Consider the following 230,686-nt stretch of genomic DNA (forward strand, 5'->3'; position numbering starts at 1 on the left):
AAGTTCAGCTTCGTTGGTCATATCAACAAAAGTGACTTCAATACCAAAGCGCGGCAGCATGTGAGCAAAAAATGCAAAGGTACAGCCGTATAACGCGCTTGATGCCACTAAGTGGTCACCTTGTTGTAAAAAGCTAAGTACAGACGCAGACACTGCTCCCATACCTGTAGCCGTTGCAGCAGCCGCTTCACAGTTTTCTAACTGAGCCACTTTCTGTTCTAGCTCTTGGGTTGTCGGATTACCTAAACGGGTATAAATAAAGCCCTGCTCTTCACCAGCAAATCGGGCTGCACCTTGGGCGGCATTAGCAAAAGAGAAGGTAGAGGTTTGGTAAAGTGGCGCACTCAGTGCGCCATGTGGGTCATTTGGTTTTTCTGGGCCATGAATACATTGTGTATGTAAGTGATGCTTAGTCATTGTGTGTTCTCGTTTTTATTATCAGTACTTCATACTCATAAATAAAACGTAGATACCCACAATGCACAAGCATGCCGGATGCTCAGATGGCTAAATATCACTCAGCAGTTTTTATTAACTGTACACAAAAGTTGTCATTTTGTATTTTCGGTCTCTTTGTTGCTCGTGCGTGAGGCAATTTTACGTGCAATACTATTGGCCGTTTCTTTTAGCAAGCTACGCTTATGCTCTAAGCGAGGTAACGGGCGGCTAAGCTCCATTGCTTTATAACCTATACGCGCGGTAAAAATACCTGCACTTAGCCCTTGTGCTGCACGCCCCGACAATTTTCCCAATAATTCAGCGCTCAGTGCCGTTGCCGCTAAATCTGAGACTAACTCTGCACTACCAACAAACAGCACTTGTTTCACTAATAAACGATACAACTTAATACGGCTTGCGTAACCAAAACCAATACCGTAGATCCGGCCAATTTGTTCAATTAACTTAGTGCCTCGCCATAAAACTGCCATCATATCGACTAAAGCCAGCGGGCTTAGCGCAACCAATAAACCGGACTCAGTAGCAAAACGGTTAATCAGTTTTTTCGCTTGTTGATCTTGGCTCACCAATAAACTATCAGCGTATAATGTCATGATTTCTTTATCTGTATGATGACTTGCTATTTGCTGCTTAAACTCTTCAAACCCAGTCAGTTCCTGATGTTTATTAAGCTTTTCAAGCCATGGTAGTGCTTCACCTACTTGCTCACTGTTAAGTAAGCGGTCAGCCTCGGTTCGATGCAATTGGTTGCGCTTTAAACTTCTCAACATGCGGTACTCGCGCCAAATAACACGGGCAATCAGTAGCACACCACTGAGAACAGCTGTTAAATAGACGGAACCTAAAATAATCGATTGTTGGAACGTCACAAATAATGACATTGCAAACTCAAGTAACACTAAAGCTAAAAAGCTAACAACAAACACCCCTTTTAAGGTTTGCCACTTTGACTTTTTATACACAGGCTCAAGTTCGATGCTATCTTGCAGTTCGTCCTCTGTGTCGATAAATTCTGCGTTTTCTATGACTTTTGCAACGGTTAACTCCTTTGTAGGAGCCTCATTGCTTGCTGAGCTTGAAATACGACGACCAGCCTGAAAATTCATCTCCTTAGGTTGCTCACTCATGTTAGTTTATCTCCTATCAGGTACTGCATGACATGATCTAAACGAATATGCTTTAACCGTTTATCAGGGCATGGCAGTGGCGAAAACGATAAGAACTCAAAGCCCTGTTTTGGCCACTCTTGTTTGTTGAGAAGGCGTGACGGTGGCTGCGGCGGTAAATATGTTAGCCATTCTTGCTCGCCTAAAGGCTTGCCATAAATACAAGCTAACTGCTGGCCTTTTTCAGCCACTTGGCGCGGCTCTGTTGCGCAGATAGATGACATTGCCATGGTTTCGATTTGCACACCTTCGAACTTTAAGTGATTCGTTTGGTCATGCACGATTGAATCAAGCAACAGTGCTAAATCTTTGTGATACTGAGCACTAATATGATCTGACTTATTGGCCGCAAACAGTAGCTTGTCGATGTTTGGTTTAAACAAGCGTTTAAAGAAGCTTGCTTCACCATAATTAAAGTGCGCCAGTAATTGGTTAATAACACGGCTTTGCTCATGCAGCGTTTCGCTACCTTCATTCAAGGCACTGAGCACATCCACCAGCACAATTTGTCGGTCAAAATGACGAAAATGCTGCTCGTAAAAAGGTTTTACAACCTCTTTTACATAGGCTTTATAGCGCTTTTTAAGATGCGCTAAATTTGACCCCTCGGTTATATCGTCAGGCACACTCGCAACCGGGAAGAACTGCAGTAACGGTGCTCCTTTTAGCTCACCGGGCATTAGCATGCGCCCAGGTTGTAGCATAGCAAGTTTGGTATCTTGTTTAAGGCTGACCAATAACTGCTGGTAAAGCGCAGCGACATCAGCAAGCTTGCTCTCATCAACACTGGCTGATAAATCAAGTTCAGCGAGGGCTGCTAAAAATGGCTTAGCCTTTTCGTTACGCGCTGTTTGCTGCAACAGTGAATATTGTAATTCACACCAATCAGCAAAGGATTGCTCTAGCATTGGCAAATCAAGTAACCACTCACCTGGATAATCAATAATATCTAAATAAAGTGTTGATTGCGGAGCAAAGTGACCACGCAGCCCCGAGTTACTTTGGTATTTAATTGCCAAACGTAAAGTATTTATACGCTCAGTGGATGCAGGCCATGCAGGCTCACCTTCAGCAGGTAATAACGCTGACAATGCATTGGTATATTCAAATGTAGGAATTGTCAGTGCTTGCTGCGGCACTATTTTTGTAGCGATATGGCGTTTTTCACGCATCACATCAAAAAAAGGTAAGTTTTTATCGTCAGCTTGGCTGGTTAAGTGTTTAACCAAGGCGGTAATAAACGCGGTTTTACCGCTGCCACTTAACCCTGTGACGGCTAACTTCACGTGTTGATCTAAACTACGATGAAGGGCTTTTTCCGCTTTATTTTTTAACGAATTAAAGGTGTTTTTTGCAAATGATTGGCTCATAAAGTGTCTAGCACCTTATTTGCGCTTGGTATCAGGATGCAAACAAGGTGCGTATATGTCCTTTAAAGTTTGTTGATTTCACGGCTAACCGTAAATTCTGTTGATGTGACATAGCGTTCCATCTCTTGTAAACGGCCATCAACTCGAGCAAGACGATCTTTTAAGTCTTGCAATGCACGGCGAGGTGGTTCCCCTTTTTGCCATACTTTAAACTTTACTTCAAGCGGGTCTTGATGGATGCTGTCTGTGCTTTTCTCTGTTTTTTCTACTGGTTTTTTATCTAAAATAAACCAAGCAGCAATGTAAGCAACAACAATAAATGGACCACCTGATAATAGCACTGCTGTCACGACTAAAATACGTACCAGCCAAAGCTCCATGTTAAAGTAGTCGCTGATACCTGCGCACACGCCAGCTATTTTACCGCGCTCTGCGTCTCTAAATAATTCGCGTTTGGTACTCATACTTTACGTCTCCACTGCGGAGCCTCTTGATCTAGTAAGGCTTCTAATGTTTCAACACGTTCTGCCATTTTATCTGCTTTTTGTGCAAGCTCTAACAGCTGGCGATGTTCGTGTTCACTTAAACCTTGGCTCACTTGCTTTTTACTACGGTAATGTAAAATTAGCCAAAGTGGGGCAACAACCACCATAAAAACAATAATGGGTGCCATCAAAACTTCTGCGTCGAACATGGTACTCTCCTATCAATCCGTTATGTGTTTAAGCATTGGGGGACACGCCCCCATTTATTATTTTTTATCTGCTAGTTTTTTCTTAAGCTCAGCTAGCTCATCATCAATCTTTTCGTCTTGCTGAAGACCAGCAATTTCGTCAGCTAATGATTTTTTACCAAGATCATAAGACTCTATTTGTGATTCTAGACCATCGATCTTAGTTTCGTAACGTTCGAAGCGGTTTAAAGCGTCTTCAACTTTAGAACTGTCGAGTGCTTTTTTAACTTCAAGACGCGATTCAGCAGAACGCTGGCGTAAGATGATTGCTTTTTGACGCGCTTTTGCATCAGCTAGCTTCTCTTGTAGCGTGCTTACTTCTTGCTGTAGCTTCTCGATATGAGATTCTACATGTTCAAGCTCAGTTTCAACTGCAGCTACTGCGTCTGCTGACTTTTGCTTTTCAATCAGTGCTGCGCGTGCTAAATCATCACGGTCTTTACTTAGTGCTAATTCAGCTTTTTCTTGCCAGTCTGCAACTTGAACTTTCAAAGTTTCAACGCGACGTACTAGCTCTTTTTTCTCAGCAAGTGTTTTTGCTGATGTAGAGCGAACTTCTACTAATGTATCTTCCATCTCTTGGATGATCAGGCGAACCATTTTTTCTGGATCTTCTGCTTTATCTAAGATGGCATTGATATTAGAATTAACGATGTCTGCAAAACGTGAAAAAATTCCCATAACATTTACCTCTTTGGTGTTTTAACTTAATCAGTTGGTATATCTAGTATCAATATGCTTGCCAACTTTTATAAAGCTAGAATAACCTAATATATTCAAACAGTTAAACTAAATTTATAAATTTCTTTAGTTCTCGAAGATAATGAAATACACTAGATCTTAGTAAAAATGACTAAGAGTTAGGGAATATGAGCCAATTTCGCCAACAGGATAATTTACTCGGCCAATCTGACAGTTTCTTAAGTGTACTTGATCAAGTGTCACAACTAGCAAGTTTGGAAAAGCCTGTACTGATTATTGGTGAGCGCGGTACGGGTAAAGAGCTCATTGCTGCGCGTTTGCACTTTTTATCTAAGCGTTGGGAACAAAACTATATAAAGCTTAACTGCGCAGCGCTTAATGAAAATCTACTTGAAAGTGAATTATTTGGCCATGAAAGTGGCGCGTTCACTGGTGCTAGCAAACGCCATGAAGGCCGCTTTGAGCGTGCTAACGGCGGTACTCTATTCCTTGACGAATTAGCCAATACCTCAGCCATGGTGCAAGAAAAGCTACTACGCGTTATTGAATACGGCGAATTTGAACGTGTCGGTGGTAAGCAAACCGTTAAAGTCGATACCCGCCTCGTTTGTGCAACCAATGAAGATTTACCGACTCTTGCTGAGCAAGGCGAATTTAGAAGCGACTTACTCGACCGTCTCGCCTTTGATGTTATTACTCTGCCTCCACTGCGCGAACGCCAAGAGGATATCATGCTACTTGCAGAACAATTTGCTATCAATATGGCCCGTGATCTTGAATGGGAGTTATTTAGTGGCTTTACTCGGAGCGCCATCGAAACCCTTCAGTCTTATGAATGGCCTGGTAATATCCGTGAATTAAAAAATGTGGTTGAACGTAGTTTATATCGCCATGGTAACGAACATATTCCCGTTCACCAGATTGTTTTAGACCCGTTTGCGAGTAAGTATAGACCTAAACAGCGCGTTAAAGCGGCAGTGAGCAGTGTCCCAGTTGCAAGTGTAGAAGCTGCGCCTATTACAACAACACAAAATCAAGAAGCGGTGACACTGAGTAAGCCTGAAATTCAATTTCCTTGCAATTTAAAGCAACTGTCTAATGACTTTGAAATTGATGTGATTAAAAAAGCGCTTGAACATAGTCAATTTAACCAAAAGAAAACTGCAGAACACTTAGAATTAACGTATCATCAATTACGTGGCTATTTGAAAAAATACAATTTATTAGATCAGCAGCAATAGTTAGAGGCTAATCAGGTGTTTAAACCGTTACTTGCTTTGTCTTTGGTGTGCTTAGTAGGCTGCCTAGATAGCGAAGAAAAAACCACAGAACAAAAAAACCAGGGCTTGGTCTATTGCGCTGAAGCAAACCCTGTGTCGTTTAATCCTCAAGTGACGACGACTGGTTCAACTATCGATATTATCGCTAACCAGCTTTATGACCGACTACTGAGTATTGATCCGGTGTCTGCTGAATTTCAGGCAGAATTAGCAACCGATTGGAAAATTAGCCCAGACGGCAAAGCAATCACCTTTACCCTACGTAAAGGAGTTAAATTTCATACCACTAAATACTTCACCCCAAGTCGTGATTTTAACGCAGATGATGTAATTTTTACCTTTAGCCGCTTATTCGACGTCTACAACCCCTATCACTTTGTTGGCGAAGCCAGTTACCCATATTTTCAAAGTGTTGGTATTGACCAGCTCATTCGTCGCATTGTTCGTGTTTCTGATTACCAAGTACGGTTTGAGCTTTATAATGCTGAAAGCAGCTTTTTAGCAAACCTTGCAACAGACTTTGCTGTGGTGTTATCTGAAGAATACGCCATGCAACTTAAAGCGCGAAATCAAGAAAACTTATTTGACCAATACCCTGTGGGTACTGGCCCTTATGTATATAAAGAGTATCGTCGCGATCGTTTAATTCGCTATTACCGTAACCCTGACTACTGGAAACACCCTGTAGTACTTGAGCAACTGGTGTATGACATTACGCCAAACGGGACAACCCGGGTTGCCAAGATGCTCACTAAAGAGTGTGATGTTACTGCGCACCCAAGCAGTGCGCAGCTTAGTATTTTATCGCAACGTGAAGACATTAAAGTTCAAAAAGAACAAAACTTAAACATTGGTTATTGGGCCTTTAACACTGAGCGCCCGCCTTTTGATGATGTACGTGTACGCCAAGCACTCGCAAGCGCCATTGATATCGATAAAATCATGCAAGCGGTATATTACGGTAACGGTATTAAGGCTCAGTCTTTACTTCCTCCAGCTTCTTGGGCTTTTGAAGCACAAAAGGCTATGCCTGAATTTAACCCTGCCCTTGCCAAAACATTGCTCGCTGAAGCTGGCTACAAAAATGGCTTTGATATGAACATTTGGGCCATGCCCGTAAGTCGTATTTATAACCCTAATGCCCGAAAAATGGCTGAGCTGATGCAAAGCGATTTACGCAAAATTGGTGTGAACGTTAATATCGTCGAATACGAGTGGAATACCTTTTTACAACGGGTTGGCGAGCATCGCCACGATAGCGTATTGTTAGGTTGGGCTGCCGATACGCCGGATCCTGATAACTTTATGAGTCCATTATTAAGCTGTACAGCTACCTTTAGTGGTAAAAATCCGTCTAATTGGTGTAACCCTGAATTTGATTTGTTACTCACACAAGCTCTCGACACAACCGATCTTGAAAAACGTAAAGAATATTATAATCAGGCACAGCGGATTATAGTACAAGAGCTCCCTATCTTACCTATTGCCCATGGCATGCGCTTTCAGGCAGCAAGTAGTGATGTAAAAGGCATCAGTTTGAGCCCTTTCGGTGGTATTTCATTAGCTAACGCGAGGAAAGAATAATGATCCTAGATTATATTCTTCGCCGCCTGGCGCTCTTAATGTTTATGATGTTAACTCTGAGCATCTTTACATTCTCATTAAGCTTTTTGTTTCCTGGTGATGCGCTTACTAACTTAAGCGGTATTACCAATAGTACCTTCTCGCAAACCAGTGCACTTGAAGAAAGATTTCATTTTACCGAAAACTACATAGTGCAATATTTTGCCTTTTTAGAGCGCATTATTCAGGGTGATTGGGGGGTCTCTTTTGCATCTGGCGAGAGTGTATTTCAGCATATTAAAGACTTGTTTCCTGCAACGCTCGAATTAAGCCTTTATGCATTGTTTGTCTCAGTTGCTGTTGGCGTACCAGGGGGTATCTTAGCTTCAGCTTACTACAAACGTTGGCCAGACAAATTTATAAACTCAGGCACACTTATCGGCTACTCAATGCCGGTTTTTTGGCTAGCTCTTTTGTTAATTATGGTTTTTTCACTGCAACTAGGCTGGTTTCCTATGTCGGGTCGTATGGGCCTACTTTACGAGATTGAGCCTGTTACTGGCTTTATTTTAATTGATATCATGCTAGGTAACTTTCCATATGATGGTATGGCGTTTTTAGATGCTTTACACCATTTAACCCTGCCAACTATAGTGCTTGCTATGTATCCAACCACTGTTCTAGTGCGCTTTACCCGAGACTCAATGTTGAAAGTACTCGATCAAAGCTATATTAAAACGGCGCGGGCAAAGGGCTTAAACCGTGCACAGCTGATTATTCATCACGCACTACGTAATGCGCTGCTACCGGTTATTAAACAAATCGGTTTACAGTTTAGTACCTTGATCACCCTTGCGATGATCACCGAGGTTATTTTCTCGTGGCCAGGCATTGGTCGTTGGCTTATCGATAGTATTTATCAACGCGACTACCCAGCTATTCAAGGCGGCTTACTCGCTGTATCTATGTTTGTCATTTTAGCTACAATTATTGCTGAGCTCACTTATACCTTATTCGACCCACTATCGCGGAACCAAGCTCATGGCAAAGTTTAATTTATTCTCTGAAGAGTCGAATAAATCGCCACTAGCGCGATTTTGGAAAAAGTTTAAGACTAATCACCCAGCCCTTGTTGGCTTATGGTTGTTTATCGCTTTAGTATTACTGGCAGTATCTGCACCACTGCTTGCACCCTATGGTGTAAATCAACAACACAGCGATGCTTTATTGTTACCGCCATCTTGGCATGACGCTGGTGATGTGCGCTTTTTATTAGGCACCGACGATTTAGGTCGTGATGTGTTATCGCGTTTAATGAATGGTGCAACTTATACTTTTGGTTTGTCGGTCGTGGCAGCTTTAATAACCACCGTGATTGGGGTATTAGTGGGTACTTTTGCTGGTATTAGCCACGGTATTCGCTCAAGCTTTTTAAATCACTTACTCGATATTACGTTATCTATTCCATCGCTGTTACTGGCAATTATTATTATCGCGATTCTTGGCCCGGGCTTAATGAATACAGTATGGGCGATTATTTTAGCTTTATTGCCACAGTTTATTCACTCGGTACGTAACTTAATTGTTGAAGAGCTTAACAAGGATTACATCACAGCATTCAAACTTGATGGCGCATCCAACTGGCATATTCTCGCCCGTGGTATCTTTCCAAATATTTACGAGCATATTGTGGTTATTTTTACCATGGCGCTTTCTACCGCTATTTTGGATATCTCGGCACTTGGCTTTTTAAAACTTGGCGCCCAGCCCCCAACCACAGAATGGGGCGCTATTTTGGCTGAAAATCTCGGTTTAATTTACCTTGCCCCTTGGACTGTTGGCTTACCGGGCGTATTATTATTTTTAGCAGTACTGTCTACCAATTTAGTAGGTGACGGTTTACGCCAAGTGCTTAAAGAACGTAAGGCCGACTAATATGCAATTACTCGATATTCGCAATCTCACGATAGAGTTGCGCACCTCAGAAACCGTAATTCGTGCGGTTGATAGGGTCAGCATGACCTTAAAAGAAGGTGAAGTGCATGCTTTGGTTGGCGAGTCTGGCTCTGGTAAAAGCTTAATTGCAAAAGCCATTGTTGGGGTTTTGAACAAACGCTGGCATATCACCGCAGATCGCATGCACTGGCGTGGTGTTGATTTGATGCGCTTATCTAACGAGCAGCGCCGTAAACTGGTGGGTCAAGACATTGCAATGATCTACCAAGACCCAAGCCGCTGCCTAGACCCTACTGCAAAAATATTTGATCAAATTGCCGAAACCCTACCCGCTGAGGCCATCAGCGGCTTTTTCTTAAAGCGTAATAAACAGCGTAAAGATAGAGTAAAAGCGTTAATTCATAAAGTGGGTATTAAAGATCATAAAAAAGTGCTCGACAGCTACCCCCATGAACTCTCTGAAGGTATCTGTCAAAAAGTGATGATTGCGATGGCAATTGCCCGTACTCCTAAGCTATTAATTGCCGATGAGCCAACAACTGCACTTGAAAGTACCACTCGCGCACAAGTATTTAGGCTATTAAAAAGCTTGAATCAGCTAAAGAATATGTCAATTTTAATGATCTCTCACGAGCTTGAAGAAATCATCGACTGGTCTCATGGCATGCATGTACTTTATTGCGGACAAATGGTTGAAGCAGGTCCAACTAATCGCATCTTTAGTCAGCCATACCATCCATATACTCAAGCACTTTTGAAAAGTTTGCCTGACTATGAGCAAGGTCTAGCACACAAAGAACCGTTTTATGCATTAAAAGGCACCATTCCAACCTTACAGCATTTACCAATAGGTTGCCGATTAGGCCCACGATGCCCGCAAGCGCAAAAAGAATGTGTGGTTACACCTAAGTTAACCAAGCATCATAGCCATAGTTATGCCTGTCATTTCCCATTGATTAAGGCGATGAAATAATGCAACCACTGCTCAAAGTTCAAGCGTTATCAAAGAGTTTCAACCTACGTGCTGGCTTATTTTCACGTAAGCGCTTCTCTGTTTTAAAAGATATTTCGTTTTGTTTAGGTCAAGGCGAAACCATTGCGATTATCGGGGAAACAGGCTCAGGCAAAAGTACCTTAGCTAAATTGCTCTCTGGAGCCGATAACGCCGATAAAGGACAAATTCTACTCGATGGTAATATCATCGAAAATGATGGCTTACGTGATAATGACTGTCGCCACATCCGTATGATATTCCAAGATTCTGAGGCGTCGTTGAATCCGGGTTTAACCATTGGTGACATGCTTAACGACTGCTTACAGTACAACACTGACTTAAACAAAGAAGAGCGTGAAGATAAAATAAAGCAAACCCTCGCAAAAGTTGGATTGCTATTAGATCATCAATACTATTACCCGCATATGTTTAGTAGTGGCCAATTGCAACGTATAGCGCTTGCAAGAGCTTTAATTTTAGATCCTAAAGTGGTAGTGCTCGATGAAGCATTATCGTCTCTAGACCCATCTGTGCGCGCACAAACGGTAAACTTATTACTGCGTCTACAAAAAGATACCGGGCTTAGCTATGTGCTAATTACTCATCATCTAAGTCTGGTGCGCCACATAAGCGACCAACTCGTAGTACTTGATCACGGTGAGATTGTTGAATACGGCCAAACCGAAGCGATTTTTCAAAACCCGCAATCAAGCGTAACGCAGAAATTGTTGAATTGCTGACAGTGAGCTGTCAGTTTGATTCGGCGTTAAAAACGCCTCCTACGCGAGCATGTTGATATCTCTATTAACTCTACTCTTTTACCTTACAGCTATTACACTTCTTCTCTGTCACCATGACTTGGTGGTGTAGATGTAACGATAAAATGCAGTGGTTCAGTACCTTGATTACTTAGCTGATGAACTTGTCCAGCACTTACATGCAAACCTTGTTGTGCAGTGAGTTTGTGTATTTGGCCATCAAGTTCAATGGTGGCACAGCCACTAAGTACGAAGAAAAATTGTTCGGCATGCTTATGATAGTGTTTTACTTCAGCCTCACCTACTGGGACATGCTCTTGAATAACACTCAGCGCATTAGACTTTACCAAATGCCAACCGTCGCAATTGTTACCCCATGTATAATGATCTGCGCTTTGTTTGTCTATGATACTCAAAACTTTTTATACATCCCTTGGCTTTGTGGTGCGACAAACTTGTAGCCAAGCTTTTCATAAAAGCCTGGTTTGTCAGCCACCATAGTGACATAACTACCTTCAAAGGCGGCAGATTCAATGTAACGGTCAATATGTTCCATAATGACACGTCCTAACCCTTGGCCTTGATATTCTGGTGCGACAGCAATATCAACCACTTCAAAATTACAGCCACCATCACCAATTACACGGCCCATGCCAATCAACTCATCGTTTTTACGAATACAAATAGCATAAAGAGAGTTTGGCAATCCCGCCTTTGCAGCCGCTAATGAACGTGCTGATAAGCCAGCTTTAAGGCGCATATCACAGTATTCTTCAGCGCTTGGTAGCTGCTCTATTTGACTGTACTCCATAAATGCTCCTTTTGATACCAATTCACGAGTTGGAATTACCTACAAAGGTAACAAAAAAGGCGCCAGTAGGCGCCTTTTATTTAACTCATTTTGCTAACTATTCAGCAGCTTGAGTCGCTTGTGGTACTTGCACTTCAGCTTGTGCTTTTAGTGCTGCAATAAATACCATGTAGTTTTTATTCACTTGAGCCATCGTGATGTTTTGCTTTTGTTGCTCGTTAATTTCAACGTCAGCCGCTGGATTAACTGCTTTTAGCGCAACAATTGCCGCATCGCCATTGTTTAGGTCAACAACTTCAACCTCTGGTGCACCTTGTGGGTGAGCCATTTTGAAAGCTTGTTGAACAATCGCTGGTGACACAGTGTAAGCTTGACGACCCAGTGCAGCTTCTTGGCGTACTGTTAAGCCTTCAGCTTGTGCAACCTCGTTTAAGCTCTTACCTGCTTCAATATCAGCGTAAAGTGTGCGCGCTTTTTCTTTAGCAAGCTCAGATGCTTTTTGTGCAACCAAAGTCGATTTAATTTGCTCAGAAACATCTGCTAGAGCTTTTGTTGTCGCTGCTTTGTGATCATTTACACGAACAACAACAGCATGCTCATCACCTACTTCAATTACTTCTGAGTTCATGCGATCTTCTAGCACTTCAGGTGAGAAAATAGCAGCCACAACTTGTGGGTTGTTAAGCGGCTCAGGTAACGCATTACGAGTTACTAGTTCTGTTTTCTGTACTTCAACGCCTGCAGCTTCTGCTGCATCAATTAAGGTATCTGAAATCTCGAACGCTAGCTCACCCATTTGAGTTTGCTTTTCATAGAACGCATTAATTTTCTTAGTACGCTCAAGTTCAGCACGAAGCTCATCTTTAACGTCAGCATATGGTTTAACTTGCTGCGTTTGAATATCAGTAAGCTTGATAATGTGATAACCAAACTCAGATTCTACAACGTCAGAAATATCACCTTTGTTTTCAAGTGCATAGGTTGCATCTTCAAACGCAGGGTCCATCATGTCACGTTCAATCCAATCAAGGTCACCGCCCATTTCAGCACTAACTACGTCATCAGAAGATGTCTCAGCTAGCTCAGCAAAGTCAGCGCCGTTTTGTAGCTGCGCTAGTAGCTCTTCAGCTTTCGCTTTTGCGGCATCATCGTCTTCACTGTTATCAATTAAGATATGTGATACACGACGTTTTTCAGGCTCAACATATTGTGCGCTGTTTTGGTCGTAGTAAGCTTTGATGTCTTCTTCTGAAACACTTGAATCAAGTGTTAAGGTGGCAGCATTTAAATCGATATAGCTTACAGATACTTGCTCTGGCGCTAAGAATTGCGGTTGATTTAATTCATAGTAATCAGCAATTTCTTGCTCTGTTACTGCAATGCCTTCTTGTAATGATTCTTTTGTCACAACAAGATAGTCGATGCTACGTGTTTGCTGTTGTAGAGCTACGCTATTGTTTAATTCGTTTTCTAAGATGAAATCAGTACCAGCAACCGCACCAACTAATTGGCTACGTGTCATGTCTTCGCGTAAATATTCACGGAAAGCATCTGGTTGGAAATTCATTTGACGAATAACTTGTAAGTAGCGGTCGTTGCTGAACTGGCCGCCTACTTGGAAGTAAGGCATTTCTAAAATTGCTTTACGAACACTTTCGTCACTTACACGAAGACCTAATTCTGCCGCTAGTTGAGTTTGCAATTCTTGTTGTACTAAACGGTCGATTACACCTTGGCGAATTTGTGCCATGTAATTTGGATCAGCAGCGATCTGTGCGAAGTATTCACCAAATTGTTGTTCTAAACGGTTACGTTCGTTTTGATATGCACGGCTGAATTCGGTTTGGCTAATTTTAACTCCATTTACTTCTGCAACGGGTTGCTCTGTGGTTTGTCCTAAATAACCACCGATCCCAGCTAAAGCAAAAGATAAAATCACCGCGCCTAAAATAATTTTGGCTGCAGGTCCCTGCGAACCTTCTCTGATTTTCTCAAGCATTTATCTATCTCTATTCTGATCAGGTACAAATTAACCCTGCTCATGTAAAAAAAGCGTATCTTACCAGATACGCTTTTTCACTTGAAGTAACTGGTGATAAGTTACCTAAATTCAATTTAAGTGCGATTAGGTATCTCTCACCAACTAATCTTTAATGATTAGTTTACTGCGTCTTTCAGCGCTTTACCTGCTTTGAAAGAAGGAATGTTTGCTGCAGCAATCTGGATAGTCTCACCAGTTTGCGGGTTGCGACCTGAACGCGCTGCACGCTCACGTACAGAGAAAGTACCAAAGCCAACTAGCGCTACAGAATCGCCATCTTTTAGAGCGCCTGAAACAGCCTCGATGAATGAATCTAGTGCACGACCTGCAGCCGCTTTAGAAATGTCAGCGTCAGCTGCGATTTGATCGATTAATTGAGATTTATTCACAATATCATCCTCTTTCATTGTTATTATCAAGAGCGATTGTTTTTATTAAAAAATAACATCACTGTTTTGAAAATTGATGAGCAAATTAAGTTTATGCTCAGTTTATTATATTTTTCTCAACCCTAGGCCACATAAGGCCTAGGCTTGAAAACTAGTGCTTAACTTATCATACCCTTTGTATTTGAAAAGCCCCTAAATGCACTTTTTTGCGGTTTTTTACTGGTTTTTTTCTGTTTCGACAGAAAAACTCTCAACTGGATGCTTCAACGCCAGATTTAAAACGTCATCAATCCATGTAACTGGGTGAATTTCAAGGCCCTCTAATACGTTATCAGGGATCTCTTTTAAGTCACGTTCGTTAATTTTTGGAATAATAACGGTTTTAATACCACCGCGATGTGCTGCCAGAAGTTTTTCTTTTAAGCCACCAATTGGTAACACTTCACCACGTAAAGTGATTTCACCAGTCATAGCCACATCTGAGCGAACCGGGTTACCAGTTAGGCTAGATACCAAACCGGTTACCATGGCAATACCAGCACTTGGGCCATCTTTTGGTGTTGCACCTTCTGGCACGTGAACATGAATGTCACGTTTTTCATAAAAATCGCTATTAATGCGTAGCTTTTCAGCACGATTACGAACTACCGTCATCGCTGCCTGAATTGACTCTTGCATTACATCACCAAGCGAACCGGTGTAAGTTAGCTTGCCTTTACCTGGAACCGCAGCTGATTCGATAGTAAGTAAATCACCACCTACTTCAGTCCACGCAAGGCCCGTTACTTGACCAATACGGTCGCCGTCTTCTGCTTTACCATAGTCAAAACGCTGTACACCCAAGAACTCTTCAAGGTTGCTATCGTTGATAAGTACTTTTTTAGTGTCTTTATCAAGCAGGATGTTTTTAACTGCTTTACGGCATAGTTTTGACACTTCACGTTCTAAGTTACGAACGCCCGCTTCACGTGTGTAGTAGCGGATAATGCCAATGATTGCACTGTCGGCAATCTCAACTTCATGCTCTTTTAAGCCATTGCGCTTAACTTGTTTTGGAATTAAGTGCTGTTTTGCAATGTTTAGCTTCTCGTCTTCGGTATAACCAGATAAACGAATAACTTCCATACGGTCTAATAATGGACCCGGAATATTAAAGCTATTTGAAGTTGCCACGAACATCACATCAGATAGATCGTAATCAACTTCTAAGTAGTGATCGGCAAAATGGCTGTTTTGCTCTGGGTCAAGTACTTCAAGTAATGCTGATGCTGGGTCGCCACGCATATCTGATGACATCTTATCGATTTCATCTAATAAGAATAATGGATTCTTCACACCGACTTTAGTCATATTCTGGATTAATTTACCAGGCATAGAACCAATGTAAGTACGGCGGTGACCACGGATTTCCGCTTCATCACGAACGCCACCTAATGCCATACGCACATATTTACGACCCGTAGAACGTGCGATTGATTGACCAAGTGAGGTTTTACCGACACCAGGAGGACCTACTAAACATAAAATTGGGCCTTTTAGCTTATTAGTGCGTTGCTGCACCGCTAGATACTCAATAATACGTTCTTTAACTTTATCTAAGCCGTAATGGTCACTATCTAAAATCTTTTGTGCGCCAGCTAAGTCTTTTTTCACCTTAGAGCGTTTTTTCCAAGGTACATTGATAAGCGTATCAATGTAAGAACGCACAACGGTTGCTTCAGCCGACATCGGCGACATCATTTTTAATTTAGTTAACTCAGCGTTCGCTTTTTCTTGCGCTTCTTTAGGCATACCTGACTCTTCGATGCGTTTTTTAATTGCTTCGAATTCATCGGGTACATCATCAAGTTCGCCAAGCTCTTTTTGAATCGCTTTCATTTGCTCATTGAGGTAATACTCACGCTGCGATTTTTCCATCTGCTTTTTCACGCGAGTACGGATTTTCTTCTCAACTTGCAGTAAGTCAATCTCGCCTTCCATCAGCGCCATTAAGTACTCAAGACGCTCAGTAACATCGGCAATCTCAAGTACTTTTTGCTTTTCAGGTACCTTAAGTGGCATGTGTGCTGCCATGGTATCAGCAAGACGTGCGGCTTCATCGATACCTGACACAGAAGTAAGTACTTCTGGTGGGATCTTCTTATTAAGCTTTACATAGCCTTCAAATTGGCTAATTGCGCTGCGAATAAAGATATCTTGCTCTTGCTCGTCGATATGGCTCGATTCAATGAACTGTGCTTCAGCAACAAAGAAATCATCGTTATCTAAAAACTTTTCAACGCTCGCACGTTGTGTGCCTTCAACAAGCACTTTAACGGTGCCATCAGGTAACTTTAATAACTGAAGTACTGTGGCAATGGTGCCAACACGGTAGATATCATCTTGCTGCGGATCATCAACAGAGGCGTCTTTTTGCGCCACTAGGAAAATTTGTTTGTCCTTGTCCATCGCCGCTTCTAGGCATTTTATTGATTTTTCACGACCAACAAATAGCGGGATCACCATGTGTGGGTAAACCACTACATCGCGCAGTGCCAACACGGGGATTTCGACTCGATCTGTTCTCTCAAGCGTCATTATATTCTCTTCGCACTTCATTTATTTTAAAGATTACTCAAGTATATGGGGATATGTAAGGGAAAGTTCAACATATTTGTAAAAAAAGGAGCCTTTGGCTCCTTTTTCGTGTTTAACTGCTCAACTTTTAAACTATTACAGCTTTATTCTGATGCAGCTTTGTCTTGGTTACCGCTTTGGTAAATCAAAATTGGGTCTGATTCACCTTTAATAACGGTTTCATCAATAACCACTTTGCTAACATCATCCATTGAAGGTAGCTCATACATAGTATCTAGTAATACACCTTCAACAATTGAACGTAAGCCACGAGCACCCGTTTTACGTTCCATTGCTTTATGAGCAATAGCACTTAGTGCATCTTCACGAAACTCAAGCTCAACATCTTCCATAGCAAACAATGCAGAGAATTGTTTAGTTAATGCATTTTTTGGTTCGCTAAGAATTTGAATAAGTGCAGCTTCGTCTAGCTCAGTTAATGTCGCAACAACCGGAAGACGACCAATGAACTCTGGAATTAAACCGTATTTCACTAGATCTTCTGGTTCAACATCTTTAAATGTTTCGCTTAGGCTGCGGCTACCTGATGATTGCTTAACTTCAGCGCCAAAACCAATACCAGTATTCTTATGGCTACGTTGCTCAATCACTTTATCTAGGCCAGCAAATGCACCGCCACAAATAAACAGAATCTTAGATGTATCTACTTGTAAAAATTCTTGCTGTGGATGTTTACGACCGCCTTGCGGTGGCACAGACGCAACAGTACCTTCAATTAGCTTAAGTAAGGCTTGTTGCACACCTTCACCTGATACATCACGAGTAATTGATGGGTTATCAGACTTTCGAGAAATCTTGTCAATTTCATCAATGTAAACAATACCGCGCTGTGCTTTTTCTACATCGTAATCACATTTTTGCAGTAGCTTTTGAATAATGTTTTCAACGTCTTCACCTACATAACCAGCTTCAGTTAATGTAGTTGCATCAGCCATAGTAAATGGAACGTCAAGTAAGCGTGCCATAGTTTCAGCAAGTAATGTTTTACCACTACCTGTAGGACCGATTAATAGGATATTACTCTTACCAAGCTCAATGTCCGCATTGATTGTTTGATTGCGCAAACGTTTATAATGATTGTATACCGCCACCGACAGCACTTTTTTCGCGTGGTCTTGGCCAATCACGTAATCATCTAGGTGATCACGAATCTCTTTCGGCACAGGCAGTTTATCAGACGCATTATGCTTCGGCGCAATGTCTTTGATTTCTTCCCTGATAATATCGTTACACAGCTCAACACATTCATCACAAATGTATACTGAAGGGCCAGCAATTAATTTGCGAACTTCGTGCTGGCTTTTGCCGCAAAAAGAGCAATATAACAATTTATTACTTTTGTCGCCGTCTGTAGGAGTGTCAGACATTCAGCTACCTCATTTATTACGTTGGCAGTAGCATAAGGCTACTGCTAATTCACTATGTTTAACTATATCAAAGAATATCAGTTTTCGCATAGTAAAGGGTGATAGCTAACAATACGTTATTATTAGCTATTCAGATTACTTCGATTCGCGGCTTGAAAATACTGAATCAACTAGGCCGTATTCAACTGCTTCACTAGCAGTCATAAAATTATCACGGTCAGTATCACGAGAAACAACTTCTAGTGGCTGGCCAGTATGTTCAGCCATTAATCGGTTTAATTTATCTTTGATTGATAAGATTTCACGTGCATGGATCTCAAAATCAGATGCCTGACCTTGGAAGCCACCTAATGGTTGGTGGATCATCACGCGTGAGTTAGGTAAACAGAAACGCTTACCTTTAGCACCCCCTGACAGTAAAAATGCACCCATGCTTGCCGCTTGGCCAACACAAATAGTGCTTACATCAGGTTTAATAAAATTCATAGTATCGTAAATCGCCATACCCGCAGTCACAGAACCGCCTGGCGAATTAATATAAAGATAAATATCTTTTTCTGGGTTTTCTGATTCTAAAAACAGCATTTGCGCAAGAATCAAATTTGCCATGTTATCTTCAACTTGGCCAGTTAAGAAAATAATGCGTTCTTTTAAAAGACGTGAGTAAATATCATATGAGCGCTCGCCTTTAGCTGTTTGTTCAACAACCATAGGGACTAGTGCGTTTAGAGGGTCTGTCATACCGCTATTCATTCTTATTTAATTCCTTATCCGCTGCGACTCATCCTTACTATAAGGAAAGCACATTTATAATAATGTTAATTAAGCTGCCTATTCAATCTTTATAACTATATAGGAACTTATCAGAATAATTTCAATCCTAGCCGAAAAAAGTTCTGAAATAACATCAGTATTGTTGGTTTTTTTGAAACTGATACCACAAACTAAAATGGCCCGAGTACGCTGTATAAATACAGGGTAACACGAGCCATTTAATCGCTAGCGAGAGCTTAAGTCAATGACTTATTAAGCACCTTGCTGTGGATTCATGATGTCGTCGAATGCTTTTTCAACGTCAGTCACGTTTGCTTTAGCTAGGATTGCTTCAACTGCTTGCTCTTCCATAGCTACGTTGCGCATTTGCTGCATAAGCTGATCGTTTGCTTTGTAGTACTCTACTACTTCAGTTGGATCTTCGTATGCAGAAGCTACAGTTGTAATTAACTCTTCAACTTTAGCGTCGTCAACTTTAAGCTCGTTCGCTTTAATTACTTCACCTAGTAATAGGCCAGTCTTAACGCGAGTTACAGCTTGCTCGTGGAATAATTCAGCCGGAAGCTCAGGCATGTTTTTAGCGTCGCCACCGAAACGTTGTGCTGCTTGCTGACGTAGTGCATCAATTTCTTGATCTACTAGCGCTTTTGGCACTTCGATTTCGTTGTTAGCTAAAAGACCTTTGATAGCTTGGTCTTTAACGTTAGCTTTAACCGCTTGGTCAAGCTCACGTGTCATGTTCTTTTTAACTTCTTCTTTAAGAGCGTCAACACCGCCTTCAGCTACACCGAATTTAGTTGCGAACTCGTCATTAAGCTCAGGAAGCTCTTGAGTTTCAACTTTCTTAACAGTGATTGCGAAAGTAGCAGCTTTACCTTTAAGGTTTTCAGCATGGTACTCTTCAGGGAAAGTTACTTCAGCAACAACTTCTTCGCCCGCTTTTTTGCCAACGATGTTGTCTTCGAAACCTGGGATCATACGACCTTGACCAAGTTCTAGTGGGAAGTCTTCAGCTTTACCGCCTTCGAACTCTTCGCCTTCGATAGAACCAACGAAGTCGATAGTTACACGATCGTTCTTGCCTGCAGCTGCGTCAACTTCAGCCCAAGAAGCGTGTTGCTTACGTAAAGTTTCTAGCATGTTAGCTAGGTCTTCGTCAGTTACAGATACAGCTGGTTTTTCAACAGCGATTTTATCTAAACCTTGAATTTCAACTTCTGGGTAAACTTCGAAAGTTGCATCGAATTCTAAATCTTTACCAGCTTCTAACGCTTTAGGAGCGAAAGTAGGTGAACCAGCTGGGTTAATTTTTTCAGAAACGATAGCTTCGATGTAGTTGCGTTGCATTAATTCGCCAGCAACTTCTTGACGTACCGCAGCACCGTAACGCTTGTTGATGATAGACGCTGGTACTTTACCAGGACGGAAACCATCGATACGCTGGGTTTTAGACAGTTGTTGTAAGCGTTTTTTTACTTCAGTCTCAACGTTCTCTGCAGGAACGGTGATGGTCAGACGGCGCTCAAGGCCTTGAGTCGTCTCAACAGAAACTTGCATGATTTACCTCAATCTTCAATTTTGGCGACTTTTCGCCTTCCTTACAAACAAGGTGATCTCCATGAGTGATAGCAAGTTTTAACGCTGAATATTTCAACTTAAAACGGCGCATTGTAACCATGAGATACCATTGCTGCTTTGCCTCTATGGGCACTATGTTAAACAATAGACGCGGCATTATAACCTAATATTTATGATAGTCGAGTCTGGGGGGCAATTATTTGGCGTATATAGCAGCAAACAGCGTTTAAGTGCGTAAAAAACGAACGCAAAAAAATAACAAAAGAGAATTAAGCTGATTTAAAAGGTATTGAAAAGAATTAAGTAGCTTCGGCTAGAGGGAGTGAAGCTTAAATTTTAAAAGAGGTCGGTAATGCAGTATTTGAACCTGCGACTGAATTTGAGGTACCCAAACCAATCGTTCTATGACCTTAAACTTTTTAAAAGTGGTCGGCGATGCAGGATTTGAACCTGCGACCCCTTGGACCCAAACCAAGTGCGCTACCAAACTGCGCTAATCGCCGATACTGAGAGAAGTTTTGAAAATTAAGACCACTTAAAAAGTGGTCGGCGATGCAGGATTTGAACCTGCGACCCCTTGGACCCAAACCAAGTGCGCTACCAAACTGCGCTAATCGCCGATATCTTAGAGTAAATTGGGGTGACTGATGGGGCTCGAACCCACGACAACCGGAATCACAATCCGGGGCTCTACCAACTGAGCTACAATCACCACGGCATTTACATATTTTCAAATGGCGCACCCGGAAGGATTCGAACCTTCGACCAACGCCTTAGAAGGGCGTTGCTCTATCCAGCTGAGCTACGGGCGCATCGAAAACTTCATAAGTTTGCCTGTAAGCACCATTTACAAAAAGTAAAGTGGTCGGCGATGCAGGATTTGAACCTGCGACCCCTTGGACCCAAACCAAGTGCGCTACCAAACTGCGCTAATCGCCGATGCTTACTATTGTTTGCGAGTGACCTCGTTAACAACGGGGTGCATAATAGTGATTTGACCGAGTTAGGTCAAACATTTTTTTAAGAAAATAATTCAATCGGTCACTTTTAGTTCATAATGGTTAAATATTGCAAATATAAGCTAAAATTTGAACTCTTTTTTATAAAGTAGCGCTTTATATAAGATTGCATCTTGGCGCTATGATGCTTTTCTGCGAAAATACGCAATATAAATAAATATGATCAAACAAACATGATTTGTGTATCCACGCCCCCTTCATTGGATAATCATATTTAGATGTATCAGTATCAAGTTAACTAACCCCAATTAAAGGTCACCCATGACGGCAAACATCATCGATGGTAAGGCAATAGCTAAACAAGTACGCAGCAATGTAGCAGAGCGAGTTGCAGAGCGTGTAGCGAATGGATTACGCGCTCCAGGACTAGCAGTTGTGTTAGTTGGTCAAGATCCGGCTAGCCAAGTGTATGTTGGTTCTAAACGTAAAGCATGTGAAGAAGTCGGCTTTATATCTAAGTCTTACGATTTACCTGGCGACACGACTGAGCAAGACTTACTTGCATTAATAGATCAACTAAACGAAGACAAAGAAGTAGACGGTATTTTAGTACAATTGCCTTTACCGCAAGGTCTTGATGCTGAAAAAATTCTTGAGCGCATCACACCACATAAAGATGTTGATGGGTTTCACCCTTATAACATTGGTCGCTTAGCTCAGCGTATGCCGGCACTTCGTCCATGTACTCCAAAGGGGATTATTACCCTACTCGACTCTACCGGTGTTCGCTACAAAGGTATGCATGCAGTCGTTGTTGGTGCGTCTAACATTGTTGGTCGCCCTATGTCACTTGAGCTATTACTTGCTGGCTGTACAACCACGGTATGTCATAAGTTTACTCAAGATTTAGAAACGCATGTTCGCCGCGCTGATTTATTAGTTGTTGCGGTTGGTAAACCTGAGTTCATTCCGGGTGATTGGATTAAAGAAGGTGCTATCGTAATCGATGTGGGCATTAACCGTCTTGAATCTGGCAAGCTTGTTGGTGATGTTGAATACGATATTGCTGAACAAAAAGCACATTTCATTACACCAGTACCTGGTGGTGTTGGCCCGATGACAGTGGCAAGCTTAATCGAAAACACGCTTGAAGCTTGTGAAAATTATCACAGCTAAGAAAAATTACTTTAGTAAAAGGGCTGCCAATTGGCAGCCCTTTTTTATTAGCTTGTTTGTTGCTTTAACAATCTTAGCTTTAACATCTGAGGTAGCACTGAAAATATGATCATCAAAAACATCAGTAGGTATTGCCAGTCTTGATACTGTTCGTTTATGAGCACAACAGCACACACTATTCCCGCTATTGGGTTGGCAATGGTGCCAAATGAAAACTCAGCTACACTCATGCGCCCTAATAACCAAACATACAGAGTATAGGCAATGGCTGTATTGGGAACGATTAACCAAAATAGCGCAGTATATTGAAGCGCTGAAATAGGCTCAAATACTCCTTGGTATTGCTCTGGGTTTAGCACGCTTCCATCAATAAAAGCAGCAAGCAATAATAGGCTGCCTCCAATGATTAATTGCCAAGTAAGTACGACCCACCAATGTATATGCACAGACAAGCTTTGTACTAAGGTACTACCAATTACAATAGTAAGTAAGGCACCAAATAAAGCCGCAACTCCTAATACATTCAATGCCACATAAGCGGGGTCAAATAATAGCCATGCAAGCACGACCAATGCCATAGCGCAGAATGCTTGAACTTTTGCTGGGCGCTGCCCTTTGGCAAGCCATGCATATAATAAAGCGACAACAGGCACTGAAACCATTCCCACACCTGCAATTGCTGCTGGAAGGTTGACTGCCATAATAAAAATAAAGGCAAAAAACAGCGCTATATTCACAGCACCTAAAGTCAGTAAACTGGGCCACTGCGAACGAGTCGGCAAACTAGGCTTAAGCAATAAAAGTAATAATCCTGCAGGTAAAGCACGCAATGCGCCTAATAAAAGTGGCGGCCAATCAGGTGTGGCATATTTGGTCACTGCATAGGTGGTGCCCCATAAGAAGGCGGGGATCATGGCAAGTATAATATTCAAAGTCTGTCCTTGTTAATACGAAGAGATGCCAATGTAAAACCTCAAGCAAAGTTGAGGTCAATAGCTATACCATCTAAAAACAAAAAAGGTTGCCACGTTGGCAACCTTTTGATGGGTTATGTCTCAATTGAGGCTTATGCTTTACGCCATGTTGTTTTACCAGCAGAATCTTCTAGTACAACACCAAGCGCATTAAGAGCATCGCGCGCTTCATCAGCAGCCGCCCAATCCTTGCTAGCACGGGCTTCATTACGTTTTGCAATTAACGCTTCGATGTGTGCAACTTCGTCATCAGCTTGACCACCTTGCAAAAAGGCTTCTGGATCTTGTTGTGCCACACCTAGTACCTCTGCAACACTGCGCAATACATAAGCAAGTTTTCCTGCTTGCTCTGCATCGCTATCTTTCACACGATTTAGCTCTTTTGCTAATTCAAATAACACTGGTAGCGCTTCTGGTGTGTTAAAGTCATCATCCATCGCTTTTCTGAATTTAGCCACATATTCATTGCTGGCTAAATCACACTCAATTGGTGCTACGCCACGCAGTGCAGTGTAAATTCGCTCAAGAGAAGAGCGCGCTTGCTCAAGGTTTTCTTGTGAATAGTTAAGCTGACTACGGTAGTGGCCTGAAATTAAGAAGTAACGAACTGACTCAGCATCGTACTCTTTTAATACGTCACGTACGGTAAAGAAGTTGTTTAATGACTTAGACATCTTCTCTTTATTAACCTGAACCATACCTGTGTGGATCCACGTATTTACGTACTGGCCGTTATTTGCACAACATGACTGAGCAATTTCGTTTTCATGGTGCGGGAACTGTAAATCTGAACCTCCACCATGAATATCAAAGTGTTCGCCTAAGTGCTTAGAGCTCATTGCCGAGCACTCAATATGCCAACCAGGACGACCCTCACCCCAAGGAGATGACCATGAAGGCTCACCTGGCTTAGCTTTTTTCCAAAGCACGAAATCAAGTGGGTCTTGCTTATCTTGAGCAACTTCAACACGTGACCCTGCTTGTAGCATAGTTAGGTCTTGTTGTGACAAAGCACCATATTGCTCAAATGTAGAAACATCAAACAATACATCACCATCTGCAGCAACATAGGCATGGCCTTTAGCAATTAAACGCTCAACCATAGCGATGATTTCATCCATATGGTTTGTCACTGTTGGCTCAACATCAGGACGCAGCATATTTAAGCTGTCGAAGTCTTCATGCATCGCTTTGGTCATACGAGTCGTTAAATCATTAATTGACTCGCCATTTTCGTTAGCACGCTTAATGATTTTATCGTCAACATCGGTGATGTTACGTACATATTTTAAATCGTAGCCAATGTGACGTAGGTAACGCACAATCACGTCAAAACCTACAAAAGTGCGAGCATGACCGATGTGACAGTAATCATAAATAGTGATACCACACACGTACATGTCGATTTTGCCATCAACAAGGGGTTTAAACTGCTCTTTTTGTCGCGTAAGTGTGTTGTAAATTTGTACCATTTATAAAATGTCCTTAACGGTGTTTCGAGATTCTCTATGGTAACACTTGCAAAGCCGCCGCTCTAGCGCTTTATCAACTGAATAAGCACTTTGTTAATCCTTCTCAATAAGCACTTTGTTAATCCAAGGCAACTACTATAAAATAGCCCCATTATTAAACCAGATATAGGAAACCTCATGGTTGTACTACACACAAACTTTGGTGACATCACTATCAAGATGCACGAAAGCGACGCACCAAACACAGTTAAAAACTTCTTAGAGTATGCAAACTCTGGCTTTTACAACGGTACTATCTTCCACCGTGTAATTGATGGTTTCATGGTACAAGGCGGTGGTTTTGAGCCAGGTATGGTGCAAAAAGAAGTGAACAACCCTATCGAAAATGAAGCAAATAATGGCCTTGCTAATAAAGTAGGTACATTAGCAATGGCACGTACGCCGGATCCACATTCAGCGACTGCGCAGTTCTTCATTAACGTTAACGACAACGACTTCTTAAACTTCAGCAGTGAAACATCACAAGGCTGGGGCTACTGCGTGTTTGCAGAAGTTGTTGAAGGTATGGACGTGGTTAACAAAATTAAAGGTGTTGCTACAGGTAGCGCTGGTTTCCACCAAGACGTACCTCTTGAAGATGTAATCATCGAAAAAGTAACGGTTAGCTAATTTAATCGTTTAGTCATTTTAAGCGGGCCATTGCCCGCTTTTTTGCGAGTAACCATGAAACAAAGTTATTTTATTGCCGATCTCCATTTAACAGAAAACCGCCCAGACATTACTGCGGCATTTTTTAATTTTCTTGATAGTAAGATTATTAATGATGACGTTGATGCGCTGTATATTTTGGGTGACTTTTTTGAAGTATGGGTCGGTGATGACTATCAAACTGAGCTTTCAAAGATTGTTGCCGCACGTTTACGCCAAGTAAGCAAAAGTGGTACTGAGGTGTTTTTTATTCATGGCAACCGCGATTTCATAATGCGCGAAGACTATGCAAAAAGCGCGAGTATGACTTTATTACCTGAGCAGGTTGTTATTGATCTATACGGGACGCCCACAGTTATCCTGCACGGTGATGAAATGTGTACTCAAGATGTTGAGTACCAAAAGTTTCGTAAAAAAAGTCGTGGTTGGTGGTGGCCAAAATTAATGCTCGCTATGCCGCTTTGGTATCGCAAGAAAATTGCCCGCAACGCCCGAGAAAAATCAAAACAAAGCCAAGCTGGCAAAGCGTTAGAAATTCTAGATGTTACTGAGGATGCGGTATTAGCCATGTTCGAAAAACATCAAGTTACGAATATGATCCACGGTCATACCCACCGCCCAAATGTGCACCATTATAATCTAGCCGATAAAACTTTGACGCGCACCGTCTTAGGTGACTGGTATGAGCAAGGTTCATATTTAAGAGTTACGCCCGAGCAACAAAAACTAGTCCACACTCCCTTTAAATCGCTGACATTTTAACTATGCTTTAACTATTATTGTAAAAAACGCATTATCTATGATTAGTCGGTTGAGCCTTTTTTTTTGCTGTTTACTATTTAGTTTTTCAATCAATTGTCAAACTTGGCAATTGGTAACAGAGCCTTATCCTCCTTATTTTATTGATAACTCAAGTAAGCCTGGCTGGCTTCACGAAGTTATAATTGCAGCGCTTAAAACCCAAAAACAAAAAGCCACCATTGAACACACCCATTGGGCTCGGGCATTAAAACTCGCAAAGCGCCATAAACGAGTAGCGGTGCTGGGGGCATTTTATACCGAGCAACGTGCAAGAAATTTTACATATTCGCAATCCTTGGCAACTGCACATACCGTTTTATTCAAGCGTGTTGATAACAAAGTAACCTACACAGGTTCACTATATTCATTAAAGCCTTATACAATTAGTAAAGGTGAAGACTATGTAGTTAGTGAAGAGTTTGAACATCACCCAGAATTGAGTGTGACAACAACAGGAAGCTTAATTGAAAGCTTATTATTATTGAAGCATGGTCGTGTTGATTTAGTAGCAGGCACTAAAGAAGTTGCCTTGTATTGGCTCGAGAATAGCGAACGCTTAAAGCAAGCAAAGCCAACAGAGTTAGAAATAATCACTCCTTACCTTGCAACTCAACAATTGCATGTAATCACCGAAAAAAAACACCCTCAAGGGGAGCTTTTTCAACAAAGTTTATATTTAGGCCTAAAAGCGATTATGGCGTCTGGTAAACTTTTAGAGATACTGGAGCGATATGAGCTGAATGAAAGTGAAATGAGTCATATTACGCAACTATACGAGCAAGCCTACTCTAACTAACCGTGCTCTTCTGCACGATTGGCAAAGTGATTTTAAACTTCGTTGCTATACCCTCAGGTAAGTCAGTATTTGCAACTAGCTGGATTTTTCCGTTTAGAACACTCGTAACCCACTCATGTACAAGGTACAAACCTAACCCTGTATGGCCATGCTTTCGAGATGTTGTAACAAAGGGATCAAATAAGTTGCTACGTAATGAGTCATCAATACCACAGCCATTATCAGAAATAGTAATACAAACGTCACCTTGTTGATTTAAATAAACATGTAATTGAATCAATTTGTCATCAAGCTCGTTAAAAGCGTGAGAAACTGCATTAACGATTAAACTCTCGATAACCTGCGAGATAACTCCAGGACGACTCGTGATATCTTTTTTGACATCGATGTAAGTTTCTATTGTTACTTGTGAGGCTTTAAAGCGAGACTTTAAACCAAGTAATAGATCACTGATGACTTTTTCGATATTAAAACTAACGAGCTGATCATTTGAGCGGTCATGTGCCATTTCCTTAAAGCTTTTAACATGAGAGATAGCTTTATCTAAATTAACCCTTGATATCAATAGGTTGTCGTCAATTTTTTCAACGCTAGACTCTAAGAACTGCTTAGTGAAGCCTTCATCTATTTTATCTTTGAGTTGTTGATTAATTAATTGCGCATTCGATAATGAAATTGCAGCACCACCGAGTGGCGTATTCATTTCATGAGCTACACCTGCCACCATTAAACCAAGTGATGACAACCTTTGCGCTTCAATAAGCTCACCTTGTAATTGATGTTGCTGCTTTATATAACGTTGTAATTTGGTATTGGCAGCTAACAGTTCTTGCTGCTCTTGCTCTAGGTGTGATCTGGCTTTTATAATTTTACGCTGATCTCGATAACTACGTTTCAGATACAAACCAGAAATTGATATTAAGGTAACAGCACAAGCTAACGCTATAATAAAAGATCGTAAAATAATCTCGTTTTGCACCGAATCATCAGCCTCTACTAGGACAACAATATCGTTTGTGCCAGCTGCGTTTTTATTGCCTAAATTCATTTTTAAAAAGCTAGTTGCATGACTATGTGATGCAATAAGCTCCTGAGATTTAGGCAGCTGGGTAATTGCTTGCCATAATTGGCTATCTTCATTACCTAATGTCAGCATTGATTTTTCTCGCATGAACCCCCACTCTTTTTCTTTCTGAGGGTGTAATAACCAATAACCTTCACCATTAATTAATTGTATTTGTGCTTGTAAGGTACTGAGTGACTTTATTTGCTGTAAGGTTTTCGATAAGTCAAAGTTGACAACCACTAGCCCATCTAATACAAAGTTATCGCTTGTGGTTCGATAAGATGCTCGCAATGTCGGCTCATGGGGTGTAACAACAGCCCCGCGCTCTACATTTAAATCTATTGGGGAGATATAAACTTCACCCTGACTGTGCTCCATTCCCTCGGTAAAATAATAACGGCTACTTTTATTTTGTAACTGTTGTTTTGGTACTAGCTCTGCTTGCCCTGTTTTAAAGTTAACCCGAACCTTTTCTTGGCCTTTTCTATCTAACCAACGTATTTGCGAAATGTTTTCTGCTGCTAAACCAAAGTTCACAAAATGGATTTGTATCTGTTCCTCAAGTAATGCGATTTCATCACTTTGCTTTAATATGTCATCGGCTACCAGCAACTGAACCACTTTACGTACATCACCAAGCTCACGGCTTAAGGTGTTGTGAGCGGCAAGTAAGGTGTTATCTTGCAAAAGCGTGACACTACTTTTTTGTATTTGATATTGAATTACATAAACCATCAAGCTTAATAATAAGCTAACAGCAGCCATGACCATAAATTTAAAAAGTAGACTTTTTTTCAGTGACTTATATTGGCTTGTTACTTCTACCATACTAGTTATTTAGACCTGCCCTTTAGCCATTGCAATGCATCATCATAAAACATGGGTTTTGCATAATAGTAGCCCTGCCCTATGTTACACCCAGCTTCAATAAGCCAGTTATGCTCGGCTTCTGTTTCAATGCCCTCTGCCGTTACTTCAAAGCCAAATTTATCTGCCAGCAACATAATCATTTCGATAATGTGTTGGTTAGATTTTGACTCTTGGATGTTAGTCACAAAACAGCGATCTATTTTTATTATCTGCGCAGGTATTTCACTAATATGGGCAAGCGACGAATAGCCAGTACCAAAATCATCAATACTAATTTTTATACCTAAACCCGCAAAACGACATAAGCATGCGTTAATTTTTTCATAGTCAAAAATCGCTTGAGTCTCTGTTACTTCAAGCTCTAATAACGAAGGCGATATATCATACTCTTCAATACGTGCGGCAATCTCAACAAAGTAATCATCGGCTAACAAATCAAACGTAGATGCATTAAACGCAATTGGCAAGCTAATGCCCTGCTCTGCAAATTGCTTAATCGTTTGCATTATCTTATCGAAAATAAGCTTATCCAACTCACTAATAAGTCCCGCAGTTTCGGCAAGTTCGATAAACTCATCGGGCCTAACAAATGTTCCATCGTCTCTTTGCCATCGCGCCAGTGCTTCAAAACCAACCACTTCATTTGTGGTTAAATTAACCTTGGGTTGTAGCGCTACTTGGAGCTCTTTGTTACGAATTGCGGTGCGCAACTCTTGCATCAATTCATAGCGCCGTGTAATAGCTTTAGTATTGTCTAATGTATAATAAAGAAGTTCAGCTCTCTGTGTGTTTTCTTCGTTAAGGGTGGATTCTGCAAGGTTAAAAATTTGCTCAGCATTATGTTGTTCAAAGGCGATTAGTTGCATAACTAAAATACGCACATCTAAAAACTGCCTTACTCCATCAATTTCAAAAGATTGACGTTTTAAAGAGTCAACAATACTTTCATCTTCAAATGCATGACTTGAAACTAAAACACCTAAACTATCACTTTTAAATACGGCAATACGAGGGTGATACGGCGCCAATGCTTGCAAAATATTCTCGAGCATTTTGAGATGTGTTTTTTTACAAAATTCATGACCAAACCGAAAAGACTTTTCGTCAAACTGGAGTATCTCAAATACCACTAGCTGAGTTTCAGACTGTTCGTATTTGTTCATATTATCGATTTCGCGCTGTAACCAGTTTCTATTGGGTATATTTAGCGTTATGTCGGTATATGCAAGCTCAGTAAGGCGGTTCATCAGTGCGATATTCGAAAAGCCCGTACTGACATTTTCACTAAAAACTTTGAGTAAAAATACATTATGCTCATCAATTGGCGTATCTGATTTTACAATCGTGATGTAGAAGCTAATATCAACATCACTGGTATCAAAGTAAAAAACACTATAATGCTCAGAGAAAACGTGTTCTTTTTTTTCTCTGGCTAAAATATAGGATTGTTTTGCTTCTTCACTGAGCAAATCTGTGCTGAGGTCTTTACCATCAAGCCCCCTAAAGCAGCCGATACTAGTAAGAACTTTAGGATGTTTATCAAAGTGCTTTTCATTACCAACACATAACACGCCGCCTCCCTTAGATAGGTGCAAAATTTTACCTATCTCATCTAGCACCGCATGGGAAAACGCACGTATATCGTGTTTACTATTAATGCTTCTTGCTGCATCGAGTACTAGCTGAAGCCCTTGTTTAGCATTTGAGATTTGCGAAATGTATTGATAAGTACGAAGGTGGCTACTAACGATAGATTTAAGCTTATCTACCGTCATGTCTGACTTATTCCAATACTCGTCGATGTCAAGCGATTGCATGACTTGTGGTTCAGGGGCAAAGCTTGGCTGCCCTGTTAATAGCACTATGCGTATATCGTTGTTACCTAATACATGGCGAATGGTATTCACAAGCCGTAGGCCAGAATCATCTTCTTCCATCACCACATCAAGAAATACAATAGCGATGTCTTTATGTCGGGATAATACAGATGATGCCTCTGACACTGAATTCGCGGTCAGTACCTCCAGTGACTGATTGTCATCGAAAGATATAGCATTAAAACTATTTAATAATGCTTGTTGATAGTTTAGGTCGTCTTCAACCGTTAATATTTTCCATTTTTTTTGAGTATGCGTTTTTTCAGAAGCACTCTCTTTAAACTCGAAAAACTCATTAGAATCACGCATAACGTCTCCTTTTGACAACTTATGATTCTATTTTACGAACATTAATAGATATCTAGGTCAAACGTAGTACAAAATATTTAAAGGTACAAATATTTCCCTGAAGATAAAAATAAGTAAGTCTCGGAAAAGTAATAAAAATTATAAACTACGACAAGGATAAGGCTTAATTATTAAGAAAACGGATTGTATAAGGTAGGATGAAGCAAAAGAGCGCCAAGCAAGCGCTCTTGGTTATTTTTACGCAGGCACACCGCTATGGAACTTAAAATCTTCATCTGGGGTTGAAATAAGATCGGCTTCAAGCTGACCAAAGAATTCAACACGCTCTGTAATATCAAATTCACTGATTTCTTGAGCAAGGGTTAAATAGTCTTGGTAATGGCGGGCTTCAGAGCGCAGTAGTGAAATATAAAAATCACCTAAACGCTTATCTACATGTGGCGCTAATTTAGCAAAGCGCTCACATGAGCGGGCTTCGATATAGGCACCAATAATTAACTTATCAACTAAAGCATCTGGCTCGTAAGTTTTTACATGGCGCAGCATACCTTTTGCATAACGACATGGGGTAATACTTTTATATTCAATACCGTACTCATCCATGATCTCAAGTACTTGATAAAAGTGATGTAGTTCTTCTTTAATAAGCATCACCATTTTATCGATGAGGTCTTGCCCATAAGGTGAGTTCGATTTTGGGATCATTGATTTAGTCAGCTTGTTTTTATCTGCAAGCTCACGCCAATCCCCTTCTCGCTTATAAATAAGCGTCTCAAATGGTTTTAGCCACTCAAGTAAAGCGTCACTACTTTGCTTATCAACCGCGTACTTACGAATTAAAAACATCGCACTTTGCGCGGCCTTTAATTCACAAATTAAGTGGTCAATTAGAACTATATCTAAGTTTTCTTTTTTAGTTGCCGCAGCAATCCACTCATCGGGTGTTTCACACTTTAGAAAAGAATGAATGGGTGCTAACAAATCAGAATAAGGCACAGAATAACTTCTCAACAAAAATCTTGGTTTGATTTTACCACATAAATAAGTCCGCATTCCATGACCCACATCAGTGCAAAGTAATTTTCTATATGCACTAAAGAGTTACATTTAATCGACTATTTCGTCTATTTCAGCTTCTTGACAAGACTTAATTACTGAACCATAACTTAATCAAAGCTGTACAAAAATAAAACAGCTCATATTCCTTTTTTACAGGGGCAATAATTATGATTCTAAACCACTTATGGGGCTTGTACGCTCACCCACTCGAAGAATGGCAGACAATTGATAACCGTCACGAAAGCTTGCGCTATAGCTTATCGCATATATTATTAATTGCCTGTATCCCTTCTATTATGGGCTACTATTCATCAGTTTATTTGGGCTGGAGTATCGGTTCAGGTGAGGCAGTATACCTCACCCATGATAGTGCATTACTTATCGCAGTTGCGATGTACTTTGCACTGATTGCGGGCGTTTTTGCTCTTGCTTATTTAGCACATTGGATGGCTGTGACCTTTGGTGCAAAACCTACGTTTACACAAACTCTAGAGCTTGCAGCTTACACAGCAACGCCGGTGTTTATGTCTTCATTTGCCGCATTTTTACCTGAGCTATGGTTTGTGGTATGTGTTGGTCTTGTTGCTTTAGCTTACTCTGTTTACTTGCTTTACACTGGAGTGCCAATTTTAATGCACATTCCTGAAGAGCGAGGCTTTATTTATGCCAGTTCAGTAGTCACTTGTGGGCTAATATTACTGGTAATTATTTTAGCTGCGACGGCTATTTTATGGACTAACGGAATTGTCCACCCTATGTTTACTTAGTTTCATTGTTACTATTCATTCTTTCGATAACAAAAAAGCGGCTGAGCCGCTTTTTTTATTTTTGGCTGTTGCGTCTCGTTAACGCTATCTCGCCATCGATATGAATATCTCTCTGAGGGAAAGCAATGGTAATGTTATTTTCTGCAAATAGTTTATAAATGCTAAAACGCAGCTCACTTCGCACTTGACGAAGCGGCGCTTCTGATTCAGCACACACCCAGAAAATAGCGCTAAAGGTTAGAGAACTATCGGCAAAGTCATCAAATAACACTGACGATGCTGGCGTTTTTAAAATAGCTGGATGCTCATCAAGAATTTGTTTCATTAGCTTCTCAACCAACACAACATCTGAACCATAAGCAACACCAACGTTCACAAAAGAACGTGCATTACGGTCAATCAATGTCCAGTTTGTCACCGTGTTCTCTAATAAGTGACTATTTGGTACAAGCATATGCACGCCATCATTACGGCGGATACGAGTTGAACGAGTATTAATTGTCTCGACGACTCCTTTTGCATTGCCCACTTCTAAAAAGTCGCCAATACGGATTGGTCGTTCCCACATTAGTATCCAACCACTGATAAAATTGTTGATAATGTTTTGCGCACCAAATCCGACGCCTATTGCAATTGCACCAGAAACAAATGCAAAAGCTGTTAGAGGAATATTAAGTACTTCCAGCGAAGTAAAAACGAGAACGGCTATGGTAACGACCAGGTAAATGCGGGTGAATAGATGAACCGTGTCAGGACCTAAGTTTTTTGCCAGTAACGCTTTTTTAATTAATCGACCAATCCAGGTGACCACAAACCACATTAAAAACAGCGCCAAAGGGACTTGAATTACTTTAAGCACAGTAATTTGCACATCATTGTAGGTGAACAAAACAAACGATAGTGCAGATTGCAGATCAGCAAGGGTCATAAATTAACATTCCTAGTAAAAATCAGTTTGGTTCAGTTGTGACTAAGTTTAGCACGGCATAATAGGTGAAAACTTGGTAAATACTAAGTTCTTTATGCGCAATATGCGCTAATTATTAACTATTTTAGTCTACAGCTGCTATATACATAGAGAGAGCTTGAGGTTTCACAGGCTTTGAATAGCACGAGGAGAGCACAATGTCACAAATGACACTCACACAAAAACTTGCCACTTTACAACCTTTGGTTGATCTAAACTTATTTGAATCAAGTTTAGAGTACCGTAACCGCATCTTAAACTTACTTGCTGAGCAAGAGCACTCACTGAATTTAATAAACAAAGAGTTTGGCAACGCCATGCCAGAAAGCTTTGGCTCAGAGAAAAAGTTTGTGTTGGGTTACAACTAACCTATGGTGATGTATTACCAACAAGATTTAAATTGGCAGCTAGTGCCACTTTTTACTTAAGTGAGCCATTAATAAACAATTGATGGCTTTTTACACACCTTTATCCCTTCATTGTCATTATTTGCGTTCAAATTCCCCAATAAAACGACAAACTTGATTGTTTCTAGCCAAAAATTTGATAAGTTAGAAAAGATTTATCCACATTTTTGGAGCTCTCATGCGTAAGACCTTAGTAGCAACTACAATTGCTAGTGTGTTTTTATTATCTGCTTGTAGTTCACAGCAAGCTGACACTCAAACTCAAGTTGAAACTGCCGCTGAAACACAAACAGCCAATGTTGAAAACGTTCTTTTCAAGCCAAGCCCTTTACAATACATGGCCCCTGAGTTTGATAAAATTTCAACCAAAGATTACGAGCCAGCGTTTGAAGCAGGCATCGCACAGCAAAAAGCTGAAATTGCAAAGATTGCAAACAACCCAGAACCAGCAACATTTGAAAATACCCTTGTTGCAATGGAGTTTTCTGGTGAGTTATTAGACCGTACTTCTGCGGCATTTTTTAACTTATCAGGTTTAATCTCTGACAGTGAGTACCAACGTATCGCCGCGAAAATGGCGCCGATTATGTCAGCTCACACTGATGACATTTACTTAAACAAAGCTTTATTTGCTCGCGTACAAAGCATTTACGACAACAAAGCATCTTTAAATGCTGAAGATCAACGCCTTGTTGATTACTACTACAAAAAGTTCGTTAACGCGGGTGCAAAACTAACTGAAGCTGAAAAAGCAAAAATGCGTGAAATCAATGCAGAGCTTGCCAAGCTTTCAACTGAGTTTTCACAAAACATCTTAAAATCATTCAAAGAAGATGTAATTTTAGTTAAAGATAAAAGTGAATTAGCAGGTTTATCTGAAGGTGAAATCGCAAGCCTAGCTGCCGCTGCCAAAAAAGCAGGTAAAGAAGGTTACATGATCACCCTTGTGAACACGACTCGCCAACCTATCTTACAAAGCCTTGAAAACCGTAAGTTACGTGAAAAGATTTGGACTACCTCTTCAACGCGCGCCCAAGCAACAAACGGCCCTATCATCATTAAAGAAACTAAGCTACGTGCGGAAAAAGCCGCATTACTGGGTTATAAAGATTGGGCTTCGTATGTAATGACTAATCGTATGGCGCAAACAACTGAAAATGTTTACGGCATTCTTGATGACTTAGCACCGAAAGCGGTTGCTAAAGCAGAAGCAGAAGCAGAGCAAATCCAACAAGTTATCAAAAAGTCAGGTGAAACTTTTGCACTACAGCCTTGGGACTGGGCGTTTTACGCTGAAAAAGTTCGCCAAGAGAAGTACGACTTAGACCCAGCTTTAGTTAAGCCTTACTTTGAAATGCAGTCAGTGATCCACGACGGCCTATTTTTTGCGATGAATAAACTTTACGGTATTACCTTTAAAGAGCGTAAAGACCTACCTGTTTATCACGAAGACGTAATGGTGTTTGAAGTATTTAACGAAGATGGCAGCGCTATCGGCCTATTCTACATGGACCCTTATGCACGTGAAGGTAAACGTGGTGGTGCGTGGATGAGTGCCTATGTTAGCCAAAGCGGTCTAAAAGACACCATGCCTGTGATCTACAATGCACAGAATATTCCTAAGCCAGCTGAAGGTCAGCCAACATTGATGACTTTCTCTGAAGTAACTACGATGTTCCATGAGTTTGGTCATGCTGCACATGGTCTATTCTCTAATGTAAAATACCCAAGTTTAGCGGGCACAGCAACAGCACGCGATTTCGTTGAATTCCCTTCACAAGCAAATGAAGACTGGAATATTGAACCCACAGTACTTGCAAACTATGCCAAGCACTACAAAACAGGTGAACCGATTCCAAAAGCGTTACTTGCAAAAGTACTAGAATCACAAAAGTTCAACCAAGGCTTCGATACAACTGAATATTTAGCCGCGGCACTACTTGATATGGAATGGCACTCATTTGGTGTTGATGCTGACATTACAGACGTACAAAAGTTTGAACATGATGCGTTAGACAAGCACGGTATTGCTTACTACCCGGTACCACCTCGTTATAAGTCTTGCTACTTTAGCCACACATTTGCCGGCGGTTACTCTGCAGGGTACTACGCTTATCTTTGGACTGAAGTGTTCGCAGCTGATGCGTTTGCACACATGACTGAAGAAGGTGGTTTAACACGTGAAAACGGTGATAATTTCCGTAAAGAGATTTTATCAAAAGGTAACAGCCGCGACTTAATGCAAAGCTACATTGAGTTCCGTGGTCAAAAACCAACAACAGATGCGTTATTAAAGCGTCGAGGTTTGGTTGAATAACCTAAAATTATTCGCAAAATGATGAAAGCCCGCAATTAATGCGGGCTTTTTGTTATAGTGCAATTTTTAAAATTACAAATTAATCAAACATGACCTACTTATTTGCTGTTACCCTGCTTTGGGCCTTTTCGTTTAGTCTTATTGGCGTTTATTTAGCAGGCCAAGTGGATGCATGGTTTAGTGTGTTAATGCGAATTGGCTTGGCAACTTGCGTATTTTTACCATTTTTACAATGGCGTAAGACCCCTAAGGCCCTAGCACTCAAGCTCATGGCGATAGGTGCGGTACAGCTTGGCGTGATGTACAGCTTCTATTACCATTCATTTTTGTACCTCAGTGTGCCCGAAGTACTGCTATTTACGGTAATGACACCGCTTTACATCACCTTGTTAAATGATTTGCTTGAAAAGCGTTTTAATGCCAAGTTTTTATTCGCCGCAATGCTAGCTATTTTGGGCGCCGTCGCTATTCGTTACGAAGGGGTTGATGAGAACTACCTCATTGGTATGTTAATGGTGCAGGCAGCCAATATTTGCTTTGCTACCGGGCAAGTAACCTACAAACGTTTAATGCAAGATGAGCAATTACCTCACTCTCGGGTGTTTGCTTGGTTCTTTATTGGCGCGTTAATTGTCGCACTGATTTGTTACGGTTTATTTGGCAATACTAGTAAGCTACCCACCACAACGACACAATGGGGCGTGTTAATTTACTTAGGCACGATTGCTTCAGGGCTCGGTTATTTCGCTTGGAATAAGGGGGCAACCATAGTCAATGTAGGTGCCCTGGCAGTAATGAATAACTTACTAATTCCAGCTGGGATAATCGTTAACATTGTTATTTGGAACCGTGATGCCGATATCATCAAGCTTGCCATCGGCGCAGCGATTATTTTATTAGCACTTATTATAAATCAGAAACTTAATAAAACTGCCACGCAGACATGATAGGCTAAACTCTATTCGATTAGAGGGATGCTGTTATGCGCGCACTGGTTTTATGTTGTTTAGTTTTCGTTATTCAAGGCTGTAAAAACCTGCCTGTGGAGCAGGCTGTTCAAGTTGGCGCGCGGCCTTATTATTTAATCGACAAGATGGCAGATGGGCCCTTAAAGCAGCAACTTGCGACATGTGGCAATGGCCCTTTTTACAAAACTGACTTTGTAATTGGTCATCGCGGCGCACCCATGCAGTTTCCTGAGCATAGTAAAGAGTCATATTTAGCCGCTGCGAGAATGGGCGCTGGCGTACTTGAATGTGACGTTGCCTTTACTAAAGACAAACAACTCGTGTGCCGTCATTCACAGTGTGATTTACACACCACTACCAACATTTTAGCGATTCCTGAGCTGGCAGCAAAATGCAGCCAACCTTTTACCCCGGCCAAAGACGGCCAACCAGCTCAGGCTAAATGCTGCACCAGCGATATCACTGAAGCTGAATTTTTAACCTTAAAAGCTAAAATGGATGGCTTCAACCCAAATGCCAAAACGGTCGCAGAGTATTTGCAAGGAACACCAAACTGGCGCACTGATTTATACGCAAACAGTGGTACCGTAATGACCCACCAGCAAAGTATTGAGTTATTCAAATCACTGGGTGTAAAAATGACACCCGAGCTAAAAAGCCCAGAAGTCAGCATGCCATTTAACGGTTTTAGCCAGCAAGACTATGCACAAAAAATGCTTGATGAGTATCAGGCCTTAGGGGTGAATAGCCAAGATGTTTATCCACAATCATTTAACCTTGAAGATGTGAAGTATTGGCTAAACAATCATCCAGAATTTGCAAACAACAGTATTTACCTTGATGGCCGAGATGAGCAAGCACACTTTGATGCCATGGATGAAACAACTTGGCAGCCTTCAATGCAGACTCTATATAACGACGGAATACGCATTATCGCACCACCAATGTGGATGCTTTTGAGCCTTGATGAATCAGGTAAAATCGTGCCCTCGCTTTATGCAATTAAAGCTAAACAAGCCGGGCTGAACATTATTACATGGAGTTTGGAGCGCTCTGGGCCATTAAATAATGGCGGTGGTTATTATTATCAGTCGATTGCCAGCGTAATTAAACAAGATGGGCAAATGATGAATGTGATAGATGTTCTTGCTAAGCAAGTGGGTGTGATGGCTATTTTCTCAGACTGGCCTGCTACTCTCACTTATTACGCAAGCTGTATGCAGTACCCTGCTAGCTGAGCATCAATAAATTTCAAGGGCTTTTGCTCGTCCAAAAGGTGGGGCTGAGGTATTATTAACTAAACCGTTTTTTACAAGGATTAACATGATTATTCAGCATCATAGCCACGACATAGCGACTAAAACAGGCGCAATGCGCACCAGTATTTATCGCCCTGTAGAAGAAGGTAAATACCCGTGTGTTATTTTCTATTCTGAGATTTTCCAAGAAACAGCACCGATTGCGCGCTCTGCGGCAATACTTGCTGGTCATGGTTTTGTTGTGTTAGTGCCAGAAGTTTTTCATGAGTTAAATCCTATTGGGACGGTACTCGCCTATGATGATGCAGGTAAAGATAAAGGCAACGCCGACAAATGGGATAAGCCTCTTGAGAGTCATGACTCAGATACTGAAGCTTTAATTGCATTTGCGGCTCAGCAAGATTACTGCACGGGAAATGTTGGTGCTATGGGCGTATGTATTGGTGGTCACCTTGCGTACCGTGCTGCTTTAAACCCAAATATCAAGGCCGCTTTTTGTTTATATGCGACAGATATACACAGCGATACCTTACCAGCACAAAAGGGGAATAACTCATTTGAGCGCATGGCAGATATCCAAGGTGAGATTCACTTTATTTGGGGCAAGCAAGACCCACATGTACCAAAGGAAGGCCGCCTTAAAATTTACCAACAAGCTGTTGCAACAGGAATTAATTACCAGTGGCAAGAAGTTAACGCACAACATGCCTTTATGCGTGATGAAGGTGAGCGATACGATCCAGCTCTTGCAATAACTATGTATCAACAAGCCGTTGCTTTATTTAATCGAACGCTTATTTAAACCGTCAATGTGGCAACTTGATTAGTAAAATAATCCTTTAGGTAATCTAATAACACACGCAATTTTTTGCTTCCCGCTGCTCCTGGCGGGAACACCCCATAAAGCTCAATATCAGCAGTCTTATAATCATCTAATATTGTGCGTAGTAATCCCGCTTTGATCCTTGGCAATGCATCATAAACAGGGATCTTCGCTAAACCATGCCCAGCTTCAACAAAGGCAGTTCGCGCAGCAGCGTTATTTGTTCTTATGCCACCACTAACAGCCACCTCAAAGCGGCGTTTATCTTTTTCGAGCGTGACAACAGCACTACTTGGTTGATACACCACCCATGTATGCTCTGCTAAATCGGCAATGCTCTTTGGTATAGGGTATTTTGTAAAGTAATCGGCTGAGCCGCATAAGCAGGTCGCCATACTTGCTAGTTTAGTCGCTTGTAAATTTGAGCTTTCAAGGGCTACGCCTCTAATCGCTAAGTCATAGCCCTCTTTGATGATATCAACCACATCATCACTGAGCTGTAAATCGATATCAATTTTCGGATACAAACGCCTAAACTGAGCAAGTGCAGGTACCACAAGCTGCAAACCAACATTTACCGGACAACTTAGCTTAATAACCCCAACCGGTTTACTCTTTAAGTTCTCAAGATGTAAGTTAGCAGCCTCAGCGTGCTCGGTGATAGCCTGACAACGTTCATAATAAGCTATACCCGCTTCGGTAAGGGTCATGGTACGCGTTGAGCGATTAAGTAACGTAAGCTTTAGTTGTTGCTCTAATTTCTTTAAGTGGTAGCTGACAACAGCCCTTGATAAACCTAGTTGTTGAGCTGCTTTAGTTAAGCTGCCTTGCTGCACAATATGGGCAAACACCACCATGCTTTTTAATTGCTCGAACGATACTTTCATACAGACTCCTAATCTAACCTGAATTATTGTATCAATTATTAAACCAATGAAGTCAAATTTATCTGCGTTGTTTAACTCTATTTTCGCCCCTATAGTGTTATTAACGATATTTAATAAGCAAAAAGGGATTCACTATGTCAGCTAAGAAAATTTTAATGGTACTTACTTCTCATGATGAGCTTGGCGATACCGGCCATAAAACGGGCTTTTGGGTGGAAGAGTTTGCAGCCCCCTACTACGCCTTTATTGATGCCGGGGCAGAGGTAACTTTAGCATCTGTTAAAGGTGGCCAACCACCAGTTGATCCAAATAGCGCAGCGCCTGATGCTGCAACTGATGCGACTAAACGCTTTGAACAAGACAGCGCAGCACAAACATTAATGGCAAATACTAAACCATTAAATGAAGTAAAAGCCGGTGATTTTGATGCCGTTTTCTACCCAGGTGGCCACGGCCCTTTATGGGATTTAGTTGATAACCAAGATTCAATTAGCTTAATTGAGCAATTTCTTAACTCAGACAAGCCAGTGGGTGCCGTGTGTCACGCCAGTGCAGTACTGCTTAATGCGAAAAATTCAGCTGGTAAATCTGTAGTATTTGATAAAAAAGTCACAGGCTTTAGTAACTCTGAAGAAGATGCCGTACAGCTTACCAATGTCGTACCATTATTGGTTGAAGATGAGCTCAAAAAGCAAGGCGGGCAATATCAAAAAACCGATGATTGGGGTGTACTAGCCATTGAAGATGGCCTTTTAATCACAGGACAAAACCCAGCAAGTTCTGAGCTTGCTGCGAAAAAACTGCTTACCAAATTAGGATAGCCCTAAACCTTAGGTAAATACCTTGTACGTCAAGGTGTTTACCTTCACTTTTAATAAGTTATACTCATTCGGTCAAATTGATTTAAGAGCTTCTCATCATGACTGAAAAAAAAGCTGCAAAACTTCCTCCTATCAGTAGTAAGCGATTCGCAATTTTAGGCATTATGCTTGTGTGCCTTGTACTGCAAATAATTAATAGCCTACCCGGCATAAACTTAAACGGTTTAGGTATTTTGCCACGACAAATGTCAGGCCTATCAGGAGTGTTTTTTGCGCCATTTTTACATGGTGGTTGGGCACATCTTTTCAGTAATCTAGTGCCATTTGCTATTCTCGGGTGGCTAGTTTGCCAATTTAGCGTTAAACGTTTCTGGCTGGTGTTTGCCGGTACAGCAATTATTGGCGGTTTATTAGTTTGGCTATTTGGTCGCAGTAATATTCATGTAGGGCTAAGTGGTGTTATTTACGGTTTATGGGGCTACTTAATTTGCTATGGCATTATGCACCGCTCATTCAAAGCCATTTTAATTAGTATTGCGGTTGTAGTGTTATACAGCGGCCTGATTTGGGGTGTCTTCCCGCAGCGCATTCATATTTCATTCGAAAGCCATTTATTCGGCGCAATTAGCGGCGCATTCATCGGTTATATTATGGCAAAGCGTGATAAACAAAAGTACCCTAAGCTTTAAACTGACAGCTGAGAGCTTCTAGTCTCGCAACTTCATTGTCACCATCACGACACCATGATCCGTACTCTGATCATCATAGGCAAACTGGGGGTTGATTAAATGCTGATCATAGGTGTGATAATCAACTACCTCAAAAAAGCTGCCCTGAAACCCGGCATCAAACTCACGGGATAACAAAATATAATCAAATACTGAGCTGCTACTACCAAAATAGTGGGTGGCTTCTCTGTCGTTCTCGGTGACAATATGGCGCTGATAGAGTTGCCAACTATCTTGTAGTTTGAACTCTGAACGAGACGGGCTATTTTGCCTATAACCGCTAAAACGAAGGTGGTCAGCTATTAAATGGTTAAGCACACCATCGTGTAACTCATTATTAAAGTCCCCCATCACAATCACAGGGTTATTGGTGTGCGCTCTGCGCTTAATGATTTCTACGAGTAACAGCGCTGCTTCACTACCACGCTGTATGCTCGATGCCCAGCGTCCAAGAGCTTGTGATTTTAAATGCATTACTAAGTTTTGCTGTTCGCTGCGGCTTTCATCATCTTGGTGCTGGAGCATGCTACGCTTTGATTTAAAGTGCACCACATAGCAATCGACCTGTCCTAAGTGAGGTACCTCAAGTGTTGCACGAATAATGCTGCGGCTAAAGTTAAAACGAGCACTCAAGCCCATAGCTAAAACATCGTCTTGTTCTGCTTCAACCTGACTTACATCAACAATTTTATACCGCGAGGCAATGGCAACGACCGGATCGCGATAAATAAAGTCATCAATCACAGTCGGTTCATCAACTACCGCAAAATAGGGATAACCTTGTGCGTTAACTTGCTGTTTAAGTTCATTAATACTGAACACTTCTTGAAAGCCAATAATATCTGGCTGCTGGTTTTTAAGGTAATCGGCCAACCAGCGCTGCTTTTTAGCCCATTGCTCAGCGCTATAAATTCGCTGAAAATCATAAAATGCGTCAGGTGGCGCTAAATAATTATATAAATTAAACGTCGCGACCTTTAATTGATAGTTTTCTATCACTCAATTCCTTATTCGTCTAACCACTGTGTGGCAATAATTGGATCTTCAAAATATTTCACTTCGCCACTAATAAACCAGTTGCCCACTTTACTTGCCACTTGTTGCCAGTTTTTGTTGCCAAGCACTGCAATACGGCAAAATTCTTTGTTGTGTTTAAGCCCCAATTTGAAGTCATCCCAAGCGGCTTGCAACTCCCAGCCTTCTAGTTCAGTAATATCAACATAGGCTCTTATTTTTGCACCTGGGACTGCGGCTACTGCATTATCAATGAGAGGGGTGAGGGTTTTGTAATCGTCGTGCGTTAACTTACCCACCACTTTAATAGTGAGATAAAAAGTCGTACCTGTTCGCTCAAGCCCTATAGCTAAACCATGCTTTTTCATGTCATCCTCCTTATTATTCATAATTAATAACTGTACTTCCCTTGATCTATCTGATCAACTAGGATGGTAGTCTCGTAATGACATTCATTAAAGCACAATTTAGGAGTTTCAATGAGTAATACCGACAGTTATACGCCACCTAAAGTGTGGCAATGGGATGCAGAAAACGGTGGTGAATGGGCGAAGACGAATCGTCCGGTCTCAGGTGCGACCCACGAGCAAGACTTGCCCGTTGGTAAACATGATCTTCAACTCTACTCTCTTGCGACACCGAATGGCCAAAAAGTGACTATCATGCTCGAAGAGCTATTAGAGCTTGGTATTGATGAAGCCGACTACGATGCATTTTTAATTAAAATTGGCGATGGTGATCAATTCTCTTCAGGGTTTGTAAGTGTTAACCCTAATTCAAAAATTCCAGCCTTAATGGATCACAGTACTACACCCGTTACGCGCGTGTTTGAGTCAGGCGCAATTTTACAATACCTGGCAGAAAAGTTTGATTCTCTAATACCAAGCGATCATGCCAGTAAAACAGAATGTCGTAATTGGTTATTTTGGCAAATGGGTTCTGCCCCCTATTTAGGCGGTGGCTTCGGTCACTTTTATAGTTACGCGCCTTTCAAAATGCAGTACCCGATAGATCGATTTACTATGGAAGTTAAACGCCAGTTAGATGTACTAAACCGTCATTTGAGCGACCATGACTACATGGCAGGTAGCGAATATTCGATTGCTGATATAGCGATTTGGCCTTGGTATGGCAATTTAGTGCTTGGTAACCTATATGATGCAGCTGAGTTCTTAGATGTTGAGTCATACAGCCATGTTCTTCGCTGGGCGAAACAAATTGAGCGTCGCCCTGCGGTAAAACGTGGTCGCAGAGTCAATAAAACATGGGGTGATGAAACAACTGAGCAACTAGCTGAGCGTCACTCTAAGGATGATTTTTAAGGGCTTTACTAGCCCTTTTTTATAACTTTAAACCACATGAATAAACTCAGCAAAGAAGACATTTACCAACGCCTCAGTAACACTGAAGATGCCCGTGCTTGTAAGGCAATTGATGAAGCAGCTTGTAAGGTAGTACCCGGCAATTTTATTACCTTATTAGTTAGCCAGCTATTCAGTAAATTTGCCGATGCTCTATTAAACCCAAAAGTAACCCTGCCCTGGCTTTTACAAAGCATTAATGTACCAACTAGTTTTATAGCATGGCTTGTGCCTATCCGTGAGTCTGGTTCAATGCTGCCACAACTGGCAATTGCAAGTTTAATTCGTCAGCTATCGGTCAGAAAGTGGGTGTGGGTGATTGGTGCGATTGTGCAAGCTTTATGTATTGTTGGCATGCTAGTTTGTGCTTTGACCTTACAAGGCGCAAGTGCGGGTTTTGCTATCATTGCTATTTTGATTATCTTTAGCCTCGCTCGCGGCTTTAACTCGATTACCGCAAAAGATGTACTGGGCAAGGTTATTCCTAAACAACAACGCGGCAGCATTAGTGGTCTTGCTGCCAGTTTTGCCGGATTTGCGACGCTCACCTTTGGTCTTGGTCTGTGGTACCTACAAAGCCTTGGCTATGAAAATGGGGTTTATGTCGCATTAATGTTGGCTGCTTTGATGTGGTTGTTTGCAGCACTCAGTTATAGTCGTATTCAAGAATACAAAGGCGCAACCGAAGGCGCTGAAAACGGCTTATTACATGCCTTATCAAAGTTAAAACTGCTTTATCAAGATAAGCAATTTGCACATTTTATTGTCACGCGAGCATTGTTGTTATGCTCTGCTTTGAGTGCACCTTTTTATATTGTCCTTGCCAGTGAACAAGCTTTCGACTTTTCATTGCTTGCTACGTTTATGGCACTTTCTGGGCTTGCCAGTTTAGTCTCTGCGCCTATTTGGGGTCGACTAAGTGATTTATCGAGCCGTAAAGTATTAATGTTTGCTGCTATGCTTGTTACTGTTAATGGCTTCGCGGTGTATTTAGTTGCTTATTTCAGCCCACAAACGCTCAATGAGTTCTGGCTATTACCACTATGTTATTTTTTACTCACAGTAGCTCATCAAGGGGTTCGACTTGGGCGTAAAACCTACCTTGTTGATATGGCTGAAGGTAACAAGCGTACTGACTATGTTTCCGTCAGTAATACGGTGATTGGGGTTATATTATTATTACTGGGTAGTGTCGGCTTACTAAATAGCTATTTAACAACTGCTGAGTTGATTTTTTTCTACAGTATCTTAGGCTTAGTTGGTGCTATCAGTGCGTGGTTTTTGCCTGATGTCTAGATCCTGCCTTAAAAAAAGCGCATAATCGCGCTAATTTTGTTCCCATAAAAAGGATTTACTATGAAAAAGGCAGCTTTTGCACTTCTTACGCTACTTACACTTTCTGCTTGTAGCACCAGTGTGCCTATTCGTAACTTTGACGCTAACCCTGTACCGCAAATGGCCTCTGGCCAACATGACCTTGAAAGTATCAAAACCAATATTTTAAAAGCATGCATGAAACTAGGCTGGACATGCCGTTCAAATGCCGAAGGTCAAATCTTAGGTAAACTTGATATTCGTAAACATCAATTACGTGTTGATATTACGTTTAACGAGCAAGAATACTCTATTGATTACAAAGATTCGATAAACCTAGATTACAATGGTGAAAAGATTCACCGCCAATACATTAACTGGGTTACCAACTTAATGCGCAATATTGATGCTGAATTAGCCTATAAATAAAATTGACGCAGAATCAGTAATTAAAAAAGGCGACCTAGGTCGCCTTTTCTCTGCTAGTTTTTCAAGTTCTTATCGAAGAATTCTAAAAACGCTTTCAATGTTTTAATTCTATATGGCTGGTGCGATAAGTAATGGTCGCCATCTTCGAGCTCAATATAAGTAACATCTTTGCCTTCGTCTTTAAGTTCATCATCCATTTCACGGCTATGATAAACAGGCACCACATTATCATCAGAGCCATGAACCAATAGCACCGGACGATTAATTTGCTTTGCAAAATTAACAGGCGACACTTTTTCTAGTTTGTCGCCATCAGTCCCAAACTGCTTACGCACAATTTCTTTATTAGTGAAATAACGCGCTTTACTAACAATACGCTCAAGATCAGTAACGCCAGCAAAGCTTGCTGCACATTTGAATGTTTCTGGGTGCTTAACCACCGCCATCAATGCGGCATAACCACCATAACTTGCCCCACCAATACAAATTTTATCTTTATTAGCGATACCTTCTTCAACAAGCCAATTCGCCGCATCTTGCAAATCATCTTGCATTTCTTTACCAAAACCTTGAACTGCAGCCATCTCAAATTCATGCCCATAGCCACTTGAACCACGAAAGTTTGGTTGTAGTACTGCATAACCATTATAAGCAAGTAACGCAGTCCAATAGTCAAAACCAGCGTAATCACGAGCCATAGGCCCGCCATGCGGGAACACAATTGTTGGTAATTTATCACCTTCTTTGTAGCCCACAGGCAAAGTTAAATACCCTTCAATAGTTAAGCCATCACGGGCTTTATAACTGATTTTCTTTTTACCGCTGTAAACTGTGTCATCAATATCTGGAAATGCCGAGGCAAATGCAGTTAATTCGTTAGAATCTCGGTCACCCAACATATAGGTACCAGGGATTTGATCACCTGAAACGTAAACCACGTATTGACGCTGTTCTTTACTGGTATCAATAATATCAATATCAAACTTATCTGCTGGCAATACAGCGCGTAAGCCATTATAAAGGTTGTTTAAATCTTCATCCCAGTAACGGATCCCCTCATCTAATTGAGAGTGCGTAAACCCTGCTACTTCACCAGTAAGTGAAGAATAAAAAATATGACCGTCGAAGTCATAATTATCATCGCTGAACACTAACTCTTTCTTCATGGTCGTTAGGTCCATTTTATAAAGCGCATCATAGCCATCTTTAAGAGCTTTGAAATAAAGAATATTAGGGTCTTTATCGAAGCCCAAAACAGTCACTACATCAGGGCTAAATGCTTTATATTTGAATAACGTATTACGGTTATCTCGATCTTCGTCATAAAGAATATATTCAAATTCGTCTTCATCCATTTTAAGGGCAATACGCACATTACCTTGGCGGTCTGCTGTCCAATCAATAACTTTACTGCGTGAGCGCTGAATTTTTTTCTTACGAAGTGTACTTAAATCAAGTTCATACACGCCAGGGGCATTGGCAACATCAAAGTCACCTTGAACTAAAATTTTATCTTTTTTATCGGGTAAAAAGCTGATGACCTGATCACCAAATTGCGGTTGGCGTTCATCACGATTAAAGTTAGGCTTTATAGCCAGTTTCGCCTTTCCATCACCACCAATTTTATATGCATATAAACGCGTAGAGGTATATTTAGGGCCACCAAATTGACGTTGAATATAGCGGGCACCTAAAAGTAGTACCTCATCATTTGCCCATTCATACCAATCGAAGAAAATAGTGTGATTATCTGAACGAATAATAGAATCAGCTTCTTTCGTTTTGCGGTTATAAACCATTAAAACCAACTCACCATTCACATTTCGAATAAACGATATATGTTCACCACTAGGCGAAAATTTTACTTGGCTAAAAGCGCGTAAAGAGGCAAATGATTCTACAGGGAGTTGCGTGTTTTCAGCAGCACGGGGCATTAAACTCAGCACTACAAAAAGTGTAAGCAGTAAGTACTTCATAATAAAGTCCATTTTATCTTTTATTGTTCCTACAATAATAACATTAAATTACAAAAAAAGACTAATTCAAAAAATTTAGCCACCTCTTTCATTCGCTTTAAACGAACATAACACTCGATTAATAGCATTATTAATTTATTTATTGCTAATTATAATGACTGCACAACTTCAGTTTTCTTAGGTGACATGATGAAAAAAGTACTTGTGTTAAATTCATCTTTAAATGGTGAACAAGGTAATTCAACCAAGCTTAGCCAACAATTTGTTGAGCAGCTTGCTAACAACCAACAAATTTCAGTAACAACTCGCGATTTAAGCGACAATGCGATTGCCCACTTAACGCAGACAGAAATGGCTGCTTGGATGACTGATGCAAATGAACGTAGCGATGAGCAAAAAGCCCTTGCTGCAATTTCTGACGATTTAATCGCGGAACTTAACGACAACGAACTTATCGTTATTGGTATGCCAATGTATAACTTTGGTATTCCATCAACATTCAAAGCTTGGATTGATCGTATTGCCCGTGCTGGTATTACATTTAAATACACTGAGCAAGGACCTGTGGGTTTAATTACGGACAAGAAAGTCGTAGTACTTGCAGCGCGTGGTGGTATCTATCAAGGCACCGACATGGATACACAAACTAAATACTTAAAAGATGTACTTGGTTTTGTGGGTATGACAGATGTTAACTTTATTTATGCTGAAGGCTTAGCGATGCCGGGCGCAGAGGAAAGCTTAGAAACGGCGGCAAATGAGATTAAATCTTTCGCTGCTTCAATCTAAAACGCCAATACCTTAAAGCTAAGCAATAAAGCGGTCATCATGACCGCTTTATTATTATCTGTACTCAACTCTTAGTAATCTAAAACGCTTTATAACCCGTATTGCTGCTCAGAAGTTAAAAGTAGCAATAGTCATGAGTAATTTAAAAAAACAAGCAATTAATATAGTGTGGTTTAAGCGTGATTTAAGGTTTTCTGATCACACACCTCTTGCCAAAGCAGTACAATCTGATCTCCCTTGCTTGTTAGTTTATAACTTCGAGCCTTTGCTGATTGAAGACCCTCATTACAGCTTAAGACATTGGCGCTTTGTTTATCAGTCATTAGTCGATATGAATAAACAACTTAAAAAGTATCAGACTCAAGTTGCTATTTATAATCAAGAAATGATCAGTTTATTTAAAACACTTAATGATGAATTTGAAATAAAGACCGTATACAGTCATCAAGAAATTGGCCTACTAAACACCTACAACAGAGACAAAGATGTTAGGCATTGGCTTGAAAAAAGAGCAATTACATGGAATGAAACACCTCTGGGCGGTGTAATTAGAGCTCGTCCCAAACAATGTGACTGGCAAGATCACTGGCACACAGTGATGAATGAATCCCTTGATAACCCTGACTGGCTCAAGTTTAAAGCAATACTACCTAAAAAATATCAAATACCGAACTACATAAATAAATTAGCATCCCATGATAAATATTTTCAATATGGCGGACCTCATGCTGCTAGAGCTACCCTGAGGAGTTTTATCGAAAGTCGTGCTGCAGGTTATCAAAAAGGAATTTCCAGCCCATCACAAAGTAGGTATGCATGCTCTAGGCTCTCTCCTTATTTAGCATGGGGAAATTTAAGTCTGAGACAAGTTTATCAGACATTAAAGTATTACCTCCCCAAGCAACCAAGAAGCTGGCGTCGTTCATTACATGCTTTTGAGTCTAGGCTTCATTGGCATTGTCATTTTATGCAAAAGTTCGAAACTCAATGCAGTATGGAGTTTGCACCGCAAAATGCAGGCTACCTGCGTTACCCTTATCGCGATGATGAACTCGTTGCAGAGCATTTAAAGCGCTTTGAGCAAGGTCAAACAGGTATTCCTATTATTGATGCTTGCATGCGCTGTCTAGCAGCAACGGGTTACATTAACTTTCGAATGCGCGCTATGTTAGTGAGTTTTATGACCCATCATATGAATATCCATTGGCAATCAGTCAGCTTTATTTTATCGCGTTATTTTTTAGATTTTGAGCCGGGTATTCACTACCCACAAATCCAAATGCAAGCATCGGTCACAGGAACTAACACTATTCGTTTATATAACCCAATTAAGCAATCAAAAGACAAAGATCCTGATGGCTTTTTTATTAAAACCTGGTGCCCTGAGCTTAAAGAATTACCCATAGAGGATCTCCACCAGCCATGGCAACAGCCACCAATGGAAGCCGTGTTTAATAATTTTAAACTCGGCGAGGACTACCCAGAGCCCATGGTCGATATAGAACGCGCTGCCAAGGATGCTCGTGAGCGATTATGGTCATTTCGAGAGCGTGATGATGTGAAGCGTGGCACAAAAGCCGTACTACGCCAGCATGTTACAAGCCTTAAAAGGCAACAGCATGGTTCATAAAAAGCTTAATTTACCAAGCAAAACTTGCCCAGTTTGTGACAGGCCATTTATATGGCGTAAAAAGTGGCAGCGTGACTGGGAGCATGTTAAATACTGCTCTGAGCGTTGCAAGCGCGAAGCGAAAAGAAATATTGGCGTTTAAGTTGCACTTATATCGTTAACTCACAGTTTTCGGCACAAAACCCTGAAAGCCTTTCACGGTAGCCGAAAAAATTTACAAAGGAGATGACAATGACGATTAAAAAATCTGCACATACGAGTTGGTCTGGTGATATTAAATCTGGCAAAGGCTATATTTCTAGTCAAAGCGGTGCGCTTGATAAACAGCCATTTGGTTTTAATACTCGCTTTGAAGATAAGCCAGGTACTAACCCTGAAGAACTAGTTGCAGCGGCACACAGTAGCTGTTTTAGCATGGCGCTATCGCTGGCATTAACAGAAGCAGGCTTTGTCGCTGACGACATAACTACCAAAGCAACAGTGAGCCTTGATGAAGTTGATGACGGCTTCGAAGTGAGCCACATTGCACTTGATGTCAGCGCGAAAATAACTGAAATTTCGACCGAAAAGTTTGAGCAACTTTGCGAGCAAACCAAGCAGGGCTGCCCTATTTCTAAACTGATGAATGCCGAAATATCACTCACCACAAAGCTTAATTAATCACACTTGGCCAAGCGTTGCTTGGCCTTTTCATACCAATATGCTTAATTAAGTATTATGGCGATTAGGTATGCGACTCTTACAAACCCACAACACTTTATTACAATGTAAATACCAGCTTGTTGTATTATCTTTATGAAGCAAAACCAAATACAACAAGGATATGTATGTTTAAACAACTAGCCCCTATTGCTCTTGCAACACTTGCTTATTCAAGCTGCTCAATCGCAACAGAACAACAAGTAAATAAACAATGGTTCAATAGTATCGACTATACGCACATCGAGAATAACAGATATAGTTTTAATGCTTACCAATTAGTGAGCCATTACTACTTTGAGGAGCAGCAGAGCTCGGGTGTGCTCGATGATTATGGCTACCTAGATACAGATTCAAACATCCGAGTGAATTACTTTAATAGCGATTACACTGATTATCTTGGCATGTTTGGTGAAGGTTATTATAAAAATTGGTTTGTTACAGGTGAAATTTACGATGTTGATGATACTGATGACTATACCTTAGGAATAGGCTACTTATTTATTGATGCCTTAAAAGTCTCTGTAAATAGGGATGTGCGTGAATATGGTGATGATTATTTTCGCTTAAAAGCCCAGTATAACCTCCAAATCAACGATAAGGATTACCTTGGTTTTAGCGCAGAAACAGATGATGAACTCGACGTTTGGAATGTCTCTGCCAGATACTTTAATCATTTAAGCGGCAGCCATTACATTACCGTCGATGTTGGCCACCAAGACAGCCTTTATGAATCAGCAAGCAATGCCATGATCAGCTACTACTTCGGCGATCACTATGCCATAGGTGCAGGGTTGGATGACTCTGAACTCGTTTTACAAGGTAAGTACTTTATTAACGATCGCTATTATTTAACCGCGAATTACACTGAAAGCGGCTCTGCTGAACTTTATAACCTTAAGTTTGTTGCCCAGTTTTAAACTGGAATGAGTCACCAGTTTAAAACAAAAACGCCACTTTAAAAGTGGCGTTTATTAGTATGTAGAATTACATATTACCTAGCTTCATCATCATTGCAGTGTACATCTTTAAGTTCAGTGCTAACTGCTCTTCAGTAATAAACTCATGCTCTGAGTGGCCTGTGTACTTTTTACCTGGCATTGATGGACCGAATGACACCGCATTATCAAATAGCTTAGCATTTGTGCCACCACCGATTGATACAAAGCCCGCGTCTTTATCGCCGGTAAAGTGCTTAAAGATATCGAGTAGCGCTTCTGCATGAGGCGCACCATCTAACAGCATTGGCGTACCAATTACCACTTTAGTGTCTTTTAACGTGACATTATTCGTGGTTTGCCAAGCACTAAGCGCTTCATTAATTTGCTGCCTAAGCACGGTTTCTTGTTTACCCACTGGACGACGCATATTAATCGACAGTTTAATGTCGTTACCGTCGCGGCTTAATAAAGTTGGCGAAACGGTCATCGGACCCATAAAGTCATGCTTGTAACCGATTTCACCGAATTGCGCGCCATATAAATCAAGACCAATTAGCTGATTGATAAACTCAATTGCTTGACCATCGCTATTGTTCTCAAGATCGATGCCTTTGAAGATTTCAGCAAGGTGAGCAATCGCATTTTCACCCGCTTCTGGCTCCGATGAATGCGCAGAAATCCCCTTCACTTTCACTAACAAACCATTTGCTTGCTCAGTCATCGCCACTTTGACGTTTTTAAGCTTAGCGACATTATCGTGTAATTTAGCCACAGTCGCCGCATCAGCGTTATGCACTAACACACTGGCATCTTCAGGAATTTGGCTAACAAAGGCGCCGCCTTTTATGTCACTGACATATAAACCTGTTTGTGCTGAGGTTGCTGAGAAAGTCGGGGCAATTAAGCTCCAGCCTTTTTCTGCAACAACCACAGGGTATGAAGCATCAATAGTGACAGCATATTTAGGTTGCTGATAGGTTTTCATGAACTCTTCGAGTGGTGCCCAATCAGATTCTTCAGCAAGGTAAACCATTAATTCAATACGGTTATTTAAAGTAATGCCGTTGTCTTTAATCGCCTTCATTGCATGCAATGCAGTCGCAATAGCACCTTTGTCATCTTCTGTCCCACGGGCTATTAGCTTTCCTGGCTCAGAGGTTTTATCCATTTTAAATGGACTTTGCTGCCATTTACTGGCATCTGCTGGCTGCACATCACCATGGGTTACTATGGTTACTTTGTCAGCTTGGTTACCCATGCCAATTAATACTGTGTAGCCTAAATCTTGGTAATCAAAACCAAACTGCGCCGCTTTCATTTTTAAGAACGACTTAAAGCCAATGAAATCAGGGTTATCAGGAGTCGCTAGACCTTCTTTATTCACTGTTGGGTACGAAACTAAATTCTCTAAGGTATGAATTTGCGCTTGTTGATATTGCTCTACCGCGTAGTTAGCCAGCTTTTCACTTTGCTCAGACACAGCTGCCTGACTAGAGAAAGCACTTAATAAAAATGCAGCAAGTAATGAATGTTTCAAGATAAGCTCCAGAGTTTAAGAAGGTTTTTAGAAAGTCGCCTTGATTGTAACGCTTATAACGCCGACATAACATCTCTAATTCAAGCAAAATAGATCGCTTAAAAATACCAACAAGGTACAATAGCCACTCACCCTATTAATTCGTTTGTTAGACTCATGAACCGCAGAAAAAAGATCTTCACTAAACTTAAGCAAAAAGATAAGCGCGCCAATGCAAAATTGCATAAAAGCAATAAACCGGCATACATCTCAAAAGCAGAACGCGATAAATTAGCACAGCAAGAAACTGAGCAGGAAAGTTAAAATACCTAGCGGTCAGCGGTAAGATTGTAGGCGCGATTTTATATCGCGCAACACGCGAAATAAATTTCACGCTGTAATCAGCCGTAGGCGTCACACTTGCTTGGCGCATCTCAACCCCCACACAAAACAATTACCCTCGCGCGAAATAAATTTCACGCCTACGACAGCTTGTATCTCTCTTTACCTAACTTGCTAACTTTACTCTCGTAACTAGAAACTCTGGTTTTCAAACTGAAAGCTGACGGCTCATCATTCTCTTTGTCCACTCTGGTTTCGCACGCAGAAATTTCACGTCTAGCAACTCAACTCTTTTCACACTCATTCACAAATTGTGCTTCACATAGTTCCGATTTTTAAGTATTTTAAAATTAATAAAATAACAACAATAAGATACAAGGGAATGAGACGTTTATTGCTGCTTAGCTGTGCGCTTTTATTAAGTGCATGCTCATCTAAAGTTACCAACATAAAAGAAGACCGAGACACACTATCTAAAGCCGATGAAGGCTACCTATTGATTGGCATTGAAACTAACCGCAGTTTAAAAGCCATTTATATTGATGGTCCAAAGTCGCTTGTTCTTACGGCTAAGGACATTCGAAGTGGTAGCAATTATATTTTAGCGAATCTACCACTGGGTGATTACACCATCACACGGTTGAACTTAAATCGATATTCCTATCTTGAATTTGATAACGATGAAGAAAGTTGGCAATTCACTCTTTCTGCTAAAAAAATCAACTATGTAGGTCATTTAGATATTTCCACGATAGGTTTTTGGTATACCCGCTCTCACATTGTTTTAGAAAACAGAAGCTCTGAAGCACTGCAATACATGGAACAAAACTTCCCAACGATTTTGTCTGGTCGCTCGCTAAATTATGGCGGCCCTGGGGAAGACTCATTCTTTGATTATTTGGAACAAACATTTTCGCAGCAGGAAGCAAAATAATGAAAAAGCTACTTATCTTATTATTTTTTATCTTTCCCTTGCATGCTGAAATATTATCGAGTGAAGATTTAATGTATTCACCCGATCAAAGCCAAGTTATGGTCTCTCCCAGTGGCCGTTGGATCAGCTTTTTAGAAGCGCAAGAAGACAAAACCAAAACCCTCAACATCATCGATATGAAAACGATGAAAATGTACTATGCAGTTAAACTCAATGAAAAAGATAATTTTTATAATTATGAATGGCTGAGTAACGACAATATTTTCGTTCGTGTAAATAGCAAGTATGACTCAGACTATAACGCAGTAATTAATGTCACAGAAAGTGAAGAAAAGCCAAAGTTCGAACAGCATAAAGTAACAACCAAGGGATACATAGTTGATAGGTTATTAAACGATGCTGAACACATTTTATTCGCCAAACCAGGTAAAAAGAATACGCATCTTTATAAGGTTCCGCTCACTATCTTGTATAAAGATAACATAAGCTCCTTCTCCCCCATTGAGAAGGGTTTAAAAGGTGCTAGCAGCTATTTTTTTGATGAGCATAAACAGCAATTATTTACTGTTAAATTTGATATTGATGAAAAAAGCTTACAGTTTTTCTACAAGGTTATTGGGAGAGATAAGTGGATACCACTTTTTACACTCACAGACGCAGATTATCAGTTTTTACCAATTGGATTTACAGACCAAGATCACCTTGCCGTCATTACCAACAAAAATACCGATAAGAGTCAGGTGAGCCTTTTTAATATCAACACACAAGAAATCACCGACACACTCTATCAGCACCCCAAATATGACATTCAGTCGGTAGAACTTGATGATAATGGCAAACTTATCGCCGCCTCGTATATCAAGCATGGTAAATATACGACTGACTATTTTGTGGATACGTATAAACAGTTGCATAGCAAAGTTGCTGAAGCATTAGGGGATGAGCAATTCTTCTGGGTAAATAGCTCATTAGATGGAAAAAACCATATTCTTTACAACCATTCCTCAACGATTCCTGGTAAATACTTCTTGTATAACGCCGAAGCTAACCACATTGAATTATTATTCTCTACCGATAAAAATGAAGACGTTAAGTACGCTAAAACAACGTTTTTTAACTTTAAAGCCTACGATGGAACTAACCTTGAAGGTTACTTAACCAAACCTATTAACAACGATAAGCAGGTATTATTAGTGATGCCACACGGTGGCCCGATTGGTATTCGTGAAAGTGATGAATTTAGCCCTGAGGTGCAATACCTTGCCTCTCGAGGCTTTACTATTTTACGTGTTAATTTCAGAGGCTCAGCAGGGTTTGGTAAAGAGTTTTTAGAAAGCGGTGTTGGTCAATTTGGTAACCTTATCGAACAAGACATTTCTGCCGCAGTAGCACATATTCGTTCACAATATAGCTTTAAAAATACCTGCTCTATTGGCGCAAGCTATGGTGGTTATTCTGCGGTGATGCTGGCAATTAAACACCCTGATATTTACGAATGCGTGATTGCAAGTTTTGGTATTTATGACTTACCTCTACTTTATAACGCAAGTAATATCGCTTTAACTAAAGATTATCAAGAGCTTATAGAGCGTACAGTTGGTGAATATAGCCAAGATTTAATAGATATTTCCCCCGTCTATCAGGCTACATCTTTAAAAGCCCCAGTTCTTATTATTGCTGGCAAACAAGATGAAATATCGGGCTTTGAGCAAAGTAATCGCTTTTACTATGTTTTAAAGCGTTTAGGTCATGATGTTGAAAAAGCGTTTTTCGAGCGTTCAGGGCATGGCCATCAGATTTGGTATTACGATCAAGTAGAAGCAGCTTTAGCTAACGACTTTATTGAAAGAAAACTTAATCTAAACAGTACATTGACTAATTATACTGAATCAGAAAAGAAAGCGGTTCAACGTGATGCCATATTGTTAGCAGATACATTTGACAGTAAAACAATAGAAACTGATCGTACAAAAGAAAGCTTTGAATACTACCAATTAGCTGCCAACTTAGATCATGATCGGGCCATGTTTAATGTCGGTAGTTATTATCATCGTGGTGATAATAGGCCTATCGATATTAAAAAAGCTATTGAGTATTACAGCCGCTCGGCGGAATTAGGCTATGAGAATGCAAAAGAAAGACTAAGTTTTATCTATTCCTACAGTTTACTTGTGGAGCCTGACTTCAAAAAAGCTCAAAAGTACTCTCAAGAACTTTATGATAAAGAGCAAACAGTTAAAAACGCATTTAACTTAGCAGTAGTCAATTGCATTGCTGATATTAAATTTAGAAATACAGAAAAGTGTTTAAGCTTAATGGAAGAGTATGCTGAAAAAATTGGCAGTAACTCAAACGGAGAAGTTAGAGAGCAGATAGCCCTGCTGATGCTGGAGGGTCAATATTCGACTCAAGAACGAGAAAGGCTTCAGAAAATAATTAAAAAACTGTATGGACTTGATTATCCAAATGCGATTTTAGAGTTAGAGCGGGTTGGATTATTTAAACTAGTTTTATCTGAAAAATTTAATGGTCGTTCTAATGTCGAGCAACTCAATGAAGATACGGAGTTTTCATATAAACTGAACGAAAAACAGCGCTTTGGAATCGAGTTTTCAATGAACCGAGAGGGTATTGATAATCGTAAGGATCGCTTGGTTATATTTACCAAATGGCACTTCAAACCAAGCTCTCCTGAAGAAAATGAAAATGTTTATTACCAAACTTTATGGGGCAGCCCTCTTGATGAATGGTCTACCTACCGCACTTTAGATGAAACATCGTCGCCAGGTACGTGGACATTAAATGTGATGGGCGCAAACCAACAATTGCTCTATCAAAACACCTTTAAAGTGACGGCTATCAACTAAACTCAAAATGCGCAATTTCAATCAGGTAACGACTTAGGGGCCATGGCAAACTGGCCTCACTTCTGAAAAGCATTAACGAGTAACTATGAAAACGAGGCAACAACAACGCATTGAGCTAGTCTGTGACTATATTAGTCAGCATCTTGATGAATCTTTATCACTGGAGACACTCAGTGAGGTGGCATGTTGCTCGAAATATCATTTTCATCGTTTATTTGTCGCGGGGGTTGGCCTAAGTGTCACCAAATATGCGCAACTTGCGCGCTTAAAGCGGGCCTCATTTCGAATTGCATTTGAGCATCAACTTAAAGTTATTGATATTGCATTAGAAGCGCAATTTGATAGCCCAGAAGCATTTAGCCGTGCTTTTAAGCGCACATTTAAGCAGTCGCCAAGCGAATTCAGAAGCAAACCAAACTGGCCTAATTGGCACTCACAGTTTGAATTTTCATTACCCGATAAAAAGGTTTGCCCTATGAACGTAAACATTGTTGATTTTAAAGCACAGCCTGTGGCGTTACTTACCCACCAAGGCGCTGCAAATACCCTTATGAATACCGCTGCACAATTTATTGAGTGGCGCAAAGAGTCAGGCTTTTCACCCGTTAAAACGAGTAATACTTATGGGATCCCATATAGCGATCCGGCAACGACTGAAGACCATGCATTTCGTTTTGACTTTGCAGGCAGTATCACCTCACCGATTACTGAAAACCCGCAAGGCGTGCGTAATGGTGAAATCCCAGCAGGACGCTGTGCAGTAGTACGTCATAATGGCTCTCATGATACCATTAGCGATACAGTTTACTACTTATACCGTGAATGGCTGGTGCAAAGTAGCGAAGAGGTCCGAGACTTCCCTTGCTTTTTTCATTACCTCAACCTCATCCATGAGGTAGATGAATGTGACCTGCAAACGGATATATATTTGCCGATAAAATGATTGCGAGTTGCGAGTTGCGAGTTGCGAGTTGCGAGTTGCGAGTTGCGAGTTGCGAGTTGCGAGTTGCGAGTTGCGAGTTGCGAGTTGCGAGTTGCGAGTTGCGAGTTGCGAGTTGCGAGACAAAGATTGTAGGCGCGATTTTATATCGCGCAATATAAAAAGATAACGCGCGAAATAAATTTCACGCCTACGACAGCTTATTTCACATTTGTATCGGACACGTGACCTGACTCGCTAACTTTACTCTCGTAACTAGAAACTCTGGTTTTTAATCTGAAAGCTGACGGCTGATAGCTGACAGCTCTCTTTACTCTTTCCCCTAGCAGCTTGCTAACTTTACTCTAGCAACTCGCTAACTCCCTTCCCTAAAACCTATAACTCACACTGGCATTATACGAGCGGCCTTGTCCTGCAAGTTGCTCAAAGCCATTACTCATATCTTGCTTATAATTAGCAATACTTACACCGCCAAGTGGCTGTTGGTAGTATTCATCAAGTAAGTTGGTAATTGCTAACTTAAAGGTTAAATTTTGCCACGTTTTCTGGCTTGAAATAGCCAATAGCTGATAACTGTCGGTTTGGTTTTCTAAACGACGCTCATCAACATTAGTTTTACTATCAACCCACTGCCAGCTCAGTGCGTTTTGCCAGCCTTTGTATTCGTGCTCTAGGCTCAGCTCAGTGTGCAGTGGCATAATTTGATATAAGTCTTCATTGCTATCATCACGTTCGCCATGAGTACTGGTTAGTGAGCCTTTTAGCTGCCACTTTCCTGCTTGCTTTGTGTTGTAAAGTTCAATCAGGCCCGCCAGTTTTGCACCGTAAAGTGTCGCATCTAGGTTCGTGAAAGTAAGAATATTACGCTTAGTATGCGCCATGTCGGTGCGATTAAAGCTCTTAGTAACTTCAGCATCAATATAATCATTTACTTGCGTGTACCAAACATTTGCCGTTACTTGCCAGCTATCGTCTTTGGCTAATTTGGTGTAGCTAGAGCTTAATGTGTGGGCTGTTTCGGCTTCTAAATCTGGGTTACCAATATAACCGTTACCATCGCCAAACCAACCAATCATGGTGGTTGCCATCGTGCCGACACCCCAGCTATAACGCTCATATAAATTGGGTGCGCGGTTTTTACGAGCTAAACCAAATTGCAGCTCATCGTTGTTCGATAATTGATAGCGAGCAAGTAAGCTAATATCAACTAAAGTGTCGTCACGTTTACGGTCTAATTGGTTAAACTCCATCGCAGCTTGGGCATCGGTTTTTGACATATCCATCATCGATCCCATATGACCCATGCCGCCCATACCACCTTCGTTATAAGCCTGCACTTCGCCAGTATCTGTGGTTACTTGCTCAACACGAACACCTGCCGATACCCACCATGCTTGGTTTACTTGGTTTTGATACTCAGCAAATGCCGCAAGGCGGTCACGTTTGCCATCATTAATGTTTACGTATTCATTTGGGCCCATCATCATTGACCCTGCAACAGCTGGCCACCAATCATCAATTCGATAACCGTAGTATTCTTGCCCTATCATTAGTGACGACTGTTTTGATAAATCAGTGCGCCAGTGAATTTGATAACTGTAATCTTGTGCATCGGTATTCATTGGCATCATGCCGGTTTTCTCATTACTGAAAAAACCCATTTCGTGTTTTACATCATGCGCATTCACTTGCACCTGCAAATCACCATTTTCAAGCTCACGTTGATACTGAGCAACGAAACCATAGCTGGTGTTATCGGTCATATCCATGTACTGATTAGGAAAGCCTTGGTAAGGAATTTTTTGATGCGTCAACTTAACTACAAGCTGTTGTTTATCATCACGAATAGCGCCCGTTAAAGCATGATTTTGCACTCGATATAAGGTATCAAGTACGCGCTCACCATGGCCATCATCATAACTGTTAGCATCTTCAAAGCTCCCTTGGTAAGACAAGCTAAACTGTTTGCTAGCAAGGCTTGCACCTAGGGCGTATGCTTGGCTGTCGTTAACGCTCTTATACTGGGCAGTAACATAGCCAGCATGCCAGTTAACTGAGTCTGTATCACTAAATTCAGGGGCAATCGTATTTACCCTGATAACACCAGCAATATTATCACCGCCACTGCTTACCGGTGATACACCAGCAACAACACTATAAGAGGCAATTTGGTTTGCCGACACATAAGAGAGTGGCGGGTTCATTTGGTTAGCACACGCTGCTGTGACATCAGCACCATCAACTAAAACTTTAACTCTATCTCCCATCATGCCGTTCATCACCGGCAAGTTAGACACACCTCCGGCTGCTGAAAAATCAACACCTAAATCTTTCAGTAATGAGTCAGCAGAGCCAACTAATTGATGGTTATTTTGGGCATGACCTTGCACTTCTATCACTTCAATAGAATCATCAGCAAAGGCAGACATACTTAAAACACAGCTAAGTGCTGCAGCAATTTTAGAAAATAAAAAACCAGGGCGAGAAGATTGCGTGTTCATAACTCTTTTAAAATCAAAGCAAATAATTAATGACGCCGATTATAAAACTCATTAATTAGTCTGAACACGTGACATATTGTCGCACCCTGTCACAGGTAAATAACTTAGCGCAGCACCACTAAAGGAATACGGCTATCTTCAATCATTTTTAAGGTCGTGCTGCCTAAAAAGAATTGCCGCCATTTAGAGTGACCAAATGCGCCCATCACCATTAAGTCAACGGCATGGTCACTTTTATATCGCCACAAAGCTTGGTAAACATCGCCATCGAGCATGCGCGCTCTGACATTAAAGCCGTTTTCAGCCAGCCTTGCTGAGGCGGTATCAAGTTTGTCTTGGCTGTGACCATCTTGTTTATCCACCATCACCAAGTGGCAATCTAAGCCAGATAAAATGCCACCATTGATAATTTGTGTAATCGCTTTGTCGGTACTTTCGCTGCCATCATAAGCCAGCATAAAATTTGTAGGCTCATGAAATTGCGGCGGCACAATCGCAACCGGGGTATGCACCTGACGGATCAGCGTTTCAATATGCGAGCCCAGTACTTTAAAATCATCGTAATGGCCTTTACCTGAGCGGCCAATAATCATCACGCGGGCATTGTCTTCATGTTCAAGTAAGGCATCAACAAGACTCATTGAAAGCTGCTGTTGCTCAATCTCGGTTAGGCCTGCATGCTCGGCTTTTTTCATTGCTTCATCAAGCAATAATTGACCATGCTGCGACGCTACTTTGTTGCGCTCTTGTTCAAGTTTTGCCAATTGCTCTAACAATGAGGTTTGCGAGCCTAAACCAATAATTGCGGTTAAATCATCACTGCCCTGCGGCAAAGGTGGCTCTAAAGCATGCAGAAAATTTATCGGATGGCTGGAGCGCTTAGAAATCCAAATAGCCGCTTCTGTCACCGCATCGGTCATGCATGAACCGTCGATACAGGCAAATATCTTTTTCATTGCGCTCTCCTTTAAACCAATTTAATTAACCAAGTATAGTTGGCTTTTCATCTGTATTTAATTTGAACAGCAAAGACTTAAGAAGTTCAGGTTATTTTCTTATAGCAAACAAATATAGAACGTTCCAAAAAGTACTGTATCAACCCCGTTAATTTGTATTACAATAGCGCTGGGCACACATCTCTACTCCAGAACAAAGTATTTGTTACTGGCATTTTCAATTATCAAAAATCTATTTTGTTTTTAAATTTATTTTTAAAGGAATTACATGACTAACGTAGCCAACCCCCAAGGCAACGCAAGCACGTTTACCATTCTGATAGTATTGGCTTTAGGCACATTCATTTTAGGCCTATCAGAATTTTCTATGATGCCAATGTTGCCCTTGATCAGCGAAACATTTTCGTCTACGCCAGCGCAAAGTGGTTATGCCATCAGTGCTTACGCAATAGGCGTAGTCGTCGGTGCCCCGCTATTTATGATCACAACCGCCAACATGCGTAAGCGCAATGCACTGTTGATGTTTGTCAGTATGATGTTTTTATTCAATGGTTTAAGTGCTTTTGCAAACTCACTTGAGCAACTTATTTTATTTCGATTTTTAAGTGGTTTACCACACGGTGCCTACTTCGCCGCTGCTATTTTATTAGCCGCCGATATCGCCCCTGCCGATAAACGCGCAAGTTTTATGTCAAAAGTATTTATGGGTTTAACCATTGCTACTATCGTTGGTGTGCCCATGGTCACCCTAGTGGGTCAAAACTTTAGCTGGCGTTATTGTTTGGCGGGCACCGCTGTACTTGCGTTAGTTGCCTTGGTATTGATTGTGAAATACGTACCTAACGTAAAAAATACCGCGCCAACATCGATTCTCGATGAGTTAAGTGTATTAAAGAACAAGCTCGTATGGACCATTCTAGGTATCATCATTATTGGTTTTGGTGGTGTATTTTGTGTTTACACTTACATTGCCGACACTATTTTAGAAGTCACCCATACCCCTGCTTACACTATCTCTGTTGCCATGATCATGTTTGGTATTGGCTGTACTTTAGGTAACTACGTATTAGGTAAAGCCGCCGACCACTCACCGCTGAAAACCACAGGCGCAGCGCTAATTGGTGCTATAGTATTTGCTGCCAGTTATGTAAGCGCCAGCCACAATATTTGGCTGTTATATGCGGTGATTTTCTTTATTGGCTTTAGCGTGGGTTTAGGTACTGTGATCCAATCGCTATTAATGGATGTATCACCACAAGGCCACGCCATGATAGGTGCGCTGGTACAGTGTGCGTTTAATACAGCCAATGCCATTGGCCCTTGGCTTGGTGGCATGGCTATTGCCGAAGGCGCACTGCCAAGTCAAACAGGCTATGTTTCGGCGGCACTATTCTTAGGTGGCTTTTTAATGTGGTCGTTAAGTGCGATGCAGATGAAAAGACAAAGCTGTAAGCCTTAAGCTCTCAAAAATGTAGCAGCGATTTTATATCGCGTAGGATAAGTGGCGTTTAACCTGAATGATTTAACATTCGGCGTTAAAACGCCTCCTACGCTATCAAACTTACTCATCCTGAAATATCTCTTCGATACTCAGGTTAAATAAACGCGCGGCTTTAAATGCTAATGGCAAACTTGGGTCAAATTTACCTTTTTCTATCGCATTAATGGTTTGCCTAGACACATCCAAAAGCTCTGCGAGTTTCGCTTGGGTGTAGTTGTGCTCAGCACGAAGCACTTTCAAGCGGTTTTTCATTCTTCGCCCTCGTCGTTTAACTGCTTATTCATCATTAAAAGACTCACTAAATAGGTTAAGCTCATAAAGATTACGAGGTGCGATATATCTTCTTTAAAGCTTATTAAACCGCTTGATTGCACCACCGAATAAGCTAAACCAAATACCAAGCTTGCACCCAAAGTAATGGCCATTGCATTAAGGTGCATACGCTGCTGAAGCTCATCCATTCCTTGTAGTTGTCTCTTGTTCGATAAAATCATCTTGATGCCAACTACGACATTAATTAAGATTGCTACAACACTAAAAACAGCCTGCTCTTGCCATAAAAAATGTGGTCCAAATGAGGCAATTGCTAAAGTAATCACCCATGCTGATGTCCATTTAGCGAGGTTTAGCGTGTTCTGCTTATTACGCTGTTTAAAGGTTAATCCTGTTCGATTCATTATTCTCACCTTAAAAGTAAAGTAAACTTGACCAAAGATTAATCTAGCAACACAAAAAGTCAAATAAACTTTACAAAAAGTTTTATATACACGACATCAATATGATTTTTTAATGTCAGAAAAGGCAAGGTGCTTGCTGTTAATCTCATAATATTGTATTAATCAAAGTATCGCGTAGTCTTATAAAAAATCGGTCCAATCGGACTGCGTTTCTAACAATAACAATGAAGATAACACTATGAATACGGCACTGTTTTTCGTTGGAGAATGGCAAGTTACCCCGGCTACCAACTCAATCCGACGCGGTGAGCAAACAAAGCATCTTGAACCCAAGGCGATGGATGTATTACTGCTGCTTTGCGAAAAACAAGGTGAGCTACTAACGAGCGAAGAAATCATCAGCCATTGCTGGCCAAATGTAGCGCTGGGTGACAACCCCCTGCATAAAGTGATCACCCAATTACGTAAAGCCTTTGACGATAAAGCAAGCGATCCGCATTACATAGAAACCATTCGTAAACGCGGTTATCGAGTAATTGCCGAAATCAACTTTCCACTCAACGAAGAACAAAAAGCCAGCCAAACCAGTTGGCAAGGTGACTCGCCTTTTGTTGGCTTAAGTGCGTTTGCACCAGAGCAAGCCGATGTATTTTTTGGTCGTAACAAACAAATTGCCACCTTGTTACAGCGAGTGTCGGCTCAAATTGAGTTTGGTCGCGCATTTTGCTTAATTTTAGGCGCCAGTGGTTCAGGTAAATCATCGTTAGTTAACGCAGGTGTATTGCCCGCTTTAATGTCGAGTAATGGCTACGATGGCATTAGAGTACACAGTTACTGCCAACTCGACTTTGCCGATGTGAGCAAAGAGCGCTTACTGCTTGATTTAGCCTCAACCTTGCTCGATTTAGAAGTAAACGACGCACCTGTACTTAGCGATATAAGCGCCGATGCGTTGGCTGAATTGTTATTAACAGATCCAGAACAGGTTATTTCCCGCTGTAAAGCAGCACTTGCAGCGCTAAATGCAGAGCGCACTACGCCCTATCTATTTTTATTTATCGACCGGCTCGAAGTGCTATTGTCATCGCCGCTATTTAGCGATGACGAGCGCAACCAGCTGTTAGCACTTATTGAGCGCTTAGCAACAAGTGGCTGCATGATCATTTTTAGTGCCTGTCGTAATGACTTTTACCCGCAAGTAGTGAGTCAACCAAGTTTAATGGCAGGTAAAGCCAATGGCGCACATTTTGACTTATTAGCGCCAACTCGCTCTGAGCTTAAGCAAATGATCCGTTTGCCAGCACTTGCTGCAGGCTTAAGTTGGCAACATCACCCAGAGCATCACACACCGCTTGATGAACAACTTTGTAACGATACTGCCAATAACCCTGATGCATTGCCGATGCTGCAATACACCTTGCAGCAGCTTTATTTGCAGCGCAGCCCAGACAACGAATTATTGTTTTCTGAATACCAAGCGCTTGGCACCATCGAAGGAGCCATCGGCCAAAAAGCCGAACAGGTATTTTGCCAATTACCCAAAGACCAACAAACTGAACTTACCGCAGTACTTTCTAAACTGATCACTTTAAACCCAGACGGCGAAACTCTCACCAGCCGCGCTGCACGTTGGAGCGAATTAACCAGCCCTGCTGCAAACAAACTTGTTCAGGCTATGGTCGACAGCCGTTTGTTTGTGTCGCACCTTAAAAATGAGCAAGCCTGCTTTAGCCTTGCCCACGAAGCGCTGCTGCGTCATTGGCAACGCGCCATAGATTGGGTGCAAGAGCACCAACAAAGCTTAGCAATTCAAAGCCGTGTGCAACTTGCCACCGAGCGATGGCTGACTGAGCATAAACACAGCGACTTTTTATTAGCGCAAGGCAAACCGCTACAAGAAGCACAAAGCCTAGTTAAAAACCCTATGTTTAGCTTATCGAGTGACGAGCAAGCGTTAATTAAGGCTTCTAACAATAAAGCCAAACGTAAAAAACGCATGTTACAAATAACGGCAGCAGCACTTGTGTGCTTAACCTTTATAGCCACATTTATGAGCGTGCGCAGCTACCATGCTGAGCAAGTAGCAAAACAAAAACGCCAAGAAGCTGAGAGTTTACTGGGTTTTATGGTCGGTGAATTTGCCGACAAACTCAGAAGCGTTAAGCGTATGGATTTACTGGATGGTATTAGCAATAAAGCCCTTGAGTATTTTACCAATCAAGACGAAGAAGCGGCCTCGTTGTTTGACTTTAGCGATAAACAAGCCGAGTTTAATAACCGCTTTCAGTACGCTCAAACCTTAGAGGCCATGGGCGAAGTGGCGTACTCGCGCGGCAAAACCGACGAAGCCTTCACCGCCTTTGAAAATGCGCGAACGCGCCTAGAATCATTACTAAAAATTCAACCCAACAACCTTGATGTTTTAATGCTTGCAGGGGCTAATGCTTTTTGGCTTGGCCAATTACATTATGACAACAGCGACTACAATGCGACCGAACCTTGGTTTAAACGCTATCAAGAATACAGCGAAAAAATGTATCAGCTTGCCCCTAATGACTTTAATTCGATTATGGAGCTATCTTATTCTTACAACTCGTTAGGCTCATTGTATTTAAAGCAATTTAACTACATGCAAGCAAAACAGAGTTTTACCCAATCCCTTGAATTTAAAAACAGAGCACTAGAATTAAAGCCTAATAATAAAAATTTATTAAGAGACAAGGCAGGTACAATTAGCTGGTTAGCTAGTACAGAAGAACATTTAGGAAACTTTAACGAGGCTCTTATGGTATTTGAACAAGCAGAGGGTGAGATTATTGAAATGCTAATTCAATATCCAGCAGATGCCAGTCTATTGACGTCATTAGCATATAAACAAATTCAACAAAGCTACTTACTGAGTTATCTTCCTAATAAATCAAAGGCTTATAAAAAAGCAAAGCAAGCAACAGAAACAATTAATAAAGCAAGATTACAAGATGATCAAAACCACACATTCATGATGACATACTTTCAATTTCTGACATATCAGCTAACTCTTTTTCATGATACCGGCAAAGAAACAGAAATTAATAATATCTTAGAATTTATTAAAAATAGTAAGCCATCAGATAGGAGAGTAATAGATATCAAAATAAGCCTAATCAAATACCTAACAGGTAAAAACAAAGAAGAAATGGCAATTGAAATTTTAGATACTATAGATACAAGCAATGTGTTGCTTACTGATCATATTGATATTAACGGTACATTATTGCTGACCCGAATCAACCTAATAAAAGCCAAACTAGCAAATTCGCAAAGTGATAGATACAGCTTTTGTGAAAACACTGTTCTAACTCTAAATAAAATACGTAAAAAAACTAAAAGTATAAAATTTACTTACCCATTAATTCAGGCATACACCTGTTTAAATAAATCACACGAAATAGAAGCGACCATTGTTCCTGTAAAAGAATTGGGAATAATTAATTTTCAACTATAAAAGTAAAGGAAAAAACATGAGTGAAGGTAAAGTCTACAATTTCACAGTAAATATTGAATTAGATAGCAATAAAAAAGCAGTGTTTACATATTTTCAAAACGGTCAACAAGTATCTGGTGGTGGGGTTGTTACAGAAAGAGATAGTCTTGGGGTTTACACCCTAAATGAAGAAACTCAAAAAAGAGGGTTCTTATTTTCTGCCGCTACATTTAGTAATCATGAGGGTGACTGCGCTAAAGATTTCAGTTACAAAGTTACAAACGCAGGCACGGTAATCAATATTTCAGATACCGACGAAAACAATGGTACAGCATGTATGATCTTCACTGTTAACTGTAACGGTGAGGAATATCAAAGCGAAGACCCGCAAGTAGAAAATAAAGAAGAAGTATAAAACCTAGAAATAACACCGACAAAAGGCTCCAGCAAGGAGCCTTTTTTCAATTCAAAAACAACAACTTAAAACCAGAAGATTATCAGAAGGTTAATTTGCACTTTTTTAAGTAACTTTATAGACACCAAAATCGTTTGCATCGGCAAAAAGGAAACGAACGTGTCTACTAACAAAAATGAACAACCAAGCACTGCAAAATCAGAAGCGAAAAACGCACTACCGCAGTCTATCAATTCAGAGCAACTTGCGCTGATTGCCCAAATGTTTCAGAACATTCCTGAGGGAGTGTTTATCATTAATGGCCAAGGCACGTTTGAATTTGCAAACCCGATGGCGGCTCAGCTTTTAGGTGACAACCAAGAAGCGTTAATCGGGCAAAACATTTTACATTACCTACACGACACCGACCGTGATAAATACATGTATACCCTACTCAGTTGGTTAGACCATAAAGACTCGCCGATAAGCCTTGGGCCAAACGAAGTTAAAATAAACCGCGCCGATAATAAAACCCTTGAGGCGGATTTATGTATATCGAGCCTGCCAAAAAACATTGCCGTTGCAGAAAATTTATTTATTTGTGTATTACATGATTTATCATCACATAAAGAACAATATAATCGTTTAATTAAACAGGCTACCACTGACCATTTAACCGGCCTTGCAAATAGATTAACCCTTGAGGAATCATTAAAAGAGCATTGGCAAGAAAGCGTACAAACCAACCAAGCCATTAGCACTATATTAATCGACATCGATTACTTTAAATTATTCAACGACCGATTTGGTCATGTAAAAGGCGATAAATGCTTACAAAAAGTAGCAAGTATAATCGCAGAATCACTCCCTTCTCGTGATTGTTTAGCAGCCCGTTATGGTGGTGAAGAATTCGCCATTATATTACCCCGCTGTCAAAAAGACACGGCCGCCGCCATTGCTAAACATATTCAAATAAAAGTAAATAACATGCCATTTACTGATATAGGTTTACCAAGTGATTTTAGAATAAGTGTAAGCCAAGGAATTGCCTGTGAGTTTAATAATCAATATCGTACTTCAGAGGCATTAATTTGTGCAGCAGATACTGCTTTATACCGAGCAAAAACAGAGGGTAGAAATAAAATAAGCATTAGCGCGTAAACACACAATTAACAACATAAAAAACTAATTAACAAATCACGTTAGTTACACATATACTATACTTTTATGTTATTTGTTTGTTCCCATTATGCGTTTTACACTGCGCTAAAATAGATAAGTCAGATGGGAATCAAAAATGGCATTATTCAAAAAATTACCTTTGCAACTTGCAATCGCAAGTACGCTTGCTGCATCAGTGACTGCAATCGCTGCTGAGCAACCTGCTGAAAATACAGCAAAAGATATTGAAGTTATTTCAGTGACGGGCACACGTCGTAGTTTACGTAGCCTATCTGAAAGTACTGTTCCGGTTGATTTATTAACAAGCCGCGATTTAGCAAGCACAGGTCAGCTTGAAATTAGCCAAGTACTTGCCTCTCAATTACCTAGTTTTAACTACCCTAGCGCCACCATTGCTGATGGTACTGACCACGCAAAACCTGCCGTATTACGTGGCCTTGCCCCTGATCACACACTGGTATTAGTCAACGGTAAACGCCGCCATGCGGGTGCCCTATTAAATTTAGGTGGCACAGTGGGTCGTGGCTCAACAGCGGTTGATTTAAATAATATTCCTACCTCAGCAATTAAGCGTGTAGAAGTACTGCGTGATGGCGCTGCCGCGCAATATGGTTCTGACGCGATTGCTGGTGTAATTAACATTGTACTAAAAGATGCCGATGAAGGCGGTAGTGTAAGCTACACATACGGTGAGTACGACACTCAAATGGCAGGCTCTCCTCAGCTACTAAACACTACAACTGATAGCGAAGGCAACCTAAGCTTTGAAACTGGCAGCGACCGTGAAGTAAACGACGGCATTTCGCGCACAGCAAGTGCTAATGCGGGCTTTGCGCTGGGCGATAACGGTTTTATTAACGTGTCGATTGAGTCACGCAATAACGAGCCAACAAACCGCTCTGGTTTTGATGCACGTGAGCAATATAGCCGTGATGAGAATGGCAATTTAGATTCGCGCGAATTTGACTTTGACCGCTATAACCACCGCTTTGGTAAAGCCGCTATCGAAGACTTCGCGCTTTTTTATAACTTAGGTTATGAGTTTGATAACTCACTATCGCTTTACTCATTTGCAAGTTACTCAAACCGTAAAGGTAATTCAGGTGGTTTTTATCGTCGTGCGAAAGACTCTCGTAACTTACCTGAAGTATATCCTGACGGTTTCTTACCACAAATTGATACCGACGTAGATGACTACTCATTTGCGATTGGTCTAAATGGCGAAACTAATGATTGGGCTTGGGATGTAAGCACTAATTATGGTCGTAATGACTTTGGTTTAGGTGTTAGCAATAGTTTAAACACTTCAATGGGCGTAAATAGCCCAACAGAGTTTGATAACGGTGCGCTTGTGTACGAGCAATACCTAGTGAACATGGATGCTAGCAACACGCTAGACTTAGGTTTACCTGATGATGTGTTTGTCACCATTGGTGCTGAGTATCGTCACGAAAACTACCAAATTAAAGCAGGTGAAACAGCCTCTTACCTAACTGTATTAGATGACGATGGCAACCCTGTTGCTGCCGGTGGTGCACAAGTTTTAGCAGGCTTTTCACCTGACAGTGCAACCGATAAAAGCCGCCATAATGTCGCTATTTTTGCTGAGTTTGATACCTACCTTACAAGCGACTGGAATGTGGTTCTCGCTGGCCGCTTTGAAGATTACAGTGACTTTGGTAGTACTTTTACATCAAAACTGGCTTCTCGTTACAGCGTGAATGAATCATTGTCTCTACGTGGTGCTATTAGTACTGGATTTAGAGCGCCATCACTTGCACAAACGTCTTACAAATCGGTAAGCACGGTATTTGAAAATGGTATTCCAAGTGAAGTTGGTTTGTTCCCTGTTGATGAACCTGCGGCGCGTGCACTGGGTGCTCGTGACCTTGATGCAGAAGAATCAGTCAACATGACTGCGGGCTTTATCTTTACCCAAGGTGGTTTTAGCTTAACCCTTGATGCATATCGCATTGAAATAGACGACCGTATTGTATTATCTGAAAACTTAAGTGGCCCAGAAGTTGAAGCGATTTTAGCCGAAGCAGGCGAAGTAAATACACAGCGTGTTCGTTACTTTACTAATGCCATTGATTCACGTACGCAAGGTGTTGATATTGTTGCGACTTACTCATTAGGTTTAGAAAGCTATGGTGATTTACGCTTAAGTGCAGCAGTTAACTTTAACGACACAGAAGTGACGAATGTTAAAGAAAACCCAGCAGAGCTTGAAGCGCTTGGTGATAGCTACGAATACTTTGCGCGCCGTGAAATAACCCGCTTTGAAGAAGGCACCCCAGCAAATAAGTGGAACTTATCTGCAACATGGGATTATGAAAACTTCCAAACAACACTTCGTGCCACGCGTTACGGTGAAGTGGTGGATACATCAAGCACACCTGAAGGTGATGAAGTACTTGATGCTAAATGGATTGCTGACTTAGAAGTGGCTTACCGCCCTGATGAGCAGTGGAAGTTCGCATTAGGCGCTAATAACCTGTTTGATCAGTATCCTCAAGATACTGTAGGTAATATTGGTTATAGCGATTTCAACCAAATTTTCCCTTATAGTGGCTTTGCGCCATACAGCTTAGATGGCCGTTTTATTTACGGTAACATCACTTATAGCTTCTAAAAAAAAGCGGTGATAACCTAGGTCATCACCGCTAGCTTCTGAAACTATAATCTCAAAAATAATTAAAAAAATTTTCGGATAGATAAACTATATGCAAACTTGTTGCGACTAACTAAATAACATAACCCATTAGGACATCATTATGAATTTAGTACGCATCAGCGCAAGTGCACTCTTAATCACAGCCACTACTGCCTGTATTGGCCTCTCAAATGCCAGTACAACAAGCAACCAAAACGATTATCGTGTTATTACTTTTAAAGATTGCAAAAAGGTAAGCGAAAGCACCCTCAATAACGAACAGATTGCTGCATACCTAGAGCTTGAACGTGAGCAGGTAAAACTAGAAGCGCTAGAACAACCAATTAGTGACATAGAACTACAAGTCACTGAGTACTCTGAGCAAATAGAAGCGATCACCGAAGAAGCAGTTATTGAAGACGAGAACCACCTGCGAATTAATAAAAGCTTATTAAAAGAGCAAGATAAGCTGGCTAAAGAACTAAATAAACTTATGGCCGCTCATGATGCTGATTTTAAAGCACTAGAACAGCAAGCAAAGTTAATCGAACATGCCGCTAAACAATTTGATAAAACAATGAAGCCTTTGATGGAACAAGGTGAGTCAACCCATCTACAAATTTTAGCGCCGGGTGAAGACGAAAAACCTGGGTGTTTTTACAATATCTAAAGTACATTAGCTAGATGTGCATAAAGTTTCGCATGTGATTGCCGTATGTCTTCTTTATGCACTTGCTTAAACCATTTTAATGCTTGATCTTGCTTTCCTGCTTGCCAATTGATTTCAGCTAAGCGTAACTTATAAATAGCTATCACATTTCGATCTGAGTCTGAATTCATGTACTTAAGAGACTGTACATAAACTTCATCTGCTTGAGCATAATTCGCCAAAAGTTGATGGGTGCGAGCTAAGTTACCTAAAGCCACAGAGATTTTGCGGTTATGATTGGTTTTTAAAATCCAATCGGCTGCGATTTTTCGGTTTGCAAGCGCACCGTCTACATCACCTAATGAGTGAAAAACATTCGCTTTATTCGACGCAAGTTCAAAGTGAAAAATAGGATCTTTGCTTTTGCCAAAGCGGCGCTCTGCCCTATCAAGAATTTGCAGTGCTGTTTCCTTGTTACCAAACACATATTGCAAATTAGCCAGCTCGACCATGCGCATAGGGTTACCAAAGGAGTCGAAGATTGCTTGCAGTTTTTCAAATGCTTTTTTGGCATATTTACGGCCTGTTTCAAAGTCGCCTAAATAATGCATTGATTTTGCGTAGTAAAAGTAAACTTGAACTTGAAAAACGACTGGTAACTCTTCACTCGCAACAAAAGGCTCAGTGCTATCTTTCAAAATCTCATATTCCATCTTATCGTAGAAATAATCAAACTGATAAGATTTAATCTCATACCAATGTGCAGAGCCAAGCTCACTGCTTGCAAGCTGTTGGTTAATGTAATCTAAGCAACTAATTTGTGACTGTTGCTCACAAAACATTTCATGATCACTAAAGTTTTCAGAGGCGCTGGCATTAAGACTAGATAATCCTAGTAATAACAAAGCTAACTTTTTCTTCATTCACAACTTTCTCAGTGATAATTCACTCAGAAAACTAACAAAATTTAATACTTTATAACAGTATTTTTTAATTAAATTGATAATTGTAACCAAATATTAAGTTTTGATCTGAGCCATAATCACTGTCTTCTGTTGCGGCAAATACCTTGAAACTTTGTTTTTTATCAAATTGATAACTTGCACCAATGGCAGCGAAATAACCTGAATAATCGTTAGAGCCTACAGAATAAGCTGCGGCTGCCATTACTGTCCATTTTTCGGACAATGGTCTTTAATTAGTAAAGCCTCTTTACCTAACTCTGCATTCCTTTTATCTAACTACAATCAGGTATATAAAGTTAGGTTAAGAGTATATAGTTTTACTGTGCATCACTACAACGCAGCGATACACTCCACCTCAACCTTTGCGCCCAGTGCTAAGCCACTGGCTGCAAATGCGCTTCTAGCAGGTAATTTAGTAAAAAATGGCGTGTAGGCTTGATTGGCTAAAGGCCAGTCTTGTATATCTGCCAACATAAGGGTGCATTTAACAACATCGTTAAAATCTAAATTGTGATCTTGCAAAACAAAGCCAATGTTTTTCATCGCCTGCGTCATTTGGGTGCTGATGTCATTGCCAGCCAAAGCCATAGTGGTTGGCAAGTTACCTAATTGCCCCGATAAAAATAATAACCCCGCCGCTTCACGGGCCATCACAAACGGTAATTTTTCATTATCACCCAAGTGGATAAATTGGCCATTTTTAATCACATGAACAATGTTTTGGCTATTGGAAATCTCGTTACTTGGATCTCTGCTAAGTACCACAAGATTCGCCGTTTTACCTTCCTTAATCGAACCTGTTTTTTTCTCAATGCCAATCACTTTTGCACCATTAATGGTTGCAGCCTGTAGAGCTTCTAAAGGCGTTAAACCTGCCCGTTCAACTAATAACTGCATTTCATGGTGGACCATAGGCGTTACAGTATTAAACCTGTCACTAGTCACATCGGTACCTGCTGCTATAGTCACACCGGCTTGATGAGCCAACTGTGTAAACAGCCCGCCCCACTCATTGAGCAATAACCCTTTTTCACCACGAGAGGCTTTGGTTTTATCAAATACCGTTAGGGTCGAGTCTAGAATAGTGCCCTTTTTTTTCATCTGCTTTATTAATGTTTGATAAGCTTCTAGTTGCTTTGCATCGCTTTTTTGCTGTTCTGTTAAGGCAACATTTTTACGGCGCATATCATAGAAATTCTCAATAACTTGCGCAGCAAAATCAGCAGCATGCGAAGTTGTTTCAACCCCACCATTAACCGCTTCAAGCGGTGTTGCTGGGCCAATAAAAGCATGCGACCACACCTTAAGGCCATGTTTTTTAGCAGCTTTTGATAACTTTGCTACCACTGACCCTGGCACATTTGCATAAATTTTGATGCCGGTTGCCCCCAGCCCTTTGCTACGCAGCATAATGGCATCAAAGTCACTGTTTTCATCAACGGCTCGCATCCAATCCACAGTGCCCGGGATTTCACCTTTTGCAGAGGCGACTGTGCGGGGGTCAGAAAAGAACGCTTTACCACCAATAATCACAGAATAATAAATATCCGGTGATTGAATAATATCGTTATCGGCTCGTCTTTTAAGTGAGCTCAAAGCGCGGGTATCGCCGCCCATATCGCGCACACTTGTCACACCCCCCTGTAAAAGCTGACGCAAGCGAGTGCGCGTGATTTCATCGTTATCTGAATCATCAGGTGATGTAGCATGGTGCACATGCGTATCGATTAAACCGGGTATTACATACTTACCTGCTAAATCGATTTTAATGACATCGTCGGCAAAGCGACGATAGCTTGCAGGAACAATTTGTTTGATTTTGTCATCTTCTATGATGATGGTTTGTGCTTCATTAACCGACAGTGCTTCCACGTCGATTAGGTTAACATTTTGTAATGCAATGGTTTGAGCCACCACCGACGACGATAAACCCAATGCAATGCTGGCAAGTAATGTGTTGATACCCGATTTCATGATCACCTCTTATTCTTGTTTTAGCTATCAACTTACACCTGAATTGCTTGGTTTTACATCTCACAAAAGTTTATAGTGTATAAACTTATAGTTTAAAAATAATAACAATGAACAAACTAGAAGCCGTCAGAGCCTTGTGCTTAGTCGCTGAATATCAGAGCTTTACTCAAGCTGCTAAGCAAATGCAGCTCTCTACCACCATGGTTAGCCGCTATGTAAAACAGTTAGAGCAAAACTTAGGCTGCTTGCTGTTAAAGCGGAACACCCGCAAAGTGTGTTTAACCGATGCAGGCCAGAGTTATGTACTGCAAATGAAGCCTTTACTTAATAAATTTAATGAAGTTGATGAAGAGCTTAGTGCGCTTAGCCAAGTGCCTAGCGGCAAGCTTGCTATTTCAACTAGTATAGAATTTGGCTGTCAATATTTAGCACCTTTAGTCAGTCAATATCAGTGCGCTTTTCCCGGTGTGAAATTAGATATTGTACTGTCTAATACGCCTGTTGATTTATTTGATAGCCAAATTGACTTAGCATTTAGAATTGCCCCTTCATTACCAGATGCCAGCCACATAGCGCAAACTGTTTGCCACTCATCATTATCTTTGTGGGCAAGCCCTGCATATTTAAAAAACCATGGCGTTCCAAAAGATATAGCAGCCTTATCTGAGCATAGATTACTGTTTTTCAACCATCATATTCGTAATGAACAATGGATATTTTGGGTAGATGGCCAGCATGTTTGCCGCAAGTTTAATTGGGCAATGACCTCAAATAATGGTCGATTTTTAAATGAAGCAGCGGCGGCCGGTGATGGGATAATTCAAGCACCCCGTTATTCAGTAGCCCCGTTTATAAAATCAGGTCAATTAGTTGAAGTGTTAGCAGAGCACACTTTAAAACCATTAACGATTGCTGCGGTTTATCCACATAGGTATGCGCTGTCAAATCGAGTTAAAACATTTGTTGAGCTGGCTAAACAGTATTTTAGCCAGCATCCGATCCCTTAAAGAAGTAGCAAGCTACCTAAACCTAGGAAGGTGACAAAGCCGACGATGTCGGTGACTGTGGTAAGGATCACAGAGCCAGAAAGGGCTGGATCGATTTTAAGCTTATCTAAAATCGATGGGATCACTACTCCTGATAACGAAGCAGCAACTAAGTTAAGTAAGATAGCGATAGTAATGGTTACACTTAACATGCCATCGTTGAACCAGAAATAAGTGAGAACACCAATTACAAAGGCCCAAACACAGCCATTTAACGCCCCTACTCTTAGCTCTTTTTTCAGCAGTGCTCTACGGTTGGAGTCGGTAACCTGACCAAGTGCTAAACCGCGCACAATCACCGTTAACGTCTGACTACCTGCAATACCACCCATTGAAGCGACAACCGGCATTAATACCGCAAGAGCAACCACTTGTTCGATAGTTGCACCAAACAAACCGATAAACCAAGAGGCTAAAAATGCCGTTGCTAGGTTAATACCAAGCCAAATACCGCGGTTTTTTGCCGACTTAGTGACGCTTGAGAACAGATCCTCGTCTTCACGTAGACCACCGGCTTTTGCAGCGGCTTCGTCGGTGACTTCTTGACGCAATTCATAAGCTGATGACACTGACAATCGGCCTAATAGTTTGTTGTCGGCATTCACAACTGGCATCGCCATTTGTTCACTATGAATAACCACTTCAGCCGCTTCGTATAGGTCGTCATCAGCATGCAATGCCGACACATCAAGGTTCGCGTAATCCAGCAAGCTGTCGCTATCATTGGCTTTAAATAACGCATTAATTGCCACTTCACCAATGAGAGTGCCCTTACGGCTGACTAGATAAATCACCTCGGTATACTGCGGTAAACCTTTTTGAAAAATTTTACGCGCGCCAGCCACGGTGAGTTTTTCTGACACTTTTAGCGCATCAAAATCGAGCCAGTGACCTAACTGCTCTGGATTATATTGCTGTGCAAGGTCGTACTGCTTTGTTTGAACTTCATCAAGTTGTCTGCGTGCATAATCAACAAAGCGCTCAGGAATAATTTCTTCAAGTTCAAGTAGCTCTTCTACACTGACTTCGTCAAGTAGCTTAAAGCCAGCGGCTTCTTCTAGACTTTGCAATAACCAGCGGCAACTATCCCCCCCTAAGTTAATGAAGATTTCATGCTGGGTATCTTCATCAAGTAATTGCCAAATTTCTAAGCGCTGCTCTTTGGGTAACGCTTCAAACAATAACGATAAATGCTCGGTAGAAAGCTTTTCTTTAGCATCAGCAAGTAACTTATTTTTGCGCGTTGTGGTGTCACACTGAAGCAAGTCATCAATTAACTGGGGAAGTTGGTCAACAGGATACTCAATCATTTGAGACCTCGGTTAATTACATCAATAACAATAGTCTAACGCAGCTTGAGAAAAATAACTGCCTAGGAATTGATATATTTTTATCTACACTTCATCCGTAATAAAGATGTACATAAAACCTTTTCTCCCTAAGTAGAGAATAAAAAATAATTACCCCTTTAATTGACTTGGCGTAAGCCCAGTCCAGCGCTTAAACGCTCGTCTGAAATTAGCAATATCATAAAATGATAAGCGCATGGCGACTTGCTCATTGCACTGCTCACGCATGGCAAGCAGGTAAATCGCTTTACGCTTACTTTGCTCATCATACAAAGTAGAAAAACGCACGCCATGAGCTTTTAGTTTACGCTTGAAAGTTGCGGGGCTCATGGCAAATTGGCTGGCTACTTGTTCTAAATTTAAGGCCGGATTTTGATAAATTAACCGGCTTACTGCTTCCACAAAAGTGCTGTTGGCAGAACTTAATGCCGCTAGTTGCGAGTTAATTTGTGAAAACCTAAAGCTACTAAACGCCGGATTAGTAAGCCTAAGCGCTTGTTTATTCAAAATCCAACGAGTTATTGGCTTTTCAAAGGCGACTTTAAGGCCTAAATGTTGTTCGTATTCTTGGCTATGTCTGGCTCGTTTGTAGGCAAATTCGAACTGACAAGGTACCCGCTCACCCGCCACTTTTTTAAGGATTTGATAAAAAGCGGCGCTGTAAATCTCCATAACATACTGGCTTATTTCATCATCCAAACCTACTGCGTTTTGCAGCACAATGTAATACTGCTCGTTATGTACATAACTATAACTAAATAACAAAGGTGCCAGTTGCATGCGCAAATTGTGTAACTGCTTTAAAGCTTGCCCAATATGCTCTGCATGTAACACGCCTTGGGCGGCAACAGAGGTATCGTTTGCTAGTTGACTGCCTAATAAAAAGCCGCTGTCGGCTGATTTCATCAATTGCTTAAACTGCGTTAATAAGCGCACTTGCTGCGAGATACTAAACTGATGCTGCACACTCATTAAGTCTTGCTCAAACACCCCTGTGCCTCTGAGTAACTTATGCAGTGCAATGCCGCGGCTTAAGGCCAGCTCCACCAGCGTGGTGATCAGTCCCTGTGCGGTGAGGTATTTGTCATCTTGATTAAGATACGGCTTCACAATGGCTGACTCTTTGTTGTTTTTGTTGTTGTAACTTAGCGTGTAAACGCGAGCTTAAACTTTGTGGCGTATCGCCTTGAACACTGCCTACTAAGGCCGCTGTTACATCTTGAAACTTAGCGTGTTTTTCGCCTTCGACCTTAAATGCACAATGGTTCAGCGCCGAGGTAATTTGCGCCAGCAGTTCTTTCGCTTGTACTGCGCTGGTATTTGGCATCAGCACCATAAAGCAGTCTCCCGCGTAACGGCACACTACATCGGTAAGACGGCAATTCATCAATAAAAGCTCGCTCACTTCACCTAGTAAGCGGTCGCCTTCGATAAAGCCAAATTCAGCATTAAAATCAGCAAAACCGCGAATATCAATGGCGGCCAATTGCAACGGTTGTGGTTCATTCAACTGCTCTTTTAATACCGCTTGTAAATAATCAGCCTTATAAAGTCCGGTGATTGAGCACACTAATTCATGCTCGCGATGCTGTGCTTCACGGCGCTTTAACTGCCTGTTAAGTACGTATTGTTCTTGGTGCCATTGATACAAGCCAAGGCTTGTGAAAATCATGCCAATCGGCGCAGGCAATGATTCTATCCATGTGAGCCATGTATTGGTGGGTTGATGTAACCACTCATCAAATAAATCGAGGGAAGCTGAAAACATAAAAAGCCCAAGCCCAAGCACTAAAAAGCTTGTTACTTTCCCAGGCGGCCTTGAAATAAGCAGTGCAGCTATCCAAGTGAGTGTCATCAGTACAATGCCACCTTCGCCTAAAATATCTAACCAAGCTATATCCGCAAGAGGCTTTAATTCTCCTGCTTGCGCGCTTAGCAAAAACGCAATCACAAACAGAGCAATGACTGCATTGGTTAAAAATCGATGATGAGTAAAAGGGTTAAATCGCATTTTAGATACCTAACAATAATTCACGCTGCCATGCTAACCCGTTAGCGTTTTAAGCAGCAGGGTCATATTAGCTCAATGATGTGACAGCAAAACGACAGTCAAACCTTATTAAACCCCTTAAGCACTGTATTTACCTTAAAAAGATAGGGTTATTGCAGCTCAAAAGTGTTTTTAAAACCCTCTAATCACTTGTTTTTACTACCTGTTAGCGATTTTCTGTCACATTTGCGTCATTTAAGCTGCGTACTTTGCTCGTCAAACCAAGGACAACCAGGAGCAACCCCATGAAACAATTTAAAACGAAGGCGTTAGTTAGCGCCCTCGCCTTATGTCAATTTGCCGCTTACGCACAAGATGAGCAAAGCAGCGAAGAGAAAAAAGTAAAAGTCTCTGAAGAGCTTGTTGTATATGGCGAAATCGGTTATCGCAACCGCTCACAAGAGCTGGCACCGACGCTTGAATACTCACAAGAATACTTTCAGCGCTTTGAACCTCTTACTGCCGGTGATGCATTAAAACGTGTACCCAGTGTGACGTTTTTATCAGATGTTTTAGAGTCTGATGGCGCGCGTATGCGCGGCTTAAGCCCCGCTTACACCAAGGTCCTTATTAATGGTGAAGAAGTACCTGGTGCAGGTGCTGACCGCTCATTTTTTGTTGACCGTATTCCTGCTGAGCTAATTGAGCGTGTTGAAATTATTCGTGCTTCAAGTGCAAACCGCTCTGCAGATGCCATTGCCGGTACTCTAAACATTGTATTGCGTGACGGTTACAGCCTAGATGGTGGTTACCTTCGTGCGGGTGGCCTGCGTTATGACGATGGCGAATTAAAAGAAAGCTTTGCCGGTGTTTACGGCACTGAGTTTGCTGGTGGCCGTTTGTTACTTGGCGCTAACTTACAAGGTCGTTATAACCCAAAACAGAAATCAAGCTTACGCTATGGCGACAGCCCTGAGAATAACGCCAATTACAAAACTGAAGAATTCGATAACCGCGAAGATCAATCAGATACTCGTGACGGTGACGATACTTCGCTAAATGCCAGCTACGAAATAGCCTTTGATGATGGCAGCAAGTTCGATATCAGCGCAATTTGGGTTGATACCGATCGAACTGAAGATGAGCGCTCATTCGAATATGATGACCCAACAGCAATCAATAACTCGATTGTTGAAGGCGGTAATCTTGAAACAGACAACGCCAATGTATCTTTCATCGACCAAACCAACTACAACATCAACTCAGGTTATGAGTTACCGCTCTTTGGTGGCACCAGTAAATTCAAGCTTGGTTTTGCAAGCTTTGAAGAGTCTGTTTACGAGCAAGAAGTAGAAATCGATACTTCTGAGCTGCCTATGGTGTTTGAGGAAGAAGAAGAAACCGTAGACCTTGATGACAAAGAATGGTCATTACAATGGCAACATAGCCTATTTGCAGGCGAGAACAAAACGATTCAATTCGGTGCCTTTGTACAAGGTAAAGAGCGAGATACCGCCGTCTATCAAGCCGAAGATGAAAGCGAACAAAGCTTTACAAGCTGGGATCAGTTCAGCAAAACACCACTGTCACTGGCAGGCTTTAACAACGAGTTTGAAGCAGCCGCTGGTGGTGTAAATAAACTCGAAGAAGACCGCCTAGACGTATTTGCATTAGTTAAGCACGAAGACCAAGACTTCTCGTGGGAATTGGGTGTACGCTATGAAACAACCGACTCAACCATTACTGACAAAGCAGAAGGTTTGAGCGCTAAAAACGATTATGACTTTTTCTTGCCATCGGCACACTTACGCTACAACGTCTCAGAAAACGGCCGTGTGAGTGCCTCTGTAGCGCGTAGCTTACGTCGCCCTGATTTTGACTACATCACCCCCGCTCTACTTGAAAAAGAACTAGGCGATAACGACTTTTTAGGTAACCCAGACCTACAACCAGAATCATCGTGGGGTATGGACTTAGGTTATGAGTATCGCTTAGGTAAAAGCGGCGTCGTGGGTATCAATGTGTTCTACCGTGATGTTACTGACCTTATCGAAATTGCCAATACAGGCCAGCAAGGGTCAGAAGGTGATGGTACTTATATTTTGCAACCTCGTAACACCGGTGATGGCAATGTTCAAGGTATCGAGCTTGATTTATCAACCCCGTTAAGCGCTATTAGCATGCCAAACACAGGAGTATTCTTTAACTACTCATGGCTCGATTCAGAAGTAGATGACACCTTTGGTAGCCGTAAATTCAACGACCAATCTGACTACGTATTTAACGTTGGTTTTATTCAAGACCTGCCTGATTTAGGCGCTTCATTCGGTGCAACTTACCGTAAACAAGGTGATGCTTATGGCCGCATCGTAGGTGAAGAAGTAACCACACACTACGGCGCAGACCTTGAAGTATTCGTAGAAAAACGCTGGCAAGACGTCACGCTTCGTTTAGTAGGTTCAAACCTACTAGATGCAAGTAAAGACGAAACCTTTAACAAGTTCGACACCGTTGATGACCAAATCAACCGCGACTTTGACGAGTATGAACTGGAGTCTGAAGAAGCAGGCCCGGTTATTCAGTTAATGCTGCGCTACGCATTTTAATACACAAAAGAGTTATTAAGGCAGCTCATTGCTGCCTTGTTTTATATTTGGGGATCCCATGAATTTTACAAAACCACTTAACCTTGTAGCCAGTGCAGTGATGCTAAGCACCCTAGCAGCCTGTAGCCAAACAACAGCGACCGAGGCGCCAAGTAAAAACCAATTAACAGCCTTTGGCACAACTGAAAATATGCAAGGCTCACAAGCAGCAGCCCTTGCTGATGACGCTTGGTTATTGAGCTCACAAAGCCAAGGCTTACAACTAATTGATGCCACAGGTAAACAGCACGCATTACAAAAAGGTAATTTCGAAGCGCTCTCTGTTAAAGCAATCAACAAAAATAGTTACCTTGTTGCCAGCATCGATAACGAAGCTGACCAAGCAGTGATTTTTAGCTTACAAAAAGCACCAAAATGGCAGTTAACCGAAATTAGCCGTATCAGCCCACCTAAAGCAAAACCTGAGGCTGTGTGCTTATTTGCTAACCCGACAACTCAAGCTGTGTCGGCATTTGTGGCTGATGCCCGCGGCCTTATCCGCGAGACTTTAGTGTTTGATATTGCAAACAAACACGCATTAAACCTTGAATTACGCGAGTTTGCCGGTGTAAGTGAAACATCAGGCTGCGCGGTTGATGATAACAGCAAAACCCTTTACCTAAGTGAAGGTGAGCTAGGCATTTGGCAAATTAACGCAGATGCCGAATCTCGGGCTGATAAAAAGCCCATTGCTATGATGTCGCCATTTGGCAGCTTAGCGCCTGAAGTTGGCGGTTTAAGCACATCAGATGATGGCAGCTTATGGTTCACCACTTCTGAAGATAACCAATTACATCGCTACGAAAGTAAAACTAAACGTTTTAGCAGCTGGCAATTTGCTGGAGAACTGGCAATTGAATCTGCCGCAGTGCGCTTTAATAATAATCAAGCTGACATCGTGTTATACGATGATGAATCTGGTCATTATGTAAAAGGTCAAATAGATGGGCAGGCTAAACAACATAATAGCGCTAAACCAGCCGCTGTTACTTACATCAATGCACAAGCGCAAACCGATGCAGTACGTGCTTTTGGTGATGCCGCCGATGACCCTGCAATTTGGGTAAACCCTAATAATGCAGCAAAAAGCCTGATTTTAGGCACCGATAAACGTCGTGGTTTAATGGTGTATGACCTTGCAGGCAAAGAGCTACAAGCGCTAGAAACGGGCCGTTTAAATAATGTTGATGTGCGCCAACATGCAAGTATCAACAACGCAACGAATACCTGGATTGCTGGCAGTAACCGTACTCATAACAGCATCAGTGTTTACAGCGTCGATACTCACAATCAGGTGCAACATCTTGCAGAGCTGCCAACGACTCTAAAAGAAATTTACGGTATGTGTATGTACTCATCAAACACAGGCAACTATGTGTTTATGAATGATAAGTCAGGCCTGTTTCAGCAATACAAACTAACTGGTAATAATGAGAGCGTATCAGCACAACTAGTGCGCGAATTTAGTGTTCCGAGCCAACCTGAAGGTTGCAGTGCAGATGATAAAACCGCACAGCTATTTTTAGGTGAAGAAGACGAAGGTATTTGGTTTATTGGTGCTGAGCCTACAGCAAAAAATAAACCTGTAATGCTACAAACCGTGAACGATATGCTGGTGGATGATGTAGAAGGCATGGAAATCTACCACGCTAAAGATGCCCGTTATTTAGTGGTTTCTAGCCAAGGTGATTACAGCTATGTGCTTTATACAATTATCGATGGCAATCCCCCTAGCCTTGAGTTTGCAGGTAAATTTGCAATCAGCAATAACCTAGAGTTAGCAATCGATGGCGTATCAGAAACCGATGGCCTAACGGTGACACCGGCTGCGCTACCAGGCTACCCTGAAGGGGTGCTAATTGTGCAAGATGGTTACAACCGTATGCCACAGGCACCGCAAAATTTTAAGATTATTGACTGGCGCGAAGTAAAAAAAGCCATTCAATAAATTACTCCGTAAAGGTGCTCGGTTTATCTGGGCACCTTTTTTATCTGAACATGTTTAATCAGTAAAATAGATAACTAAAGCCCCCTACTATTGCACCGTAAATTAGCATAGGCAAAAAGGTTTTCTTAAGCACTGGCCCTTCTTGATTATTAACTCCAACAATACTGGCTACAGCAATAATATTGCTAATGCAGATCATGTTCCCCATCGCTGCACCCGTTGATTGCAACGCAAGCACTAAAGTTTCTGATAAGCCCACTTGCTCTGCTATGCCATATTGAATACCGCCAAAGGTAAGATTAGACACCGTTGCCGAGCCCGAAAAGAAAGTCCCGAGCGCCCCCAAATATGAGGCAAATAATACCCAATGTTCACCACTTACATTAGCAAAGGTGCTCGCCATATAAAATATGGGCGCATTATGGCCACCTTGCATTAAAACATTAACCATCACCAGCGCCCCAATTAAGGCAATACATGGCAGAGCAATACGCCCTAAGGTATCGGTGCACATCTGTTTAACTTGTAGCTTGCTCATTTTAAGTAACGGTACACAGATCAGCACAACCAATACAAACGGGATTAAGGCCGGTACAAATAAGGTTTTATACGACCACCCCACTGACGTACCAAATATTTCCTGTAATGAAAGGATTAGGGCTTTACTTAATTCAAATTGAGCGAAGCCCAAATGCATGCTCATCCAGAGTGTTTCGTCGTTAAGCAATGCTTTAATGCCTAGCTGATGAATACGGGTTATGACCAGCACAACAATTAACAGTAATAACGGGAATAAAGCTAAAAACAGCGCTTTTGGTGTGAGCTCAACCTTGCCTTTCATGCTTTGTATATTTACAGCTGAGTTATCTAACCCCACTCCCTTATTCGCTAAAAAGATAGTGAGCAATAGCCCCACTGCACCACCTATCAACGATGGAAATTCATAGTTCCACTGGGCAAACAACCAATAGGGTAAGACACATGAAAACACACTTAAATAAATGAATACGCTATTTTGACGCACCTTTTTTAATGGTAAAACAAGACACAGCGCAATCATAGGAATTACCAAAGCAGCAATAACATGACAAAGCGCCGTCCATTTTGAGATAGCCAGCACTTGTTCATCATCTAATTGTAGCGCCGAGAAACCAAACCAAGTAGGCGTGCCAACAGCCCCAAAAGACACGGGAATCGAGTTTAGAATCAAAGTAAAAACAATCACTTTAAAAGGCGAGAAACCAAGCCCGACCAAAATAGGCGCCGCGATGGCCGCAGGCGTACCAAACCCCGATGCGCCTTCGAGCATAAATGCAAATGCCCAACCTATGATCATCAACTGTGCAACCTGATTACTGCTAATAGATTCGAGCCAATGTTTAATCGTGGTTTCGGCTCCAGATATTGCCAACATGCGATTAAGTAAAATAGCCCCAGCAATAATCGAAATAGGCGTCATGACAGACAATACACCGGCAAACGAATTTGCAAGCAATAGCCGTAAATCAGCTTGAAAGTAAAACAGTTGCAGTAAAGCAGCGAGTAGCGCCGTTATTGGTAAGGCAATATAGGAAGCGATGGGGCTGCGTTTTACCATCATCCAGATCAGCACCAAAATAGGTAGTGCAGCCACTAGGGTATTCATGGGTCATCCTGTTGTTTTTATTAAGCGCTTTCCTTAATTCAAAGTATAGACAGGATAATCATAATCAGTATTTTTTATTTGTTAAATGAGTGTACTGAGCCACCAAAGTAACAGTACTAACACCGAAATAGCGACTAACGCTTTGGTTTTGTGCTTTTGAATAATTCGCTCAGCCTGATTACCCGCGTAATACACAACCGCGGCAAGGGCAAAGTAGCGGATTGAACGAGCAATGACCGTTGCCAGTAAAAATAGAAAAATTGAATATTTGGTTGCCCCAGCTGCAAGCATGGCAATTTGAAATGGAATAGGAACGATGCCGAGCGTCAGTACAAACCAAAAGCCTTGTGCTTGCATTTTTTGTTTAACTTGCTCAAATTGCTCTGGGTTTGAGAAGGTATTAATAACCCAATCCCCAACCACATCAAATAGATAATAACCGAGGGCATAACCAAAAATAGCGCCGACAATACAGCCAATCGTCGCCATTAATGCAATTAACCAAAGCTTTTCACGACGGGCTTGCATTAACGGAACAAGTACAGCTTCAAGAGGTATTGGCACTATGGTTGACTCTAAAAATGATGCCACCGTAATCGATTTAAGCATATGTTTTGAGTCGATAAACTGCCGTGTTTTTTGCTTAAGCTTTTTAGCAATCGCCATTATTCATCCTTAATTTTTTTGTTGCGTTTTAGATTACAACAAAAACCCTTAACCGTACCTTACGGATTATGAATATAACGGCTACGACCTTGGTTTTTAGCCAAATAAAGCGCCTGATCGGCACGCTTCATAGTATTGCTAAACGTTTCTGTAGTACGTTTAATTGCTGACCCCACACTTACGCTGAGCGTTTTACTAGGAGTAACCAAAACGTTACTTGCCATACATAGCAGTTGTTGACAGGTCTGGCTCAATATTACGCGATCATCAGTTGGTACGTATAAAGCAAACTCTTCTCCACCTATACGTGCAAATAAAATAGTTTGCTCTAATGCCTTGTGGCACTGCAGCACAAAATCAACCAGTACCTGATCACCCACATCATGGCCGTACTCATCATTTATCGCTTTAAAATGATCAATATCTACAATCACAATACTAAATGGTCGGTCTTGATTCTGTTGTACATAGTGATAAAAATATCGGCGGTTATAAGCCTTAGTAAGCACATCGGTTTTAAGCTCTTCCTCTAACTGTTCACGAGTTTTTGCTAAATCTGACAATACTAAAAACAAACCAAAACCAGTGACCAACATACCAATCGTTCGACTAATATCTTCAATATAAATCCCAACCCAGATAGGTTGGAACACTAGCTCATCAAGAAAGTCAAAAGTCAGCCCAACACTCCACAAAAAAATACCAATACTTAAAAATATATAGCTTCTTTTTGCAACTACCGATGTTTGTACAAAAGCGAACATACATATGAGGATCAGTAAATTAATCGCATCTGTTAATACGCCATTGAGGTAGATATCATTTTCTAATCGATAAAAATGGTAGAGGTATATCACCACAATCATTAGTAATGACATAATAAACACGCTGATAAATAACTGCTTTATAACTAGCGGTACTGAACTTAACTCAGCTTTCACTTTGATTGTTGGGGGTTGTTTACTCATAAGAGATCACGACAACTTACTGCAATTGAACCAACATTAGCAAAGCGTGTTTAAAAGTACATGACAAAGCGCCTGTGAATTTCAAAAACCAGCATTTTGACTGAAGAACTCAGCCTAAAAACAACCCCTTTTGCTCAGTAAAAAGTTCTACATTTACGCTATTTTCTGATAAATATCGCATTTCTGGCATCATTTTTTTATCATCTATGCGGATTCTGTTTAATACATTTACTAGCATAATGACTAACACACGATTTATTCCTTTTCGAAAACACGACATTATTAACCTTTGCCAAGTCTACTTGGGCGAACGGCAGAAAGCGTCATTTATAGAGTTTTGTGTATTACTACAAAGCGTGACACATTATCAATATCACGAACTGTTGGAATCATTAAAAGATAATTACGCGCCATTTGACCCAAATAGCGACACCCGCACACTAAAACCGATTACCAACGAGCAACGTGCCTGCTATCAATCTGCGTTTGCAAAAGATTTTGCCACGGTACTCAATGCTGCCAACTTTGAAACCATTACCAATCAAGACTTACAAGACGCGCTTAATGAAGAGTCATTATTTAAAGTGCGTTTGGCCGTTGAGTTTGATGATTTTGCTGAAGTGGTATTTTACCGTCGTGGCGAATCGCAAAAAACCGAGACTTTGCGAAGCTTCTGGGGGCTTAAGAAAAAGCAAATTCAGTTTACTAACTACGACCGCGTTGCCGTATTCATCCGCTTTAAAGACGAGCAGTATTTTTTAAAAAAAGGCAAAATGCCGCTAGGCTTTGAGCCAAACTCAACTATCGTCAAACTATTCCAGAATGTACCAAAAGCCGATTTAGAAATGCTGTTTCCCAATAGTGAAGTAAAAATGCGCCCTATAGATAAACTCATTATTGGCTCATCAGCACTAATTGGTGGTGCTGTAGTTTTAGTAACAAAATTAGGCGCCTCAATTCTACTTCTTATTGCTATGATTGCTTTTTGGGGTGGTTGGCGTAGTGAAGAAGTGCACATGAGTCAGCAGCACTTTATAACCTTTGCAATCGGCATGGGAGTGTTTGGCAGCTTTATCTTTAAAGAGTGGAGTAAATTTAAAAACCGTAAAATTCGCTTTATGAAAGCACTGGCCGACAACTTATATTTTAAAAACTTGGATAACAACGCTGGTGTTTTTCATACCCTTGTCGACGCAGCTGAAGAAGAGGATGTTAAAGAAGCTCTGCTTGCCTACACCTTTTTATTAAAAGCCAACACAGCAATGAGCGCAGAACAATTAGATAAGAGAATTGAGCAGTGGTTCAACGAACAACACAATTGCCAACTCGATTTCGAAATTGATGATGCCTTAAACAAGCTCGTAAAGCTTGAGCTGGTTAATCAGCAAGATGACGTTTATACAGCAGTTGATTTAGATAAGGCCAAACAGCGCTTAGATACGCGTTGGGATGACTATTTTAAGTTTTCCTAAGCCTTTAAAATCAGCTACTAGCACGCACAAATAGACTTTGCGTTAATTCAACTGGGGTAAATGCAACTTTATCTCAATGTGCTTGCGCACAGAATGCTCTGCTTTTAGGATAAAATTTTACGGCTAAAAAAAGACCATTCCATGCAATTAAAAAAAACAATCCTCATTGGAGCAAGTTTGCTATGCGCAGCAACGACGGCTCAGGTATATGCTAACGACAAGTTTGTCTCAGAAGATATTTTTCAACTTGAATACGCAGGTGACCCACAAATAAGTCCAGACGGTAAAAAAATCGTTTATGTGCGCAGCGGCTACGACATCATGAAAGATGGCAACAAGCGTAGCTTTTGGCTGTACGATATAAAATCTGGCCAACACACACCGCTGTTCTCTGATGAGCATAACTATAGCCAACCTACTTGGTCTCCAGATAGCAAGAAAATTGCTTTTACCAGTAACTCAAGCGGCTCAAATCAACTTCACGTTTATTGGTTAGCGCAAGACAAACAAGCATTATTAACGCAACTGCCAAAATCAGTACGTAACTTAACCTGGTCGAATGACTCTGAGCAAATTGCTTTCACTATGAGCATTCCTGAAGGTAAATCTGCGTTCGCTAAATCAGTAAAACTACCGAAGAAACCAAAAGGTGCCGAGTGGTCAAAACCTGTTAGAGTTTTTGAAAAGGCACGCTATCAAGCTGATGGCGCTGGCTTTTTAGAGCCTTCATATCGTCACGTTTTTGTTATTCCGGTTTCGGGTGGCACACCGCGTCAGTTAACATCGGGTGATTATCAGCATTATGGCCCACTAGCATGGGATCCAAGTAACACAAAACTGGCTTTTTCTGCTGATCGCAATGATGAGTGGGAGTACCGCACAACTGAGTCAGACCTTTATGAAATTAATGTAAAGTCAGGTGAGCTTACGCAGCTAACTGATTTGCCTGGCCGTGAAACTAAGCCTCGTTACGCTAAAGACGGTGATGAACTTGCCTTTGTTGCCCGTGACAACGCGCCTGTGCCTTATATTAACTCAACACTATCTATGCTCGATTTAGATGATAAATCAATCAAGCATATTACTGAAAAATTAGACCGTTCAGTGGCTGATTATAAGTGGTCAGGCGATGGCGACTTTGTTATTCAGTACGATGATTTTGGTAAGCGTAAGCTCGCTAAAGTAAACAGCCGCGGTAAGGTAACTGATTTAACTGATACCGTGTCGGGCACTTCAATTGGTCGTCCGTATATCAGTGGTAGTTTCAGCATGGCCAATAATGGTGCCATTGCTTACACTACTGGCAGTGAATACCGCCCAGCTGATTTAGGCTACCTTTACAAAGGTAAAAAGAAAACGCTCACTTCATTAAACGAAGATGTGTTAGGTCATAAAAAGCTTGGTAAAGTGCACGAGCTGAATGTTAAATCGCAGTTCGATGGCCAAGCAATTCAAGGTTGGTACATCACACCACCTGATTTTGATGAAAGCAAGCAATATCCATTAATGGTTGAAATTCACGGCGGCCCACACCTGGCCTATGGCCCAAGCTTTACTGCTGAATTACAACGTTATGCCGCTGAAGGTTACGTGGTTGTGTATGTTAATTACCGTGGTTCAACAAGTTACGGTAAAGACTTTGCATTACTGCTAGACGGTAAATACAGCTCTGAAGAGGACTTTGCCGATCATAACTCTGCGGTTGATGCGATGATTGCTAAAGGCTTTATCGACAAAGATAACTTATTTATTGCTGGTGGCTCAGCAGGTGGTATTGCAACGGCTTATGCTGTTGGTTTAACAAACCGCTTCAACGCAGCTGCGATTACCAAACCGGTGATCAACTGGTTAAGTAAAACTCTTTCAGCTGACAGCTACATTGGTCAAATTCGTAACCAGTTCCCTGGCATGCCATGGGATAATGTTGAGCATTACTGGAAACGTTCGCCGCTTTCATTAGTAGGTAACGTAACCACGCCATCATTGATCATGACTGGTGAAGAAGACCGCCGTACGCCAATTTCAGAATCAGAGCAATTCTACCAAGCACTAAAACTGCAAAAAGTAGATACCGTACTTATTCGTGTACCAGGCTCGCCACATGGTATTGCAGGTCGTCCATCACGCATGATTTCGAAAATTGAATACACGCTTGCGTGGTTCAAACAATATCAGAAGTAATAATTTAAACAGGAGTGAGCTGCTCACTCCTGTTTAAAAATAATGACGACTAAGCGCGAGTTGAGCAGAACCTATCGACTGCGCTTTTTCTCCACAAATACCTAAACTCACTTCACACGAGCGCAACCCCCGACTATCTAACTTTGTAAATGCTTCAACAGATAGCTGTTTGAGCAGTTGTAAAGCCTTACTTGGCAGTGGCGAATCAATAATCACCGCTTGCATATCTAACAAGCTCAAACTGTTATGCATGGCAATACTGATAGTCTCAGCAGCTTTTTCAAGCCAAGGCTGAACTAGTCGTTTATGCTCTGTAAACTGACTGTCAGTTAGCTCGTACACTGAAATGCTAAGTTGCTGCTTATCAAACTCGCTTTGCAATGATAGTAATGAACATTGACTAAGTAACTGCTCCCGATCAGCGTTTAGCATTGAGCCTATAGCACCGGCATTACCACTTTTACCTTCGAGAAGTTGGTGGTTAATCACCACAGCCCCACCTAAAAAAGCCCCCAAATAAACATACAAAAAATCGCTGTAGTTATTAGGGTTACCAAGGCTTAGTTCTGCACAGCAGGCAGCGTTATTATCGTTACTAATATAAACCGGTAAATTAAACTGACTTTCTAAGTAACCTTTTAAGTCGAAATTTTGCCACTGACTAAGGGTATTTGTTGCAGTGTCTGAAGCGGCTTGCCATTGCCAAATATCAAACGGCATAGCGACCCCTAAACCACACACACGCGCCCTTAATTCAGGCTCTAGTTGAGTTTTTAATTGTGGGATATGTATTTCTAAAAATGCTTTAAGTTCATCGACAGAGGGCTCTTCCACTTCAACTGATATGCTGGCTCTTTGGTTACTTTGTAGGTCAACTAAAATAAGGTCAAAACGACGTCGACCAATTTTCAAACCAAAACTAAATGCGCCATCTGGGTTGAGTCTAAACGGCACGCTAGGCTGCCCTACTCGTCCCTTTAAAGGTGCTCCTCGCAGTAATAAGTTGTCTTCTTCTAGCTTATTAATATTTACCATCGCAGCTTGAGCAGATAAAGATAGCGCCTTAGCTATTTGCGCTTTAGGCATACTTTCATGCTGCCTAATTAAGCTTAAGATGGCACGTTCGTTACAGCTTCTCACTGTTGGGTTTAGACTGCGATTCATAACATCCTTCATAGTAAAGTCTCATGAGCGGCCTATTAGACCTGTTTGTCATACTATCTGCCACTATAAATAATAAATCAACCTAGTTGATTTATTATTTATAGTCGTGAATACTGTCGCTTACAACAATATGAACACATTAAACTGGTGAGCTATGCAAACACAGTCCGCTATTGTATCGCGCCAAATGCTTTGGCCTTTTATTCTACTTACAATTTGCTTTGCAGCTTGGGGCACTGCAGCCAATATGACAGACCCATTAGTTAAAGTTTTTAGCAAAACATTTTCGATGAGTGCGCTGCAATCTGCCTTAGTGCAATTTAGTTATTATGGCGCTTACTTTTGCTTGGCTTTACCCGCTGCAATGATTAACAGACGGTTTAATTACAAAACTGGGTTGCTAGTTGGTTTAGCCATGGCCGCATGTGGAGCATTACTGTTTTATCCCGCCAGCCAAACCATGCTCTATAGTCACTTTTTATTAGCCTTGTTTATTCTTGCGGGCGGTTTGTCTATTTTAGAAACCTCTGCAAATCCTTATGTTATGCAGCTTGGATGCGAACAAACAGCAACTCGCAGGCTCAACCTAGCCCAAGCCTTCAATCCTGTGGGTACTAATATAGGTGTGTTTTTGGCGGCTACTTTAATCTTGCCAAACTTAAATCAAGCAGATAGTGCTGGCCGCGCCCTAATGAGTGAGGCGCAATTAAAAACAGTTGTGAGTGCTGAACTTAATGCCGTAATGGTGCCGTATGTCGGTATGGCGTGTTGTTTAATCTTGCTGTGGCTATGTATCTTTTGTAGCCGATCGCCTGCAACAGTAGCAAAAGCGGCAACACCAGCTCGAAAGCTTAAAAAAACCTTTCAACATTTGTACCAAAATAAGCATTATCGATTTGGTGTGCTAGCACAGTTTTTTAATGTTGGAGCCCAAACTTGTGTGTGGACTTACACCATCGGCTATACGATGGAAGCTCTTAACACAACTGAAGTTACGGGCGGCCAAGTCTTACAGTATTCTATGTTGGTGTTTTTAGTGTCACGCTTCGTTATGACTTGGCTAATGCGCTTTATAAACGCGGCTAAATTGCTCCGTTTTATGGCCTTAGGTGCAGCCGTACTTTGTTTTGTTGTTGCAACCCAAGTTAATTTAGCTGGTGTGATAGCACTCATTGCTATTTCAAGTTGTCTCTCTTTGATGTTTCCAACTATTTACGGGACGGCACTTGAGGGGTTAGGCGATGATGCAAAGGTCGGCGCGGCAGGCTTAGTTATGGCGATTTTAGGAGGAGCATTTTTACCCCTGATCCAAGCCGCAACTATCGATGCATTTAACACTGCTGTGTCATTTGTTGTTCCGCTCATTTGCTTTTTGGTTGTAGCTTTATATGGTCACCACAGCAAAGTAGCAGCTCACTTCGTTAAGCAAACTGATATAAAACTCCACGCAGGGCAGTTGCAGGACTAAACGCATCAATGAGATAATGCACCTCGTTTACCTACTTAAGCGAGGTGTATCATCAATTAATGGCACATATTACATTTTTCTTGGTCAAATTTTTGGCCTTTTCTGTTGGCTGTTTTGCCTGCTTTTTACTTCATGACCAAGCCAATGTTGCCCTTGTTTTATCTGCCGCTGTTACCGGTTTAGTTGGCACATTTATTCCTTTCCCGGCTCGTTTTGGAAATCACCCTTATGCAGCTATTTACGCAGGAAGCTTTGCCGGCATGTGCTCATCAAGTTTAATTGATAGTTACTGGGAACTAAGTTTTATTTCTTTGATCGGTGCCTGTCTTTATATGCTAACTATGAATCTATTTGCAGGTTTTGGTGGTCGCCTTGGTAGTGTTGCCTTTGCCAGTGTTGCTCTGTTTATGATGGCTAAAGGAGTCTTATAGTGGATATATTTATAGCACTAACCGCTTTAGCAGGTGCATTATCTACCTACCTAATAGCACATCATAATCGCTTTGATGCCATTCGAGCATCTGCTACCTCAAGCATTATTGCTTATGGCATTTTGAGCTTATTACCAGTAAATTTAGCGCTTTACTCTGTGGCATTTTTTGGCGGGACGTTTATTGGTATGAGCGCACCAAAGCGCTTTGGATTCTTCACGTTAACTATTTCTTCTTTACTATTTTCTATCTTATTTGAATACTTAGTCCCTCTATTGGATGGCTATGGTGGTGCACTAGGCTTGAGTGCCTTTTTATCGGTCTGTATTTGCCACATGGGCATTTTAATGGGCGCACCACGCAGTAAGAAAAGCAATTAAATATTCCAGGCCTTTTAAAAGCCTATACCTTTGCATTAAGATTTATTAGTATGTTAATTGTTTATTTATAAATAATGGATATTTATGCCGTTTCGCTCATTACTGATTGCTATCATGCTTCTGTGCATCAGTTGTGCAACTGCTGCGGATAATTTGACCTTTATTGCTGAAGACTTGCCTCCATACCACTTTATTAATCAGCAAGGCGAAGCAGATGGCGCACTTATAGAAGTTATTGAAGCTACTTTAGCGCAGGCAGATCTAGCGGGTGAGTTTAGAATAATGCCGATGGCTCGGGCTTTTCATGAGCTTGAAAACAATCCAAACATACTAATGATCTCGCTTTTAAAAAACCCAGCTCGTGAAGCTAAATTTAAATGGCTGGGGCAAACGTATTTCTCTGATGCTTATTTAGTTGATCTGGCTTCTCAAAGTCAAAACCATGAAGTACAAAGCCTAAAACAAGCTGAGAAATATCGCGTTGCGACTATACGTGGTTATTCCAGCGAACATTATTTAAAGCAAGCAGGATTTAGTGAAGATAAAAACTTAGTGTTAGTAAGTCATTATCATCAGCTGTGGCAGATGCTTGAAAAAGAACGAATCGATTTTGTACTAACCAATACACTCACCCTGCAAAATGAACTTGTTTTATCAAATGTAGAAGCTAAAAAAATTCATAAAAGCCTTCACTTAGATGACTTTCCTTCAGAGCTTTATTTAGCTGCAAACTTGAATTTAAATCCTGAAACGGCAATGAGGTTAAGCATTGCACTTTCGACACTTAAAGAAACAGGTCAATACCAAGCCATTTTAGAAAAGTGGCAGCTCCCTCTACCCACAGCCCCTAAATAACGCAAATTTGAAACCATTTTTTAATTCGAGAATAAGCATATCTTCCCGAAAGTTGATTGATTTTGTAGCTAAATTTCAATAACACCAGCTATCTTTCCAAGAATAAATGAAGCTGATGCCGACCAAGGTCGCATATTATTTAATCAAAATCCCCCTTATATTTTTTTATACGTTGTACAAATCTCTCACTAAAAAGTATAGGAGCCTCATTATGGCGGGCGAATATCAACAACAATATCAACAATTTCAGCGCAATCCGGGCCAATTTTGGCTTGAACAAAGTAAACGGGTTCCTTGGTTTAAAGAACCTAGTACACCCTATCAATATGACGATAATGATTTTTATCACTGGTTTGCTGATGGTCAGCTAAACACTAGTTACCTAGCCCTCGACCAACACGTCGAAGCAGGCTTTGCAGATCAAATCGCTCTGATTTACGACTCCCCTGTTACCAATACTAAACAACAATACAGCTATGGCGAGTTACAAACTCAAGTTGCCAAATTTGCGGGACTTATGCAGTCCCTTGGCGTAAGTAAAGGTGACCGTGTCGTTATTTATATGCCAATGATCCCACAAGCCGTTATTGGTATGCTGGCATGTGCGCGTCTTGGTGCCATTCACTCAGTCGTATTTGGTGGTTTTGCACCGCACGAGTTAGCAGTTCGTATTGATGATGCAAAACCTAAGCTTGTGCTTACAGCGTCTTGCGGGGTTGAAATCAACCATGTGATTGAATATAAGCCTTTGCTTGATGAAGCTCTCGAAAACGCCAAGCATGTAGTTGAACACTGTGTTGTATTTCAGCGTGAACAAGCTTTTGCCGAGATGCAAGATGGCAGAGACATCGATTGGCAATCAGCCTCAGATGCAGCGAGCGAAGTGGGTGCAGTGCCAGTGGCAGGTGATGATCCGCTTTATATCCTTTATACCTCAGGTACGACAGGAACACCTAAAGGAGTGGTTCGAGAAAATGGGGGTCATGCTGTCGCAATGCATTACAGCATGGAAACTGTGTATGGTATGAAACCCGGCGAAGTATTTTGGGCCGCCTCTGACATCGGTTGGGTCGTTGGTCACTCTTACATTGTTTACGCGCCACTTATTTATCGCTGCACTACAATACTATATGAAGGCAAACCAATTAGAACACCTGATGCAAGTGCCTTTTGGCGAGTGGTTGAAGATTACAAGGTCACCGCATTATTCAGTGCCCCTACTGCGTTTCGCGCAATTAAAAAAGAGGACCCTACAGCCGAGGGCTTCAAACAATACGATACCTCTAGTTTAAAACGCTTATTCCTTGCTGGTGAGCGCTTAGATCCACCAACTTATGAGTGGCTCAAAGACAACACAGGCTTGCCAGTGCTCGACCACTGGTGGCAAACAGAAACAGGTTGGGCTATCGCTTGTAATCCAATTGGTATCGAGCAACTTGCAACTAAACCGGGCAGCTCAACGGTACCTACACCGGGCTTTGATGTACAAATTCTTGATATGAATGGTGAGCAGTGCGCTGCAAACGAAAGTGGTGCTGTGGTCATTAAACTGCCCTTACCACCTGGATGTTTACCAACAATTTGGCAAAACAATGAACGTTTTCAAGCGGGCTATTTAAACGAATATCCAGGTTATTATCTCTCTGGTGACGGTGGCTATATTGATGATGATGGTTATCTGTTTATTATGGGCCGTACAGACGATGTTATTAATGTCGCAGGTCACCGCTTATCAACAGGTGAAATGGAAGAAATTGTGGCTGCTCACCCAGCTGTTGCTGAATGCGCAGTGTTTGGTGTTAACGACGCACTAAAAGGCCAATTACCGATGGCGATGATTGTACTCAAAGACGACTACCTCGGTGATAGCAAAGAGGTGGAGCAAGAGCTTATCCACACAGTCAGGCATCAAATTGGCGCTATTGCCTGTTTGAAAACAATCGTTCATGTTGAGCGCTTACCAAAAACCCGCTCAGGGAAAATACTCAGAAAGAACTTACGCCAACTGGTCGATGGTGAAGAACTACAAATTCCATCCACCATTGATGACGCGAGTATTTTTGATGAGATCAACCAACAACTTAACAATCGCTGATCAGCTTTTGTAATGTTACCCAAAGGCCTTGTTGTAAGGCCTTTATTCGTTTTGGCCTACGCCTTGCAACTTCACTAGTAAGTTAGCAAACGAAAAGGTAGTTAACATGGCTGTTATCGCAGGTTATATCCAATTCAATGAATTAGGCAAAACAGAATTTCATTATATTAATCAACTATCTGATGCATTTAATCGCTATAAAAAAACAGATGTTAAGCGCTTTGATTGTGAGAATGGAGCTATTTTTCACTATGATTTCGATGCATACCAACAAGCAAGTTGGTTGCAAACTGAGTCGCAAATTGCAACGCTGATTGGCCATCCTTTACTCAGCAGCTCCCGTAGTGATGATTTAAAGGCCATGGCAAATGCAACCTCACTCAACACCTGTTTACAGCAATGTGAAGGGGTTTTTAGCTTTTGCCAGTTTAATAGCCAATTAGGCTGCTTAGTACTTGCTACTGATCCACTTGGGTTAAAACCATTTTATACCTTAAAAACTGCACATGGCTTACTATTTTCGACCAACTTAGGCTTATTTAAACAGTTGAGTATTGAGCTTGAAAGCGATGCAGAAGCCCTCACTGAGCTTGCTGTGCTTGGCTACCCGCTTCTTGACCACACACCTTATAAAAACATTAAATGCTCATATCCAGGCGAAATATTACGGTTTGATGTCAGCCATGGCGTGGTAAAACAACGTTACTTTGACTGGGTCGCCCTTGCCAAACAAAACCATGAGGTGACAGATGCAATTGATGGAGTCACTCAGGCTTTTCGCAGTGTTGTTACAAAAGCGATGCACACCGATAAAAAAGTGCTGAGCACCCTCTCTGGAGGTCTAGATTCGCGACTAATTAATTGTGAACTGTTACGCCAAGGGGTTGAGCTCAAATCGTTTAATTTTTCAAAGTCAGATAGCCAAGATCTCTATTGCGCAAAACAATATGCTTCGCAAAACGCCCTTAAGCTTGAAGTAGTGCAAGTACGAGATACGCAAAAGCTTTCTGTTGAACAGCGGCTTGGTAAATACTGGCGTAAGGCGCATCACAATGAATATAAAACCGTTACAAGACCACAGATCAGTTGGTCAGGTAATGGCGGCAGTGTTGGCTTAGGTGCCGTATTTTATGGCGACGATATTTATGCAGCAGCAAAAGAAAACAATCTTGATAAACTCATTCAAGCTTATTTAGATCAGCAGTACGCTTATTTGCCAAAGTCAGTAGTTCATAATGCGGCTATGCTGCAACAAAAATTAATAGATAACCTAAAAGTTAGTTTTAAACCCTTGGCTGAATTACCACTCGAAAAAGCATTTCAGCTATTTTTACTTCTCAATGATCAACACCATCATTTGAGCATTCCAAATGAGCAAGTATGCGACTTTAAAATGGAGTTCTTCCATCCATTCTATTCGTGGAAAGTACTGCAATATCCTCTAGCTGTCCCTGTTGAATATGTACGTAAACACCGCTTTTATCAGCGCTGGCTGAAAACCAGTTACCCACGAGCTATGCTTGCACCATGGCAAGCATACCCAGGTCATATGCCTTGCCCAATTAAAGTAAACTACCAATCACAATGGCAATTTAACAATAACAACCTGATGCGTTTTGGCGAGCTATTTAAGTTGTGGTACGAGATTATGCGCTTTGACCGCCATCAATTGATCAAACGCAGTCACTTTACTGCGTTATGTTTATTACAATTAGCACACTTAAAAAATGCACAGTCAAATATTCGCATTGCTCAGCGGTTCTGTCAGTGGTAATTAAAAGCGTGTAATGCCCTCAACTGAGGGCATTGTTACGAAATACAAAAACTACTTTCTAAAAAAATACATTACAGGCTAGAATCTAGTCAGTTACTAATAATTTAAGCCGAGACTTTAATGAGAAAATGGACACTTCCTCTGCTGTCATTAATCGTATTAGCAGGCTGTACCTCTGTTAGCAAAGATGAATGTTTGCAAGCCAATTGGCAAGGTATAGGTTATAAACATGGTGCTGATGGAACGGAATATCACGATGGGCTAGATGCATTATCGCAATGCGGCGAATATGGCGTTAGTGCTGATATTGCTGAATATAAAGTGGGGTACGATCTGGGTCTGGCTGTATATTGTGAGCCCGAAAATGGTTTTACCCTTGGCATACAAGGGGTCTCTTACAATGGGGTATGTAACAGCACCGCTTTTCGTAAAGCATGGCAAGAAGGAAACGACAGATATCAAGTACAGCAAAGGCTGGCATACATAGATGACCGAATTGACGATATTGACCGGCGCTTAAAAGATATTCGCGCTGAGCTTAATAGCAATCAGCTCGATAATGGCCAACAAAAAGAGTTGTATAGAGAACGTAAAGATTTAGAACATGAACGCAAAGATTTACGCAAAGAGCGCGCATTGTTACCTCTTTTAAATAAACTACCTAGTGTCGAAATATCAACCCAGTGGTGAGGCTTTATGTTTAAGCTTCATCTGATACATTTGCTCGTCAGCATTGGCGAGTAACTCTTTCGCGTTTTTACCATTCTCTGGGTAAAGCGCGATTCCAAAACTAGCACTGACAGGCACTTTGGTTGCGTAGCGCTTTGCTACGTCCTCAACTGCTTTTTTGCAACGCTCAGCAATGTCTTGGCAAACCAAATGTTTCGATAAATTCGGCAATAAAATGACAAACTCATCGCCCCCAATGCGGGCTAATATATCCTTATCACGTAGCTGAAGTGAAAGCTGCTCACTGATTTCAAGAAGTAGATTATCGCCCTGCTCATGACCAAAGGTATCGTTCACCAGTTTAAAGTTATCAAGGTCTACATAAATCAATGAAAACCAATTTTCTTCACTTGTCGCACTAAGAGTAAGTGAATGCAACTGGATATCTAAACCACGACGATTTAAAAGCTTAGTGAGTGGGTCTTGATTAACTAATTGAGCAAGTAGCTGGCGCTTTTCTACAGCTTGCGAAATATCATCAAATGCCCCAATGAAATGACTAATATGGCCATGTTCATCATACAATGCATCGATAGTTAACAGTTCAGGAAATACTTCACCCGTTTTACGCTTGTTCCATACTTCACCTTGCCAGCGGCCACTCTTTAAGAGAACTTCCCACATCTGTACATAGAACTCTTTTGGCTGCTGATTAGCTGAAAATACGGATGGATTTTTTCCGATGACATCCGATTTTTTAAACCCGGTTATCTGCTCGAATGCAGGATTAACATCCACAATTTTAGGCTCTGCCGTTGTAATCAAAATACCGCGACTAGTTGTTGAAAAAACCGCTGTAAGCAGTTGTATTTTCTCGTTCCTTTTTACTTCTTCTGAAACATCTTCGATATAGCCATTCCATTCAACGCTTCCATTCACACGGGCTATGGGTGACGATTTTCCTTCAACCCAAATCACACCTTTTTTTGGGTGATTAACTCGGTATATCTCGTGCCAATCACATAATTCTACTCGTGATTTTTCAATGCTTTTAACAACTCGGGCTAAGTCATCAGGGTGAATAATCTGCATAATTAAATCTGCAGATTTTTTTATTTCATAAGCAGTACAGCCATAGATATCAAAGACTTTTGAACTAGCAAAAGGAAAACATGCCTTACCGTTTTTATCGACTACATACTGATAAACAAACCCGGGTAAGTTATCAGTAAATTTTTGCAACTTGGCATGTAAAAAATCAATTTCACGCTCTTTTAACCACTGCTCAGTAATATCGATATGAACACCAAGCATCCACTCTGGATTACCATCTTCATCCCAACTGTGCACCTTTCCTTTATCGAGCACCTTAACCCAATGTCCCTGTTTGTGTTTCATGCGCGCTTCACAGATATAGCGCTCTGACTCCCCTTTGAAGTGAGCATGTAAAAGTTGTTCTGATTTTGGCAAGTCGCCTGGATGAGCAAAGCTGAGCCAGGTTTCAATTGAAATTGGCGATAACTCTTTCAGTGTATAGCCGATAATATTCGCCCATTTATCATTGAAAACAGTTTCGCCTGTTTTTACATTCCAAAGCCAAATTCCCGCATCACTACTGTCGAGAATTAGCTGAGATAGGTCAAAACCAAGCTGCGATTTTATCGCATCATACCCTTCACTAAATACCATAATTAGCCTTGTTAACTAGGCCTTTCAAAATTAAAGCAAGCCTTAATTATTATTCTAGTTAACAAAATAAAAAATACTAAAAATCCGTGAAGAATATTGATCTAACACAGGCTATGAAGATATAGGCCAATCCACCTCATTGACACTATCCACACTGTTTGTAATTGTTTGCTCTCCTTGCCATATATCAATATAACGAGCCAAGGGGTCATATAGCGCTGTTTGCTTATTGATATGAAAATGCCGCCCGCCTCTAGGATCAACACCGACGCCCGCAATATATTGCCAATTCCCCCAGTTCGCAGCCACATCATAATCTATGAGTTGTTGTTCGAAATAGGCCGCGCCATAACGCCAGTCAAGAGCAAACTCATTAACCAAACAGCTTGCCGCAATTTGCCGCGAACGGTTAGAAATATAGCCTGTCGCATTAAGCTCATGCATTATTGCATTTACCAAAGCAAATGGTGTGCACCCTTGGCACCACGCATTAAAACGGTGACTGTTAAAAGTGGTCAGTGGCGCACTGTGCTTTAACCCGTTAAAGTGGAAAAGTTTTGCGCCAATTTGCATTGCGTGCCATTTAAAGTATTCGCGCCAAAGCAATTCAAACTTTATCCAATAACTAGATTCATTAGCACCGTTTTGCAATTCATATATTTCAACTTCTCTGTACAGCTGTTTTGCGCTAATTTCGCCACCAGCAAGCCATATACTAAATTTAGTACTATTGCTAAAACCGTCTAACTCATTACGTGTTTCTTTATAACTGCTCGGCGCTTTTGACGAAAAGTACTGACGACAATGTTGTTGGGCAGCAATTAAACCACCTTTAAAACTACCTGACCTAGTTGGAGCATCATCAACAGTGTTCTCAGGGCATAGTTGTACGGGATGAGGTAAGTAACTTACAGGCTGCAGCGGCGCTGCTATAAATGTTGACTCTGCTTCTACCTTTTTACGAAAGGCTGTAAAGTTTTTAGGTAGGTTATCAAGTTGGAATGGCAAGTCACTTGCTTTAAACAAGGTATCTTGCTGATAGGTTTTCACTGTTACTTGAGGGCATAATGCTTTGATTTTGCCAAGCTGTTTTTGCTCATAAGTACCAACCTGCTCAGTACAAACCAATGCTTCAATTTCATATTTTCGCAAACGCTGAGTTATAACTTGCTCTGGCTCTCCGGTGATCACATGTAGAGTTTGCCCAAGCTTCTCAAGTTCTTTTGCAAATGCAGCTAGACTCTCAAGTAAAAAGTTGTACTTGTGCGTGCCATACGGTTTTGACTGAAAGTTAGTTTGCCTAAACCAGCGTGGTTCAATCACATACACTAAATCTAGCTCGCCGTTAAACTCAGCTAATTCAGATAAAATTTCATTGTCGACCAAACGTAAGTCATTTTGCAGCCAGTATAAAACACGCTTTTTCATTATTTACTCTACTAGAAACTTTAAAAACACATACGTAAGCCGACCATTTAAAGATTAACTTCGCCATAATGAGTTAGCACACGGCTTATTAATCAATACCTTATAATATTCAATAAAGTTTAAGTTTTAGTTAAGTTTTTCTTAAGTTAGTGATTTTATGCTGAGAACTGTAAAGAATTTAAAAGGTTGATAAAGCAAACAAGCTGCGTCTCCTTCGTATTTAGTAGGCATAATAAAGATGAATAAAATAACACCTGTTTTATTATTAACATGCACTGCTACAGGGACAGTATACGCAAATGAACCTTTAAGCTTAGACGTCGTCTGTGAAGTAAAAAGTAAACCAACTGCTGAGTTAAGCGAAGACAAAGATATCACTGTTGATAAACTCAACATTGATACTCATACGATTTTTGATCCAAATGATCCTGAAACAACCGCTCTACATCGCTTTATAAACTGGCTGCACATAGATACCAAAAACAAAGTTGTCAGTGAGCAAATTACCTTTAAAGAAGGCGATCTAGTCAGTGAGCGTCAACTGCAAGAAGCAGAGCGTATTCTACGCAGCAAAAAGTACTTAAGAGATGCCAAAGTTAGCTATACAAAAGACTGCCTTGAAGATGAACCACGCGTGGTACAAATAGATACGTGGGACACGTGGAGTTTATTACCAACTATTAATTTTGGCCGTAGTAGCGGCAATAACAAATACAGCTTAGGCTTTAAAGAAGAGAACTTTTTGGGGTACGGGATCCGCGCATCATTAAAGTATAAATCAGATCACGAACGCTCAGGCTATCACTCTGTGCTGCAAATGCCGGTTCCTTGGCAGCCTCATGCGACCCTCACTTTACAAGCTGATGACTACGATGACGGGCAAGTCTTTTTAGTGGATTATCATCAGCCTTTTTATCAACGTAGTAGTGACGCACTGATGCGCTACTTTGCCAAGTCACAAAAACAAAAAAGCTATATTTATCAAAATGGACTGACTCGTTCAGAATTTTTTACTGATGAATTAATCGCACAGTTCGCCTATGGTGGAATTTTGTCACAGGACAGAAAGCAAACCTTTCACTGGCTAGCTGGGATTGATTACGAAGATGTTAGTTACCGCCCTTTCGATACAAAACCTTTACCCGCAGGTCTTAGCGATTACAGTATTGCTGCGCCGTGGGTCGGATTACATTGGTTAGAAGACAACTATACTGTTTTACAGGATATTGACCTCATAAACCACAACGAAGACGTTAACCTAGGCTGGGAGCTAAACTCAAAGTTTGCTATAGATACCGTTAATTTGGGGCAAGGATTTTTGTTTGATACTAATCTCACCAAAGCTTGGTTTAACAATAACACTTTGTATCGCTTTGCCACGGGTATCAAGGGCAATGTAGGTACTGAGCTTGATGACCGCTTTGCTATATATTCAAAAGCACAAATGAACTATCGCTGGTCAGATGCATTTGCCTTTTATGCTCATGTAAATGGTCATTGGCAAAACCATGAGTTTGCAGAGAAACCGCTGGCTGTTGGCGGTGAAGAAGGCATGCGAGGCTTTCCAGAAAGTTACCAACATGGTACTTCAAGCGTACAAGCAACTGCTGAGCTAAGAATGTACCCAAACATCAATCTATATCAGTTTGTGGATGTTGGCTTTGTCGGTTTTGTCGATGTAGGGCAAGCATTCGGCAGCACTGAAACGGCGAATATTTCAGATTCAATGCTAACCAGTGCTGGTGTGGGTATTCGTCTATATTCATCGCGTTCAAGTAACGATAACGTTATACATATCGACTTTAGTTCGCCTCTTGGCAGTTATCAAGATGTTGATTCGTGGCAAATAGGAATGTCAGTAGAAACAACCTTTTAAGCATCTTGTTCTTTACTCATGAGTTCCCCCATGCGCTCGATTAGCTCTTGCTCTGTGAGGTCTTCTTTATGCGTTGCAATATTCCAGATATGACCAAATGGATCGGCTAAAGTCCCCAATCTGTCACCATAAAACTGATCATGTACCGGACGTAACTCTTTTGCACCTAACGACAACGCTTTAGCAAAGACAGCATCGACATCCTCAACATAAAGCATCATATTTACAGGGGTGCCACCAAGCTGCTGTGGAGATTTATATTCCATTTCAGGGTAAGCATCAGAAAGCATGATGTAGGAGTCACCTATTATTATCTCGGCATGTGCAACCCCTCCGTCAGGCATAGGCATTTGCATTACTAGCTCAGCAGCAAACGCCTCTTTGTAAAATTCAATAGCTTTAGAAGCGCCCTCAATAATCAAATACGGGGTGACCGCATGAAAACCTTTAGGAATTGCAGAAACAGCCATGTTAAACCTCAATGTTTAATGTTTGAGCTATAAAGGTAGCAGCTGTTCTGCATTTTCACTTTATATATTTACTTAGATAATGGATTTGCAAAATCAGGTCTAGGTAGCTTTTCAAGAATGGCGTATAAATAAATCACGACTAGGCATAACCCTCCCGCAACAAAGAACAAGGTTGGACCACCGTAATAATCTAAAATTAAGCCACCACCGAGCGGTGCAAAAGCAAAACCTAAATCATAAAACGAAGCTGCGCCAAAGTACGCACCACGAAGGTGTGATGGCGCGAGTCTATCAAGGTGAACATTCATAGTCGGAAATAAAATAGTCTCAGCCAAGCTCATGACCACTATCGCACCTATCCAGCCCCAGAACAGGTCTATCGGATTGAGTGCCAACCAAAATTGCGACCCCATTAAAAGTACCAAACCGATTTGAATACGCACTGTTAAGTTAAATCGCGCCATCATTCTCAATAGCAAAAATTGACTTGAAATAATCACCATCGCATTGGTAAAAATCAGCGCAGAAATCAATGCAAGTAAATCAGGAGCTTCTGCACGAGTCAGGTATTGTATTAGTGAACTATCCATTTGCGCGTAAATAAACATGCACAAAATATTGGCTAAAATTAAACATTGCAACAGCTTATCAGCAAACAAAATGCGCAATAATTGCTGGCCCTTTATTTCTGGACTTTTAGTTTCAACCTCGTCGGCTGCGGCGCTGTTTTTTGACGCTTTATCACTAACATTGAAACCCCAAACAAGTAGTACTAACAAGATAGCAAATGCGCCTGCGGTAATATAAAAACTTGACTGCTCGCCTGTTAAACCCAGCCATACGCCTGCTAATGGACCAACCGCACAACCCACATTAACAATAAAATACAGCGATTGCATGGCAAGCTCACGAGTTGCAGCATCGTCAATAATATCACCAATTGCAGCGCTGGTTAATGGCCGCCAAAGCGCGGTAGCAATCGAACATAAGGTCATCACAATCACATAGCCTGCCACTGTTTCAACCTCAGCCAACAACGAGAAAGAAATGATATACAACACGCCTGTAATATACATCAGTGTATGACGACCGACTTTATCTGAAAGGCTGCTGCCAATAAAGCTGGTGAACACTGAAATTATGGCAGCACTGGAAAGCACCAAACCGACCTCTGTCGCCGTTAAAGCAAATTTTTCGTACAAGATAACTGCTAGAAATGGCCAAACCATATAATAGCTGCCACGGGTAATAAACGAGCCGAATAAGAAGATCCACATAAGAGAAGGAAACTGCTTAAAGCGCGCTAAAGAGATATCCGAATTCATTGTTTTAATTTTTATATTAATAATTAAAACACTATACAGGAGGTGAACCTGTCATGGGTATTTAATCTAAATCTAGTTTGTAACACCGTATTTACTGGCTAAAAACTCAACTTAATCATAAATACTGTAAATTGAACCCGAAACACCTTAATCTAAATAAGAATAATTATTGATTGTATTTTTAATTTCTGTAGTATACCCGTCGTTCCTTAAAAGGATAACCAACAAAAAGAACTGGAAATCTACAATGAAATCAATAAAACCAAGTTTACTGGCCCTTGCCATAGCAACACATTTTTCAGCCTCAGCTGACGACGCTAAGCCTAAACAAGATATGGAACGCTTAGTTATTACAGCAACCGGCTTTGAGCAAAAAGTTACTGAAGCACCTGCAAGTATTTCTATTATCACTAATGAAGATATTAAGTCTCACGCCTTCACCTCAGTGCTTGATGCTGTGCAGTATTTAGAAGGTATCGACATTGGCACAACCCGTGATAAAACAGGCCAAGGCAGTGTGAGTATGCGTGGTTTAACAGGCGAGTACACCCTGTTACTTATTGATGGTAAACGCCAAAATAATCATGGCGATATTTACCCAAACAATTTTGGAGGCAACGCGTTTAACCACGTACCGCCTGTCGATGCCATTGAGCGTGTCGAAGTTATCCGCGGCCCTGCATCAACCCTTTATGGTGCTGATGCGCTTGGCGGTGTAATTAATATCATCACTAAAAAGCATACTGATAGCTGGAGCGGTGCTGTTTCATTTAGCCGCTCATTACAACAAAACGATGATTTTGGTGATGACATTACCACTGACTTTAGTGTGATGGGGCCGCTGATCAAAGACGTATTAAGCTTAGGCGTACGCGGTAGTGTTTACGAGCAACAGGCATCATCACCGACATTTGAACCAGCTACCGACCCTAATGGCGTTGTTCATGTTCGCTCTTTAGGTTTTGGTAGTGGTGGGCGTACTGTTGATAACACTAATGAGCAGTATGGTATTACCCTAACTTATACCCCGTTTGATTCTCATCATTTACGCTTTGATTATGATAACTCAAGTCAAGTGTACGACAACACACCAAGCTACAACATTGAATCAGGCACCATTACTTACCCGCTTGGTACTAAAGATAACATTGAATCTATTTGGCAAGATCGTCGTGGCCAAGTAAACCCGCGCGCAGGCTATGCTGCAGACCAAGAGTTTGATCGTGAATGGTGGTCACTAAGTTACGATGGAGAGCTTAACTGGGCAACGGTGAAGGCCTCTGTTTCATATGTTGATACGCAAAACAATGGCCGTACTTTACCGCTAAGTGTAAGCGAACGATTAGAGCTGCAAGCTATGTACGATGGTACTGGCGAATACGAGGGAATGGACGAGCAAGCACGTAAAGACTTAGCTGAAGAAACTTTCTTACCACGCCCTACTCGCCCGTTAGAAAGCAGCCAATATACGTATGATTTACGCTTTGATATTCCTATCACTGGCAGCTTTGGTAGCCATAACCTTGCAATTGGTGGCCAGCTTATCGATGGTGAGTTAAAAGACGGTGTATTTGGCCTTGAAAGTGACCAAGCAGGTCAAGTGCAAGAGCAAAACATGTACTCGCTATTTGCCGAAGATAACTGGATGGCAACTGACAACTTTACCTTTACATTAGGCGCTCGTTACGATGACCATGATGTATTTGGCAGCCAAGTATCACCACGCGTTTATGGTGTATACAACATATCAGACACTTGGACGATAAAAGGGGGTGTCAGTACGGGTTATAAAACACCTCAAACAACTGACCTTTACGACGGTATCACCGGATTTGGTGGTCAAGGCACAAGCCCATTTGCGGGTAACCCAGATTTAGAACCTGAAACAAGTGTGAACTCAGAAGTTGCACTTTACTGGACTTCGCTTGATGGTGATCACAACATTAATGTGACTTACTACAACACCAAGTTTGAAGACAAAATTGCCCGCGGCGATACTATTTTAAGCTGTGAGCAAACTAATGATGTGCGCCCATGTGTGAACTTAGGTCAGTACGATCAGCTTGGCTACGATAGCTACAGCCAAAAGATCAATATCGACGAAGTAGACTTGCAAGGTGTTGAAATTGCAGGTCAATACACTATCACTAAAACAGTGTCTGTTAACGGTAACTACACGTGGACTGATAGCGAACAAAAGAGCGGTCCTGAAGAAGGTCAACCATTAACTAACTCAGCTGAGCACATGGCAAACCTTACCCTAAACTGGGAAGCGACTGACTTTATGAACCTATACCTACAAGGTGTATATCGTTCAGACCGTTATCGCGGTTGGGATAACGTGCACGACAAAGCACTGTACTACAAAAACTACAACCTACTTAATTTAGGGGCGCAGTTCTATGTAAATGAGTATGTGCAAATCAATGCCCGTGTGAACAACCTATTAGACGAAGATTTCACCTCTTATAGCACGAGCTATACCGACCTAAATGGCGATGGTGAATATGAGTACCTAACAGGTCGTGGTGTAGTTAGCGAAGTAACATTCACAGACGACTACAACGTTAAAGATAAAGGCCGTAACTTCTGGATTGGCGTTACCGCTTACTTCTAAGAAAACTCCCTGAAAATAGGCAGCACGTAGTTAGATGCTGTCTATTTTTCCTACTGTCACTAAACTGCCAACTTCACCTACTATGCTGATGATACCTGCGTAAGCTTATTTGTCAGCCTATGGAACATACCCTTACAGCCAGTGGTATCAGTATTAGTTATCAAGATGAAGGCGATAAAAATGCGCCGGTGATCATCTTAATTATTGGCTTAGGTGCTCAATTTACCGTTTGGCCAGAGTCGCTTTACTTTGGCTTGGTCGAAAAAGGCTTTCGGGTTATTCGTTTTGATAATCGCGATGCAGGGCTATCCACATCGTTAGATGAGTTAGGTAAGCCAAGTCTTGTAAAGCACTGGCTTAGCCGCCGATTACCCATTCGTGCAAAGCTGCCCTATTCGCTCGATGATATGGCTCGCGACGTAAAAGAGTTAATGGATGCTCTTAATATCAAAAAAGCACATTTAGTGGGTGCTTCTATGGGTGGTATGATTGCCCAAATTGCCGCAGCAAAATATAAAAAGCGCGTGCTGAGCTTAACCTCTATTATGTCAAGTAGTTCGCCCTTATCGTTTTCGGGTTCAAACATAAACCTACTAGTAAAGCTCGCAAAAATACGCCCCCGAAGCAGTAATAAGGAAGCCGCGATTGATTACAATGTTAGGCTAAACCAACTCATTGGCAGCCCAGCCTACCCACAAGATGAACACGCTTTATACGCCAACGCCGAGCGTTATATAGCGCGTGCCCACACTAATCAAACAGGTTTTAAACGTCAGCTTGCAGCCATTGCCGCAACACCCTATCGCGAGCAACTTTTAAAGAAGATTAAAGCCCCGACGTTAGTGATCCACGGCAGTGCTGATCCTGTCATGCCATTGTCTGCTGGTATCAACACCGCACTGTTAATAAAGCGCAGCAAATTAAGAGTTGTGCCCGGTATGGGCCATGACTTTCCACCCGCTTTAATGAAAAAAATGACTAAATGGATTGCTAAACACGCACATAAAGTCAGTGCCAAAAAAGCCGCTAAAAATAAAGCTCTCAATACTTAAAGTCGCTAATTTTGGCTGTGCTGATGAGCACTTACTCATATAGGGTTTTCTATTATTCATTAATGATAAATTAGAGTCATAAAAAAGCCACTTTGCAGTAGCTTTTCAAAATAGGCTTTAACTAAACACTAAACTGATGCCATGGGCCTGTTATAGCGAGTGTTTTTGAAGGTGAGTAAACATTCACAAACAAAGTGCTACCATCTGGTGAGAAACAGGCACCTGCCAGCTCGGTTTGCGCAACTAAACGGGCAAAATTATAAACTTGGCCTTGCGGTGTAACACCACGAAGATGATTATCAACCACATCAGTGTATTGGTCTTCACACACAATTAAATGACCATTAGGTGACACAGTAAGGTTATCGCCAAAGTTGTAGAAGGTTTTGCTGGTACTTTCGACAAACAACGAGATTTTACCTGGTTGCTCTGCTTCTTTTGCCGTGCCTTCAAACTCTGATGGCTGATATTTCATAACCTGACCAAGTTGCTTTTTACCGCCATTGGTACAGCAAAAATAAAGCTCTTTATCACCCCAGTGAATACCTTCACCACGGGCAAATAATGCCGCACCTTGTTTGTAACCGCGTAGGCGTAAGTCATCCTTCGGGCTTTCTGGGTTATCTAGATTGACCCACTCAACCTCTAGTTCTTGATGTAACACCATGGCTTTGTTATTCCAGTTACGGCTATCAAATTGTGGCTTACCTTTCACCATCATAGCCTGTAATTGCCCGCCTTTGTGTAGCTTGCCATATTCATTTGGAATAAATCGATAAAAGACGCTATCACCTTTGTCTTCGGTTAGATAAACAATACCTGTGCGCGGATCAACAGCAGCCGCTTCATGGTTAAATCGACCCATGGCTTTTAATGGCTCAGGTTTGATTAAGCCTTTGCTATTTGCGGGTACTTCAAAAATATAACCATGGTCTTGGTTAAATCCATCAGCTTTAGTATCAGTGGTTTCTTCACAGGTAAGCCACGAACCCCATGGCGTGATACCACCAGAGCAGTTACGAATTGTGCCGACCAATGACAGATATTCTTGCTCTTTTTGATGGGTTTTTAAGTTATAAACTATATGACTTGTACCACCCGGTAACGCCACACCGTCACTGTTGGTATCAAAAGCCAAGGGCGTTTTATGGTTGGCAATACTTGCTTCGGCTTTCGCTAAATCTTTTGGTTTTAACTCATGGTTTCGCACTAATGCGACGCGGTCATTACCAAGTGCTAGGCAGCCCATACCATCAGCTTTATCAGGTACCGTAAATCCATCAGACATTTTCTCACCGAGGCTTGAAACGACTTGATAACTAAAGCCCTCTGGTAAATCGAGCAATTTATCTGGATCAGGAATTAACGGGCCAAAGCCGACAGCCGTTGTTTTTAAATCTCCTAACGACACCTTACCTATGGCACTTTTTGATAATCCTAAAAAGGCTATTGTGCCCGCCCCTACTAAAAACTCTCGACGTGAAACCATGTTAACTCCAAGCTAAAAACCAGCTTTATCATACAAATAAAAAAGGCATTATAAAGCAATGAAACGATAAAAAGTTACATTATCACAATATTCACGAAATTGTCATAAAGCTTCTTATACCTGATAGTACCCCGCAGCATTAAAAACAATTGATCTACGCTTGATATAATTGCGAATAATTTATAATCTCATGATGCTTTTATCATACAAGTAAACCGCTTAAACTAAGACTTAATGTATTTCTAAGAAACAACTATGTTACTAAAATCAAAAACATTTATTGCATTCTCATTGGCGCTTTTAAGCTTTAGCCAACACGCCTTTAGCTTGCAGTTTGGCAGTAAAGTCGACAGTGACAAACTCATTAAAATTTCGACGGTTATGGCCACGCCAGACGATTACCTAGCAAGTCCAATTACTGTAGAAGGGACTATCACAGGGGTTTGCGAAAAACGTGGTTGCTGGATGACGCTTGCATCAGACAAACGCTTTGAAAACTTACGTATCAAAGTTGAAGATGGCGACATGGTATTCCCGATGACGGCTAAAGGCAGTAAAGCTATCGTAACCGGTAAGCTCGATAAAATTCAGCTTAGTCTAGGCCGCACTAAAGCGCTACTTGCTCACAAAGCGCAGCAAGCCGGCGAAAGCTTTGATGCAAATTCAGTGACTGAAGCCATTGCTATTTATCAGCTCGTTCCGAGCGGAGTTGAAATCATTGAGTAACAAATCAAGTATCAACTGGTTTAAGTTAAACAGAAACTTACACCGCGATATTGGTTATTTTTGTGTTGGTTTAGTGATTATCTTTGCGGTTTCTGGCATTGCAGTAAACCACAAAGATGATTGGAACCCAAACTACCAAGTAAGCCACCAGCAAATCAATGTGAGCGATGAAACTTGGCAATTAGATAATGACGAGTTGCTGATTGAACAAATTATTTCCCATGCTGATGTAAGCGAGCCGGTAAAGGCTTCTTATTGGGCGTCGCCGCAAGAATTTAAAGTGTTTTTAAAAAACGGTAACAACCTCAGCCTGAAACTCAATAAAGATATCATAAGCTATGAAGCCATTGAGCCTCGCCATGTGATTCAAGCATTTAACCGCTTACACTTAAACGAGACAAACGCTTCGTGGGTTATTTTTTCTGATATTTTTGCTGGGCTGCTGCTGTTTTTAGCGATCAGCGGCTTGTTTATGATCAAAGGTAAAAATAGCCCATGGGGCAGCCGCTCAGTATTAGTCATCAGCGGTATGCTGCTCCCAGCAGCTTATGTATTTTTATAAACTAAAGTTCCTGTTGCCATTCTAGCAAACAGCGATGGCAACATTATTTTCAATTAATTTAATCCTCACCCACTTTTTGACACAGCTTTTTTAAAATAACTATTCGCAGAATCCTCACTTTGCTTAAGCATTTTATAGCAGCTCAAAGTGTGTTTACTTAGCTCTTAAAACCTCTCACCTACCTATTATAGTTTTCTTAAATGATGGCTTTATTGCTTTTATTTGTGAGCATTTTCATCGAAAAAGCAAAAGAACGCTGCTAAATAGAACCTAAAAAAGGGACTAATTTAGTTATAATTTATGACTTAATTACAATTATTTATTACTAGACAAACTTAAAAATAAAACACCTTTAACTTATAAAAGGTAATTAAATTGTAAAGTAAATTAATAATTTATTATTGATATTGATAATCACTATCATTACGATCCCGATTCAAATTAACCGAGAAGGAATTGAGTCGTGAATCAATTAGCCCCCGTGCTTAATGCTCATTCATCAATAAACGTTGATGAACAGCCCCATGCGTTTATTTTTAACGAAAATAATTTACTCAAATATGAGATGGCTTCAATGCAAACAATGTCGCTCATCCATCAAGCGCTGCGTTCTGCAAAACAAGTTCATTCTGGCGTCTGCCACAAAGAGCTCAGTAAACAAATAGCCAGAGTAGAACTAAATCAACCTCTCAATAACGTTGAGCAAGCGCTAAATGAAGTAAAATCGTTGTATTTAGATCATGCTGTCTACTTTCATCATCCAAAATATGTTGCCCATCTAAACTGCCCCGTTGCTTACCCCGCGGTGATAGCCGAACAGTTATTAACTGCTATAAATTCTTCGTTAGACACCTGGGACCAAAGTGCTGGCGGGACGCTCATTGAGCAAAAGTTAATTGACTGGAGTATCGAACGCATTGGCTTAAGTGCTGCTGCCGATGGCATATTCACAAGTGGCGGCAGTCAATCTAATTTAATGGCATTGTTGCTTGCTAGAGACCATGCAGCAGAGCGCTTATCAGGGCACCTTATTCGCGATTTTGGTTTAGGTCCAGATGCTCATCGCTACCGTATTTTTTGCTCTGAAGTCAGCCATTTTAGTATTCAAAAGTCAGCCGCTTTACTGGGCCTTGGCTATAACGCGGTTGTTCCTGTTGCTGTTGATAAAGAGTTTAAAATAGACCTAGCCGCACTTGATGCAGCAATTGATGAATGCAAAGCACAAGGCAATATTCCGATAGCGCTTGTTGCTACCGCAGGCACAACTGACTTTGGTTCAATAGACCCTATCGATAAGCTAAAAACGCGTTGCACAGCTGATAATTTATGGCTTCATGTCGATGCAGCCTATGGCTGTGGACTACTTGCCGCTGATGATCACCGTCACTTACTCAATGGCATTGAACAGGCTGACTCGGTGACGTTAGATTACCACAAATCATTCTTACAACCTGTCAGTAGCAGTGCATTTATTGTTGCTGATAAAAAACAATTTAAACATTTAACTCATCATGCTGATTATTTAAATCCGTTTAACGACAACCCACAAGCAGCGCCAAACCTTGTTGATAAAAGCATTCAAACTACTCGCCGTTTTGATGCCTTAAAACTTTGGCTAACTTTACGCATTATGGGCCACGAACAGATTGGCAAAGTGTTTTCTTCTGTTATGGCATTAGCCCGTAGTAGTTATGTGGCACTCAAACAAGACTCTGAATTTGAGCTAATTCATCAACCTGAACTGAGTACCTTAGTGTTTCGCTTTAACGATAAAAACCTCAGTGATGAGCAATTAAACCTGCTTAATTATCAAATTAAAGATGAGCTATTCAAACAAGGTGAGTGTGCCATTGCTCGCACCAAATTCAGAGGCATCAACTACTTAAAGTTCACGTTACTTAACCCAAATACACAGATTGAAGACATTAAAAGTATTGCAGCTGATATTAAAGCCTGCGCCTACAGCATCAAGGCACGTCTAAAAGTAGAGGAAACTAGCTATGAATAAAGTATACGATTTAATTGCTGTAGGTCTTGGTCCGTTTAACCTCAGTTTGGCATGTTTAGCTGAGCCAATTGAAAAACTTGATTCGTTATTTTTAGAACAACGTGATGAATTTAATTGGCATCCAGGGCTGATGCTCGATGGCGTTACATTACAAACACCGTTTATGTCAGATTTAGTTACATTGGCAGATCCCACTAATCCATACAGCTTTTTAAACTATGCGAAACAACAAGGTAAGCTGTATCAGTTTTATATTCGAGAAAGTTTCTTTTTACTGCGCGAGCAATACAACCAGTATTGCCAATGGGCAGCAAGCCAATTAAGTAACATACAATTTGGTCATAAAGTCATTCATAGCCAATTTGATCACACCAAGCAGCTCTATGTACTCACTGTCGAATCAGCAAAGCAAACTAAAACGCTTTATTGTCGTCACTTGGTACTGGGCACGGGTCCCTCGCCTTATTATCCACCCGCTGTTCAGGCTGAAGATACACAGCTCTGCCATGCCACTGAATATTTGTATAAACGGGATGAATTAGTAAATAGCAAGAGCATCACTGTGATTGGCTCAGGGCAAAGTGCTGCTGAAGTATTTTATGATTTGTTGTGTGACATTAAACAGCATAACTACCAACTCAATTGGGTAACGCGAGCGCCGCGTTTCTTTCCTCTTGAATACACGAAACTCACGCTAGAAATGACCTCTCCTGAATATGTTGATTACTTTTATAACCTAGAACAGACCACCAAACAGGAGTTACTAGCCAAGCAACGTAATTTATACAAAGGCATCAACTCAGAGTTAATTAATCAGATTTATGATCAGCTCTATCAACTTGATATTCAAGGGGTAAACCGCGCAAGGTTATTGACCAACAGCGAGCTCATTAAAAAACAAGGCAGTAAGTTAGTTTTTAGACACAGTGAACAGCAGGCTGAATTTAGCTTACATAGTAATCAGGTCATCATGGCTACGGGCTTTAGTTATCAGCTACCCGATTTTCTAAGTGGCTTAATGAGCGAAATAAATTGGCTAGATAACGGGTGCTTTGCTGTTGAGCGAAATTATAGTATCGACAAGCTGCAAAGGTTGTTTGTACAAAATGCTGAGCTACACAGTCATGGTTTTGTAACGCCAGATCTAGGCATGGCCTGCTATAGAAACAGCCATATTCTGCGCTCAATCTTAGGTTATGCCCCCTACCCTGTTGAAACGCAAATTGCCTTTCAAGAGTTTGGTTTACCCGATGTTGTCAACGAAAAACAGAAGCAAATAGCATGAAACGACCCGCATTAAAATCAAGCTTAGTGCTGCTGACGATTATTTCTGTTGTTTGCGACACCATGATTTTGCCCTTTTACCCGCAGTTTTTTAGTGCCCAATTTGGTTTGCAATCAAGTAATCACATTGGTGCCTATATCGCTGTTTGCTGCATCACCGTGATGTGTGCTTTCCCTGTATGGGCGAAAATAGCGCAGCACGTGCACGAACTGTATTTATGGGTGATCACCCAAATAATTGCAGGGCTATTGGGTGTTGCGTGCTTTTACAGCGAAAACGTATGGAGCTTTTGGCTGCTATCACAGCTCATGCTGATATTTAAAGCAAGTTACCTGCTTATTTATCCCTTTGTTCTAAGTATCGAAGAAAAACAACAGCACCTCGGTGTCGTTGCTTTATTTAGCGTGCTTTTACACTTTGGCGGTATTGGCGGTGCTTTATTAGGTGGCTTGATCATCCAAAGTATTGAGCCGCGCTTTTTATATTTAGTGATGGCTGCAGGTGACTGCTTACAGGTTATGCTCTGCTTGTATTTAATTTACTTATTGAATGTAAGCTACAAGCCACGGGAATTAACCGCATCATCAGTAAAACGACAGCGTTTCCCTAGCTACATCATTCGCTTAGGGGTTATATCTATGGGCGTGTACTTCAGCATGTTCTTAGCAACGCCATACTTTACGTTACTTTGGCAACAAGTAAGCGAATTCAGTAATGCACTTTTAGCTGGTGCTGTGTTTGCAATCCCTGCTTGGGTTGCGCTTGTCATTTTGATTACAACCAAAAACAAAGCCGCAACCAATAAGCACAGTAAAACAATCGCATATGCACTTGTATTAAGCAGTATCGGCCTATTTATACAACTTAGCTCACACTGGCAATTGCTTGTGTTCGGCCGTGTTGTATTTGCTATTGGGCTATTTTTACTGACCGTACGTCTACAAGTCATGTTGTTTGCAATGAGCGAACCACGTTTTTACTCAAGCGACTTTGCCAAGCTTCATTTTATGCAAAATATCGGCGTCATCTGCGCCTCATTTTTAGCGGGAGATTTAGTATCTCGCTTTGAACTTAACACGCCACTACTGACGGGCTCTGTCGGCTTTGCCATCACTTTATGTTTGTTTTATCTGCTTTTTTTACGCAACAAACATACCTCAACAGACCCTATTCACAGTTATTAATTTTTAAGAGAACACGACTATGAAAAACATCATTGAAACTCATATCAAGCATGCTTTGCTTGGTGATGTAAAAATCAGAACATTAAGCCCTGAACACGATCTAACAACGATTACCCCTTGGCTTAAACATTCTCAAGCTCAGTTTTGGGGAGCAATGGAACATTCACCCGAAGAAATTTTAGAATTTTATACAACACTCAATAAAGATGAGGCTCAACAAGCCTATTTGCTTGAAATAAACCAAACACCGATTGCTTTAATTGAGATTTACAAACCACAAATACTAAAACTTGAGAACCACCTAGCGCTTAAAAATGGCGATTTAGGCATGCATATTTTACTCGCTCCAAAGCAGTTCTCTGTGGCGGGGTTTAGCCTTGCTGTTATGCAGTCGGTGTTAGAGTTTATGTTTAATACTCTCTCATGTGAGCGAGTGATTGTGGAGCCAGATATAGCCAATCATAAAATTCACCACCTTAACTTAAAGGCAGGTTTCAGCCATCATAAAGTTATAAATTTAGGTGAGAAAACCGCATTACTTGGTAGTTTAGAAAAAGATCACTTTAATTACTTACAGCACCTTTCGTCTCGCTTCGACACTTCACAGCAAGGTCCCGCAGTGCAACAAGCAACGCCATCTTGCAGTAGCTCACATCTAGACCAACAAGCGTGGCAATACGCAAACCGTTTACTGATTGCCAAAATGCTCAGTGAGTTTTATCACGAACGACTATTTAGCTACGACAGTGAAAAACCAAACCATTACGTGTTGCATACCATGGGTGGGCAAAGCTATCAGTTTAAAGGTGAATCAATGCTGCTTAATCACCTACAAGTAGATCCAAATAGCATTACTAAAATGGCGCTTAACCACAGCCAGCCATTAGACGCTATCGCGTTTGTACTTGAGTGTAATGACAAGTTAAACATAGACAAATCAATGCTTGGCACCTATCTCGAAGAACTCGCGAGCACACTCAGTGGATTTGCATTTAAATTTAAAAATAATCGCTATAACGCTCAGCAATTAGCAGACGCAGATTTTCAGCTGATCGAAACCCAAATGACCATGGGTCACCCAAGCTTTATTGCCAACAATGGCCGCATTGGTTTTAACTCACAAGATTTTCACCAATATACCCCAGAAGCCGCAAACCCATTTCAAATAATATGGCTTGCGTGCCACAAACAGCATACCACCTTTAAAAGTACCGATGATTATAAATACGAGAGCTTGATAGCCGATGAGCTTGATGTAGCTGAGCGTTTGCGCTTTGAAAAAGCACTAACTGAGCAAGGTTTAAAGCCAAGTGACTATCTGTTATTTCCTATGCACCCATGGCAGTGGTTCAACAAATTAGTCCATGTTTATAGCTATCATATCTCGCAAAAACACATTGTGTGCTTAGGCTACTCGCAAGATAGTTATTTACCGCAGCAATCAATTCGTACCCTATATAACATCAGCAAACCACACAAATGCTATGTTAAAACCGCCTTATCGATTTTAAATATGGGCTTTATGCGGGGCTTATCGAGCGCCTATATGAAAGTAACTCCGGCAATAAATCAATGGTTGTTCGACTTAGTAAACCAAGATAGCTATTTAAAATCACTGAAGTTTCAACCTTTAAGAGAAGTCGCAACCCTTGGCTTTGATGAGCAGTATTACACTCATCCTGCGCTTGGCGATAACCCTTATAAGAAAATGATGGCGGCTCTTTGGCGTGAAAATCCCGCTCAATACATGGACGAGAATGAAAGCCTTGCCACTATGGCAAGTCTGCTTCATATCGATAGCGAAGGCCGATCATTTGTGAGTGCTAAAATTGCCAAATCGGGGCTAAGTGCTGAGCAGTGGCTAGCCCACTACTTACAGGCTTATATGACACCATTGCTACATTGTTTTTATCAGTATGATTTAGTCTTTATGCCACATGGTGAAAACCTCATAGTTCGATTTAACAATCATGTTCCGGTAGGCGTATTCATTAAAGACATTGGTGAAGAAATTGCCTTATTAAATAGTAACATTGAGCTGAATGATGAAATAAAGCGGATTAAGGTAACCATTCCAGAAGGCGTTGCCGTGTTGTCTATTTTTACTGACATTTTCGATTGCTTCTTCCGCTACCTTTCGGCAATTTTAGTAACTGATGGCCTACTGACCGAACAACAATTTTGGCAAGCCGTCGCCGATACAATTGTTCAGTATCAGGCGAATCATCCTTCACTCAAAGACAAGTTTGCTGAGCATGATTTATTTGCTGAGTCATTCCCATTGTCTTGCTTAAACCGCTTACAGCTGCGTAACAATCAACAAATGGTTGATATTACCGACCCAGCTTCAAGCTTGCAGTATGCAGGTGATTTGCAAAACCCTTTGGCGCAATATGCACTTACAAACACAACAGCATAATAATCTTGAGTTAGCCTTACGTCAGCAGTGCTCACTGCTGACGTTCTTAACTCCAACAAACGATGAACAATGGTTTAGCAGTCAATGTTTAACTAGCAAGCAATTAACCTATTTGGCTAACGCTATAAAATTAAGAGGAGCAAATGTTACTGAGGGATATGTCGCAATCAATCTCTACTTACAACTGAACTGGCAAGTTATTTACTTATTAGTAGCCTGTGTAGAGCACCTTGGTTGCATTCCTGATCTGGTCAATATTAAGCAGCGGATAACGGGCTCACATATTTATGGTTTGGCTAATTTAAATATCATGGCTCAACAAGACCCTTTTAATAATGCAGATTTGATTGAACTGGCAGCCAATCACTTAATTGACCACCAGCAAGCTTGGTATAATAACGTGCCATTGCAGTACAGGCTAAATGAAGGATTATTAAAACGTTTACAAAGTGATACTTTCCACGCAGCATTAATAGCTTGCTGGCCAGACAAATCGATAAAATTTATAGCAAAGCGTTTTCAAACTTGGCAAAAGCTATGTGGTAAACATCGCTTTAGTGATCAAAACAATAAGCTAACATTTATGCGTAAAACCTGCTGCTTACACTACCAACTTGTAGCCGCAGATTATTGCGCTAACTGCCCGTTAAACAAAAAAGGCACTAGCCATTGCTAATGCCTTTTTCTCGAACAGCCGAACCTAGAACCTAAATTCAAAGTTTACATTTGCTGCAGTCTCACTTTCACTACGATCAAACCAATTCATCGATTTATAGACCGCCTCACCTGTAATGGCGAACCAATGTGTGAATGCATACTCAAGAGCAATGCTGACACCGGCATTGTGGCCGTCGTAATCAGCGCTAAAATCAAGGCATTGCTCTGGCGTATCACTACATGCTCGAGTTAACATAGCCCCTTCTTCGCTGGCAAGATAATACATCTGCGTATAATCAACATCGATAGAGCCTTTTTGATAAAAGACACTGCCATATAACAAGGCTTTTGAACTTAAACGGTAACCTGAAATAAGTGCAATATCATAAGTATCGTGCGACAAATCCCAATCATAGGTATCGTCATCATAATTACCCGCTAATAGTGGACCATACCCCGCATCTTTACTGCGAATATAGCCAAGGCTAACCGCCATAGAGAGGTTTTTCTCGGCGGCAGACTCTAAAGGGCTGCCATAAAACTGATGCTTAATAGCGTATTTTTCATAATCATGATCGCCGCCAATACCTGCACCTAGGCTAAGCTCCGTCGAATAACCTAAGGTCATACTCATCGAAGTAGTTAACGCGGTACTCGTTGATGTGCTCTCACTGGTATCTTTAGCAATAATCTTGCTTGTATCAGAACCAACGGTTGCACGAAAATGAAAGGGGTCACTGTTGATCTCGGGGCTCTCAAAGCGGGCCATCGATACACCTGTTTCGGTTGTAGATTGACAGCCAGCTAATAAACCTAAAGCTATAAACGCCAAAAGAGGCTTTAACGTTTTCACTTAATTTCCTTATAAATTATTATTTTAACGCGAAGATTCTAGACTAAGGCCTGGTAGCTCGCAATAAATTAATAACAAAAAAAAGGTACAAACTCTATATTAAGCGCGTTCATCCTTGGGTGATTCCATCACTACATGAGTTGTAATGGTTCTTACTTGTGGGATAGAGCCAAGTACATCAGCATGAAACGCTTTATAGGACTTAAGATCTGCTGTTTCAATTCTCAGCAAATATTCAAACGAGCCAGTTACATTGTGGCACTCTTTTACTTCATCAATAAACTCAAGAGCTTGTTCGAATGCTCGCTGAGATATTGTTGAGTGCTCATTTAAACCAACCCCAACATAAGCGATAAATCCTAGGCCAACAGCCTGATTATTAATAACCGCTCGATACCCCGCAATAACCCCAAGCTTTTCTAATTCTTGCACTCTACGAAGGCATGCTGATGGCGATAAACCCACTTTTTCTGCCAGTTCTGCATTGGCAATTCGGCCATTGCTCTTAAGCTCACGCAATATTCTATCGTTAATTTTGTCTTTTTTCATTTTTGATTGTGAATTTCAAATATCAATAACAACATTAAGCGCAACAATTGCGCACATTACAACTTATAATTGCATTTAAATTAAAATGGAGAGATAGCGATGAGTTTTGAAATTTTAACAGCCTTGGCATTGTTTGCTTTGGTGTCATCAATTACCCCTGGTCCAAATAACTTAATGTTGATGAGCTCAGGTGCTAACTTTGGCTTCAAAAGAACCACACCGCACTTACTTGGCGTGACGCTTGGCTTTATGTTGATGCTGGTTTTGGTGGGCCTTGGCATCATGCAGCTATTTGACTTATTCCCTCCAAGCTATTTGATATTAAAGGTATTTTGCATTGCTTACTTGCTATATCTGGCGTTTAAAATTGCCACAAGTAACGCACAACAAAAAGCCAGTAGTGAAAGTAAGCCGTTTACTTTTATTCAGGCTGCACTATTTCAATGGGTGAACCCAAAAGCGTGGGCAATGGCATTAAGCGCGGTTAGTTTGTATGCCCCAGACAAAAACCTCACCTCAGTGTTAATCGTAAGCCTCGTATTTGGCTTAATTAACCTGCCATGCGTCAGCTCGTGGACTTTACTTGGCGAAAAGCTGCAACACTGGCTTGCCAGCCCAAAGCGCTTAAAAGCATTTAACTACCTAATGGCAATACTATTAATTGCTTCAGTGATGTTTAGTTTGTTTTAAGTGATTATTATGATTGAAATACCAATTCACTTGATTAAGTGAATTGGCTTGGATCTAAACTACATAAATTCAAACTGTTCAACAGTTGCGAGCTTTAATTTGTCTATGTCTTTTTTGGCCGCTTTACAATGACGACGTAACTTTGAAGGAACATCTTTATCTGCAACAAGGCTTTTTAGCATAGCTTGGTAACGCATCGTTTGTGCATTGGCAATAATTTTACAATAGTACGCGACACCATCTAACATACGCCCATCGACATTATATTTATTTTGCCAGAGTTTATTCGCTAATGCGTCTAGGTATTGCTCTTTGTAAACACCGATATTATAAAATTTCTTACCAAGGATTTGAGTTTCGGTACCATCAGCTTGGTTCACTACATCAACAAACTGGTAATGCTCTTGGCTATTAACATTATAAGTTAACTTTGAGTAAAACTGCCCATCAGCAGGTGACTTAACCATTTGAACACTACCAAGATCTGTGAAATGAAATATTTGTATTTCAGGCTTGTTATTAAAAAAGCCTTTTTCAATATAACGAATATGATCAGGCTCACCTAACTTCTTAATTATAGCTTCCGCGCTTAGCCCCTGTTCAAGAAAAAACAATGGGTTATCAAATGACTCTGTTGTGATAGCAACCTGCTTTTTAATAGTCGCTTGCGTTTTTGGCGGCTCGGGAAGTACAACTTTACCCTTAACTAATTTGGCGATTACAGCTGCATTCTTATCAGGATCACCTTTTAAAACCACAGCATCAGATACTTGCTCACCAGCGCTATTTACAAGCCAAACAGAAGAAAAGTCACTACTCAAATACCCCTTTACTAGATAGCTTTGCCCTGCTTCTGGAATAAAAGATACATCACCTGTAACAATGTAATTCGTTCCTGAATTAAACATATAGTTAATAGGTGCGGCATGATGGACCTGCGCTACTAGTGTTAGTGTCATTTCCTCTGCAGGTACTTTTCGACTAAACCCAACAGGTGACAGAACCATACCTTGCCCATAAGTTGCTTGGTTTGTTGCCCTAATAGCATTATTGACATCTTTACCATTCACTTTACTCAAGTAAAAGAACCGTCCTGTACTAGTTGCCATGGTTCTGAAGGTGTCATCTATAGTTGCAGTTTCGCCCTGATATCCTTGAGGAACAGGGTTATAAGTTGTCATACAAGCAGCTAAAGTTGATACAAAGAATAAAATAGCAAAGATTTGTATTAATTTTTTCATATTTTTAAATTCTATATTTAATAGTTAATTCTAAATTAAAATGCTTAAGCTATGTGCACAGTGAGGCTTTAAGCATGTTAAATATAAACGGAGGCATGATTCTATTTTTTCTTAAAGAAAACGTGGGGGACTTACTTAAAAGTGGCACAAGTAGAAACATCCATGTTTTGCGCAACGTACTTTATCAGCTATCAGTTGCTTGTTCACTAAAACCGTATAATCTAATAAACAAATCTAACCGTAATGAATTGAAGACTATTTTTCACACGGTACTAAAAAATCAACGTGGTAATGCTCATCATGTCGTACCCAAGATGGTCTAGTCGAAAACTGGATGTGCTTTTTAAATCATCTGCATACTTGGTTTTATAAAGCCCTGCAGGGTTGGGTCAAAGGTCACCCGCCAAAGATCGTAACCTTTTGCTGTTGCCGATGTATGCAGCTCAACAATATGAGCTGCTAAAGCGGTGTAATCAACCTTAAACTGTTCAAACTGGCCTTGTTCATAAAATTCAATGTCGTAGCCAAAACGATTGAAAACGAGAGTTGGCAAATGAACGGATTGCCCCTTTTCGTTAACAACAGATGTCATAAAATCAATAGACAAACCATTTTGATGGGTCTTGTGCGAGTTAAGTTTACTGCCATTTTCTAAGCCCGTTTCAGCGTATTTGTATCGTTTATCTGAATGGGATTTCTGGAGCATTTGGTAAGCATTAACAATGATGTTTTTTACCTGCGAATGAACATACGTACGCCCTACCAGCTCAGCCACTTTGCTGTAACTGGTAAAGTTATCGCCATTGCTTGGCAGTTTTACTGCATTACGTACATAGCCATTGGCAGTAACCACATAAACTGTTAGCCATAGCCGACTGAGAGCTAATTAATAAGACTACAACTAAACACGTTTATGCGGCAAAAAATAACGGTCGAAACCAAATTAAAATAAACGCTTAAAGCATACTCTTTAAGGTCGCGTCTTTATCTATGAAATGATGCTTAAGCGCCGCTAAAATATGGATTGAAAGGGCCGCTGATAACAAATAGCCAGATAAAATATGAATTTGCCAGCCAAAATCGCTTAACCAAGCATTAAACGCAACGGCCTGACCCGTTTCATTGTAATTACTAGCAATTAATTGCCACGAAAAAACAGCAATACCAAAACCGCCAAAACCACTATAAAAAGCACCTGACAGTAACATTACAGCTAGCAAGATTAGCAAGCCCCAATGATAAAAATGAAGCCACTTAGTTAAGCTCGATTGTATGGCAGATTGAAACGGCTGATAGAGCCTATAAACTATCCTTAATAACCAGATGATAGCAATGAGCACCGCAATTGATTTATGCCAATGATACAAGCTGTAATCAGTCACCCAGGTCATGTAGTAACCCAACACAAGTACGCTCAGAATTAATATCGCACTTAGCCAGTGCAAAATCTTATGTGTTTTCTGTGTCTTTTTTGTCATGAACTTTATCCTTAAAAACTATATTCATGACTTAATAGTAAAGATTAAGCTTTTGTTTTAAATAAGATTGTGACGAAAGCCATCATTCTGTGACGAATGCACTCGACTCACTTAATACATTTGCTAGAGCAGGCTTAAAAGTTTTGCTAACAGGAATGCTAAACCCTAGTTTCATCTGTAAAGTTGCATTTGCTTTATGAAGATTAAAATCTTCAATGTGGGCTAAGTTTACAAGGTAGCTGCGATGCACTTGCTTGAATTCATAGCAAGGCAAGTGAGCTTGGCTGTTTTTGATGGTATCTCTTTTTAAAAAGCATTCAGATAATGTTTGTATTTCGACATAGTTGCCTGCAGCTTTAATAAATAATATTGATTCTGGAGAAAGTCTCTTAACAACCCCTTTGTGGTTTATTTCAATATACTTAGGTGGACCTTTCTCTGGCTTATCTTGCTTCGCTTGTGGCAAAAACGACATGCTGCATAATCGCCACAACGCCAAAACTAAGCAACACGCTATTAAGTACTTTGGTAAAAGCTGGATAAATGACGCTGCAATTGCATAACCATAAAAAGAGTAATCAATAAAAATACGTAAGATCACCAATGAACAAATAGCAACTGTGCACGCGATAATAAAAACAAATACGTTATTACGGACTCTGCCTTTTAAATCAACAAAAGCCACCAATGCAATATTTAAAGCACATAAAGCCCCCCACTCTTTGAACCAAAAAACCTGTGAGTCCATAAACTGATATTGGCCTCCTGCAGTTAAATGGCGCCAAAAAAAGCAATATACATTAAATAAAATAAAAAAAGCCCCCCATAAAAAAGCCGCTTTTTGCCAAAGTTTTGTTAATTGCTGCCAGTATTTATAAATAATCATAGCCACTCCATTTGAATCATAAAAGATAGCAAAAATAAGTACTTCCTTATAAAGGCTTTTTAATTATATGTTAAAGCTTGTTAGTTCATACAAAAGCTCTCTGGTAAATTCAAGCTAGGCCACTATAATTAGTTCGAGCTTATAATAAAATTGCAATATGTAGTGCTATGTCTTTAAAAGTATTATTAAATTTTAAATTAAACTGGGTGTTTTTGTGCGCCTGTTTTTGGCTTTTTGCTCTGCCAATTCAGGCCAAATATGTGGTGGCTGTTGTGGGTAAAACCAAGAACGATAGCTTTTATCAGCAAGCCTTTCGTGGTTGTGAGCAATTTGCAAAACAACATCTCGATTTTGAATGTATTTACGACGGCCCTAAAGACTTTCAAGATATTCGCACCCAAGTGTTAGTGATCACCGACCTCATTCGTAGAAACAATATTAGTGGTTTATTAATCGCAACCACAGACTCTAATTATCTTGTTGCAAGAGCTCTTAAACAGCTTAAAGATAACAACATTCCTGTAATTACCTTTGACTCTGATCTGCTCGAAGAAGATCAGCAATATCGTTTAGCCTATGTAGGTACTAATAATTTTGATTATGGTGTTGCGTTAGGCAACGAATTAAAAAAATTTACTAACAAAACAACCAACCAAGTGTGTATTCAGTCAGGGCATTCAACGACACCTAATTTAAACAAGCGTATTGAAGGTGTGCGCTATGCATTATCAGGGCAAAAAGATAAACGTTTAAGTGGTGAAAATGGCTGGAGTGAGTTTGATCGCTGCCCTTTGTATAGCTTAGGCAAGCGAGAGGTATCCCTCGGCCAGCTCGACAAACTTCTTAACCTCGAAAATCCACCACTATTTTTAGCTGTAGCAGGTTTTGCCCAATTTAACCCTAACTATGCAAACGTAATTGCTAAACATAAACAGCGCATTGCCAATAAAGACGTGGTGATTGTTTCTGCCGATACAGAGCAAATGCAATTAGACGTATTACAGCAAGGATTATCATCGGCTAACATTGGTCAAAACCCATTTGAAATGGGCCGTCTGTCTGCTGAATTGATGTATCAGTACCTAACTAAAGGTGAGCGACCCGCTAAGTCTCACTATTATTTAGACTTTCACTATTGCCAGCAAAGTAATGCTGGTACTTGCACCGTTAATCACTAAAACTTTGATCTCACTAAAGTGCAATTAACTAGATAAGGACTAGACTTACAACAACTTGATTAATTGAAAGGATTTAGCAATGACACACCTAGTTAGTGATTTGATGACGCCAGACCCGTTTGCTATTAGTGCACAAAATACCCTGCATGACGCTCATAACCTAATGAAAGAGAAGAATGTCCGTCATATCCCAGTGATCAATGAGCACGGTGGTTTAGTTGGCATGTTAACGCAAAAAATCATGATTGCTCAGGTAATGAATATCATGGCTAATTACAGCGCCAGCGCCCTTGAACGAAAAGAAAAACAAACCAAAGTAGTTGATATCATGGCTACCGATTTTACCAGTATCTCGCCAGAGCAACCGTTGCATGACGTCGCTAAGTTCTTTGTCGAAAATCGCCACGGCTGCATGCCTGTAGTTGATAAAGATAACAACTTAGTGGGAATTCTAACCTCATCTGACTTTGTTCGCTTAGCAGCAGCATTACTCTCTTAAGCCGTTAAATTTAAACTTATATCTGCACACTGAATTTTTTACATTCGGTGTGCAGAGTTTTCATACTCCACCTTAGCCATAGCTACTGCAACAAAACACAAAAAAAATCTAACCAAATAAATTCAACAACTTAACCACAAATCTCTTTTAGGCATAACGTTTGCTTCTATCTAACTAAACATGCTTTTAAAACTAAAAGCGAAAGGAAATTAATAGATAATCTCGGAGGAGTAATGAGTAATTCATCATCAAAAGTCGCAGAATTTACAGCACCGGGTGTTAAAGACCAAGCTGCAGCTGACACAATTGCTATTTTAGACCAGCGTATGGTCGCTTTAATCGATTTACACCTCACTTTAAAACACATTCACTGGAATGTTGTTGGACCTAATTTTATTGGTGTACACGAAATGCTCGACCCGCAAGTAAGCGCAGTCCAAGAGATGACTGATACGATTGCAGAGCGTATTGCAACTATGGGTGGCGTACCTGTTGGCACACCACAATCAATTGTAGATCGCCGTACATGGGAAGACTATTCAATTGGTAAAGGTTTAGTGACTGACCATCTATCTTCACTTGATAAAGTGTACAACGGCGTCAATAAAGACCACCGTGCAGCTATCGAAAAGCTTGGTGAGCTAGACCCAGTTTCTGAAGATATGATCACCGGCCAACTGGCCGATTTAGAACAATTCCAATGGTTTGTTCGTGCGCACATTGAATCGTCTACCGGCGAATTGAAAGGCTAAACCCCTAGGTCTATCCGAAGACCCCTTGCCCAGCATTTGCTGGGCTTTTTTATGCTTTGTTATACCAACCCGCTTAATTAAGTAGTCTATTTTTTGGCAATAAAACCTCGTTGATAACAAGGCAAAAATTTCGTTATTTAGTTGTTCTAAATGAGAAATTTTTAACGCAGTTAGCGACAGGTTTAATCCCTCAAAATGATTAAGTATTACTGCGGGTTGGTATTACAACCAACCTTTATGTTTAAAGAACAAGTAAGGTGCAAAGCCAGACAGCAACATAATGCCAATTGCAAACGGGTAACCCCATGCCCATTGCAGTTCTGGCATGCTGTTAAAATTCATCCCATAGATACTTGCGACGACGGTCGGAGGTAAAAACACCACAGAAGCAATTGAAAAGGTTTTGATAATTTGGTTTTGTTCGATGTTAATAAAACCCTGAGTCGAGTCCATTAAAAAGTTCACTTTATCAAACAAGAAGGTACAGTGAGACATAAGGGTATCAATATCGAGCACAATTTCACGCAGTGATTCGCGGTCTTCTGTTGGTGCTCCTAAGTAGCGCAGTAAAAACGAGATATTCCGACGCGTATCCATCAAACATAAACGCACCTTGCCGTTGTTATCTTCAAGACGAGAGATTCGGCTAACGGCTTCTTCTAAATCTGAGTCGTCTTCTTCAAGTACATAAGCACTGAGTTTTTCTAATTGATGGTGCATGTCTTCAAGCATATCTGCGTGGTTTTCGACTTTTTGATCAAACAAAGTTACTAAAAGTTGCTTGGGATTATCACACGCCACTTGCCCTTTTCGAGCACGAAGTCGTAATAAACGAAAATCGGCTAATTCATCATCACGGATTGTCAGCAAACAGTTGTCTTGTAACAAACAAGCCACTGTCACCGTATTAAAGCGCCCTTCATTTGGTGACATAAAAAGCGCATGCACATGCAAGCCTTCATGGTCGATAAAACACCGGGAAGACGCCTCGATTTCTTCAACATCATCAGCACCGGGTAAGGTAATATTGAGGGTGCCTGCCAGTGCTTGTCGTTCTTCTTCTGTTGGATTTATGGTATCAATCCAGTGGGCATTTTTAATAGAAGTGACAAGAGGCGTATCAGCAGCTGGTTCGGTTTCTGTAATTACACCTTGGTCTATAGAAAAAAATCGTAACATGCGCCCTATCCTGATAAATCAATTTAAAGCAAATACTATAGCTGTTCACGTTAATGAACAATGACAATGCTACTAATTCCCGGGTAAAGCAGAAAAATAATTTAAACTTAACATCAATTACTTATTTCGCTTTTTTGAAACGCACAATAATCATACCTATCAAGATGATACCAAGGCCTATTAAGCAAGGTACAAAAGCGCTTTGCAGGGCAATATCAAAGGCTAAAAAGTCAGGGGAACCCGTTTGCCAAAGCGTCCATTCATAACCAAGTTTTGATGCAATATGTTCCCCGCCGCTGCTAAGTACGATGATTGCATCATTGTTATCGGGGTTAATGCGAAGCGTGCTATTTATTGCCGGCTCATTTGCACCATCGTGGCCAAACACAAAATCTCCCGACGCTGTTGGTGCGTAAAGCATGGTACCAAGCCCCCAGATTGGTGCTCCTAAGCTAAATCCTAATGGCTCTCGCATGGTGGTGATCATTTGCGGGCTTAACTGCCCTGTTTGAGGTGATGTTAATGCTTGCACTAAAGCGATTAAGTCATGGCTACTTGCCAGTAAACCTGTGGCCGCTGCCGATGCGTATTGAAAGTGCCCAGCAGCTTGTCCGCTTTTATCGTACGCAGGTGCTATGTTGTCTAACTCAGTGAGTACATCATAACTGGCATCAGTCATGTTGACTGGCTTAAAGACATTATCATTCATCCAAGTTGCAAAGCGTTGATTCGTCTTTTCTTCTACCAGTAGCTCTAGCATCAGATAGCCGCCACCAGAGTATTGAAAATCGCCCGGTGGTTTCGTGGCTTTAATTTCTCGCACACCCGTTGATGAAAGCGGGTTATCAAGCGACTCAAGTAAACTTGGTACCGTTTCACTTAGAGGAATATCAGCAAACCCCAAACCATCACTAAGCCCAGCAGTATGAGATAACAGATGAGCAAGGCTGACCTTTTGATTATCAAACTCTGAATCAGGTAATTGCCAAGCTGTTAGTTGTTCATGTATTGCTTTAGCTAGGTCAACTTTCTGCTGCTCTGCCAAAATCATCACGCCATAAGCAGTAATAAACTTGCTAAGTGATGCCACAGGGAACAACGTATTTGCGGTTATTTCATCTTTGCTTTTCGAGTAATCTTGAAAAATCACTTCGCCACTTTCAATCAAAACATAAGCTATGTTCGCTTGGTTTTCAGAAATCAACGCCTGGCTGTTGGCAATAAATTGCTCAGTGTTACCAGTCTCAGCAATTGGCTTTAAAAACCAACCACTGACACCACCATACAAACAGGTCGCAGCCCAAGCAGATGAAAAAAATAGCGTTAACAAAATCGTTTTAAACCAGTTCATACCCTACTCCTTGCTGTGCAAACCGAACTAAACTACTTCGATCTGTTCAGGTTTTTTGATAAAGAAAACCATTAAAATTAATAAAGCTGCAGGGAATAAAAATAAATTCAAATAAGCAAAAATCACCGTTAACTGTAGGATACATATTAGTAGCAGTAGAATAGAAAACACCGTAAGTAGTGACGAAATACCATGGCGCTTAGTCAGTAATAAAGCCGCTGTGATTAAACCAACTAACGCATACAAGCCTAAACTCCCAGCCGATACCACCATGGCAATAACCAAAATACTATCAATCACGTCGTTCGATGCTTTATCGCCGACAACAGCAAGGTAAACATCACAAAGAACGGTAGCATGAAAAGCCAATACCAGCACCGCTAATACACATAACAAGATGCGAACGCCTTCTACATCAAACATATCTTTAAGAGCCTTGCGTAAGCTCAAGTACACATATATCTCAAGTGCACCTATGAATACAAAAATAAGGTCTGAAAAGCTTAAACTTTGTAGGTCAAGCTTAAGTGCTTCTCCTAAGCCATCAAGTGTTTCACCAAAAACTGAAATCCAGTACAAGGGAAATATGACAGCAAGTAACCCCGCTGCAATGCCTGGTATTAAATAGTCACGGTTGAACATATGCCCTCCAAAATCCTGTTGCGTTGTTAAGTTATTCGCTATCACGTTCGTACACCAAAATATCGCCCGGTTGGCAATTGAGCTCTTCACAAATAGCCTCTAGCGTACTAAAGCGGATCGCTTTCACTTTTCCGTTTTTAAGTAATGATAAATTGGTCATAGAAATACCTATGCGCTGCGATAGCTCCTTCAGCTGCATTTTGTTCTTTGCCAATTCTATATCTAGGTTGATTCGTATTTTCACAGTCTAAAAAGTACGCAGCTGGTTTATGATTGTCAAACTTTATTTTACGATTATCATAAAATAAAGAATGAAAAACATAATCGCCATATGTGGAATTAAATCTGTTGTTTGAATTTCAGATATAAAAAAAGCCAGTAAATACTGACTCTTATACCGATTCGCTTTGTTTATAATTTAGGCATTAGCCTGAATGGCAGGTATTAATATTGCCGATAGAATACCCAATAAAAATATGCCACCAATGATCAATACGCCCCAAAATGACCATTGTTTTTGAACTCGTTGAAAATGCTCAACACTATCCCAACGTTTATTCTGCCAAGCCATTTCTCGGCCTTTAAAGCCCAAATAAATCGACACAATAAAACCAACATAAGGCACTAAGGCTAATAAACCAATCCATGTGCTGTTGCCAATTGCCCAAATCCAACTTAGCAAAAAAGCGCCCCAACTAAAGCCTTTAATACCCTCGGGTAAATTGTCTACCTTTCCCTGCCCTGAGTTATTTTCAGATACCATTTCAAGACTTGCTTCGGGTGGAGTGTAATTATCTGCCATGAGTTTTTCCTTATTAATAAGCAAACAGAAATCCTAACTTATAGTATTGAGTGTATTTTAAGCAAGCTGAAAGTTAGCACCTAAAACAGATAATTGTTACCTGATGTGTTTTGTAACATTTATCTCGTTTCCTTTTAATTTCAAATCGCCTAATCTGGGCACATATCTGCAAGGAGAGAACAATGAAAGACTTACAAAAGTTAGTGGGTAATTTAAATAAATCAGGTGCGCTGAGTGGTTTTTTAGGGGGTGTTGCTGGCGGCGGGCTAACTAGTTTAATGGGCGGAAAAAGTAAAAAGAACAGTAAAAAGCCGTTAAATATGGTGCGCTAGCTGCTGTAGGTGGGCTTGCCTGGAAAGCCTATAAACAATATTCAGAACAAAAAGCGGCTCCTGTGCAGCAAACGAGCTCGCGTGGTTTTGATTTTACTCCAGCCACACTGCCTGAGCAGTCATTTAGTGATGCAATCGACGATAATCATAGTGATGGGCAACTATTATTAATGCGCGCTATGATTGCAGCCGCCTATGCTGATGGCCACATTGATGAAACAGAAAGACAAAAAATCTTCACACAAGTTGAGACAATGCAATTGTCTGTGCAAGAAAAGGCCATGCTGTTCGATGAATTGAGAAAACCAATGCAACTATCCGAGTTAGTTGACGCTGTGCCAAACGCACAAATGGGTATTGAAGTATATGCAGCCAGTGCCAGTGCGATTGATTTAAACCAAGCAATTTCTAAACACTACTTAGACACATTGGCAAGTCAGTTATGTATTCCTAGCGAACTGGTGTTAAGTATTCACAGAGAACTTGCCCTATACCAATAAAAATGGGGCATCTTCGCCCCACTTTAACTAGTGCCTCAGTAATGATTAATGAGGTTTTTTAGTGCCATAACGCACCATATCTTTGCCATTTTCATACACATCATTGCTTACGTAACGGCCCAGTAGTAGCTGATGTCTATCATCAAGTACTGCAATAAATGGGCGACCATCGCTATTATTTGTTGCAAGCGCAACACCAGCTACATTCTCAAGCCCTAAACCGCCATTTTCAACTAGGCGTAAAAATGTTTCTAGCTCATCTAATGTTTCGATTACATCGTTATCGTTAATCATCTCAAATACTCAGTGATTGCTAATGGGCGTAGCATAGCAGGATTAAAAAAATGGTGCGAATAACAGCCCATAAAGCAACTTAGACTTGGACTAAAAATTGACACAACGGCATACAATTGAAGATACTTCCACTATCGACAGAGACAGTAAAGTTTAATGAGTAACCATTTAACGCTCGAATTAATGACCCCACAGGGCTATCTTGCCGATAGCATACAAGCTATTTGGTATGCCTCAGCGCACTCTCAAGGTGAACAATGGCTTGCCTGCGACGGTGCAACGGGGCTTGTGTTTCCTGTTACCGGTGAGGTTTTACTGGATGACAAGCCGCTTGCTGCCCCTTATGCAATACAAGAAACATCAACTCAAGCATCCAAAGTCACATTTTCATACGACGCGCAGTTTTGCGGAATTCGCTTTAACCCAACCGTATTGTCTGAACTTAAGCGAAACGCACATCCACTCCTTGCTGAGCAATCGCTGTGTGAAATTGCCGAAGGCCTACAAGATAATGCCAGCTTAGAAGCGTTTGTTGCGTTTATTAGCCGCCACTTTACTGATAATAAAAATATTAACCACAGTAACAGGCACTCAAAACACTTAATCCGCTACCTTATTGAGTTAACGCCACTCGAAACCGCTTATCAACTTGCCCCACTCAGTCAACGCCAGCTCGAAAGGCAAGTAAAGGAGCAATGCGGTGTCACCCCTAAGTATTTTGAGCGTATATACCGGGTAAAGCTTGCTAAACAAGCAATTAAAGTTAACCCTGAAATGAGTTTTGCAGATATTGCATTAGATTGTGGCTTTACCGATCAGCCTCATTTAATCAAAGAATTCAAAGCAATAATGCACATCACGCCAGCAAAATACCGCAAGTTATTAAAAGACTCTCAAACTAAACAAACAAAGCTTATTTTGCGCTAATCATCTTCAAAACGCAGAATATCACCTGGCTGACAACTTAAGTGCTTACAAATTGCATCTAAGGTTGTAAAGCGTACAGCTTTAGCTCGCCCAGCCCTCAGAACTGATAAGTTTTGTGGCGTAATACCTATCGCTTCAGCTAATTCTGCAGACTTCATTTTTCGCTTAGCTAACACAACATCTAAATCAATAATAATCGCCATTAAATCACTAACTCTTGCTCTTCTTGTAGCTGCTGTGCTTGACCCATGATCCAACCAATAACATAAATAATTAAACCCATCACTAAACCTATAATATCAGTATCTTGTATAACCACGACTCTTCCCAAATCAGTATCTGTTGCAAAGTTTAGAAGAGTAATAAGTAGTGGTGGATAGCACACAACTAGCGCAAATTGCGCCAATAATACGCCACCTAACCATTTAAAACATTGAATATTTTCAATAGCGAAGAAAGACCCACGTCGGTAGAGCAAAAATAACCGAATCAAAATTATATTGATAAGAATAAATGGCAGCAATTGCACAAGACCAAGCCATAAAACACTATCAAAATCACTCTCACTCAATGTTTGCGCTATTCCCTGCCAAGATCCGCTGACTTCAAGACCAATCCACATATGCGCACCATTACTTTGAGTAAAGCTTAAAACATCATTGTCACTAAAAAGCACAATAATGCTTGTAACTAACAAACTAAGGAGCGTAAAAACTAGCAAGCTTAGGATCAGCGTACTCATCCAAACAATTTTTTTCATGACGATTTACTCAATGTTATTTGTTTTAAAAGTTGCTCATAATGAGTCGCTAATTGCTTACCTGTTAACGCATCTGAATGATGCTTCCCCTTTGCGATGTAAATCTGCTTTTGCTGAGATTTTGCGTGTTGATATAAAGCTCTCGCTAACTCAGGTGGAGTTTGTGTGTCTTTTTCACCTGTGATTATTAATAGCGGTGCTTGGTAAACTTGTAACGCTTTTAAATTATCGACTTGGTTAATCTCTTCACTAAACTCAAGGCTAACAAACGGTTTAGCAAACCACGGAATTCGTGCTGCTGTCATCTGTTCAACATTTGTCACACTACCTTCGAGTACCAGAGCATCAACATTGCGCTGACTGGCAACATAACCTGCGATCATACTTCCTAAAGAATGGCCATGGATCACAACAGGCAAGTGATTTAAGTCAGCTCTGCCTTTTACATAATCAAACACCTGTAATGCATCAGCTTGTAGATTAGCCACGCTGGGTACTCCTGAACTAAGCCCATAACCACGATGATCCATCATTAAAATATTTACCTGAAAAGGTAAAATTAGCTTGGCAGGTTCTCCACCAGCGACACTAACGCGAAACTGGTTACCACCAAAGTAAATTACAGTGGCGCGAGCATCTGCAACTTTAATAAGGGTACCTTTAAGGCTGATGCCATCATCGGTAGTTAAAGTTACCTTTTGCGTTATGGCAGTACCATCAACACTTTGTATTTCCTGCATTGTTATTTTTTTATCGGGGTATAAAAAATGAGACTCCTCAATTTTAATTGTTGTACAACCAGTTAATAACATCACAATCAGCGAAACCACTGCAATAGAACCAAATTTCATGTTCACGATCCTTCTAGTAAAAAAACACTATGGCACTATCAAACTTAAAAAACAAACATTAATTACCGAAAAACGATAACTAATTACTCTTTTTCACATATCAAAAGCCTTCCCTTTGAGAAATGATTTTGATCAAAACCGCTATCTCCATTAATTAATTTTTATTCCAGTTCTGTATTGAGCGATTTTATTTGCGCTGGGCTTTTATCCATAGGATAGTTAACTCAAGCCTACTAAACGTGCTGTAACTAAATAGGATTATCATGAAAAAAGTTTTACTTGCCACCAGCTTAATCGCCTCGTCATTTTCTGCATTTGCAGCCGATTTAACCGTTGAAGAACTGCGTATTGAAAAAGCCAGCAAAGCCATGCCAAAGGTGTTGAATGCTTTTGCTGATGAAGTAAACCAATTTGAAAAACAGTGGCAAGCTACCACAAGTTACCAGCAGGCGAGTGACCTTATCGATGACTACGCCAAGCAATTATGGCGAGATGCGAAAGCCCGCATTATTAAAACTAACAGTTTCGACGACCGCGAACTCTATTGGGCACGTTTACTTTCAAGCAAGATTATTCGCACCAGCAAACCAAAGTTTGCAATGACAGACAGTGAACAAACCGCATTATTAACAAGGCTTGAAAATGGCAGCCGAGGCCGAACAGAGCTTGATTACAGTAAAAAAACCGATAAACGTATTTTGATTACAGGTTTTGATCCTTTCTTATTGGATAAAAATATTAATCAAAGCAACCCGTCAGGTGTCGCAGCCCTGTTACTTGATGGCCAAGTTATAAATTATAAAGGCATAAGCGCTGAGATTAATACAGTGATGGTGCCAGTACGCTATGAAGACTTTGATCAAGGTATCATCGAATCATTATTTGCACCTTATTACGCACTTAATAATGTCGATATGATCGCCACTATTAGTATGGGCAGAGAAGACTTTGATCTTGAACGCTTCCCAGGTAAGCGTCGCAGTGTAACAGCGCCAGATAACGCCAATATAATCTATGGTGGCACGGCCACTGCCCCAAAGGTTTCAAGCCTTAATGACCGCCCACTACCTGGTAACGAATTTGTGTTATTCAGCTTACCAGTTAAGCAAATGCAACAAGCTAAAGGGCCATTCATAATTAACGACAACCACAAAGTCGTTACACTTGAAAAAGCATTTGAGCCAAAATCACTTAAAGAATTAGAAGGTGCGATTGCGGTAAAAGGCGGTGGCGGCGGCTACTTATCCAATGAAATTTCGTACCGTAGTATTCGCCTGCGTGATGAGCTTAATTCAGACATCCCTACAGGGCATATTCACACCCCACGTATTCAACAATTTGAGCCAGAAACAGAAGCTAAAATTGTTAAGCAAATTAAAGCAATGCTTGAGCAAAGCTTAGTTGCAATTTAAAAAATAAAGCTCAGCTATTAGACTATAGCTGAGCTTTATCACCAGCAACACAGCAATTGCGCCCCTGCTTTTTGGCTTTATATAGCGCATTATCAGCTATTTTAAATAAACTATCTGAATCAAACGCCTCATTAGTGGCTTTACTGGCAATGCCAATCGATAAAGTAACATAGCTTAAGTCTTCGCGACCTTGGTGGGTAATGTGAGCTGATTCAACAGCATTACGCAGGGTTTCTGCCACTTTGAGTGCCTCCTGCTTATCAGTATTACTGAGCACAATTACAAATTCTTCGCCGCCATATCGAGCAACAAAGTGATTGTCTGGGTTGGTATTATCTTTTAGGAGATTGGCAACCTCACATAGCGCTTTGTCACCTTGATCATGCCCATAAAAGTCATTGTAGAGTTTAAAGTGATCGATATCAGCTACGATCAATGAAATAGGCTGTTTAGCTGATACAGCATCACTGGCAAGCTTTGCAAAGTGTTTATCTAGAGCCCTACGATTAGCAAGCTCCGTCATTGAGTCTGTATTACTGATATGGTTTAACTTCTCATGGCGAAGAAATATTTCTTCACGTTGGTTTTCAATCAGAGTAAATAACTCATTCATTCCCCTTCCGAGCTGGTGTAATTCGTTATCACCGTAATACTCGTCTCTAGCACTAAAATCGTTATTGCTTATTGCTGAATTTACTAATGTATAAAGCTTTCTAAGTGGTTTCAAAACCTGTTGATTTATATATAAATAAAACAAAATAAACACTGAGCCAGAAATAAATAACCCAGTGATTAAAGAGCTATCAAACAAACTTCGATCGTAAGTACGCTCACGCGATTTAATAGAAAGTACAAATAACAAGTTACCCTTTTGGTCATTAACTCCTAAGTAAAGACGCCGATTATGTTGGGAAGCACCCATTACGCTACGATTATCACCAAATACTCTGGTTAAATGATCTTTATATTTAAACACTTCGTCCGTGCCATAAAAGCGAATATCATTTGCTAACCCTGGGGTTAAATTTTCTACAAAACCTTCATCAATAAAGCTCCACAGCAGCAAAGTCCCTACAAATTTACCCGAGCCATCAGACTTCGTTACATTGTAAGCAATTGTCAGGACTGGAGATTTGTCTATCGTGATAAATCGGACTTTATGAACTAACGCTGATTGGCTATTAGCTATATCATCAGATAAGACTATTAAGTCGTTTTCTTTCAACAAATGGGAGGTTTCTAAGATCTTTGGTGAGTAAGTCAGATAGTCATTATTAAAACTGCCACCTCCGATAATATTTGCCTGCGTATCATATAAATACCAACCATTCACGTCTAAACGTTGCAGTGCGTCAGCAATAACATAATCATCATTAAACCACTGGGTATCACGTTCGTACGCTGCCACATACATGGTATCCCAAGCGGAGCTATCAAAAACCATTTTTGACAGCGCATCAATCTCTTGCTGAAGTTGAGACTCCACTCGCTGAATATCAATCCTATCGTTTTGCTTTGTCATCGCTTCAAAGGTTGGCAATATCCATAATTGCCTGATGATTGTTTGCGCAAGCAGAATAGCAATACACGCAGCTGTAAAAGCGAGCAATAAGCGTTTTCTTATCCTCGAGCCAATCACCATAAAATACCAAACCAAACTGCAATCTAAAGACGATAGTATTAAAAAGTATAACCTTATTTAGTAGGTTTGCTTGCTAGCCTTTAATTAATAATCAAATTAAAAGCTCTAGCCACACAAAAATTGTAAGTAGAGAAATTGTAAAACCCTTGTTTGTATCTAAACTTTTAGTATGACGTTTTATTGAGTTACTTTATGAAAGGTATCGTCTTTACCGAGTTTTTAGAAATGGTTGAAAATGAGTTTTCTTTTAAGGTGGCTGACAAAATCATTGAAGAAAACTCGCTTCCTTCAAACGGCGCCTACACCAGCGTTGGAAATTACGACAATAAAGAACTGCTAATGTTGGTCAGCTCATTAAGCAGGCATATCAATAAACCTGTTAATGAGCTGGTTCATGCCTACGGTAAGTATTTGTTAAAACGCTTTTTTGTTTTGTTTCCACACTTCTTTAATAATGTCGAAAGCACTTTTGACTTCCTTGATACCATCGACCGGCACGTGCATATTGAGGTTAAAAAGCTCTACCACGATGCTGAATTACCAAGTTTTGAAACAAAACGAATTAGCAAGAACGAGATGAAAATGTTTTATCGCTCAGGTAACCCATTTGCTTGTTTAGCTGAGGGCTTGATTGAGGGAGCCTGTGAACATTTTAATGAAGTAATTACAGTTAAAAGCGAGATTGACGAAAACTTCCAATCTGCCATTTTTACCCTAACAAAAGAAGCTTAATGTGGATGAAGAACTCTACAAACGAAGAATAGAACGAGAGCGCAAGGCCAGAAAAGAAGCCGAAGCACTTTTAGAACAGAAGTCCTTAGAGTTATATGAAGCAAATATGACGCTAAAACATGCGGCCGAAAATCTAGAAAAAGAAGTCATCACTCGCACCCAAGATTTAAATAAAGCAAAAGAATTAGCCGATGCCGCCAATCAAGCTAAATCGATGTTTTTAGCAAATATGAGTCATGAAATCCGCACACCTATGAATGCAATTTTAGGTATGGCCCACCTAGCTCTCAATAGCGATTTGACTGACAAACAGTATGATTACGTCGAAAAAATCCAGCTTTCAGCTAAATCGTTGCTTGGTGTTATCAATGACATTCTCGACTTTTCTAAAATAGAAGCCAATAAACTCGAACTTGAAAATAGTGATTTTAATCTAAATGACTTCCTCGCAAATCTAGCAAATCTAGTCAGTAGTTTAATTGAGCAAAATAACACTGAAGTAATCTTTGATATTGATGATGGCATTCCTGAGTTTTTAATCGGTGACACTCTTAGGCTCAATCAAGTTTTATTAAATTTACTGAGTAATGCAATTAAGTTTTCAAATCAGAAAAACGTTATGCTTAAAATGGCGATAGAGTCACAAACAAATAAAAGTATTTGTATTAATTTTCAGGTGATTGATCAAGGTATTGGCATGTCTGAGGAGCAAGTAACTAATGTGTTTAAGCCCTTTTCACAAGCCGATGTTTCTACAACACGTAAGTTTGGTGGTACAGGTCTTGGCCTTGTTATTAGCAAAAAGATCCTCGAGCTTATGGGAGGTAACATTGAGGTTAAAAGCCAATTAAACAAAGGCAGTTGCTTTAGTTTTACAGTGTCATTCGCTAAATCATCCAAACAAAGTACTCACGACACAAACGTTTTTAAACAAAAGCATGCTCTTATTATTGAACAAAGCAACCACCCTGAAGCAGTTTTACGGAATATGCTCAATACATTAGAAATCAACACCCATACTATTAACTGTAAAGATGAAAGACTGTTAGAAATCAGTATTAGCCATGACTATGACTTTATTTTTTTAGACTGGCATGTTCTAAACTATGAGCAAAATAACATTTTGGAGAACCTCAAACAGCAGCTTTCTATCGACATTACAAAAACCATTATTCTCGCTTCTTATGAAAACCAAGAGGTTAAAAACACCCTTAGTACACTTAATAAAACCGTTGAAGAAATATTATTAAAGCCAATTATTAAAGGAAATCTACTCAAAACGCTTGAGCATGTTATGGGTATCGCCACGAAAAAAGATAACAGTGTAGACAACACATGCTTTAAAAAGTTTGCTGGCTCAAAAATACTGCTTGTTGAAGACAACCCCCTCAACCAACAAGTCGCATCGCAAATACTGCGCTCAAATGGATTTATTGTTGATGTCGCCGAGGATGGCATAGCGGCCATTGAAGCTGTCGAAAAAGACTCTTTCGATTGTATTTTAATGGACTGCCAAATGCCAAAAATGGATGGTTATACCGCTGCTAATAAAATTAAAAAGCAATCAAAGTATGCCCATATTCCTATTATCGCCATGACTGCCAATACTATGGAAGCCGACATAACTAAAGCCAAAGAATCGGGGATGCAAGGTTACATAGCCAAGCCTATAGAAGTACAAAACATGTTTGAAGTAATTGCAGCATATTTAAGCCAAAAACAACCCTAATCAGCGAGCTCTATTAATTTTTGTTCTACTAACGAGCCGTTTTGCTTACGAAACTCATTGGGGTTTATCCCTACACTGCTTTTAAAAACACGATTAAAAGTAGCAAGCGAAGAAAAACCACTTTCAAGTGCAATACTTAGAATGCTCCAATGACTTGCTTCGTCTTTTAGGAGCAACATTTGCGCATGCTTTACTCGATACTGATTAATAAATAAATTAAAATTAGTGGCTTTAAAATGATGGCGAATAGCGCGGCTAATTTTATACTCAGGTACTGCTAAAGCTTGTGCAAAGTCAGAAATTTTCAAATTAGTTTGCAAATAAACCTGTTGCTTAATAATAAGTGCTTCTATACCCTTGGTCAGCTCAGGCTCTATTTCTCTATTTTCTGACGGCTCAATTTTTTTAGTAGCTTGAACTGCCCTTTCAGAGTTCACCTCTTCAATTTCAGCAGATTCAGTTACACAAGGATGGGGACGCTTTTGCAAAAACATCACTAACTGCATTGCAAGTACGATTAACAAGGCGGATGAGGTAATTATAAGTGGCTCAAACTGTTGAAATTCGCTTTCACTAAATAAAAACTTAGGCAGTATGCTGGCATTAAATACTGCTAAAAAGTAACAACTAGCAAAAATAGTTGCCTGCCACTTTTGCGTTCGTGTTTTACCTTTATAGCCTCGTAATGCTTCCCAAAAGGACAGCACCAGAATACTCGAAGATAGCAGCACAGTTATTTCACCCATACCTTGCTTTAAACGCCACATGAATTGGCTATCTGGGAAAATCTGCGCATCAACACTTACCAAATAATGCCAAGTTTGATTAAACATAATCAAACCTGCAATAGTGCTGGCTACAGCAATATGCACCATGGAAAAAGGCTTGTGCTCACGAAACAAAGTGCGTGATATAAGCCAAGACATATTACATGTTGCACAAGTAAATAAACCGATTAAATAGCTGTAAACACCAATACTCGGTGCACTGATTTTTTGCACCCCAACCATGCAAAGCGAACCACAAAAGACAGCAAACAGATAATGAATAAGCTGCTTATCTTTTTTCATGCCATTTAGCAACATTAGCCCCATACAAACAAAAACGAGTAAGTAATAAGGGGAAGTATTTTGCATAACTCTGCATACCTTAAATTGGGAGTTTGATGAATAATTTACCAATCAGGTAAGTTTACTTTTTCAAAATCAACATGGCAAAAAGAGTTTGTTAGTGAATGTGTCAAACCCTGCATTGGCGGTCATAAATAAACACAATATTTCATTGATCAAATTCCGAATTTGATAAGAAATATTTCTCTAGCCCTTTATATTTGCGGTATTAGCAATAATGTAATGGAATTGATGATGTTTAACAAAAATAGCAAACTTACACCTTTGAAGGCGCTCAGATACAGTAAAAAGCTTTGGTTTATTTGCTTATTACTGGCACAAATTTGCTTTGTGGGTTATCTCATTCTTGGTTATGGAGTGACAAGTATGACCACAGGTCTATCTGGTTGGAATCGACTTAACAACACCGCTTATGTAGCAAATGATACCACGGGGAATTTGATGTATGCAGTGCATGTATTATTTGCTGTAGTGATGATTCTTGGCGGAAGCTTACAGCTTATTGAAAAATTACGTGCAAAATACAAAACCTTTCATCGATATAATGGCCGTGTATTCGTTGTTTTAGCTTGCAGTATTTCATTTGCCGGCATGTATTTAATGATAGTAAGAGGCACCGTTGGTAACACCTTGATGCATGCGCTGACAATGTTTGGCGGCTTAGTGGTTATCATCTCAAGTCTATTTGCAGTGAAAACTGCGCGGGCTCGTAACTTCAATGCGCATAAAACTTGGGCGATACGTTTATATCTCGCTGCTAATGGTGTGTTGTTTTTTAGATTACTGATATTTGCATGGTTTTTAGTATTTGGCAGCTTAGGGGTCGATAGCAAAACATTCACAGGCCCTGCCGTGCTTGCCGTTAGTCTTTGCTCTTACCTGATACCTCTTTTCATAGCCGAGCTTGTCCGCTATGCAGAACAAACTAACCATAAATTTATTACAATCGGAACGGCATGTTTGATGGCGTTTATATCTGTCGTGTTCTTAATCGGTTTATTTGGAGTAACGCTGGCAAACTGGTACCCCGCTATCATTGCTTAACCAAGCTTTAAAGCTAAAAAAGCCACCCAAGTAGGTGGCTTTATGATCTGAGTTTACGGCCTATAAAGTTAATAGAGTTCAAATAACGGGCGACCATTTTCGTCGTACTTCACTTCTAACACACGTGCGTGACGGTTTGGATCATAAAGAGGATCTTTTATAATCTCCTCAAGTGGACGGGTGTCTGTTTTTGGCACCACACTCGGCTCACCCACTGCGTGCTCATAGTCACGAGCATGGTAAATACACAGTGGCGTTTCACCATCTTCAGCAACAGTAAAACAGTTGTGACCCGGACCAAAGATTTTCTTTTCAATATTCGTCTCTAGCACTGGCGTACGTGTTTTAGTCCACGAATTGCGATCAAGTAAATCGCTATTTTCATCTGCTTCCATATAGCCCATGCAGTAGCATGCACCCGTTGCGCTTGCAGAGAAAGCAATGAAGATTTTACCGTTATGTTTTAGAACTGCTGGGCCTTCGTTAACCCAAAAGTCCACGCGCTCCCAATCGTAATCAGGCGTAGTCAGCATAAACTGTGCAGTTTTTAGTTTAATTGGTGATTCCATTTCAGCTAAATAAAGATTTGATGCAGCAAATTGGCCGCCTGTTTTTTCTGCCCAGCAGAAGTAACGCTTACCGTTATTTTCAAAAATGGTGGCATCTAAAGAAAAGTCAGTGAACGACTTTTCATCACCTTCAGCAGCTTGCATCATGCCAAGTTCAACCCACTCATCATTAAGTGGATCTTGACCTTTACACTCAAGTACATATGGACGTAACGCCCAAATATCATCTTCTTCACTGGCTGCAAAGTAGATATACCACTTGCCATCAAGATAATGAATTTCAGGCGCCCAGATATGACGACTCATTGGTCCGCTGTCGTGTTTAAACCAAATATCAAAGGTTTCAGCATCTTTTAAACCTTCTAATGTCTCAGACTTACGAAGCTCAATACGGTCATAAGTTGGTACAGAACCTGTAAAATAATAAAAACCATCGCTGTGCTTATGCACAAATGGGTCGGCACGCTGCTCTACTAACGGACTGTTTGTTTGTAATGTCATCTTGAAACCTGATCGTTATACTTATAATTTGTATTATTTTATTACTTTTTAGCGAGAACACAAATATAACATTATTTTTAACAGACAGTGAAAAGAAATGTAAGCTGCTCTGTGAGTTTCAATGTACGAGGAATTAAAAAGTATGAACCTAGCTCGTTATCAAACATTTATGGAAAAAGGGGGTTTCCCCCCTTTGTTTGGGATCACTAAAACGAGTCTTTTTTAAAACTCCTCTTAGATTTTTTAGATAAGACGAGATCAACTGCCATTACGTCACCCGATACCTTTTTCACTATTAAAGTGTGTGCTCCAGCTGATAAATCATGTTTTTCAAATATAATACTTTGCACTTGACGGAAGTTATTTTCATCAAAAGTTGAAAACTGTCCTTGATATTGACCATCGATGAGAATCTCAACAGTACCTTGATCAGCAGCTTTTGATGTAGCAAATACAATACTTGAACCTTGGAAATCATAACTAAAGTAAGCACCATTAATCATTGTAATGTGCCTATCTTGCATATACTCACCCATATTTGTTTGGCTCGCGCTGATCCAATATCCACTTTCGCTATAATGTATCCTTGGATCATCATCATTTACCAACTCGAGGCTTGAATAGGTGGTGTCACTTGTTGTGCCAAGTGCATTACCAATAGTCTGAATTTGCACCAGACGATCAGCAATCCAGCTGCCATCGGCATTGATAGCCACATCTAACGTTATCAACCCACCTTCATCAACAATTAGCTTTACTCTGTTAGCTATTTCTGTGTTCGAATACTTTAAGCTGCTCTTTACTTGTCCCCATCCCCCTAAAGAGGTATAGGTAAATCCATGCCACTGCACTTTTGAACCTAAAGCTGTTATGACTTTTTTAGAAGAAGGTGCCTTAGGTAACTCGTTAGTTTTACCTGATGTGTATTGGCTGTGTGGTTCTTTGGGTGCAAAGCTATGCTCATCACCAGCATGAAAACTGATCGTCGCATTTGGGTTGCCACTTCGAACAGACTGAGCAAGTTGATCAGCAACGAAATAAGCATTCTTTGCCTCGAGTTTTTGTTTCGATTCATCTGCTTCAAACCAATTATCAAACCACCAGCCAGCGATGTTGGCTCCCCAAGCCTGTGATCTTTCGCTGATAAAACCGGTTATAAACCAATCAGGGTAAGGTGCTTTAGTTTTTGTACCCGTCCACCTATCCCCTAAGTGCGAAGGTATATAAGCAATTAGCTTAATGCCTTTTCGTTTAAGTGCTTTGGCTAAATCCAAAACAAGGTCACGGGTAGGCGTGTAATCAGCCTGATTTGAGTTAACTTGGGTGATACAACCAGGCGCAACTTTTTTGCTTGGGCATGCTGGCGAGTGTAAGTCGTAAATATCACTCGGGGTCGATAAATAACCTCTATTTTGAGTAATCGTAAAAATTACATAGCTATAACCAAGCTTGACTGCTTTATCTGCATAATCGTTGACATCAAAACCATTAACGTAGTGATTCCATTCGTTGTAGTCTGTTATTTTATACCATGCATTATCTAGAGTACCTCCAGCAAGGTAATGATGACTTATCCCCCACTTTGCATCTTTCATCCAGTTAACTTCGCCTGGTAACTGGGATGCACTCGAACCTAAACTGGCAATGACTACTGTAATAACAAATATAACTTTAGAGGAGCGACTTTTCATCACTACTAAACCACATGAAAGCTGACACTTGCACGAGTTTAACCATTTACATTTAATCAACAATAAGCTTGCTCTAGGAAATCGTCATCCAAATCGCTACATCACTCAATAGTAAAAGATTAAGTAGTTGAAAATTAGACATTAAAAAACCTTGTACTATGTGAATTTTCTGACTCGTAGACAAACATTAGATTAGTAAAAATGTTAGCGCTTTAGTTATCAGCTGAACTTCTAAATAATTATGTTGTAGGTGATGAACCTACACTAAAGCCTCCTTCTAGATGCTTTTTTTGGGGTATAAAAAAAGCCGCTACAAATGTAGCGGCTTACTACTAAGCAAATCTTATTTAATCAAAACTATGTTTAATTAAACGAGTGATGATGCCATCTCTTTTTAAACCATAAAACTGATTATTAACATCAAGTAAATGGCCGCTAGACTGAGAAGCGATACTGTCTTGCTCAACAAAATTAGAAAGGTTTAGACGAATGACCTTTGAATCAGTTAAAACCAGCGCAAGATTTTGTGTTTCATCGAAAACAACTTCAATGATATCAGAATCTAACCCAGCAATAGCCATACCATGGGTCATGTCGCTACTGTAAAACACATCACCGCCACGACTTATAACGAACTGACCATTAGGTGTAACCCAAACACGACCATTTATTTCATAATCGCCATGATAAGGGCTGTCTCCCAATGCTTCTATATTCTCACCACTTATGTCAAATTTTTCAAAATCTGACGGGAATGATCCCGTATCGGCAGCGAAAACAGTATTACCAGTTGGGTGTAAATCTAAAACTCCTTTTTGATAAATATCTGTGTAGCTGAATACATTGCCATTAAGCCCGTTAAGTGCGTATATTCTAGTATGTTGCCCTGATCCCGATGAAACAATGAGTTTGTTTTCTTGATTTATAACAAGATCAAATGGGTCAGTTGGCACTGAATAGACATTTATTTTCGCTTGTTCAGCTAAGTCAAAAACAGCAATGTAACCACTTTGCTCTTCTGCAAACCAATACATACTGTGCTCTTGTTTAAGCAAAGATACATAAAGTCGCGAGCTATCTTGAGACACCGTCATATTTTCAGGCATAAAGTCGAACTCAAAATATTTCTCGGTTTCACCTGTTAATAAGTCAACTAAATAAAGTCGCTTAGCTTGTTTATCTGTGACATATAGCTTTTGCCTCACCGAATCAACAGCTGTATCTGTAACTCTAAATTGCAACTCAAACGCTGTGCTATCAGTCACTTGTGTTCCATAGTCAGTGCCTTGAGCTACCTCAATTGTAATCATTTTACTATTGGAAGCACCTGCAGTGTCTTTGACTTGCAGAGTAATATTTTTGCTACCAGAAAGAATATACTTTTTGCTAATGAGAGGATCAGAGCTAAAGCCAGTATCCCATAGATTATCGCCATCAAGGTCCCAGCGATATTGTAAGTTTGCACCATCTTCTGCATCAGTACTTACTGCAGCATTAAATTCAAAGTTATCACTCGTTGTGCCATTTTCTGGTGTATAGGTAAAATCAGCCACTGGCGCCATGTTAGTACCACATATGGAACAAGGATGCTCAACCAAAACCATCGTTGTTACTGCCGACTCTGCACTCAACACTATTACTTGGTCATCATTAACAATCACATCGAATGCATTTTCTACTTCAATACTGCCAGCTTTAAACCACGTAGACAGATTAAAATAAGGCACTTCACCTTTATCAGTAACAATAAAAGCTAGATTTTGTTGAGAGTCAAAATTCAATGCTGTAATCAGCTCATCCCCTTCTTCAAAACCTTCTAGCGTTTGTACGTAAGTCATATTGTCGGTACGGAATACATGACCACCACGGCTAATTAGATAGTTACCATCAGGCGTTATCCAAACACGGCCTCCTATAGTGAAATCACCATGATATGGAGAGTCTCCAACAGAGGTAATGCCAGCTCCACTAATATCAAACTTTTCAAAGTCAGATGGGATAGAGTCAGTATCTGCAGCAAACACATAATTACCCGATGGGTGCAAAGTTAAACGTGCAGCCTGATAAATAGAAGAACTACCAAGAACATCACCATTTTCAGCATCAAACGCATAAATGTAAGTCCATTGTCCAGAGCCTGAAGAAACAATCAGTTTGTTTTGGTCATTTATGACTAGGTCATAAGGGTCAGTTTGAATTTCAAATAAATTGACTTGGCTTTGCTTTTCTAAATCAAACACCGCAATGTAGCCATTTTGTTCTTCACTCCACCAAAATGAACTATGCTCTTGAGTAAGAAGAGCAACATAAAGTAGCTTACCATCAGGTGATAATGTCATTCGCTCCGGCATAAACTCAAATTCGAAGTACTTTTTAGTTTCGCCATCAGCTATGTCTACAACATATAATCGCTTAGCTGATTTATCTGTGACATAAAGCTTTTGTCGAGGTACGTCAGTAATTTTTGCTGTTACATTTAATTGTAATTCGTAAGCAGTGCCATCAGTTATGTCACTGCCCGAATCTTCCCCTTGTGCAACATTAATTTCAACCGTAACACTGTCAACAGCACCAACCGTATCCATTACCTGTAATGTTACGAAATGAGTACCTGCAGTTATGAACTTTTTACTTGTATCAGAGCTCGTCGTAAAATCAGTATCCCATTGACCATCATCATCAAAGTCCCAGCGATATTGTAGTTCAGAGCTCTGTGTGTCATAGCTACTCGAAGCATCAAATTCATATATATCAGTTGTTAAACCAGTATCTGGCGTATAAGTAAAGTGAGCTACAGGAGCTGTATTGCCGATACAATCAGCGCATTGATAAGGAGTCTTAATCACATAAAGAGTGTTATCGCTTTTAGTGACTGAGTATGTGAATTGCTCAGCAAGAAACACTTGCTGAACATCTCCAGGCTGAGTAATCGTTCTGAAAACTTCTAATGACTGAAGATTTAGTAAATATGTATTCCCATTCGAAATGGCAAAAGCAACGTTGTTTTGTTCATCAAACTGAATATCATCAATAGCAAACATTCCGAGCACTTGCGAAACGTGAGTCATATCAGAGATATTAAAAATATTACCCCAACGAGAAAACACGTAGTCTTCTGAAACCCAAAGACGTCCTCCAATACCATAATCACCATGATATGGAGAGTCACCGCGTGAAATGATGCCTTCACCACTAATATCAAATTTCTCAAAGTCACTCGGACTTAAAGCTGTGTCTGCAGAAAAAACATAGTTCTGGCTAGGGTCTAGTCTTAAGTAAGATTGATGATAAATTCCTGCAGACCCCACTTGGAAGCCTGTATCAGCATTGTAAGCAAGGATTGATGTCCATTGATTGGAGCCTGACGAAACAATCACTTTTCCTGAATTTGTCGCTACAATATCAAATGGATCTACGGCAACACTAAAACGTTTTTTTTGCTGGAATTTATTTTGCGATAAGTTATAAACAATAACCTCGCCACTCCCCTCAATTTCTGAGTAATATTCAAAGTCTCGATCAAGTAGCGACAAATAAAGCGTATTATTTGCTATTGCCATTCTTCTTGGCATTTTTTCATACTGCAGTGTTTGAATTACGTTCCCTGTATCAGGGCTAACAATATACAAAGACTTATTAATTTGATCGGTAATGAATACTCTGTTTGTAACTTTATGATAGAGCATATGAGTAATATTTTTAATCGACGAATCGAGCGCATTACTCATACTCAGTGTCGTATCATTAATATCATCAATACCATCGTTATCATCATCAGTATCAGCATTATCGCCTATGCCATCTAAATCAAAATCTGCACTCTCACTATTATCCCAAGGGAATAAATCAGCCCCATCAGAAACACCGTCGTTATCATCATCTGTATCAGTCGCATTACTGATGCCATCTGCGTCTGAATCAATAACCTTAGAGCTGGATAAAGTGCTCGAAAAGTGGGAAACTGCAAATTCTTTCGTTACAAAATCAGTATCAGAAACGGATACAAAAAGGCCTTTTTGTATTAATAATTGAGCAAATTCCTCAGTTGGCAACGTCAGGTCATCATATGAAACACCTGCGCTTTCAAGTTGTTGAACTAGGTCACTATCAAGCGTTATTGAATTTGACGGGTCCTTGTCTTCATCTAAAGATTGCAACAATCGAATTGTATTGAGTACGACTGGAGTGTATAAGTTTTGGCTGTCTAAAACATCTAGTGGCGTGACTAGGCTTGCAGCATTAATTGTAGGAAACTCGATACTCGCAAGGAAAAAAGTAACATTGTCGCTTTCTTGGTATTGAAATTCTCCCGCGCTATTTGTAACACCAGACTCACCTGAACTTGTCGTATAGCTAAGGCCTGCAACAGCCGAATCTAAAAAAACGCCTGTCATTAAGACCGGTTCTGGCGTTGGTGTTGGGTTATCTATTATAGGTTGTTCTGATTTAGAGTCTCCTCCACCACCGCCACCGCATCCGGTAAGCAAGGCAACAGAAAAGATCAACGAAAAGAGTATTTTTGAACGAGTTCCATTCATAAAACAATTCCACTTTATGTAATCATTATTGGCTGTTTAGTATACATTTGTTCCTAAAAAAACAAAATACAATTAACATTTATTAACAAATGAAATTTAATTTTATGGGGTGAAATTTTACAACTCATTCTGTTTTATTGAATGGTTCAAATGTTCTAAAAAATCTATTTCAAATTATCTAACATCATCTGTGCATTATTCACTGCTTTGCTTGTTTCAGACAATCCCACTTTTGTGGCGCCACCCACAAGCCAAATTTGGCCTTTTAACGTGATGGCCCCTAAGCCATGACGAGGCGTTTGCCATTCGAAAGCTTTGCCCCATTGCTGCTTGGTTAAATCATATTTAAAAACCTCACGGTCAACCCCTTTGCTATGTTCACCGCCAAACACATAGATAGCATTATCAATAACTGCCGCTGCATGCCCGGCACGCGCTTTGGGTAATGCTGCATGTGCCTGCCAAATGTCTGTATCTGGTAAGTATTCGAGCATTTCTGTGATTGGCTCGCCACCTACTGTCCTGCCACCAAGCACAAACCACCGGCCGTTTACTTGTGCACTTGCCGCACTGTTTCTCGCTGAAGGTAAAGGTGCCGCTTCTGTAAATGTAAAGCTTTTAGGATCAAAGACTAGATGCGCTCTAACATCTAAACTATGCTGCCATTGTCCATTTTTCTCACTGCTTGGGCTGCGGCCGCCGGCTAAATGTACTTTTCCATTTAACACTGCGCCTACGGTTTCACTTAATGCAAAAGGCAAGCTCGCCACTTTTTGCCATGCTTTAGCGCCTTCATCTAGCATTAACACATCACGGCTATTGGTCCATTGGCCTTGCGCATTAACGAAACCTCCGAAGGCAAATAATCTTTTTTCTACTGCAATTAAATAAGTATGATGACGCCCCTCGGGCAAACTGGGAGCGGATTGCCAACTTAAGTATTCTGGTGACCAAAAATGAACTTTTGCAGTCATCTTACCCTTTGATGCTGGCAGTTCAGTAGAGATACCACCTGCAACCCAAACTTGTTGATTCATTACTGTAGGGTAGATTTCTTGTATAGCCTCAGGAAGCTCAGGTGCTGAAACTTCATTAGCCGATAAAGTATAAGGTAAACAAGTAATAAAAAGCGGTAACAACCGTGTAGCTAAGCGCATATAAATCCTTAATAAGCAGTTAATTAGCTAAAGGTTAAGCCAGCCATACTTATTAGTACACTGCCAAATAGTCTTACTTATTCTGTCATTGTTGTTATCAGGAATTGGCATTGCTTGACTACCAGCAATAGACAAATCTACTAGCTGAGAAAGAGTAGCAGTCCTCGCTCGTATCTATTCAAATACTTCGTTTTACGGGGCAGTTTTAATTGCTTTCTTAAAGCAACCTGGCTGTTTTCATCCTTTTTACATAAATCAATAAGCGCCGGGTGAATATAAGAATTACGTGCTATCGTTGGCGTATTACCCAAATGGCTCGATACCGTTTCTAGCATGTCGCACAAAGGGAGCTTTTTCTTTGCATTATAAAAAGCTTCGAATGCTAAAACACTTGCACGCCAGGTTCTAAAGTGTTTTGCACTAAACTCCTCTCCCATTACATGCTGAATAAATTGATTAACTTCACGTGAAGTTACGGGAATACATTCACCATCCTCTTTGTATTGAAACAGGTTTTGTCCGGGTAAATCTTGCAACTCTTTAATAATGGTGCTCAAAACACGATCTGTAAGGTTAACCTCTCTCACTTTGCCAGATTTAGCTTTATATTCTAAGCGAATATTTTTCCCTGTTATCTTCGCATGGCGGCGACGTAAGGTTGTCGCTCCAAAACTATTATTTTCTTTCGCGTTTCGTTTAGATCCTATCCTCAAAGAGCCTAAATCCATCAATCTAACAACTGCGGCTAATGTCCTTTGATAGTCAAGTGTATTACCTTCTAAATATTCAGCTAACTTTGCTCTAAGTAAAGGTAATTTATTTCCGAAAAGCTCACACACTTCGAACTTTTTTAGTTCCTGCTGCTCTCTAAAATCTGGATGATAAAGGTATTGTTTTCTTCCCTTTGTATCGTAACCAGTTGCTAAGATATGGCCATTTTCCTCAGGACAAAACCAAACATCTTTGTATGCAGGAGGGAATGCTAGTGCATCTAAACGGGCGATTTCACTTTTATCATTAATCCGCTTACCTGTAGGGTCGTAGTAAAGCCAACATTTAGAGTGACTTTTTCGAGTAATACCGGGCAAATTATCATCAACATAAATTAATTTCACTGCACCTTCTCACTATATAAATAATCATTACTCAAGGCGAGTAGCCCCCGCCTTGAAAGATGAGTTATCGTTGCCAATAACGAAGTTGTGTTAGTGTCTGAAGAAAGTCACATGCCTTGCACGTTTCTAGGTTAATTATGCCGTCGTCTTGGTTTCCATTTAAGCCAACAGCTTTTAACAGCTCCATAGAGCTTTCAGTAAAACCAATAAACTTTTTGTGTGAGTACGCATCTGAAACGAAATCTCTCGCCTCTGGAATTTTAATTAACTCTTTAGCACCTTCCTCTGATGTCAGTAAAACAACTGCATCATACAAAACAGAAGGGCCGCCGTTAATAACTTGCTCAGCTCCAAGATGAACACCAGTAGAACTTTTCGCTCCACCTATCTGGGCTGCAATGATTTCAAAGTTCGCACCTTGCTCGTTTAGTTCACTAACTAATGAATTAAATAGCTGATCGTCAAAGCCATCACTAACGAGAATACCGAGCTTCCTTCCCTCAAAAGTATTTAAAGCACTTTTTTGAATACTCAGTGCATCAGATACAGGTAAATCTTGGCGAGTTTTTAGTGCAGCTTCAGCAGGGTCAGGGATTGTTTGCAAGCCCAAACCAGAGGCCACTAATTTAGCTAACTCGCTATCAATATTTAGTAAATGAGACACCACACGCTCCCTAATAGCTAAATGTTCCACTTTTGAAAGTTCAAAAATCAATGCGTCCTGAATATGTGATTGCTCTATCTTAGTTTGACTTATATAAAACTGCCTAGCTTGGCTGTAATGATCGCTGAAGGTTTCTGATCGATACCTTAGCTTGCTACCTTGCGTTTCTTCATCAGAACTTTTAAAGCCATGAACAGGACATTCTCTTGGATTGTTTTCATCACTTTGCCAAGAGTTTGGCTCATAATTTACTCTTCCTTTGGGGTTATGCATTGCCATGTGACCATCCTGATGAAAGTGGTGCATTGGGCATTTAGGTGCATTAATAGGGATATGAGTGAAATTTGGCCCTCCCAATCGCTTGGTTTGCGTATCTAAATATGAGAAGTTACGCCCTTGTAATAGTGGATCTGGCGTAAAATCGATTCCGGGAACTATGTTCTGTGTGCAAAAAGCAACTTGTTCTGTTTCTGCAAAAAAATTATCAACCACTCTATCTAAAACCATTCGACCAATGATCTTAACGGGTACTTGTTCTTCAGGGATAAGCTTTGTTGCATCAAATACATCAAACTCAAAGTCATCAGCAAAAGCTTGGTCAAATACCTGTACGCCAAGTTCCCACTCAGGGTAATCGCCATTTTGAATTGATTCCCACATATCGCGACGGTGAAAGTCAGGATCTGCTCCATTAATTTTAACAGCTTCATTCCAAACCACTGATTGCATGCCTGATTTAGGTTTCCAATGGAATTTAACGTACTTTTGCTCACCATTTTTATTGATAAACTTAAATGTGTGAACGCCAAATCCTTCTATAAAGCGTAATGAACGTGGAATAGCTCTATCAGACATTGCCCACATGACCATGTGCATAGATTCAGGCGATAAACTAATAAAGTCCCAAAAATTATCATGAGCCGTTTGCGCTTGCGGAAAACCACGATCAGGCTCAGCTTTAGCGCTATGGATCAAGTCTGGAAATTTCATCGCATCTTGGATAAAAAACACAGGAATGTTATTACCAACTAAATCCCAGTTTCCCTCTTTTGTATAAAATTTAACAGCAAACCCGCGCACATCCCTTGCTAAGTCAGGTGAGCCCTTACTACCAGCGACCGTTGAAAACCGAGTAAATACAGGTGTTCTTTCGCCTTTTCGTTGAAATATATCCGCGCATGTCAGCTCTTCAAGTGTTTCGTAAGTTTCAAAGTAACCGTGTGCCCCATAACCTCTAGCATGCACCACCCTCTCAGGAATACGCTCATGATCGAAATGAAACATTTTTTCACGAAAAATATGGTCCTCCATTAATGTTGGACCACGCTTACCTGCTGACAATGAATTTTGATTATCACTAACAGGACAACCTTGTGCTGTAGTCATTGTTGAATACTGATTATTTGCATGTTGATGTAGCTCACCACCATGCCCCTTTTGACCTGAATATCTAAATGACTCCGGCATAAGTTTCCCTTTATTTTAAATTCGTTAAATTGTTATTACGTAAATTTAGGAAAACTAATAAGCAAGTAAAAAGCCAAAATTAAAATAAACAATATCAACAAGTTAAAACAAAATTAAATAACTTGTAATTAAACTTATTACACAATTTGTGTAATTTTTTCTAGCTAAAACAATCTGAACCACCTATTTTAGGTTTACCCTTCCCCCCATAAAAAACACTCAACATTCGGCATTTATTAACTTCGTCTTCTTTGGCAAGCACACAATAAAAGCTCAGATTTCACTAATAAACAGCAATGCGATTGCGTATTACACTTCACTACCGTGAATCTTTATCTTGCATTAATACATAACAGCTATTCCTAACCGCCCCTTTATTGATATATTATAACAAAACATTTAACGATTTTGTTTAATCTAATTAAGGGTCACTACCATGAGCAAACTTCCCGTCACCGTGCTCTCTGGCTTTTTAGGTGCAGGTAAAACCACTGTGCTCAGCCATATTTTGAATAACCGTGAAGAAAAAAAAGTGGCTGTAATCGTCAATGATATGAGCGAAATAAACATCGATGCAGCAACTGTTAAAAACGATGTTTCGCTTAGCCGCGGCGAAGAAAAACTAGTAGAAATGAGCAATGGTTGCATCTGCTGCACACTGCGTGAAGACTTACTCATTGAAGTACGCGCTTTAGCGAAAACCGGCCAATTTGATTATTTGGTTATTGAGTCAACCGGTATTTCAGAACCTCTTCCTGTAGCCGAAACATTTACCTTTGCCGATGAAGATGGCGTATCACTTTCTGATGTTGCTAGGCTTGATACCATGGTCACGGTCGTTGATGCCGTTAACTTTTTAAAAGACTTTAACGAAGCCAAGTTTTTACAAGAAACCAATGAGCACTTAGGCGATGAAGATGAGCGAAGCGTAGCCGACTTACTCATTGATCAAGTTGAATTTGCCGATGTCATTTTAATTAGTAAAACAGACTTAATTAGCGCCGATGAACTTGAGAGTTTAAAAGCCATTTTAAGCTCATTAAATACCTCTGCAGAGCTGATTGCCATTGAAAATGGCCAAGTTGATATCAATGCAATTCTCGGCACAGGCCTGTTTAACTTTGAAAAAGCTCAGCAAGCACCTGGCTGGCTAAAAGAGCTGCGCGGCGAGCATACCCCAGAAACCGAAGAATACGGTATTAGCAGCTTTACTTACGAGGCCCGCCGCCCTTTTCACCCTGAGAAGTTTTATAACTTTATTCATAACAATCAACCCGAAGGCAAACTACTTCGCTCCAAAGGCTATTTTTGGTTAGCCTCTCGACCGCAATTTGCCTGCCAATGGAATCAAGCAGGCGGCATTGCTCGCTATGGTTTTGGCGGCATTTTTTGGAAAGCCTTACCGAAAGATCAGTGGCCAACAGATATCGAATACTTAAATTCAATTAAACAAGTATGGCAAGAACCCTTTGGTGATATGCGCCAAGAGCTGGTTTTTATTGGCCAAAACCTTAATCAAGCAGCGATCACACACGCACTCGATAACTGCTTACTCAGCGACGATGAACTATTAGCAGGCAAAGCGCTTTGGCAAACCCTGCCCGACCCATTTCCTGTTTGGGAGGAAGCATAATGACAGTTTACGCATTTGAACATGATACTGATAACTTACCAACATCAGTAGCAACGGCGTTAAGCCCTGTGGTGTTTTCGCATATTTATAAACCAGAGCATAACATTGCAATTTGGCAGCGCAGCTTAGCTGAACAGCTGCAAAAAGAGGTAGCCGAGAGTATTGCAGCCAATCCTGATCTCAGTATAAACGCTGTGATCAACGAGGATTCTATTCGAACTGACATTGATAAAGCTCTTGAAAAACTTCCATCAGCGCAGGAGTTAAAAGCTGATTTGGCAAAGTTAGTTGATATGTTTTGTTATTTATTTGAGTTAAAGCGCACCGGATTACGCCTAAGAGTACTTGAACGTGCCATGTGCCCACGTTTTCATGTCGACAGAGTTCCTTGCCGGTTAGTCAGTACATATTGTGGTAGTGGTTCCCAATGGTTGCAAAATGCAGGACTTCATCGCACTAAACTTGGCGCTGGTCATCAAGGGTTAAGCGATGAAGAATCAGGATTAATGACAGCAAATACTAAAATTCACTCTCTTAATGAGGGTGATGTAGCCCTATTAAAAGGCGAAACTTGGCAAGATAACGAAGGTAAAGGGCTTGTGCACCGCTCACCTGCACTTGCTGCTGGCGAAAAACGGCTACTTGTAACCCTCGACTTTATTGCTTAATACAAGCGTACCAGCTGCGTCTATTAATTCTAATAGGCGCTATTTCACTCAAGAACACGCTATAACTGCACATGGCTTTAAATTAATGAAAAGCATACTAAGCGCACTTGCAATCGCTGTTAGAGCAAACATCCTTAGTAACAAAATTAAGACATTCCCTGCACCACCAGCAAAAGTGCCTTTAAAGCTTAATGGGTAGCCATGAAAAACCATTAAATATAATACGTTAAAAAGCCCTACCCGCATCCCGTCAATTTCATGGGTATCACCATTTTTTAAGTAAATTTCACACACTTGCAAGGTGGGTAATCTAACTCGTGGTTCGCCAAACTTTCGTTTGCGTTTTAGATCCATCGTATAGTGAAATAACACCTCTGCGATTTCATTTTTAGCAATTGTGATGGGACGATTTTGGTGCTTTTTAAACGTCAACTTATCAACTTTAAGCTCATCCTTGCTTATGCTCATTGCCCATTTAGAACCAAAGCCATACTTCTTGTAAGTCATGACGCGCTTAGTAATAAACACCAATAAAAAGCTTGTAAGGCAAATTAAAAAAGCCAACCATGGTTTAACAACATCTTCTAAATAAAAACTAGATAACGAAATCGCAGATACCATGAGCGCAAAAATCACTTCGCTCCATCCTGATAACGTCGCTAAGCCTGGCAAAGATTCTAGTTCTGTTAATGAATCTTCGGTTAGTGACGATTTTCCTTTAAAGGCTGCATATCGAAACCATTTTTTATCATTTAAATCCAGTTCTAGTGAGTGCTTAGCCATCGAGCCCATAAAAATCCCTTTTGTATTAATGCTTAATAGAAGCAACCTTTTTATTCCTTAAACTTATACATAACCAGAGCTCGCTCGTAAATACTTAAAGAACTAATAAGTTAAGCCCCCTTAGCCAATGAACGTGCTGTATTTAATGAAAAACCAGCTAAGCTTCGTATAACAAAGAAATTTATATATGTGAGCTGATATGGAGCGCCTTTTTCAAAATAGCCGGTTTTTAGTCATCATAGCGATTATCACTACAGCAATTTCGTCATTACTTGTTTATATAACCTGTGTTAACATCGTTTTTAATGTTGTTAAAACGACACTTATATCATTGCCTGACTCTGCTAAGGGAGGGAAAGAGATGATAGTCGAGCTTTTAAAAATTCTCGACTTATTACTTATCGGTATTACTCTTCAAGTTATTACCATCAGCCTGTACCGGCTATTCATTTCGCCTGCAACCACAAAGAGTAGCCAGTTTTTGGCCGCCTTTCATATCGAAGATTTTCATGACTTAAAAATTACTTTAGTGCAGGTAACATCCGTCATTTTAGTGATTCTGTTTTTAGAACACGCCGTTGAATTCGGCGGCACAATAGAAACCCTCTACCTTGGTATTTCTATTGCGATTGTCGTTGCCGCTTCGACCTTTGCATGGCGTTCAATGAAATAACCTTTAGTTTGGAAGCAAGAAAGTTGTTGCTGCAATCAAAGCTTAGTTATAATCGACTTTTCGACTCGATTTTGGTTTTTAAATGAAAAAGCTTTCTAAAGTACAATTAAAACAGCAAGCCCTTGTATTAAATGTTGCCGACGCCCTTGAAGAGCAAGGTCGCGCAGAACTTGAAGGCATGTTGCAATGCTGGTTTGATGTGGAATACCACTTATTCCCAGGCTCATTGCTTTTATGTTTTCAATTTGAAAACCAGCAATCACTCGATGCAGCGACCCCAGAGCTATTAAAATGGCAAAAACGCCTAAGTGGCGCAATGCTGAAAAAAGGTGTGATTTTAAAAGACATGCGCAGGCATTTAGTATTTACCCTAAAAGGCCCAGACGATTAAATCGGATGAGTTAGCAAGAGTGTAGCCGCGATTTTATATCGCGTAGGGATGGTGCTAGGTGCTAGGTGCTAGGTGCTAACATCATAGCGTTGGTTTTGGGTTGGAATACCCTCCCCTTTGACTTTTTTCGGCGTTAAAACGCCTCCTACACCTCGCATCTTGTCCCTCGAAACTCGCTAACTTATTCCAACACCTGCATACTTAACACCAGATAACAACGCCATATCTTTGTGCCATGTTGCTAGATCATTAGCATTGAACTTAGCTAAAGAGTCATGACCACATGCCCTTGCCATAACCGACATTAACTCAGTTGAAGCTTCAAAAAAGTTCTTCAATTGATTTGCTGACTTTTCAATATTTAAGCGCTGACGTAAATCTTGCTTTTGTGTGGCAATCCCTGCTGGGCAGTTATTGGTATTACACATACGCGCAGCAACACAGCCAATTGCTTGCATTGCACTATTCGAAATCGCCACCCCATCAGCACCTAGGGCAAGCGCCTTTACAAAATCAATCGGCAAGCGTAAGCCGCCTGTTATGATCAAAGTAACATCACTTGCACCTTGTTCATCTAAGTACTTTCTTGCTCTGGCAAGTGCAGGAATAGTTGGTACGCTAATATGATCTCTAAAGATCTCAGGAGCTGCACCCGTGCCACCACCACGACCATCAAGAATGATGTAATCGGCACTTGCATCGAGTGCAAATTGAATATCTTCCTCAATATGATTAGCACTTAGTTTAAATCCGATTGGAATACCACCCGTTACCTCGCGCACTCTGTCAGCAAACTTTTTGAAATCGGCCGCACTGTGTAAATCTTTAAATGTTGGTGGTGAAATCGCCGAAGTACCCGCTTCAATTCCTCTAACCTCAGAGATTTTGCCAACATTTTTGTTGCCCGGTAAATGCCCCCCCGTGCCTGTTTTTGCCCCTTGCCCGCCTTTAAAATGAAAGGCTTGCACATTTTTTAATTTATCTTCGCTATAACCAAAGCCTGCACTTGCTAACTCATAAAAATAGCGTGAATTGGCTTGCTGCTCTTCAGGAAGCATACCGCCTTCACCTGAGCAAATACCCGTACCAGCAAGTTCAGCTCCTTTCGCTAAGGAAACTTTGGCTTCTTCTGATAAAGCACCAAAACTCATATCAGAAACAAACAGCGGAATAGCCAGTTTTAATGGCTTTTTCGCTCGCGGGCCAACCACAAGCTCAGTATTAACAGCTACATCTTCCATTAAAGGTTGCGTTGCCATTTGTGCGACCATCAACTGTAAGTCATCCCATTTAGGTAATTGATATCGTGGCACCCCCATCGACACCATAGGACCATGATGACCAAGCTTTGATAATCCTTCTCGAGCTAATTGATGAATAAGCTCAACGGTAGGTTCCTCTTTAGTTGCTGTAGCAACTGGCGAATCAGAGGCTTGAATTTGCACGCCCGGCCCTTCTTGACCAACTAGGCTTTGATCAAATTGTTTGTGACTACCATCACAAAATGGCGCATTGGCAGTGTGCTTACATTGGCATAAATAGGCATCGCCCGACTCTTCTGCTGTAAATGCTTTGGGTTTGAAATCGGTTCCGGCATGTGAGCCGTCACAAAATGGCTGGTTTTTAGAACGCCCACAGGCACAAAAGTAATACTCTTGCCCCTGTTCTAAGGTGACTTTTTTCGGCGAAACGGCTGCAATTATAGGTTTGCTCATTATTGTTCCCTCACGGTTGCTACATTACATTGCTATGTTCAAAGTACAGCGATTGAGGTAAGTATTAATTTAAGGCTTACTTGCTTTACAAAGGGTAGTTCAGCTCAGTTAAAAAACGAGCTCGTAAGCGCCTTAGAATTTACTTAGCTATCACTAATCGACTATATAACCGCAACAAGCAGCCAAGATATCAGCCATTTCATATTTTAAGGTAAGAGGCAAATCGGTTTATAAAGCATTGTGGGAGTAATTATCACAAAGAGGAAAAGAGACGCTAAGCTTAAGAGGTATTATTAACAACAAATTTGATGGTTTTGGTGGGTTACTCATTCACTTCTCACTCTCTTCTCTTTGTGCAAAAAATATTGAACCACAGAGTACACCGAGGCGCTTCGCGCTGCACAGAGAAAAACAGTATTCAATACACGCGAAATAAATTTCACGCCTACGGGTGAGCATTTCAGCTCATCTGTTGGGTTTTGAGTCTGAAAGCTAATAGCTTAAAGCTGCTTTTCCACCCCTGCTTGCTTAACATGCTCAATCAGCTCGGGGAAAAACGCTAAAAACACAGCGTCTAACTGTTGATAATGGCGGGCAATATCTTCAGCGGCTCCTGCAAAGTTGTTGGTAAAACGAATACGTCTGGCGATGTTATCAAGGGCAAGGCTAACCCCATCGAGCGTTTCATATTCTTTAAACCAATCATTGTTTGTAATACTGGTAACAACTTGCTGCATGCGTGAAGGCATCATGGCTTGGCGCGCATTTAAAAGGCCATAACTGTGCTGTTTGAAATCAGCCAATGGTAGGTTATTAAACCGCTGCCAATGCTGAATAAGAAAGTGATCGAACGCCACATCAATTGCAACACTGGCAAAGCGTTTACGCGCTGGCGAAAAATACTGCTTAGCCTCTTTTACAAGTGGATGTGAGTCGGTAAACCTATCAACCAAATAATGATTTTCAAGGCCATTTTTAACCGCATCGGATAACTGCTCTGAATATCGACGTCCACCAAAATCACCCAGCAGATTACCAAAGTGTGAATCAGCCGTCGGTTGTGCTAAATAAAGGTGAGCCAAGTAGTTCAACGCATTCTCTGAATTAAGTCATTTTATGTATTGTAAAAGAATACTTGTAAAAGGGTCTAGAGATCGAGTTGCAAGTAAACAAATTGTGCCGCAACTTTATCTTGCGTAGCAATGGTTTGTAGGTGTTTTCTGGCATTGAGCGTTTTAAATAGATCATCGCGCTAAATAAATTTCAGGCCTACAGTAACGTGTTTAACCATAGCGATATGCAGGCACAATCAACTAAAAGCTTAAAGCTCTTTTGTTTTAATCTGACTTCTTACGACTGATATCTAATATCTCCATTTTTGTTCGGCGTTAAAGCGCCTCCTACACCTCGCATCTTGTCCCTCTAAACTCGTATCTTTCCCCTTACAACTCGCTAACTTAAGTACTTTAAGTCTGATAACTTTATAAATAGCTCACCTTTATGACTTTAAATTAAAAGCCAACATTACAAGAGCCGAAATGATCGCAGAAAGAGAAATTAGCCGCATAATCAAAATCACAATATTACCAGCACCACCTGCAGTCGTGCCTTTAAAGAACAGCGGGTATTGATAGAATTTTAAAAGATATAACACATCAAAAAGACCCACTCGCATATTATCTAGTGTAACAACCTTGCCATCTTTTTGATGAATTTCACAAGCGTGTAAATTGGCCGTTTTATCGTCCACAATACGGCCACTTCTGCCATGAAAAGTATAATTAAAAACGATTTCTTTGATATCGTCTTTAGTGATATGCAAAATTTTTGAAGCTTTTCCCTTTACTGCTTGCCTATCTATTTCGAGTGAGTCTTTTGATATGCTCATAACCCACTTACGACCAAAGCCAAACTTGTTATAAATCATGATTCGCTTGGTAATAAATACACAAAGGTAACAACTCACACTAGTTACAAAAGCGGATATCGGCTGCATCATTTCTTGTAACACTAGGCTCATTACAGCAATAGCGATAGTCATAAAGAAAAACAAAAACTCAGCGCCACCCGACAACACAGCTAAGCCCGGTATCGACATAAGTTTTGTATTAGAATCAGCCTGCAAAACGGGCTTTTTATAGAAAGTTGAAAACCTAAACCAAACTCGGTCGCTCAGGTTTAAATCAAGGGAGTGCTTCGAAAGTGGCTGATTATAATCCATTATTTAAGTTTCCATTTTTAAAACACAATTCTGCCATTACTTTTCCATTAAGCCAACCTATCTACTTGAAGGTACATTTCCTTTACGTTCAAGCACTAAACTAACTGCCCAACAAAGTTCACCATATTGTGCGCTACAATTGGAAAAACAAGACTGCCAGTACGCTCCCTTAACCACAGCAAAATAAATCCATAACTCCCAGTTAATACGATTCTGAATGCAGACAAATGCCACTCACCATCGATATACATAACACCATGAACTAGACCAAATAATAAAACTAAAAGTAAGCCTGCAATGTTTATTTGCGAGCCAAAGAAATTAATTCGCGATGAAACAACAGCCAATGAAAAACAAAATAGTAAAACACCTCTAAACATTGGCTCTTCATCGAGTCCTGGGATAAGAGCTTGATAGAGTAATGTTTCAAAGTCGTAATTTGGTCCATCGCCTAGGCTAAGCGTTACAATAACTTGCAATGCTATAAACAAACTTAAAACAAGCATTGCTGGCTTTATAGAGCCTTCATTCTGACTAAAAGTAAAACCTGCCTCCTTGATTTTAAAGTCACTTTTAAAAGCGGCTAATGAAGCTAAAACTAAGGCCCAAACAGTAATAGCGACTATTTTCCCTGACCAATTCCATTTAAGATCTGAAAAGACTAAATCCAGTGAGATGAGTTCTTTACCTTTGAATAAGGCCAAGAAATAGCAAAATAGAATAAAAAGAGTTCCAAGAAACCAAGTTAGGTTTATTGTAACTTTATTGAGTGTTTTTAAAATTAAAACGAGTAATAGAACAACGCCTAGATTGGCGATCATTCCAAAATACATATCTGGCATAACCATCCTTGGTGAGCTTATTAGCTCAAACTTTATTGTTGTTTAATTTCTATAATAAACACAAAAACAACCAACTAAACAGATATTTGTTTGTGTTCAAATTCAAACTGAGCATATTTTTAACTTCCCAAAGCAAATGAACTAAAGAGAAATAATTTTCACAAAGAGGATAAGAGACGCTGCGCTTAAGAGGTATTATTAAAAACAAATTTGATGGTTTTCTGGGTTACTCATTCACTTCTCACTCTCTTTTCTTTGTGCAAAAAATATTGAACCACAGAGTACACCGAGGCGCTTCGCGCTACATAGAGAAAAACAGGGTTTGAAAATAATAATCACAAAGAGGATAAGAGACGCTGCGCTTAAGAGGAATTATTAAAAAATTGATGGATTTGTTGGGTTACTCATTCACTTCTCACTGTCTTCTCTTTGTGCTAAAAATAAATTGAACCACAGAGTTCGGCGTTAAAACGCCTAAACTCGCATCTCGCAAACTTTTTCGTCTGATAGCTGACGGCTGAAAGCTGATAGCTCCTTCCCCTAGCAGCTCGCAAACTTGTTGGGTTTCGCTTCGCTCCACCCAACATACGATAAGAACTCCCCTTTATTCCCCTGCAAACTTTAACATTCGCGTTTGGTCGGTAAGCTCAATATCCACCAGCTCGAACGGGGCTTTGGCTGCTTTAGTGACCGCGAAAGGCATCGTGAAACTGCCATAACTATCAATCTGTTTTGCAACTTCGACCGTTGCTAGTTTAATGCGTTCACCTTTATCACCTTTACCAGTTAAGGTTGCACGAATAGCAAAGCGGCCTGATTCGGTCACTTGCACTGGCACCTTGGCTTGATATTTATTGTTGCCTAGCGCTGTCACTTTAGCTTTATCCATACTGATGGTTTGCATGCTGTGTACAAATGGCATTTTTATAGATCGTTTAACAGTTTGACCATTCACTTTAGTATTTACACTAGCCTCAAGCTCATAGTAACCATTTACTGCACCTAAGGTTTCAAGTGGGTAATTAAATACGGCTTCACCATTTTCGTAACGCACATCAAGCTTTTCGCCATCTGGACTTGAAAGTGTTAACTGCACATCGCTATCTTTAAAGCGTTTTTTGCCCATACTGAGCTGCATAGCGACACGTTGTTGATGATCTTTTACTCTAAACTGCGATTTAGCATGCAAAGCATTACTCGAGCCCTTTTCAATCACATGCAGCAAGTAGGTGTCGTTGTCGTTAAGTGCTTGGCTTGTTCTTAACATTGCCTTGCCATTGACCTGACCGAGCTTTAACCCAACACTACCATCGTTAAACCCAGCATTTTCCATTTGCTCTTGTGCAACCATTGTTTGCATTGGCATTTGTCTAAAGTTGTCATCACGTACCGACAGCTTATCAAGCTGTAAGCCATGAGGCTTAAATACTTCACCATTATCAAAACGTGCTTTTGGCGCGATACGAATAAAGTTATCAGCTTGGTTTACAAATACTGGCACACCTCGCTTAAGTTCCTTGCCCGAAACCTTCTGCCAATACTCAACGCTGTCTTTTTCAAGTGTTTGCAGCTGAGCGCCTAACGCAGGTTGAACTTGAGGAAACTGATAAACCGTTTGATCATTTGCTTGTGCTGCTGTGCTTACAAGCATGATTGCAGCTGTAAGTGTGGTTAACTTATTAATCATAGCTAGCTCCTAAATTCGATTTTTAAGCATGTTTGGCAAGCCAAAGCAGTTGCGTCGACTTTGCTGATGACTCAAAGGCTCACTGCCTTGGGTCCGTGATTTATCGGTAAACCACACTACCCCAGCTAACGACTGAGAACTGCAATTTAAAAAGCCATCTGAGCAGCTGTCTAACCAGTTTTGTGTTACTTCAAGACCCACTTGGTTTTGGTAACCACCGCAATAGCTGTCGCTATCCCATACAGCTGATTCAACATCACTGCCCACTACAGTTTCGAATCGAGACGGTAAACTTGGGCGGTTTGGAGTGCCATTCAGCCATTGTGCGTTATACGACGCCATCCAAGATACTTGCTGTTGTTTTACTGCATCGCTGCCGTAGCCCAAAAGCCAACCTAAGCTTTGCTCGAACGAATTACCTGCAATAACCGCATCAGCCAAAGGCGTGCCACCACTTGAAGGTGCCAGTGCAATAGTACGCGTTACTTTGCTAATAATATTTGGATAACGGCTATCCCATGTTGGATTAGATAAAATCCAACGCACCACATTACCGCCATTAGAATGGGTGATCAGGGTTAAATCAGTGATGTTTTTATTATTGATAAATGTAGTGAGCTGCCCAGCTAAACAGCCAGATGCAGCATCTGCCCACATGTACTGATCAAAGTCACAATTAATGACCGTGTAATTACTACTATTGGGCAAACCTTGGCGAACTGTGTCAACAAAGCTGCCTGTCCAATAGTCATTATACGCATCGCTTTGCTGGCCTGTACCGTGCACGAATGCGACTCCTTGCGCAGCAAAAACATTGTGGCTGATACCCGCAGCCAACATTAAAGCTGGCACTAGTGAGAGTGTTTTTATTTTCATGTGTGTTCCTGTTGATTGTAATCTTATCTATCAGGTTGGAGGAGTGACCTCCGACCAAAAACATAGACCAAACAGGTACGAAAGCAAGAAAACATTTACAATAATTTAACTTTTGGGCGTTTTTTAAGTACAAATTATTAGATTTTAGGAGAAAAAAGTGAGGACAAGACTCGAGTTGCTTTACTCTCTACTTTCTCTAACTTGCTAACTTTCAATCTGATAGCTAACGGCTGAAAGCTGATAGCTCTTTTGTTCATCGCGCGAAATAAATTTCACGCCTACAGTGCTAGTAAAATATAAACTCATACATTGCACAATGCTAAATAGTGCCGCTGCACGAAAGTACTATATCCTGCCCTGTTTAAACTTCATACATTGTAAATTAAATGTTAAACAGGAGAATACACAATGAGACGCCTATTGACGATGATTACGCTATGCGCAGGTATGAGCACAACGGCTCTTGCAGCATGCAGAGATAATGTTGTACTTGTACATGGAAATACCGCCTCCCCTTCTAGTTGGAGTAACACAATTAATGAATTAAAACGAAAAGGTTACGCCGACAGTGAAATTTTCACCCCAGATTGGGGATCTAAATCTTGCGCGAGCTGCAACGATCATAATGGCAGTGAAGAAACACCAGTGCGTAACGCCATTCTTACTGCGATCAACCAATCTTGCACAGGTAAGATTGATATTATCGGCCATTCAATGGGTGTAACACTCGCAGCGCAGCAAATTTATAAGTTAGCAATGGCATCAGATGTTGATACCTTTGTAGGTGTTGCAGGTGCCGCACGGGGCCTATTAAGTTGTGGTGTTTACCCATACAACGTGTGGAATAACACTTGTGGCTACTATGGCTTATCGGTTGGTAGCCCGTTATTAAACAGTATTTATGGTGAAGCATTAGGCGACAAAGTGTATTCAATAAAAAGCTACTCTGATCAAATTGTCTGCTCAACAGGCACTTGCTATGTGTATGGTATTCACAGCAGCCGTTTATGGAATGAAAATGCCACCTACACTTACGTACTAGGCCACTTTGGTTTGCAAACTGACACCTATGTTAAACAAGTGAGTTTGATTCAATAGCTGCTAACAGCATATTGTCAGTTCTGGGTTGATAAAGGGGTTAGGTAAAAGAAACACCAAACCCCTTTATGTTTTAATTAAACAAGATGCAAGTAGGTTCAGGAACATTTACTGTACTGTTGGTTCTATACTGAAGTAACCCTGTTGTTTGATCAATCTTAAATACAGCCACAGTATTAGAATGCTGACCTGCCGCTAATAACCACTTTCCTTCAGGGTCCATATTAATATTACGAGGAAACGCACCACGAACATGTTCTGTTTCAAGTAGTCTTAAAGAGCCAGTTGACTCATCGCTTGCAAATACACTCACAGAATCATGACCGCGATTAGCTGAATACACATATTTACCTGTTGGATGTACCAGAATTTCTGAAGCTGAATTAAAGTCTTCCTGCTCTTTAATTGCTTTGCCTAACGTAGGCACTACAAACTCTCGTTTAGTTTGACCAGTTTGTGCATCATACGTAAAGGTAGAAATGCTTAAATCCAACTCGTTTAATAAATAAATGAACTGGCCATTTTTAGAAAAACGCATATGCCTTGGACCGCCTCCTGCTATTGTATCCGCTTGTCCATGCCCGATTAATTCAGCTGCATTGTCTGCTACACGATAGATCATTACAGCATCCAACCCTAAGTCTGGAACAAAGGCAAATTTTGCATCAGGTGAAAAACCAACCCAATGAGGGTGAGGGCTATTTTGGCGATCTTTAACGACTTTTGAGCCACCAGTATGCTCTATTAACTGACTACGTTTGATAACTTTACCGTCAGCAGCAAGTGCAAATACCGCCACAGATCCGCCGCCATACTGAGCTGTTAATAAAAAGCGCCCAGAAGGGTGAACAGCGATGTGTGCCCCACTACCGTCACCAATTTCAACATGATTAAGCAAAGCAAGTTTTCCGTTAGTTAGCTTGCTATATGCAGCTACTACAGGCGTTTTGTCTATTGTCGCTGCTGCATATAATACATTCAGAGTTGGGTGATTGGCTAAGAAGCTCGGCTCTTTGATTTTTGCAACAAGAACTGGCTCAGATAACTTTCCTGTTTTTTTATCTAAAACCGAATGATAAATACCATCACCAGATACTGAGCCTGTACCAAAATAAACATCTTGCTTTGCATAACAAGATGAACCAAAAATAATAGACACACTCATTAATAATTTGATGAGTGTTTTACAGCAGAACATATTTATTCCCTTTTCATAATTTTTTAAGCAACCAGCAAATATTAACAAACAGATGGGGCCAGGTCTTTCTATTTGACTTTACTCTAACTTCTTAGCGCGAAATAAATTTCACGCCTACGGGTGAGCATTTCGCTTTAACTATATGCAGCTACAATCTAACCTAAACCTTATGGCTTAAAGCTCTTTTGTTTTAATCTGATAGCTGACGGCTGATAGCTCCTTTCTCCTTTCCCCTCGCTAACTTATCGAGTTTCGCTGCGCTCTACCCTACACGCTGGTATTAATACCCTTCAAACCTTGTTGCACAACCAATGCCTATGCACTCAACACGGCTGTCGAGTTCTAACAGCTCTAAATTATAGCTTTTGCTAACATCTACCTTTTGTAGTGGATTATTAAAAAGGCTGATATCAACTAAATTTTCATGTTCACGTAAATCAATATTTTTTAGTTTGTTATTCGACAAAAAGAGCACTTGAAGCATGGGGTTTGCTGTTAAATCGATAGTGCTTAAGTGGTTATTACTGGCGTAAAGTGCAGTTAACTTTTTATTATGGCTTATGTCTAAAGAGCTAAGCTGGTTGGCATCTAGGTTTAGTTCGCTAAGCATCTTGAACTTGCTTAAATCTAGGTTTTTTAACTGGTTATTTGCAAGCTCAAGGTTGCGAATACCACTCGGTATATTTACTTTTGTGAGCTTATTGCCCGACAGATTAAGTTGATACAGTTCAGAATTAACAAGCGTCAATTCGCCAGTCAGCTTATTATCATTAAGATCAAGCCATGTAAGTTTACTGTTAGTGCTTACATCAAGCTTTGAAAGCTTATTGCCACTCAGCATTAAAGTCATTAACTCTTCGTTGTTATTTACATCAATACTCGTAAGGCTATTCTGACTTAAATCAACAAGGAAAAGCTGGCTATTGTGGCTTATGTCGATTTCGGTCAGTTGGTTTGGCATTTTCTTATCGGTTGGTCTGCTTGTAATGCCACCAATTTCACCAACGATGAAGCTATCCCCTTCATTGCTGAGGTCGAGTTTTATTAAGTTACTAAAATACTCAAGCCCTTTGGCTGAGGTAATACCGCGATCTCTGCAATGTATTTTTGTCACCTCACCCACCGTTTTATAGCCACTTTCTTGTAAACACGCTAAGAAATTAGCATCAGCAACCACAGTCTCTATTGGTGTATCGTCATTAGCCGAAGCACCAGCAACCCCAAGATTTAACACAAGCAAACACGCAAAAACCATTTTAATAGCCACAAAGTTCCCTTTTAACATTATTTCACCTTCAATTTTCAACACCAAAATCAGATGGTTAAGTAAGAGCTCTCACCATCTAAAATCAAAGAATATACATAATACAGGTTATTTGACGATTGTACCCACAAAGGTTACAAAGGTTAATTGCTTATTAAAAAGTAGGGAGCTTGAAAGTTAGTATCCTAATGGAAAGCAAAGCCCACTAATGTGGGCTTGCAAGTTGAACAACTACTTCAGTACATACTCCACTTTGTGAAGCTGACCAGTAAAAGCAAAAGGAGCTTTATCATAGTAGCTTCGTGAAACAGTGGAACCGAGATCTTTTCCGATATCAAGTGTTTCTGTCGCTGAGTAACGAACAGGTGGTACTTTATCTATCTTACCGGTAGCAATCTTCTTACCGTTAACTAAAAGAGTCGCTTGTCCACCATTCGGAGCTTCACCTTGTTGAATATAATCAAGTGTCAAAGTGACCTCACCCGCAGGTAATGGCTCCTTAGATTTTAAGTAATAGTGATCCTCGTTGAAGAAATTCATTACATAGACAGGTTTATTATCTTCAATGTATAGACTATAACCAGCACTACCACCGCCTACAGCTACTAATACACCCTCTGCACCATCTTTAGGCATATTAAACGTTGCAGTAATTGTGTGAGAGCGACCATATACAGGAGGTGCACTACCCTCTGGCACGCGACTAGTACCTGGTAGATAAGTGAATTTTGATTTCCCTTTGGTCACACTTGGACGTTCAGGGTTCGATGCTCGCTCAACAAAACGATCATCAAGTGGATAGACGTTATATTTTTCTGCTTCTTGATCGAAAATAGAGATTAACTTATTAAGTTTATCTGGGTATTTATTCGATAAATCTACCGCCTCAGAAAAGTCTTCTTCAATATTATAAAGCTCCCACTTATCGTTACCAAAGCCAGCTGAGCCACTTAAGTCCCACGGCACACCGTGGAAAGAGGCAGCAACCCAACCGTCATTATAAATTGCACGGTGACCACCAGTCTCAAAGTACTGAGTCTTACGCTTACCTTCAGCATTTTTATCATTTAGTGAATACAACATACTTACACCGGCTATTGGAGTCTGCTCTACTCCATTCACTATTTTTGGCTCAGGTATATGTGCTGCATCTAAAATCGTTGGCACGATATCAATTACATGATGAAATTGCGATCGTAAGCCACCATGCTCTTTAATATAGTTAGGCCATGAAATAACAAGCCCATTTCGCGTACCACCGAAGTGTGAAGGTACTCGTTTCATCCATTGGAATGGTGAAGAGCCAGCCCACGCCCAACCAACCGGAAAGTGATTTTCGTGAAGAGGCCCACCGAGTTCATCGATTTTTTCAAGCTGCCCTTCAACAGTGTCAGCAATACCATTCTGAGTCATCATATTGTTAAGCGTACCAGTAGCACTACCTTCAGCACTTGGGCCATTATCACCAGCAATAAATATAATCATGGTATTATCTGCATCGGGTAATTGTGAGATAGCATCAAGCAACCGGCCTACGTGATAGTCGGTATGTGCAGCAAAACCCGCAAATACTTCTTGGTGTCGACTGAATAGTTTCTTCTCGTTGGCAGACAGAGAATCCCACGACTTTATTTCTTTAGGTCGTTTTGTCAGCTTGGTATTCTGTGGTACTACGCCAAGCGATTTTTGTCGTGCAAGTGTCTCTTCACGGACTTTATCCCAGCCCTGATCAAACTTACCTTTAAATTTATCATTCCACTCCTGCGGCGCATGCAAAGGAGCGTGTGTTGCACCCGTTGCAAAGTACATAAAGAATGGTTTATCACTATCGATAGACTCTTGTTGGCCTATCCAGTTTATAGCATCATCAACAAGATCTTCCGTTAAGTGATACCCTTCTTCCGGTTTTTTAGGTGGCTCAACAGGGGTGGTATTTCTAAATAATTGAGGCTCCCATTGACTTGTTTCACCGCCTTGAAAACCATAAAAATACTCAAACCCAAGTCCTGTAGGCCAATGATCAAATGGTCCTATAGGGCTTGTCTCCCAATCAGGAGTATTGTGCCATTTACCCCATGCAGCCGTGTTGTAGCCATTACTTTTTAATATCTCAGCAACGGTCGCTGTTTCATCGGGCCAAACACTGTGATAACCCGGGTAACCTGTTGAAAGCTCGGTAATCGTGCCTGAAGCAACCTGATGATGGTTTCTACCTGTCAGTAAAGCGGCACGAGTTGGTGAGCAAATCGCGGTAGTGTGAAAACGATTGAACTTTAAACCTTGATTAGCTAATTCATCGATTGAAGGGGTCGGTATTGGCCCCCCAAAGGTGCTGGGGTGCCCGAAGCCAAAGTCGTCAAGTAAAATCACTACGACATTAGGTGCGCCTTTTGGTGCCTGAATTGGCTGCGGATAATCCTGTTTTGAAGTTTCAAATGTTTTGCCTATTTTTCCTTCAAACTTCCCATTACTTATAGGTATCACTGTTCTATCTATTTCGCTAGCATATGCTTGTGGTAGTCCCGAAAGCAGTAATACTGAAATAATAGCTCCCACTCGACTTAAACGATTCATTCCTTTCTCCTTGAAATATCTGAGCTCGATACAGTTTCTAGTATAGATACTTTTTTTCATTTTTTGCGAGTGTTTTTTAAACAAAGTTAAAGGTGATGTAATTGGTTTTTAAATCGCATTTTTATATAGCTTTGTGCATCGAAGCCATTAGTAAAAAAACTGAATAATATCCATGTATCATTTTCAAACCCCAAATATTTTGCCTCTGAATTATTGTTGTTATTGAAGATATTACTGCTAACAAACTATTTCGATATTTAGGATATTAATAAGCTCAGCTGAAGATTTAAAAGCTGGTAGCATATTTACTCAAGGGCCTAACAAAAGAACAGCGTCGAAGTGGCTTGGAGTGTCAGAATAATCATCAAAAAGTCTGAAGTTACGAATATTAAAAGTGAAGTAAGAACGCAATTAATCGTGTATCACGCAGGGTTTCTCTTATCTGTATGGCAGATACTTTCTTCGAAAAGGCGAGCCATCGCTCCGCCATCTATATTTAGTGAATATTTAACCTAAATTGTGTTTGTATGAACTTGATAACAGAAAGATAACAGCTCCATATATTCGCCAACAAAAAAGCCGTTGCATTGCAGCAACGGCTTTTTGTATTTGAATTAAGTTAAAACTAATTTCAGACTTCTCGATTATTTATAACTCATTACTAGACAAAAACGTTTTAGGTCATCGGCTGTATTAGGTGAATTTCGGAATAAAACCTCTGAAGTATTCAGTTGTGTGATGATATTAGAATACTTATAAAGTGTTTCCATTCTCTGCTTTAGCCATGCATTATGTGTTAAAAGAAACAGAGGCTTTATCGTTAATATATAAGTTAACTTACTTTAAAATCCTAGAATTGCGAGTTTGCATTAATCCCTATCAGTTAATCTAACACTCTTTTCATTCTTCAGTTGGCTTGGGTTATATCCAAAGCGCTTTTTGAATGAAAAGGAAAAATGTGACAGGTTTTCAAAACCGAGTTCCAGATAAATATCTGAAGGTTTCTGCTGTTTTTGCTCAATCAAAAAATGCGCTTCATCTAGTCGTTTAGACGTTAACCAAGCCGCTGGTGAGAGCTGAAATATTTCCTTAAAATCGCGTTTAAAGGCAGCTAAGCTCCGTCCGCTAAGATAGGCAAAACGTTCAAGTGTAACGTTAAACTTATAATTCTGCTGCATGAAGGCTTTCAGATCGAGCTTACCGGGTTGCCTGAAATCAAACAAAATACGGCCTAAATCCGGCTGCTGTTGCAGTAAAATCAGTAGTAACTCTTCACGTTTTAACTCTGCAAAACGCTGGTTGATATTTCCCGCGCCTTGATAGTAAGGGGCTAAAGAATGAATAAAATTCTGCAACAACGAACTAAGTTGAACTTCCACATAAGCCTGCTGCGGCACAACGTGCTCTAAATTAATTGGATACTTATCTGCAAAGCCTTGCAAAAAAGACTGCTCAAAAATTACGACCACTTTTTCAAAATGCCCGTTAATAGGTTGTTTATTGTAACGTATCAGATGATTTTTACGCACGACACAACACTGCCCAGCGTGTAATTGATGGCGATTTTTACCATCAAAACCCGTGAGTACACCCTGCGCTAAGAAAATAAACATATGCTCAGGCACAAACTGCTCTGGGGAAATTTCTGGCCCCAAATAACAAGACTTAATTTCATTCAGTTTCATCATGTTAAAGTAACTTGTAGTGAACCAACGACTGAGCAGCGGCCAACACGGCCTGTTCGTTTGAGCGCGGCTGCCAACCCAACATGGTAAGGGCCTTTTTATTAGACGTCTGTCGACAAACCCCTACCAAAGGTTTAATCGCACGTGCTTTAGGATTGAATAGTGCCGCGATCTTTAATAAACAGGTAGGCAATGCTTTGGTTGAAATATTAGTACTATGTTGCGGCATGGCTTTTTTCAAATAATGTGCAATATCCATCAACGACATACTCCCCCCAGCCAGTGCCAGAAAACGTTCCCCTGCCGCCTGCGGTGACAACATGGCTCGTATATGTAAATCCGCTACATCACGCACATCCACTATGCCCATGATAATATCTGGCAACCTCTGCATTTCGCCGCTCATCAGTTGGCGAAGTATTGTATGTCCAGCAGACAGACGTTGATTAATCAAAGGACCAAAAATTCCCATTGGGTTAATTACGGTCAACTCTAACCCTTTCCCCTCGTTATGAATATAATCCCATGCAGCCCGCTCTGCCAAAACTTTGGATTTATTATACGCAGACAAGCCCTTCTGCTTGGGGTTGGTCCAGCTTTGCTCTGTAATTACTTGTCTAGTGTCGGTGTGGCTGTAGCCCACTGCACCAAAATTGGATGTCATCACCACACGTTTAATACCAGCCTGTTTGGCGAATGTTAAAACTCTGAGCGTGCCCTCAACCGCAGGTTTAATAACATCATCTTCTGTATTTGGCTCGCCCATGGGCAACGGTGAGGCAACATGCAGCACATAATCACAATCTTGCATTGCACTTAGCCAATTGTTGTCATCTAGCAAGTCAGCTTCTATGAGATGTAAGTTATCTTGGATTTCTAGAATACCTGCATGTTGCAGCGTCTCAAACAATTGGTTTTGACTACCCAAATTGCGCACTGTGGTGTTTACCCGATAGCCCTGCTGCAATAATTGTAATATCGCTTGAGTAGCGACAAATCCAGTGCCACCGGTTACTAATACTGTTTGTTGCATGCTGACCTCATTAAAGTTCAATATCTTACCAAGCCAAACCGTATGGCCTGCGCGGGTATTGTCATTGTAGAGGTATCTAATAATTTGATGGTTTGCTCAAAAGCTCAGTTTTATTTTATCGATTGGCTCACTAAACTAGATACGATAAATCCTCAGCACATGACGCCCGCCTAAGAGATTTAAAATGTTTGCCTAAAGAAGTGGGTTCAGGTCTTGCTTTTTAACTTTACTCAAACCTACTCGCACGAAATAAATTTCACGCCTACGGTAGCGAGTTTAGCTTTAGCGATGTAAAGGCACAATCTAACTTAAAACTTATGGCTGAAAGCTGATAACTCCTTTATTCTTTCCCCTTATAACTCGCTAACCTGTTGGGTTTCGCTTCGCTCTACCCAACCTACAAGCTCCTTTTTTATTCGGGTTTAAAACGCCTTCTACAACTCGGCATTTTTGCGAGAATACATTTTACGTAAGTTCAACAGCTTATCTTTTAGCCGCTGTGAATAGGTTACGAAATTTGTCAGCGTACCGGCATCCTTTCTGTTGGTATCAGCAAGTAGCATTAATAATTTTCGCTGCGCCTGATTCAGATGCAGTTGCAATAACCTAGCCGCTTTATCTATTTCGTCATTTTTAGGTTGTTCTAAATTCTCGCTTGTATGAGTAAACAGGGTTAGCGTATCACTTGAAAGCTCGCGAATCATAATCAAAATATCGCTTTCTAATTCAATAAATTGTTCATTCATAATCCGCTTACTTTCAAACAGATCAATGATGGAATCATGAATTTGGAACAAATAATCAAAGCGATTAATTTGCAACATTAACTCTCGTGACTGCTCTTCATCATTGATTTTACTAACAATGGTTGTGAAATAAGTGATGTATTCCTTCTCAACAAAACTGACATATTCCAAGCGTTTTTGTGCAGTATCTTGAATACCTTTGTAGTTGGTCTCTAAGCTCAGCGTGACCTGATTGTAGTTTTCCTTTAAGAAGTTAAGCAGTTGTTGGTTACCTGATTCTAACTTATCGACGACGTGCTGAAACTCTTCATCTTCTTGGTAAGTCGGCAATTCAAGGCGCTCAAAGTCCATTTTTCCTTCACCAAGCAGAAAATCAACAAAGCGCGTAAAAGGGTTAACAAAAACAATAAAAACTAAACTAGCAACCACATTAAAAATAAAGTGGATGTTTGCCAGTGCGACAGCGGGATCAAGCGTAATTTCACTTAACTTATCACCAAACAATAAAATGAAGGGCAAAAACAAAAGCACCCCACCCACATTAAACAACAGGTGGCTCAGCGCTGCTTTCTTAGCTGCGATATCCATACCAAACACCGAGATCATAGCAGTTGCTGTGGTACCAATATTCGCCCCCATTATAATGGGTACCGCGTTCTCAAGCCCCAAAATACCTTGCTGAGTAAAAACAATGGCAAGCCCGGTAGTCACCGAACTCGACTGCACCATAGCAGTAAATACACAGCCCACTAAAATCGCTAAAAGCGGGTTTTGCGGCTGAGTTAAAATCTCAATTAATGCAGGGTTGTTTTGTAATGGTGCAAGTGATGAAGAAATCAGGTTAAGGCTAAAAAACACAAAACCGAAATAGAAAATCGCCTTACCAAAAATAGAAAAGCGATTGCGAGTCAGCGACAGAAAAAAGCCAATTATAATGATCACAGGAGCAAATACCGTCAGCTTAAAAGCCACCAGCTGAGCCGTTATGGTGGTGCCCACATTTGACCCAAAAATAATACCGACACTATTTTTAAACGTTAACACCCCCGCATTTACCAAGCTTATCGTGATCACCGACGTCGCAGAACTCGATTGAATAAAGGCCGTCACCACAGCGCCAATTAGCACCCCGAAAATAGGAATGTTAGTCGCGCGACTTAACGATTTACGAAAGCGTTCCCCCGATATACTTTCAATTTCCCGAGAAAAGTTCTCAAGCCCAAAAATAAAAAGGATAATGGCGGTTAGCCCAGCCATGGCTATGTTCAGATTTTCCATTCGCTTATAAAGTGCTGATATTGTTAATCAAGATCGATACAAAAAGTATAGATTTGAGTATCTTATAGCGCAATGATCGAAAACAAAGTAACTGGTTTTAGGGTAAGTTGCTAGGAACGAGATTCGAGATTCGAGGTTTAGGAGGCGTTTTAACGCTGAACAAAAACAGAGATATTAGATATCAGTCGTTAGAACTCAGATTAGATTGTGCCTGCGCATTGTTAAATTGAAATGCTCATCCGTAGGCGTGAAATTTATTTCGCGCGATAAACATAAGAGATTTCAGTCGTAAGCTATCTGTTTAAGAACACATGTTAGTGAGGTGCATAGTGTTGGTTGTAGGTTGGTAATGGGGTTAGGCAAAAAGAAAGCCTGGTCCCTTGGTTCTTACATTTGACTATATGGAAACACAGGAAGAAAACTAAATGACTTTCTAAGAGATTGTCTAGCTAATGATGATCCTAATACGTTTATAGAAGCAATTGGCTTTCTTGTGAAAAAACACGGAGTGAGTGATGTTGCGAGGTCAACAGGCTTGAGCCGTGAAAGTATTTATAAAATAAATGGTAAAATAAAACCCCGCTGGGAAACTATTTTTAAGCTAATGAAAGCTTTAAATCTACCACTTACAATGAAATCAATTTGATTAAAGGTGCACTAAACAGAGTGGACTCAAATTTCTCGGATAGCGCAAGGAAAGTCCAGAGAGGGGTCAACGGCAGCCCCTCTTTGGCTGCCGTCGCCAGTGCGACAAAACCTTAAATAAGGTTTTTAATGTGGTAGCTCAAGAAAACAACGTTGCCTGCTTGAGCGACACTTTCTAATGGGTTATGCCTTTGGCTCCTTTGGTTTTTATCCTTACCAAATAAAGGGAAAAGAACATTATTAGATAAAAATATTCAATTACTCCTCCTGAACTGCTCTCGCTCATCAATTGTTCAGATGGTTCAACATTATTTTTTATTAAAACTTTAAACTCTAGCTCTGAAGAATTACTTTCACTGTCTGTTGCCACAATTTTCAAGCTATATTCCCCTTCAGCTAAAGAGCCTGCACTCAATGACATAAAGTGGTTATCCATAATTGAATAATTCAGGTCTGTTGATATTTGAAAGCTCAATAACTCTTCATCCATATCATAGAAAAAATCTAATAAATGTATTTCAACTTCCTCAACTTTATTAAGCTGTATAGTACTTGGTTCTTTAATAATTTCAGGGGAATGATTAACATAATGAAGCTCAATACTAACAACATGCTCCACAAGTTCACCACCATAGCTAAGTAACAACTTTAAATTACTCGGCGCCGAATAAAATTCAGATTTCATAATTTTTCCAGTCAAAATATTAGATTGAATGGAAAAAAACTTAGACTCCTCAGGTATAGAGATATTTACATCTTCTCCATTATTATTTTTCATATACTCATTAAGATTTAATATAATTTCTTCACTAGTATTCAAAGTAACCTTTTCAAGGTTCAACGAAGGTTTATTATTAAGTTCCTCTGTAATCAGAAGATTGAGTGTTTTCGTTAAACTTACTTCTCCATCTGTTACTAATACATCTACTTTTATAGTCTCACCTACCACCCAACTTTTTTGATAATCGACAGTTAATTGGCCTAGGACATTTAATCTGAAATAACTTTCTTGATTCGCCAATCGATAAAGTAACACGTCATTATCAGCATCACTAAATAACTCTCCAATATTATAAATATTTTGTTCCTGATTAATAAGAATTGTATTTTCATTCTGAACTGGTGCAGTATTAACTCCATCATCATCTTTTAATACATAACTACTGTTAGTTTTATCATCAAATGGCATGCTAATTTTATAATTTGAGCCTATTTCCATGCCGACAGTAGTTATTGCTGATTTCAAATTTTCTGATAAGTTCCTATAGCTATATACAATAGTAGAACCTTGCTCAAAAATTAAAGTTTGAACTTCACCATGCGTATCCTCTAACTGATCATATTGATCATAATGGGAAGTAAAAATAACAACTCTATTTTTATCTTCTCCAGTAACTAATCTTTGATTGCTTATGGGTAAGGTAGTCAATTCTAGTTTTTGTAGGTCAAATTCTGAAGGGATTAAAGTAACTTCTTCTTCCCAAGGGTTACTGATACCATTGTAAACATATTTATAATCATATTCTTGTGGAGTACTTTCCTCATCAAGAATGTTGTGAGTTCTATTGACGGAAAACTGTGGTTCTGTTTTATTTTTCTCTCCTGAAATATTTGCATGTTCTTTAACTTTACCTTCATATAAAACAGTCGGCTTTATATTATTCTCAGAAGTAAATGAGCTAAAAATAGAAAGAGCATTATTTAGGTCAGCCCATCTATTTTGAATTGTTCTAACACTTGCATTGATCCCTTCTTTAAGACCACCTATTTTTATTTTGAAAGGGAAATCATCAAACGTATAGGCATTAATATCTTCCTTATCTAACCAAAAATCTCCTAACTCTGTATGGATTTTATAAGGGTTTACAGAGTAAACAGCTATCGTTTTATCAGATCCTACTGAAAGTTCATGCATTCCTACATCATCAAAAGTAATACTTGCTATGTTATAGCCATCATTTTCATACTTATCTAAGCCAAGACCATCATCTTTAGCAATATACTCTTTATTTTTAGTGAGATCTTTTATCGTCATGTCCCCAAGAGACACTGAGCAATTTATATTAATACCTTTAATTATTAACTCTTTTCCTTTTACCCTAGTAATAAATTGCTCTGTTTGAGGGTATAATCTTTTTGTTACCTGCTGATTTTTACAATCTAAAAGCCCTTGATGATTTCCGATAATGCTTAACCTTTTATTATTTAAAGAGCTATGTTCTGCGTTTTGTAGATCAACCCCTGATGAAATGATAAGGTTTCGAATAGAAGGCATTGATAAGTTTTTAGCTGACTTTAGTAATGCTGCAGCTCCCGCTACTTGTGCTACCGCCATAAAGTTACCTGATGAAATCCTATAATCATCTTTTTCAACTGTTTGACTTTTTTTAGTTATTTTAATGTTATCAACATACAAGTTGTTGTCATCTGAATCGCTCACATGTGTTACTAATTTAAATTTAACATCACTAAAATCTACATCCGAATACTCTAATGAAAATAGCCTTGAGTATTCATACCATTCAACACTCCTATGAAATGTATTACTAACTGGCAACCAAGAACCATCCTTTTTCATTACTTCTAAGTGTATGGATTTTTTAGAGTTATTAAGTAAATCAAATGAAATTACAAACTCCTTTTCCTCTGTTCTACTGAAGTCTAATGAAGGAAGAATTAGTGTAGCTTGATTATCAATAAACCCCCATGAATCATTACCAGTAGTAAAATGTTCTGTCATCACTTCCACTTTATGTAGATTTTCTAAAGGGACATCTTTTGGTTCAAATGTAAAGTCTGCGTTAAGTGGCTCATAACGCTTTTTATAAGACGTAGAAAAAATATAATCGGATGCAGCGAAAGTACTAATACTATTACCACCTGACATATTTAAATAACCATTTAAATAAATACCTGATACAAGTATCGTATTAGACATTAGTAAGCTTTGTGGGAGACTAAAAGTAAAATCAGTATCACCATCAATAGGGTAATCAAAGCCATATCTCGCTGGCGCTATAACTAAGATATCATTAGCTTCTAGCTTCTTTATAGCGTTGTGTGTCAATTGGGTAGCGTACAGTACATTATGATCTAACTGCCCGATTTTCAAACCAGTCGATGTCCAGTCATAAACAACCGAAGCAATATTTAAGTTAAGCTGATTTTTTAAACCTATTATATAGTCAATACACTTTATATAGTCTCTAGTGTAAACATCAGGGGAAACCTTACATCCTATAATTTTGTTATTTGATGATAGGCCATTAATACCGATATTGTTTTTAGTCCCAGCTATAACTCCTGCCATAGCTGTACCAAACCCATATTCATCAATCAAATCCCCATTTAAAAGACTTGGATTAATTCCATGTATGTCATCGATATATCCATTATTGTCATCATCGATGCCATTTGACGGTATCTCGTTTTCATTTACCCACATAGATCCACTTAAGTCTTCGTGGTTTACGTCTATACCGGAAGATAAAATAACTGTTACTACTTCGTTACTTTCATCTATCCCTTCTAAAAGATATTTATCATAGCCAATTCCCCCTACTTCAGTATCATTTAATGCACCACCATATAGATACCATTGATTCAGATAATAATCAGGAGAGCTTGCATAACTATAAAAATTTATAAATAAACTTATTATAAAAAATAAACCAACTTTTATTCCCACTTTCTAATACCGATTACTATAAAAAGAAATACATTACCCAATTTCTTTACAAAAATCGAGTAATGTATTTCTTTGAAACATTTTATAAACACTTGAATTTTGCCAAGACTAACTCCCAATCTCACGTTTAACATCTCCCCCCCCGTCATCATGCCCTAATAATAAGCAATTGATGAGTAATATCGTGCATGGATGCACGATAAGGCGAAATTAGGCCGTAGATGGCCTATTTTCGCCGCTTGCGTTCACTTCAATTATTGATTTGAAGGGTTACGCGTGATACTCGGGACGCCGCGGGGTTCCAAGAGACGGTCGGCGGCAGCCGCCCCTTGGTTACAGCCAGCAATCTGGCAAAAACCTTGAATAAGGGTTTTAATGTAGGTCGCGGATTTATCCCGATATATTCCTGAAAAATACTTTCAGGCTAAAGCCTGCGCTACAACAAGCGCTAATGCGGCGAAATAAACTTCACGCCTACGGTATCGGGGTTAACCATAACAATGTAAGGCAAAATCTTACTTAAAACTTATAGCTTAAAGCTCCTTTACTCTTTCCCCTTTCTAACTCGCTAACTTGTATTCTAATCTGACTTCTAACCACTGATATCTAATAACTCTTTTTTCGGCGTTAAAACGCCTCCTACAACACACATCTCGAAACTCGTTCCTCGCGACTTTCCCCTTTCCTCTCGCTAACTTTCCTCTCGCTAACTTTCTCCAACAAAAAAGCCGTTGCATTGCTGCAACGGCTTTTTGGCATTTGAATTTAATCAAACCTTAGTCACGGTATGTCTCAACCGCTGGGCATGAACAAACTAGGTTACGGTCGCCGTATACGTCATCGATACGGGTTACTGTAGGCCAGAATTTGTCTTTTGCTACGCTTGGTACTGGGAATGCTGCGTAGAAACGGTCGTATGCACGGTCCCACTCATTGCCTAGTACGTCTGCTTGTGTGTGCGGTGCAAACACTAGCGGGTTGTTTTCAATTGACCATTCGCCAGATGCGATACGGTCGATCTCTGACTTGATTGACACCATTGCTTCGATGAAACGGTCGATCTCAACTTTAGACTCAGACTCAGTTGGCTCAATCATTAGTGTGCCAGCTACTGGGAATGACATAGTTGGTGAATGGAAACCGTAGTCTTGTAGACGTTTAGCTACGTCCATTTCTGTAACGCCTGTTTGCTCTTTGATTGGGCGTAGGTCAACAATACACTCGTGCGCAACGCGGTTGTTACGGCCACGGTATAAAATTGGGTAGTGCTCGCTTAGCTTCTCAGATAAGTAGTTAGCGTTCACGATAGCCATTTCTGTTGCTTGTTTTAAGCCTTCAGAGCCCATCATAGCAATGTATGCCCACGAGATTGGTAGAATAGCTGCTGAGCCGTAAGGGGCAGCAGAAACCGCGCCGTTACCGATGTTTGTGCCAGCAACATTAATTACGCTGTGGTTAGGCATAAATGGCGCTAGGTGAGATTTAACACCGATAGGGCCAACACCTGGACCACCACCACCGTGTGGAATACAGAATGTTTTGTGTAGGTTAAGGTGCGATACGTCAGAACCGATTGAACCTGGGCTTGTAACACCTACTTGCGCGTTCATGTTTGCGCCGTCCATGTACACTTGACCGCCGTGCTGGTGCACGATGTCACAGATTTCACGAATTGTTTCTTCGTAAACACCGTGTGTAGATGGGTAAGTGATCATGATACAAGATAGGTTTTCAGATACCTCTTCGGCTTTCGCTTTAAGGTCTGCCATATCAACGTTACCGTTTTTATCACAGTCAACAACCACGATTTTCATGCTTGCCATTTGTGCAGACGCTGGGTTTGTACCGTGCGCTGAACTTGGGATCAAACATACGTTACGGTGACCTTCACCGCGTGACTCGTGGTATTTACGAATTGCGATTAAGCCTGCATATTCACCTTGTGCACCTGAGTTAGGTTGTAGTGAAACTGCATCGTAACCTGTGATGTTTACTAACCAATCATGTAACTCTGTCATCATGATTTGGTAACCCGCTGCCTGATCAAGTGGGCAGAATGGGTGTAAGTTTGCAAACTCAGGCCAAGTGATAGGGATCATCTCAGCTGTCGCATTAAGTTTCATGGTACATGAACCTAATGAGATCATTGAGTGGTTAAGCGCTAAATCTTTGTTCTCTAGGCGCTTGATGTAACGCAACATTTCAGTCTCGCTGTGGTACGAGTTGAAGTTAGGGTGCGTTAAAATTTCGTCATCGCGTACTAGGCTTGCAGGAATAGAGTTGCTGCCGTTTACTTCGATTTCGTTTGCCAGTGCGTCGACGCTTAGGCCGTGACCTTCACCTAAGATGATGTCGAATAGCTCAGCTACGTCTGCACGAGTTGTTGTTTCTGATACAGAAATTGAGTATTCACCTGCACGGTTAGACGCAAAGTTAACGCCGTTTGCTACTGCTCGTGCAACGATTTCGTCTTTGTTATCTGCAACAACAGTCAGTGTATCGAACCATGTGTCGTGCTTAAGGTTTACGCCTTTCGCTTTTAAGCCTGCTGCTAAGATGTCTGCAAAACGGTGAATACGCTCAGCAATCGTTTTAAGGCCCTGTGGACCGTGGTAAACCGCGTAGAACGCTGCCATGTTCGCTAGTAATACTTGCGCTGTACAGATGTTTGAGTTGGCTTTTTCACGACGAATGTGTTGTTCACGTGTTTGCATTGCCATACGTAGTGCGTCGTTACCTAAACGGTCTTTAGAAACACCGATAATACGACCTGGTAGTGAACGCTTGTACTTGTCGCGTGTTGCGAAGAATGCAGCGTGTGGACCACCGTAACCCATAGGTACACCAAAACGCTGTGCTGAACCAAGTACTACGTCTGCACCTAGTTTACCTGGTGCTTTAAGCATTAATAAGCTCATGATGTCTGCAGCAACACAGGCAATCGCTTTTTTGTCTTGTACTTGTGCGATTAGGTCAGTTACGTCAGTGATTTCACCGGTTGTTGATGGGTATTGGAATAATGCACCAAAAATCTCATGATTAGCCGCTTCGCTTGCAGGACCAACAACAACTTCAAAACCGAACTGGTCTGCACGTGTAGCAACAACGTCGATAGTTTGCGTGTGTACGTCATCAGCAATGAAGAAGATGTTTGCTTTTTTAGCTTTAGCAACACGCTTTGCAAGGCCCATTGCTTCTGCAGCAGCCGTTGACTCGTCAAGTAATGACGCGCTTGCTAAATCAAGACCCGTTAGGTCTAGGGTCATAGTCTGGAAGTTTAATAATGATTCTAAACGACCTTGTGCAATCTCTGGTTGGTATGGTGTATACGCAGTGTACCAGCCTGGGTTCTCAAGTACGTTACGTAAAATTACGTGTGGCACGTGAGTTGGGTGGTAGCCTTGACCGATGTATGATTTGAACACTTTATTTTTGCTTGCTACTGATTTTAAGTAGCTTAGTGTTTCAACTTCAGTGCGGCTTTCGCCAATTGATAAACCTTGCTCTAAGCGAATGCTTGCAGGTACCGTTTGACCGATCAGCTCTTCAACACTCGATACTCCAAGAGCGCTCAGCATGTCGCTTACTTGCGCTGGGCTTGGCCCAATGTGACGGCGAATAAAATCTTGCTTTTGCTCTAATTGTTCAAGAGATTTGGCGTTTGACATTTGTCCAGATTCCTATGATCCAAAAAAAAGTGGTTACTGCCAATGGGTAACTGGCAATAACTTAAAAACAGGTTGATTCAGTAACTTACAGCGTATGGAAAAGTAAGCTATAAAATCATAAAAGCCCCAGTGAAACCCAAGCTACGCATTTAATTAGCTGGGGATCTAGACGGGGCTTTTAGTCGGCGTGACTAATTAATTAGTCTTCGTCGATTGTGTTAGCGTAGCCTTCAGCGTCTAACAGGTTATCAAGCTCTGATGTGTCAGATGCTTTGATACGGAATAACCAACCGTCAGTGTACGGGTCGTTATTTACTGTTTCAGGCGAATCTTCAAGCTCTTCGTTGATTGCAACGATTTCACCGCCGATTGGTGCGTAGATGTCTGATGCTGCTTTTACAGACTCAGCTACTGCGCAGTCTTCACCCGCGTCAACTTCATCACCAACTTCTGGTAATTCAACGAATACCATGTCGCCAAGAAGTTCTTGTGCGTGCTCAGTGATACCTACAGTAAACGTACCGTCACCTTCGTCGCGAACCCACTCGTGTGAAGTAGCATATTTTAATTCGCTTGGGATATTGCTCATCTTTTTGTTCCTTTGGTTTATATTGGGTGATAACACCAAATTTTTTATAGTTTAGATAACTGATTTGCCGTTACGTACAAAGCAAGGTTTAACAACCTTAACGTTAACCAGTTTTTTACGCATCTCTACTTGGGCTGTTTCGCCAGTTGAACGCGGAACGCGTGCTAGCGCAACACTGTGACCAAGGGTTGGTGAGAATGTACCAGAGGTAATCACCCCTTCACCACCTTCAACGATGACTTTTAAACCGCTACGCAATACGCCTTTTTCTTCAAGCACTAAACCAACTAGTTTGTCTGTGCTCTTGTCAGCGCGTTGCTGTTCTAATACTTCACGACCAATAAACTTACGATCTTCTGGCTCCCATGCGATTGTCCACGCCATGTTTGCAGCAAGTGGAGAAACGCTTTCGTCCATATCTAGACCGTAAAGGTTCATACCTGCTTCAAGACGTAATGTATCACGAGCACCTAGACCTGCTGGCGCTACGCCTGCGTCTAGAAGTTGTTGCCATAAATCAGCAGCTTGATCGTTAGGCACTACGATTTCATAACCATCTTCGCCAGTATAGCCTGTTGTCGCAATAAATAAATCACCCGCTTGCACACCAAAGAAAGGCTTCATACCTTCAACAGCAGCTTGTTGCTCTGTAGTAAGTACTTTTGCTGTTTTGGCACGTGCATTTGGGCCTTGAACAGCAATCATTGCAAACTCAGGACGCTCAGTTACCGTTACGGCGAAATCAGCTGAAACTTTAGCTAAATGCGCTAAATCTTTTTCACGAGTTGCTGAGTTAACAACTAAACGGTAGTTCGTTTCTGAGAAGAAGTAGATGATAAGGTCGTCGATTACGCCGCCTTCTTCGTTAAGCATACCTGTGTAAAGTGCTTTACCCGGTACTGTTAACTTAGCAACGTCGTTTGCAACTAGCTTACGTAAGAACGCTTGTGCTTGCTCGCCTTGAATATCGACAATTGTCATGTGAGATACGTCAAACATACCTGCATCTGTGCGAACCGCATTATGCTCTTCGATTTGTGAGCCGTAGTTGATTGGCATTTCCCAGCCGTGGAAATCAACCATTTTTGCGCCAGCTTCTAGGTGCTTAGCATGTAAAACTGTTTTAGAAGTCATAATATTCCTTCACTTTTAAATTAACCCACTAGTGTGGGGCGTGGCCTCAATTTAATGAGGGGGAATAACATGGGCGGCGATTATACATTAGTTGCACAGTTGTCACACCCAAATTGCGATTTTGTAACTAAAAAACAGCTAAACACCCAAGTGCGTAGCTGTTTTAAATATTTTATGTTTTAAGCAACGTTGGCTAAGGCTAAATCAAAGCCGAGCTGCTGTAAGTGCGTTTGCCATTTATCAAGCTCTGCTTGGCGCGCCACCAGCTGAAATTGCTGTGTTGCTTGGTTATCTATCGCAGTAATAAATACCTCACCGCTTTGTGCACCATAACAACTGCGCATGTCTGATAAACGCAGCCCCGGTGTTAGCTTAAAGCTGTCTACCAAGGCATCAAACGCCTGCTCACCACTTAGGGTTAGCGCGCTTAAATCGTCACGCATTACATAATCAATGTCGTAACGTAGTTGTTGCTCATTAATAAGCGACTGTAATTGCACGCTAGCATCTTTACCTAGCACAAAACGAAATGCAGTTTCGTTAAAGTAGTACAGGGCATAAGCGTAGCTGCTTGTTAGGTCATCGTCTAATGAACTACGTAAGCCTAAACCGCTAGCAGTTAGCTTATTAATATCAAGACCTAAAATAGCCGTTAAAAATGGGATTGCTTCAGTGCCACTAAAATCCATAATGGCAATATCGCTATTAGCTCGTAGCACATTATCTGCTGGAGTCTCAGCTTGGCTGTGACGAGCAAACATTATTGGCGTAAAAGTCATATGTGACACCTATCAATCGTTAATGCTTGAAGTATATTGCGCCGTGCTGGCAACAACAAATTGTAATTATTTATCAATTGATAAATAATGCTTATATATATAGCCCTATAAATAGAATTTTTTAATGAAGAACATTTCTACCGATAGCTTACGTACTTTAGTAACCGTTGTTGAAGTTGGCGGGTTTGCCAAAGCAGGTGAATTATTGGGGCTATCGCAACCTGCTGTGAGCTTACAAATTAAGCGCCTAGAAGACATGCTTGGCCATAAGCTATTCAAAAAGCAAGGTCAGCGCCAAGTACTTAATCAATATGGCGAATTGCTTATGCCATTAGCTAAACAAATGCTGCAACAAAACGATGCTATTTTGCAGCAGTTCACCAGCGAAAATGTCACAGGTAAAGTGCGCTTGGGGATCCCCAGTGAATTTGCCGCACGTATTCTACCTTCAATCATTGGTGACTTCGTTGCCCTCTACCCGGATGTATCACTAGAAGTTCGCTCTCGCTTGAGTAAACATTTGTTGTCGGTCTCGCGCCAAGATCAATTCGATTTAGTACTGGCATTAAACGAAGAGCTAGAGTCAGCCAAGTTCCCTATTTTTATGCAAGACCAATTAGTATGGGTAGGCGATTTAAACCTTGCACAAAACGATGTGGTAACGCTAGTCACCGCTCCTGAGGGATGTATTTATCGCCGCAGAGCAATAGAAGCACTACAAAGTGCCGGTATTAAATACCGTATTGCCTACAGTAATGCTGACTTAACCGGCCTGACTGCCGCGTTAAAAGAAGGCTTAGGCATTACTGTGCTCGCAAAAAGCACCGTACCTAATGAGCTGAATTACCAATTACAAACCAAAGACCTACCTGAACTTGGGCAAATAGGTATTAGTTTAATTAAACGCACTGAAGACCCAGGAACCGCCGTCGATAAACTTGCTGAGTTCATCGCCCTGCGTTTGACATAGGTGTGAGTTAGCAAGTTAGCAAGTTAGCAAGTTAGCAAGTTAGCAAGTTAGCAAAATTGTAGTAGCGATTTCATATCGCATAATAAAATGAATATTCACAAAGAGGACAAGAGACGCTGCGCTTTAGAGGATAGTAACTAATAATTTTTATTGGGTTACTCATTCACTTCTCATTGTCTTCTCTTTGTGCAAAAAGTATTGAATCCCAGAGAGCCCCGAGGCGCTTCGCGCTATATAGAGAAAGTAAAAATCACAAAGAGGACAAGAGACGCTTCGCTTCAGAGGAAAACAAACTCTCTTTTGGCTCTTCTCATTCTCTTCTCTTTGTGCAAAATAATATTGTAGGTCGTCATTTATGGCGACACATAATCACTTACATTGACGGGCTAAAGCCCGACCTACGAATTACCCGTTGTTTAAGAAATATCGCGCGAAATAAACTTCACGCCTACAGGCGAGCATTTCAATTTAACTATGTGCAGGCACAATCTAGCTTAAAGCTTCTTTGCTCTTTCCCCTTTCTAACTCGCTAACTTGTTAAGTTTTACTTAACAGATCACCGAACCAGAATGATATTACAATACTACTGTAATTTATTTAAATAAATGAATACAACAACTTACAGATAACAGCACTTTTATTACAAATAGGATTGATTCGCATTATATTACATGTTTTAATTGCGCCCGTTAAAAAAATCTAAATACACAGGACACACAATGACACCTAAGTTTATTGTTTCTACGCTTTCGACTGCTGTCGCTTTATCTTTAAGCGCGAATGCTTTTGCAAAAGATGTAACTAAAGAAGAGAAAAACTTTGAGCAGATCACTGTAATTGGCTCTGCATCAGCAATTAACGATATTCCAGGTTCTGCTACATTCATAGACGAGCAAGAACTAGAAAAGTTTGAATACACTGATATCTCTCGTGTTTTAAGTGCTGTACCTGGTGTATATGTACAAGAAGAAGACGGCTATGGTCTTCGTCCTAATATCGGTATGCGTGGTACAGGCACAGGCCGTAACGACAAAATCTCTGTAATGGAAGATGGTGTACTTGTAGCACCTGCACCTTACTCTGCTCCTTCTGCTTACTACTTCCCTACTATGGGTCGTATGGAGTCTATCGAAGTACTAAAAGGTGCTGCTTCTGTTAAGTATGGTCCGCGTACAACCGGTGGTGTTTTAAACTTAGTTTCGCGTAGCTTACCAACAGAAGGCTCTAAAGGTTTACTTAACGCTGAACTTGGTAGCGATGGTTTCTACAAAGGTCATGCTTACTTCGGTAAAAAGAAAAACAACGCTGCTGGCCTTGTAGAAGTATTTACTTACGGCGCAGATGGCTTTAAAGACTTACCAGTTGGCAGCGACAACACAGGCTTTGAAAAGAACGATTTCTTATTAAAGTTTGGTTTTGACTTTGGTGACAACGAAGCACACAGCCTAGAAATGAAATTAAAGTACTCAGACGAGCGTTCTGACGAAACTTACATGGGTTTAACTGACGCTGATTACCAAGCAACCCCTTATCGTCGTTATGCTGCATCGCAAAACGACGAAATGAACACACAACACAATGCATACCAAATTAACTATGCATACCGTTTTGGTAAAGGTTACGAGCTACTTGCTACAGCTTACTTAAACGACTTCCACCGTAACTGGTATAAAGCAAGTAAAGTAAGCACAAGTTACCTTGAGCAATACAGTGAATTTGAAGCAAACCCAACGAGCGAAGGTATTGAGGGTGTTGGCGTAAAAGCAAATAACCGTGATTACCAAGCAAAAGGCTTACAAACTGAATTCCATATTCCTGCAGGTAACCACTACTTTACTGTTGGAGCACGTTACCATGAAGATGAAATGGATCGTTTCCAGTGGGAAGACAAATACACGCTTAACCAAGACTTATCAATGATGCTAACAGAAAAAGGCGTTCCAGGTTCAAACAGTAACCGTTTAGATAGCGCCGAAGCGACTACCCTTTTCATTCAAGATGAGTGGTCACTTGATGCATTAGTAATTAGTGCTGGTCTTCGCTACGAAGACATCACAATCAAACGTGTTGAATGGGCTAAGTCTGATCCAAACCGTGAAAATGGTTTAACAAAAGACATCAGCAACGACACTGAGATCTTAGTGCCATCTCTAGGTGCAACATACACAGTAAGCGACAACCTAACGCTGCTTGCTGGTATTCAAAAAGGTTACGCACCAGCAGCCCCTGGTAATGCAAACCAAGAAGAAGAAGAGAGTGTCAACATTGAGCTAGGTGGTCGTTACGATTACGCTGGCATTCAAGGTGAAGTAATTTACTTTAACTCTGACTACACAAACATGCACGGTAACTGTACTGCGTCTGTTGGTTGTAGCGATGACAACATTGGCGATCAATACAACTACGGTGAAGTATCGGTATCTGGTTTTGAGCTAAGCGCAGGTAAAGTGTTTGCTACAAATGCAGCTTCATTCCCAGTTCGCTTAACATACACTTACACTGATTCTGAGTTCGATAATGCATTTGAATCTGATCTTTGGGGTAGCGTAGAAAAAGGCGATGCAATGCCATACGTACCTGAAAACCAATTAGCGCTTTCTGTAGGTGCTGAGTTCTCAAACTTTGTATTCGATACACAAATGCGTTACGTGTCTGATGCACACGCAGACTTAACAGACTCAGGTCGCAATGCAATCGACAGCCGCGTTGTGTGGGATTTAGCTGCTAAATACCTAATCGACGACAAACAAAAAGTGTACTTAACAATAGACAACCTGTTTGACAAAACCTACGTTGCAAACCGTGCAAATGGTGGTATTCAACCTGGCAAACCACGTAGCCTACAACTGGGTTACAGCTACTCGTTTTAATAAAACGTTTTAGCGAAATTTAAAAAGCCGTGTGATGAAAATCCCACGGCTTTTTTGTGGGTGAGAGTTAGCAAAATTGTAGCTGCCATTTTATATCGCGTAGTAAATGAAATATGTAGTCGTTCTGCTTACATGACACGTTTTAAATAGATCATCGCGCGAAATAAATTTCACGCCTACGGTGCTAGGTGCTAGGTGCTAGGTGCTAGGTGCTAGGTGCTAGGTGCTAGGTGCTAGGTGCTAGGTGCTAACAGCATAGCGTTGGTTTTAGGTTGGAGTACCTACCCCTTCGATTTTTTCGGCGTTAAAACGCCTCCTACAACTCATATCTCGGTAACTTTTTCATCTGATAGCTGACGGCTGATAGCTCTTATGCTCAGCGCGCGAAATAAATTTCACTTTAACTATGCGCAGGCACAATCTAATCTGACTTCTGACTTCTGACTTCTGACTTCTGACTTCTGACTTCTGACTTCTGACGACTGATATCTAATATCTCCTTTTTTCGGCGTTAAAACGCCTCCTACAACTCATATCTCGGTAACTTTTTCATCTGATGGCTTTAGTTTACGATCAAAAAAGCCGCGGTGATGGGCGGACCGCGGCTTTGCATAACTTTATAATTAGTTTGCTAATTTACTACCAGCTTCTCATCTTATGGCCTTTTAAGGCATAGAATAAAATGAATACATAACTTGGGATCATGACAATATATGCACCTTGTGCGCCAAGGCCAGCAACATTGCCTAAACCAATTAACAATGGGCCGAGTGCACCACCGGCAATACCCATAATAAGTAAGCCTGATGCAGTGCCTGTTAAGCGACCTAAACCAGCTAAAGCCAGTGGCCAAATAGCAGGCCAAACCATTGCATTAGCAAAGCCTAATAACGCAATGCACAAAAGAGGGTCCGGTAACTCAGGGCCACCAAATGGCACTAATAATAAGTTTGAAATAATGAATGAATCATTGCTGCCAAGTACCACTAGCAACACGGTAATAATACCAGCAATACCCGACATTAATAACGCTGTTTGTTGGCTCATAAAGCGCGGAATAGTCAAAATACCAATTGCGTAACCAATCAACATACACGCCATAGTATAAGAGGTCATGACAGAGTAGTCGGCAACGCCAATTTGTAATGCGTAAGAGCCAATTGTGTCTGCCGCAATAACTTCAACAGCAACGTATAGTGCAATACCAACAACACCTAAAACCAAGTGTGGGTGTGCAAGCGTTTCTTTAATTTCACCTTTACCGTTTGATGTTTTGTCTTCATCAAAAACTAAATCAGGTAATGGAGCAAATTTAGCAAATGCGGCAAATAACATGATTAAAGCTGCAATCAATACATAGGGTATGATCAGGCTATTAGCCATAATATCTTTTTGTTCTTGCGATAGTTTACCTGCGCCATCTACAACACCGCTTACTACCACTGCAGCAAAAATCACCGGCACGATCACGCCTGCAAATTTGTTTAATAAGCCCATAATACAAACACGCACGGCGGCTGATTTCTCAGAGCCCATTTTAACCACATATGGGTTAACTGCGGTTTGAAGCACGGTTTGCCCAACACCAATCATTAGCTGCGCGAACAAGAAAATCTCGATCATTTGCAGTTTTGCAGCGGGAATATACATCAGCGCCGATAAAGCCATAATCGCACAGCCAATCGCCATGCCATTCTTATAACCAACGCGCTTGATCAGCATGGCCGATGGGATGCCGGCAACTGTTACCGCTATATAAAAAGAAGAGATGATAAACGAAGCTTGTAACGGCGAAAGCTCAAGCATTTGCTGCAAAAATGGCGTGATAGCACCATTAAGCCACGTTATACACCCTAAGATAAAAAACATTGAGCCGGCCAATACCATTGGCAGCCAGATGCTTTGTTTTGTGTTGTTGTCACACTCAACCGTTGCTTCCATAATTGTTCTCTTAGTTTAATTATTTTTATTTGGTTGGAATCTAGTATACAACTCGATAAAGCTGTTTAATTTCCATACCAATCACAAAAATTTAATCATACACCAACAAAAATGACAGCGCTATCATTTTGCGTTCATATAAGTGCAAAAAAGCCGCAGCTAATTGCTTAGCTGCGGCTTAAATTTAGAAATAACAATTATTTACCAATCGCTTCTTTTGCGAACAAATGTTTTATTGGACCAAGGTTATCAACTAGGCTTAAACCAACTCCACGTACAAGTTTTTTCAGTGGGTTAGCCCCTGCAAATAACTCTTTTAAGCCTTGCATCATAGCAATGTGTTTTTGTGCATCAAGCTTGCGAGTACGTTCATAATCACGCAGTGTGCGCGCGCTTGCAAACTCACCTTGCTCATTACTTAAAAGCTCAATTAAATATGCGGCGTCTTTTAGGCCAAGATTCATACCTAAACCAGCTAATGGATGAATGGTATGCGCTGCATCGCCCATTAATACCACTTTGCCCGACACCCACTGTTGGGCATAACGCATCTTAAGTGGAAATGCCATGCGCTCACTTTGCACTTCACATAAACCACATTGACCATCAAGGGCTGCCATTACTGCTTTATTAAAGTTGCTATCATCAAGCGCTAAGAGTGTCTCGCAGTGCTCTGGACTTGTTGACCATACAATTGAATGCGTGTGTTTGTCTGGTAACGGTAAGAACGCCAGCGGCCCTGTTGGCAAAAATACTTGGCGTGCCGTGTTGTTATGCTCATCAGACGTTTTAACCGTAGCAACAATGGCGTGATGGTCGTAATCTTTAAAAGTAATTGGCATATTGAACTGCTTGCGAATAGCCGAATTAGCACCATCAGCAGCCACTAATAATTTAGCAATCACAGGCTCGCCGCTTTCAAGCGTAATAAATACATCAGATTCAGTTTGATGAATTTGCTGATAACGGGTTTCGAACAATAAAGTGGCATTACTTTGCTTTTCAAGTTCGCTAATTAAAGCGTAGCGAATAATATCATTTTCAACGATATGACCTAGCTGTGATAAGTCGAGATCGTTATGATCAAAATGAATTTTACCAAAGCTGTCTTGGTCACGTACATCCATCGACGTATAAGGTGTGGCACGCTGTTTAATAATCTCTTGCCAAGCATTCAAAGACTCAAATAAGCCCTGACTGGCAAGACTCAATGCGCTTACTCGAAGTGCATAATCATCACCCGGTAAGGTTTGATTTTTACTTGCATCAACAACTACAACACTGATATCTGCTTTTGCTAAACCAAGTGCTAGCGTAAGACCAACACAACCACCACCGACAATACAAACTTGTGCTTGTTTCATATCCGTTTACCTTGCTTAACCTGACCCATAAGCTGTTTTGCCAGCGGGGTTTTTAACGAGGAGAATAAATCCATTGAGAAAAGGCCAATGCTGCGACCAAGTGCGAGCAATCGTGATGAGTTTGAGAACAAACGCACTAGGCTGTCTGTGAGTGTCATCACGGTAGTAATGTCCTTGCTACGCGTTTGACTGTAATAACGGGTAAAAGCGTAATCACCAAGGTCGCTTCTATTAGCCATATCACACAATAGTTGTACATCTCGCAGGCCTAAGTTAAAGCCCTGCCCTGCAATTGGGTGAATAGCGTGGCCTGCATTCCCTATTAATACCGTGCGATGGCTGCTAAGTGACTCTGCTTTACCGTACACAAGCGGATAACTTGCACGCATACCCACTTTGCTAAATGAGCCGCCACAATAACCAAATGCTTTTTGTAAAGCAGCTAAAAAAGCATCATCTTCAAGTGTCATATAGTGCTCAACTTGCTCAGGCTCCATGCACCATACTAGTGAGTATCTATTATTACTCATTGGCAACAGTGCCATTGGGCCGTATTCCGTAAAACGCTCAAAAGCATGATGATGATGACCACCAGCCACTTCGATGTTGGCAATAATTGCCGCTTGCTGATAAGCGCGGGTATTAAATTCAATATTGGCCAACTTACGGCTTTGTGAATGAGCACCATCAGCAATCACCACAAGCTTTGCACTTAACTGCTCACCTGAGCTCAGTGTGATGTTGGCACAGTCGCTCTGGTATTCAAGTTTGGCGACTGTATCAGGGCAAAATAAACGGACATCAGTTCGCATGAGTTGCTGATGAAGACTACGCCCAAATGGATTCACTTCGACCACATAGCCAAGGGCATCATGGCCGTATTCTTGGCAATCAATATGTGTTTTACCAAAATGACCACGATCAGATACGGTTACTTTTTCAATCGCTGCCGCAAATGGCGCTTGGCAATCAAAGGCATTGATTGATTTTAAGTATTGCACCGACTGCTGAGCCAGCGCAATGCTTCTATCATCAAAGCTTGGGTGATAGTCTGCGCTTACTTCATTTGCCTCAATTACAGCGATTGATAACTGCTTATTGCTCTGTTTTAGACCCAGTGCACAACTTGCACCCGCCATTCCACCGCCGATAATGACAACATCAAACTGCTTTGCCACGCTTGCTCCTAGCCTTTGTTTGCTTGCATCACTGCTTCAATGTCACTAATGGTTTTTGGAACCGAAATAGTCAGGTTCTCATGGCCATCTTGCGTGACAAGTAAGTTATCTTCAATACGAATACCAATGCCTTTATATTGCTCTGGTGCTTTTGCATCTTCGCTAATATATAAACCAGGTTCGATGGTTAGCACCATGCCCGGCTCAAATACACGCTCTTTTTCATCAAGCTTATATTCACCAACATCGTGAACGTCTAACCCTAACCAGTGGCCAAGTCCATGCATGTAAAAGGCTTTGCACGCTTGGTTAGCCATTAGTTCATCAAGCTCGCCCGTTAGAATGCCTAAATCAATGAGCCCTTGCGTAAGTACCGTCGAGGCCAATTCATTGGCTTTAGATAAGCTACCACCCGGTTTTACTTGGCTAAATGCCGCTTCTTGGGCTGCTAATACAATATTGTAAAGCGCTGCTTGAGGTTCGCTAAATTTGCCATTGATTGGGAAAGTGCGTGTAATATCTGCCGCATAACCTTCAAGTTCACAGCCAGAATCAATTAACACTAAATCACCATCTTTTAGCTCAGCGTCATTTTGTGTGTAGTGCAAAATATTGGCGTTGTCGCCACTGCCCACAATCGTGCCATAAGCAGGATGACGAGCACCATTCATTGCATAATGATGATGCAGTTCAGCTTCTAATTGGTATTCAGTTGCGCCTGGTTTGGCAAACTGCATAGCGCGAATATGACCTTGCGCACTAATTTCGCAGGCTTTGCGCATAATGTTTAATTCTGCGTCAGATTTAAATAAACGCATTTCGTGCACTAAACCACGAATATCTTTAATGGTGTGCGGGGCTTTGTAGCCTTTTTTAGGTGCGCCGCGAAGTGTGCTTAATAAATCCCAGATCTTTGCATCGAAGTTTGGGTAAGTGCCTTGTGCATAAAATAAAATCTGCTGGCCGTTCACCAAATCTAATAATTGTTCATCTAGTTCAGTAAGTGGGCTAGTTGCGTCGAATAAGTACTCAGATTTAGCCTTTTCGAAGCCTATTCTGCGACCATGCCAAATTTCAGCCAGTTTGTCTTTGTTACGGCAAATAAGAGTACTTGGCGTATCGCTCGACGGACACAATACTAAAACTGCATCCGGTTCGTTAAACCCTGTTAGGTAGAAGAAATCACTGTCTTGGCGAAATGCATACTCAGTATCACGACTACGTGTTACTTCTCCTGCAGCAGGAATAATAGCCACACTGTTTTTATCCATCATCGCAAGCAGACGCTCACGACGGGCTTTAAATTCAGCTTTATCGATTACAATAGACGACATGCTAAACCTCTGTAATTTGATTAGTGAAGGGTCTTCTTAGGATTTTTGTCTGTAGGCTCTTTACCTAGCTCAGCAAAACATAACAACGCAGAAACACGCACATATTCAATCACCTCGTGCAGTGCTTGGCTATCTTCTTCGGTCTCTTCAAACATGGTATCTAAGCGGGTAATTTCACTAAAATCGCTAATTACTTCTTTCACGTCAGCTGATAACTTGCCGTAATCTTTTTGTTTTAACCCAAAACCAAGCATAAAACCCGATACCCAAGATACTAATCCATTAGCTAAATCGATCAGTGTTTCATCATCGCTTGGTAAGAATAGATCAAACTGAAATTCTTCATCACTAAAGCTGGCCACAACCTGAGAATAAACGTCAGCAAAAAATGCTTTTAAATCTTTATTGAAGGCTAAGCCATCGTTGAATACATCACTTAGTAAACCTAAGTATTCTTCGGCTTCAATATTGATGCCACAGGCTAATAAACCACTGATCACACCATGGGCTTCGGCTGGTGCGACGAAAATTTCATTTTTTTCTAATAACAATTGGGCTTGTTGGTAATCAGGTAACGTGCTCATAACTTTTTCTTTGTTCGGCTAAGTAACGCCATGCTACCACTCGATAAATCGCAACTCCAATTAATTGTATGATTGAGGTCAAAAAGCAATCTGAAAAGTAAATAAGCAGTTAAAGGTGGGGAAAAACTACGCGAACGATCCGCTTTTTTTACTTCTATGGTTTAAGGATTGAAACTTGTCTTATATACTGAAGGTGTTCCCTAGGGTGTAGGAGCTTGGTTAAGTCCCTGAGCCGATAAATTTTATGTTAGGGTTTCTGTTCGTTTACTATTGTGCAAGCTCGGCATGTACCGAGAAGCCTACGGTAGACCGCAGATCCCCGCCCTGAAACCTCAAGGTTTCAGGACTGACACCGGGCACCGCATACTTGGGGAACACCATCAAGCTATCAGCTATCAGCTATCAGCTATCAGCTATCAGCTATCAGCTATCAGCTATCAGCTATCGAAAATCTTCCATGTAGTTTTTCTTTTATACAAGAACTTATTACTCTTATTCGCGCGAAATAAATTTCACGCCTACGGTATCGGGTTTAGCCATAGCAATGTGCGGGCACAATCTAACTTTACTCTTTCCCCTTGCTAACTTGCTAACTTTACTCTTTCCCCTCGCTAACTTTATTCTTTTAAAACAAAAAACGCGGGATAAATCCGCCGCCACTCGTTACCTGTAGCAGCGGGTTTACCCCGCGTCCTAGAACCTAGCTCCTAGCGCCTAATTTCAACCAAGCGCTAACTGTTAACTTCGAGCTCTACTTAAACCACCCTTGAAAACGCTCCATCAATAGATAATTAACTGGCACTAATAGCAAGGTGATAAGCGTTGCAAAGATAATCCCAAAACCAAGACTTACCGCCATTGGTATAAGAAATTGTGCTTGCGTAGCTTTTTCAAATAACAGCGGCATTAAACCAATAAAAGTGGTTAGACTGGTTAGCATAACTGGGCGAAAACGAGCTGCACCGGCAAGCTTAACGGTTTCAAGTAAATCACCGCCTTCTTCACGTTTCTTATTGATAAAATCAACCAGTACCAGTGAGTCATTCACAACCACGCCTATCAAGGCCAACATGCCAAGTAAACTCATAATGGTCAGATCCATTCCCATTATCCAGTGACCCATTACGGCACCTATCATGCCAAACGGTATAACGCTCATTACGATCAATGGCTGCATATATGATTTAAACGGAATCGCTAATAACGCATAAATAATAAAAAATACAAACACTAGGCCCCAAGCCAGTGAACCAAATGATTCACGCTGTTCTTTGGCTTCACCTTCTAGTGAATAATCAACTCCAGGATATTGCTGCATTAGCTCGTCTAAGTAAGTTTTTAGATCTGCTTGCAGCACCGTCATATTGGTATTTGATTTTTCGACATCCGCAGTCACATTCAGTGTGCGATAGCGGTCAATACGATAAATAGATGATGGGCTTTGGCCCGGTACTAGAGTTGCCACATGCGAGAGCGGCACAGTCCCACCAGCAGGAGTTTTAATTAGAATGTCTTTCAAATCAGCAACAGAACGACGCTCTTCAATAGGTAAACGCACCATAACCCGCACATCATCGCGCCCACGTTGTATGCGCTGAACTTGCGCACCGAAGAACGAATTACGTACTTGCTGCGATACATCAACACGGTTTAAACCTAATGCTAAACCTTGCTCTGTCAGCTCTATTTGCAACTCCTCTTTACCGTCTGACATGCTATCAGCAATTTCGAAGACGGTTGGATAAGTCGATAATCGTTCTTTCACTCTTTCGGCTACTGCTTCAAGCATTTCAATTGAGCTACCATTTAGCTGTACATCAATTGGGCTCGATGTTCGGCCAAACTCAGCACGGAACGTTACACTTTCTGCACCCGGTATAATGCCAATTAAGTCTCGCCATTCACTAGCAAGTTCACGAGAGCCAATATCTGATTCTCGCTTTTCAGCTGGCATAATCTCAAATCTAACACTGCCCGTATTTGACGAGCCACCACGCCCCCCCGTAGTTGCCAAAATATTTAAAATTACACTTTGACCGTCTTCATCACGATATTTATCTTGTAACTCTTTTGCCTTGTCTGACATTTTGATTACATATTTATTCGTTACTTCAAACGGTGTACCAGCAGGAAAAGTAACAGATGCACGCACGGTTTCACTTGGAATTCGAGGGAAAAAAGTAAACTTCGTCCAACCACTTGTTATTAAAGTCATAATAATTATAAAAATACCGACAAATAAGCTCACAGTGGCTACTTTATTCTTTAAGGCTAAATTCAATAATGGTTGGTAATATTTCATTATTGCGTGTTCAAAACCGTCGGCAAAGCGCTGCTGAAGGCGTTCAAGTTTGGTCGGTTCACCCTTCTCGTGGCGCAGCTTTAAATACTTTAAGTGTGCAGGTAAAACAAACTTTGACTCGATTAATGAGAATAGTAAAACCGGAATAACCACGACAGGGATTTGTGCAAAGATAGCGCCTCGCGCACCTTCAATAAAAGCTAAAGGTAAAAAGGCTGCAACGGTTGTCAACACACCAAAGGTCACAGGAGTTGCTACTTCCTGAGTACCACGAATAGCCGCTTGTTCACCACTTTCTGCCGTTTTTAAGTGGGTATAAACGTTTTCACCTGTAACAATGGCATCATCTACAACAATACCTAACACTAAAATAAAACCAAATAAGCTGATTACATTGAGTGTTATACCAAAGATAGGCATTATCAAAAATGCGCCCATAAACGATACAGGTATGCCAATAAATACCCAAAAAGCAATAGCTGGACGTAGGAATAGAGTTAATAGCGCTAGCACTAAAATTCCGCCCTGAATTGCGTTACTTGTGAGAGTTGCTATGCGGCTTTTTACAACTTCGGAGTCATCGTCCCAATAACTTAACTCAAACCCTTCTGGAAGTTGACTTTGATGTTCTGTGATAAAGTTTTTTACAGCATCAGCTACTTCAATCGCACTTTGTGGACCAATACGGTATACATCAATAAAAGCCGCCTGTTTACCATTAAAACGAGTACGAACGGGGGTTTCTTCAAAATCATCACTAATACGGGCAATATCACCTAAACGGATAATAGTGCCATCGGCTTGGTTCTTAACCACTATATTAGCAAATTCATCTTTACGGTATGCTTGCCCTTTAGAGCGAATAAGTACATCACCGCCCTCTGTTTTTAAATTACCAGCAGAAACGTCTGTGCTTGAGTTCTTAATAGCTGAAGAAATATCCGCTAAACTCAAATCATATTGCCGCAAAGTATCTTGACTCACCTCTATGGCTATTTCGTAATTACGAACTCCGCTTAACTCAACTTGAGTTACACTTGGCAAACGCAAAAGCTCATCACGTACAGTTTCAGCGTATTCAAGTGTTTCTTTTTCACCATAAATACTTGAAACAGATACTGCGATAACTTCGCGCTTCCATTCGGCAAGCGAAACTATCGGCTTTTCCGCATCAACCGGAAAGGTGTTAATCGCATCTACTCGACTTTTAATATCAGCCAATAGCTCCCTTGGGTCATAACCTGTCTCGACCTCTATACTTACTGATGAAGAGCCTTCTGATGAACGACTAGTGATCCGCTTTACCCCTTCAAGATCTTGAACAGCTTCCTCAATGCGAATCGAGACCCCTTTTTCTACATCCTCAGGCGTCGAGCCACGAAGTGATACACTGACACTAATGCGATCTGACTCAAACGATGGAAATACCTCAAGCGGGATTTGTGTCGAAACGCTAAATAAACCGGCTAATAAAATGCTGATCAGCAATAAGTTTGCTGCAACATGATTCTTTGTAAACCAAGCAATCATTATTGCGCTCCTTGCTCTTTAGGTTGCTCTTGATTATTAAGACGCTTAGCTTTCCCCCTCGTAGCTTGATACTCTTCGCTTCCCATCACAGTCACTTGCGTACCTGAGCTAACTTGTCCAAGCGGTGTAATAACTAAATTATCACCTGCAGACAGGCCATCAGCTATAACAGCTTGATTAGCATTTTGCCAAGCAAGTGAAATATTTTTACGACGTAAAACACCTTGCTCTTCAACATAAACATAAGTGCCTTGGTAAATCGCACTATTTGGGATCACAATGGCATTATCAATCGTCTTACCGGTGATCTGCGCTTTGATATATTGACCAATTTTGATTGGATATTGATTTATAGATGTTGCTTTATAAGGGTCATTAATTTGTGCAACCACATAAAGCTGCTGAGCGTTTTCGTCAATGGCACCTTCGGTGCGGACAACTTGACCTTGCCAATGCTGTTTACCAACAAGGTCTGAGCTGAATTTAACTAATGAACCCGCACTATTTTTAGCGCCGTCACGAAACTGCTCAGGTAAGTTAATAAACGGCAAGTCTTTATTTTTGATTGGTAAACGGATCTCAACACGGTCAATCGCATAAATGCTCGCTAGTTCCATGTTGTTACTCACAACTTGGCCTAAGTCTACACTGCGACTTAAAACACGACCTGCGTAAGGTGCTGTAATTTTTGTACGCTCTAAGTCGAGTTTAGCTTTCTCAAGGGTGGCTTGCGCCGATAATACACTCGCTTCAGCTGCAGCTAATTGTGGTTTACGCAGCACTAAGCTACTAGCTTCTTCGCCCTTACCTAAGCGCTGCCAGTCAGTTTCAGCTTGGCGACCGCGAGCTTGTTCTTCAAGTAAGCCTTGCTCTGCGGTTAATAAAGCAGCTTGGGCTGATTTCACTTCGGCGCGGTGATCTCTATCATCTAGCTGCAACAACACATCGCCTTTTTCAAAAAAACCACCTTCACGAAATTGTTCACTAATTTCTATAATTTGTCCGGAGGCCTGAGCAACTAACAAACTTTGCGTACGCGGCTTAACCGTTCCAAAACTATCTATCATCACTTGATAGGATTCTGGCGTCAGCGTTTTAACAGCAACATTTACTTTCGCTTTCGGTGGTGAAGAAAAGCGGTTTGCTTGTGGTGGGTTGCCTTTAATAAACATGACGAGCAGTACCGTCACAGCTATAACTACAAGTGGGATTAATATTTTACGTGTCTTACTATTCATGATTATTGCTCTTCTACTTCGCTGTTTGCTGCACTAAAGTCACCACCAAGGGCAATGTGTAAGTTAATTCGATTTTTAATAAGCTGATTTTTAAGTTCGATGACCGAACTCTGCGCGTTGAAAGAACGATCTTGCGCATCTAGAACGGTCGTGTATGTTACTAAGCCACTTTGATATTGCTCAAAGGATAAGCGCTCAGCGGCAACCGCATTTTCTTGGGCTTCTAAGGTTTTTTCATAACGAACTTTTAAAGCTTGTTCTTGGCTAATTGCAGTTTCAACATCATTAAATGCATCATAGAGTGTGGCAAGGTAAGCTTGCTCTTGACGTTTAACGGTAAGCCTTGCTTGTTCTTCATTAGCTTGTAAACGCCCCCCTTCAAAGAGCGGCATTGAAATGCTACCAATCAGCGACCAAGCTAAGCTAGAAGGCGAAAATAAATCACTTACTCTATTGGTGCTGTCACTGATTGATGCTGAAAGATTTAAACTCGGAAAACGCTGTTTATGCGCATAAGCAAGCCCTGCGTCTGTGCTTAAAAGCTGATACCAGCTCGCCATTAGCGCTGGTTTGCGGGTGATGAGCTCTGAAGGCAACCCCAACGGAATAGTGTTCTCAAGTAATGGCAAATCTGCACTGACAGTTAATGCGCCTGCAGGATATTGACCTGTTAAACGCTCTAAATCACGAATCGATTGAGTTAGCTTGGCTTGCTGCGCGGCAATATTCGAGCGCTCAGTATTTAACTCATTACGCGCAAGATATACATCAAGCGCTTCATTTAAACCTTGGCGGTATCCTGATTCAATAATATCTAAATTTTTCTCGGCGTTTTGTTCTCGTTGCTTAAACAACTCAAGCAATTTGTGATTAGTAATAACATCAAACCAACCAGCTACTACATCAGCCACTAATTGTTGTTTGCTTTGCGCAAATATGGCTTTTTCTGCTAGATAATCAAGGTTTGCCTGTCTTTCAGAGGCCGATAATTTTCCCCATAAATCAACTTCGTAGCTTAATTCTAGCGATGCTGAGCTGGCATTACTGTAACTGACAGGGCGATTATCTTTACTGCGGCTAGCACGTGTTGATAAATCTAGGCTTGGCCATAAATCAGCCCCTGCAGCAATAAGCTGCTGCTCTTTAATTGCCACATCAAAACCAGCTTGTAAAATTGCTTGGTTATGCGCCAATGCTTGCTCAACTAAATTAAAAACTTGAGGATCGTGTAATTGCTGCAACCAGTTATCTTGAACTGCAAGCACCTTGTCGTCTGCGGGAAGCTGCTGCCATGCACTCGGCACCGACTCAAGTTCAGCAACTCGTTCATTGTGAGCCGGCTGGCTTGCACATGCACTTAGCAAAATTACACTTAAAGCCAAAAAACTCGGCTTATATTGCCAATTCATTCTAAAAACCTGAAAACATCTATTTATGAGTGTAATTCAAGCACCACGTTAAGTTTTGCTCAACTGACTTTACATAACATTACACTGCCTGGCATGTGGCTACGATGAACGGTAGGAAAATGGAGGTAAGTTGCAAACTATCAGCTATCAGCTATCAGCTATCAGCTATCAGCTATCAGCTATCAGCTATCAGCTATCAGAACTTTGATCTAGCTTCTCTCTTTTACAAGAGTTTATTAGCGTGTAATAAATTTACATATACGGGTGAGCATTTATCTGAAACTGAGTGTAGGCACTTTTCAATCTGACTTCTAACGACTGATATCTAATAACTCTTTTTTCGGCGTTAAAACGCCTCCTTCAACTCGTATCTCGGGCCTCGAAACTCGTACCTTTACTCTTTCTAACTCGCTAACTTTTTCATCTGATAGCTGACGGCTGAAAGCTGATAGCTTTAAATTTCACGCCTACGGGATGTAAAATCGTGATTTGGAGGAGCCAAAAACAAAAAAACCTCGCAATTGCGAGGCTTTGAATCAATGGTGCCCAGAGGCGGAATCGAACCACCGACACGAGGATTTTCAATCCTCTGCTCTACCGACTGAGCTATCTGGGCAAAACAATTAGCTAAATGCTAACTATTAAAATAAATGGTGCCGACTATCCGAGTTGAACGGATGACCTACTGATTACAAGTCAGTTGCTCTACCAACTGAGCTAAGTCGGCACACGAAACCTGTGTGCGTTGTGCACTTAATCACATTGTGATTATAAATAATGGTGCCCAGAGGCGGAATCGAACCACCGACACGAGGATTTTCAATCCTCTGCTCTACCGACTGAGCTATCTGGGCAAAACAATTAGCTAAATGCTAACTATTAAAATAAATGGTGCCGACTATCCGAGTTGAACGGATGACCTACTGATTACAAGTCAGTTGCTCTACCAACTGAGCTAAGTCGGCACACTAAAATCGTGTGCGTTGTGCACTATAATCACTTTAAAAGAGATTATCAAATAATGGTGCCCAGAGGCGGAATCGAACCACCGACACGAGGATTTTCAATCCTCTGCTCTACCGACTGAGCTATCTGGGCAAAACAATTAACTAAATGCTAACTATTAAAATAAATGGTGCCGACTATCCGAGTTGAACGGATGACCTACTGATTACAAGTCAGTTGCTCTACCAACTGAGCTAAGTCGGCACACTAAATTTGCGTGCTATGCACTATACTGATGTTTTAATCAAAAATTTAACACCAATATATTTAATAATGGTGCCCAGAGGCGGAATCGAACCACCGACACGAGGATTTTCAATCCTCTGCTCTACCGACTGAGCTATCTGGGCAATATTTAGTTTTATGCAGAATATCCACAAGGATTTTCAATGCAATTCCAAAGGGCTCTAATACCGAGCTATTTTGGCACTAAATTTTAAACGCACTTTTAAGCAACAAAACTGGTTGTCGCTGTCTGGGCGTGCGGCGTATTAAACGGGTTTTGCCCTCTCAAGTCAACTTTTTTTTGAGGATTCTAACTATTTGCACAGTTTTCAATCAAGATTGCTGTTTTTAATAGCTTTTAGCTTATTTAATCTACAAACTTAGCGCTTTTGAGTTGACCCTCATCATAAAAGGGTTACCTATGTTAAAAACGTGGTGAATTTTTCTTCGTAGATGATAGGATTATCTAATAATCAAGAATATGCTCAATGTTGCTGTTTAATTGTTGGACTAATGCCATGCCAAGTAAATCGAATTCACCTGTTAAAGGCCTCTTACCGCTTTTTATAATCACGAACCTTGTCATCGCCTTGCTAGCGGTTGTTGCTTATTCCTTTTATCCAACTAGTAATAAACCACAAAAGATAGATAAACCTCAATTAACAGCTCAGCAACTATCAGCTCAACTCACTTCTCCACTTGTCAGCGCATTAACTATGCCAGGTCAAGACAAAGTAAAAGAAGTTTTAGACTTAGCACACCTCCTTCAGGCTAACTTTGATTATTACTTGTATAGATACGAATTCAATGGTGACGTTTCACTGGTTTACGCTAATAACAAAAAGCTCATAACGCCAAGTAAAGTAAACCAACAACTAGAACAAAACTCACTCATTCACACTGTACTTGAACTTAATGACCAACCTGTCGGTGAACTTATAGTAAAACAACATCCATCTGAGCAGCCTGTTACACAATCAACAGGGGTTTCACTCGCCCTTGCAGCCATGACTCTTCTTGCATTAATTATTTTATCCTTCGCACTGAGCATTTTTATTAATAAACGTTTTAGTAAAAGCAGTAGCGCTTTGAGTCAAGAGTTAAAAGCAATTACCGAAAATGCAGATTATCAGACCCACGTAACTGAAGAATTGGATTTTGGATTAAACTCTGTAGCTAGACACATCAACTTGCTTCTAAATAAAGTTCAGTCAGCTATAACGGAAAACAAAGCTTCTCAGGCTGATTTACAAAAACTACAAAGCAGCCTTGAAAATGAAGTACACAAGCGAACCCTTGCTCTTGAGCAAGCAACCCTAAAAGCCGAGCAGGCAAACGAAACTAAAACTACTTTCTTGGCGACCATGAGCCATGAGATTCGCACCCCTATGAACGGGGTTATCGGAACAATTGATTTACTGCGCCAAACAGAGCTAGATGGTGCACAGCACAGACTAAGCACAATTATTCGTGATTCTGCATTTTCATTATTAGGAATATTAGATGACATTCTCGATTTCTCGAAAATTGAAGCGGGTAAATTAAACATCGATAACATTCCTTTTTCTGTGTCAGACACCATAGAAGAAGTCGCTCGTGTTTTATCATCGGTTGCTAAAAAGCGTGATCTTGAATTAGAACTTGCTATTGCCCCTGATATTCCTACGAACTTGATTGGTGATACAGTGCGAGTTCGCCAAGTTCTTTATAACTTATGTAGTAATGCGATTAAGTTCACCTCAACAGACGACAAACGTAAAGGACACGTCAAGATTTCGGTAGAGGTGGCACAAAACACCACTGACCACTACACCCTGCGTTTTAGTGTATTAGACAACGGTAAGGGTATGACGCAAGCACAGCTTCGCGAGATCTTTAACCCATTCATTCAAGCTGAAGGCTCAATCACCCGTGAATACGGTGGTACGGGCTTAGGTTTATCTATTTGCAAAAGCTTAACTGAGCTAATGCTAGGAACTATTTCTGTATCTAGTGACCTAGGAATAGGCAGTGAGTTTGTTGTCGAATTACCTTTTAGTACACAAGGTAAAGTTGAATATGCTCATAAGCAGGTAATGAAAAACCAACGCGTAGTGGTTGTAACTAACCATGATGGTCGTAAAAAGATACTTACTCGTTATCTATCATTTATGGGAGCAACTCCTGTTATCGCTGACAACAGCGATATAATCGAAGTAGAACAGGATAAAAAAGATATTATTTGGATCCTCGATGGTATCGAGAGCATGGAAGATATTAACTATATCTTGCGCCGCTTACTCTACACCCTAGAAGATAATAAACAACAAGTTATAGTTCTAAGTAAACTGGACGAAGCCGCCGTTAATCATAAAAATATTTTCTACCTAAACGCAGCACCGCTATGCAAGTCCAACTTTATGATGTCGCTACTTGTGGCAGCTGGTTTACATAAACCAAAACAAATAACTTCAAAAAAATCACTTAACGACTACTTAAGTGTTGATAAAGCCCGCGAAGAAAATAAGCTAGTATTACTTGTTGAAGATAACGTGCTAAATCAACAAGTGTTAACCGATCAACTACACCTGCTAGGCTATGGTGTTGAGCTGGCTGAAAATGGTGAAAAAGGCCTTGAAGCATGGCGTGAAGGAAAACACTCAATTATTCTGACCGACTTACATATGCCAAAAATGTCTGGTTACGATATGGTTGAAATAATTCGTAATGAAGCGTCACAGCTTGAAGATATCAATGCACAACCTTACGTGATTGCCATCACAGCTAATGCTCTTAAAGGTGAAAAAGAGCGCTGTTTGAGCATAGGTATGAACGATTACATCACTAAGCCAGTTGAATTAAATGTACTAGAAGCCACATTACACAAATGCGCTTACAAAACGAACCCTGAGGCTACTAAGCTCGAAGTGAAAAGACCGGCAGCACCAATCGATATGAATGTATTGGCTGATTATGTTGGTACTGACGAGAACAAAAAACTACGCTTCTTTAAAATGTACTTAGAGCAAAGCTACCAGCTAAGTAAGGAAGTCAACAGTGGTGTCATTGAGCAGGATCTAGAGGCCATTATATCAGCCTGTCATCAGCTCAAGTCTATTTCAAAAACGATTGGCGCAATGAAAGTTGCAGAACTAGCTGCTGTATTTGAACAACGCTGTAAAGAAGATGAACTTTCTAGCGATGACTTAATTGAACTGCGTGACAGCTATGAAATTGAATATTCCAAAGTAGCGCAGTATTTAAAAGAACAAATAAAAAAAGCAGAGCAAGATACTGAATAACACCTATCAAAAAAGGGCCATAACGGCCCTTTTTGCTTTTAGATCATGGGCTTATTTTTCTGGTGGACGGTAGCCTTCTATTTCTACGTCTTTACCTTCAAATAAGAAACCTACCATTTGCTCTTCTAAAAAAGCACGGTGCTCTGGGTCCATCATGTTCAGATGCTTTTCGTTGATCAGCATTGTTTGCTTGTGTTGCCATTGGCCCCAAGCTTCTTTACTGATGTTGTTGAAAATCTTTTCACCAAGCTCACCTGGGTATAGTTGGAAGCCTAAGCCTTCAGCTTCTTTTTGTAACTTTTGACAAAATACTGTACGTGCCATAATTGCTCTCTACTCTTATTGCGTGATGCTATTGTAATCTATTGCGCTTAATTGTTTAACCAGCTTTTTCGTAGGCGCTGCAAGACCAACTTCAACTGACTCATCAAGCGGATACCAAACCAATTGACGCTCATTGATAAGATCAGGAATGTTCGGCAGTGTTAAAACATGCGGATTAATAGTCAGCTCAAAATGCGAAAATATATGGGTAAATGCTTCAAGTGCCTGCGTATCGTTAGATAAACCATGCTGGGCTAAAAATGTTTCCAGCTCAGTTAACTCGCTAAACTCAAAAAAGCCAAACAAACCACCCCATATCCCTGAACTTGGGCGTTTTTCCATGAGTACTTTATTATCACAGGCTAGAATAAGCTGATGACATGACTTTTTAGGCACTGCTTTTTTAGGCTTTGAATGTGGAAACTCTTTAACTTTACCTTCATTAAAAGCAAGGCATTTACTATTTAAAGGGCAAGGCTCACAGTCGAATTTACTCCGCGAACAAAGGCTTGCTCCTAAATCCATCATTGCCTGATTAAACTCAGTGACCGACTCTTTAGGCGTTAATTGCGATGATAATGACCAAAGTTGATTTTCGACCTTTTTCACTCCATACCAGCCTTCAACCATAAAAAAGCGTGCTAGTACTCGTTTAACATTGCCGTCGAGAATTGGATGATGTTGGCCAAGCGATAAAGACAAGATAGCCCCAGCAGTTGAACGTCCAATACCCGGCAAGTCCATCACCTCTTCAAGAGTTGTTGGAAATTTACCTTGGTATTTATCGCGGACTATTTTTGCCGTTTTATGCAAGTTGCGCGCACGGGCGTAATAGCCAAGCCCTGTCCAGTGGTGTAGCACCTGATCTTCATCCGCATTTGCAAGCGCAATGATGTCAGGAAAGCTTTGCATAAACTTTTCAAAGTAAGGAATAACAGTAACGACCTGAGTCTGCTGTAGCATAACCTCAGAAATCCATACTTTATAAGGGGTTTTATTTAACTGCCATGGCAGCGTTTTACGGCCGTGAAGGTGATACCAGTCAACCACTTGGTTTGCAAACCAAGTTGACTCCTTATTGCTTAAATTCAAAATAACGTCTTTACCTGCTGAAGCTCATTGCGGCCAAGTCTATTGCAGTTAGTTAGGCCAAGCAAGTCGAACAGCAGCAGCTTTACCTCAATGTCAAAATTAATCTCGCAAGATAAACAGGCCCTGACTATTGTACTCAAGGCGCTGGTCAGGGATAATACGCAACCTTTTTCTATAGTCAGTGTTTTTATCAGGCCAAATTTATGAATGACTCAAGCAACCCAAACCTCGAGCAAGCAAAGCAAGAGGGTAAATATATCCGCACGATTCGTAGTTTCGTTAAGCGCGAAGGTCGCCTAACAAAAGGCCAAGCCGCCGCCATCGAAAAGTGTTGGCCAACGATGGGCCTTGAGCACAAAAATGGCATGCTAAACCTAGCTGAAGTGTTTGGTAACGATAACGATGTCGTACTAGAAATCGGCTTTGGCATGGGCAAATCGCTAGTTGAAATGGCTAAAAACGCACCTGAGCTTAACTTCATTGGTATTGAAGTTCACCGCCCGGGTGTGGGTGCCTGTTTAATGGATGCGGACGAAGCTGGTATAACAAACTTACGTGTATTCGAACACGATGCGGTTGAAGTGCTTGCTGATTGTATTGCTGATGAAAGCTTATCTAAGCTGCAATTATTCTTCCCTGATCCATGGCATAAAAAACGTCACCATAAGCGTCGTATTGTACAACCTGAGTTTGCGCAAAAATTACGTAGCAAGTTAAAAATTGGTGGTGTTTTCCATATGGCGACTGACTGGGAAAACTATGCTGAACATATGCTTGAAGTAATGCAAGTTGCTGAAGGTTACAAAAACCAGTCAGAAACTAACGATTATGTTCCTCGCCCAGACTCACGCCCACTGACAAAGTTTGAACAACGTGGTCACCGCTTAGGTCACGGCGTATGGGATCTAATGTTTGAGCGTACTAAGTAATAGAAGGTAAAAGCAACATGAGTAAGTTAACCAATCCAAGTTTATTATTGCTTCGAAATGAAGACGAACTTATTGGAAAATCAATTTTAGTGGTTAACTTTGAGCAAGATGGCTTTTTACACGAACTTAAAACACTCAATCCTGACTCAGTAATTACCGCGTTCAGCTATAACCACGCAAATTTCATGTATGCCAGCAAAATTGCCGGCGTACATGCTGTGGTTGGTCACACTATTCCACATGGTAACTACGATTTAGTTATCTACTATTACCCTAAAGCTAAGCCAGAAGCACAAATGTGCCTTGATAACATCCGTGCTGTTTGTCATCAAGATGTACAACTTTTTGTGGTAGGTGAAAATAAAAGCGGTGTTAAATCAGCAGAGAAACAGCTAAAAGACCACTGTAATTTTAGTAACAAAATCGATAGTGCTAAGCACTGTATTTTGTATTTATTCTCTGAGCTTACGCTAAACGATAGCTTTGATATCAGCCGTTACCATAAGCAATTTCAGGTAAAAGCGGGCGAAGTCGAATTTACTGCGATCAGTGTGCCAGGGGTATTTAACCATGGTGCTCTTGATGTTGGTACTGCGGTACTTTTAAATAATGCGCCAAGTATTAGCAAGGGCAAAGTACTCGACTTTGCTTGCGGCGCCGGCATTATTGCTACTTACTTAGGTTTAAAGCAGCCTGAGCTTGAATTTGTTTGTAGCGATGTAAGTGCATTAGCAACTTATGCCACTGAGCAAACACTGGCGTTAAATCACCTTAAAGGCCAAACGGTATTGAGTGATGGCTTGGCAAATATTAATGGTAAGTTTGACTTAATCATCAGTAACCCGCCTTTCCATACCGGTATTGCTACAGACTACACCATTGCCGAAGCATTTCTTAGCTCAGCTAAGCAGCACTTAAGTAAACAAGGTCAGTTGACCATAGTTGCAAACAGCTTCTTAAAATACCCACCTATTTTAGAAGCGCAATTTGGCCAATACAGTACCGATTTCAAGAATACTAAATTTGCAGTTTACTCAGCTAAATAAAAGTTGAGTAAATAGCTTATTCGTAGTAAAAATATTTTTTAAAATATTTAGTTACTTTCAATTGTCTTTGCTAGACTAAACTCTTACTAATAACAAAAATTCTGGCCTTCAAAAGCGCATGCCGACATTTTCGACACAAACAAGTATTCGTAAAGCGTTGACCAATGCGGTAATGCTAGTTACTGCGTTATGTTTGTCTTTGTCTATTTCTATTTCGACTTACTTAGATGTCAAAGAGCAAAAAGCACTGATTGTCGATAAAATCTCTATTCTATCGAAAATAATCGCCTACAATGCACAAATCACCGTATTGTTTGATGATAACGAAACAGAATCTGAGCGCTTAAAATCATTTGAGTCTGTGCCGCTCATTAAAAACATCCACATCTACTCAATCGATGAATTATCAAACGAACCAGTGTTTTTTAGTAGTTTTAATGCCAACCGAACACCACCTGTACCCATTAAAGTCGGTAGCATCGATAATTTATTAGAACCGCGTTTTAAAGATGAAGATATAGAGCTAATAACACCTATCGTATACGAAGGCGACACGATTGGTTACGTGTACGTTCGCGGCGGCTTAGATAGGCTAAACCAGTACATTAATCGTAAGATTATCATCGATATTTTGCTCACCTTATTTGTTCTAGTTCTGGTGTACTTTGTTGCTCGACGTATTCAAAAACGCATTGCAAACCCTATTGATGAGCTGAGTAACCTGCTGCAAGATGTATCGAAAAATCATAACTATGAAACTCGTGCGAAAAAAACCAATATTGATGAAATAAATCAACTTGCTGGCAGCTTAAACATCATGCTCGCGCGCACTAAAAAGCAAATTGAGCGCCACGAAAAAGACAAACAAGAGATTAAACAACTAAACCAAAGCCTTGAAGAAAAAGTAAACCAGCGCACAATCGCATTACGTGAGGCTAACCAAGAACTACTCAATACCCTTGAGCGAATGCATCAATACCAAAACCAAATCGTCGAAAACGAAAAAATGGCTTCACTAGGCCAAATGGTTGCTGGCGTTGCCCATGAGGTAAATACACCTATTGGCTTGGGTATTACAGGCTCTACTCTACTCCGTGATAAACTCGCTGAAATTAATGCCCTATTTGAACAAAAAACTCTAACTTCAGCACACTTAAAACGCTTTATTAATGACGGCATTGAAAACTTAGACCTCATCTATCGCAACCTAAATCGCGCTGCTGAACTAGTTTCTAGCTTTAAGAAAGTTGCCGTTAATCAAGATGTCGAAGTCACCACCAAAATAAACTTAAATAATTTATTGAGCGATGTAGTGATGTCGATGCGCTCTGAAATTCAATACCGTAATCCAAAAATCACGATTAACTGCAACAATGATGTTAGTATTGAAACCAAATCTGGACCGTTACAACAAGTGCTACAACAGCTGTTAAGTAACTCGGTGATACATGCATTTAGTGACGATCAAAATAACGAAATCACCTTTAACGTTGAGCGCAACGAAAGTAGCTTGAGCATTCATTACTTTGATAATGGCCATGGTGTAGAAAAATCGATTCGAAAACGTATTTTTGACCCATTTGTGACGACTAAACGTGGTGAAGGTGGTAGTGGTTTAGGCATGCACTTGGTGTATAACCTAGTGACTCAAGCACTCGGTGGTAGCATCGTATACGATGAACTAGTCCAAGAAGGTACACACTTTATAATTACCCTGCCGTTGCAAGAAGGTGCAGCGTAATGAGATTAGTGAGTTGTATCTTATTAACTTTGCTTGTTGTGTGCCCGGTATCTGCAAAATCACCTGACCAGGTAAAATCGGCATTTTTGTATCAAATTGCCAAGTTCACTAAGTTTAATGAGCAAATGGATCCTCCACCTATTTCATTCTGTTTTTATGACTTAGATAAAGGCCCTGGTGCGTTTCTTAAAGATAGAAATGAACTGCAAATTAACAAAAAGCCAATCAAAGTTATATTAGTGAAAAAAACCCAGCAAATTTCTGAACTTTCTCAAGTTTGTGATATCACATACATTGATGAAACATTAGAAAATGATATACTTCCACTTTGGACCGATACAATTTCATTGGATACTTTAACGATAGGTGAAAGTATCAGCTTTTTAGAAAATGGCGGTATAGCCTCTCTGGTTCAAGAAGGAAATAAAATCCGACTGTATATCAATAAGCAGCACGTATTGCAGCATAACTTTAAAGTGCAATCTCGATTGTTAGCTATGGCTAAGTTTTATCCAAATTGATTTTACTTGTTAACAATTGGATCTAATCCTATAATCTCTAGTATTCGGTTTTGCTTGATAATACCGAATTTTTGTAAATAAAATTTCCGAAAAGGTTAATATACAATGCAAACGCCAGTCATTCTGATCGTAGAGGATGAAGACGTAACTCGACTAAACCTCGTTAGTTTATTTGAAGCTGAAGGTTACAAAGTTATTGAAGCCATTGATGGCGATGATATGCATGACAAGCTTACAAATAATGATGATGTGAACCTTGTAGTTATGGACATCAACCTACCAGGTAAAAACGGGCTAATCTTAGCGCGTGAATTACGTCAAAAACGTAACGTTGGTTTAATTTTCTTAACAGGTCGTGACAACGACGTTGATCGCATTTTAGGTCTTGAAATTGGTGCTGATGATTACATCACTAAACCTTTCAACCCTCGCGAATTAACTATTCGTGCTCGTAACCTTATTTCGCGCACAGCCCTTGGTGGCGAAGAAGCGAATATCGAAACAAATGGTGTTATCACATTTAACGGTTGGGAACTTGATGAAAACAGCCGTTGTTTAACATCACCAAGTGGCGATGCGAAGCGTTTACCTAAAGGTGAATACCGCGCGCTACGCTTAATGCTTGACTCACCGGGCCGTATTTTCAGCCGTGAGCAATTAATCAAGCACATGACTGGTCGTGAGCTTCGCGCTAATGACCGTACTGTAGACGTAACGATTCGTCGTATCAGAAAACACTTTGAAAGCGATAACAGCACATCTGAGCTAATCAGCACCATCCATGGTGAAGGCTACCGCTTCATTGGTAAAATCGACAGCTAATTAGAATTAATCTTCTAACTGTTGCAAGAATAATTGGAGGGCTTCACGCCCTTCATTTATTTTAACTGCTAGTTCATCAAGCCACAGTTGTAACTCTTCACTACTTTCATCAAGCGCGCCGTGTTCCATCTTCTTAGCGTGTAACTGCACATCGTTTAAGCCTACAGAACCAGCCGCACCTTTTAATTTATGTGCCACCGATTTGTACTCTTCTCTATCATCTGCCGCTAAGGCATCTGCCAGCTCAGTTTGGTACTGAGGGTTTAACTTATTAAATAACTCACAGCTACGATTAAATATAACCAGCCCCATAGAGCCTACAAAGTCTTCGATGGTTTCTATGTCGAGTAACTCAATGCGAATACCTGATAAATCTTTTTCAGTCACGGCTTTGATTGGCTCAGGCTGACAGTTTTTTTGCTGTTTGATATCAAATAGCTCGCCGAGCATTTTATCGAGTTTAGTGGTGTTGATAGGCTTGGCAAGTGCTCCTTGAATATTGATGCCAGCAAGCTCTTCTTCGGCGCTACGTACGTTGGCAGTCAAGGCGACGATTGGCAGCTTATCAAAGTGTTCATCGTCACGAATTTGACGAGCTACTTCATCACCATTGATATCAGGTAATTGCATATCAAGCAGAACTAGATCTAAGTCATCTTCTGTATAGACAAACGACAGTGCATCTTCACCAGTTTCAGCCCAAATAACTTCGTGCCCTCGCTGCTCAAGTAAGTTAGTAGCTATTTCAGCATTTAACGGCACATCTTCCACTAAAAGAATGTTTAAGCTACGAACTGCATAACTTTGCTCTGTAGGCGCAATACATAACTGAAGCGGTATTTCGACTACAAAAACACTGCCCTCACCTTCTGTACTGCTGACATTAATTTCACCTTTCATCGCGCTAACGAGTGCTTTCGTTACCGCAAGGCCGATACCAGAGCCAATGGCATTAGTACCATTGATATCAGGTGCTTTATAGTACATGTCAAAAATACGGTGTAGTTGCTCTTGCGGAATACCCTGCCCTGTATCACTGACTCGCATAACTAACCACGGACCATCGGCACGATTCTCACGACGACATTCAAGTTCAACATGGCCTTGTTGAGTAAACTTAACCGCATTGTTGATAAGGTTCCAAACAACTTGGCGTAAACGAGTTGGGTCGAGCGATGCGTAAACATCCAGCGTACCTTTGCGCTTAATATTGAACTCTAGCCCTTTTTGTTCAGCAATCAGACCGGCAAAGTTCACTACATCATTAATAAAGTCGGCCACGTTGACTGAGTCGGCAACAATATCGAGCTGCTCACGGTCAATTTTATCTAAATCAATAATATCGTTAAAAATATTGCCAAGGGTTTCGGCACTCGAAAATACCGTGTTACACCAGCTACGTTGCTGTTTATCTAGTTCAGTATCAAGTAGCATGCGGGTTAAACCCACAATACCGTTAAGCGGCGTTCTTAACTCATGACTTAAAGTCGCAATGAACTTACCTTTATCTTTATAGGCTGCTTCAAGTGCTTGTGCTGCTTCTTTACGACTGGTGATATCACGTCCAAAAGCAAGTAAACCAATGTACTCACCTTTTTCATTAATAAAGGGTAACTTACGCATTTCAAACCAACGCTTTTCACCCCCTACTGGATATTCAACATCAAGAGTGAGAGCTTGGTGAGTTTGTGATACTTTTTTATCGGTGCGCAGTACCTCAGGTAAATAATCACTTGGGTAGATTTCTTCAACACTTTTACCTATTAACTCATCGCTGCTTTTCCCTATCACTTGTTCGAACATTTTATTACAGCCAGCAAATACGCCGTTGTTGTCGCGGTAATAAAACAAATCGGGAGACGAGTCGACAATAGAGCGCAATAACATACCTTGTTGTGCAAGCTCTTGTTGGGTTTTCTTACGCTCGGCAATTTCACGCCTGAGTTCTTCGATTGCTCTGTGTTTGGCATGAAACGCCATTTTACGCTCATCAATCTCTTCATTTAAGCGACTGATATTGTCTTTTAGCGTTTGGTTGAGTAGTTTTTCTTGTTTGGTTGCGCTATCTAGATAGCTGTAAGAGGCTTCTAACTGACGAATTGAGTTAAGCAGCACAGTAATTAAAATCGGCGATACCACCGCAGTGAAGAACATCACCGCCAAAACATCAACTAAAGTCACCGTACCGACTGCTACATAATAAAACATGCACGATAAGATCAGTGACATGACCAATAATAAGGCATAACAGGCGGCGGCAGTTTTAAACTCACCGTATTTAGAAATAAAGCTTGAGAGTGTGCGAGCCCACGGACTCAAAGAAGAATCAATCATATATTAAAGCTTAGGCACATAATCGAAAAAAAACAGCATAGCTGATTTTATCACTATTCCTTTAGAAATATTCATATTGTGCGATAAACATAGAATTTTTTCATCAACGCCGCTTTTTTATATTTTTTCATGTAAAATACCGCGCTTTAATAATTGCAAAGAATGAGTATTACCATGCAAACCACGATGCCAGATATTGCTGATACGGCTCCCGCCCTACAAACAGGTAAATTAGACTGGGTTGGCATGGGCGAAATTGAACTTCCTTTCATTTTTGAAACTCGCAATATTGCCCCTGTAAATGTAATTGCCAAGGCACGAGCTTTTGTAAACTTGCATAAAGAAGACGCGAAAGGCATTCACATGTCGCGTTTATTTTTAGCGTTAGACACTTTATCAACCGAGCAGCAAGTTAATCCACAAACACTTGCCCAAGCACTTGATGCCTTTATTAGTAGTCATGATGATTTAAGTGACCAAGCACAAATCGAATTTAAATTTGAGCTGCCTTTACGTCGTAAATCTTTATTAAGTGGCAAAGTGGGTTGGAAAAACTACCCTATTCACCTGATCGCGAAGATCAACCAAGGTGTTTTAAGCTTTGAGTTAATGGTTGATGTAACTTACTCGTCAACATGCCCATGTTCAGCAGCCCTTGCTCGTCAATTAATTCAAAATGCGTTTAGCGAAAAGTTTGCAGAGCAAAATGTTGATAAGCAAACTGTTTTAGAATGGCTAGGCACAACTGACGGAATTGTTGCTACACCACACTCACAGCGTTCAATTGCAAACGTGAAAGTAAAACTCGATAGTAACGTTGACAGTTTTGATGTGGTTGGCTTAATTGATGCGTTAGAAGCTGAGCTAAAAACACCTGTGCAAGCGGCAGTTAAACGTGAAGATGAGCAAGAATTTGCCCGCTTAAATGGTCAAAACTTAATGTTCTGCGAAGATGCTGCACGTAAAATTAAAGGCTTACTTGAACAGCATAACTACGCAGATTATTGGTTGCAAATCAATCACTACGAATCACTTCATGCCCATGACGCAGTAGCAATCGCAGTTAAAGGGATTGCAGGCGGATACACAGCTTAAAAATTTCGAGTACCTCCACACACTTAGGCACGCTAATTGCTTTTAATTTTCAGTGTCAATTTGTTGTTGTGGAGTTACCGTATGGAATTCGCTTTATTATCAATTTTAGTTTTAGTCGTAGTAGCCTCTGTTGTTGCGTCGAAGTTTACCGATGAAGGCGGAAACCCCTATCCTTTCACTCGTAAGCAAACTGTTTTTACGCAAGTTGAGAGTGCTTTTTTACATCTTCTTGAACGTGCTGTAGGCGATCAGTATAAAATCGTAAGCCGCGTTAAACTGATTGATTTAATCGACTGTAAACAAGGTTTATCAGTAAAAGCTAAACGCGCAGCGATGGCTAAAGCCAAAAACAAACAGTTAGATTATGTACTTATCGACAAAGATAAACTAACTATTGTTGCCGCTGTTGATTTGGTAAATAACACCAACCGCGACGGCCACAAAGCTCAACGAGATTGGTTTGTTAGCGGCGCATTAGAAGCTGCAGGCATTCCACATATTCGTATGAAGGTAAAATCAGGTTATCAACCAAGAGAAGTACGTGATGCAATCATGTTTAAGCTTGGTAAACCTGCAGCAGCACCAGTTAGACCCGCACGTAACCGCGTAACTAAACCAGCCGTGTTGTCACCATCACAAGCAAAAGCACACTCAACGGCGCTCGCTGAAATTTAGCCTGTCATAATATTGGCAAAAGCAGACTTTAAAGTCTGCTTTTTTGTTTGTTTTAGCTGTTTTTAGGTATAATCATTCTATTCAATCTAAGGAATCAAATATTATGCACGTTGGTATTATTGGCGCGATGGAGCCAGAAGTAAAAATCTTACGCGAAGCGATGGCAAACCCAAGCATCATGACTAAAGCTGGTTTTACATTTTACACCGGTGAATTAGCGGGTAACACTGTTACTTTAGTTCAATCTGGCATTGGTAAAGTAGCTTCTGCAGTAGCAACAACACTACTAATCGATAACTTCAGCCCAGATTGTGTGATCAACACAGGTTCTGCAGGTGGTTTTGAAGCGTCACTAAATGTAGGCGATGTGGTTATCTCTTCAGAAGTGCGCCATCACGATGTAGACGTTACTGCATTTGGTTACGAAATTGGCCAAGTACCACAAATGCCTGCGGGCTTTGCTGCTCACCCTAAACTGATTGAAGCGGCAGAGCAAAGCGTAAACCAAATCAGCGATGTTAAAACCATGATTGGCCTAATTTGTACCGGTGATTCATTTATGTGTGACCCAGTACGAATTGAAAAAACACGCGCTGAATTCCCAACGATGCTTGCTGTAGAAATGGAAGGTGCGGCAATTGCTCAAGCTTGCCACGTATTAGAAACACCATTTGTTGTGATTCGTTCAATGTCTGACATTGCTGGTAAAGAATCACCGCAATCATTTGAAGAGTATATCGAAACTGCATCTATCAACTCTTCTAAAATGGTGGTTGCTCTACTTGAAAAACTGACGTCGGTGAGTTTATAAGGTGATTACAAATATTGTTCAAAACCATTTGGACATTATTGTATTTTTTGTAGCGCTCTTAGCTGAGCGCTTCTTTCCTTTGGTTAGTTGGTATCATCCAAACACCTTTTTAACCGTTATTTTCTCTGCACTCGGCGAGCGTTTATACAACCCAACGAACCCCAAAAGCTATCAGTATTTAGCCTCAACTTTGGCTTTTACACTCACTATTTTAGTGATAGTGACATTGATCGTGCTGTTTTTAGAGTTTGCTTTTTACCCTGAGTTATTAAATGGCTTAATTTTATATTTTTTACTCAGTAGCCGCGCTCAAGAGAAGAAATCTTTACGTATTGCCAGATTACTCAAACTCAATCAAAAAGCGACAGCTAGAGAGCTACTAGCTAGCCTCGTTGCCCGTGATGTATCACGTTTATCAGATCCTGGAATTTGCAAAGCAACGATGGAGTCACTGGTGCTACAAAGTGCACGGCATTATTTTGCCGTTATTTTCTTTTATATACTTGGCGGCGCTATCCTTGCTTTGGTTTATCGCTTACTCACATTAATTCATCAAGCATGGCGAAAAAACCGCAAACCCGACAACCCGTTTTTGGCTCCCATTGCTAAGCTCCTGTTTGTATTGGAGTGGCTACCCACTCGATTAGTCGCATTAACGATTGCAGCAACCAATGCCAGCAAGCAATGTATTCATTATATAAAACACTATGGCAGACACTTTTATCAAACCAATACAGGGTGGCTGTTGAGTGTTACATCGGCTGCTTTGCAAGTGCAGTTAGGTGGCCCTGCCCTATACCAAGGTGAGCGCTTTAATAAAATGCGTGTTGGTACCGATCGCCTACCAAATGCTGATGATATTCCCACATTAATCAATCGTTTAAATCAAGCGAAAGCATTTTGGTTACTGCTTATAGTCGGGATTGAAGTAATTAGCCTATTCACAAACTAATCAAAATATAAGCACAAAAAAACCAGCCGCAGCTGGTTTTTTTATTCTGTAGCTTATTTAATTAAGCTAACGTGATTTTAGCAAACTTACGCTTACCTACTTGGTAAATCTGTGTTGTACCTTTAGCAACTTCAAGCTTAGTATCCGTTACTTTTTCTTCACCATTAATCTTTACAGCGCCTTGCTTAATCATACGCATTGCTTCTGATGTACTTGCTACAAGGTTAGCTTCTTTTAATAAATTAGTGATGAACACAGTGTCTTCAGCAATCGTTACTGTTACTTCAGGGATCTCATCTGGTAATGCATTCTTTTGGAAACGCTTGATAAAATCTTGATGAGCGCCTTCAGCTGCTTCTTCACTGTGGAAGCGAGCAATCATTTCTTTCGCTAGCTCAATCTTGATGTCGCGTGGGTTCGCACCATCAGCAACACGCTGTTTAAGTGCAGCAATTTCTTCGATTGATAAGGCACTTAATAAGTCATAGTAACGCCACATTAGCTCATCGCTAATAGACATGACTTTACCAAACATATCGTTAGGCTCATCAGTAATACCAATGTAGTTACCTAATGACTTAGACATTTTTTGAACGCCATCAGTACCTTCAAGCAGTGGCATCATTAATACTGTTTGTGGCTTCTGACCTTCATCTTTTTGTAATTCACGACCCATTAATAGGTTAAAGCGTTGGTCTGTACCGCCAAGCTCTACATCAGCTTCTAATGCAACAGAATCCCAACCTTGTACCAGTGGATATAAAAATTCGTGGATAGCAATTGATTGACCGCCGGCATAACGCTTTTTAAAGTCATCACGTTCTAGCATACGTGCTACTGTTTGACGCGCAGCCAATTTAATCATACCTGCAGCACCGAGGTTCTCCATCCAAGTAGAGTTGAACGCAACAGTAGTTTTAGCAGGGTCAAGTATCTTAAATACTTGCTCTTTATATGTTTCAGCGTTAGCTAGAACATCTTCACGAGTTAACGGTTTACGTGTTACGTTTTTACCCGTTGGATCGCCAATCATACCGGTGAAATCACCGATTAAGAAAATTACTTCATGACCTAGATCTTGGAAGGTTTTCATTTTGTTGATAAGAACTGTATGACCTAAATGCAGATCAGGCGCAGTTGGATCGAAACCCGCTTTGATCTTAAGTTTCTTACCAGACTTTAGCTTTTCAACTAATTCGTCTTCAATTAATATCTCTTCTGCACCGCGTTTTATCTCAGCTAGAGCGGTTTGTAAATCCACTGTGTATTACTCCAAAAATTCAGCTACCGGGGCGTGGTGGCCTGTCAGGGTTATAAATATAGAGCTAAAAACTTTAAAATTTAGCTAGTTAGCACCAAAAAGCGACACTAGAAAAAAGCCTAACTTAAATAGTTTAAGAAACAGCCCTGAAGGCAGCGCGCATGATTGTTCTTTATACCGCGTTATTGCAATTTTATGAAGGTACTTTAGTTAACTAATCTAGATTTAGTTTAACCATAGGCATCTGCTGCAATTTCAACCAAAAAAGTTTAACGCGCAGGCCAATTCTAGCGTAAAATAGCGCCAGTTTAAATCTACAAAACACTGGTATTTGCTCTATTTTAGGTATATCCTGCGATATTAGTATTTAAATTTCTTGACAGCAGAAAAGGCACGATATGGTTCACGTAGTGCACAAACTTCCCAAAAAACACAAACTGCTTATTCTCGGTTTGGTTTCTGCTATTGTCGGCTTGGCATTATTGCCTTCTGAAAAAGCCACCGCATCAAAGGACAACAGTGCGAACGCACTTGAAATTGGCAAACGCTACGAATTACAAGTTAAAGTTGATGATAACGAAAAACTAACTGAGCTAAATTCGGAGCAAGCAGCAGCAAAACTTCCAGAATACGAGCTTATCGACCATGAAGTACGTAATGGCGATAATTTAGCACTTATATTCAAACGTGCGGGTTTCTCAGCGCAAACATTACACAAACTAGTTAATACCAACGCTGAAACTCGTAAGTTAACAAAAATTCACCCAGGCGAAATCTTAAGCTTTGCAACGGCCGAAGATGGCTCTCTAGCGCAGCTTCGTTATGTGATTTCAAAAACAGATACCTTATACGTTACATTAAATGACGAAGGTAACTACGACACCGCTATTGATAGCAAAGAAATCGAAACGCTAAGTAAATCAGCTGGCGGTGAGATCTCTAATAGTTTTTGGACGTCTGGTATTGCCGCTGGTTTAAGCGAGCGTCAAATTATGAATTTTGCTGACATCTTCGGTTGGGATGTCGACTTCGCTAATGACATTCGTAAAGGTGACCAATTTGGTCTTATTTACGAAGCTCACTATGTTGATGGTGAGTACATTGGTGATGGTAAAATTATTGCCGCAGAATTTATTAATCAAGGCGAGCGTTATACCGCTATTCGCCATACAGATGGTAACTTCTACACGCCTGAAGGCCGTAGCATGAAAAAAGCCTTCTTACGTGCGCCAGTTAACTTTAAGTATATTAGCTCGAGCTTTAATCCTCGCCGCTTACACCCTGTGACTAAGACGGTAAAACCACATAATGGTATTGATTACGCTGCACGTACAGGTACGCCAGTGGTTTCATCGGGTAATGGTAAAGTAATTAAAGCTGGTTACAGTAAGTACAATGGTAACTACGTTTTTATTAGCCATGGCACACAGTATGTGACTAAATACTTACACTTAAACAAGAAAATGGTTAGAACAGGCCAAAAAGTGAAGCAAGGCCAAAAAATTGGTACCGTTGGTGCGACAGGCCGCGTAACAGGCCCACACTTACACTATGAATTCTTAGTAAACGGCGTGCATCGTAATCCGAAAACAGTCAAACTACCTAAATCAGAGCCTTTACCGCGCGATGAGCTAGCTAAGTTTAAACCAATTGCTGATAACTTCTTAGCGCAATTACAGCGTAATAGAGAGTTACAACTAGCGTTAAATAAGTAGCTAAGTAAACATAATAAAGCCGCTTCAATTGAAGCGGCTTTTTCGTTTCTGAGACAATTCAAGATAAAACGGTTATGGCGTTATCAAACTAAACTTATTGCCGACTCTATTCATACCTTAAATTAAACACGCTCATTACCGATACAATTATTATCTTAATAATACATAGATAAGCTGAATAATTAGCGAAATCATCACTAGTGGCCAAATATACTTTGCATATTTAGTTGCGCCATCAAGCCCCATTTTAGACTGATACTTTTCAAGTAGCGGTATTAGAATAACCAAGGCAACAAAAAGGCAGAGTAAGATAATAAAAATATTCATGATGGCTTCCTTACACAAGAATCATTTAACTACCTAGTCTATAGACAAAAAAAAGCGCAGTAAAATTACTGCGCCAGTCGGTTGGAAGTAAATCGACTTAGCCAACAATAGCTAACAGAATACCTGCTGCAACGGCACTTCCTAATACCCCTGCTACGTTTGGCCCCATGGCATGCATTAACAAGAAGTTATGCGGGTTGCTCTCAAGACCAACCTTATTAACCACACGTGCTGCCATTGGTACCGCTGATACACCTGCTGCGCCCACTAATGGGTTGATTGGCGATTTAGAGATCTTATTAAGCCCTTTTGCCATAAACACACCTGAAGCTGTACCTATCGCAAAGGCCAAAGCACCTAACACCAAAATACCTATTGTTTCTACGGTTAAGAACTTATCTGCCGCAAGCTTTGAGCCCACCGCTAAGCCTAAGAAAATGGTGGTAATGTTGATGATTTCGTTTTGTGCACTATTACTTAAACGATCAACCACGCCCGATTCACGCATCAAGTTACCCAAGCAAAACATACCTACCAGAGGTGTTGCAGCTGGTAAAAACAAGATGGTTAAACTCAACACCATTAACGGGAAAACAATTTTCTCTTTCTTCGATACAGTACGAAGTTGCGGCATTTGAATTTCACGCTCTTCTTGTGTTGTTAGTGCACGCATAATTGGCGGCTGAATAATTGGCACCAATGCCATGTATGAATAAGCCGCAACTGCGATTGCACCAAGTAAATCAGGCGCTAACTTAGATGCTAAGAAAATAGCTGTTGGACCATCTGCACCACCAATTATGGCAATCGCAGATGCATCTTGTAGTGTAAATTCAAAGCCAGGAATAAAGTTAAGTAGTATTGCACCAAATAGAGTAGCAAAAATACCAAACTGTGCAGCCGCACCTAACAACAACATACGAGGGTTTGCTATCAAGGCACTAAAGTCTGTAAGCGCACCAACCCCCATGAAGATCAAAAGTGGGAACACCCCAGAATCAATCCCGATGTGGTACACATAATAAAGTAACCCACCCGGCTCAGATAACCCGGCCACAGGGATATTCGTTAAAATAGCCCCAAAGCCAATAGGTAATAACAACAGTGGCTCAAAGTTACGTGCAATTGCTAAATAAAGTAACAAGCAACCAACCGCAATCATGATCAATGCCGCAAAGGTAAAATTAGCAATACCCGTGGCATGCCAGAGGTTTAAAACACCATCCATCCTCTGCCTCTCCTATGCTAGCGCGATTAGCGCATCGCCAGTGGCAACAGAGTCACCCTCAGCTACTAATACTTCTGCAATTGTACCTGAGTGTACGGCGCGAACTTCTGTTTCCATTTTCATCGCTTCCATGATAATAACCACATCACCTTCATTTACTGTTTGGCCTGGTTTCACTTTCACTTTGAAAATATTACCAGCCAACGGCGCATTGAGTGTTTCGCCTGCTGACGCTGAAGCAGACTGAGGAATTAATTCACTGTCTTTTAAAGTTACTTCTTTAAGCTCACCACCTTGTGCTACGACGACATCGTAAACTTTACCATCAACTTTAACGCTGTATTGCTCCGCTTTTACAGGGCTTGAAGAAGCAGGTTTGCTTTCAGACTTGGCAACTTCACCTGTTGGAATTGCTTCAAACGCATCTGGGTTGTTGCGGTTTTTAATAAATTTAAGGCCTATTTGTGGGAATAATGCATATGTAAGTACATCATCAATCACGTCATCAGCAAGTTCTAAACCTTGCTCTTTGGCTTCACTTAATAACTCAGCTTCAAGTTTCTCAAGCTCAGGCTCTAATTTATCTGCAGGACGACAAGTAATTGCCTCTGCGCCTTCTAGCACTCGTTCTTGCAGCTCTTTATTCATAGGTGCAGGAGTGGCACCATATTCACCTTTGAGCACGCCCGCAGTTTCTTTAGTAATGGTTTTGTAACGCTCGCCAGTTAATACGTTAAGTACCGCTTGGGTACCTACAATTTGCGAGGTTGGCGTAACCAAAGGAATAAAACCTAAGTCTTCACGAACACGTGGGATCTCAAGTAATACTTGATCAAGCTTATCAGCCGCGCCTTGTTCTTTAAGCTGGTTTTCCATGTTAGTTAACATGCCGCCAGGTACCTGAGCTAATAAGATGCGACCATCAACGCCTTTTAAGCTACCTTCAAAAGCAGCATATTTCTTACGTACATCACGGAAGTAAGCTGCAATTTCTTCTAATTGGTTTAAATCAAGGCCAGTATCTCGCTCTGTGCCTTCGACAATTGAAACTATTGTCTCCGTCGCGCTATGACCATAAGTCATACTCATTGACGAAATCGCCGTATCAAGCATATCAATACCTGCATCGATTGCTTTTTGATAAGTTGCAGTGCTTAAGCCAGTAGTAGCATGGCATTGCATCGCAATAGGAATAGACACGGTTTCTTTTAGGCCTTTGATCAACTGCTCACAATCATATGGCTTTAATAAACCTGCCATATCTTTAATACAAATCGAATGACAGCCAAGCTCTTCAAGCTGTTTTGCGAGTTTCAGCCACATATCAAGTGTATGTACAGGACTTACTGTGTATGAAATTGTACCTTGAGCGTGAGCTCCCACTTTAACAGCTGCTTTAATAGCAGTTTCAAGGTTTCGTACATCGTTCATCGCATCGAAAATACGAAATACATCAACACCATTTTTGTGTGCTCGCTCGACAAACTTTTCGACCACATCATCAGCATAATGACGGTAGCCTAAAAGGTTTTGTCCACGAAGTAACATTTGCTGCTTAGTGTTTGGCATTGCAGCCTTTAGTTCGCGAATACGTTGCCAAGGATCTTCACCTAAATAACGGATACACGAGTCAAACGTTGCACCCCCCCATGATTCAATTGACCAATAACCCGCATTGTCGAGTTTTTCGGCTATGGGTAGCATGTCGTCTAAGCGCATACGCGTTGCCAAAAGAGACTGGTGTGCGTCACGCAATACTAATTCGGTTAATTTTAATTTAGCCATGTTCGAGCTGCCCCGTTATTTTTGTTTATTTCGAAATTGAGCGATTGCAGCGCTTATTGCTGCAATATGTGCCTGAGGCACACCCTGTTGAGGTTGAATTTTTGCTGTTCGCGTAGGTTCTGCACTTGCTGGATCATCAAATCGACCCACTAGTTTTGACATTAAAGTGACTGCTGTAATCAGAATAGTCAGAAAAACAAACACGCCTACCATGCCTGTTACCATCAAACTGGCCGCAGTGGTGAGTAATCCACCTATATCCATACGACTCCCCTCGCTTACTTAAAATAAAAAGTTATTTTTGTTAAATAATTATGCACCAATAATAACAAACCAAAATCATTTGTATAGCACCATTGTAAATTGGTAAAACCAATTAATTTTAAAATAACATGCCGCACATATAATTAACACCCTACATTTCCATCATTCAAAGCCTCGATATAGATGATATAAATAGTCGATATAGCCATAAGTTATATGTTCAGCTATTAACTAAAAACCAGAAAGCGTCTAAAAACCACACACAACAAGGTGTTAGACTTTACCAACCAATAAAAAGTTAAATTGGTCTTACCAATACTGTGGCAATCTGATGTTTTCCTCATGCAACTCAATATGAAAAAATATCACTATGAATAACTTACATGCTTACTCGTAAATGTTACCAAGTGATGAACATCTACCAGCATCACAAATAAAGGTAAACCATTGAAATAAAACAAGTAAAACATCTGGCACAGAACTCGCTTCAGTTACATCGAACTTTAGAAAATTTAAATAGCCAAGGAGACCATTATGTTACGCTGGACCATTACTTTTTTAGTTATCGCGTTAATCGCAGCAGTGTTAGGTTTTGGTGGTATCGCAGGAGCCGCTGCAGGCATCGCTAAAATTATCTTTTTTATATTTTTAGTACTACTAGTTATTTCACTGGTATCTGGAGCTCTTAGAGGTAACGCCCCTAAGTAGTTATAAGCAA

188 protein-coding genes, 12 tRNA genes, 1 other RNA gene and 2 pseudogenes (1 of these 203 only partly in view) are annotated in these 230,686 nt (G+C 40.7%); 90 read left to right on the plus strand and 113 right to left on the minus strand.

Translation table 11 applies throughout. The features are described from left to right. The 6 genes from megL to pspA all read right to left on the minus strand — a co-directional run. Positions 1-417, minus strand: partial view of a methionine gamma-lyase gene (gene megL / locus QUE86_RS02590; protein ID WP_286259014.1) — the 5' portion only. Its footprint begins 765 nt before the window's first position; the window shows 417 of its 1,182 coding nt (coding positions 1-417); the start codon lies at positions 415-417; the stop codon falls past the left edge of the window. 134 nt (positions 418-551) lie between these two features. Continuing rightward, entirely contained in the window at positions 552-1,586 is a 1,035-nt protein-coding gene (locus tag QUE86_RS02595) for a TIGR01620 family protein (RefSeq protein WP_286259017.1), read from the minus strand. Then, complete coding sequence (locus QUE86_RS02600) at positions 1,583-2,995, minus strand: YcjX family GTP-binding protein (protein WP_167658383.1); 1,413 nt, start codon at positions 2,993-2,995, stop codon at positions 1,583-1,585. Before QUE86_RS02600 ends, QUE86_RS02595 begins: the two co-directional genes overlap by 4 nt. Before the next feature lie 62 nt (positions 2,996-3,057). Then, the gene (pspC, locus tag QUE86_RS02605; RefSeq protein ID WP_130051003.1) at positions 3,058-3,459 is read right to left on the minus strand and encodes an envelope stress response membrane protein PspC; all 402 of its coding nucleotides are present in this window, start codon (positions 3,457-3,459) and stop codon (positions 3,058-3,060) included. Continuing rightward, entirely contained in the window at positions 3,456-3,689 is a 234-nt protein-coding gene (gene pspB, locus QUE86_RS02610) for an envelope stress response membrane protein PspB (RefSeq protein ID WP_036969793.1), read from the minus strand. The genes pspC and pspB overlap by 4 nt, the downstream gene beginning before the upstream one ends. Before the next feature lie 57 nt (positions 3,690-3,746). Beyond that, positions 3,747-4,409 (minus strand): phage shock protein PspA, encoded by a 663-nt coding sequence (pspA, locus tag QUE86_RS02615; RefSeq protein WP_054553137.1) that lies wholly within the window; start codon positions 4,407-4,409, stop codon positions 3,747-3,749. Between the two features lie 188 nt (positions 4,410-4,597). Here pspA and pspF point away from each other — a divergent pair, with 188 nt between their 5' ends. The 6 genes from pspF to QUE86_RS02645 are packed head-to-tail and all read left to right on the plus strand — an operon-like array spanning position 4,598 to position 10,963. Then, a complete protein-coding gene (gene pspF, locus QUE86_RS02620; RefSeq protein ID WP_130051002.1) occupies positions 4,598-5,671 on the plus strand; it encodes a phage shock protein operon transcriptional activator in 1,074 nt (357 codons plus the stop codon). Between the two features lie 15 nt (positions 5,672-5,686). Next, a complete protein-coding gene (locus tag QUE86_RS02625; protein WP_130051001.1) occupies positions 5,687-7,294 on the plus strand; it encodes an ABC transporter substrate-binding protein in 1,608 nt (535 codons plus the stop codon). Further along, entirely contained in the window at positions 7,294-8,328 is a 1,035-nt protein-coding gene (locus QUE86_RS02630; protein ID WP_130051000.1) for an ABC transporter permease, read from the plus strand. The genes QUE86_RS02625 and QUE86_RS02630 overlap by 1 nt, the downstream gene beginning before the upstream one ends. Beyond that, positions 8,315-9,208: an ABC transporter permease subunit gene (locus QUE86_RS02635; protein WP_130050999.1), complete on the plus strand. Its 894-nt coding sequence runs from the start codon at positions 8,315-8,317 to the stop codon at positions 9,206-9,208. The genes QUE86_RS02630 and QUE86_RS02635 overlap by 14 nt, the downstream gene beginning before the upstream one ends. A gap of 1 nt (position 9,209) precedes the next feature. Then, complete coding sequence (locus QUE86_RS02640; RefSeq protein ID WP_130050998.1) at positions 9,210-10,202, plus strand: peptide ABC transporter ATP-binding protein; 993 nt, start codon at positions 9,210-9,212, stop codon at positions 10,200-10,202. After that, positions 10,202-10,963: an ATP-binding cassette domain-containing protein gene (locus QUE86_RS02645; RefSeq protein ID WP_130050997.1), complete on the plus strand. Its 762-nt coding sequence runs from the start codon at positions 10,202-10,204 to the stop codon at positions 10,961-10,963. Before QUE86_RS02640 ends, QUE86_RS02645 begins: the two co-directional genes overlap by 1 nt. A gap of 92 nt (positions 10,964-11,055) precedes the next feature. Here QUE86_RS02645 and QUE86_RS02650 read toward each other — a convergent pair whose 3' ends face one another. The 13 genes from QUE86_RS02650 to QUE86_RS02710 form a co-directional block, all read right to left on the minus strand. Continuing rightward, the gene (locus QUE86_RS02650) at positions 11,056-11,397 is read right to left on the minus strand and encodes a cupin domain-containing protein (RefSeq protein ID WP_130050996.1); all 342 of its coding nucleotides are present in this window, start codon (positions 11,395-11,397) and stop codon (positions 11,056-11,058) included. Further along, entirely contained in the window at positions 11,394-11,792 is a 399-nt protein-coding gene (locus QUE86_RS02655; protein ID WP_130050995.1) for a GNAT family N-acetyltransferase, read from the minus strand. Before QUE86_RS02655 ends, QUE86_RS02650 begins: the two co-directional genes overlap by 4 nt. Positions 11,793-11,889: 97 nt before the next feature. Further along, on the minus strand, positions 11,890-13,791 hold the full coding sequence (ppiD, locus tag QUE86_RS02660; protein ID WP_130050994.1) for a peptidylprolyl isomerase: 1,902 nt from the start codon (positions 13,789-13,791) through the stop codon (positions 11,890-11,892). A gap of 158 nt (positions 13,792-13,949) precedes the next feature. After that, on the minus strand, positions 13,950-14,222 hold the full coding sequence (gene hupB, locus QUE86_RS02665) for a nucleoid-associated protein HU-beta (protein WP_054553319.1): 273 nt from the start codon (positions 14,220-14,222) through the stop codon (positions 13,950-13,952). Between the two features lie 216 nt (positions 14,223-14,438). Next, positions 14,439-16,799 carry an endopeptidase La gene (lon, locus tag QUE86_RS02670; RefSeq protein WP_130050993.1) on the minus strand — a complete coding sequence of 787 codons (2,361 nt, stop codon included), beginning with the start codon at positions 16,797-16,799 and terminating at the stop codon, positions 14,439-14,441. Between the two features lie 143 nt (positions 16,800-16,942). Continuing rightward, entirely contained in the window at positions 16,943-18,226 is a 1,284-nt protein-coding gene (gene clpX / locus QUE86_RS02675; RefSeq protein WP_054562074.1) for an ATP-dependent protease ATP-binding subunit ClpX, read from the minus strand. Positions 18,227-18,361: 135 nt separating this feature from the next. Further along, positions 18,362-18,979, minus strand: coding sequence for an ATP-dependent Clp endopeptidase proteolytic subunit ClpP (gene clpP / locus QUE86_RS02680; RefSeq protein WP_130050992.1), 618 nt, complete (start codon positions 18,977-18,979; stop codon positions 18,362-18,364). Between the two features lie 273 nt (positions 18,980-19,252). Next, a complete protein-coding gene (gene tig, locus QUE86_RS02685; RefSeq protein WP_286259030.1) occupies positions 19,253-20,557 on the minus strand; it encodes a trigger factor in 1,305 nt (434 codons plus the stop codon). 447 nt (positions 20,558-21,004) lie between these two features. Beyond that, positions 21,005-21,081 (minus strand) — tRNA-Pro (locus QUE86_RS02690). Between the two features lie 40 nt (positions 21,082-21,121). After that, positions 21,122-21,198, minus strand: a tRNA-Pro gene (locus QUE86_RS02695). Between the two features lie 16 nt (positions 21,199-21,214). Further along, positions 21,215-21,290: transfer RNA gene (locus QUE86_RS02700), tRNA-His, on the minus strand. Between the two features lie 23 nt (positions 21,291-21,313). After that, positions 21,314-21,390: transfer RNA gene (locus QUE86_RS02705), tRNA-Arg, on the minus strand. A gap of 50 nt (positions 21,391-21,440) precedes the next feature. Next, positions 21,441-21,517: transfer RNA gene (locus QUE86_RS02710), tRNA-Pro, on the minus strand. A gap of 341 nt (positions 21,518-21,858) precedes the next feature. Between QUE86_RS02710 and folD the strand changes: the two genes are divergently transcribed. Next, entirely contained in the window at positions 21,859-22,713 is an 855-nt protein-coding gene (folD, locus tag QUE86_RS02715) for a bifunctional methylenetetrahydrofolate dehydrogenase/methenyltetrahydrofolate cyclohydrolase FolD (RefSeq protein ID WP_130050991.1), read from the plus strand. Between the two features lie 47 nt (positions 22,714-22,760). Here the strand turns inward: folD and QUE86_RS02720 are convergent, their stop codons facing one another. Together QUE86_RS02720 and cysS are read right to left on the minus strand one after the other, a co-directional pair. Continuing rightward, positions 22,761-23,645: a DMT family transporter gene (locus QUE86_RS02720; protein ID WP_286259032.1), complete on the minus strand. Its 885-nt coding sequence runs from the start codon at positions 23,643-23,645 to the stop codon at positions 22,761-22,763. 134 nt (positions 23,646-23,779) lie between these two features. Beyond that, the gene (gene cysS, locus QUE86_RS02725) at positions 23,780-25,159 is read right to left on the minus strand and encodes a cysteine--tRNA ligase (RefSeq protein ID WP_286259034.1); all 1,380 of its coding nucleotides are present in this window, start codon (positions 25,157-25,159) and stop codon (positions 23,780-23,782) included. Between the two features lie 177 nt (positions 25,160-25,336). Here cysS and QUE86_RS02730 point away from each other — a divergent pair, with 177 nt between their 5' ends. The 3 genes from QUE86_RS02730 to QUE86_RS02740 are packed head-to-tail and all read left to right on the plus strand — an operon-like array spanning position 25,337 to position 27,464. Next, entirely contained in the window at positions 25,337-25,828 is a 492-nt protein-coding gene (locus tag QUE86_RS02730; protein WP_062569843.1) for a peptidylprolyl isomerase, read from the plus strand. 54 nt (positions 25,829-25,882) lie between these two features. Continuing rightward, positions 25,883-26,629, plus strand: a complete 747-nt coding sequence (locus QUE86_RS02735) for a UDP-2,3-diacylglucosamine diphosphatase (protein WP_167657987.1) — start codon at positions 25,883-25,885, stop codon at positions 26,627-26,629. A 49-nt stretch (positions 26,630-26,678) separates the two neighbouring features. Beyond that, entirely contained in the window at positions 26,679-27,464 is a 786-nt protein-coding gene (locus tag QUE86_RS02740) for a substrate-binding periplasmic protein (RefSeq protein WP_167657988.1), read from the plus strand. On the opposite strand, the gene QUE86_RS02745 is transcribed toward QUE86_RS02740, so the two are convergent. The 3 genes from QUE86_RS02745 to miaE form a co-directional block, all read right to left on the minus strand. Next, positions 27,457-29,358, minus strand: a complete 1,902-nt coding sequence (locus QUE86_RS02745; protein WP_250661078.1) for a sensor histidine kinase — start codon at positions 29,356-29,358, stop codon at positions 27,457-27,459. The genes QUE86_RS02740 and QUE86_RS02745 overlap by 8 nt on opposite strands. 5 nt (positions 29,359-29,363) lie before the next feature. Further along, the gene (locus QUE86_RS02750) at positions 29,364-31,586 is read right to left on the minus strand and encodes a GGDEF/EAL domain-containing response regulator (protein ID WP_286259042.1); all 2,223 of its coding nucleotides are present in this window, start codon (positions 31,584-31,586) and stop codon (positions 29,364-29,366) included. Between the two features lie 237 nt (positions 31,587-31,823). Continuing rightward, complete coding sequence (gene miaE, locus QUE86_RS02755) at positions 31,824-32,582, minus strand: tRNA isopentenyl-2-thiomethyl-A-37 hydroxylase MiaE (RefSeq protein ID WP_286259044.1); 759 nt, start codon at positions 32,580-32,582, stop codon at positions 31,824-31,826. Between the two features lie 230 nt (positions 32,583-32,812). Between miaE and QUE86_RS02760 the strand changes: the two genes are divergently transcribed. Beyond that, complete coding sequence (locus QUE86_RS02760; protein WP_130050971.1) at positions 32,813-33,412, plus strand: Yip1 family protein; 600 nt, start codon at positions 32,813-32,815, stop codon at positions 33,410-33,412. A 55-nt stretch (positions 33,413-33,467) separates the two neighbouring features. Here QUE86_RS02760 and QUE86_RS02765 read toward each other — a convergent pair whose 3' ends face one another. Then, a complete protein-coding gene (locus tag QUE86_RS02765) occupies positions 33,468-34,340 on the minus strand; it encodes a mechanosensitive ion channel family protein (protein WP_167657991.1) in 873 nt (290 codons plus the stop codon). Positions 34,341-34,537: 197 nt separating this feature from the next. On the opposite strand from QUE86_RS02765, the gene QUE86_RS02770 reads away from it, so the two are divergent. From QUE86_RS02770 to QUE86_RS02790, 5 genes are all read left to right on the plus strand, one after another. After that, a complete protein-coding gene (locus tag QUE86_RS02770) occupies positions 34,538-34,747 on the plus strand; it encodes a hypothetical protein (RefSeq protein ID WP_054561957.1) in 210 nt (69 codons plus the stop codon). 217 nt (positions 34,748-34,964) lie between these two features. Further along, positions 34,965-37,103 (plus strand): M3 family metallopeptidase, encoded by a 2,139-nt coding sequence (locus QUE86_RS02775; RefSeq protein WP_130050969.1) that lies wholly within the window; start codon positions 34,965-34,967, stop codon positions 37,101-37,103. An 89-nt stretch (positions 37,104-37,192) separates the two neighbouring features. After that, positions 37,193-38,050, plus strand: coding sequence for a carboxylate/amino acid/amine transporter (locus QUE86_RS02780; RefSeq protein WP_130050968.1), 858 nt, complete (start codon positions 37,193-37,195; stop codon positions 38,048-38,050). 35 nt (positions 38,051-38,085) lie between these two features. Then, on the plus strand, positions 38,086-39,309 hold the full coding sequence (locus tag QUE86_RS02785; RefSeq protein ID WP_286259054.1) for a glycerophosphodiester phosphodiesterase family protein: 1,224 nt from the start codon (positions 38,086-38,088) through the stop codon (positions 39,307-39,309). 85 nt (positions 39,310-39,394) lie between these two features. After that, on the plus strand, positions 39,395-40,132 hold the full coding sequence (locus QUE86_RS02790; RefSeq protein WP_286259056.1) for a dienelactone hydrolase family protein: 738 nt from the start codon (positions 39,395-39,397) through the stop codon (positions 40,130-40,132). Here QUE86_RS02790 and QUE86_RS02795 read toward each other — a convergent pair. Continuing rightward, positions 40,129-41,040, minus strand: a complete 912-nt coding sequence (locus QUE86_RS02795; RefSeq protein WP_286259058.1) for a LysR family transcriptional regulator — start codon at positions 41,038-41,040, stop codon at positions 40,129-40,131. The two genes, QUE86_RS02790 and QUE86_RS02795, sit on opposite strands and share 4 nt — an antisense overlap. Before the next feature lie 134 nt (positions 41,041-41,174). Here QUE86_RS02795 and QUE86_RS02800 point away from each other — a divergent pair, with 134 nt between their 5' ends. Both QUE86_RS02800 and QUE86_RS02805 read left to right on the plus strand, forming a co-directional pair. Further along, positions 41,175-41,861, plus strand: coding sequence for a type 1 glutamine amidotransferase domain-containing protein (locus QUE86_RS02800; RefSeq protein WP_286259061.1), 687 nt, complete (start codon positions 41,175-41,177; stop codon positions 41,859-41,861). A 98-nt stretch (positions 41,862-41,959) separates the two neighbouring features. Further along, positions 41,960-42,550 (plus strand): rhomboid family intramembrane serine protease, encoded by a 591-nt coding sequence (locus tag QUE86_RS02805; protein WP_130050963.1) that lies wholly within the window; start codon positions 41,960-41,962, stop codon positions 42,548-42,550. Between the two features lie 18 nt (positions 42,551-42,568). Here the strand turns inward: QUE86_RS02805 and QUE86_RS02810 are convergent, their stop codons facing one another. Both QUE86_RS02810 and QUE86_RS02815 read right to left on the minus strand, forming a co-directional pair. Beyond that, positions 42,569-43,588, minus strand: coding sequence for an endonuclease/exonuclease/phosphatase family protein (locus tag QUE86_RS02810; protein WP_286259065.1), 1,020 nt, complete (start codon positions 43,586-43,588; stop codon positions 42,569-42,571). Between the two features lie 8 nt (positions 43,589-43,596). Then, the gene (locus QUE86_RS02815) at positions 43,597-43,971 is read right to left on the minus strand and encodes a SpoIIAA family protein (protein WP_130050961.1); all 375 of its coding nucleotides are present in this window, start codon (positions 43,969-43,971) and stop codon (positions 43,597-43,599) included. Between the two features lie 111 nt (positions 43,972-44,082). On the opposite strand from QUE86_RS02815, the gene yghU reads away from it, so the two are divergent. Genes yghU through QUE86_RS02830 form a run of 3 tightly spaced genes read left to right on the plus strand, consistent with a single transcriptional unit; the run spans position 44,083 to position 46,707 of the window. Beyond that, positions 44,083-44,925: a glutathione-dependent disulfide-bond oxidoreductase gene (yghU, locus tag QUE86_RS02820; protein ID WP_286259067.1), complete on the plus strand. Its 843-nt coding sequence runs from the start codon at positions 44,083-44,085 to the stop codon at positions 44,923-44,925. Positions 44,926-44,961: 36 nt separating this feature from the next. Beyond that, complete coding sequence (locus tag QUE86_RS02825) at positions 44,962-46,260, plus strand: MFS transporter (RefSeq protein ID WP_286259069.1); 1,299 nt, start codon at positions 44,962-44,964, stop codon at positions 46,258-46,260. Positions 46,261-46,320: 60 nt separating this feature from the next. Beyond that, positions 46,321-46,707 (plus strand): hypothetical protein, encoded by a 387-nt coding sequence (locus QUE86_RS02830; RefSeq protein ID WP_130050958.1) that lies wholly within the window; start codon positions 46,321-46,323, stop codon positions 46,705-46,707. A 53-nt stretch (positions 46,708-46,760) separates the two neighbouring features. Here the strand turns inward: QUE86_RS02830 and QUE86_RS02835 are convergent, their stop codons facing one another. Next, positions 46,761-48,683, minus strand: a complete 1,923-nt coding sequence (locus QUE86_RS02835) for a S9 family peptidase (protein WP_286259071.1) — start codon at positions 48,681-48,683, stop codon at positions 46,761-46,763. A 189-nt stretch (positions 48,684-48,872) separates the two neighbouring features. Between QUE86_RS02835 and QUE86_RS02840 the strand changes: the two genes are divergently transcribed. The 5 genes from QUE86_RS02840 to QUE86_RS02860 all read left to right on the plus strand — a co-directional run bounded on the left by QUE86_RS02840 (position 48,873) and on the right by QUE86_RS02860 (position 52,721). Next, entirely contained in the window at positions 48,873-49,472 is a 600-nt protein-coding gene (locus QUE86_RS02840; RefSeq protein WP_286260326.1) for an FMN-dependent NADH-azoreductase, read from the plus strand. Positions 49,473-49,605: 133 nt separating this feature from the next. Beyond that, the gene (locus QUE86_RS02845) at positions 49,606-51,102 is read left to right on the plus strand and encodes a cryptochrome/deoxyribodipyrimidine photo-lyase family protein (protein ID WP_286259073.1); all 1,497 of its coding nucleotides are present in this window, start codon (positions 49,606-49,608) and stop codon (positions 51,100-51,102) included. Beyond that, positions 51,092-51,244: a DUF2256 domain-containing protein gene (locus QUE86_RS02850; RefSeq protein ID WP_167658003.1), complete on the plus strand. Its 153-nt coding sequence runs from the start codon at positions 51,092-51,094 to the stop codon at positions 51,242-51,244. Before QUE86_RS02845 ends, QUE86_RS02850 begins: the two co-directional genes overlap by 11 nt. 89 nt (positions 51,245-51,333) lie before the next feature. After that, on the plus strand, positions 51,334-51,762 hold the full coding sequence (locus tag QUE86_RS02855) for an OsmC family protein (RefSeq protein WP_167658004.1): 429 nt from the start codon (positions 51,334-51,336) through the stop codon (positions 51,760-51,762). Between the two features lie 167 nt (positions 51,763-51,929). Further along, a complete protein-coding gene (locus tag QUE86_RS02860; protein ID WP_167658005.1) occupies positions 51,930-52,721 on the plus strand; it encodes a putative porin in 792 nt (263 codons plus the stop codon). Between the two features lie 67 nt (positions 52,722-52,788). Here the strand turns inward: QUE86_RS02860 and QUE86_RS02865 are convergent, their stop codons facing one another. Then, positions 52,789-54,279: a dipeptidase gene (locus tag QUE86_RS02865; RefSeq protein ID WP_286259078.1), complete on the minus strand. Its 1,491-nt coding sequence runs from the start codon at positions 54,277-54,279 to the stop codon at positions 52,789-52,791. A 156-nt stretch (positions 54,280-54,435) separates the two neighbouring features. On the opposite strand from QUE86_RS02865, the gene QUE86_RS02870 reads away from it, so the two are divergent. The 4 genes from QUE86_RS02870 to QUE86_RS02885 all read left to right on the plus strand — a co-directional run bounded on the left by QUE86_RS02870 (position 54,436) and on the right by QUE86_RS02885 (position 59,344). Next, entirely contained in the window at positions 54,436-54,582 is a 147-nt protein-coding gene (locus tag QUE86_RS02870; RefSeq protein ID WP_167658006.1) for a DUF2986 domain-containing protein, read from the plus strand. Between the two features lie 400 nt (positions 54,583-54,982). Next, on the plus strand, positions 54,983-55,534 hold the full coding sequence (locus tag QUE86_RS02875; RefSeq protein ID WP_130166958.1) for a hypothetical protein: 552 nt from the start codon (positions 54,983-54,985) through the stop codon (positions 55,532-55,534). Next, a complete protein-coding gene (locus QUE86_RS02880) occupies positions 55,534-58,401 on the plus strand; it encodes a prolyl oligopeptidase family serine peptidase (protein ID WP_286259084.1) in 2,868 nt (955 codons plus the stop codon). The genes QUE86_RS02875 and QUE86_RS02880 overlap by 1 nt, the downstream gene beginning before the upstream one ends. Positions 58,402-58,486: 85 nt before the next feature. Beyond that, on the plus strand, positions 58,487-59,344 hold the full coding sequence (locus tag QUE86_RS02885) for an AraC family transcriptional regulator (protein ID WP_286259086.1): 858 nt from the start codon (positions 58,487-58,489) through the stop codon (positions 59,342-59,344). A gap of 365 nt (positions 59,345-59,709) precedes the next feature. Here QUE86_RS02885 and QUE86_RS02890 read toward each other — a convergent pair whose 3' ends face one another. Together QUE86_RS02890 and QUE86_RS02895 are read right to left on the minus strand one after the other, a co-directional pair. Further along, positions 59,710-61,842 carry a TonB-dependent receptor gene (locus tag QUE86_RS02890; RefSeq protein ID WP_286259088.1) on the minus strand — a complete coding sequence of 711 codons (2,133 nt, stop codon included), beginning with the start codon at positions 61,840-61,842 and terminating at the stop codon, positions 59,710-59,712. A 104-nt stretch (positions 61,843-61,946) separates the two neighbouring features. Then, positions 61,947-62,798 (minus strand): universal stress protein, encoded by an 852-nt coding sequence (locus QUE86_RS02895; protein WP_130050948.1) that lies wholly within the window; start codon positions 62,796-62,798, stop codon positions 61,947-61,949. Positions 62,799-63,066: 268 nt separating this feature from the next. Between QUE86_RS02895 and QUE86_RS02900 the strand changes: the two genes are divergently transcribed. After that, on the plus strand, positions 63,067-64,257 hold the full coding sequence (locus tag QUE86_RS02900; RefSeq protein ID WP_239977492.1) for an MFS transporter: 1,191 nt from the start codon (positions 63,067-63,069) through the stop codon (positions 64,255-64,257). Positions 64,258-64,359: 102 nt separating this feature from the next. On the opposite strand, the gene QUE86_RS02905 is transcribed toward QUE86_RS02900, so the two are convergent. After that, entirely contained in the window at positions 64,360-64,551 is a 192-nt protein-coding gene (locus QUE86_RS02905; protein WP_054551820.1) for a helix-turn-helix transcriptional regulator, read from the minus strand. After that, a complete protein-coding gene (locus tag QUE86_RS02910) occupies positions 64,548-64,976 on the minus strand; it encodes a hypothetical protein (protein ID WP_178927241.1) in 429 nt (142 codons plus the stop codon). Before QUE86_RS02910 ends, QUE86_RS02905 begins: the two co-directional genes overlap by 4 nt. 238 nt (positions 64,977-65,214) lie before the next feature. Here QUE86_RS02910 and QUE86_RS02915 point away from each other — a divergent pair, with 238 nt between their 5' ends. From QUE86_RS02915 to QUE86_RS02935, 5 genes are all read left to right on the plus strand, one after another. Further along, positions 65,215-68,460: an nSTAND1 domain-containing NTPase gene (locus QUE86_RS02915; protein WP_286259093.1), complete on the plus strand. Its 3,246-nt coding sequence runs from the start codon at positions 65,215-65,217 to the stop codon at positions 68,458-68,460. A gap of 16 nt (positions 68,461-68,476) precedes the next feature. Then, a complete protein-coding gene (locus QUE86_RS02920; RefSeq protein WP_286259095.1) occupies positions 68,477-68,854 on the plus strand; it encodes a DP-EP family protein in 378 nt (125 codons plus the stop codon). Between the two features lie 159 nt (positions 68,855-69,013). Then, the gene (locus QUE86_RS02925) at positions 69,014-69,994 is read left to right on the plus strand and encodes a GGDEF domain-containing protein (protein WP_240701307.1); all 981 of its coding nucleotides are present in this window, start codon (positions 69,014-69,016) and stop codon (positions 69,992-69,994) included. A gap of 136 nt (positions 69,995-70,130) precedes the next feature. Further along, positions 70,131-72,650 (plus strand): TonB-dependent receptor plug domain-containing protein, encoded by a 2,520-nt coding sequence (locus QUE86_RS02930; protein ID WP_286259098.1) that lies wholly within the window; start codon positions 70,131-70,133, stop codon positions 72,648-72,650. A 142-nt stretch (positions 72,651-72,792) separates the two neighbouring features. Beyond that, positions 72,793-73,341, plus strand: coding sequence for a hypothetical protein (locus tag QUE86_RS02935; protein ID WP_167658014.1), 549 nt, complete (start codon positions 72,793-72,795; stop codon positions 73,339-73,341). On the opposite strand, the gene QUE86_RS02940 is transcribed toward QUE86_RS02935, so the two are convergent. The 3 genes from QUE86_RS02940 to QUE86_RS02950 form a co-directional block, all read right to left on the minus strand. Next, positions 73,338-74,243, minus strand: coding sequence for a tetratricopeptide repeat protein (locus QUE86_RS02940; protein ID WP_130050940.1), 906 nt, complete (start codon positions 74,241-74,243; stop codon positions 73,338-73,340). The genes QUE86_RS02935 and QUE86_RS02940 overlap by 4 nt on opposite strands. Before the next feature lie 67 nt (positions 74,244-74,310). After that, on the minus strand, positions 74,311-74,487 hold the full coding sequence (locus QUE86_RS02945) for a hypothetical protein (RefSeq protein ID WP_286259102.1): 177 nt from the start codon (positions 74,485-74,487) through the stop codon (positions 74,311-74,313). A 128-nt stretch (positions 74,488-74,615) separates the two neighbouring features. Next, a complete protein-coding gene (locus QUE86_RS02950) occupies positions 74,616-76,259 on the minus strand; it encodes an amidohydrolase family protein (RefSeq protein WP_286259103.1) in 1,644 nt (547 codons plus the stop codon). 107 nt (positions 76,260-76,366) lie between these two features. On the opposite strand from QUE86_RS02950, the gene QUE86_RS02955 reads away from it, so the two are divergent. After that, a complete protein-coding gene (locus QUE86_RS02955) occupies positions 76,367-77,266 on the plus strand; it encodes a LysR family transcriptional regulator (protein WP_130050938.1) in 900 nt (299 codons plus the stop codon). On the opposite strand, the gene QUE86_RS02960 is transcribed toward QUE86_RS02955, so the two are convergent. From QUE86_RS02960 to QUE86_RS02970, 3 genes are all read right to left on the minus strand, one after another. Further along, positions 77,263-78,615, minus strand: a complete 1,353-nt coding sequence (locus QUE86_RS02960) for a magnesium transporter (protein WP_167658019.1) — start codon at positions 78,613-78,615, stop codon at positions 77,263-77,265. The two genes, QUE86_RS02955 and QUE86_RS02960, sit on opposite strands and share 4 nt — an antisense overlap. Before the next feature lie 150 nt (positions 78,616-78,765). After that, complete coding sequence (locus QUE86_RS02965; protein ID WP_130050936.1) at positions 78,766-79,764, minus strand: helix-turn-helix transcriptional regulator; 999 nt, start codon at positions 79,762-79,764, stop codon at positions 78,766-78,768. After that, the gene (locus QUE86_RS02970; protein WP_130050935.1) at positions 79,748-80,665 is read right to left on the minus strand and encodes a GGDEF domain-containing protein; all 918 of its coding nucleotides are present in this window, start codon (positions 80,663-80,665) and stop codon (positions 79,748-79,750) included. Before QUE86_RS02970 ends, QUE86_RS02965 begins: the two co-directional genes overlap by 17 nt. Positions 80,666-80,949: 284 nt before the next feature. Here QUE86_RS02970 and QUE86_RS02975 point away from each other — a divergent pair, with 284 nt between their 5' ends. Together QUE86_RS02975 and QUE86_RS02980 are read left to right on the plus strand one after the other, a co-directional pair. Next, a complete protein-coding gene (locus QUE86_RS02975) occupies positions 80,950-83,250 on the plus strand; it encodes a TonB-dependent receptor plug domain-containing protein (protein ID WP_286259110.1) in 2,301 nt (766 codons plus the stop codon). 58 nt (positions 83,251-83,308) lie between these two features. Continuing rightward, a complete protein-coding gene (locus QUE86_RS02980) occupies positions 83,309-85,237 on the plus strand; it encodes a phytase (protein WP_286259112.1) in 1,929 nt (642 codons plus the stop codon). 58 nt (positions 85,238-85,295) lie between these two features. Here the strand turns inward: QUE86_RS02980 and QUE86_RS02985 are convergent, their stop codons facing one another. The 3 genes from QUE86_RS02985 to QUE86_RS02995 form a co-directional block, all read right to left on the minus strand. Then, positions 85,296-86,882, minus strand: coding sequence for an L-lactate permease (locus QUE86_RS02985; RefSeq protein ID WP_286259117.1), 1,587 nt, complete (start codon positions 86,880-86,882; stop codon positions 85,296-85,298). 81 nt (positions 86,883-86,963) lie between these two features. Then, positions 86,964-87,548: a YqaA family protein gene (locus QUE86_RS02990; RefSeq protein WP_130050931.1), complete on the minus strand. Its 585-nt coding sequence runs from the start codon at positions 87,546-87,548 to the stop codon at positions 86,964-86,966. 59 nt (positions 87,549-87,607) lie between these two features. Further along, positions 87,608-88,516, minus strand: coding sequence for a GGDEF domain-containing protein (locus tag QUE86_RS02995; protein WP_130050930.1), 909 nt, complete (start codon positions 88,514-88,516; stop codon positions 87,608-87,610). 239 nt (positions 88,517-88,755) lie between these two features. Between QUE86_RS02995 and QUE86_RS03000 the strand changes: the two genes are divergently transcribed. Both QUE86_RS03000 and QUE86_RS03005 read left to right on the plus strand, forming a co-directional pair. Beyond that, a complete protein-coding gene (locus tag QUE86_RS03000) occupies positions 88,756-89,988 on the plus strand; it encodes a TMEM143 family protein (RefSeq protein ID WP_286259120.1) in 1,233 nt (410 codons plus the stop codon). Between the two features lie 141 nt (positions 89,989-90,129). Continuing rightward, positions 90,130-92,169, plus strand: a complete 2,040-nt coding sequence (locus tag QUE86_RS03005) for a S9 family peptidase (RefSeq protein WP_167658026.1) — start codon at positions 90,130-90,132, stop codon at positions 92,167-92,169. A 33-nt stretch (positions 92,170-92,202) separates the two neighbouring features. On the opposite strand, the gene QUE86_RS03010 is transcribed toward QUE86_RS03005, so the two are convergent. Then, positions 92,203-93,333, minus strand: coding sequence for an ROK family transcriptional regulator (locus QUE86_RS03010; protein ID WP_286259123.1), 1,131 nt, complete (start codon positions 93,331-93,333; stop codon positions 92,203-92,205). Between the two features lie 154 nt (positions 93,334-93,487). Here QUE86_RS03010 and fucP point away from each other — a divergent pair, with 154 nt between their 5' ends. From fucP to QUE86_RS03045, 7 genes are all read left to right on the plus strand, one after another. Continuing rightward, a complete protein-coding gene (fucP, locus tag QUE86_RS03015) occupies positions 93,488-94,801 on the plus strand; it encodes an L-fucose:H+ symporter permease (protein WP_286259126.1) in 1,314 nt (437 codons plus the stop codon). A gap of 59 nt (positions 94,802-94,860) precedes the next feature. Continuing rightward, positions 94,861-95,232: a hypothetical protein gene (locus QUE86_RS03020; RefSeq protein WP_175580399.1), complete on the plus strand. Its 372-nt coding sequence runs from the start codon at positions 94,861-94,863 to the stop codon at positions 95,230-95,232. Continuing rightward, positions 95,232-95,612: a hypothetical protein gene (locus QUE86_RS03025; RefSeq protein WP_256854644.1), complete on the plus strand. Its 381-nt coding sequence runs from the start codon at positions 95,232-95,234 to the stop codon at positions 95,610-95,612. The genes QUE86_RS03020 and QUE86_RS03025 overlap by 1 nt, the downstream gene beginning before the upstream one ends. 84 nt (positions 95,613-95,696) lie before the next feature. Then, positions 95,697-96,467 (plus strand): substrate-binding periplasmic protein, encoded by a 771-nt coding sequence (locus QUE86_RS03030; RefSeq protein WP_130050924.1) that lies wholly within the window; start codon positions 95,697-95,699, stop codon positions 96,465-96,467. A gap of 211 nt (positions 96,468-96,678) precedes the next feature. Next, a complete protein-coding gene (locus QUE86_RS03035; protein WP_286259130.1) occupies positions 96,679-98,562 on the plus strand; it encodes an acetate--CoA ligase in 1,884 nt (627 codons plus the stop codon). A gap of 106 nt (positions 98,563-98,668) precedes the next feature. Continuing rightward, complete coding sequence (locus tag QUE86_RS03040; RefSeq protein WP_167658031.1) at positions 98,669-100,336, plus strand: asparagine synthase-related protein; 1,668 nt, start codon at positions 98,669-98,671, stop codon at positions 100,334-100,336. Positions 100,337-100,456: 120 nt separating this feature from the next. Next, positions 100,457-101,026: a DUF2799 domain-containing protein gene (locus QUE86_RS03045; RefSeq protein WP_256854645.1), complete on the plus strand. Its 570-nt coding sequence runs from the start codon at positions 100,457-100,459 to the stop codon at positions 101,024-101,026. Here the strand turns inward: QUE86_RS03045 and QUE86_RS03050 are convergent. Further along, positions 101,012-102,694 (minus strand): GGDEF domain-containing protein, encoded by a 1,683-nt coding sequence (locus tag QUE86_RS03050; RefSeq protein ID WP_167658033.1) that lies wholly within the window; start codon positions 102,692-102,694, stop codon positions 101,012-101,014. The genes QUE86_RS03045 and QUE86_RS03050 overlap by 15 nt on opposite strands. Before the next feature lie 111 nt (positions 102,695-102,805). Beyond that, on the minus strand, positions 102,806-104,122 hold the full coding sequence (locus QUE86_RS03055; RefSeq protein ID WP_250661109.1) for a DASH family cryptochrome: 1,317 nt from the start codon (positions 104,120-104,122) through the stop codon (positions 102,806-102,808). Positions 104,123-104,360: 238 nt separating this feature from the next. Here QUE86_RS03055 and QUE86_RS03060 point away from each other — a divergent pair, with 238 nt between their 5' ends. After that, entirely contained in the window at positions 104,361-105,998 is a 1,638-nt protein-coding gene (locus QUE86_RS03060) for a BamA/TamA family outer membrane protein (protein ID WP_286259139.1), read from the plus strand. On the opposite strand, the gene QUE86_RS03065 is transcribed toward QUE86_RS03060, so the two are convergent. Both QUE86_RS03065 and QUE86_RS03070 read right to left on the minus strand, forming a co-directional pair. Further along, positions 105,995-106,468, minus strand: coding sequence for a VOC family protein (locus tag QUE86_RS03065; RefSeq protein WP_130050917.1), 474 nt, complete (start codon positions 106,466-106,468; stop codon positions 105,995-105,997). The genes QUE86_RS03060 and QUE86_RS03065 overlap by 4 nt on opposite strands. A gap of 68 nt (positions 106,469-106,536) precedes the next feature. Then, positions 106,537-107,793, minus strand: a complete 1,257-nt coding sequence (locus QUE86_RS03070; protein WP_130050916.1) for an MFS transporter — start codon at positions 107,791-107,793, stop codon at positions 106,537-106,539. A gap of 247 nt (positions 107,794-108,040) precedes the next feature. On the opposite strand from QUE86_RS03070, the gene QUE86_RS03075 reads away from it, so the two are divergent. Both QUE86_RS03075 and QUE86_RS03080 read left to right on the plus strand, forming a co-directional pair. Next, positions 108,041-110,410, plus strand: coding sequence for a TonB-dependent receptor domain-containing protein (locus QUE86_RS03075; RefSeq protein ID WP_167658037.1), 2,370 nt, complete (start codon positions 108,041-108,043; stop codon positions 110,408-110,410). Between the two features lie 119 nt (positions 110,411-110,529). Continuing rightward, positions 110,530-111,462 (plus strand): alpha/beta fold hydrolase, encoded by a 933-nt coding sequence (locus QUE86_RS03080; RefSeq protein ID WP_130050914.1) that lies wholly within the window; start codon positions 110,530-110,532, stop codon positions 111,460-111,462. 121 nt (positions 111,463-111,583) lie between these two features. On the opposite strand, the gene QUE86_RS03085 is transcribed toward QUE86_RS03080, so the two are convergent. After that, positions 111,584-112,951, minus strand: a complete 1,368-nt coding sequence (locus tag QUE86_RS03085) for an alkaline phosphatase PhoX (protein ID WP_167658038.1) — start codon at positions 112,949-112,951, stop codon at positions 111,584-111,586. 255 nt (positions 112,952-113,206) lie between these two features. Between QUE86_RS03085 and QUE86_RS03090 the strand changes: the two genes are divergently transcribed. From QUE86_RS03090 to QUE86_RS03120, 7 genes are all read left to right on the plus strand, one after another. Next, complete coding sequence (locus QUE86_RS03090) at positions 113,207-113,677, plus strand: DUF4920 domain-containing protein (protein ID WP_239977406.1); 471 nt, start codon at positions 113,207-113,209, stop codon at positions 113,675-113,677. Beyond that, positions 113,670-114,239 (plus strand): PepSY-associated TM helix domain-containing protein, encoded by a 570-nt coding sequence (locus QUE86_RS03095; RefSeq protein WP_167658040.1) that lies wholly within the window; start codon positions 113,670-113,672, stop codon positions 114,237-114,239. The genes QUE86_RS03090 and QUE86_RS03095 overlap by 8 nt, the downstream gene beginning before the upstream one ends. 463 nt (positions 114,240-114,702) lie before the next feature. After that, positions 114,703-116,247, plus strand: coding sequence for a pyridoxal phosphate-dependent decarboxylase family protein (locus tag QUE86_RS03100; RefSeq protein WP_250661113.1), 1,545 nt, complete (start codon positions 114,703-114,705; stop codon positions 116,245-116,247). Continuing rightward, positions 116,240-117,532 (plus strand): lysine N(6)-hydroxylase/L-ornithine N(5)-oxygenase family protein, encoded by a 1,293-nt coding sequence (locus QUE86_RS03105; RefSeq protein WP_256854650.1) that lies wholly within the window; start codon positions 116,240-116,242, stop codon positions 117,530-117,532. Before QUE86_RS03100 ends, QUE86_RS03105 begins: the two co-directional genes overlap by 8 nt. Beyond that, positions 117,529-118,716, plus strand: coding sequence for an MFS transporter (locus tag QUE86_RS03110; protein ID WP_167658042.1), 1,188 nt, complete (start codon positions 117,529-117,531; stop codon positions 118,714-118,716). The genes QUE86_RS03105 and QUE86_RS03110 overlap by 4 nt, the downstream gene beginning before the upstream one ends. A gap of 19 nt (positions 118,717-118,735) precedes the next feature. Beyond that, a complete protein-coding gene (locus QUE86_RS03115; protein WP_256854651.1) occupies positions 118,736-121,135 on the plus strand; it encodes a GNAT family N-acetyltransferase in 2,400 nt (799 codons plus the stop codon). After that, positions 121,110-121,811 (plus strand): (2Fe-2S)-binding protein, encoded by a 702-nt coding sequence (locus QUE86_RS03120; RefSeq protein ID WP_167658044.1) that lies wholly within the window; start codon positions 121,110-121,112, stop codon positions 121,809-121,811. Before QUE86_RS03115 ends, QUE86_RS03120 begins: the two co-directional genes overlap by 26 nt. Before the next feature lie 24 nt (positions 121,812-121,835). On the opposite strand, the gene QUE86_RS03125 is transcribed toward QUE86_RS03120, so the two are convergent. Together QUE86_RS03125 and QUE86_RS03130 are read right to left on the minus strand one after the other, a co-directional pair. Beyond that, a complete protein-coding gene (locus QUE86_RS03125) occupies positions 121,836-122,645 on the minus strand; it encodes a hypothetical protein (RefSeq protein ID WP_167658045.1) in 810 nt (269 codons plus the stop codon). Positions 122,646-122,744: 99 nt separating this feature from the next. Then, complete coding sequence (locus QUE86_RS03130) at positions 122,745-123,194, minus strand: Lrp/AsnC family transcriptional regulator (RefSeq protein ID WP_286259153.1); 450 nt, start codon at positions 123,192-123,194, stop codon at positions 122,745-122,747. A gap of 99 nt (positions 123,195-123,293) precedes the next feature. Between QUE86_RS03130 and QUE86_RS03135 the strand changes: the two genes are divergently transcribed. Beyond that, the gene (locus QUE86_RS03135; protein ID WP_055198399.1) at positions 123,294-123,884 is read left to right on the plus strand and encodes a LysE family translocator; all 591 of its coding nucleotides are present in this window, start codon (positions 123,294-123,296) and stop codon (positions 123,882-123,884) included. Positions 123,885-123,943: 59 nt separating this feature from the next. Here QUE86_RS03135 and QUE86_RS03140 read toward each other — a convergent pair whose 3' ends face one another. The 4 genes from QUE86_RS03140 to QUE86_RS03155 form a co-directional block, all read right to left on the minus strand. Continuing rightward, complete coding sequence (locus QUE86_RS03140; protein WP_286259159.1) at positions 123,944-125,125, minus strand: hypothetical protein; 1,182 nt, start codon at positions 125,123-125,125, stop codon at positions 123,944-123,946. A 343-nt stretch (positions 125,126-125,468) separates the two neighbouring features. After that, a complete protein-coding gene (locus tag QUE86_RS03145; protein WP_286259161.1) occupies positions 125,469-125,978 on the minus strand; it encodes a penicillin-insensitive murein endopeptidase in 510 nt (169 codons plus the stop codon). A gap of 103 nt (positions 125,979-126,081) precedes the next feature. Beyond that, positions 126,082-126,603 (minus strand): cytochrome b, encoded by a 522-nt coding sequence (locus QUE86_RS03150; protein ID WP_239977397.1) that lies wholly within the window; start codon positions 126,601-126,603, stop codon positions 126,082-126,084. A gap of 82 nt (positions 126,604-126,685) precedes the next feature. Further along, positions 126,686-127,489 carry a LytR/AlgR family response regulator transcription factor gene (locus tag QUE86_RS03155; RefSeq protein WP_250661119.1) on the minus strand — a complete coding sequence of 268 codons (804 nt, stop codon included), beginning with the start codon at positions 127,487-127,489 and terminating at the stop codon, positions 126,686-126,688. 167 nt (positions 127,490-127,656) lie between these two features. Here QUE86_RS03155 and QUE86_RS03160 point away from each other — a divergent pair, with 167 nt between their 5' ends. The 3 genes from QUE86_RS03160 (at position 127,657) to dps (ending at position 129,918) form a co-directional block, all read left to right on the plus strand. After that, entirely contained in the window at positions 127,657-128,667 is a 1,011-nt protein-coding gene (locus QUE86_RS03160) for a substrate-binding domain-containing protein (RefSeq protein WP_167658051.1), read from the plus strand. 79 nt (positions 128,668-128,746) lie between these two features. Continuing rightward, positions 128,747-129,166, plus strand: a complete 420-nt coding sequence (locus tag QUE86_RS03165; protein ID WP_130050904.1) for a CBS domain-containing protein — start codon at positions 128,747-128,749, stop codon at positions 129,164-129,166. Between the two features lie 233 nt (positions 129,167-129,399). Next, entirely contained in the window at positions 129,400-129,918 is a 519-nt protein-coding gene (gene dps / locus QUE86_RS03170; protein WP_130050903.1) for a DNA starvation/stationary phase protection protein Dps, read from the plus strand. Between the two features lie 222 nt (positions 129,919-130,140). Here dps and corA read toward each other — a convergent pair whose 3' ends face one another. From corA to QUE86_RS03195, 5 genes are all read right to left on the minus strand, one after another. Next, positions 130,141-131,097: a magnesium/cobalt transporter CorA gene (gene corA, locus QUE86_RS03175; RefSeq protein ID WP_130050902.1), complete on the minus strand. Its 957-nt coding sequence runs from the start codon at positions 131,095-131,097 to the stop codon at positions 130,141-130,143. A 121-nt stretch (positions 131,098-131,218) separates the two neighbouring features. Continuing rightward, a complete protein-coding gene (locus QUE86_RS03180) occupies positions 131,219-132,448 on the minus strand; it encodes a serine hydrolase domain-containing protein (protein WP_250661121.1) in 1,230 nt (409 codons plus the stop codon). Positions 132,449-132,475: 27 nt separating this feature from the next. After that, on the minus strand, positions 132,476-133,090 hold the full coding sequence (locus tag QUE86_RS03185; protein ID WP_130050900.1) for a hypothetical protein: 615 nt from the start codon (positions 133,088-133,090) through the stop codon (positions 132,476-132,478). 31 nt (positions 133,091-133,121) lie between these two features. Beyond that, the gene (locus tag QUE86_RS03190) at positions 133,122-133,289 is read right to left on the minus strand and encodes a helix-turn-helix domain-containing protein (RefSeq protein ID WP_434784468.1); all 168 of its coding nucleotides are present in this window, start codon (positions 133,287-133,289) and stop codon (positions 133,122-133,124) included. Between the two features lie 219 nt (positions 133,290-133,508). Next, positions 133,509-133,892 (minus strand): hypothetical protein, encoded by a 384-nt coding sequence (locus QUE86_RS03195; protein ID WP_167658053.1) that lies wholly within the window; start codon positions 133,890-133,892, stop codon positions 133,509-133,511. 182 nt (positions 133,893-134,074) lie between these two features. On the opposite strand from QUE86_RS03195, the gene QUE86_RS03200 reads away from it, so the two are divergent. Beyond that, on the plus strand, positions 134,075-134,224 hold the full coding sequence (locus QUE86_RS03200) for a hypothetical protein (protein WP_286259169.1): 150 nt from the start codon (positions 134,075-134,077) through the stop codon (positions 134,222-134,224). A 35-nt stretch (positions 134,225-134,259) separates the two neighbouring features. Continuing rightward, positions 134,260-134,724 (plus strand): annotated as a pseudogene (locus tag QUE86_RS03205) (DUF533 domain-containing protein); the annotation flags it as partial. A gap of 45 nt (positions 134,725-134,769) precedes the next feature. Here QUE86_RS03205 and QUE86_RS03210 read toward each other — a convergent pair. Beyond that, positions 134,770-135,018, minus strand: a complete 249-nt coding sequence (locus tag QUE86_RS03210) for a hypothetical protein (RefSeq protein WP_178927275.1) — start codon at positions 135,016-135,018, stop codon at positions 134,770-134,772. A gap of 156 nt (positions 135,019-135,174) precedes the next feature. Between QUE86_RS03210 and QUE86_RS03215 the strand changes: the two genes are divergently transcribed. Next, positions 135,175-135,945 (plus strand): AraC family transcriptional regulator, encoded by a 771-nt coding sequence (locus QUE86_RS03215; protein ID WP_178927276.1) that lies wholly within the window; start codon positions 135,175-135,177, stop codon positions 135,943-135,945. Here the strand turns inward: QUE86_RS03215 and QUE86_RS03220 are convergent. Genes QUE86_RS03220 through QUE86_RS03230 form a run of 3 tightly spaced genes read right to left on the minus strand, consistent with a single transcriptional unit; the run spans position 135,942 to position 137,556 of the window. Beyond that, on the minus strand, positions 135,942-136,148 hold the full coding sequence (locus tag QUE86_RS03220) for a helix-turn-helix domain-containing protein (RefSeq protein WP_130050894.1): 207 nt from the start codon (positions 136,146-136,148) through the stop codon (positions 135,942-135,944). The genes QUE86_RS03215 and QUE86_RS03220 overlap by 4 nt on opposite strands. Beyond that, a complete protein-coding gene (locus QUE86_RS03225; protein WP_130050893.1) occupies positions 136,148-136,705 on the minus strand; it encodes a DUF2975 domain-containing protein in 558 nt (185 codons plus the stop codon). Before QUE86_RS03225 ends, QUE86_RS03220 begins: the two co-directional genes overlap by 1 nt. After that, entirely contained in the window at positions 136,702-137,556 is an 855-nt protein-coding gene (locus QUE86_RS03230; protein ID WP_130050892.1) for an alpha/beta hydrolase, read from the minus strand. Before QUE86_RS03230 ends, QUE86_RS03225 begins: the two co-directional genes overlap by 4 nt. A gap of 263 nt (positions 137,557-137,819) precedes the next feature. On the opposite strand from QUE86_RS03230, the gene QUE86_RS03235 reads away from it, so the two are divergent. Then, entirely contained in the window at positions 137,820-138,968 is a 1,149-nt protein-coding gene (locus tag QUE86_RS03235; RefSeq protein WP_178927277.1) for a PA0049 C-terminal domain-containing protein, read from the plus strand. A gap of 22 nt (positions 138,969-138,990) precedes the next feature. On the opposite strand, the gene QUE86_RS03240 is transcribed toward QUE86_RS03235, so the two are convergent. Next, positions 138,991-140,610: a sensor domain-containing diguanylate cyclase gene (locus tag QUE86_RS03240; protein WP_286259175.1), complete on the minus strand. Its 1,620-nt coding sequence runs from the start codon at positions 140,608-140,610 to the stop codon at positions 138,991-138,993. Between the two features lie 192 nt (positions 140,611-140,802). On the opposite strand from QUE86_RS03240, the gene QUE86_RS03245 reads away from it, so the two are divergent. Beyond that, positions 140,803-141,342, plus strand: a complete 540-nt coding sequence (locus QUE86_RS03245; RefSeq protein ID WP_286259176.1) for a heme NO-binding domain-containing protein — start codon at positions 140,803-140,805, stop codon at positions 141,340-141,342. Between the two features lies 1 nt (position 141,343). Further along, entirely contained in the window at positions 141,344-143,071 is a 1,728-nt protein-coding gene (locus tag QUE86_RS03250) for a response regulator (RefSeq protein WP_286259177.1), read from the plus strand. Here QUE86_RS03250 and QUE86_RS03255 read toward each other — a convergent pair. Continuing rightward, positions 143,068-144,207, minus strand: coding sequence for a helix-turn-helix domain-containing protein (locus tag QUE86_RS03255; protein ID WP_286259178.1), 1,140 nt, complete (start codon positions 144,205-144,207; stop codon positions 143,068-143,070). The genes QUE86_RS03250 and QUE86_RS03255 overlap by 4 nt on opposite strands. A 225-nt stretch (positions 144,208-144,432) precedes the next feature. Here QUE86_RS03255 and QUE86_RS03260 point away from each other — a divergent pair, with 225 nt between their 5' ends. After that, positions 144,433-145,245 (plus strand): DUF2306 domain-containing protein, encoded by an 813-nt coding sequence (locus QUE86_RS03260; protein WP_286259179.1) that lies wholly within the window; start codon positions 144,433-144,435, stop codon positions 145,243-145,245. A 68-nt stretch (positions 145,246-145,313) separates the two neighbouring features. On the opposite strand, the gene QUE86_RS03265 is transcribed toward QUE86_RS03260, so the two are convergent. From QUE86_RS03265 to QUE86_RS03290, 6 genes are all read right to left on the minus strand, one after another. Then, complete coding sequence (locus tag QUE86_RS03265) at positions 145,314-146,315, minus strand: glycoside hydrolase family 43 protein (RefSeq protein ID WP_167658061.1); 1,002 nt, start codon at positions 146,313-146,315, stop codon at positions 145,314-145,316. 206 nt (positions 146,316-146,521) lie between these two features. Next, positions 146,522-148,006, minus strand: coding sequence for an alpha-L-fucosidase (locus tag QUE86_RS03270; protein WP_286259182.1), 1,485 nt, complete (start codon positions 148,004-148,006; stop codon positions 146,522-146,524). A 347-nt stretch (positions 148,007-148,353) separates the two neighbouring features. Beyond that, the gene (locus QUE86_RS03275) at positions 148,354-152,544 is read right to left on the minus strand and encodes a PKD domain-containing protein (protein ID WP_286259184.1); all 4,191 of its coding nucleotides are present in this window, start codon (positions 152,542-152,544) and stop codon (positions 148,354-148,356) included. A gap of 164 nt (positions 152,545-152,708) precedes the next feature. Further along, positions 152,709-153,701, minus strand: a complete 993-nt coding sequence (locus QUE86_RS03280) for a Kelch repeat-containing protein (RefSeq protein WP_286259186.1) — start codon at positions 153,699-153,701, stop codon at positions 152,709-152,711. A 140-nt stretch (positions 153,702-153,841) separates the two neighbouring features. Next, entirely contained in the window at positions 153,842-154,816 is a 975-nt protein-coding gene (locus QUE86_RS03285) for a DNA topoisomerase IB (RefSeq protein ID WP_167658065.1), read from the minus strand. Between the two features lie 64 nt (positions 154,817-154,880). Continuing rightward, the gene (locus QUE86_RS03290) at positions 154,881-156,947 is read right to left on the minus strand and encodes a catalase (protein WP_286259188.1); all 2,067 of its coding nucleotides are present in this window, start codon (positions 156,945-156,947) and stop codon (positions 154,881-154,883) included. A gap of 436 nt (positions 156,948-157,383) precedes the next feature. Between QUE86_RS03290 and zigA the strand changes: the two genes are divergently transcribed. After that, on the plus strand, positions 157,384-158,580 hold the full coding sequence (gene zigA / locus QUE86_RS03295; protein WP_256854668.1) for a zinc metallochaperone GTPase ZigA: 1,197 nt from the start codon (positions 157,384-157,386) through the stop codon (positions 158,578-158,580). Further along, a complete protein-coding gene (locus QUE86_RS03300; RefSeq protein ID WP_286259191.1) occupies positions 158,580-159,248 on the plus strand; it encodes a DUF1826 domain-containing protein in 669 nt (222 codons plus the stop codon). The genes zigA and QUE86_RS03300 overlap by 1 nt, the downstream gene beginning before the upstream one ends. Before the next feature lie 48 nt (positions 159,249-159,296). Here QUE86_RS03300 and QUE86_RS03305 read toward each other — a convergent pair whose 3' ends face one another. Next, positions 159,297-160,040, minus strand: coding sequence for a hypothetical protein (locus QUE86_RS03305; protein WP_178927289.1), 744 nt, complete (start codon positions 160,038-160,040; stop codon positions 159,297-159,299). Positions 160,041-160,230: 190 nt separating this feature from the next. On the opposite strand from QUE86_RS03305, the gene QUE86_RS03310 reads away from it, so the two are divergent. Both QUE86_RS03310 and QUE86_RS03315 read left to right on the plus strand, forming a co-directional pair. Next, on the plus strand, positions 160,231-160,704 hold the full coding sequence (locus QUE86_RS03310; RefSeq protein WP_054560737.1) for a YqhA family protein: 474 nt from the start codon (positions 160,231-160,233) through the stop codon (positions 160,702-160,704). A gap of 82 nt (positions 160,705-160,786) precedes the next feature. Beyond that, positions 160,787-161,095: a hypothetical protein gene (locus QUE86_RS03315; protein ID WP_058585610.1), complete on the plus strand. Its 309-nt coding sequence runs from the start codon at positions 160,787-160,789 to the stop codon at positions 161,093-161,095. A 176-nt stretch (positions 161,096-161,271) separates the two neighbouring features. Here the strand turns inward: QUE86_RS03315 and QUE86_RS03320 are convergent, their stop codons facing one another. The 6 genes from QUE86_RS03320 to QUE86_RS03345 all read right to left on the minus strand — a co-directional run bounded on the left by QUE86_RS03320 (position 161,272) and on the right by QUE86_RS03345 (position 168,436). Next, the gene (locus QUE86_RS03320; RefSeq protein WP_167658067.1) at positions 161,272-162,810 is read right to left on the minus strand and encodes a glutamate synthase-related protein; all 1,539 of its coding nucleotides are present in this window, start codon (positions 162,808-162,810) and stop codon (positions 161,272-161,274) included. Positions 162,811-163,310: 500 nt separating this feature from the next. Beyond that, the gene (locus QUE86_RS03325) at positions 163,311-163,901 is read right to left on the minus strand and encodes an acyl carrier protein phosphodiesterase (protein WP_167658068.1); all 591 of its coding nucleotides are present in this window, start codon (positions 163,899-163,901) and stop codon (positions 163,311-163,313) included. A 407-nt stretch (positions 163,902-164,308) separates the two neighbouring features. Next, on the minus strand, positions 164,309-165,031 hold the full coding sequence (locus tag QUE86_RS03330) for a hypothetical protein (protein ID WP_256854675.1): 723 nt from the start codon (positions 165,029-165,031) through the stop codon (positions 164,309-164,311). Positions 165,032-165,126: 95 nt separating this feature from the next. Then, a complete protein-coding gene (locus QUE86_RS03335; protein WP_286259202.1) occupies positions 165,127-165,873 on the minus strand; it encodes a CPBP family glutamic-type intramembrane protease in 747 nt (248 codons plus the stop codon). A gap of 604 nt (positions 165,874-166,477) precedes the next feature. Continuing rightward, the gene (locus QUE86_RS03340) at positions 166,478-167,560 is read right to left on the minus strand and encodes a DUF4785 domain-containing protein (protein ID WP_130050870.1); all 1,083 of its coding nucleotides are present in this window, start codon (positions 167,558-167,560) and stop codon (positions 166,478-166,480) included. Between the two features lie 9 nt (positions 167,561-167,569). Then, complete coding sequence (locus QUE86_RS03345) at positions 167,570-168,436, minus strand: hypothetical protein (RefSeq protein ID WP_167658072.1); 867 nt, start codon at positions 168,434-168,436, stop codon at positions 167,570-167,572. A 408-nt stretch (positions 168,437-168,844) separates the two neighbouring features. Between QUE86_RS03345 and QUE86_RS03350 the strand changes: the two genes are divergently transcribed. Continuing rightward, positions 168,845-169,534 carry an alpha/beta fold hydrolase gene (locus QUE86_RS03350; RefSeq protein ID WP_130050868.1) on the plus strand — a complete coding sequence of 230 codons (690 nt, stop codon included), beginning with the start codon at positions 168,845-168,847 and terminating at the stop codon, positions 169,532-169,534. Positions 169,535-169,607: 73 nt separating this feature from the next. Here the strand turns inward: QUE86_RS03350 and QUE86_RS03355 are convergent, their stop codons facing one another. From QUE86_RS03355 to QUE86_RS03380, 6 genes are all read right to left on the minus strand, one after another. Next, a complete protein-coding gene (locus QUE86_RS03355) occupies positions 169,608-170,732 on the minus strand; it encodes a lactonase family protein (RefSeq protein ID WP_256854678.1) in 1,125 nt (374 codons plus the stop codon). Between the two features lie 280 nt (positions 170,733-171,012). Beyond that, on the minus strand, positions 171,013-172,017 hold the full coding sequence (locus tag QUE86_RS03360; RefSeq protein ID WP_256854679.1) for a leucine-rich repeat domain-containing protein: 1,005 nt from the start codon (positions 172,015-172,017) through the stop codon (positions 171,013-171,015). 210 nt (positions 172,018-172,227) lie between these two features. Continuing rightward, the gene (locus QUE86_RS03365) at positions 172,228-174,570 is read right to left on the minus strand and encodes an arylsulfatase (protein WP_286259209.1); all 2,343 of its coding nucleotides are present in this window, start codon (positions 174,568-174,570) and stop codon (positions 172,228-172,230) included. Between the two features lie 869 nt (positions 174,571-175,439). Beyond that, entirely contained in the window at positions 175,440-176,258 is an 819-nt protein-coding gene (locus QUE86_RS03370) for a helix-turn-helix domain-containing protein (protein ID WP_286259211.1), read from the minus strand. A 1-nt stretch (position 176,259) separates the two neighbouring features. Further along, a complete protein-coding gene (locus QUE86_RS03375) occupies positions 176,260-177,288 on the minus strand; it encodes an SDR family oxidoreductase (protein WP_286259212.1) in 1,029 nt (342 codons plus the stop codon). A 434-nt stretch (positions 177,289-177,722) separates the two neighbouring features. Beyond that, positions 177,723-179,312: a Na/Pi cotransporter family protein gene (locus QUE86_RS03380; protein WP_286259214.1), complete on the minus strand. Its 1,590-nt coding sequence runs from the start codon at positions 179,310-179,312 to the stop codon at positions 177,723-177,725. 469 nt (positions 179,313-179,781) lie between these two features. Here QUE86_RS03380 and QUE86_RS03385 point away from each other — a divergent pair. Beyond that, positions 179,782-179,958 (plus strand): annotated as a pseudogene (locus QUE86_RS03385) (helix-turn-helix domain-containing transcriptional regulator); the annotation flags it as partial. A gap of 174 nt (positions 179,959-180,132) precedes the next feature. Here the strand turns inward: QUE86_RS03385 and QUE86_RS03390 are convergent. The 5 genes from QUE86_RS03390 to QUE86_RS03410 form a co-directional block, all read right to left on the minus strand. Then, positions 180,133-183,645 carry a S8 family serine peptidase gene (locus QUE86_RS03390; RefSeq protein WP_286259215.1) on the minus strand — a complete coding sequence of 1,171 codons (3,513 nt, stop codon included), beginning with the start codon at positions 183,643-183,645 and terminating at the stop codon, positions 180,133-180,135. 776 nt (positions 183,646-184,421) lie between these two features. Next, positions 184,422-187,313 carry an aminomethyl-transferring glycine dehydrogenase gene (gene gcvP, locus QUE86_RS03395; RefSeq protein WP_178927305.1) on the minus strand — a complete coding sequence of 964 codons (2,892 nt, stop codon included), beginning with the start codon at positions 187,311-187,313 and terminating at the stop codon, positions 184,422-184,424. A 199-nt stretch (positions 187,314-187,512) separates the two neighbouring features. Beyond that, complete coding sequence (gcvH, locus tag QUE86_RS03400) at positions 187,513-187,902, minus strand: glycine cleavage system protein GcvH (protein ID WP_054551324.1); 390 nt, start codon at positions 187,900-187,902, stop codon at positions 187,513-187,515. A 51-nt stretch (positions 187,903-187,953) separates the two neighbouring features. Then, complete coding sequence (gcvT, locus tag QUE86_RS03405) at positions 187,954-189,036, minus strand: glycine cleavage system aminomethyltransferase GcvT (RefSeq protein ID WP_286259223.1); 1,083 nt, start codon at positions 189,034-189,036, stop codon at positions 187,954-187,956. A 179-nt stretch (positions 189,037-189,215) separates the two neighbouring features. Beyond that, the gene (locus tag QUE86_RS03410) at positions 189,216-189,815 is read right to left on the minus strand and encodes a hypothetical protein (protein WP_130050852.1); all 600 of its coding nucleotides are present in this window, start codon (positions 189,813-189,815) and stop codon (positions 189,216-189,218) included. A gap of 124 nt (positions 189,816-189,939) precedes the next feature. Here QUE86_RS03410 and QUE86_RS03415 point away from each other — a divergent pair, with 124 nt between their 5' ends. Together QUE86_RS03415 and QUE86_RS03420 are read left to right on the plus strand one after the other, a co-directional pair. Then, the gene (locus QUE86_RS03415) at positions 189,940-190,785 is read left to right on the plus strand and encodes a LysR family transcriptional regulator (RefSeq protein ID WP_130050851.1); all 846 of its coding nucleotides are present in this window, start codon (positions 189,940-189,942) and stop codon (positions 190,783-190,785) included. Between the two features lie 719 nt (positions 190,786-191,504). Then, positions 191,505-193,655, plus strand: coding sequence for a TonB-dependent receptor family protein (locus tag QUE86_RS03420; protein ID WP_286259227.1), 2,151 nt, complete (start codon positions 191,505-191,507; stop codon positions 193,653-193,655). A 639-nt stretch (positions 193,656-194,294) separates the two neighbouring features. Here the strand turns inward: QUE86_RS03420 and nagP are convergent. The 5 genes from nagP to QUE86_RS03445 form a co-directional block, all read right to left on the minus strand. After that, positions 194,295-195,596, minus strand: a complete 1,302-nt coding sequence (nagP, locus tag QUE86_RS03425; RefSeq protein ID WP_286259229.1) for an N-acetylglucosamine MFS transporter NagP — start codon at positions 195,594-195,596, stop codon at positions 194,295-194,297. 197 nt (positions 195,597-195,793) lie between these two features. Further along, positions 195,794-196,960 (minus strand): FAD-dependent monooxygenase, encoded by a 1,167-nt coding sequence (locus QUE86_RS03430; protein WP_286259232.1) that lies wholly within the window; start codon positions 196,958-196,960, stop codon positions 195,794-195,796. After that, positions 196,957-198,138, minus strand: a complete 1,182-nt coding sequence (ubiH, locus tag QUE86_RS03435; RefSeq protein ID WP_286259234.1) for a 2-octaprenyl-6-methoxyphenyl hydroxylase — start codon at positions 198,136-198,138, stop codon at positions 196,957-196,959. The genes QUE86_RS03430 and ubiH overlap by 4 nt, the downstream gene beginning before the upstream one ends. Before the next feature lie 8 nt (positions 198,139-198,146). Then, positions 198,147-199,472: a Xaa-Pro aminopeptidase gene (pepP, locus tag QUE86_RS03440; RefSeq protein ID WP_286259236.1), complete on the minus strand. Its 1,326-nt coding sequence runs from the start codon at positions 199,470-199,472 to the stop codon at positions 198,147-198,149. 20 nt (positions 199,473-199,492) lie between these two features. Next, positions 199,493-200,056, minus strand: a complete 564-nt coding sequence (locus QUE86_RS03445; RefSeq protein ID WP_130050845.1) for a UPF0149 family protein — start codon at positions 200,054-200,056, stop codon at positions 199,493-199,495. A gap of 194 nt (positions 200,057-200,250) precedes the next feature. Here QUE86_RS03445 and ssrS point away from each other — a divergent pair. Beyond that, a non-coding RNA gene (gene ssrS / locus QUE86_RS03450) (6S RNA) lies at positions 200,251-200,434 on the plus strand. 373 nt (positions 200,435-200,807) lie between these two features. Here ssrS and QUE86_RS03455 read toward each other — a convergent pair. From QUE86_RS03455 to QUE86_RS03500, 10 genes are all read right to left on the minus strand, one after another. Then, the gene (locus tag QUE86_RS03455; RefSeq protein ID WP_130050844.1) at positions 200,808-203,888 is read right to left on the minus strand and encodes an efflux RND transporter permease subunit; all 3,081 of its coding nucleotides are present in this window, start codon (positions 203,886-203,888) and stop codon (positions 200,808-200,810) included. After that, positions 203,888-205,126: an efflux RND transporter periplasmic adaptor subunit gene (locus QUE86_RS03460; RefSeq protein WP_239976761.1), complete on the minus strand. Its 1,239-nt coding sequence runs from the start codon at positions 205,124-205,126 to the stop codon at positions 203,888-203,890. The genes QUE86_RS03455 and QUE86_RS03460 overlap by 1 nt, the downstream gene beginning before the upstream one ends. Before the next feature lie 2 nt (positions 205,127-205,128). Further along, complete coding sequence (locus tag QUE86_RS03465) at positions 205,129-206,535, minus strand: efflux transporter outer membrane subunit (protein WP_286259239.1); 1,407 nt, start codon at positions 206,533-206,535, stop codon at positions 205,129-205,131. 540 nt (positions 206,536-207,075) lie between these two features. Further along, a tRNA-Phe gene (locus tag QUE86_RS03470) sits at positions 207,076-207,151 on the minus strand. A 35-nt stretch (positions 207,152-207,186) separates the two neighbouring features. Continuing rightward, a tRNA-Thr gene (locus QUE86_RS03475) sits at positions 207,187-207,262 on the minus strand. Between the two features lie 51 nt (positions 207,263-207,313). Then, positions 207,314-207,389: transfer RNA gene (locus QUE86_RS03480), tRNA-Phe, on the minus strand. Positions 207,390-207,424: 35 nt separating this feature from the next. After that, positions 207,425-207,500: transfer RNA gene (locus tag QUE86_RS03485), tRNA-Thr, on the minus strand. Positions 207,501-207,557: 57 nt separating this feature from the next. Next, positions 207,558-207,633, minus strand: a tRNA-Phe gene (locus tag QUE86_RS03490). A gap of 35 nt (positions 207,634-207,668) precedes the next feature. Continuing rightward, a tRNA-Thr gene (locus tag QUE86_RS03495) sits at positions 207,669-207,744 on the minus strand. A gap of 70 nt (positions 207,745-207,814) precedes the next feature. After that, positions 207,815-207,890: transfer RNA gene (locus QUE86_RS03500), tRNA-Phe, on the minus strand. Between the two features lie 393 nt (positions 207,891-208,283). Here QUE86_RS03500 and QUE86_RS03505 point away from each other — a divergent pair. After that, the gene (locus QUE86_RS03505) at positions 208,284-211,046 is read left to right on the plus strand and encodes a hybrid sensor histidine kinase/response regulator (protein WP_250661137.1); all 2,763 of its coding nucleotides are present in this window, start codon (positions 208,284-208,286) and stop codon (positions 211,044-211,046) included. A gap of 51 nt (positions 211,047-211,097) precedes the next feature. Here the strand turns inward: QUE86_RS03505 and QUE86_RS03510 are convergent, their stop codons facing one another. Continuing rightward, complete coding sequence (locus tag QUE86_RS03510; protein ID WP_036970432.1) at positions 211,098-211,370, minus strand: oxidative damage protection protein; 273 nt, start codon at positions 211,368-211,370, stop codon at positions 211,098-211,100. Between the two features lie 15 nt (positions 211,371-211,385). Beyond that, positions 211,386-212,462 carry an A/G-specific adenine glycosylase gene (gene mutY, locus QUE86_RS03515; RefSeq protein WP_175580500.1) on the minus strand — a complete coding sequence of 359 codons (1,077 nt, stop codon included), beginning with the start codon at positions 212,460-212,462 and terminating at the stop codon, positions 211,386-211,388. Between the two features lie 203 nt (positions 212,463-212,665). Between mutY and trmB the strand changes: the two genes are divergently transcribed. The 5 genes from trmB (at position 212,666) to arcA (ending at position 217,521) form a co-directional block, all read left to right on the plus strand. Beyond that, positions 212,666-213,391, plus strand: coding sequence for a tRNA (guanosine(46)-N7)-methyltransferase TrmB (gene trmB, locus QUE86_RS03520; RefSeq protein WP_130050839.1), 726 nt, complete (start codon positions 212,666-212,668; stop codon positions 213,389-213,391). 17 nt (positions 213,392-213,408) lie between these two features. After that, on the plus strand, positions 213,409-214,437 hold the full coding sequence (rsmC, locus tag QUE86_RS03525; protein WP_286259244.1) for a 16S rRNA (guanine(1207)-N(2))-methyltransferase RsmC: 1,029 nt from the start codon (positions 213,409-213,411) through the stop codon (positions 214,435-214,437). A gap of 118 nt (positions 214,438-214,555) precedes the next feature. Beyond that, positions 214,556-216,178: an ATP-binding protein gene (locus tag QUE86_RS03530; RefSeq protein WP_130050837.1), complete on the plus strand. Its 1,623-nt coding sequence runs from the start codon at positions 214,556-214,558 to the stop codon at positions 216,176-216,178. Then, positions 216,178-216,699: a YfiR family protein gene (locus QUE86_RS03535; protein WP_130050836.1), complete on the plus strand. Its 522-nt coding sequence runs from the start codon at positions 216,178-216,180 to the stop codon at positions 216,697-216,699. The genes QUE86_RS03530 and QUE86_RS03535 overlap by 1 nt, the downstream gene beginning before the upstream one ends. A 105-nt stretch (positions 216,700-216,804) precedes the next feature. Beyond that, positions 216,805-217,521 (plus strand): two-component system response regulator ArcA, encoded by a 717-nt coding sequence (gene arcA / locus QUE86_RS03540; RefSeq protein ID WP_054551295.1) that lies wholly within the window; start codon positions 216,805-216,807, stop codon positions 217,519-217,521. A gap of 6 nt (positions 217,522-217,527) precedes the next feature. Here the strand turns inward: arcA and arcB are convergent, their stop codons facing one another. Beyond that, positions 217,528-219,855, minus strand: a complete 2,328-nt coding sequence (gene arcB, locus QUE86_RS03545) for an aerobic respiration two-component sensor histidine kinase ArcB (RefSeq protein ID WP_130050835.1) — start codon at positions 219,853-219,855, stop codon at positions 217,528-217,530. Between the two features lie 174 nt (positions 219,856-220,029). Between arcB and folE2 the strand changes: the two genes are divergently transcribed. The 4 genes from folE2 (at position 220,030) to QUE86_RS03565 (ending at position 223,388) form a co-directional block, all read left to right on the plus strand. Further along, positions 220,030-220,950, plus strand: coding sequence for a GTP cyclohydrolase FolE2 (folE2, locus tag QUE86_RS03550; RefSeq protein ID WP_130050834.1), 921 nt, complete (start codon positions 220,030-220,032; stop codon positions 220,948-220,950). 81 nt (positions 220,951-221,031) lie between these two features. Beyond that, a complete protein-coding gene (locus QUE86_RS03555) occupies positions 221,032-221,625 on the plus strand; it encodes a DUF2726 domain-containing protein (RefSeq protein ID WP_130050833.1) in 594 nt (197 codons plus the stop codon). 103 nt (positions 221,626-221,728) lie between these two features. Beyond that, positions 221,729-222,436 carry a 5'-methylthioadenosine/S-adenosylhomocysteine nucleosidase gene (gene mtnN, locus QUE86_RS03560; RefSeq protein WP_286259249.1) on the plus strand — a complete coding sequence of 236 codons (708 nt, stop codon included), beginning with the start codon at positions 221,729-221,731 and terminating at the stop codon, positions 222,434-222,436. A gap of 1 nt (position 222,437) precedes the next feature. Then, a complete protein-coding gene (locus QUE86_RS03565; protein WP_286259251.1) occupies positions 222,438-223,388 on the plus strand; it encodes a cobalamin biosynthesis protein CobD/CbiB in 951 nt (316 codons plus the stop codon). Positions 223,389-223,449: 61 nt separating this feature from the next. On the opposite strand, the gene tyrS is transcribed toward QUE86_RS03565, so the two are convergent. Further along, entirely contained in the window at positions 223,450-224,649 is a 1,200-nt protein-coding gene (gene tyrS, locus QUE86_RS03570; RefSeq protein ID WP_130050830.1) for a tyrosine--tRNA ligase, read from the minus strand. A gap of 398 nt (positions 224,650-225,047) precedes the next feature. Between tyrS and QUE86_RS03575 the strand changes: the two genes are divergently transcribed. After that, the gene (locus tag QUE86_RS03575) at positions 225,048-226,364 is read left to right on the plus strand and encodes a peptidoglycan DD-metalloendopeptidase family protein (RefSeq protein WP_130050829.1); all 1,317 of its coding nucleotides are present in this window, start codon (positions 225,048-225,050) and stop codon (positions 226,362-226,364) included. A 150-nt stretch (positions 226,365-226,514) separates the two neighbouring features. Here QUE86_RS03575 and QUE86_RS03580 read toward each other — a convergent pair whose 3' ends face one another. The 4 genes from QUE86_RS03580 to QUE86_RS03595 all read right to left on the minus strand — a co-directional run bounded on the left by QUE86_RS03580 (position 226,515) and on the right by QUE86_RS03595 (position 229,968). Further along, positions 226,515-226,691: a hypothetical protein gene (locus QUE86_RS03580; RefSeq protein WP_165385086.1), complete on the minus strand. Its 177-nt coding sequence runs from the start codon at positions 226,689-226,691 to the stop codon at positions 226,515-226,517. Positions 226,692-226,788: 97 nt separating this feature from the next. After that, a complete protein-coding gene (locus QUE86_RS03585) occupies positions 226,789-227,919 on the minus strand; it encodes a sodium ion-translocating decarboxylase subunit beta (RefSeq protein ID WP_130050828.1) in 1,131 nt (376 codons plus the stop codon). A 12-nt stretch (positions 227,920-227,931) separates the two neighbouring features. Continuing rightward, entirely contained in the window at positions 227,932-229,704 is a 1,773-nt protein-coding gene (gene oadA / locus QUE86_RS03590) for a sodium-extruding oxaloacetate decarboxylase subunit alpha (RefSeq protein WP_130050827.1), read from the minus strand. Positions 229,705-229,719: 15 nt separating this feature from the next. Next, positions 229,720-229,968 (minus strand): OadG family protein, encoded by a 249-nt coding sequence (locus QUE86_RS03595; RefSeq protein WP_130050826.1) that lies wholly within the window; start codon positions 229,966-229,968, stop codon positions 229,720-229,722. 534 nt (positions 229,969-230,502) lie between these two features. On the opposite strand from QUE86_RS03595, the gene QUE86_RS03600 reads away from it, so the two are divergent. Beyond that, positions 230,503-230,676, plus strand: a complete 174-nt coding sequence (locus QUE86_RS03600; protein WP_130050825.1) for a DUF1328 domain-containing protein — start codon at positions 230,503-230,505, stop codon at positions 230,674-230,676. The last annotated feature ends 10 nt before the right edge of the window (positions 230,677-230,686 follow it).

The sequence above is a fragment of the Pseudoalteromonas apostichopi genome (assembly GCF_030297135.1).
Classification (GTDB): Bacteria; Pseudomonadota; Gammaproteobacteria; order Enterobacterales; family Alteromonadaceae; genus Pseudoalteromonas; species Pseudoalteromonas apostichopi.

Coding starts and splice junctions, on each gene's coding strand:
- QUE86_RS02885 (WP_286259086.1), top strand. CDS start 58,487: ATGAAAACGAGGCAACAACAACGCATTGAGCTAGTCTGTGACTATATT.
- nagP (WP_286259229.1), bottom strand. CDS start 195,596: ATGGAAGCAACGGTTGAGTGTGACAACAACACAAAACAAAGCATCTGG.
- oadA (WP_130050827.1), bottom strand. CDS start 229,704: ATGGCTAAATTAAAATTAACCGAATTAGTATTGCGTGACGCACACCAG.
- QUE86_RS03335 (WP_286259202.1), bottom strand. CDS start 165,873: ATGCCAGATATGTATTTTGGAATGATCGCCAATCTAGGCGTTGTTCTA.
- clpP (WP_130050992.1), bottom strand. CDS start 18,979: ATGAATAGCGGTATGACAGACCCTCTAAACGCACTAGTCCCTATGGTT.
- ppiD (WP_130050994.1), bottom strand. CDS start 13,791: ATGCTTGAGAAAATCAGAGAAGGTTCGCAGGGACCTGCAGCCAAAATT.
- QUE86_RS02840 (WP_286260326.1), top strand. CDS start 48,873: ATGAAAAAAGTACTTGTGTTAAATTCATCTTTAAATGGTGAACAAGGT.
- gcvH (WP_054551324.1), bottom strand. CDS start 187,902: ATGAGCAATATCCCAAGCGAATTAAAATATGCTACTTCACACGAGTGG.
- QUE86_RS02915 (WP_286259093.1), top strand. CDS start 65,215: ATGAATACGGCACTGTTTTTCGTTGGAGAATGGCAAGTTACCCCGGCT.
- QUE86_RS02850 (WP_167658003.1), top strand. CDS start 51,092: ATGGTTCATAAAAAGCTTAATTTACCAAGCAAAACTTGCCCAGTTTGT.
- QUE86_RS03430 (WP_286259232.1), bottom strand. CDS start 196,960: ATGAAACAAGCACAAGTTTGTATTGTCGGTGGTGGTTGTGTTGGTCTT.
- QUE86_RS03185 (WP_130050900.1), bottom strand. CDS start 133,090: ATGTTCAACCGTGACTATTTAATACCAGGCATTGCAGCGGGGTTACTT.
- QUE86_RS02640 (WP_130050998.1), top strand. CDS start 9,210: ATGCAATTACTCGATATTCGCAATCTCACGATAGAGTTGCGCACCTCA.
- arcB (WP_130050835.1), bottom strand. CDS start 219,855: ATGATTGATTCTTCTTTGAGTCCGTGGGCTCGCACACTCTCAAGCTTT.
- QUE86_RS03280 (WP_286259186.1), bottom strand. CDS start 153,701: ATGCGCTTAGCTACACGGTTGTTACCGCTTTTTATTACTTGTTTACCT.
- QUE86_RS03585 (WP_130050828.1), bottom strand. CDS start 227,919: ATGGATGGTGTTTTAAACCTCTGGCATGCCACGGGTATTGCTAATTTT.
- QUE86_RS02775 (WP_130050969.1), top strand. CDS start 34,965: ATGCGTAAGACCTTAGTAGCAACTACAATTGCTAGTGTGTTTTTATTA.
- QUE86_RS02895 (WP_130050948.1), bottom strand. CDS start 62,798: ATGAAAAAGATATTTGCCTGTATCGACGGTTCATGCATGACCGATGCG.
- QUE86_RS03135 (WP_055198399.1), top strand. CDS start 123,294: ATGAGTTTTGAAATTTTAACAGCCTTGGCATTGTTTGCTTTGGTGTCA.
- QUE86_RS02835 (WP_286259071.1), bottom strand. CDS start 48,683: ATGAAGTACTTACTGCTTACACTTTTTGTAGTGCTGAGTTTAATGCCC.
- QUE86_RS03045 (WP_256854645.1), top strand. CDS start 100,457: ATGAGAAAATGGACACTTCCTCTGCTGTCATTAATCGTATTAGCAGGC.
- QUE86_RS02815 (WP_130050961.1), bottom strand. CDS start 43,971: ATGAAAAAGCATGGTTTAGCTATAGGGCTTGAGCGAACAGGTACGACT.
- mtnN (WP_286259249.1), top strand. CDS start 221,729: ATGCACGTTGGTATTATTGGCGCGATGGAGCCAGAAGTAAAAATCTTA.
- QUE86_RS03005 (WP_167658026.1), top strand. CDS start 90,130: ATGCAATTAAAAAAAACAATCCTCATTGGAGCAAGTTTGCTATGCGCA.
- QUE86_RS02905 (WP_054551820.1), bottom strand. CDS start 64,551: ATGAAAAACCGCTTGAAAGTGCTTCGTGCTGAGCACAACTACACCCAA.
- QUE86_RS02730 (WP_062569843.1), top strand. CDS start 25,337: ATGGTTGTACTACACACAAACTTTGGTGACATCACTATCAAGATGCAC.
- QUE86_RS02950 (WP_286259103.1), bottom strand. CDS start 76,259: ATGAAATCGGGTATCAACACATTACTTGCCAGCATTGCATTGGGTTTA.
- QUE86_RS02735 (WP_167657987.1), top strand. CDS start 25,883: ATGAAACAAAGTTATTTTATTGCCGATCTCCATTTAACAGAAAACCGC.
- QUE86_RS03535 (WP_130050836.1), top strand. CDS start 216,178: ATGAGATTAGTGAGTTGTATCTTATTAACTTTGCTTGTTGTGTGCCCG.
- gcvP (WP_178927305.1), bottom strand. CDS start 187,313: ATGTCAAACGCCAAATCTCTTGAACAATTAGAGCAAAAGCAAGATTTT.
- QUE86_RS02960 (WP_167658019.1), bottom strand. CDS start 78,615: ATGATTGAGTATCCTGTTGACCAACTTCCCCAGTTAATTGATGACTTG.
- QUE86_RS02800 (WP_286259061.1), top strand. CDS start 41,175: ATGTCAGCTAAGAAAATTTTAATGGTACTTACTTCTCATGATGAGCTT.
- QUE86_RS02890 (WP_286259088.1), bottom strand. CDS start 61,842: ATGAACACGCAATCTTCTCGCCCTGGTTTTTTATTTTCTAAAATTGCT.
- QUE86_RS03410 (WP_130050852.1), bottom strand. CDS start 189,815: ATGACTTTTACGCCAATAATGTTTGCTCGTCACAGCCAAGCTGAGACT.
- QUE86_RS02935 (WP_167658014.1), top strand. CDS start 72,793: ATGAATTTAGTACGCATCAGCGCAAGTGCACTCTTAATCACAGCCACT.
- QUE86_RS02855 (WP_167658004.1), top strand. CDS start 51,334: ATGACGATTAAAAAATCTGCACATACGAGTTGGTCTGGTGATATTAAA.
- QUE86_RS03360 (WP_256854679.1), bottom strand. CDS start 172,017: ATGTTAAAAGGGAACTTTGTGGCTATTAAAATGGTTTTTGCGTGTTTG.
- QUE86_RS03315 (WP_058585610.1), top strand. CDS start 160,787: ATGAAAAAGCTTTCTAAAGTACAATTAAAACAGCAAGCCCTTGTATTA.
- QUE86_RS03270 (WP_286259182.1), bottom strand. CDS start 148,006: ATGAAAAGTCGCTCCTCTAAAGTTATATTTGTTATTACAGTAGTCATT.
- QUE86_RS02825 (WP_286259069.1), top strand. CDS start 44,962: ATGAATAAACTCAGCAAAGAAGACATTTACCAACGCCTCAGTAACACT.
- QUE86_RS03050 (WP_167658033.1), bottom strand. CDS start 102,694: ATGGTATTTAGTGAAGGGTATGATGCGATAAAATCGCAGCTTGGTTTT.
- QUE86_RS03130 (WP_286259153.1), bottom strand. CDS start 123,194: ATGAAAAAAGACAAAATTAACGATAGAATATTGCGTGAGCTTAAGAGC.
- pspB (WP_036969793.1), bottom strand. CDS start 3,689: ATGTTCGACGCAGAAGTTTTGATGGCACCCATTATTGTTTTTATGGTG.
- QUE86_RS03195 (WP_167658053.1), bottom strand. CDS start 133,892: ATGGCAGATAATTACACTCCACCCGAAGCAAGTCTTGAAATGGTATCT.
- QUE86_RS03555 (WP_130050833.1), top strand. CDS start 221,032: ATGGAATTCGCTTTATTATCAATTTTAGTTTTAGTCGTAGTAGCCTCT.
- QUE86_RS02870 (WP_167658006.1), top strand. CDS start 54,436: ATGAACCGCAGAAAAAAGATCTTCACTAAACTTAAGCAAAAAGATAAG.
- gcvT (WP_286259223.1), bottom strand. CDS start 189,036: ATGACTTCTAAAACAGTTTTACATGCTAAGCACCTAGAAGCTGGCGCA.
- QUE86_RS03070 (WP_130050916.1), bottom strand. CDS start 107,793: ATGAATTCGGATATCTCTTTAGCGCGCTTTAAGCAGTTTCCTTCTCTT.
- QUE86_RS03075 (WP_167658037.1), top strand. CDS start 108,041: ATGAAATCAATAAAACCAAGTTTACTGGCCCTTGCCATAGCAACACAT.
- arcA (WP_054551295.1), top strand. CDS start 216,805: ATGCAAACGCCAGTCATTCTGATCGTAGAGGATGAAGACGTAACTCGA.
- QUE86_RS03420 (WP_286259227.1), top strand. CDS start 191,505: ATGACACCTAAGTTTATTGTTTCTACGCTTTCGACTGCTGTCGCTTTA.
- QUE86_RS02930 (WP_286259098.1), top strand. CDS start 70,131: ATGGCATTATTCAAAAAATTACCTTTGCAACTTGCAATCGCAAGTACG.
- QUE86_RS03220 (WP_130050894.1), bottom strand. CDS start 136,148: ATGGCGATTATTATTGATTTAGATGTTGTGTTAGCTAAGCGAAAAATG.
- QUE86_RS03190 (WP_434784468.1), bottom strand. CDS start 133,289: ATGCAGCTGAAGGAGCTATCGCAGCGCATAGGTATTTCTATGACCAAT.
- QUE86_RS03165 (WP_130050904.1), top strand. CDS start 128,747: ATGACACACCTAGTTAGTGATTTGATGACGCCAGACCCGTTTGCTATT.
- QUE86_RS03055 (WP_250661109.1), bottom strand. CDS start 104,122: ATGAAAAAGCGTGTTTTATACTGGCTGCAAAATGACTTACGTTTGGTC.
- pspC (WP_130051003.1), bottom strand. CDS start 3,459: ATGAGTACCAAACGCGAATTATTTAGAGACGCAGAGCGCGGTAAAATA.
- lon (WP_130050993.1), bottom strand. CDS start 16,799: ATGACGCTTGAGAGAACAGATCGAGTCGAAATCCCCGTGTTGGCACTG.
- QUE86_RS02845 (WP_286259073.1), top strand. CDS start 49,606: ATGAGTAATTTAAAAAAACAAGCAATTAATATAGTGTGGTTTAAGCGT.
- yghU (WP_286259067.1), top strand. CDS start 44,083: ATGAGTAATACCGACAGTTATACGCCACCTAAAGTGTGGCAATGGGAT.
- dps (WP_130050903.1), top strand. CDS start 129,400: ATGAGTAATTCATCATCAAAAGTCGCAGAATTTACAGCACCGGGTGTT.
- QUE86_RS03355 (WP_256854678.1), bottom strand. CDS start 170,732: ATGTTCTGCTGTAAAACACTCATCAAATTATTAATGAGTGTGTCTATT.
- QUE86_RS03065 (WP_130050917.1), bottom strand. CDS start 106,468: ATGGCTGTTTCTGCAATTCCTAAAGGTTTTCATGCGGTCACCCCGTAT.
- QUE86_RS03225 (WP_130050893.1), bottom strand. CDS start 136,705: ATGAAAAAAATTGTTTGGATGAGTACGCTGATCCTAAGCTTGCTAGTT.
- QUE86_RS03455 (WP_130050844.1), bottom strand. CDS start 203,888: ATGATTGCTTGGTTTACAAAGAATCATGTTGCAGCAAACTTATTGCTG.
- QUE86_RS03040 (WP_167658031.1), top strand. CDS start 98,669: ATGGCTGTTATCGCAGGTTATATCCAATTCAATGAATTAGGCAAAACA.
- QUE86_RS03115 (WP_256854651.1), top strand. CDS start 118,736: ATGAAAAACATCATTGAAACTCATATCAAGCATGCTTTGCTTGGTGAT.
- QUE86_RS03030 (WP_130050924.1), top strand. CDS start 95,697: ATGCCGTTTCGCTCATTACTGATTGCTATCATGCTTCTGTGCATCAGT.
- QUE86_RS02860 (WP_167658005.1), top strand. CDS start 51,930: ATGTTTAAACAACTAGCCCCTATTGCTCTTGCAACACTTGCTTATTCA.
- QUE86_RS03155 (WP_250661119.1), bottom strand. CDS start 127,489: ATGATTATTTATAAATACTGGCAGCAATTAACAAAACTTTGGCAAAAA.
- QUE86_RS02760 (WP_130050971.1), top strand. CDS start 32,813: ATGATTCTAAACCACTTATGGGGCTTGTACGCTCACCCACTCGAAGAA.
- QUE86_RS02910 (WP_178927241.1), bottom strand. CDS start 64,976: ATGAATCGAACAGGATTAACCTTTAAACAGCGTAATAAGCAGAACACG.
- QUE86_RS02595 (WP_286259017.1), bottom strand. CDS start 1,586: ATGAGTGAGCAACCTAAGGAGATGAATTTTCAGGCTGGTCGTCGTATT.
- folD (WP_130050991.1), top strand. CDS start 21,859: ATGACGGCAAACATCATCGATGGTAAGGCAATAGCTAAACAAGTACGC.
- QUE86_RS02785 (WP_286259054.1), top strand. CDS start 38,086: ATGCGCGCACTGGTTTTATGTTGTTTAGTTTTCGTTATTCAAGGCTGT.
- tig (WP_286259030.1), bottom strand. CDS start 20,557: ATGCAAGTTTCTGTTGAGACGACTCAAGGCCTTGAGCGCCGTCTGACC.
- pepP (WP_286259236.1), bottom strand. CDS start 199,472: ATGTCGTCTATTGTAATCGATAAAGCTGAATTTAAAGCCCGTCGTGAG.
- QUE86_RS02770 (WP_054561957.1), top strand. CDS start 34,538: ATGTCACAAATGACACTCACACAAAAACTTGCCACTTTACAACCTTTG.
- rsmC (WP_286259244.1), top strand. CDS start 213,409: ATGAGTAAGTTAACCAATCCAAGTTTATTATTGCTTCGAAATGAAGAC.
- QUE86_RS02940 (WP_130050940.1), bottom strand. CDS start 74,243: ATGAAGAAAAAGTTAGCTTTGTTATTACTAGGATTATCTAGTCTTAAT.
- QUE86_RS03120 (WP_167658044.1), top strand. CDS start 121,110: ATGCACTTACAAACACAACAGCATAATAATCTTGAGTTAGCCTTACGT.
- QUE86_RS03330 (WP_256854675.1), bottom strand. CDS start 165,031: ATGGATTATAATCAGCCACTTTCGAAGCACTCCCTTGATTTAAACCTG.
- QUE86_RS02600 (WP_167658383.1), bottom strand. CDS start 2,995: ATGAGCCAATCATTTGCAAAAAACACCTTTAATTCGTTAAAAAATAAA.
- corA (WP_130050902.1), bottom strand. CDS start 131,097: ATGTTACGATTTTTTTCTATAGACCAAGGTGTAATTACAGAAACCGAA.
- QUE86_RS02880 (WP_286259084.1), top strand. CDS start 55,534: ATGAAAAAGCTACTTATCTTATTATTTTTTATCTTTCCCTTGCATGCT.
- QUE86_RS03465 (WP_286259239.1), bottom strand. CDS start 206,535: ATGAATTGGCAATATAAGCCGAGTTTTTTGGCTTTAAGTGTAATTTTG.
- QUE86_RS03180 (WP_250661121.1), bottom strand. CDS start 132,448: ATGAACTGGTTTAAAACGATTTTGTTAACGCTATTTTTTTCATCTGCT.
- QUE86_RS02980 (WP_286259112.1), top strand. CDS start 83,309: ATGAATTTTACAAAACCACTTAACCTTGTAGCCAGTGCAGTGATGCTA.
- QUE86_RS03060 (WP_286259139.1), top strand. CDS start 104,361: ATGAATAAAATAACACCTGTTTTATTATTAACATGCACTGCTACAGGG.
- QUE86_RS02875 (WP_130166958.1), top strand. CDS start 54,983: ATGAGACGTTTATTGCTGCTTAGCTGTGCGCTTTTATTAAGTGCATGC.
- QUE86_RS03090 (WP_239977406.1), top strand. CDS start 113,207: ATGTTACTAAAATCAAAAACATTTATTGCATTCTCATTGGCGCTTTTA.
- QUE86_RS03035 (WP_286259130.1), top strand. CDS start 96,679: ATGGCGGGCGAATATCAACAACAATATCAACAATTTCAGCGCAATCCG.
- QUE86_RS02990 (WP_130050931.1), bottom strand. CDS start 87,548: ATGGCGATTGCTAAAAAGCTTAAGCAAAAAACACGGCAGTTTATCGAC.
- QUE86_RS02995 (WP_130050930.1), bottom strand. CDS start 88,516: ATGAGTAAACAACCCCCAACAATCAAAGTGAAAGCTGAGTTAAGTTCA.
- QUE86_RS03510 (WP_036970432.1), bottom strand. CDS start 211,370: ATGGCACGTACAGTATTTTGTCAAAAGTTACAAAAAGAAGCTGAAGGC.
- QUE86_RS03595 (WP_130050826.1), bottom strand. CDS start 229,968: ATGGATATAGGTGGATTACTCACCACTGCGGCCAGTTTGATGGTAACA.
- QUE86_RS03345 (WP_167658072.1), bottom strand. CDS start 168,436: ATGAAAATAAAAACACTCTCACTAGTGCCAGCTTTAATGTTGGCTGCG.
- QUE86_RS03365 (WP_286259209.1), bottom strand. CDS start 174,570: ATGAATCGTTTAAGTCGAGTGGGAGCTATTATTTCAGTATTACTGCTT.
- QUE86_RS03150 (WP_239977397.1), bottom strand. CDS start 126,603: ATGACAAAAAAGACACAGAAAACACATAAGATTTTGCACTGGCTAAGT.
- QUE86_RS03255 (WP_286259178.1), bottom strand. CDS start 144,207: ATGCAAAATACTTCCCCTTATTACTTACTCGTTTTTGTTTGTATGGGG.
- QUE86_RS03375 (WP_286259212.1), bottom strand. CDS start 177,288: ATGCAACAAACAGTATTAGTAACCGGTGGCACTGGATTTGTCGCTACT.
- QUE86_RS03245 (WP_286259176.1), top strand. CDS start 140,803: ATGAAAGGTATCGTCTTTACCGAGTTTTTAGAAATGGTTGAAAATGAG.
- QUE86_RS02630 (WP_130051000.1), top strand. CDS start 7,294: ATGATCCTAGATTATATTCTTCGCCGCCTGGCGCTCTTAATGTTTATG.
- QUE86_RS02955 (WP_130050938.1), top strand. CDS start 76,367: ATGAACAAACTAGAAGCCGTCAGAGCCTTGTGCTTAGTCGCTGAATAT.
- QUE86_RS03305 (WP_178927289.1), bottom strand. CDS start 160,040: ATGGGCTCGATGGCTAAGCACTCACTAGAACTGGATTTAAATGATAAA.
- pspA (WP_054553137.1), bottom strand. CDS start 4,409: ATGGGAATTTTTTCACGTTTTGCAGACATCGTTAATTCTAATATCAAT.
- QUE86_RS03010 (WP_286259123.1), bottom strand. CDS start 93,333: ATGAATCGCAGTCTAAACCCAACAGTGAGAAGCTGTAACGAACGTGCC.
- QUE86_RS03415 (WP_130050851.1), top strand. CDS start 189,940: ATGAAGAACATTTCTACCGATAGCTTACGTACTTTAGTAACCGTTGTT.
- QUE86_RS03000 (WP_286259120.1), top strand. CDS start 88,756: ATGACTAACACACGATTTATTCCTTTTCGAAAACACGACATTATTAAC.
- QUE86_RS03350 (WP_130050868.1), top strand. CDS start 168,845: ATGAGACGCCTATTGACGATGATTACGCTATGCGCAGGTATGAGCACA.
- QUE86_RS03340 (WP_130050870.1), bottom strand. CDS start 167,560: ATGATTAATAAGTTAACCACACTTACAGCTGCAATCATGCTTGTAAGC.
- QUE86_RS03105 (WP_256854650.1), top strand. CDS start 116,240: ATGAATAAAGTATACGATTTAATTGCTGTAGGTCTTGGTCCGTTTAAC.
- QUE86_RS03210 (WP_178927275.1), bottom strand. CDS start 135,018: ATGATTAACGATAACGATGTAATCGAAACATTAGATGAGCTAGAAACA.
- QUE86_RS02920 (WP_286259095.1), top strand. CDS start 68,477: ATGAGTGAAGGTAAAGTCTACAATTTCACAGTAAATATTGAATTAGAT.
- QUE86_RS03505 (WP_250661137.1), top strand. CDS start 208,284: ATGCCAAGTAAATCGAATTCACCTGTTAAAGGCCTCTTACCGCTTTTT.
- QUE86_RS03530 (WP_130050837.1), top strand. CDS start 214,556: ATGCCGACATTTTCGACACAAACAAGTATTCGTAAAGCGTTGACCAAT.
- folE2 (WP_130050834.1), top strand. CDS start 220,030: ATGCAAACCACGATGCCAGATATTGCTGATACGGCTCCCGCCCTACAA.
- QUE86_RS02645 (WP_130050997.1), top strand. CDS start 10,202: ATGCAACCACTGCTCAAAGTTCAAGCGTTATCAAAGAGTTTCAACCTA.
- zigA (WP_256854668.1), top strand. CDS start 157,384: ATGAGCAAACTTCCCGTCACCGTGCTCTCTGGCTTTTTAGGTGCAGGT.
- QUE86_RS02635 (WP_130050999.1), top strand. CDS start 8,315: ATGGCAAAGTTTAATTTATTCTCTGAAGAGTCGAATAAATCGCCACTA.
- QUE86_RS03310 (WP_054560737.1), top strand. CDS start 160,231: ATGGAGCGCCTTTTTCAAAATAGCCGGTTTTTAGTCATCATAGCGATT.
- QUE86_RS02655 (WP_130050995.1), bottom strand. CDS start 11,792: ATGGAGTACAGTCAAATAGAGCAGCTACCAAGCGCTGAAGAATACTGT.
- QUE86_RS03215 (WP_178927276.1), top strand. CDS start 135,175: ATGAGTAACCATTTAACGCTCGAATTAATGACCCCACAGGGCTATCTT.
- QUE86_RS02975 (WP_286259110.1), top strand. CDS start 80,950: ATGAAACAATTTAAAACGAAGGCGTTAGTTAGCGCCCTCGCCTTATGT.
- trmB (WP_130050839.1), top strand. CDS start 212,666: ATGAATGACTCAAGCAACCCAAACCTCGAGCAAGCAAAGCAAGAGGGT.
- QUE86_RS02830 (WP_130050958.1), top strand. CDS start 46,321: ATGAAAAAGGCAGCTTTTGCACTTCTTACGCTACTTACACTTTCTGCT.
- cysS (WP_286259034.1), bottom strand. CDS start 25,159: ATGGTACAAATTTACAACACACTTACGCGACAAAAAGAGCAGTTTAAA.
- QUE86_RS03265 (WP_167658061.1), bottom strand. CDS start 146,315: ATGACATTACAAACAAACAGTCCGTTAGTAGAGCAGCGTGCCGACCCA.
- QUE86_RS03460 (WP_239976761.1), bottom strand. CDS start 205,126: ATGAATAGTAAGACACGTAAAATATTAATCCCACTTGTAGTTATAGCT.
- QUE86_RS02900 (WP_239977492.1), top strand. CDS start 63,067: ATGACTAACGTAGCCAACCCCCAAGGCAACGCAAGCACGTTTACCATT.
- QUE86_RS02780 (WP_130050968.1), top strand. CDS start 37,193: ATGACCTACTTATTTGCTGTTACCCTGCTTTGGGCCTTTTCGTTTAGT.
- QUE86_RS02750 (WP_286259042.1), bottom strand. CDS start 31,586: ATGCGTGATTCTAATGAGTTTTTCGAGTTTAAAGAGAGTGCTTCTGAA.
- QUE86_RS03260 (WP_286259179.1), top strand. CDS start 144,433: ATGATGTTTAACAAAAATAGCAAACTTACACCTTTGAAGGCGCTCAGA.
- QUE86_RS02795 (WP_286259058.1), bottom strand. CDS start 41,040: ATGAAAGTATCGTTCGAGCAATTAAAAAGCATGGTGGTGTTTGCCCAT.
- QUE86_RS02745 (WP_250661078.1), bottom strand. CDS start 29,358: ATGGTAGAAGTAACAAGCCAATATAAGTCACTGAAAAAAAGTCTACTT.
- QUE86_RS02985 (WP_286259117.1), bottom strand. CDS start 86,882: ATGAATACCCTAGTGGCTGCACTACCTATTTTGGTGCTGATCTGGATG.
- QUE86_RS02970 (WP_130050935.1), bottom strand. CDS start 80,665: ATGCGATTTAACCCTTTTACTCATCATCGATTTTTAACCAATGCAGTC.
- clpX (WP_054562074.1), bottom strand. CDS start 18,226: ATGTCTGACACTCCTACAGACGGCGACAAAAGTAATAAATTGTTATAT.
- QUE86_RS03230 (WP_130050892.1), bottom strand. CDS start 137,556: ATGAAATTTGGTTCTATTGCAGTGGTTTCGCTGATTGTGATGTTATTA.
- QUE86_RS03110 (WP_167658042.1), top strand. CDS start 117,529: ATGAAACGACCCGCATTAAAATCAAGCTTAGTGCTGCTGACGATTATT.
- QUE86_RS03140 (WP_286259159.1), bottom strand. CDS start 125,125: ATGAAAAAATTAATACAAATCTTTGCTATTTTATTCTTTGTATCAACT.
- QUE86_RS02790 (WP_286259056.1), top strand. CDS start 39,395: ATGATTATTCAGCATCATAGCCACGACATAGCGACTAAAACAGGCGCA.
- QUE86_RS03320 (WP_167658067.1), bottom strand. CDS start 162,810: ATGAGCAAACCTATAATTGCAGCCGTTTCGCCGAAAAAAGTCACCTTA.
- QUE86_RS03275 (WP_286259184.1), bottom strand. CDS start 152,544: ATGAATGGAACTCGTTCAAAAATACTCTTTTCGTTGATCTTTTCTGTT.
- QUE86_RS03575 (WP_130050829.1), top strand. CDS start 225,048: ATGGTTCACGTAGTGCACAAACTTCCCAAAAAACACAAACTGCTTATT.
- QUE86_RS03160 (WP_167658051.1), top strand. CDS start 127,657: ATGTCTTTAAAAGTATTATTAAATTTTAAATTAAACTGGGTGTTTTTG.
- QUE86_RS03085 (WP_167658038.1), bottom strand. CDS start 112,951: ATGGTTTCACGTCGAGAGTTTTTAGTAGGGGCGGGCACAATAGCCTTT.
- QUE86_RS02805 (WP_130050963.1), top strand. CDS start 41,960: ATGACTGAAAAAAAAGCTGCAAAACTTCCTCCTATCAGTAGTAAGCGA.
- QUE86_RS03445 (WP_130050845.1), bottom strand. CDS start 200,056: ATGAGCACGTTACCTGATTACCAACAAGCCCAATTGTTATTAGAAAAA.
- QUE86_RS03020 (WP_175580399.1), top strand. CDS start 94,861: ATGGCACATATTACATTTTTCTTGGTCAAATTTTTGGCCTTTTCTGTT.
- fucP (WP_286259126.1), top strand. CDS start 93,488: ATGCAAACACAGTCCGCTATTGTATCGCGCCAAATGCTTTGGCCTTTT.
- QUE86_RS03290 (WP_286259188.1), bottom strand. CDS start 156,947: ATGCCGGAGTCATTTAGATATTCAGGTCAAAAGGGGCATGGTGGTGAG.
- QUE86_RS02945 (WP_286259102.1), bottom strand. CDS start 74,487: ATGGCAGCCGCAGCTTATTCTGTAGGCTCTAACGATTATTCAGGTTAT.
- QUE86_RS03600 (WP_130050825.1), top strand. CDS start 230,503: ATGTTACGCTGGACCATTACTTTTTTAGTTATCGCGTTAATCGCAGCA.
- QUE86_RS03240 (WP_286259175.1), bottom strand. CDS start 140,610: ATGGTGATTGGCTCGAGGATAAGAAAACGCTTATTGCTCGCTTTTACA.
- QUE86_RS03200 (WP_286259169.1), top strand. CDS start 134,075: ATGAAAGACTTACAAAAGTTAGTGGGTAATTTAAATAAATCAGGTGCG.
- QUE86_RS03235 (WP_178927277.1), top strand. CDS start 137,820: ATGAAAAAAGTTTTACTTGCCACCAGCTTAATCGCCTCGTCATTTTCT.
- QUE86_RS02765 (WP_167657991.1), bottom strand. CDS start 34,340: ATGACCCTTGCTGATCTGCAATCTGCACTATCGTTTGTTTTGTTCACC.
- pspF (WP_130051002.1), top strand. CDS start 4,598: ATGAGCCAATTTCGCCAACAGGATAATTTACTCGGCCAATCTGACAGT.
- QUE86_RS03300 (WP_286259191.1), top strand. CDS start 158,580: ATGACAGTTTACGCATTTGAACATGATACTGATAACTTACCAACATCA.
- QUE86_RS03580 (WP_165385086.1), bottom strand. CDS start 226,691: ATGAATATTTTTATTATCTTACTCTGCCTTTTTGTTGCCTTGGTTATT.
- QUE86_RS03080 (WP_130050914.1), top strand. CDS start 110,530: ATGGAACATACCCTTACAGCCAGTGGTATCAGTATTAGTTATCAAGAT.
- QUE86_RS03370 (WP_286259211.1), bottom strand. CDS start 176,258: ATGATGAAACTGAATGAAATTAAGTCTTGTTATTTGGGGCCAGAAATT.
- QUE86_RS03380 (WP_286259214.1), bottom strand. CDS start 179,312: ATGGAAAATCTGAACATAGCCATGGCTGGGCTAACCGCCATTATCCTT.